The following is a 230,686-nucleotide window of genomic DNA, read 5'->3' on the forward strand; positions in this document are numbered from 1 at the left end:
CCTGCAGGCCGGTGATCAGGCCCGCGATGGTGACGTTGGAGCCCTCGGGCTTGCCGTCCTCTCCCGTGAGGCTCGCGATCGAGGTGTCGGCGTGCGAGGACAGGACGTGCTCGATGCCGAACAGCGGGTGGTCGGAGACGTAGAGGCCGAGCATCTCGCGCTCGAACTGCAGCAGCGTCTTCTTGTCCCACTCCACGGTGGGGATGGGCGGCAGCACCGAGAAGTCGACCGACTCGGCCCCGCCCTCGTCACCACCGAACGACCCGAACAGCGAGTCCTGGCCGATCGCCTCCTGGCGCTTGATGTCGACGAAGTTGTCGACGTAGTCCTCGTGCACGCGCAGCAGGCCCTGGCGCGACTCGGCCAGCCCGTCGAACGCACCCGCCTTGATGAGCGACTCGATGGTGCGCTTGTTGCAGACCACGGCCGGGCACTTGGACAGGAAGTCCTTGAACGAGGTGAAGCGGCCCTTCTCCTCGCGCGCGGCGATGATGCCCTCGACGACGTTGTGGCCGACGTTGCGGATGGCCTGCAGGCCGAACCGGATGTCGGTGCCGACGGCGGCGAAGCGGCCCACGGAGTCGTTGACGTCCGGGGGCAGCACCTTGATGCCCATGCGACGGCACTCGCCGAGGTACAGCGCCGACTTGTCCTTGTCGTCGCCGACGCTGGTGAGCAGCGCGGCCATGTACTCGGCCGGGTAGTTGGCCTTGAGGTACCCGGTCCAGTAGGAGACCAGCCCGTATGCGGCGGTGTGCGCCTTGTTGAACGCGTAGTCGGAGAACGGGACGAGGACACCCCACAGGGCGGCGATCGACGCCTCGTTGAACCCCTTGGCCTTCATGCCCTCGGAGAAGGGGACGTACTCGGCGTCGAGCACCTCCTTCTTCTTCTTGCCCATGGCGCGACGCAGCAGGTCGGCGTTGCCCAGGGTGTAGCCCGCGAGCTTCTGGGCGATCTCCATGACCTGCTCCTGGTAGATCACCAGGCCGTAGGTCGTGCTGAGGATCGGCCCGAGGGCGTCGATCATCTCCTGCTGGAGCTTGCCCTCGAGCTGTGGGTCGAGCGGCGTGAGGATCTGCTTGCCGTTCTTGCGCAACGCGAAGTTGGTGTGCGCGTTCACGCCCATGGGACCGGGACGGTAGAGCGCGAGGGCCGCGGAGATGTCCTCAAAGTTGTCGGGCTGCATGAGCTTGAGCAGCGTGCGCATGCCGCCGCCGTCGAGCTGGAACACCCCGAGGGTGTCGCCGCGCGCGAGCAGGTCGTACGTCGGCTTGTCGGTCATGTCCTTGGACAGCGCGTCGAGGTCGATGTCCTCGTCGCGGTTGGCCTTGATGTTCTCGATGGCGTCGTCGAGGATCGTCAGGTTGCGCAGGCCCAGGAAGTCCATCTTGACCAGGCCGAGCGACTCGCAGCTCGGGTAGTCGAACTGGGTGATGACCTGGCCGTCCTGCAGCCGTCGCATGATCGGGATGACGTCGATGAGCGGCTCGCTGGACATGATGACGCCGGCGGCGTGCACGCCCCACTGCCGCTTCAGGCCCTCGAGGCCCTTGGCGGTCTCGACGATCTCCTTGAAGTGCGGCTCGGACTCGACCAGGGCCCGGAAGTCGCCGCCCTCGTTGTAGCGCTTGTGCTCCTTGTTGTAGATCTCCGACAGGGGCACGCCCTTGCCCATGACGTCCGGCGGCATCGCCTTGGTCAGCTGCTCGCCGACGACGAACGGGTGGCCCATGACGCGCGCGGCGTCCTTGACGGCCTGCTTGGCCTTGATGGTGCCGTAGGTGACGATCTGCGCGACGCGGTCGGCGCCGTACTTCTCGGTGACGTACTTGATGACCTCGCCACGTCGACGCTCGTCGAAGTCGATGTCGAAGTCGGGCATCGACGCACGCTCGGGGTTGAGGAACCGCTCGAAGATCAGGCCGTGCGGGATCGGGTCGAGGTCGGTGATCTTCATGGCGTAGGCGCACATGGAGCCTGCACCCGAGCCACGCCCGGGACCGACCCGGATGCCGTTCTTCTTGGCCCAGTTGATGAAGTCGGCGACGACGAGGAAGTAGCCGGCATACCCCTTGGAGACGATGACCTCGGTCTCGAAGGCCGCCTGCCTCGTGGCGTACTCCGGCACGCCCTCGGGGAACCGCCCCATCAGGCCCGTCTGGACCTCCTTGATGAACCAGCTCTCCTCGTTCTCCCCCGGTGGGCAGGGGAAGCGCGGCATGTAGCGGCCCTCCCCCTCGGTGAAGGAGATGTCGCACATCTCGGCGATGAGGAGCGTGTTGTCGCACGCCTCGGGCAGCTCGCGCCACGTGTGGCGCATCTCCTCGGGGCTCTTGAGGTAGAAGTCGTCGGCGTCGAACTTGAACCGGTTGGGGTCCATCATCGTCGAGCCGGACTGCACGCACAGCAGGGCCGAGTGGGCCTTGGCGTCCTCGGGGCTGGAGTAGTGCAGGTCGTTCGTGGCCACCAGCGGCAGCTTGAGCTCGCGGGCCAGGCGCAGCAGGTCCTTCTGGACCCGTCGCTCGATGTCCAGGCCGTGGTCCATCAGCTCGCAGAAGTAGTTCTCCGCACCGAAGATGTCGCGGAAGTCGCTCGCCGCCTGCATGGCCTCCTGGTACTGCCCCAGGCGCAGGCGGGTCTGGATCTCCCCCGACGGGCAGCCCGTCGTCGCGATGAGCCCCTGCCCGTGGGCGCTGAGCAGCTCGCGGTCCAGGCGTGGCCACTTCGCGTAGACCTGGTCCAGGCTCGCGAGGGAGTCGAGGCGGAAGAGGTTGTGCAGGCCGTTGTTGTTCTTGGCCAGCAGCGTCATGTGCGTGTAGGCGCCCGAGCCCGACACGTCGTCGCGCGACTGGGACTCGTCGCCCCACTTCACACGGGTCTTGTCGGTGCGGTGCGTGCCCGGCGTGACGTAGGCCTCGACGCCGATGATCGGCTTCACCCCCGTGCCCTGGGCCTTCTTCCAGAACTCGTAGGCCCCGAAGACGTAGCCGTGGTCGGTCGTGGCGAGCGCCGGCATCCCCATCTCCGCGGCGCGGGTGAACAGGTCACCTATGCGGGCGGCACCGTCGAGCATGGAGTACTCGGTGTGCACGTGCAGGTGGACGAACGAGTCGGATTTCGACCCGGGGCGAGCGGTGGGGGCGGCGGGCTGGGAGGACATCGGGTCGAGTCTAAGCCGCCCCACCGACTGCCCTCCGGCGTGTCGCCCCACCGTGTCGCGGCGGGTTTCCGTCGCGGTCGCCCGACGACCGGTGCGGTATGCCGCGGACCCGGGTCCGCGGCACACCGCACCGGCTCGTGGGGTGCCTCAGAGGCGGTCGAGCGCGCTCTGCAGGTCGGCCGGGTAGGGGCTCTCGAAGGTGACGTGCTTGCCGGTGCCGGGGTGCTCGAACCCGAGCCCCACGGCGTGCAGCCACTGGCGCTCGAGGCCGAGGCGAGCCGCCAGGGTGGGGTCGGCTCCGTACGTCAGGTCGCCGGCACACGGGTGGCGCAGGGCGGAGAAGTGCACGCGGATCTGGTGGGTCCGGCCGGTCTCGAGGTGGATGTCGAGCAGCGACGCCGCGCGGAAGGCCTCGATGACCTCGTAGTGGGTGACGCTGGGCTTGCCCTTGTCCATGACCGCGAACTTGTAGTCGTGGCCGGGATGGCGGCCGATCGGGGCGTCGATGGTGCCGACCACGGGGTCGGGCAGGCCCTGGACGAGCGCGTGGTACTTCTTGTCGACGGTGCGGCTGCGGAAGGCCTGCTTGAGGACGCTGTAGGCGTACTCCGACTTGGCCACGACCATGAGGCCGCTCGTGCCCACGTCGAGGCGCGACACGATGCCCTGACGCTCGCTCGCGCCGCTGGTGGCGATGCGGTAGCCGGCGGCGGCCAGGCCACCGACAACGGTCGGGCCGGTCCAGCCGACGCTGGGGTGGGCGGCCACCCCGACGGGCTTGTCGACCACGACGATGTCGTCGTCGTCGTGGATGATCCCCATGCCCGGGACGGGTTCGGCGATCACCTTCAGGCTCGGGCTGTCCTCCGGGGTCGGCAGCAGCACCTCGAGGAGGTCGCCCGCCGTGACGCGGTCGGACTTCGCGGCCGGCGCGTGGTTGAGCTGGACGTCGCCGGCCGCGGCCAGGTCGGCCGCCTTGGTCCGGGAGACCCCGAACAGCCGGGCCAGGGCCGCGTCGACCCGTTCGCCCTCGAGGCCGTCGGGGACGTGGAGCGTGCGGGCGTCAGGCATGGGCGTCGTCCTGACCGGCGGCGGAGCCGCTCTCGTGGTGGGAGGGGGTGGTGCGGGAGGCGTGCGGCGCCTCGTGGCGGCCGGCGCGCACGCCGTCCACGCCGATGCCGCGCAGGGCCAGCACACCGATGAGGGCGGCGGCGCTGACGATGGCGATGTCGGCGACGTTGCCGATGAAGAGGCTGAAGTAGTCGATGAAGTCGACGACGTGGCCACGGCCAGGGCCGGGCTCGCGGGTCATCCGGTCGGTGAGGTTCCCCACCGAGCCGCCGAGCAGCAGTCCGAGCGCCCAGGCCCAGCCCCGGCTGCCGATGCGACGAGCCGTCCGGATGATGAAGACGAGCACCCCGAACGCGATGAGTGTGAGCACCCAGGTGGCGCTGTTGGCGATGGAGAACGCGGCCCCGGGGTTGCGGATCAGGTTGAACCGGATGAACTCGCCCACGACGTCCACCGGCTCACCGGGGGTCAGCGTGCGCAGGGCGACCACCTTGCTGAGCTGGTCGGCGACGTAGACCAGCACGGCGGTCACGGCCAGGAGCCGGAACAGTCCGCTGCGGTCCCTGCGGGGGTCGGGGGTGGAGGTGGACTCGTCGGCCGCGGTCAGCGGCGCTCCTGCTTCGTCTTGCATGTCATGCATAGGGTCGCACGAGGAGCGGCCTGAAGGCGAAGTTTGCCGATGGGGTTGCCGCACGACTCGCAGATGCCGTAGGTCCCGTTGTCGAGCCGCTCGAGGGCGTGCAGGTTCTGGTCGAGCATGTCGCGGGCGTTGTTCGCCAGCGAGATCTCCTGCTCGCGCTCGTAGGTCTTGGCGCCCGCGTCGGCCTGGTCGTCGCCCGCACCGTCACCCGCGTCGCGCATGAGACCGACCAGGTCGGCCTCGGCCACCCGGATCTCCTGCCGCAGGTGGGCGACGTCGCCCTCGATCTCGGCACGCACCTCGCGCAGCTCCTTGGCGGTCCAGGGCGACTCGTCGTCCCGGACGACGAGGGAGGCCGGCGACGCCTTGGTGGCCTTGGTCGCGGCCGCCTTCCTGACCGGCGTGGCCTTCGTCGCGGGGGCAGCCTGCTTTGCCGCGGGTGCGGCCTTCTTCACGGGAGCCGCCTTCTTCGCCGCAGGTGCGGCCTTCTTCACGGGAGCGGCCTTTGTCGCCGGGGGCGCAGCCTTCTTCGCGGGAGCCGCCTTCTTCGCCGCAGGCGCAGCCTTCTTCACAGGGGCAGCCTTCTTCGCCGCGGGTGCAGCCTTCTTCGCGGGGGCCGCCTTCTTCGCAGCGGGCGCAGCCTTCTTCGCGGGAGCCGCCTTCTTCGCCGCAGGCGCAGCCTTCTTCGCGGGGGCCGTCTTGGCGGCGGCAGCCTTCGTCGCGGGCGCGGCCTTCTTCGCGGCGGAGGATCCCGCCTTCTTCGCAGGAGCGACCTTGGCCGAAGCCTTGCCCGTCGCAGTCGTCGTGGCGGCGTGTGCCTTGTGAACCATGGTGAGCCGGGCCCCTCGGTCGCAGGGCGCTCCGTGGGAGCGCTGTCAGGTGCGGTGAGGATAAGCGCTGGAGGTCAGGGACTCAACGCCAAAACACCCTGTATCAGCGACCATTCTGGGTGGACGGCGACAGGCGCCCACCGCGATCGCGGTGGGCGCCTGTCGTGGGTGCCGGTCCTGCTGCTGGTCGTGCAGCCAGTGGTGGTGCCGGGCTGCTCCCGACCCGGCGGGTGCTGCTACTGGCGGTCGTCGTCCTGCTGGCCCTGGTTCTGGTCCTCGTTCGAGCCGTCCTGGTCCTCGTCGTGGCTCTCGTCCTTGGCGGACGGCTCCGCGCCGTCCTCGGCCTCGGGACCACCCTCGGGGGCGAGCCCGGTCTGGTCGAGGTCCGCGAGCTGCTCCTCGATGTAGCTCTTGAGGCGGGCGCGGTAGTCACGCTCGAACGTGCGCAGCTCGTCGATCTTCATCTCGAGCAGGCTCCGCTCGCGACCGAGCTCCTCGAGGATCTGCGCCTTCTTCTGCTGCGCCTCGTGGACCATCCCGGTGGAACGCTCACGCGCCTCGGTGATGAGCTGCTCGTGACGCGACGTGGCCTCGGCGACCAGCTCGTCGTGGCGGTTCTGGCCGGTGGACACGAGCTCGTCGTGCTGGGCCTGTCCGGTGGAGACCAGCTCGTCGTGCTGGGCCTGTCCGGTGGAGACCAGCTCGTCGTGGCGGGACTGCGCCTCGGAGATGAGCCGGTCGCGGGTCGACTCGCCCTGGCCGACGTGCTCGTCGTGCAGGCGCTGGGCCATCTCGAGCAGCGCGGCTGCGCTGCCACCGCCACCCACGGCCGCTGCCGCGGCGACGGGGGCGGCGTCATCGGACGCCGGCGCGGCAGCGGCGACGGACGCCTGCTGCTCGGCCTCGGCGGCCCTGGCCTCGGCCTCCTCGGCGCGGGCGCGGGCCTCGTCGATCTGGCGCTGGGCCTCGGCGATCCGCTGCTCTGCCTCCTGCGCCCGGGCCTCGGCGTCACCGGCGTGCGTCTCGACCTGCTGCTGGGCGTCGCCGATGCGCGCCTGGGCAGAGGTCTCGGCCTCTTCGGCTCGCGCGGCCGCCATCTTCTCGGCCTCCTCGGCCCTGGCGTTCGCCTCGGCGATGCGGGCCTCGGCGGCCTTCTCGGCCTCCTGCACCTTGGCCTCGTACGCGGCGATCCGCTCCTGCGCCTGCTGGGCGGCCTTGGCCTCGGCCTCCTGGGCTGCCTTCGCCTCGGCGGCCTTGGCCGCCTCGGCCTTGCCGTCGGCCTTGGCGACGGCCGGCATCCCCTTGCTCTGGCGGCACTCGTTGAGCTGGTCGCGCAGGTCGTCGGACTCCTTGACGACCCGGCGCATCTCGGCCACGACCTCGTCGAGGAAGTCGTCGACCTCGCGCTCGTCGTAACCACGACGGAACTGGGTCGGAGTGAAGTTCTTGTTGAGGACGTCCTCGGGCGTGAGCGTCATGTAGTCACCTCTGTTGACAGGCGGGGAGCAGAGCAGGACAAGCATCCCAGAGACTGGGCTGCTCGCCAGCCTAGAGGATCTGCGGGGTCCGGCAGGAAGCGGCGGGACCTACAGGATCTGGGTGAGGACGCTCACGAGGACGAAGAGGATGAGGAAGGCGAGGTCGAACCGGATGCTCCCGAGCTGCAGCGGCGGGACGACGCTGCGCAGCGCCTTCAGGGGCGGGTCCGTGACCGAGTACAGGACCTCGGCGACGACGAGCAGGACGCCCCGTGGGCGCCAGTCGCGGGCGAACACCTGCACCCAGTCGAGGACGAGGCGTCCGATGAGCACGACGTAGAAGGCGAACACCACGAAGCGGATGATGTCCGCGAAGATGTTGAAGCCGAGCAGATGCATGGAGTCACCCTGCCATGACCGGCTGGGCGGGGGCTGGGCGGATCAGCTCTGGTTGAACAGGCCGCGGGCGGTGGGCGCCGGGACACCCTCCTCGGCCGAGACCTCGACGTGCGCCGGCGACAGCAGGAACACCTTGGACGTGACCCGCTCGATCTGGCCGTGCAGGCCGAACACCAGGCCGGCGGCGAAGTCCACGAGTCGCTTGGCGTCGGAGTCGTCCATGTCGGAGAGGTTCATGATGACGGGCGTCCCGTCGCGGAAGCTCTCGCCGATGTTCTTGGCCTCGTTGTAGGTGCGCGGGTGGATCGTCGTGATGCGGTTCAGCGCACCCACCTCCACGTCGCGGACCACGCGGGCGACCGGCGTGCGCTGCGGCAACGGGGTGACGGCGGCCGAACGCTCGGGCTGCTGGGGCGCCTCGGCGCGGGCCGGCTGCTCGTCGTAGTCGTACTCGTCATACCCCTCGTAGCGCTCGTCGTCCTCGGCAAGCCCGAGGTACACCATCGTCTTGCGCAGCGCCCCAGCCATTACGAGCTCCTTCAGTGGATCAAAGTTTCGGGTGGTTCAGAAAGTCGTTCGTCCGACCGAGGCGTTCCCCGTTCGTGCTCGCGACCGAAGTTACCGGTGTGACTGCCGAGTTCCGAGGATTGCGCTCCCGACACGCAGGTGTGTCGCACCGTGCGCGATCGCGGCCTCGAGGTCACCGCTCATCCCCGCCGACACCCAGTCGGCACCCGGGTGCTCCTCCCGTATGCCGACGGCCACCTCCTGCAGGGTGGCGAAGGCGGGATCGGGGTCGGCACCCCACGGCGCGACCGCCATCACCCCCCGCAGGCGCAGGTGGGTGGCACCCGCGACGAGGTCGGCGAGGCCGCGCGCCCCTTCCGGCGGGACTCCCCCACGCCCGGGCGCCTCGTCGAGGTTCACCTGCACCAGGACGTCGGTCGTGGCCCCCGCGGCCGCTGCCGCCCGGTCGAGAGCCGTCACGAGCTTCGGGCGGTCGACCGACTGGACGACGTCGGCGTACCCCACGACGGACCCGGCCTTCTTCGACTGCAGCTGGCCGATGAAGTGGACCTCCAAGCGGTCCCGCGCCGTGACCTCGGTCAGCTTGGCGGAGACCTCCTGGTCGCGGTTCTCCCCGATCGCCGTGATGCCGAGGTCGGCGAGCAGGTCGACGTCGCTCGCGGGGAAGAACTTCGTCACGGCGATGAGCGTGACCTCGCCCGGGTCGCGGCCCGCGTCCGCACAGGCGCGGTGGATCCGGGTGCGCACGACCTCCAGGTTGGCGGCGAGCTCGTCGCGGCGCTGGTCACTCATGCGCGGTCCAGCACGACGACGCCGGCGAAGCGGCCGGTGCGGCCGTCCCGGCGGTAGGAGTACAGCGATTCGTTCTCACGAGCGCAGCCCGGGATCCATTGCACAGCAACGCCTTTCGCATGCAGCTGGGCGACCACTCCGGATGCCACGTCGATGGCCGGCGTCCCCGTCCAGGACACGGCCGCGGACTCGGGCGCCACGGCGGCGGCCTCGGCCCGCATGTCCGGCGGCACCTCGTAGCACCGACCGCACACCGAGGGCCCGACGACGGCACCGATCTCGGTCGCCCCGAGGTCGCGCATGCGCTCGACCGCGACGTCGACGATGCGCGAGGTCATCCCGGGCCGTCCCGCGTGCACTGCGGCGACCACCCCGGCGGTCGGGTCCGCGAGGAGCACCGGGGTGCAGTCGGCGACCAGCGCGGCCACGGCCAGCCCCGGCGTCGTCGTTACCACGCCGTCCGCGGGCGGCGGCCCCGACGGTCCCCAGGGTTCGTCGACGACGAGCACGTCGTTGCCGTGGCACTGCTGTAGGAAGAGCAACCGCGGGCGATCCACCCCGACAGCCTCGGCCACGCGCGTCCGGTTGGTCTCGACCGCCGTGGTGTCGTCACCGACGTGCCCCCCTAGGTTGAGCGAGCCGAAGTCGCCCGTGCTGACGCCACCCTCGCGATCGGTGAACGCCCACTGCACCGGACCGGACCGACCACGCGCGAAGAACACGGCCCCAACCTACTGCCCGGGGCGAGGCCCCCGCCGTCGCCCCGTCGCGTCGACACCCCGTCCCGGTCATGACATGCGTCAGGGGCGCCGGACCCGTGGGTCCGACGCCCCTGACGAGGCACCGCGGCGGTCGGTCGTCCTACTTGAGGAAGTCCGGCACGTCCAGGTCGTCACCCTCGTCGAAGGTCACCGTGCGGGGCGGACGACCCGCCGGCTCACGGGAGACCGCGGGCTCCTGCGCCGGCGCCGCCGGCTGGGAGGGCTGGAACATCGGGTTCGGCTGCTCGCGCTGCGGCTGCGCCTGAGGGGCGGGCGGCTGGGGCTGCTGGGCCGGGGCCGGCTGTGCGGCCGGAGCCGGGGCAGCCTGCGGAGCGGGGCGCGAGGTGCCCTGCACCTGGCCGATGGCCCGGTCGTTGTCGCGCTTCAGCGGCGCTCCGCCGTCGAAGCCGGCGGCGATCACCGTGACCCGCACCTCGTCACCGAGGGCGTCGTCGATGACGGCGCCGAAGATGATGTTGGCCTCGGGGTGGGCGGCTTCCTGCACCAGTCGGGCCGCCTCGTTGATCTCGAACAGGCCGAGGTCGCTGCCACCCTGGATGGAGAGCAGCACCCCGTGGGCGCCGTCGATGCTCGCCTCGAGCAGCGGGCTGGAGATGGCCAGCTCGGCGGCCTGCACGGCCCGGTCGTCACCGCGGGACGACCCGATGCCCATGAGGGCCGAACCGGCACCCTGCATGACCGACTTGACGTCGGCGAAGTCGAGGTTGATCAGGCCGGGGGTGGTGATGAGGTCGGTGATGCCCTGGACGCCGGACAGCAGGACCTGGTCGGCCGAGCGGAACGCGTCCAGCATGCTGACCGCGCGGTCGCTGATCGACAGCAGCCGGTCGTTCGGGATGACGATGAGGGTGTCGACCTCCTCGCGCAGGTTCGCGATACCGGTCTCGGCCTGGTTGGCGCGACGACGACCCTCGAAAGTGAAGGGGCGCGTCACGACACCGATCGTCAGGGCACCGAGTCCCCGCGCGATCTTGGCGACCACGGGGGCGCCGCCGGTACCGGTGCCGCCACCCTCGCCCGCCGTCACGAAGACCATGTCGGCCCCCTTGAGGACCTCCTCGATCTCCTCGGCGTGGTCCTCGGCGGCCTTCTTGCCGACCTCGGGGTCGGCACCGGCGCCGAGCCCTCGGGTCAGCTCACGGCCGACGTCGAGCTTGACGTCGGCGTCGCTCATCAGCAACGCCTGGGCGTCGGTGTTGATGGCGATGAACTCCACGCCCTTGAGGCCGACCTCGATCATGCGGTTGATGGCGTTGACGCCACCCCCGCCGATGCCGACGACCTTGATGACGGCCAAGTAGTTCTGTGGTGCTGCCACGGCGGTGGGCCTCTCCTGAATGCGGTGCCTGAAAACGGTGCCTGAGTGCGGTGAAAATGTCTGGACGTCAAGTCGAGGGTTACACTTATGTCAACTTTCCGGTGCCGCCGACGCTATGCGCTGGGTGCGTGGCAGGCAAAGATTCGGCCCGCGTGTCGCAGCACGGATTCGCCCGTTTTCCGGGTTTCTCGCCGGGCGCCTCGGAGCAGTCGCCACACCAGTCACAACCGCCTCATACGTACCACTCTCGCACGCCCGGTCGCGCCGGTCCGCAGCGCCTGTCGGGACCGACTCTCAGCGGGTCACCGGGGTGTCCGGCGCACTGACGTCGATGACCTTCGGGGCGGACCGCAGCAGCGCCGTCATGATCGCCAGCTTGCGCTCGGGGTCGTTGTTCCCGCCCCACACGACGGTGGTCTTCCCCAGCTTGAGGGTGACGAGGTTGGCGCTGCTCACGGTGACGTTCGAGACGCGGTGCTGCAGGCCCGCCGGAAGCACCTTGACGACGCTGACGGCGGCCCCGAGGGCATCGCGCGACAGGGCGGCCTCACTGGCGGCGTTGACCGTCGGCACGCCGGCGGGAGCGGTCGTCACCTGGGCGTACGCCACTCCCTCCGCATCCACAACCTTTAGTTGACCTTGAGGGTTCTTGACCACGAGGAACGGCACCCGCGGGCTCGCGTGGATGACCAGGGTCGAGGGCCAGGACCGCTCGATCGAGACGTCGGCGACGGTCGCCCGCTCGGCCACCCGCGCGGCGACGAGGTCCTGGTCGACCCGCGCCAGGGGCTCACCGAGGGGCACCCGGGCGAGCGCGCGGATGGGGGCCACCTCGGAGGCCGGTACCCCCACGACCTCGACGGTGCGCACCGCCAGGACCGGGCTGAAGGCCACGAGCCAGATCAGGAGGCCGAGGACGACGAGGGTCCCCCCGGACCACAGCAGCAGCCGCAGGGGGCGTCGGCGGACGTCCTGCGCCCGGCGCTGGAACCGGGCGGCCGAGGAGGCCAGGCCGGTCGGGACGGTCGGGCGGGACGGCCGTGGACCACTCGGTGCAGAACCGTTCGGTGCAGAAGCCCTCGGGGTGGAGGCCTTCGGTGCAGAACCATGAGGTGCAGAAGCCCTCGGGGTGGAGGCCTTCGGCGCCGCGCCGGGCCTGGTCCCGGAGGCGGACCGGCCGGCCCGGTCCTGCGACGAGGGGCGCGGCGACCCCGACCGGGGCTGTGACGGGCGGGACATTCCCCCGGTGCGCGGTGCGCCGGCGGGCCGGGCAGTCCGCTCGGACCCCGGGGTGTCGGACGGCCGGCTCACGGTCGTCCGAGGGCCCGCAGGATCTCCGGGCCGATCATGGTGACGTCGCCGGCACCGACGGTGAGGACCAGGTCGCCCTCGGCAACCAGCTCGGCGACGGTGTCGGCGACGGCCGACCACGACGGGACGACCCTGACGTCCGCCGACGCGTCGAGCGCGGTGAGGGCGTCGGCGACCAGGGCCGAGGACACCCCGGGCACGGGGTCCTCACGGGCTCCGTAGATCTCCATGAGCAGGACCACGTCGGCCGGCACGAGCGCCTGCGCGAAGGCCGCCGCGAAGTCCCGGGTCCGTGAGTAGAGGTGTGGTTGGAAGACCACGACGAGCCGCCCCCGGTCACCGACCAGGGCGGCTGCGGTGCTGACGACGGCGGCGACCTTGCCGGGGTTGTGGGCATAGTCGTCGACCACGGTCACCCCCGCTGCCGAGCCCTTGAGCTCGAACCGCCGACGCGTCCCCGTGAACCCGAACAAGCCGTCCAGGACCCGGGTCGGCTCCTGAGCCAGACCCTCCACGGCCACGGTGTAGGCCGCAGCGGCGTTGAGCAGGTTGTGCCGTCCGGGGATGTTGATGCGCAGGGCGCGGTCCGTGCCGTCGGGCCCGGTGACGGTGACCCGGCTCATCAGCCCCCGGGACACCTCGTCCCGGAGCACGACGTCGGCGTCGGTCGAGAAGCCGTAGGTCAGCACCCGGGCGCCGGAGGCGCGGGCCTCCTCGGCCAGCGATCGGGAGCCCGCGTCGTCGTGGCACGCCACGAGCAGCCCGTCGGGTTCGATGGACGCGGCGAACGCGGCATACGCCTCCTGCACGCGCTCGAACGTCCCGTAGAAGTCGAGGTGGTCCGGCTGGACGTTGGTGACGACGCCGACCTCGGGGCGGTAGACGAGGAACGAACCGTCGCTCTCGTCGGCCTCGGCCACGAAGACGTCACCGGTCCCCCAGTGGGCGTTGGTGCCGTGCTTGGCCAGCTCTCCCCCGGCGGCGAACGACGGGTCGATCCCGCAGTGCTGCAGCGCGACCGTGAGCATCGACGTGGTCGTCGTCTTGCCGTTGGCGCCGGCGACGGCGACCCGCCGCGAGCCGGCCATGGTGCTGGCCAGCGCCTGGGAACGGTGCAGCACCCGCAGCCCCCGGGCGCGGGCCGCCGAGAGCTCGATGTTGTTCTCCCGGATGGCCGAGGAGATGACGACGGTCTGGACCCCGTCGAGGTGGGACTCCGCATGGCCGACGTGCACGGTCGCGCCCTCGGCCTGCAGGGCGGCCAGGACCGGCGACTCCTTGGCGTCCGACCCCGAGACCCTGCACCCGCGGGCGAGCATCACCCGGGCCACCCCGGACATGCCCGCTCCCCCGATGGCGATGAAGTGCACGGCGCCGAGCTCCTCCAGCGGAGGGACCGCGTCGGTGAAGTCGAACCGCTCGTTGGCGCCGTTCACCGGTCGCCCCCTGCCACACCGTTCCCGGACTCGCGGAAGGCGCGGACCACGAGGTCGGCCAGCGCCTCGTCGGCGCCCCGCGAGCCGGAGGCCGCGGACGCCTCAGCCATCGCGTCGAGTCGGTCGCGGTCGACGACCAGCGGCAACAGGGTGGTGTCGATCCAGTCGGGTCCCATGGCCGCGTCGTCCACGATGACTCCACCCCCGGCGGCCACGACGTCGGCGGCGTTGAACCGCTGCTCGCCGTTGCCGATCGGCAGCGGGACGTAGACCGCGGGCAACCCCACAGCGGTGAGCTCGCAGACGGTGTTGGCCCCGGCCCGCGCGACGACGAGGTCGGCCGCGGCATACGCCAGGTCCATCCGGTCGGCGTAGGGGACGGTGACGTACGGCGCACCCGGGCCCTCGACCTCGGGCACGAACTCCTTGCCCGCACCGGTGAGGTGCAGGACCTGCACCCCGGCGCCGCGCAGGACACCCGCGCGGGCCTGGAACGCGGAGTTGAGCCGCTGGGCGCCCAGGGAGCCACCCGTGACGAGCAGGGTCGGCCAGTGGTCCTCGAGGCCGAAGTGCGCGAGGCCCTCGGCGCGCGACGCGACCCGGTCCAGCTGGCTGATCTCGCGGCGCAGGGGCATGCCGATCGGGGTGGCGTGGGGCAGCGAGGTGCTCGCGAACGTCGTGGCGACGTACCGCGTGATGCGTGCCCCCAGCCGGTTGGCCAGGCCGGGACGCGCGTTCTGCTCGTGGATGACGACCGGTATGCCGCGGCGGCGGGCGGCGATGTACGCGGGCGTGGAGACGTACCCGCCGAACCCCACGACGACCTGGGCCTGCGTCTGGTCGATGGCCCGCTCGGCGGCGGCCACCGCGGTGCGCAGGCTGGTGGGCAGGCGGAACAGGTCGGCGGAGGGGCGGCGCGGCAGCGGCACCTTGGGGACGGTCAGCAGTGGGTACCCGCGCTCGGGCACCAGGCGGCTCTCCAACCCGGTCTCGGTCCCGAGGGCCGTCACGAGGATGTCGGGGTCGCGGCGGCGCAGGCAGTCGGCGAGGGCGAGCAGCGGCGAGACATGGCCGGCCGTCCCGCCACCGGCCAGCAGGACCGACGTGGGGGTGTCAGCAGTCATCAGCGATTCCGCCGCCCCGGGAGCACCGCGAGGGACCGCTTGACGACCGACGGCTTCGCCGACAGGGCCTCGGAGCAGCCGGGCTCCTGTCGGGCGAACGACAGCAGCATGCCGAGGGCGAACATGGTCGTCATGAGGGAGGAACCACCGTAGGAGACGAGCGGGAGCGGGACACCGATGACGGGCAGCAGCCCGATCACGGCTCCGATGTTGATGATGGCCTGGCAGACGATCCACGCCATGACCCCGGCGGTCGCGATGCGCACGAACATGTCCTTGCTGCGCAGCACGATCCGGTAGCAGACCAGGGTGAGGGCGCAGAAGAGACCGAGCATCACGAGGGTGCCGGGGAGACCCAGCTCCTCGCCGAGGATGGCGAAGATGAAGTCGTTGTGCGCCTCGGGGAGCCACGACCACTTCTCGCGCGAGGCGCCGAGGCCGACGCCCCACCACCCGCCGTCGGCGAGGGCGTACCGGCCGTGCAGCGGCTGCCGGGCCGCGCCGTACGGGTCGGTGTCCTTGCCCAGCCACACGTCGAATCGGGCGAGTCGGTTGGGGCTGGTCACGACCATGAGGACGGCGAGCGTGGTGAAGGCGGTGAGCCCCCAGACGAACAGGCGCCGCGGCACCCCCGCGGCGAAGAGCAGGGCGGCGACGATGCCCCCCATGACCATCACGGTGCCGAGGTCGTGGCCCAGCAGGACCAGGCCGATGGTCGCGGCGGCCACGGGCACGAGGAAGGGCACGAGGACGTGCCGCAGCCGGCCGAGGGAGCGACGCTTCGCGGACAGCACGGCGGCGCCCACCAGGACGAGGCCCACCTTCGCGAACTCCGAGGGCTGCAGCGAGATCGGGCCGACACCCAGCCAGTTGCGGTTGCCGTTGACGGAGACGCCGAGCGGGGTGAAGACGAGGACCTGCAGGAACAGCGCGCCCACGAGGATCGGGACCGACAACGCCTTCCACGTGCGGATCGGCACGTGCGCGGCGACGGCCATGGCGATCCCGCCGAGGACGGCGAACTGCAGCTGCTTGCGGAAGTAGACGTAGGGCGTGGCGTTGTCGGTCTGCACCAGCGACTTCACCGACGAGGCGGACAGCACCATGATCAGGCCGATGACCACGAGGACGACGGCCACGGAGAGCAGGACGTAGTAGCTCGTCACGGGAGAGTCGAGGCGCTGGAGCCAGGTGCTGACCTTGGTGGGCTCGTCACGCGAGGCACCACCGCGGGCCCGCGGCTTCGAGGCGGGCGCGGCGGTCACGCTGCTCACGCCTGGTCCCCCTGCGGGTCGGTCGGGTCCGTCCGGCCGGAGCCGGTCGCGCCGTCGCTGGCCCGGCGGGCCACCGCGGCGGCGAAGGCGTCGCCCCGTGCGCCGTAGTCGGTGAACATGTCCATCGACGCGGCTGCGGGTGCGAGGAGCACCACGTCACCGCTGCGGGCGAGCCCGGCGGCGTGCTCGACGACGACATCCATGGCACCAGTGTCCGTGCTCGACACGTCGACCACGGGGACATCCGGCGCGTGTCGGGTGAGCGCCTCGGCGAGGGTCGCGCGGTCCGCCCCGAGCAGGACGACGGCCCGCAGCCGGGGAGCCGCCTCGCGGACGAGCTCGTCGACGTCGGCGCCCTTGAGCAGGCCACCGGCGACCCACACCACGTGCTCGAACGACAGCAGCGACGCCAGCGCTGCGTGGGGGTTCGTGGCCTTGGAGTCGTCGACGTACCGCACGCCGTCGACCTCGCCGCAGTCGGCGATGCGGTGCGGCTCGGGACGGAAGGCCCGCAGGCCGTCACGGACCGCGGCGGGCGGGACGCCGTAGGCACGGGCCAGCGCCGCGGCGGCGAGCGCGTTCGCGAGGTTGTGCGGGGCCAGCGTCGCGGCACTGCCTCGGACGTCGTCGAGCGTGGCGAGCTCGGCGGCGGAGGTCTTGCGCTCCTCGACGAAGGCCCGGTCGGCGAGGATGTCGTCGACCACCCCGACCATCGAGAGGGCGGGCATCCCGAGGGTGAACCCGATCGCGCGGCACCCTTCCTGGACCTCGGCCTCCATGACGAGCCGCTCGGTGGCGGGGTCCTGGACGTTGTAGACGCAGGCGACCTTGGTGTTCGCGTAGACCTTGCCCTTGGCGGCGGCGTACTCCTCGAACGACCCGTGCCAGTCGACGTGGTCGGGCGCGACGTTGAGGCAGGCCGAGGCGTGCGGGGCGAGGGAGTCGGACCAGTGCAGCTGGTAGCTCGAGAGCTCGACCGCGATGACGTCGTAGGGCTCGGGGTGCAGGACCGCCTCGAGGATCGGGGTCCCGACGTTGCCGGCGGCGGTGGCGCGCAGGCCGGCCGCGCGCAGCATCTCGGCCAGCATGGTCACGGTGGTGGTCTTGCCGTTGGTTCCGGTGATCGTCAGCCAGGGCGCCGGACCGACGGCGGCGCGCATCCGCCAGGCCAGCTCGACCTCGCCCCACACCGGCACGCCGGCGGCCGCGGCCTCGACGAGCAGGGGCTGGTCCGGCCGCCAGCCCGGGGAGGTGACGACGAGGTCGGCGGCGTGGCCCTGCGGCATACCGGCCACGTGCTCGGGCCCGAGCCGGACGTCGACGCCGAGGATGTCGAGGATGCGCGCCCGCTCCCCCAGCCGGGTGTTCGTCTCGGGGTCTCCCCCGTCGACGGCGACCACGTGCGCGCCCCGCTCGTGCAGGGCGTCCGCGGCGGCGAAGCCACTCACCCCGAGCCCGGTGACCACGACCCGCAGGCCGCTCCAGTCGGCGCTGCCGTTGGTCAACCCGTCGAGTCGTCCGCCGACCGGTGTGCTGCTCACTGCTGGTGCTTCCTCACTGCTGGTGCTGCTGTCTGGTGCTGCTGTCCGGTACCGGTGTTCGGGTGGCCGGTGTTCGGGTGGCCGGTGGTCAGGTGGCCGGTGCTGCCGGGGTCACTGCGCCCCGACGACCCACTCGGCGTAGAAGAGTCCGAGGCCCAGGGCCACGAACAGTCCCGCGATGATCCAGAACCGGATGACGATGGTGACCTCGTTCCACCCGAGCAGCTCGAAGTGGTGCTGCAGCGGCGCCATCCGGAAGACGCGCTTGCCGGTCATCTTGAAGGACCCGACCTGGATGATGACGGACAGCGTGATCGTGACGAACAGGCCGCCCAGGATGATGATGAGCAGCTCGGTGCGGGTCGTGATCGCGAGGCCGGCGAGCGCGCCACCGAGGGCCAGCGAACCGGTGTCCCCCATGAAGATCTTGGCGGGTGAGGCGTTCCACCACAGGAAGCCGAAGCAGGCGCCCATGCAGGCCGCGGCGACGACCGCCAGGTCGCGGGAGTCGCGGACCTCGTAGCACTTGAGGCCGGGCGTGATCTGGCAGTTCTGGTTGCCCTGCCAGATGCCGATGAGGACGTATGCCGCGAACACCATCACCGACGCACCGGTGGCGAGTCCGTCGAGGCCGTCGGTGAGGTTCACCCCGTTGGACGTGCCGGCGATCATCAGGTTGGCCCAGATGACGAACAGGATTAGCCCGACGAGGGTCCCCGCGAACGCGAGGTTGACGGGGGTGTCACGGACGAACGAGATGTACGTCGACGCCGGCGTCCGGTGCTTGCTGTTGGGGAACTGCAGGGCCAGGACGGCGAACACGACCGCCACGAGGGTCTGCCCGGCGAGCTTCTCGCGCGACCGCAGGCCGAGGCTGCGCTGCTTGGAGATCTTGATGTAGTCGTCGAGGAACCCGACCAGCCCGAGCCCGGCCATGAGGAACAGCACCAGCACGCCGCTCCACGTCACCGGGGTGCCCGTGACGAGGTGCGCCAGCGCGTAGGCCGCGATCGCCGACCCGATGATCACCGCGCCACCCATGGTGGGCGTGCCGCGCTTGGTGTGGTGCGAGGTCGGGCCGTCGTCGCGGATGAACTGGCCGTAGCCCTGCTTGACCAGGTACTTGATGAACATCGGCGTGCCGAACAGGGCGCCCACGAGGGAGACGACGGCAGCGATCAGGACCGCCTTCACGTCGCGTCCTCCTCGCTGGTCTGGGCACCCTGCGGGCCGGCCTCGGGGGCGCCGAGGGCAGCCACCTTGTCTCCGAGCCACCGTAGTCCGGCGTCACGGCTCGACTTGAACAACACGACGTCACCGGGGCGACAATTCTCGACGAGCAGGTCGTACGCCGCGTCGGCGTCGGGCACCCAGACCGCCTCCTCGCCCCACGACCCCTCGTGCTGCGCGCCGCTGGCCATCGGCCGGGCGACGTCGCCGACGACGACGAGCCGGGAGATGTTGAGCCGCACGGCGAGCCGGCCGATGGCGTCGTGCTCGATGGTGGACTCCTCCCCCAGCTCGAGCATCGAGCCGAGCACGGCCCAGGTGCGACGCTCGCGGCCCTGCGCGTCCCGGCCCATCGCGGCGAGCGCCTTGAGGGCCGCGCGCATCGAGTCGGGGTTGGCGTTGTACGCGTCGTTGACCACCGTGACGCCGTCGGGTCGTTCGACGACCTCCATCCGCCAGCGCGAGGCCGGGGTGGCGGAGGCCAGTGCCTCGACGACCGACTCCAGCGGCAGTCCGCACTCGAGCGCGGCGGCGACGACGGCCAGGGCGTTGCCGACGTGGTGCTCGCCGTGCAACGGCAACGTCACCGGCGCCTCGCCGGCGGGCGTGAGCAGTCGGAAGGTGGGTCGACCGGAGGCGTCGAGCACGATGTCCTCGGCGCGGACGGTGGCGTCCGGGGCGGTCCCGACGAGCTGCACCCGGGCAGCGGTCCGGCCGGCCATCGCGCGGACGACCGCGTCGTCGGCGTTGAGCACCGCGAGCCCGTCGTCGGGCAGGGCGGCGACCAGCTCGGCCTTGGCCACGGCGATCGCCTCACGGGAGCCGAACTCCCCCACGTGGGCGGTGCCGACGTTGAGCTCGATCCCGATCCGGGGCGGGGCGATCGTCGTGAGGTACTCGATGTGCCCGATCCCCCGGGCGCCCATCTCCACGACGAGGTAGCGGGTCTGCGGCGTGACGCGGAAGACCGTGAGCGGGACACCGACCTCGGAGTTGAGCGAACCCACCGGGGCGACGGTCGGCGCCACGGACGACAGGACGCTCGCCAGGAGGTCCTTGGTCGACGTCTTGCCGGACGACCCCGTGATGCCGATGACGGTGAGGTCGGGGTGGCGGTCGACGACGGCGCGGGCCAGGGAGGCCAACCCCGCCTGGATGTCGCCGACGACGACGCACGGGAGCTCGTCCACCTCGCGGGTGGTCATGGCGGCGACGGCGCCGAGCGCCGCTGTCGGGCCGACGAACTGGTGGCCGTCCATCTGCTCGCCGACGCGGGCGATGTAGAGGCCACCGGCTCCCGCTTCCCGGGAGTCGGTGACGACGGGGCCGTCGACGACGAGGCGCGCCGCCTCGTCCTCCGGTATGCCGTGGAGCCGCCCACCGGTGATGGTGGCGATCTCCGCCAGGGACAACGGGATCACTGCGTACCTCTCGTGCCGGTGGCGACGGCGCGCAGGGCGCGGGCCACCTCTTCGCGGTCGTCGAACGGGTGGATGGTGCCGGCGACGTCCTGGCCGGTCTCGTGGCCCTTGCCCACGACGGCGACCACGCTGCCGGGCCCCCGGTCGTGCGCGGCCCGGACGGCCTGCTCGATGGCAGCGGCCCGTCCGTCGACGTCGTGCAGGTCGTCGGTGCCGCCGGCCGAGGCGGCCCCACGCGCGCCGGCGAGCACGGCGGCGCGGATCACCGCAGGGTCCTCGGAGCGCGGGTTGTCGTCCGTGACCACGACCACGTCGGCACCGAGGGCCGCTGCCCGCCCCATGGCGGCGCGCTTGCCGCGGTCGCGGTCGCCACCGGCGCCGAGGACGACGACGAGGGCACCGGAGGTCTGCGGCCGCAGGGCCTTGAGCGCCGCGGCGACCGCGTCGGGGGTGTGGGCGTAGTCCACGACGACCAGCGGCAGCGACGGGTCGTCGGCGGCCCCGGCACCCCCCGTGCCCTCGGGCAGCGACACCTTCTCCATCCGGCCGGGCACGTGCGGGTCGCTGCGCAGGGCGCGCTCGACCTCCTCGGCCGCCAACCCCGAGTCGAGCAGGGCGAGGGCGGCCATCGCGGTGTTGACCCGGTTGAAGTCCCCCGGCAGGGCCGAGCGCAGCCGCAGGGTGGTGGTGCCGTCCGACAACGTGAAGTCCGCCGGGTCGTGCCCGGACGAGGTGTCGGCGGCCGTCACGAGGTGCCAGTCGGCGTCGACGTCCGGCAACGAGGTCATCGTCGTGACGGGCACGGTGGCGATCGTCGCGAGCTCGCGTCCCCACTCGTCGTCCACGCAGACGATCCCGCGCCGTGCCCGTTCCGGAGTGAACAGCGAGGCCTTGGCGAGGAAGTAGTCCCGCATCGTCGGGTGGAAGTCGAGGTGGTCCTGCGAGAGGTTGGTGAACAACGCCACGTCGTAGACGACGCCGTCGACCCGGTGCTGGGTCAGGGCGTGGCTCGACACCTCCATCACGCAGGAGTCGACCGACCGCTCCCGCATCACCGCCAGCAGGGCGTGCAGGACGGTGGCCTCGGGGGTCGTCCGCATGCTGCGCAGCCGCTCCTCACCGATGCGGGTCTCGACCGTGCCGATCAGGCCGGTGGTCTGGCCCAGGGCGGTGAGTGCGGAGTCCATCAGGTAGGCGGTGGTCGTCTTGCCGTTGGTGCCGGTCACGCCGTAGAGCCGCAACCCGAGGTCCGCCGTGCCGTAGAGCGTCCGGGCGACGGCGCCGACGACGCTGCGGGGTCCTTCGACGAGGACGGTCGGGACGTCCAGCCCGTCGGCCGCGAGCACCGCGACCCCCGCCGCGTCCGTCAGGACGGCGACGGCACCGGCCTCCAGCGCCCCGGCGGCATACCGGGCACCGTGGGCGTTGGCACCGGGGAGGGCGGCGTAGAGGTCGCCGGGCACGACGTCCTGGGAGGCGAGGGTGACCCCGGTCACGACGACATCCTCACCGCTGACGGTGCCCCCGACGAGGGCGGCCACGGCAGAGATCGGGGTGGCGTGCAGGGACGCCGGACGGGGGGAAGGCACGGACAGCGAGCCTACCGTCAGGGCCGTGACCGGGCTGCGTCAGAGCCCCGGTCCCGCAGCACCGTGGCGTCGGACGGGTCGGGGGTCTGGTCGGCCTTGACCTTCACCGTCGGCGACTTCGTGCCGGTCGGCGGGATCTGGAGCTCCTGGAGGGCGTAGGTCATGACGTCCTTGAACACCGGACCCGCGACGACACCGCCGAAGTAGCCCTTGATCGGCCGCTGCAGCGTCACGGCGACGACGATCTCGGGGTCGTCGGCGGGGGCGAAGCCGATGAAGCTCGCCGTCTTGCCCGAGTAGCCACCCACCTTGGCGTCGTACCGGTCGGCCGTACCCGTCTTGCCCGCGACGCGGTAGCCGGGGATCTTCGCCTCGGGTGCGGTCCCCTCCTTGCCGACGACGCCCTCGAGCATGTCGCGGACCTTCTTCGCCGTCTCCGCGGAGACCACCTTGACGCCCTTGGCCTTCGCGACCGGCGTGAACGTGCCGTGCCCGTCGCTTGTGGCGGCGACGATGCGCGGGGGGATGCGGACCCCGTCGTTGGCGATGGTCTGGAAGACGCCGGCGGCCTGGAGGGCGTTGACGGACAGGCCCTGGCCGAAGAGCACGGTGTAGCGCTGCGAGCCGCTCCAGTCCTTGTAGTCGGTCAGCAGGCCGGGGCCCTCACCCGGGAAGCCCATGCCCGAGGTCGACCCGAGGCCGAACTTCTTGAAGTAGGAGTACATCGTCGAGGCCTTGACCTTCTCCCCGGCGAGGATGGTGCCGATGTTGCTGGACTGGGCCAGGACGCCCGCGAAGGTGAGGTACTCCGTCGGGTGGTCGTGGCTGTCCTTGAACTCCGTGCCGGAGCGGTGGATCCGGTTGGGGACCTCGACCACCTCCGACGGGGTCACGGCCCCCTCCTCGAGCGCCGCCGCCGCCGTGATGACCTTGCCGGTCGAGCCGGGCTCGTAGACGTCGTTGAACGCCTTGTTGGTCCAGTTCTCCGGGTCCTGACCCGGCTGGTTCGGGTCGAACGTCGGGTAGGACGCGACTGCCAGCAGCTCCCCCGTCTTGACGTTCTGCACGACGACCGTGCCGGACAGCGCCTTGGTCTCGATCACCTTCTGCGCCACCGCGTTCTGCGCGAACCACTGCAGGTCGGAGTCGATGGTGAGCTTGACGTCCTTGCCGGGGACCGGCTCGGTGGTCTCGGACCGGGCGTTCGGGATGGCGCGGCCGTCCTGGGACTGCTCGAAGATCGTCCGACCGGCCTTGCCCTTGAGCGTGGAGTTCATCAGCACCTCGAGCCCACCACCGGCGGAACCGTCGGACTGCACGAAGCCCACGAGGGACGCGGCCGCGGTCGACGTCGGGTAGTTGCGGTCCGAGGTCGCCTCGGAGTAGATGCCGTTGATGCCGAGCTCGGAGATCTTGCGCCAGTTCAGGGGCGTGATGTTCTTGGCCAGCACGCGGTAGCGCGAGGTGCCGGTCAGCTCGGTGACGAGCTGGTCGACGGGCACCCCGAGCAGCGGGGAGAGGTCCTGAGCGGCCCCGGCGACGCCGACGGTGGCGCGGACGCCGTTGACCGACTTGATGTACTTCGGCACGGCGGTCTGGTCGACCGTGACCGTCCGGCGCTCGATGCTCGAGGCGAGGATGGTGCCGTTGCGGTCGACGATGCTCCCGCGCATGGCAGGCAGGGCCACCGTGGCCGTGCGGTTGGTCTGGGCGTCGGCCGAGACCGCCGAGGCGTCGAACCCCTGCAGCCGCAGCAGCTGGGCCCCGAAGATGCTGAAGACGAACAGGATCGCCACCGTCATCGACCGCATCCGTCGACGGGGGTTCGACCCGTCGAGGCTGACCGAACGGCCCAGGGGGCGACGCGGCGGTGAGGCGGGGCGCTGGGGTGCCACCGGGCGCTTGCGGGGCACCGGTCGACCGGGGGCCGCCTCGGACCGGGCGCGGGTGCCGCCCGCTGCGGGACGGCCGGCCTTGGTCGAGGTCGCCCGCTCCTTGCCCGCGGCGGCGCCGGGTGCCGGACGTCGGCGGGGTGCTTCACCGTTCGCAGGACGAGGGCGCGGGGCTCCGGGGCGAGTGCCTCGGGTCTGCGTCACTGGGTACCTCGTGTCTGGGTCAGGGCTTGATCAGGGTCTGGTCGGGGCTTCGATCGGGGCTTCGATCAGGGCTTCGGGGTGGCGGGCGTCGGCGTCGTGGTCGCCTTCTTCGCCGGGGTGGTGGTGCTGGTGCTGGTGGTCGTCTTCGTCTTCGCGTCGACGCTGGTCACCGTGGTGACGAGCGACCCGTCCGGCTTGGTGACCTTCTCGGTCGTCGTCGTCACGTCCCCCTTCGTGCTGACGGTGGTCTTCGGCCCCGTGCTCTTCGCCGCGGCGGACGATGCGGACGTCGCCTCCGGAGCCGTGACCACGGTAAAGCCGACCTGCTTCTTGGCCGGGCTCGCCACGCCGAGGACCTTCCCGTCGCTGAGGCGCAGGAACGCGGCCGAGTCGGCCGGCACCATCCCCAGCTTGGCGGCCCGCGCCGCGAGGTTGGCCGGGCTGCGCTGGGCGTCGATCGCCTGGGTGAGGGCCTGCTGGGTGTCGGTGAGCTCACCGGAGGTCGCCTGGAGACGGTGCAGGGTGAACGACCCCTCCGCCATGGCGGTGTTGAGCATGAGGAGGGCGACCAGGCCGGCCACGAGCAGGGTCATGCACAGCGCCGCGAACACGCCGTTGCCCGGCTGGCCGATCGCCGCCGGCACGACCCGCAGCGGCTGGGGCGACACCTGCCGCCGCAGTGGTGCCCGAGATGCGACCCTCGCCGTCGCAGTCTGCTGGCTCATCGGTGGGTTCCCTTCGTTGCAGTGGAAAGTCGGGTGCGTTCGGCGGCCCGCAGGCGCACCGAGGCAGATCGGGGGTTGGCGGCCTGCTCGTCGGCGGGCGCCTCCTCGGCGCCACGCGTGAGCAGCCGCAGGTATGCCGCGTGCTCGGGGAGCTCGACGGGCAGGCCCTCCGGGCTGCTCCCCTTGGCTCCCTGCGCCAGCACGCGCTTGGTGATGCGGTCCTCGAGCGAGTGGTAGGACAGGACGGCGACCCGGCCGCCGACGCCGAGGGCGTCGATGACGCGCGGCAGCGCCCGGGTCCAGACGGACAGCTCGGCGTTGACCTCGATGCGCAGCGCCTGGAAGGTCCGCTTGCCGGGGTGTCCCCCGCTCTTCTGGGAGGCGGCGGGCACGGCCTTCTTGAGGAGGTCGACGAGGCGGCCGGACGTGGTGAACGGCTCCGTCTCGCGCTCGCGCACGATGGCGCCGGCCACCTTCCTGGCGAACCGCTCCTCGCCGAACTCGCGCAGGATGCCCTCGAGGTCGGCCGCCGAGTAGGTGTTGAGCACCTCGGCCGCTGTGATCCCGGTGGACTGGTCCATCCGCATGTCGAGCGGCGCGTCCTGGCTGTAGGAGAACCCGCGGTCGGTCTCGTCGAGCTGCAACGAGGAGACACCGAGGTCGTAGAGGCTGGCGTCGACGTGGGTGACCCCGGCCTCGGCCAGCGCTCGCGGCACCTCGTCGTAGACGGCGTGGACGAACGTGGTGCGGCCGGCGAAGCGGTCGAGGCGTTCCGCGGCGAGCGCGAGGGCCTCCCGGTCGCGGTCGATGCCGACGACGCGGGCCTGCGGGCAGGACTCGAGGATCGCCTCGGCGTGGCCGCCCATGCCGAGGGTGCCGTCGAGGTAGACGGCACCGGGCTCGGTGAGGGCGGGGGCGAGCAGCTCGACGATGCGGTCGCGCAGGACGGGAATGTGCCGGTCGGCGGCCATTCCTCGTGAGTTCATCGCGCTGCTCCTGCTCGGGTCCTGCTCGGGTCCTGCTTGGGGTGGTGTCCGGGTCCTGCTGGGGTGGTGCCGGTGGTGCTGGGTGGGGCGGTGCGCCCGGTCCTGCTCTGGTGGACCCTGCGGTCAGGTCCCCATCCGCTCCGTGCGGCCCGGGACGGGGGAAGTCGTCCCGGGATGTGAAGCGGCTGGAGACCTGGCTGCAGGGGCCGCGGGCACGAGTGCCCGGCGGGTGCGTCACAGCAGGCCCGGGATCACCTCCTCGGACTGGTCGGCGAAGCCCTGCTCGGTGCTCTCGAGGTAGGCGTTCCAGGCGTCGGTGTCCCAGACCTCGACCCGCGACCCGGCGCCGATGACGGTGCAGTCGCGGGTCAGGCCGGCGTAGGCGCGCAGGGTGGCGGGGATGGTCACGCGACCCTGCTTGTCGGGGACCTCGTCCGAGGCCCCGGAGAGGAAGACGCGGGTGAAGTCACGGACGGCCTTGCTGGTCGTCGGCGCCGACTGCATCTGCTCGGTGACGCGGACGAACTCCTGCATGGGGAAGACGTAGAGGCAGCGCTCCTGGCCCCGGGTGACGACCAGCCCGCTGGCCATCCGCTCACGGAACTTCGCGGGCAGGAACAGGCGGCCCTTCTCGTCGAGGCGGGGGCTGTGCGTCCCGAGGAACACGGTGCACCCCTCCCCTCACTGCGACCACAGGACCCCACGGCCCTCTTGTTTCCCCCACTTTACTCCACCGTCACCCCCACAGGTACCCACTTCCGCACGTTTTCCTCATCCTTTCGGCTGTTTCTGCAGGTCAGACTGGTGGTGGAAAGTGGTGCGCCTTGACGGTCCCGGACCACCTGATTGGCCCGTCGTCGCGGCTTTCGGCGACGAATGACCGGTGAGTGGAACCTCGGGGACGATCCGGGCACCGAAACGGGGGCCCGGGCGTTCCCGAACCAGCCCCGTGAGGTCACGAGACGGCATACCTGCTGTCCCGGTGGGGCAATGTGGGGAAAGATCGAGACCATCCGCAGGGCGCAGCGTGGCGCCGACGGAATCGACGGAAGGACAGCCGGTGCAGGGTGGGTACGAGGACCAGGGCGGGGGCCCCCACGGGTCGATGGGCGGTTCCGCAGGGAACCAGCTCGGCACCGGCGGCCGGCAGGGGGCGGGCAGCTCACCCGCCACCGGACCGGAGAGCCTGCTGTCGTTCCCGGCCGGCTCCCCCGCATCGCTGAGCCAGGTGACCGAGGTGGCCGGGCGGCTCGCGCGGGCCATGAACTCGGTCATCGAGGGCAAGCCGGACGTGGTGCACACGGCGATCACCGTGCTGCTCGCCGAGGGGCACCTTCTCCTCGAGGACGTGCCGGGCGTCGGCAAGACGATGCTGGCCAAGACGCTGGCGAAGACCATCGACTGCTCGGTGCGGCGCGTGCAGTTCACCCCCGACCTGCTGCCCAGCGACATCACCGGTGTCAGCGTCTTCAACCAGGACGTGCGCGACTTCGAGTTCCGGCCGGGGGCGATCTTCGCCAACGTCGTGGTGGGTGACGAGATCAACCGCGCCTCCCCGAAGACCCAGTCCGCCCTGCTCGAGTCGATGGAGGAGGGCCAGGTCACCGTCGACGGCCAGACCTACGACCTGCCGAAGCCGTTCATCGTCATGGCGACGCAGAACCCCATCGAGATGGAGGGCACCTACCCCCTCCCCGAGGCCCAGCGCGACCGGTTCATGGCCCGCATCTCCCTCGGGTACCCCTCGTCCCGCGCCGAGGTCGCCATGCTCGACAGCCACGGCCAGGTCTCCCCGCTGGAGACGCTCAGCCCGGTCACCGATGCCGCGACGATCACCGCCATGGTCAAGGCGGTCCGCTCCGTGTTCACCAGCGACGCCATCAAGCAGTACGTCGTCGACCTCTCCTCGGCCACCCGGTCCAGCTCGGCCCTGCGGCTGGGCGCCTCACCGCGCGCGACGCTGCACATGCTGCGCGCGGCCCGGGCCCACGCCGCCCTCGAGGGTCGGGACCACGTGCTGCCCGACGACGTCCAGGCCATCGTCGTCCACGTCCTGGCGCACCGCGTCATCCCCACGGGCGAGACCCAGCTCGCCCGCCGGAGCACCGCCGAGGTCCTCCAGGACCTGATGCGGCGGGTGCCGGTCCCTGCGGCCGGCCGCTGAGGCTGCGCCGTGCGCAGACTTCGCGACCTCCTCACCACCCGCGGGCGGGCGTTCGTCGCGGCGGGAATCACGTTGGTGCTGTGCGGGATCGGGCTCGGGTTCACCGACCTGACCCGGATCGGCGTGCTGCTCGTCGCGCTCCCCCTGCTGAGCGGGCTGCTCATGAGACGGCACGACCTGCGGTTCGCGCTCGAGCGCACCGCGGTGCCCGGACGCATCCAGGTCGACGAGCAGTCGGTGGTCACCCTCGGCATCGAGAACGCCGGTGGCGCCGCGAGCCCGTTGCTCATGGCCGAGGAACAGCTCGACTACGCCCTCGGTGACCGACCGCGGTTCGTCGTCCCGCGCCTTCGTCGTGGTGACCGGCAGGAGATCCACTACACGGTGCGCTCCCACGTCCGGGGACGTCACCGCCTGGGTCCGCTCGGCGTCCGCCTCCGCGACCCGTTCGGGCTCAGCACCCGGGTCGCAGCGATCTCCGGTGCCAGTGACGTGCTCGTGCTGCCCCGCATCCTCCCCCTGGGCGGCGGGCTCCCGCCGGGCAGCGGTGTCGGTGCCGAGGGCGCCATACCCCACATGGTCGCCCTCCACGGCGAGGACGACGTCTCGATCCGCTCCTACCGTGACGGCGACGACCTGCGCCGCATCCACTGGCCGGCCACGGCCAAGACCGGTGAGCTCATGGTGCGCCAGGAGGACCGTCCGGCGCGCCGTCGTGCGGCGATCGTCCTCGACTCGCGCTCCCGCGGCCACCACGGGTCCGGCAGCTCGGGGTCGTTCGAGTACGCCGTGACCGCGTGCGCCTCGATCGCGGTCCACCTCCTCGACCAGGGGTATGCCGTGCACCTCGTCAGCGACGAGACCGCCGACGACAGCCGCGCCGCCACGGCGATGGAGGTCGACCCGCTGCTGGACGTCCTGGCCATGGCCGAGCCCGGCTCGGAGGACCAGTTCGCCGACGTGCTCCAGTCCGCCCACCCCGTCACCGCGTCCGGTGGCCTGGTCCTGGCCGTCGTGACCGACCTCGACGAGGAGGTGGCCCGCCAGGTCGCCTCGCTGCGCCAGCCGGGCGGCACCGCGCTGGCCATCGTGCTCGACCCGCACGGGTTCGGGGCGTCGCGACGCCGACCCGGCGCTGCTTCCGAGCTCGCCTGCGTCCCGGTCCTGCGGGGCGCCGGGTGGGGGGTGGCGGTCGTGGGTTCCGGTGACGACCTCGCCTCCGTCTGGGGTGTCCTGTCCGGTGGGTCGGCGAGGGTGGGCGTCGCATGAGCCGCGGACGCGTTCCCGAGTCCCTGCTCGCCGGGGCGGCCTCCGCCGTCGTCGCCTGGCCGATCACGACGCTCTTCACCCCCAACACGTGGGTCCGGCCCACGCTCGCCGTGATCCTGGTGGTCGTGCTGACGGGCATCGCCGCCCGGATGCTCACGACGTCGTGGGTCCTCGTCGCACTCTCCCAGCTCGCCGGCATCGTCCTGGTCGCCAGCTGGCTCCACGGCCGCGGGCACCTCTGGTACGGCCTGCCCACGCCCGACATGGTCCTGGCGTTCAACAACCTGCTCGTGGACGCCCGGCTCACGGTGCAGAACTACGCAGCCCCCGCGCCCACCAACCGCGGCGTCACCCTCGGCATCGGCCTGGCCATCGGTGTGGCTGCCGTCATCGTCGACCACCTCGCCGTCATGCGGCGCTCCCCGGCGATGGCCGGCCTCCCCCTGCTCACCGCCTTCCTCATCTCGGCCTCCAACTCCGGCGAGTCGCTCAACCCGATGTACTTCGTCGCCGCCGGAGGCGTCTGGCTGCTGATGCTCGGTCGCCAGGGCATCTCCTCGTTGCGCCGGTGGAGCACCACGACCCCGATGAGCACGACCGGCCGCCGCTCCTCCGAGGACCACGACGGCGCCTACGGGTATGCCGCGGTGGGACGCACGCTGGCCGTGGCCGGCCTCGTCACCGCGGTCGCGCTCCCCGTCGTGATCCCCCACTTCCCCACGCGCTACCTCATCGACGGCCTGGGGCGGTCGAGCGACGCCGCCGGGTTCAGCGACGGCCAGATCGGCCTCAAGACGACCCTCGACCTCCAGCGCAGCCTCGGGAACCCGTCCAAGGCCCCGGTCCTGTCGTACACGACCAACGCCCCGATCCTCACGCCGCTGCGCGTCGGGGTGCTGGTCAACTACGCCAACGACGAGTGGCGACCCGACGACGCGGACGTGCGCTACACGCGCCGCCCCGACCTGCAGCTCCCGCCCGAGCTCGACGACAGCGTCCCGCGCGAGACCTACCGGATCTCGGTCGACGAGTCCCGCATCGAGGCACCCCAGATCGCGGCACCCACCCCGCTGGTCTCCGGTGACCTCGACGGCGTCGCGTGGGGCCTGGACCGCCAGACCTCCGTCGCGAGCGTCAACCGGACGGCCAGCTCGTACAGCTTCACCTACCTGGCCCTCAACCCCAGCGCGCAGACCCTCGACCAGGGCGCGCAGGGTGCGACCGGCGCGTTGCTGCCGCCCGAGCTGCAGGTCGACCCCGAGTCCGAGCCACTGGTGCGCGACCTCGTGGCCAAGGTCGTGCCCGAGGGCGCCAGCAGGATCGAGGCGGCCCGGGCGATCCAGAGCTACCTGCGGACCGGGGGCGGCTTCACCTACTCCCTCACCCTCCCCAAGACCGTGACCAACGAGTTCGGACAGTCCGAGGCGCCCGACCCGATCTCGTTGTTCCTGCGCAGCAAGGTCGGCTACTGCGTGCAGTTCGCCACCGCGATGGTGATGATGGCGCGCGAGAGCGGGATCCCTGCCCGCATGGCCATCGGCTTCCTGCCCGGGACGGCCGACCGCGGCACGTACACCGTGCGCGCCTCGGACGCGCACGCGTGGCCCGAGCTGTTCTTCGAGGGGGTCGGGTGGCTGCGCTTCGAACCCACGCCCTCGGGTACGCAGAACACCGTCGCACCGCCCTACTCGCTGGCTCCCACCACCCCCGACCCCACCAACCCCTCGTCGACGGCGAGCGGCAGCAGCTCGGTGTCGTCCAACACCCGGGTCGACGGCGCCAACGACCCCGGCGCCCAGGACCCGACGTCCACCTCGGGGTCCAACAGCGACAGCTCGTCGTTCCTCGGACAGCAGACCCGGACGGTGCTGCTGTGGGTGCTCCTCGCCCTGGTGGCCGGGATCCTCGGATCGCTGGCCGTGCCGCTGGCCGCACGCTCGCGGCTGCGCCGACGGCTCAAGGACGCCCCCGACGAGGCAACCCGGGTGGAGATCGAGTGGCAGGCCATGGTCGAACGCCTCGGCGACCTCGGCGTCATCCCCCCTCGGGGGAGCACCCCGCGGCAGGCCGGTCGGTTCTACCAGCGCGAGGCCTACCTCGAGGGTGAGCAGACCCAGGCGCTGCGCCGGGTCGTGGACGGCGTGGAACGGTCCCGGTACGCACCCCCGGGCACGACGGTGACCAACGTGCGGCCCGACACCCACGAGGTCGTCAAGGCCGTCTCCGGGGTGCGCCGCCGCAAGGACCGGCTGCGGGCCGCGTGGTGGCCGAGCGAGGGCCTGCTCGAGTGGCGCGAGCGTCGCGAACGCGCCGCCCGGGTGGCGCGCACGCCGTGGGACCGCTGGCAGGAACGCCGCGCCGAGCGCCGGGCCGAAGCCCGGGGCGGCCGCAGCTAGGACCAGCGGGGGCCGCCGGAGCCCCGTGACGGACTCCCCCCTGCCTGCGGCGGGCGCTCAGGACCTCAGCTGGGACATCTGCAGCCAGCAGGACCAGTCGGCAGCGCTCGAACCCCACGCCTTCGCCGTGGTCGGGTAGGCCACCCAGCCCCCTCCCCGGCCGTACCTGGTCACCAGCGTGCGGCAGCCGGCGTCGGCGACCTTCTTCGCCGCGGCCTTCCCGGGAAACGCCCCGGTCGGCTTCTTGTGCTCCCCGAGCCAGACCCACTGCGCGGACCCCAGCTCGCACTTCTCCGGGCTGAACGCCTTGGCCGTGTGCGTCTGCGCGCACCGGCCCAGGAGGCTGGGAAGAGGGTTGGTCTTGCCCGTGAGCCGGCCGTTGAGGGAGCCGACCGTCCGGCTCAGTGTCTTGTGGTCCGGGGCCAGCCCGACCACGGCCACGCACGCGGTCCACCGGGCCCCTGCCGCGATCTGCTCCCGGGTGGGGAAGCGCCACGTCCGCAGGACCCCCAGCGGGACGGCACCGGAGTACCCGACCCAGGGGCGCAGGTTGGGACAGACCGCGTTCGGGTCGAGGCGCCCGAGCTGGGTGCGGTCCGCCGGGTCGGTCAGACCAGGTGGCAGCCCGACCACGGCGTAGACCTGGCCCTCGTGGGGAGTCCCGCAGTCGACCGCCGCGGCCTGAGCGAGATCGCTCACCGAGCTCATCTGCAGGCAGGCGTTGAGTGCCGGTGCCGGTGCCGGCGTCGGTGTCGGCGTCGTCCCGCCCCCCGTGCTGCTCGAGCACCCGGTCAGCCCCAGGACGCCGAGCACCACCACCAGCGCCAGCCCTCGCTGCGATCGCCGCATGTGATCCCCCGCCCCTCCGGTCGCCATGTCCTAGCGGATCACCACGGTGGGGGCGCAGGCAATGACCCGATGTGACTACGGGCCGAGGTGACCACGGGCCGCGGTGACCACGGGCCGCGGTGACCAGGGGCCGGGGTGACCACCCGACGCACGGTGGGACGCAGAAAGGTCAGGCGCCCCGTGGGGCGCCTGACCTTTCGAGGCCGAGCCGACGCCGGCGTCGGCGGCAGGTCTGCTCAGTCCAGGTAGTCGCGCAGGACCTGGGACCGGCTCGGGTGACGCAGCTTGCTCATCGTCTTGGACTCGATCTGGCGGATCCGCTCGCGGGTCACGCCGTAGACCTTGCCGATCTCGTCGAGCGTCTTGGGCTGGCCGTCGGTCAGGCCGAAGCGCATCGAGACCACTCCGGCCTCGCGCTCGGAGAGCGTGTCCAGCACCGAGTGCAGCTGCTCCTGCAGCAGCGTGAAGCTCACGGCGTCGGCCGGGACGACCGCCTCGGAGTCCTCGATGAGGTCACCGAACTCGCTGTCACCGTCCTCGCCGAGCGGCGTGTGCAGGGAGATGGGCTCGCGGCCGTACTTCTGGACCTCGACGACCTTCTCCGGGGTCATGTCGAGCTCCTTGGCGAGCTCCTCCGGGGTGGGCTCGCGCCCGAGGTCCTGGAGCATCTGGCGCTGCACGCGCGCCAGCTTGTTGATGACCTCGACCATGTGGACCGGGATGCGGATGGTGCGCGCCTGGTCGGCCATGGCGCGGGTGATGGCCTGACGGATCCACCACGTCGCGTACGTCGAGAACTTGTAGCCCTTGGTGTAGTCGAACTTCTCGACCGCACGGATCAGGCCGAGGTTGCCCTCCTGGATCAGGTCCAGGAACAGCATGCCGCGACCGGTGTAGCGCTTGGCCAGCGAGACCACGAGGCGCAGGTTGGCCTCGAGGAGGTGGTTCTTGGCCTTCTTGCCGTCCTGGGCGATCCACCAGAGCTCACGCTTGAGCTTCATGTCGATCTTGTCGCCGGAGTTGAGCCGCTCCTCGGCGAACAGGCCGGCTTCGATGCGCTTGGCGAGCTCGACCTCCTGCTCGGCGTTGAGGAGGGCGACCTTGCCGATCTGCTTGAGGTAGTCCTTGACCGGGTCGGCGGTGGCGCCGGCGGTCACGACCTGCTGGACCGGGGCGTCGTCCTCGTCGTCGTCGCGCAGGACGAAGCCCGAGGAGGACTCCTCCTCGTCGCTGTCCTTCTTCTTGTCGTCGGTCTCGTCCTCGATGACGACGTCCTCGAGCTCGGCCTCGACGACATCGGTCGGCTCGGCGTCCGCGGGCTCCTCGCCGTCGACGACCGGCGCGTCGTCCTTGCCGGCAGCGGCCTTGGCCGTCTTCGCGGTCTTCGCCGCAGCCTTCTTGGCCGCGGGCTTGACCGGCTCGGCAGCGGCCGCAGCCGCCTTCTTCGTGGTCGTCGCCTTGGCCGCAGCCTTGGCGGCGGGCTTGGCAGCGGTCTTGGTCGCCGTCTTCGCGGTGTCGTCGGCCGCGGCAGGCTTGGCTGCCGCCTTGGTCGTCTTCGCGGCCGCCTTCTTGGCGGGCGCGGTCGCGGTGCGACGGGTCGTCGTCGCAGCAACGGCACGCGAGGCGGTGGCGGCGTCCAGGGTCACGGTGATGCCCTGCTCGTCCAGCGAACGCAGCACCACCTTCATCCGCTTCGGCGGGACCTCGGCGCCCTCGAGCGCCTCACGCAGCGCGCCGCTGTCGACCGAGCCGTTGGTGCGGCCCTGCATGAGCAGCTGCTGCAGGGCTGGATGGGTGAACTCGGTGGGGAGAGACGGTGCGGGGCTCGCAGCCTTCTTGGACACAGGCGACACGGACTACCTTTCGTCGCGGGATCGCGGCACGGCGCACGCCATCACGGGCATGGCGGGGCATGCCTACGACAACAACTGCGGGGGCGGAAGTATTGCCGAGACCGGGCGGGAGTGCCCTGCGCGACCTCGTTCCAGCCATTGTAAAACGAGAAGGCGCTCATTCCCGCATTCGTGCACGAATTCGGGCCGTTCGCGGCCCGATCGCGTCGTTCGTGGCGCCTACGCGTCGGCCTTGACCGCCAGGACCGGGCAGGACGCGTCGAGCAGGATGCGCTGCGCGTTCGACCCGAGGATGAGCTTCCCGACCGGGGTGCGTCGACGCAGCCCGATGACGATGAACTCGGCGTGCTCCTCCTCCGCGACGGCGATCAGGTCCTCGGCGGGTTCGTTGCCCCGGACCAGCTGGCGCACCTCGTGCACCAGCCCCTGGTCGTCGAGCTGGCCCTGGATCCGCGAGAGCTCGGCCTCGAACCGCTGGGCCTCGTCGCTGTCGTAGTCCCGGCCTCCACGGTTGGAGTTGATGACGATGAGCTTGGACTTGCGCAGCAGCGCCTCGTCCGCCGCGCGTCGTAGCGCCGCTCGCCCTTCCTTCGTCGGGACATACCCCACAACGATGGCCACGGGAACCTCCTCGTTCGTCGACAGCTGCGGCAGTGGCCGCGCGGCCGACGCTACCGGAAATCACCCGGTCAGGCAGGGTCCCCGAGAACCCGCACCACGATGGCACCGACCTGCTCCAGCTCGATGAGGAAACCGTCGTGGCCGTAGTCGGAGTGGACGGTGTGGACGACCGCACCCGGGACGGCGTCCGCGATCTCGTGGGACAGGCGCGGCGGGTACAGCCGGTCGGAGTCGACCGCCACCACGACGACGTCCGCCGTGATGCGGGCGAGCGCGGCCTCGACACCGCCCCGCCCCCGGCCGACGTCGTGGGAGTTCATGGCCTCGGTCAGGACGACGTAGGAGTTGGCGTCGAACCGGCCCGCGAGCTTGCCGGCGTGGTGGTCGAGGTAGGACTCCACCGCGTAGCGCCCCCTCCCCCCGAGCGGGTCCTCCTCACCCTGCGCCGAGCGGCCGAAGCGCTCGTGCAGCTCGATCTCGCTGCGGTAGGTGACGTGGGCGATGCGCCGGGCGATGCCGAGTCCGGTGTCGGGCCCGGTCTCCTGGTCGTAGTAGTCGCCGCCGTGGAAGTGCGGGTCGCTGCGGATCGCGAGCAGCTGGGCCTGACACCAGGCGATCTGCTCGGCCGACGCGTAGGCCGTGCTGGCCAACACCAGCGCGGAGGCCACGCGGTCGGGATGGGTCACCGCCCACTCGAGGGCGCGCATCCCTCCCATCGACCCGCCGAGCACCAGGTGCCACCTCTCGACGCCGACGCGGTCGGCGAGCAGGGCCTCGACCCGCACCTGGTCCCGCACGGTCACGAACGGGAAGCGGCTCCCCCAGGGGCGCCCGTCGGGGGCAGGTGAGGCGGGGCCGGTGCTCCCCTGGCAGCCGCCGAGCACGTTGACGGCCACGACGAAGAAGCGGTCCGTGTCCAGCGGGCGGCCCGGGCCGATGAGGCCGTCCCACCAACCAGGGGTCGGGTGGCCCGGCCCGGCCACCCCGGTCACGTGGCTGTCCCCGGTGAGGGCGTGCTCGACCAGGATCGCGTTGTCACGGTCGGCGTTGAGCTCCCCCCACGACTCGTAGGCGAGGGTGACGTCGGGCAGCACCCCGCCGCGTTCGAGCTCGACCGCGCCGAGGGCGACGAACCGCCGGTCACCCACCGGGTCCCCGGGACGCCAGGCCCCGGTCGTCGTCGGGGGTCGGGAGGTGGTCGTCATGAGGGTGCTCCTGTGGCCATCGCGCTTGCCGCCCAGGACAGGGCCGGCCGGGTCCTCACCCGGGGCACCCCACCGCGAGGAGGGTTGCCGCCCAGCAAGCCGGGGCTTGGTGCTGGGACTCATGACCTGCCGACCATCATACGAGCCCCGGGTCGAGGTGTCCGGCCCGTCCGGACACTGGACCGGAGGGAGGAGGACGACCTCGTCTCGTCAGGCCTCCGGGCACGGAGCCGAACCCGTGTCGCGGCGGGGGTTCGGCCGCCGGCCGGGAGCGCACCCCGAGGTCGACCATGCGTTCCAGCAGGCGGGCGAGCCGGTACCCCGGGTGGTGCTGGAGGGCGCGGTCGAGCGCGACGCGGGTCAGCGCCCCGTCCCCCAACCACCAGGCGAGGTTGGCGAGCACCGTGAGGACGGCGGCGCAGTCGTCGTCCGGCACCGCGCGGGCGACGGCCTGCAGCCGGGACAGGACCCGGCGTCCTCCCACGGCAGCACGCTCGCCCCCACCCTGCAGCCAGGCCGGCTCAGGGAGGCAGCTGTGCAGGGCGTCGACGAGGTCGACCGACAACGCGTCGAACGGCAGCGTGCCCGGACAGACCCAGGCGATGACGGCGTCGCGCAGCTCCACGTCACGCAGACCTGCGACGAGGAGGGCCACCTCTTCGGGGCCCAGCTCGAACGCACCGCGGAACTGGTCCGCGCCGGCGACATCGAGGACCTTGGCCCAGGTGGCGAGGTGCCTGAGCCGGTGGACGGCGACCGCACGCCCGCCGAAGGAACGGCCGTCGGCGCGTGCCCCGATGTCCTCGAGCGCGGCGGCCACCGCCGGCGTCCGGGACGGGTCGGCGGCGACGAGCTGCGCCAGCGACTCCCTACCGGGCAGGGGGGCGACCTCCAGGGCGACGAACTGCGCCACGGCCGGGACGTCTCGCGGGACGTCCTGCTCGTGGCCGACGCTCGGGCAGCAGCCGTGGTCGCAGTCGGGGGCATACCACCGGCCGTCCCGGACGACGAGGCGGTCGAGGACCGGGACGTCGGCCGCGACGAGGGCGTCCCGGACCGCGTCGGCGAGCGGGAGCGCGTCGCCCGGTCGTGACTCGTACCCGACGAGCAGCACCGCGTCGGGCTCCTCCCTCAGCAGCGGTGGCACCAAGGCCGTGCAGGCGTCCTCCACGGCGTCCTGAGGTGACAGGTCGATCCGCTCCACGAGACCGATCTGGCGCTCATGCAGGGCGATCGCGACGAGGGACTCGCTGGGGTGGTACCCGAGCTGGTAGGGCAGGACGGCAAGGACGTCGGCGGGTCCGGCGAGACGGATCGGTTCCATGGCCACCACGGTGGTGGGCCGGACGCCGAGGACCCAGGGCGTCCGGGGCGGCCTGTGGACACCCCGTCGGGTGACCACCACCTGTGGACGGACGACCCGGGGGGGCGGCGAGCCCCCGCGATCGACGAGCCACCTCGGTCGACCAGTCACCCCAGTCGCCGAACGACTGCCGTCAGCCGCCCACCGCGGTCACCGGACGACGTGCCCCGGCACCGTGCGACCCTGCTGCCGGCTCGAGCCGTTCGGCTCCTCCTGGGCCGCGGCATACCCGTCGGCGGGGTGGGCGGTCCCGCGGACGGTGCGCTCCCACCGCAGGTAGCCCTCGGTCTCGTTGATGAAGGCCGCGGCGAGCCACGACACCACGACGGCGTCGTCGGCCAGGCCCAGGACGGAAAGGAACGCCTCGGGCACGAGGTCGATCGGCGACACGACGTAGGCGACCGCTGCAGCGATCATGAGCAGGCGTCCACGGGTGCTGCCCCGGTACTCCCCCCGGAAGGTCGCGCGCAGCAGGCGCGGGAGGCTGGCGAACCGCTCCCCCAACCCGGGCGAACCGGGGCGCAGGGCGGTGCGCAGTGCGGTGCCGATGGTGCGGAAGGCTCCGAGGCGGTTCACGGCCATGTCGTCTCCAGGTGTGTCAGCGGTGCTGGTCGGTGGGACGGACGGCACGGGCGCCGACCGCGCCCGAACACGGGTCCAACGAGTCGTGCGGGCCAGACATTCCCGGCCGTCAGAGCCCGGTCGCGCGCTTCGGGAACTCGTGGCGCGCGTGGTCGGCGATCCGCTTGAGGAGGTAGGTGTCCAGGCCGGCGCCGACGACGCCGCCGAGCACCGGGACCCCCTTGCCGAACCGCGTCAGCGTCTTCTTGCCGGCCGTCGACAGCAACCGGAAGCCGACCGCCTTGTTGACGACCATCAGGGCCGGGCCGGGAAGTCGTTGCGCCGCAAGGTTCGACAGCCGCCCGGTCGACATCACGCCGGCCTTCTTGAGCAGGTCGTCGGCGTCAGCGCCGACGAGGGTCAGCAGGACGGCGGAGCGGATCTCCGGCTGCTTGATGTCGTACCCGCGCAGCGACGCGATGGAGGCGACCATGCGGGTGGCGACGAGGTAGAACTCGACGACGTTGGCCGGCAGGGCGACCGGGAGGGTGATGAACCCGCCGAGCCCGGTCACGAACCCGCCCGCCGCAGCGAGCTTGAGGTGTCCGCGCACCACCGCGTCGACGGCGTCCTCGGCGTCGGGACGCTCCGCACGCTTGACGTCGGCGATCTTCTGCGCGGAGTCGAACGGCCCCTTGCCGTCGATCCCGACGTCCAGGAGGTTCTCGACGAGCCCGGTGACGGCGCCGGTGAACATCCCCGTGTCCTCCTTGCCGGCCCTGGCCTGCTCGAGTGCAGGGACCTTCGCCCCCGACCCGTCCTTGCCCAACCCGAGGAAAGCCACGCTGTACTCCCTGTCGTCGTCCGTCCGGGTCTGCGAACCCGTGCCCTGCGACCGCTGGCGCGGGCGTCCCGACCATCCTGCCACGCAGTCCCGGGACCAGCAGGTTTAGCCTTGGGAGCATGGCCGACCACACCGAGTCCACCCCCACCACGTCCACCACCGAGTCCGCCTTCGCCGCGTACGCGCACCCCGAGCGGCTGGTCAGCACGCAGTGGCTGGCCGAGCAGGTCGAGGCCGGGAAGGTCGGCGGGCCCGACGGCATCGTCGTCCTCGAGTCCGACGAGGACGTGCTGCTCTACGACACGGGCCACATCCCCGGGTCGCTGAAGCTCGACTGGCACCAGGACCTCAACGACGCCGTGGTGCGCGACTACGTCGACGCCGAGCAGTTCGCCGCCGTCATGTCGGCGCGCGGCATCTCCCGCGACACCACGGTCGTCGTCTACGGCGACAAGAACAACTGGTGGGCGGCCTACGCCCTGTGGGTGATGAGCCTGTTCGGCCACGAGGACGTGCGCCTGCTCGACGGCGGCCGCGCCAAGTGGGTCGCCGAGGGCCGCGAGCTCACCAAGGACGTGCCGCAGGTCGCGCCGCTGACCGGCGACGCGGCATACCCGGTCGTCGAGCGCGACGACACTCCGATCCGCGCGTTCAAGGAGGACGTCCTCGCCCACCTCGGTGGTGCGCTGGTCGATGTCCGCTCCCCCGGCGAGTTCAGCGGCGAGCTGCTGCACATGCCCGACTACCCGCAGGAGGGGGCCATGCGCGGCGGTCACATCCCGGGTGCGCGCTCGGTGCCGTGGGCGCGGGCGGCCAACGAGGACGGGACCTTCAAGTCCCGCGAGGACCTCGAGGCCATCTACCTCACCGAGCAGGGCCTGTCCCCCGCCGATGCCACGATCGCCTACTGCCGCATCGGGGAACGCTCCTCGCACACGTGGTTCGTCCTCACCCACCTCCTCGGCTTCGGGCAGGTCCGCAACTACGACGGCTCGTGGACCGAGTGGGGCAACTCGGTCCGCGTCCCGGTCGAGCAGGGCGCGCCGAAGTGACCGACACCGTCGACCTCCCGCCGGCGATGCGTGAGGTCGCCGACGACTTCGCCGAGCTCACCGCTAACGAACGGCTCCAGCTGCTGCTGGAGTTCAGCGAGGGCCTGCCCGAGCTGCCCGAGCGGTATGCCGGGTCGCTCGACTCGATGGAGCAGGTGCACGAGTGCCAGTCGCCGATCTTCCTCGCCGTCGAGGTCGACGACGAGCCGGCGGACCGCCCGGGCGACCGGGCGGTGCACCTGTTCTTCTCCGCCCCGCCGGAGGCGCCCACGACCCGCGGGTTCGCGGGGATCCTCCATGAGGGCCTCGACGGGCTGACCGTCGCCGAGGTGCTCGCCGTCCCCGAGGCGGCGCCGTACCAGTTCTCGCTCGGCGAGGCGGTGTCCCCGCTGCGGCTGCGTGGCATGGTGGGGATGCTGAGCCGCATCAAGCGGCAGGTGGCGCTGAAGTCCCAGTCCTAGCAACGACATCCGCGCCCAGCGGACGAGGACGACCTCGTAGGGCGCCCGGTCACGACGAAGCCGCGGCCCCCTCCCGGGGGCCGCGGCCTCGTTCGTGTCACGGCACGTGCGTCCGTGACGGGACGTCCGTCACGGACGTCCCGTCACGGGACGGGCCTCAGTGGCGGGACTTCCGGACAGCGTCGAGGGCGTCGACGATGCCCTCGCCGTAGTAGCTGTTGTCACCGGCCGGGCCGACGCAGGCGGGGCCGGCGTTGTTCTCGGCGGCCGCGCAGGCGTGGTCGTCGGCCTGCTTGCGCAGCTCCTCGATCATCGTCTCCGGGCTCCACGACGGGTGCGCGGACTTCATCAGCGCGAGGACGCCCGCCACGTGCGGCGAGGCCATCGAGGTGCCGCTGAGCTTGGCGTAGGTGCCACCGGGGTAGGTCGACAGGATGGAGCGGCCCGGCGCCGCGACGTCGATGACGCCGAGGCCGCGGTTGGAGAAGGACGCCAGGGTCGTGGCCTGGGTCGTCGCCGACACCGTCACCACGCCGGGGAGCTCGGTGGGGATGTCCTTGCAGCCGTCGTTGATCGTGCGCGTGATCGGCGTCGTGTCGTTCGGGCTGGCGGTGTCGGTCGTCTTGTTCGCCAGGTCCTTGCCGGAGTTGCCGGCGGCGGCAGCGTGCACGACGCCCTGCTTCGTCGACCACGACACGGCCCGCTGGACGGCGGTGCGCACGGCAGCCTGGTCGGGCTGGTCGTCGCACCAGAACTCCATCGGGTCGATGTAGTAGCTGTTGTTGGTCACGTCCATCTTGTGCATCCCGGCCCAGACGAAGCCACAGATGGCGTACTCGGGGTAGATGAACCCGTCGTCGTTGACGACCTTGACGGAGGCGAGGCGCACGTTCGGCGCGACACCGACGATGCCGACCCCGTTGCGGGCTGCGGCGATGGTGCCGGCGACGTGGGTGCCGTGCCCGGAGGTGGTGGGGTTCCACGCGCCGGGGGTGAGGTCGGGCCGACCGGCCGTCGTGCAGTTGACCGAGTCCTTGGTGTCGATGTTCGCCGCGAGGTCGGGGTGGGTGCCCTCGATCCCGCTGTCCAGCACACCGACGACGACCTTGCGGGACCCGTCGGTGACCTGGTGGGCCTGGTCGGCCTTGATCTGCGCGTTGTCCCACTGCTCGCCCTCGCGGGGATCCGGGGTGACGGACTCGAGGGTCGCGGAGCCCGCGGACATGGTCGCGGCCGTCCTGGCCGCCGAACGGGTCGCGGAGGCCGAGCGGGTGCTCTCCGCGGACGGGGTCCCCTCGGACACCTCGGCGGTGCGGGACGCGCCCACCGACTCGACGGCCTGCCCGCCCTTGCGGACCACGTCGGCCCGGAAGGCCGCACGGTCGGAGTGCGCGACGACGACCCCGATCTGCGGCCACGACTGCACGACGACACCGCCGGCAGCGCGCACGGCCCGCTCGACGAGCCTGGTCTGCCCCGGGTTGGCGTGCTTGGCGTTGACGACGTAGCTCATGAGGAAGCCGTCGGGGGTCAGCACGGGGACCGGCGTGGAGCGCGGACCGTGGTCGCCGCCGTGGCCTCCGGTCGTGCCTGCCGCGGCACTGCCGCCGGTGAGGAAGGTGGCGGCGACGAGGGCGCCGCTGGCGACCAGCGCGAACGAGCGGGCGCTGCGAGGTCGGTGGGTCCTGTGGGACATGGGGATGCCTCCTGGTGTGGGGGGTGGTGCACCGGCCCTGCGGATCGGGCCTCCCGGCACTGTGCCCGATTGGCCCGGCGTATGGGGGTTTGCCCGCTCTCCAATCGTTCACCGGTCCGCCCGGCCGAGGTGTCCGGGCGACCTGACAGGATGGCGCTGCCATGGCCTCTCCCCTCGTCGCGTTCGTGACCGCACCCGACGGTCGGGTGGCGCTCGTCGGCCCCGAGGCCTCGAGCGTGCTGACCGCGGCCGACGCCGCCGCCCGCGCGCAGGAGCTCGTGGCGCAGGGCAGCACGCGGTTCGTCTGGTGGGCCGCCGCCGTGGACGCCGCGCCCCTGGTGGCGGCCCGCGTGCCCCTCGCCCGCGGCTGGGACGTCGCCGAGGCGCACCGCCTGCTGTTCGGCGGGTGGGACGCCTCACCGCAGACCGCGTGGGCCGCCGTGCACGGCCTGGATCGCGGCGCCCTCCCCGAGGCCTCGCGGGGCGACCTGTTCGACTTCCACACCGCCGACGAGTCGCCCACCGACGGGGTCGTGCGCCCCGATGGCTACCTCACCCCCGACGCAGGGACGCCGACGTGGCGGCCGCCGGACCCCGTGCTGCTCGCCTGGGGCCGGGCCGCGATCGACTGCGCCACCGCCCAGGCCACCGCCCTCGAGTCCGTCGGGCCGCGCAGCGTCGCTGCGGCCCACTCGGAGTCGGCCGCGGCATACCTCTGCGTGGAGCTGGCCCGCGACGGCCTCCCCATCGACCGCGGTGCCGCCGAGGCGCTGATCGCTGCGAGCGCCGGCCCCCGTCCCACCGACGAAGGCGACGCACGGCGGATCCGGGCCGAGCGCGACGCAGCGGTGCTCGTGCACACCCCCGGGCGGGAGTCCACCGACCTGCGCAACCCCGTCCAGGTGCGCGAGCTGCTCGCCTCGGTGGGGGTCGTCGTGCCCAACACCCGCAAGTGGGTGCTCGAGCCGTTCCGCGACACCCACCCGGTCGTGGGCGCGCTGCTGGAGTGGCGCAAGGCCGAACGCATCGCCACGACGTACGGCCACACCTGGCTCGACACCCACGTCGGGCCCGACGACAGGCTCCGCGGAGGATGGACCGCGTGCGACGGCGCGGCCGGGCGGATGACCGCCCAGAACGGCCTGCACAACCTCCCCGCAGCCCTGCGCCCCGCCGTGGCGGCGCGCCCCGGACACGTCTTCGTCCGGGCCGACCTCGGGCAGATCGAGCCCCGGGTGCTGGCCGTGGTCGCCGGTGACGCGGCGTTCGCCGCCGCGACCCGCGCGGACGACCTCTACGCCCCGGTCGCCGCCACCCTGGGGGTCGAGCGCCCGGTCGCCAAGATCGCCGTCCTCGCCGCGATGTACGGGCAGCGCAGCGGCGCAGCCGGCGAGGCCCTCAAGGGGCTCGAGCGCGCCTACCCCGTCGCCATGGGCTACCTCGACGACGCGTATGCCGCCGGGGTGCGTCGCGAACCCCTGCGCACCTTCGGGGGTCGGCTGATCCGCCTGGACACGGTCCTGGCCGACGTGCCGGTCGAGGGCGCTGCGGCCCACGACGCGGCGCGCGGCCGGTTCGCCCGCAACGCGGTCATCCAGGGCAGTGCGGCCGAGCTGTTCAAGGCGTGGGCGGCCACGGTCCGTGCGACCACCCGCGACCTCGGTGCGCAGATCGTGCTCTGCCTGCACGACGAGCTGCTCGTCCACGTGCCGCAGGAGCACGCCGAGGAGGCCAGGGCGCGGGTGGTGACCGCCCTCGACGACAGCGCCCGCCGCTGGACCGGGTCGACCCAGGTGCGGTTCGTCGCCGACGCCTCGGTGATCCACCGCTGGTCCGAGGCCAAGGACTGAAGCGTCCGGCCGGTCGAGGCAATCCCTCCGCCGGGCCCTCTGCGGCCCCGGTTGGTGGTTAGGTGTCCTCCATGGATGGACACGACGTCAAGCGGGCGGCCTCCCAGGCCTCCGACCACCCGGCCCTCGAGGCCGCTGCGCGGGTGGGCTACGCGACGAGTGGGATGCTGCACCTGCTCATCGGCTGGATCACCCTGCAGATCGCGTTCGGCGGCGGGGGCAAGAACGCCGACCAGAGCGGCGCCCTGTCCTCCCTCGCCGGCAACGGCGCCGGGAGGGCCGCCCTGTGGATCGGTGTGGTCGGGTTCTTCGGGCTGGCCCTCTGGCAGGTCGCCGACGCCATCGTCGGCCACCCCGGTGACGACACCGACGCCTGGGGTGGTCGGGCCAAGGCCGGCGGCAAGGCCGTCGTCTACCTCGCCCTCGCGTGGTCGGCGTTCGGGTTCGCCCGTGGCAAGGAGAGCAGCAGCCGCAAGCAGAGCGTCGACTTCACCGCCAGCCTCCTCGACAAGCCCGGGGGCCGGGTCCTCGTCATCATCATCGGCATCGCCGTCATCGCCGTCGGCGCCTACCACGTCTACAAGGGCGCGAAGAAGAAGTTCCTCGAGGACCTCGTCGACCACCCCGGTACCTGGGTGACCCGTGCCGGACAGGTCGGCTACATCGCCAAGGGTGCGGCCCTGGTCATCGTCGGGTTCCTCTTCGCGGCCGCCGGGTTCCACAAGAAGGCCAAGGAGGCCAGCGGTCTCGACGGGGCCCTGAAGTCGCTGCGGGACGAGGCCTTCGGGACCACCCTGCTGGTCATCATGGCGATCGGGTTCGCCGCCTTCGGTGTCTACAGCTTCGCCCGCGCCAAGCACGCCAAGGTCTGACGCGCCATACCTCCGCGGTCTCCGACTGCTGCCGGGCACCGCGGGTCAGGAACCCCCCGCACAGAGCGAGGCCCCCGGCAGGTGCCGGGGGCCTCGTGCGTCCTGTGCCGCGGGTCAGCTCGCGGACGGACCCTCGTCGGAGACGTCGCGCAGGAACTGCTCGAACTCCGCACCGATCTCGTCGGCCGACGGGAGCTCGCTCACGTCGGTGGCGAGCAGGCTCGGCTTCTGGCGTCCCTCGCTGAAGGTGTCGTACTGGCGCTCCAGCGCCGCGATGACCTGCGAGACCTCCTCCGAACCCTCGACCTCACGGGCGATCTCCGCCCGGTTGAGGCCGGCTTGGGCGATGAGGTCGTCGGTCGGCAGGCTGAGGCCCGTCGCCCCGGTGATGGCATTGAGCGCGGTCACGGCACCATCGGCGAACTCCGCCTGGGCGAGGTAGTGCGGCACGTGGACGGCGAAGCCGATCGCGTCGTGGCCGGACTCCCCGAGGCGCAGCTCGAGCAGGGAGGACAGGCTGCCCGGGACCTCGATCCGCCCGAAGGGGTTGTCCTGGGCGGGCACGAGCCGCGGGTCGGTGGCGTGCGACGTCAGCCCGATCGGGCGGGTGTGCGGCACGGCCATCGGGATGCCGTGGGCGGTGACGACCAGGTTGACCCCGAGCAGGACCACGAGCTGGCGCACGGCCTCGGTGACCCGCTCCCACTGGAAGTCCGGCTCGGGACCGGTGAGCAGCAGGTAGGGGGTGCCGTCGCGGTCGGTGAGCCGGTGCAGGGCCAGGCAGGGGTCCTCGTAGCTCAGCCACCGGTTGGTGTCGAACACCATGGGAGGACGTCGACTGCGGTAGTCGATCAGCTGGTCGGTGTCGAACGCCGCGACGACGGTGGACTCGGCGGTCGCGAGCAGGTGGTCGGTCAGCAGCCGCTGGGTGTGTCCGGCGTCCATGAAGCCGCCGAGGGCGACGACCATGACGGAGGCGCGCAGCTCCTCCGGGTCGGTGTCGGTCTCGAAGTGGTAGAGCTCGGATGGGTTCAGCACGATGACTCCAGCGGTGGGATCTCGGGTGGTTCGCGATCTGGCGTACGGCGTTCCTCGTCGTACGACAGTGCCAACGCCTCAGCATGACAGGGGATTCCGGGCAGCGGCCCCGGTGTTCGGCGGAGAAACCATGAGCAGGTTGCGGGAATGGATCCCGGCGTTCTACTGTTCGGATGAAACGAAACAGTTTCGTATCATCCAAGGACGGCAGACGTGACCACCACCAGCACGACCCCCACCACCGAGGAACCGGCCCGCAGCCGCCCCCGGGTCGAGGGCGAGCGCGAGCGCGAGATCCTCGAGGCGACGCTCGAGGCGCTGGTGGAGCACGGCTACGACCGGCTGAGCTTCGACGCGGTGGCCGCGACGGCCAAGGCGTCGAAGGCGACGCTCTACCGGCGCTGGCCGACCAAGGTCGACCTCGTCGTCGACGCCATGCAGCTCATGCTGGGCGTCGAGGCGGACCGCCACCCCGACACCGGCAGCCTCCGCGGTGACCTCATCGCGCAGGCGTGCGCCAAGGGCGGCCTGTCCGACGACCGCCCGATCAAGGTCTTCGGGTCGCTGATGAACGCCATGCAGCGCGAGCCCGAGCTCCACGACGCCATCATCACGCGCCTCATCGGGCCGAAGATGGCTGCCGCGGTCCGACCCTTCCGCGCTGCCCAGCAGCGCGGGGAGATCGGCGACGACGCCGACCTCGACACGTTGGCGCGCCTGCTGCCGGCGATCTCCATCCACGAGGCGATGCTGACGGGGTCCCACCCCTCGCAGGACCGGCTCGTCACCCTGGTGGACAGCGTCGTCCTCCCGGCCTGCGCAGCGACGCTGCCGCGCGACTGACCGCACCCAGCACCACTCACCACCTCACCCGTACCAGCTCACCCACACGGCTCCCCCGCACTCGGCGGGCGGCACCTCCTCACCACCCAAGGACACACCCATGTCATCCACCTCTGCGATCGAGCACGCCTCGACGCCCGAGAGCACGGAGCCGTCGAAGGCTCCGAAGCGGCTCGGACTCGCCCTGACGGTCATCAGCGCCGCCCAGCTCATGGTCGTCCTCGACGGCACCATCGTGAACATCGCCCTGCCCCACCTTCAGACCGACCTCGGCTTCACGCCGGGCAACCTGTCCTGGGTGGTCAACGCCTACACGCTGGCCTTCGGTGGCCTGCTCCTGCTCGGTGGTCGCCTCGGTGACCTGTTCGGCCGGCGCAAGGTCTTCATGACCGGCGTCATCGTCTTCGCCGTCGCCTCCCTCATCGGAGGCATCGCCCAGACCGAGGCCATCCTGCTCGGCGCGCGCGCCCTCCAGGGTGTCGGTGCGGCGCTCGCCTCCCCCACGGCGCTGGCCCTCATCACCACGACCTTCCCCGCCGGCCAGGCGCGCAACCGCGCCATGGGCGTGTATGCCGCCATGTCCGGTGCCGGCGCGGCCATCGGCCTCATCCTCGGTGGCGCGCTCACCGAGGCGTCGTGGCGCTGGACCTTCTTCATCAACGTGCCGATCGGCCTGCTCGTCGTCTTCCTCGCCCCGCGCGTCCTGCGTGAGTCCGAGCGCGGCCGCGGCAGCCTCGACGTCCCCGGCGGCATCACCGGCACCGCCGGACTGGTCTCGCTCGTCTACGGCCTGACCCACGCCGCCTCCACCTCGTGGACCGACGGGGTCACGATCGGCACGCTCGTCGCCGGTGTCCTGCTGCTGGCCCTGTTCATGGTCATCGAGGTCCGCTCGGAGCACCCGCTGCTGCCGATGCGCATCCTCCAGGACCGCACGCGCGGCGTCTCCTTCATCGTCATGCTCGTGGTCGGTGCCGCTATGTTCTCGATGTTCTACTTCCTGGGCCTCTACATCCAGCAGGTGCTCGGGTACTCCCCGCTCAAGGCCGGCTTCGCGTTCCTGCCGTTCTCGTTCGGCATCGTCATCGCGGCGCAGGTCGCTTCGGCCCTGATGACCCGCGTCGACCCGCGCTTCATCTCGGGCACCGGTGCGCTGCTCGCCTCTGGCGCGATGTTCGGGTTCTCCCGGCTCGAGGTCGACAGCTCCTACGCGGGTCACCTGCTGCCGTTCATCATCCTCATGGCGTTCGGCATGGGCCTGGTCTTCGTCCCGATGACCCTCACGGCCGTGGCCGGGGTGGCGCAGGAGGACTCGGGCGTCGCGTCCGCCGTCCTCAACACGATGCAGCAGGTCGGTGGCTCCCTGGGCCTGGCGACCCTGAGCACCGTCTTCGCCAGCGCGCTCACCGACCGCGCCGGTGTGCTCGGCGCCGAGCTGCAGACCAAGGCGGCCGCGGGTGGCATGTCCCCGGACCAGATCGCGCAGGCGAAGGCGTTCATCGGCCTGCAGGCGCAGACCTACGGCTCGGGCAAGGCCTACCTCGTGGGCGCGACGATGATCCTCGTCGCCGCCGCGATCACGTTCGGGTTCCTCAACGTCAAGCACGAGAAGCTGTCGACCGAGGGCCACGAGAACGTGCACCTCGCCTGACCCGGCCTGACCACCCTGCTCCGGGTGCCCGGGAGTGCGGATCCCCGCACTCCCGGGCACCCGGACGTGGTTGTGGGGGTCAGGTGTCGAGCGTCGCGATGGCGGCGCGGATCCGCTTCTCCGACACGGGGTATGCCGTCCCGATCCCGTTCGCGAACAGGCTCACCCGGAGCTCCTCGACCATCCACCCCACGTCCCGGACGGGCGTCGAGCGGCGGTCCACGGGCGGCAGGGAGTCGAGCAGGTCGGCATACGCTATCTCCATGCGGTCCACGACCTCCTGGCTGGCGGCGTCGCGGGCCAGTGCGGCGGGTGACGAGGGGGCCTTCTCGAGCCGCTGGGCCATGGCGCGCAGGTAGCGGCGCAGGTGCGGCAGGTGCTCCAGTCCCGTGTCGGCGACGAACCCCTTGTAGACGAGGCTGTCGAGCTGCGCGCGGACGTCGGCCACCAGGGCCGCCGTCGCCGGGGCGGTGAGCCGCTCCAGCGCGGCACGCACCTCACGCGCGGCCCCCAGCACCGGCTCCACCTCGTCGACGACGAGCAGCACGCGCGTCGCGACGTGGGTGCGCACGGTCGCCAGCACGTCCTCGAACGCCTCGGGGCTCCGCACGCCGGCAGCCGTGCCGGCGCGCTCCGCCACGAGGGCGTCGACGGCGCACGCGAGGCAGTCCTCGAGCAACGCCGGGACCGAGCCGTGCGGGTTGTCGCCGAGGGTGAGCTTCTGGGAGTTGCTCAGGCGGGCGAGGACGCGCTTCCACGGAGCGGTGGTGTTGAGCAGCAGCAGCCGGCGCACCCCGAGGGCGGTGGCGGCCTGCGCCTCGCGCTCCCCCGCGAGCACCTGGAGGTCGACGCCCTCACCGCGGTCGACGAGGGCGGGGTACCCCTGGACGACCTGCCCGCCGGACCGGGTCTCGAAAGTCGTCGGCAGCTCGCCGAAGTCCCACTGCCGCAGCCCCTTCCGCTCCACCGAGGCACCGGCGCGTGACATCCTGCGCTGGACCTGGCCGGCCAGCTCGTCCTGGAGGGCGGCGAGGTCCTTGCCGCTGCCGAGCACCCGGCCGCGGTCGTCCTCGACGCTGAACGTGATGCGCAGGTGGTCGGCGACCCGCTCGACGCCCCAGTCCTCCGGCGGGATCCGGGTGCCGGTCTGGGCGTGCAGGACCCGGGCCAGCTCCTCGTCGAACCGGCGCCCACCTCCGGGGTGCACAGCGGTCAGGGCGGCCGACGCGTGGTCCGGGGCCGGGACGAAGTGGCGCCGGGTGGCCTTGGGCAGCGCGCGGATCAGGGCGGTCGCGAGGTCGGTGCGCAACCCCGGCACCTGCCAGTCGAACCCCTCGTCCTGCACCTGGTTGAGCACCTGGACGGGGATGTGGACCGTGACGCCGTCGGCCGCGGTGCCCGGCTCGAACTGGTAGGTCACGCCGAGCTCGAGGGCACCCTGGCTCCACGTCCTGGGGTAGTCCTCGGCGGACACCCCGTCCGCCGAGTCGCGGGTGAGGAACTCCTCGGTGAAGGTCAGCAGGTCGGGCGTCTCCTTGCGGGCGTCCTTCCACCAGCGGTCGAAGTGCCGCTGCGAGACGACCTCGGCCGGCACGCGCTGCTCGTAGAAGGTGACGAGGTCCTCGTCGTCGACGACGATGTCCCGACGGCGCGCCCGCTCCTCGAGTTCCGAGAGTCGTTTCAGGAGAGCCTCGTTCGCACGGAAGAACGTGTGGTGGGTCTCCCAGTCGCCCTCGACGAGCGCGTGCCGGATGAACAGCTCGCGCGACTCCTCGGGGTTGATCCGCGCGTAGCTGACCGTGCGGGCGGCGACGAGCGGCACGCCGTACAGAGTGACGCGCTCGGTGGCCTGCGCCGCTCCCTGCTTGCGGGACCAGCGCGGCTCCGAGTAGCTGCGCTTGACCAGGTGCGGCGCCAGCCGCTCGGCCCACACGGGGTCGATGCGCGCGTTGGTGCGCGCCCAGAGGCGGGTCGTCTCGACGAGCTCGGCGGACATGACGAACGTCGGCTGCCGCCGGAACAGCGTCGACCCCGGCGAGATGCCGAACCGTGCACCGCGGGCGCCGAGGTAGTCGCGCTTGGCCTCGTCCCGGAGCCCGACGTGCGACAGCAGCCCGGCGAGGACGGCCTGGTGGATGACGTCCGGGTTGGCGTCCTCGCCCTCGGCCGAGGTGGCCTGCCTCGGGTCGATGCCCACGTCCTGGCAGGCCTTGCGGAGCTGGCTGTGCAGGTCCTGCCACTCGCGGACCCGGAGGTAGTGCAGGAACTCGTTGCGGCACATGCGCCGGAAAGCGCTGTGGCTCAACGCCTTCTGCTGCTCCTTGAGGTAGGCCCACAGCAGCAGGAGCGACATGAAGTCGGAGTGCTCGTCCTTGAACCTCGCGTGCGACTGGTCTGCCTGGGTCTGCTTGTCGGCCGGGCGTTCGCGCGGGTCCTGCATCGACAGGGCCGCGACGATGACGAGCACCTCGCGGGTGCACCCGAGCTTCCCCGCCTCGATGAGCATCCGGCCGAGGCGCGGGTCCACGGGGAGCCGGGCGAGGGAGCGTCCGTACGGCGTGAGCTGCCGCCCGCGGCGCCCCTCGTCCTCGGAGTCGAACGCCTGCAGCTCCTCGAGCAGCCGCACGCCGTCGGCGACCTGGCGCGGGTCGGGCGCGTCGACGAACGGGAACCGGCCGACGTCCCCGAGGCCGAGCGAGGTCATCTGGAGGATGACGGACGCCAGGCTGGTGCGCTGGATCTCGGGCTCGGTGAACTCGGGGCGACTGTCGTAGTCCTCCTCCGAGTAAAGCCTGATGCAGATGCCGTCGGCCACGCGCCCGCACCGGCCCGAGCGCTGGTTGGCGCTGGCCTGCGAGATCGGCTCGATCGGCAGCCGCTGCACCTTGGTGCGCTGGCTGTACCGGGAGATGCGCGCGGTTCCCGCGTCCACGACATACCGGATGCCGGGCACCGTCAGGGACGTCTCGGCGACGTTCGTGGCCAGCACGATCCGTCGTCCGCTGGCCCGACCGAAGACCTTGTGCTGCTCCGCGGCGGAGAGACGGGCGTAGAGCGGGAGGACCTCGGTCTGCGGGAGCTTCATCGACGTCAGCGCGTCAGCGGTGTCGCGGATCTCGCGCTCCCCCGAGAGGAACACGAGGATGTCGCCCTCGCGGTTCTCGGTCCACAGCTCCTCGACGGCCTCGCACACCCCGGTCACCTGGTCGCGCTCGGGGTCGTCGGGGCGGTCGGGGTCGACGAGGGGGCGGTAGCGGTGCTCGACGGGGTAGGTGCGCCCCGACACCTCGATGATCGGCGCGGGCTCCCCCGTCCGCGCATCAGCGAAGTGCTCGGCGAAGCGCTGCGGGTCGATGGTCGCCGAGGTGATGACGACCTTGAGGTCGGGCCGGCGCGGCAGCAGCTGCTTGAGGTAGCCGAGGATGAAGTCGATGTTGAGGGACCGCTCGTGCGCCTCGTCGATGATGATCGTGTCGTACTTGCGCAGCATCCGGTCGCGCTGCATCTCGTTGAGCAGGATGCCGTCGGTCATCACCTTGACCAGCGTGCTGTCGCTGCTCTGGTCGGTGAACCGCACCTGGTAGCCGATGGCCGTGCCGAGCTCGACCTCGAGCTCCTCGGCGATGCGCTCCGCCACGGACCTGGCGGCGATCCGCCGCGGCTGGGTGTGGCCGATCAGGCCTGCCTGCCCACGACCGACCTCGAGGCAGATCTTCGGCAGCTGGGTGGTCTTCCCCGACCCGGTCTCCCCCGCCACGATGACGACCTGGTGGTCGCGGATGGCGGCGGCGATGTCGTCCTTGCGGGCGACGACCGGCAGGTTCTCGGGGTACCTCAGCTCCGGGACCGGGGGCGGCACCCGCACCGGTCGGGAACCCCGGCCTTCCCGGTCCCCGCGACGGGGACGGCGTCCCCGAGGCCTGCGGGTGCCCCGGGCCGCACCGTCACCACCTGCGTCCTCCGACCGGACGGCCCCGGGCTCGGTGGCGTCGACGGAAGGCATGCAGGCCAGCATACGGAGGCCGCTGGGCCGTCACCCCGTGCCGCCCCCGCCATCCACGACGCCGTCCCCACCCCCGTCCCTCGAGACGTCGGTGGGCTGGCGCGGGCACCACTCAGCAGAGGGTGCTGCCCTTGGGCCACGGTGCTACCTGTCCCGTGTGCAGCAACCTCTGCTAGCAGAGGTTGCTGCACACGGGGTCGGGGCGAGGGTCGGGACACGGGGTTGGGGCGAGAGGTCGGGGCGAGGGGGTTCGTGCTGCGGCTGCGGCGCGCCGGTCAGGCGCCCTTGGCGGAGATGAAGCCCTGCTCGAGGTCGGCGAGGATGTCGTCGATGTGCTCGATACCCACTGCGAGCCGCACCAGACCCGGCGTCACCCCGGCGGCCAGACGGTCGCTGTCGGGGCCCTGCGAGTGCGTCGTGGACGCCGGGTGGATGGCCAGCGACCGCACGTCACCGATGTTGGCGACGTGGCTGTGCAGCTGGAGCGCCTCGACGAACCGCCGACCCGCGTCGACCCCGCCGACGATCTCGAAGGCCAGCACCGCCCCGGCCCCGCGAGGGGTGTACTTCTTCGCCTTCTCGTAGGACTCGTGGTCGGGCAGCGACGCCCAGACGACCTTCTCGACCTGGTCGTGGCCCTGGAGGAACTCGGCGACCTTGTGGGTGTTCTCGAGGTGGCGCTCGATCCGCAGGCTGAGCGTCTCGATCCCCTGGGCGATGAGGAACGCGTTGAACGGCGACGCCGACGGCCCGAGGTCGCGCAACAGCTGGACCCGGGCCTTGAGGATGAACGCGAGGTTGGCCCCGAGGGGGCTGCCGACGCCGAGGTCCCGGGCGAAGACCAGCCCGTGGTAGCTCTCCTCAGGGGTGTTGAAGTTGGGGAACTTCTCCGGGTCGGCGGCGTAGTCGAAGGTGCCGCCGTCGACGATGACACCGGCGATCGAGGTGCCGTGGCCGCCGAGGTACTTGGTCGCCGAGTGCACCACGATGTCGGCGCCCCACTCCAACGGGCGCAGGAGGTAAGGGGTGGCGATCGTGTTGTCCACGATCAGCGGGACCCCGGCCTCGTGGGCGACGGCCGCGACACCTTCGATGTCGAGCACCTCGGACTTGGGGTTCGCGATCGTCTCGCCGAAGAACAGCTTGGTGTTGGGCTGCACCGCGGCCTTCCACGACTCGAGGTCGTTGGGGTCGGCCACGAAGCTCACCTGGATGCCGAACTTGGGCAGCGTGTGCTTGAGCAGGTTGTAGGTGCCGCCGTAGAGCGACGGGCTGGCCACGACGTGGTCGCCGGCCTCGGCGATGTTGAGGATCGCCAGCGTCTCGGCCGCCTGCCCAGAAGCGACGAGGAGGGCCGCGACCCCACCCTCCAACGAGGCGACGCGCTGCTCCACCGCGTCCTGCGTGGGGTTCATGATGCGGGTGTAGATGTTGCCGAACTCCTTGAGCGCGAACAGGTTCGCCGCGTGCTCGGTGTCCTTGAAGACGTAGGACGTCGTCTGGTAGATCGGCAGGGCGCGAGCCCCCGTGGCCGAGTCGGGCTCCTGGCCCACGTGGATCTGGCGGGTCTCGAACGACCAGTTGGCGTTGCTCATGTCACTGACCTTCACTCTCGTGCCGCGTGGGCGGCGTCGGCGTGGTCCGTCACCGAGGGTGGAGTGCTGCAGGTCGCCACCGTCAGAAACGGTGCGGGACACGTGGTTGGGGTCTCCCGCGCTTGCGCACGGCAGGTGCCGTGTGCCTGGTCCTCACCCGGGGCACCCCACCGCGGAGGAGGGTTGCCGGCCAGCGAGCCGGGGCTTTCCGCTGGCACTCATGACCTGTGGAGAGGGTATGCCGCGTCGTCACCGACGCGGCATACCCGTCTCTCATCGCGGACCGGTCGGTCCGCCCGCCACCGAACCTCACGAACGCGTCATGCCGCCCGTCAGGGCAGCATCCAGCCGAGCACCGCGGTCGACTGCAGGAACACGATCACGCACATGAAGGCCAGGAACCCCAGGCTCCAGCCGACGACCTTGCGGAACAGGTCGCCCTCGCGCCCCGACAGACCCACCGCGGCAGCGGCGATGGCGAGGTTCTGCGGCGAGATCATCTTGCCGAGCACCCCGCCGGACGAGTTCGCTGCGGCCATCAGCGCGGGGCTGAGCCCGACGTCCTTGGCCGCCGAGACCTGCAGCGCGCCGAAGAGCGAGTTCGAGGAGGTGTCGGAGCCGGTGACGGCGACACCGAGCCACCCGAGGATCGGCGACAGGATGGCGAACGCCGAGCCCGCACCCGCCATCCACGAACCGAGGCTCGCCGTCTGGCCCGAGGCGTTCATGACGTAGGCCAGGCCGAGAACCGCCATCACGGTGAGGATCGCGGACGCCAGCTGCCGGTAGGTCGCGCCGTAGGCCCGCAGCGCCTTCGCCGGGGAGATGCCGATGGCCGGGATCGTCAGCAGGCCGGAGAGGAGCATGAGGGTGCCGGCGGCGCTGAGCCAGTTGAGCTTGAACGTCGGCAGGGTGGAGGCCTTGCCGGAGGCCGTCTGCAGCCCGTCGAGGCCCGGCCACCCGAACGACCGCGTCGGGGCGTCCAGCGCTCCCTTGATGCCGGGCAGCTGGGCGAGGATGAACAACGCGATGATGATGAGGTACGGCGCGTAGGCCTTGACCACCTCGCCGGTGCTGTCGACCTTGCCCTCGTCGCGGGCGGCCAGGTCGTGGGCCGAGGTGGAGGGCACGGGTTCGTCGTGCCGACGTACCTCGCCCCGACGCGTGCCCGAGGCGGCGGTCGCACCCGTGGAGCGGGCGGCGCCGCCGGTGCTGCTGCTGCGGGCCCCGACGAGCTCGTCGTCGTCGGTCTCGGTCTCGACGTAGGTGTCCGAGGGCTGCCAGACCCGCAGGAGGACGACGACGGACAGGGCCCCCACGAGGGCCGCGACGATGTCGGTCAGCTGGGTCGACAGGAAGTTGCTCGTGGCGAACTGCGCCACGGCGAAGGCGATCCCGCACGTGAGGGTGGCCGGCAGGGTCGCCCGGACGCCCTTGCCCTTGTCGACGATGTAGACCAGCGCCATCGGCACGAAGACGCCGAGCAGCGGGGTCTGCCGGCCCACGATCTGGGCGAGGTGGTGCTCGGACTCGCCGCTCACGGTGGCGAGCGTCGTGATCGGCACGGCCAGCGCCCCGAACGCGACGGGGGCCGTGTTGGCCACCAGGGCGACGACCGCGGCCTTCATCGGGCGGAACCCCAGGGCGATGAGCATGACGCTGGTGATCGCCACCGGCGTCCCGAACCCGGCCAGCGCCTCGAGCAGCGCCCCGAAGCAGAACGCGATGATGACGGCCTGGATCCGCTGGTCGTCGCTGACCTTGGCGAAGGACCGCCGCAGCACGTCGAAGTGCCCCGTCTCGACGGTCATGTTGTAGACCCAGATGGCGTTGATGACGATCCACAGGATCGGGAAGAAGCCGAAGGCGGCGCCCTCCAGCCCGGCCGACAGGGTCGCGCCGACGGGCATCGAGTACGCGGTCAGCGCCACGACGATCGAGACCGCCAGCGAGATCAGGGCGGCCTTCCACGCGGCCAGGCGCAGCACGCCGAGCAGGACGAACAGGGTCAGCAGCGGCAGCATCGCCACGAGGGCGGTGATGGTCAGCGAGCCGGCGACGGAGTCGAGTTCCGGTCTGTACATGGGTCACCTCGTTGTGAGACGTGTCCTCGCGGACACGGGAGTGGGGCGGGTCGCGTCAGGTCGTGGTCGGCCTCCCGGGGGTGCGTCCGGTCGCCGGGGCGCCGAGGTCGGAGGGTCGTCGTCCGCGGATCGAGGCGTCGAGCACCTCGATGGTGTGGGCGAGGGGCACGGGGGTGCCCGACCGCTCGAGCGCGGAGTGGATCTGCATGAGGCACCCCGGGTTCGCCGTGACGAGCAGGTCCGCACCGGTGCGACGGACGTTGGCCGCCTTGAGGTCGCCGAGCTCCTGGGCGGTGCCGGGGTTGAGCAGGTTGTAGATCCCCGCGCTGCCACAGCACAGCGACCCGTCCGGGACCTCCCGCAGCTCCAGCCCCGGTATGGCGCCGAGCAGCTGCCGCGGCTGGCTGCGGATCCCCTGCGCGTGCCCGAGGTGGCAGGCGTCGTGGTAGGCGACGCTCACCTCGAGCGGGTGCCGGGTGGCCACCGGTCCGACCTCGGCGAGGAACTCGCTGACGTCACGCACCTTCGCCTCGAACGCCTCGGCCCGGGCGGCGTAGGCGGGGTCGTCGGCGAGCAGCGCGGCATACTCCTTCATCGCGGAGCCGCACCCCGCGGAGTTGACGACGACGTGCTCCACGCCCGCCGCCTCGAACGTGTCGACCAGGCTGCGGGCGAAGGCTGCTGCCTCGGGCTCGCGGCCGTTGTGCGCCGAGAGGGCGCCACAGCACCCCTGCCCCGCCGGGGCGAGGACGTCGAAGCCCTCGGCCGCCAGCACCCGCGCCGTGGCGGCGTTGACGCCGGGGAAGAACTCGCGCTGCACGCAGCCGAGGAGCATGCCGACCGTGCCCCGCCTGGCCCCAAGCGCCCGGGTGACCTCGGCGACCGGCACCGGGCGGCCGAGGGGTGGGGCGAGCGCCTCCATCGCCGCCAGCTGCGGCGAGATCCGTTGCAGCACACCGGACCTGCGCAACAGACGGGAGAGCCCGGAACGCTGGTGCAGGCGCAGCGGGCCACGCAGGGCACGGAGCCGGCGAGGGTAGGGGAACAAGGCGAAGATGGCCGATCGCAGGAGCCGCTGGGCCGGCGGCCTTGTGGTGTTGCGCTCCACCTGCGCCCGCGTCGCGGTGATGAGCTCGTCGTACTCCACGCCGGAGGGGCAGGCGGTCACGCAGCCCATGCAGCCGAGGCAGGCGTCGAAGTGGCCGGCCACCTCGGGCGTCAGGGGTTCGCCCTCGCGCACCTGCGACATGAGGTGGATGCGTCCGCGCGGCGAGTCCATCTCCTCGCCCCACAGCACGTAGGTCGGGCAGCTCGGCAGGCAGAAGCCGCAGTGCACGCAGTCGGCGAGCAGCTCCGCCGACGGCGGGCGGTGCGCGTCGAACGACCCTGCGTGGTGGGGGTCGATGGGTCCACCGGACCCGGGGGCAGGGTTCGTCGTGCTCGTCATCAGATGCCTCCCACGAAGCGGCCCGGCGCCAGGACGCCGCCGGGGTCGAAGCGCTGCTTGACCGAGCGCATCAGGTCGAGGGCCGTCGCGGGCCCCCAGACGTCGAGGCGGTCGCGGACGGCGTCGGGGGCCTCAAGGACGACGACGGCACCCCCGAGGGCCGCCGCGGTGGCCCGCAGGTGGTCGACCGCTGCGACCACGGTCGTGGCCTCACCGTCGAGGACGGCGCAGCCGACGCCGACCGCGGGCGAACCCCGGTAGGACGCGAGGACGCCGCAACGCTCCCGGAGGTCGCCGGTGGCGCGCAGCAGTCGCCCCGCCCCGGCGATCTCGTGGGTGACCCGGACCAGGGTGCGGCCGCTTCCTCGGTCCCGGGGCCCCTCGCGTTCCAGGTCCTCACCCCACCACGGCGGCGCGCTGCCCGAGACGTGGGCGCCGTCGCCCAGCTCCTGGGCCACGGTGGCTGCACACTCCTCCGTGGCCTCGGCGTGGCCCTCGAGCAGCGCCGCGACCGTCCCGGTGGCACCGTCCCAGTCGACCTCCACCGCGACCGGCACCTGCTGGCTGTGCACGAGCGACTGGACGGCGTCCTGCGCCGCGTCGGGCCCGTCCACGGACACGGTCACCCAGCGCCGCTCCCCCGGGACGGGGTGCAGCCGGAACGCGACCTCGGTGATGACACCGAGCGTGCCGAACGACCCGGTGAGCAGCTTGGCGAGGTCGTACCCCGCCACGTTCTTGACCACCTTGCCGCCGCTCTTGGCGACCACCCCGTCCGCGCGCACGAGCGTCATGCCGATGACGAGGTCGCGAACTGCCCCGTGCCGCAACCGCATCGGGCCACTCGTCCCCGTCGCGACGGTCCCGCCGATGGTGCCACTGCGCGTCGGGTCGATCCCGAGCCGCTGCGCGGATCCGGCAAGGTCCTCCTGCAGCGTGGCCAGGGGCCGCCCCGCACCGGTGACCAGGATGAGGTCCCCGGCCGCGTGCTCGACGAGGCGGTCGAGGCGGGTGGTGTCGAGGACGACGTCCAGCCTCCGGGGCGCGTTCCCCCAGCGCAGCTTGGTCCCGCTCCCCCGCGGCACGACCGCGAGTCCCGACGCCGAGGCCGCGGACATGACGGCCGAGACCTCCGCCGTCGTGGCGGGCGACGCCACCCAGCGCGGCGCCATACCGAGGACCGTGTCGTCGTCGGAGGCCTCGGTGACGTGTCCGTCGCACGCGCGCAGGAGTGCGTCCGGCACGACGCCCATCAGAAGACCTCCGCCACGCCGGACTCGGCCAGCGGGTGGACGCCCTGGTGCCGACCGGGGCGTTCACCGCAGAGGCGAGGCGTCGGGAAGATCTTGCCGGGGTTGGAGATCGACTCGGGGTCGAACGCGCACCGCACGAGCTGCATGGTGTCGAGGTCGTCGTCGGTGAACATGCGCGGCATGAACTTCGCCTTGTCGCTGCCGACCCCGTGCTCGCCCGTGATCGAGCCCCCGTGCTCGATGCAGAGGTCGAGGATGGCGCCGGAGACCTCCTCCGCCCGCTCGCCCTCCCCCGGCTTCGACTCGTCGAACAGCACGAGGGGGTGCAGGTTGCCGTCGCCGGCGTGGAAGACGTTGGCGACACGGACGCCGGACTCCGTCGACAGGTCAGCGATCCGGCGCAGCACCTCCGGCAGCGCGGTCCGCGGGATGACCCCGTCCTGCACGATGTAGTCCGGACTGATCCGGCCCACCGCGGCGAAGGCCGACTTGCGCCCCTTCCAGAACAGCGCGCGCTCGGCGTCGTCCTGCGCGATGCGGATCTCGAAGGCGTCGGCCTCCCGGCAGTGCCGCTCCACCTCGGCGAACACGTGCCGCACGTCGACCGCCGGGCCGTCGATCTCCACGATGAGCACCGCACCCGCACCCGCGGGGTAGTCGCAGTGCACCGCCGCCTCCGCCGCCTCGATCGCCAGCGCGTCCATCATCTCGATGGCCGCCGGGATGACCCCGGCGCCGATGATCGCCGACACGGCGGCCCCGGCCTGGTCGGTCGAGGCGAACGCCGCCAGCAGGGTGCTCACGTCCTCCGGCGTCCGGGTCAGGCGGACGGTCACGCGGGTCGCGACCCCGAGGGTGCCCTCCGAGCCGACGACCGCACCGAGCAGGTCGTAGCCCGTCGGGTCGGGGGCCTTGCCACCGAGCTCCACCACCTCGCCCTGAGGGGTGACGAACTCCAGGCCCGTGACGTGGTTCGTGGTGAAGCCGTACTTGAGGCAGTGCGCTCCCCCGGAGTTCTCCGCGACGTTGCCGCCGATGGAGCAGACCTGCTGGCTCGAGGGGTCGGGGGCGTAGTAGTAGCCCTCCGGGCGGGTGGTGTCGCTGAGCTGGAGGTTGATGACCCCGGGCTCGACGACCGCGCGCTGGTTGGCCCGGTCGACCTCGAGGATCTGTCGCATCCTGCTCAGCACGATGAGGACACCGTCGGCGTGCGGCAGGGCGCCCCCAGACAGCCCGGTCCCCGAGCCGCGGGCCACGAACGGGATGCCCGCCCGGGCGCACTCGGTGACCGCCGCGGCGACGTGCGCGGTGCACTCCGCCAGCACGACGAGGGCCGGGACGACCTTGTAGTGCGTCAGCCCGTCGCACTCGTAGGTGCGCAGCTGCTGCCGGTCGGTGATGACGGCGTGGTCACCCACGAGGGTGCGCAAGCGTCGGGCGAGGACGTCGGTGTCCATGGGGGGATGCCTCACGATTCCACATGGCGGAAACTGGCTTCTGCACCATGGACCCTATTTGCGGCATACAGGACAGGTCAACGGTGTCGGGTACCACTGTCGCGCAGGTCAGCCTGCTCCCGCGCGTCGAGGAGCCGCTCCCTCACCGCATCGCCCTGGTGCACGCCACGCGCCACTCCGTCCGCCGCCACCCCGGCCACGTGCCAGCTCGTCGAGGCGCCCTCTGCCCTCGCCACCGCGGTGAGGTCGTCGACCCAGCGGACCTTGGCCCAGGTGGCCGCTCGTACTGCGGCCTGCTCGTGCAGCCACGGGCGCAGGGCCGCTGCCGACCGCGGCGGCCGGGTCCACGGCAGGGGCGCGCGTGGTGCGGGTGCCTCGACCAGCCGCACGCCCTTGCGCGCCAGCCGTTCCCCCGCGAACCCGGCCCCGCGCGCGCCGGACACACCGAGCCGGGCCGAGGGGACGTTCTCCGCGAGCCCCGCAGCCAGGCGGTCCCGGGCGGTGAGCCGCAGCGCGCTGCGCCCCGACCGCGAGCCGGTCGCACCGACGACGGCAGCGTTCGTCGCCCGGGCACCGGTCTTGAGGACCGATCCGGTGCTCCCCAGCACCGCGGCCGCCGTCGCCAGGGCGAGGTGGGTCGGGTCGCCGTCGCCGTACCCGACGAGCACCACCGCATCGGCCGCCACCTGCAGTCCGGCGGACCCTGCTGCCACCGCCGCCAGCGGACGCAGCGGGGGCACGAGGGCGAGGGTCCCTGCGGCACCCGCCACCTCTCCTGCCACGCGGCTGGTGCCCGTCAGCGCGTCGTACAGGCCGCTGTCGGCCAGCCCGTCGTCGAGGAGCCCGCGCAGCACCGCAGCGCACCGACGGTCCGCGGCGGTCCAGGCGTCGTGCGCCTCCGCGTGGCGCCGCACCGCGACCTGCACGCGTTCGCCGTGCGTCACCATCTCGGCGCGGTACCTCCCCGCCTGCGCCCGCTGGGCCGGGTCCGCGCTGCCCTCCGCGACCCCCATGAGCTCCCCCGCCCGCAGGAAGGCGTCCCACTCCACCCGGTGGACCCGCTGCGCCCCCGCCACCTCGACCTGCACCCGCTCGAGCTCGTCCGCGAGGCGACGCAGCGCCGACGCGGCCACGGCATACCGACGGGCCACCCGCTCCAGCACCTCGGGGACCGCACCGAACCTGCGGCCGAAGGCCGCACCGGCCGGGGAGGACCACACGGCGACGCCCGGGTCGGCGAGTCCCCGGGCGGTGCGGGCCAGGGCGGCCAGCTGCTCACCCTCGGCGGACAGGGTCGCTGCGATCCCGCGCACCCCGGCGGGGTCGCCCGCGACGGGGCCGAGCACCGCTGCCGCAGAGCTGCTCACGTCGTACGTCCGGCGTCGACCATCCCACCGACGGCCGCCTCGACCTCGACGTAGAGACCGCCGGCCCGGCGGGCCGCGACCGCGAGGTCGTCGAGCGCCCGACCGAGCACGAGGCGCCGGTGCTCGAAGTCACCGAGGACGTCGCCGAGCGCCGCAGTGCTGTGCCCGACCCCCAGGGCCCACGCCCGGTCCGCGACCTCTGCCGCATGCCACTGCAGGTCGGTGGCGACGTGCGACAGCGCCACGCCCAGCGCGGCGACCTCGGAACCGCTCACCTCGATCCTCGTGGAGACCGGGGCAGGGTGCGAGGTCAGGCGCGAGCTGGGCTGCGGGGTGGCGCCTGTCGACGCTGCCGTCGTCATGGCCCCGAGGGTAGGAGGACCGGAGCGGGTGCCCGGCACGTTGTCCACAGGTCCCGGTCGTGCGGTCGTCCCGCGCGCGTGCTTGCATGGCGTCATGACGATTCAGGGTGAGTACGTCCCCAGTCCCACCGCGTGGGTCCGTGAGCAGGTCGAGAAGATCGAGGAGACCGGCACCACCCGGTCGGTCAGCGTCCAGGACCGCGAGGTGGTCATGCTGACGATGCTCGGCGTCTCCGGCAAGGTGCGCAAGGTGCCGCTCATGCGGGTCGAGCACGACGGCGTGTATGCCGCGGTGGCCAGCAAGGGCGGCGCTCCGGAGCACCCGGCGTGGTACGCCAACGTCCGCAAGAACCCGGTCCTGGACCTCCAGGACGACGACCGCACGTGGACGGTCCGGGCCCGCGAGATCGACGGCGAGGAGCGCGAGCAGTGGTGGGAGCGCTGCGTCGCCGCCTTCCCGCCCTACGCGGAGTACCAGGTCAGGACCGACCGGCTGATCCCGGTGCTGCTGCTCGAGCCCGTCGAGGACCAGCCCGACCAGGGCTAGCCGCTCGGGAATCGGTCAGGAACCGGTCGGTCGAGGATCAGCCCGTCGGGTCGCCCGCGGCCTGCGCCGTCGAGGCGGGCCGGCTCGCGGTCCGGCGCAGCCACAGCAGCCCCAGCACCGGCAGCACGAGCGGGACGTAGCCGTACCCGGAGCCGAAGTGGGACCACACGGTCTTGTCGGGGAACGCGTCGGTGGCCAGGTACGACGCCAAGCCCACCACCAGCACCCCGGCGAGCTCGATGGTGATGGCCGTCGTGGCGACCCGCCGTGAGGTCCGGTCGCCACGCGCCAGCGCGATCGTGGCCACGACGTAGATGACCGCAGCCAGCGCCGACAGCACGTAGGCCAGGGGGGCGCGGGAGAAGTACTCGGTGATCTGCAGGACCGAGCGGCCGGTCGCGGCGAGGGCCAGCAGGCCGTACACGGCGACGAGCACGATGCCCGGCCCGGAGCGGGTGGAGCGCGGCGCGTCAGCCATGGAGGTTCCAGATCTGTTGGAGGCGGGCGGTCATCACCGCGACGGCGAACGCCGCGACGGCGACGACCCCCATCGACCAGCGGGTCTTCTCCTTGAGCGCCAGGAACACCGCCACCGGGGGAAGGAACGGCAGCGTGATCGCGTATGCCGCGAACGTCGCCGTCTCCGCGTCGTCCCCGGGGACGCTGCCGAGGTGCGCGAGCGCGACGGCGGCCTGGACGAGCACCCCCAGCTCCACCACCGCCGCCACGAGGAGAAGGCGGTCGTCGACGAGGCGGGTGCGGGCGGCATACCAGCCGGCGATCGCGAGCAGGGCCACCGCACCGGCGAGGACGACCACGGTCAGGGGGAAGAGCACGCGGGAAGCCTACGCGAGCAGGACCACCGCCCTGCCGAGGGCGGTCGCGGTCAGGACGCGCTCGTCCGGGACGCGGCCGGGGCGAGCACGAGGTAGGCCTGCGCCGCGAGCAGGACGACGACCGCCACCCACTTCCCTGCGGGCAGCTCGACGCCGTACCGCACCCGGTCGACGACCACGAGGCCCACCTGGAGCATGACGATCCAGCCCATGGTGACGAGGGCGAGCTCGGCGTACTGCAGCGACGAGGCGTAGACCCAGAACAGCACCCCGAACGCGAGGAGCCCCAGCAGCATCGGCCACCACGACCGGTGCTCGGCCCACTCCTTGGCGGCCACCGCACCGGCGAGGTCGAGGGCGGCGAGCGCCACCATCGCCGTGGTGGCGACGAGCGCCACCGGCCACCCCTGCGGTGCCTTGATCATCGGCACGAGCTCCACACTGACCATCGCCCCCACCCCCGGGTGCGGCCGACCCGCTGCCGGCCACGTTCCAGTGCAGCGCCCGAGGACCGACCCCGGCATCGGTCATCTCACCGAGATCGCCACCGACGCAACGAGCAAACCACCCGGTCCGCGCGGGGTGCGACGCCCGGCATGGGTGGTTCCTGGGGGTTCGTCCGGCCGGGGGTTCGTCCGGCCGGGGGTTCGTCCGGCCGGGCGCTCGCCCTGCAGGACCGTCAGGGATTCGTGACGTCCGTCGTCGACGTGGCGCTGGGGCCGGTGGTCGACGACACCGTGGAGTCGCCCGACCCGGTGGCCGGCCCCTTGGTGGGATGCGAGCCCGGGGTCTTCGTCCTCGGCGCCTTGGTCGTCGGTGCCTTGGTCTTGGTCGAGTGGGAGTTCGGCGTGTGGGAGCTCGGGACCCCCGACGTCGCGGTCGAGCCGGTGGACGGCGCCCGGGTGGGCGACCCCGTGCCGTGGGGCACCGAGCCGGTGACGGAGGAGGTCGACGTCGGGCTGGGCGAACCGGTCTTCGTGCCGCCCTTGCCCTTCCCCTTGCCCGGAGCGGTCACCTCGGCGGTCGGCTGGACCGGGGCGACCCCGCCGCCGGGGAGGATGCGGCCGATGCCGTTGGACGGACGGGACGAAGCCGGCGAACCGGGCGCCTTCGGCTTCGGTGCCCCGGACCGCGAGGCTCCAGGGGCCGGCGCCCCGATGGTTTCGTGCATGAGCCGCTGGACCCCCGTGGGAAGGGCACCGACGTAGGCAGCGGCGCTCAGTCCACCGAGCGACATGACCGAGGCCGAGATGGTCGCGATGCCGAGCAGGGCGGTGCGCGAGCGGCCGGCGGCGTTGGCGATGCCGTGCGGCCGTTTGGCCCCCCGACGGGCCGGCGCGTTGCCGACCGTGACGACCCGGGTGCGCGGGACGGACCAGGCCGGAGGCCGCGGGATGCTGCGGAACGCCCCCAGCGCGACGCGTTCGTCGGCGAGCTCCGCGGGAGTGGCCGGCGCGTCCAGCGACCACGTGAGCAGCTCGGCGTCGGCACCCAGGCGCTCGAGCGCGCGAGCCTCGGAGCGGCGCACGCTCTCGGCGTCCGAGCCCACCACGTCGGAGACCGCCCGGACGGGCAGCGCCCCACCGAGGCGCAGGACGAGGATCTCGCCCTGGCCCAGGGGCAGGGCGCGCAGGGCGGTGATGGTGTCGCCGAGACCGCGGTGGGCAGGGTCGGTGTCAGGGGACGCAGCGAGCAGGGCGTCGATGTCGAACTCGTCGGCGTCGCTCCGGCGCCGGGCCATCGTCGCGGCCGCAGCCGCTGTCGCCGCCGTGGCAGCGGTGGCGGCGGAGGAGGCGGTGGTGGCCTGCGAGAACGCCCGCCGGTCGATGGGGGTGACCGTGGCCCAGCTCCCCTGCCCCGTCCCCTGCTCGGCGCGCAGGCGCGCGCACGCGAGGATCCAGACCCGCCAGGCGGACTCGTCGCCGGTGAAGCCGATGAGGCCACGGATCGCGGTGATCCAGCCTTCGCAGGCCGCGTCGTACGGGTCGTCGGCACCCACGACGCGCAGGTAGCGGATGACCAAGGGGTTGGCGTCGCGCCAGAGCCGGGTGAAGGCTTGCTCATCCCCGGCTTGGGCTTCTCTCAACGTTCCCGTGAACGCGCTCCCCAGCACTCCCCCAGTATCGGTCCCGTCAGCCGGTCCCGGGGTCATCCGTTTGGCCGTGTTCAGGACAATCCGAGTACCCCCTCGGGTGACGTGCTACAGCCAGCCCGCGGCCGGACGCCGTCGTTCGCCGCCGTTTGCCCGCGGTGGATGGCGGCGAACGGACGGGCGACCGGCGGACCACCGGCGGCCGCTGGGGGCCGACCGGGTGTGCGACCTGGTGGGTGACCGACGGCCCGGTGCTCCGCGAGGGGAGCACCGGGCCGCGGCTCAACCGGCCGGCTGCAGGACCGGCGGTTCAGCCGGCTCCGAGGGCCCGGAGGTCCCTGAGGTCCCGGAGGTCCCGGTCGCGTCGGTAGCCGCCGCGCGGGTCTCCTCGCGGTGCCCGTGGCGCTCCCACCACCGCGCCAGCGGGGCGGGGGCCCACCAGTTGGCGCGGCCGAGCAGCCGCATGGTGGCCGGGACGAGCAGGGCGCGCACGACCGTGGCGTCGATGAGCACCGCCACGAGCATGCCGACCCCGATCATCTTGAGGAACACGATCCCGCTGGTGGCGAACCCCCCGATGACGACCGCGAGCAGCAGCGCCGCACTGGTGATGATGCGCCCCGAGCGCTGCACCCCGGCTGCGACGGCCCGCGTGTTGTCGCCGGTGCGGTCCCACTCCTCCCGGATCCGGCTGAGCAGGAACACCTCGTAGTCCATCGACAACCCGAACAGGATCGCCAGCATGAGGATGGGCTGGGTGACGTCGAGGTACCCCGGGGAGGTGAAGCCGAGCAGCCCGGCGAGGTGCCCCTCCTGGAAGATCCAAGTCACCACACCGAAGCTGGCGCCGATCGACACCGCGTTCATGACGATCGCCTTGAGGGGCAGCACGACCGACCCGAAGGCCACGAACAGCAGCACGAGCATGACCACCGCCACCGTGAGGGCCATCCACGGGAGCCGGGCCCCGATGGAGTCGACGAGGTCGACCGCGTCGGCGGTGGCTCCTCCGACGAGCACCGTGCTGCCCGCCGGTGCCGCGACGGCGCGCAGCTCTCGGACCAGGTCCTGGCTGGCCGCCGACTGGCCGTTGCCCGGCCAGGTCACCCGCAGCAAGGTCCTGGCCTGCCCCTCGTAGGTCGTCCGCCCCGTCGGCTGCACGGCGGTGACGCCGTCGACGCGACCCAGCTGTGCGGCATACGCGGAGACGGCGGTGGGGTCACCACCGGTGACGACGAGGGACGCCGACGAGGTCTCGCCGCCGAAGAGGTCGGCCTGCAGCTCGGCCGCCTGGCGGCTGGGCGAGCTGGCCGGCAGCACCCGCTCGTCGACACTGCCCCAGCGCGCCTGGGTGAACGGACTCCCCAGGGCCAGCAGCCCCACCACGATGACGACGAGGAAGACGACGGGGCGACGCATGACGCTGTGGGCGACTCGTGCCCAGGCGCCGTGGACGACCTCGCGGTCGGTGCCGTGGACCTCCTGCAGCGCCTGCGCGTCGGCCCGGTGCGCCCGGGTGCCGCGCCGCCACGGCATCCGGCCCAGCTCGATGCGCGGGCCGAGGACTCCGAGCAGCGCCGGCAGGATGGTCAGGGCAGCTGCCATCGCGACGAGCACCGCGGCGACCCCGCCGTAGCCCATGGAGCGCAGGAAGTTCTGCGGGAAGATGAGCAGCGAGGCGAGGGACGCGGCGACGATGAGGCCGGAGAACAGCACCGTCCGCCCGGCCGTCGCCATGGTGCGGCTGATCGCCGTCGCCACGCTGGCACGGCTCTCGTCGGGCTGGGTGGCGAGCTCCTCGCGGAACCGGCTGACGACGAACAGCGCGTAGTCGATCGCCAGGCCCATCCCGAGCAGGGTGATGACGTTGATGGAGAAGACCGAGACGTCGGTGATGCCGGTGACCAGGCGCACGACGGCGAACGCCCCCATCACGGCGATGCCGCCGACCAGGGTGGGCATCAGGGCCGAGGCCAGGCTTCCGAAGATCAGCAGGCTGAGGACGAAGACGATCGGCATGGAGATCGACTCGGCGCGCGCGATGTCGTGCGAGACCTGCTCGTTGACGTCACCGAAGACGGCCCACTTCCCGCCGACGCTGGTTGCCAGGCCGGGGGCCCGGAGGTCGTCCTTGACCGCCTCCCAGTTGTCGCTCTTGGCGTCCTGGGTCGCCCCGGCAAGGGTGACGACCACCCGGGTGGCGTGCCGGTCACCGCTCACCAGGTCGGGGGCCCTGGTCGACCACCACGTCGTGGTCGCGGCCACGTCGGACCGCGGGAGGGCGCCGAGCGTGCGGGTCACGGCCTGCTCGAACGCCGGGTCCTGCACCGTGAGGGTCGGGCTCGAGTAGACGACGACCAAGTCGGTGTCCCGCCCCGGGAAGGCGGCCTGCTCGAGGACCAGCTCCTTCGCGGAGTCGGTCGCCGGGTCGTCGAACCCCCCGTTCGCGAGGTGGCCGAACACCCCGATGCCGTATGCCGCCGCGGCCAGCACGACGACGATCCCCGCCACGAGGACGGCCCACGACCGTCGGGCGACGAATGCTCCCCAGGACTCCATGCCGACCACTCCTTGCGATGTTGCATCACGAATGTTTACGGCAGTAACAGTGATGGGCGTAAACTAACTTGTCAAGGGTTCATGGTTGACTCTGTGGTGAACAGCCACGACGGGCACGGGTCGGCGACGACAAGGGCGACGGGGCACTGGTCGGCGACGACGAAGGCGACGACCGGCGAGTGGCGACGACAGCGAGGAGCAGCGACCAGATGACGACGGCACCGACCCGCCGGGAACGCCAGCGGCAGGCGACCTACGACGAGATCGTCGAGGTCTCGCGGCGGCTCCTGCGCGCCGGAGAGGACGTGTCCATCCGCGCGGTCGCCCAGGAGATGGGGCTGACTCCCCCGGCCCTGTACCGGTACGTCGACAGCCACGCCGAGCTGATGCAGCTCGTCGCCCGGTCGATCTTCGGAGACGTCGTGGCAGCCATGGTCGCGGCCCGGGACGAGCAGCCGGATGACGACCCGGCCGCCCAGATCGTCGCGTCGGCAGGGGCGTTCCGGCGCTGGGCACTCGGCAACCACGAGGAGTTCCAGCTCGCCTTCGCCTCACCCACGTCCGCCGGGCTGAAGAACCCCGCGACGGGGTCGCCGCAGCCCATCACCTCGCTCGACGACTGCGCCGCCGAGGAGAGCGGCGCCCACCTGTTCGCCGGGTTCTTCAGCGAGATCTTCGGCCGGCTGTGGGTGCGCTACCGGTTCCCGATCCCCACCGACGACGACCTCGACCCCGACGTGGTCTCGGTCCTGCGGGGCGAGATCGCCGCCGGCCAGCCCACCCAGGGGAAGCTGGCGCACGGCGGCCCGGGCGTCGGGCCCCTCGGTGCCCCGACGCCGGGGATGATGTGGATGTTCGAACGCTCGTGGGCCCGCCTCTACGGCACCGTCACCCTCGAGGTGTTCGGGCACGTCCACCCGGCCTTCATCAGCTCGGGTGCGTTGTTCCGGGCGGCGATGCTCGACATCGCCCGCGAGCTGCACATCGACCACGAGTGGGACCGCCTGCAGGACGTGGTCCGCGACTCGTAGCCGCCGAGCCCCTCAGCCGCCGACGTAGGCGGCGAGGTGCTCCCCGGTGAGCGTGGACCGGCCCGCGACGAGGTCGGCCGGGGTGCCCTCGAAGACGACCCGGCCACCGTCGTGGCCGGCGCCGGGACCGAGGTCGATGATCCAGTCACCGTGGGCCATGACGGCCTGGTGGTGCTCGATCACGATGACGGACTTGCCCGACTCCACGAGCCGGTCGAGCAGCCCGAGCAGCTGGTCGACGTCGGCGAGGTGCAGGCCGGTCGTGGGTTCGTCGAGGATGTAGACGTCCCCCTTCTCGGCCATCTGCGTGGCCAGCTTCAGGCGCTGGCGCTCACCCCCCGAGAGCGTCGTCAGGGGCTGGCCGAGGGTGAGGTACCCGAGGCCGACGTCGGCGAGCCGCTCGAGCACCTTGTGCGCCGCCGGGGTCCGGGCCTCGCTGTCGTCCCCGCCGAAGAAGCCGAGCGCCTCTGCCACCGGCATCGCGAGCACCTCGGCGATGTTGCGGCCGCCGAGCCGGTACTCGAGGACGGCCGCCTGGAAGCGTCGTCCCTCGCACTCCTCGCAGGTCGACTCCACGGTGGCCATCACCCCGAGCTCGGTGTAGATGACCCCGGCGCCGTTGCAGGCAGGGCAGGCTCCCTCGGAGTTCGAGCTGAACAGGGCCGGCTTGACGCCGTTGGCCTTGGCGAACGCCTTGCGGATGGGCTCCAGGAGCCCCGTGTAGGTCGCCGGGTTGCTGCGCCGTGAACCGCGGATCGCGCCCTGGTCGACGACGACCACGCCGTCGCGACCGGCGACCGAGCCGTGGATCATCGAGCTCTTGCCGGACCCGGCGACACCGGTGACGACGCAGAGCACGCCCAGCGGGAGGTCGACGTCGACGTCCTTGAGGTTGTGCGCCGACGCCCCCCGCACCTCCAGCACCCCGGTCGACCGGCGGACCGTCTCCTTGAGCCGCACCCGGTCGTCGAGGTGGTGGCCGGTCGTCGTGTCGCTGGCGCGGAGCTCCTCGACGGTGCCCTCGAAGCAGACACTCCCACCTGCGGTGCCGGCCCCCGGTCCGAGGTCGACCACGTGGTCGGCGATCGCGATCGTCTCCGGCTTGTGCTCCACCACGAGGACCGTGTTGCCCTTGTCGCGGAGCTGGAGCAGCAGCTGGTTCATCCGGGCGATGTCGTGCGGGTGCAGGCCGATCGTGGGTTCGTCGAAGACGTACGTGACGTCGGTGAGCGACGACCCGAGGTGCCGGATCATCTTGGTGCGCTGGGCCTCCCCGCCGGACAGCGTCCCGGCAGGACGGTCCAGCGACAGGTACCCGAGGCCGATCTCGGCGAACGAGTCGAGCAGGTGCTGGAGGTTCGCCAGCAGCGGTGCGACCGAGGGCTCCGAGACGTCGCGCAGCCAGACGGCCAGGTCGCTGATCTGCATGGCGCAGAGCTCGGCGATGTTCTTGCCGTGGATCTTCGAGGACAGCGCCTCCTTCGACAGGCGGGTCCCCTTGCAGTCGGGACACGTCGTGAAGGTGACGGCGCGTTCGACGAACCGCCGCACGTGCGGCTGCATGGCGTCGAGGTCCTTGGACAGCATCGACTTCTGCACCTTGGTCAGGACGCCCTCGTAGGTGAGGTTGACCCCGTCGACCCTGATCTTCTCCGGCTCGCCGTACAGCAGCTTGTCGAGCTGCTTGGGCGTGAACTTCGCCACCGGCTTGTCCATGGGCAGACCGGCGCCGCTGAAGATCCGGCCGTACCACCCGTCCATGCTGTAGCCCGGCACGAGCAGGGCGCCGTCGGCCAGCGACTTCGTCTCGTCGTAGATCGCAGTCAGGTCGAAGTCGTTGACCGCCCCCATGCCCTCGCACCGTGAGCACATGCCGCCCTGGTAGACGGCGTCGCGGACGATCGACTTCTCCTCACGGCCGCCCTTGTCGGTGCGCATGACGCCGCTCGCCACCCGGGTGGGCACGTTGAACGCGAACGCCGTCGGCGGCCCGATGTGCGGAGAACCGATGCGGCTGAACAGGATCCGCAGCATCGTGTTGGCATCGGTCGCGGTCCCCACGGTCGAGCGCGGGTTCGCGCCCATCCGCTCCTGGTCGACGATGATCGCGGTCGTCAGGCCGTCGAGCAGGTCGACCTCGGGCCTGGCGAGGTTGGGCATGAACCCCTGCACGAAGGTGCTGTACGTCTCGTTGATCATCCGCTGCGACTCCGCGGCGATGGTGCCGAAGACCAGCGAGCTCTTCCCCGAGCCGGAGACCCCGGTGAACACCGTGAGCCGCCGCTTGGGGAGGTCGACCGTGACGTCCTTGAGGTTGTTCTCCCGCGCCCCCTGGACCCTGATGACGTCGTGGGTGTCGGCGGGATGGGTGATGACGTCGTGGGTGTCGGCGGCGTGGGCCGACGGCTGCGTCCCCTGCGTGGCTGCCATCGCTCAGGCGGTCTGGCGCTCGAACGTCACGAGCACGCCCTCGGTCGCCCCCGGCCCGATCCGGCCCTTCACCTCGACGGCGGTCACCGACTTCAGCTGCCACCCCTTGGCGGCCCACTCGTTGAGCACCTTCTCCAGCTTGTCGGCCGACATCTTCCCGCCGATGAGGCCTTCGCGGACCTGGACCACCTTGTACTCGTACATGGCGCCAGACTAGTTCGGACCGCCCGCCCCGCGGTGGGGTTTCTCCGGCCGGGTGGATTCGGCCGGAGAGGACCGGTCAGGACGCCTCGCGCAGCGGCGGCGGGAGGGCGGCCACGCCGTACGGGGACGCGAGGTGGAAGCCGAGGAGGCGGACGCCATACCGGGCGCAGGCGTCGATCGTGGCCTGGTGCCACGCGCGGTCGAGGTCGCTGGGCAGCAGCCCGCGCCGGCGCCCCCGCCCGACGAGGATCGCCCCGCCCGCCTCCCCCACCATGGGCAGGAGGAGGTCGAGCAGGCGGACCAGGTCCGCCACCGAGGCGTCCTCGGGGAGGTCGCTGAGCACGAGGGGCTGCAGGCCGCGGTCGTCCTCGTCGCACACCATCAGGGCGACCGCACCGCTGCGGCGCTCCTCGATGCCGAGGACGAGGTCGATCACGTCGCCCTGGAGGCCGGCTTCATGCAGCGGCCGGGTGCGGATGTCGTCGGGCAGGTCGTGGTAGCTCATGACGAGATGGTGCCGCGCCACGGACAGGGGGCCGGCGAGTTGTCCACAGGGTCGGGGGTCGGGAAGGCGGCCCGACTCGTCCCTTCCGGGGAGGTTGGTCGTCCGTTCGGCCCAGTCCCGGGGCGTTGGTGTCCGTGCACAGGTCACGCATCAATAACGTCCCGCTCGTGGACAACGACAGCGCAACCTTCCAGCCCCGGGCACACCGTGCAGCCGTCGGCACCCCCGAGCACACCGCTCGCGTGGCCGCCTCGGCCGACCTGCTGGTCAACCGCCTGCTCGCCGTCCGCGCCATCGGCCAGCTCGACGCCGAGCTCCAGGGCCTGGGCACCGAGGAGTCCTGGCTCACCAGCTGAGTCCGGTGGGCGCACCCCATGACGGGCGCCGGGTCGTCAGTCCGTGACGGCCATCTCACCGAGCTCGGACCAGCCGGTCCCCTCGATCGTCGTGTTGACGATGCGCGGCGTGGCCGACAGGTAGGCCGGGAGCTCGCTCGTCGCAGCCTTGAAGTGGTCGGACTGCACGTGAGCCGCGCCCGCCTCGTCGTCGCGGAACGCCTCGACGAGGACGTACTCGTTCGGGTCGTCGAGGCTGCGCGACCAGTCGAACCAGAGGCAGCCCTCCTCGGCGCGGCAGGCCTGCGTGAACGCCCGGCTCAGCTCCGGCCACTGGTCGGCGTGCTCCGGCTTCACGGGGAACTTCGCGGTGATGAAGATCAAGGGTCCTCCTACGGTCGGCGCCAGCCCGGCACGTGCGTCCGGGCCGACTGGGGCGGGGTCGTGTCCACCCTGCCACGGGGGTCACCGGGTCGCACCGACCACCCCGGTGAGCGCCTGGCGGGCGCGGTGCGCCCCCGAGGAGGTATGCAGCCTGCTCGCCAGCGAGCGGACGCGCAGCGTGGTCTCCGTCGAGCCGAGCAGCTGCTCCACGGCAGTCCGCAGCTCGGCCGGAGTGGCGGTGTTCGGTGCGAGCACCGTTGCCATGCCTGCTGATTCGAGCGCCGCTGCTCCGGAGAACTGGTCGGTCGACAACGGCAGCACGAGCATGGGCACCCCCGCCGACAGTGACTCGGTGACGCTGTTGTTGCCCCCGTGGGTGACCGCGAGCGCAGCCTCCGCGAGGAGCGTGACCTGCGGCAGGACCTCACGGACCAGCCACGACGCCGGGAGCTCCCCGAGCGCCTGCGCCGGGGTCGACCCGTGGGCCAGGGCCACCCGCACGTCGAGGCCACGGAGCGCCTCGACGACCCGGGCGAGGACGTCGCCACGCACCGACAGGAAGCTGCCGAGGCTGACGTAGACCACCGGCTGTCGGCTGGAGGCGAGCCACTCGCGCACCTGCTCGTCCTCGGGCTCGGCTCGGACCGCCGACCCCAGGAACTCGTGCGCGGGCAGGAGCGAGGTGCGGGCGGGGTCGTGGAGCTCCGCCGGGTAGTTGAGGAGGAGAACGTCCCCGGTGACGGCGAACGCATCCACCACCTCGGGCGGCGACCCGTCGGCGGAGAGAGCACGGACGGCGGTGTTCCACTCACGGGTGAAGGCGTCGCGGACGTCCTCGCAGAGAGTGCGCAGGAGTCCGAGCCGGCCCGGGTCGACGTCGAAGGCCTGCGGGAACACCGTCGGGCAGCCGTACACCTCGTCGCCCACGGGCAGGGCGGTCGGATGCCCCAGCACCACGTCGCCGTGCGGCACCCCGGCCGCCGTGAGCGCCAGCCGGGCCGAGAAGGCGAGGTGGTCGACGAGGACGGTGTCCGGGCGCACGCGGTCCACGACGTCGAGCACCGCGCGGCCGACCGGGACCGGCGACCACAGGAGGTCGTCGCCCCGGGCCCGAGCCTGGAACTCCAGGGTCTCCAACGCCCCGCGACGGGTGGCGTCGAAGAACCCGCGCAGGGCGTCGTCCTCACCGGACGGCTGCTCCTCGGCACGGATGACGCCGGGGTTCGAACCGCGTCCGAGCTGCAGGTGGGCGCGCTCGAAGCCGAACCCGCGGACGATCGCCTCCGTCGCGGGTCCGGTGGCGACCACCACCCGCTCCCCCTCTTCCGCCCAAGCTGTGGCGAGGGTCGCGAGCGGGTAGAGGTGCGAGGCATAGTCGGGGCTGATGACCAGCAGGGTCACGATGCCTCCCCCGTAGGGGGCACCTGGTGGGCGTCGTCCGGCGCGAGCTCGGCCACGCCGCTCGCACCGGTGTACACGCAGGCCAGGGCGTCCGCCATGGTGGTGATGCTGAACCGGTCGCGCAGGGTCGTCAGGGCCCGGCGCTGCTGCAGGGCGGCCTCCGGGGACGCGGCCAGCTCCAGGGCGCGGCCGATCGCCGCGGCGAGCGCGGCGGGTGACCCGGTGTCGGTCAGGAACCCTGTGACGCCGTCCTCGACGTAGGTCGCTGGGCCGCCCCCGTCGGGGGCGACCACGACGAGGGAGGCCGCCATCGCCTCGAGGATGGCCAGACCGAACTCCTCCTTGAGGCTCGCCGACACGTACACCCCTGCGGGGGCCGCCAGCGAGCCCCGTCCGTGCCGGGTCGCCGCGAGCCATGCAGCCACGGTGGCATGGGGGCGGTGGCCAGGCAGGAGCAGGCCGTGCCGCACAGCTGCGGCACGCGGGACGACGGCCTCGATCCGGGCCAGCTCCGCGGCCTCCTCCGCCGAGGGGTCGTCGAGGTCCCCTCCGACGACCAGCAGGTTGCTGCGGGCCCTGAGGGCAGGGTCGGCGTGCCACGTCTCGACGAGCGTGGCCATGCCCTTGACGCGGTTGAGCCGGCCGACCGTGACGAGCAGGGGCAGCCCGCGTCGGGCGGCAGGGAGCTGCACGAGCAACGCATCCAGCTCCGCGAGCGCCGCCCCGGTGGGGCCACCGCCGGCGTCACCTCCCGTGGTGACGATGGAGCCGCCCGTGGGGCCGGTGGGGCCGGCCGTGGGGCCGGGGCGGGTGGGCGTGGCACCCCGCTTGAGTGCCGCACCGGCATGCTCCACAGCCCTGAAGTCGATGCCCTCGGGCACGACCGTGGCCCGGTGCGCCTCGACGTCCAGGTCGAGTCCGAGCAGGGCACGGCTGTCGCGGCGGAGCTCGGGTCGGGGGAACAGCACGAGCTGCGCAGCCGCCCGCGCGAGGCCACGGACGAGGTGGTCGCGGAAGGCGAGGTGCTCGGTGGCGTCAGCGGCGCCGAACGACGCCCGCGTCAGCTCACCGGAGGCCTCCCGGGACGCCAGCAGGGCATGCGGGTCGGGGGCCACGGTGAAGACCACCGGTATGCCGAGCTCGTTCGCCGCCTCGGCCGCAGCCAGGGACCCGACGTCGGCCATCCGCAGGTGGATCACGTCGACCCGACCCGCCGCGAGCAGCAGCTGACGGACCCCGCGACGCACGGCGACCCGGTGCATCCACGCCTGCCCCATCCCGACCGGCGGGCCCCACAACGGCACCTGGACATAGTGGTGCCCCGGTGCGGCGAGGTCGGACGGCACGAGGTCGCCGTCCGGGCGCCCCCGCGAGATGGTCAGGACGCGTTCGACGCTGTCGGACTCGAGCAGGGCGTTGCCGAGGTGGACGAGCAGGGTGGCGATGCCTCCGGTGTCGCCCTTGCCGGCGCTGCTGAGCTCACCGTCGATGTCGGCGTGCAGGAACAGCTGGGCCACCGTCAACCCGGTCACGGTCGAGGGCACGGACGGGTGCGATCCGGTGCGGAGCGCGTGAGCGGAGCCGTGGGTACGCGGCTCGGTCCCCCGCCTCGGGCGGGCCGTGAACCGGTCGGCCAGCGCGGCGGTCGCCGCTGCCCGCGTCGACGCGGACTCGCTCTCGTCGTCCACCACACCGAGCAGCACCGACCGCGCAGCCTCACCGGGGACCAGGTCGACGGTCTCGACGAGCCAGGTGCGAGCCCGGTCGTCGAGCGGCGGGACGGTCGGGTCGGGCTCCAGCGGGGCGCGGTCGAGGGCGGACACGAGGGAGACCAGGACGAGCCCGGGCGACGCTGCGGCCCACACCTCCAGGGTCCGCTGGGCCAGCATGCCGGTGACGCCACCCGCGGACACGAGGTCGACCAGCGAGGGCACGGCGGCCGGCACCGGGGCAGCACGGCGCAGCGCCCAGGCGGCGTGCTCGACGCGGAACGGGTCGCCCGACCCCAGCATCCGCACCAGGTGTGCCCCGTCGGCCACCGGGAGGGCAGCGAGCGCGTGCACGGCAGCGAGCGCGACGACGGCGTCGCCGGCGTCGTCGGCCGCCCTCCGGAGCTCCTGCCGGGACGAACCCGCGTGGTCGTCGGCGGACGCCGTGGCCACGTCGGCCGCCAGCCGCAGGCCTTCCAGGATGGTCGGTGCAGAGCGCACCGCGTCGAGGGCCTCGCGGACCGCTCGTGCCGGGTGCGTCGAGGGAACCGCGCTGCCACTCACCACTCGACCCTAGGTCGGACCCCGGGGGGTCGCACCCGGAGCAGCGGACCCAGCGGAACCTGACCCGCGGCATACGCGCCACGCCGGGCGAGGCACCGGACACGCCGGTCACGGGTCGTCCGAATGGCTCATCTTTTTGTTCTAGTCCCTGTCGCACGGAGCCGCGGTGCCACTCTTCACTGTCGTCACACCCGCCCCTGCTGACCCCCCGGACTTCCCTGATGCGACTGATCTCTGCTGCCCTCGCCATTGCCCTCACCCCCGCCTTCGTCGCTCTCCCGACCGTCTCGTTCGCCGCCGCCGACACCCCCCACCCCGTGGCCCCCACGGTCGTGAGCACCCCCATCTCCGGCATCGACGCCGGGGCCGCCCGCCGCGAGGCGAAGGCGGGTCGTGCCCTGGCCACCGGCCAGGTGTCCGCACGGACCGTCACCTCGGACGCGGCCCGGTCGGTCGCCACCAGCCAGGCCGCACGGGTCACCACCGTCCTCACCGCCGAGCAGGCCCGCCCACACTTCACGGTGGCCGGGATCTCGTGGGCGGCCGGCACCGACCTGACCGCTGACGACGTCACCGTCCAGGTGCGCGTGAGGGAGGCCTCGGGCTGGACGGCCTGGGACGTCCTCCCCGTCCCCGACGACGGCCCGGAGCCCGGCACCGCCGAGGCGGTCGGGGCCAGGCTGGGCACCACCCCCATCGTCAGCGAGGGCGGCAACGGCATCCAGGTCCGCGTCGACACCCCGCGGGGCCGGTCGCTGCCCGACCTCGAGGTCACGACCATCGACCCGGGCTCCTCCCCCGCGGACGACGACCTCACGCCGAAGGCCCCTGCCGCCTCGGCGTCGGCCGCCGCGGCCCAGCCGACGATCATCACCCGCGCCCAGTGGGGGGCCGACGAGCGGCTGCGCGGCAGCAAGACGTTGAGCAGCACCATCAAGGCGATCACCATCCACCACACGGCGGGCACCAACGACTACACGCCCGAGACGGCCGCCGCGCAGGTGCGTGGCATCTACGCGTACGACACGCAGGGCCTGGGGTGGGCCGACATCGCCTACAACTTCCTCGTCGACAAGTGGGGTCGGGTCTACGAGGGTCGCGCCGGGTCGATCACCGAGCCGGTCCGCGGCGCCCACTCGATGGGCTTCAACACCAACACCATGGGCATCGCGGCGATCGGCAACTACGAGACCACGAGCGCACCCTCGGTGATGGTCGACTCGCTCGCCAAGGTCGCCGGGTGGAAGCTCTCGCAGTACGGCGTGAGCCCCAGCGCCACGACGCAGCTGACCTCCCAGGGCGGCACCGGGGCGAAGTACGCCGCCGGTGTCACCGTCACCCTGCCGACGGTCCACGCCCACCAGAACACGTCCTACACGCTGTGCCCCGGCAAGTACCTCTACCCCAAGATGGACACGATCCGCAGCAAGGCCACGAGCTACGCCTCGGCCTCGGCGCCCGTCTCCAACCCCACCCCGGCTCCGGTCCAGACGAGCAAGCTGTATGACGCGTACGGCAAGCTCACGCTCGCCGCCGGCGCCACCGGCTGGCCGGTCCGCGACCTGCAGCTCGAGCTCAACCGTCGGGGCTACGCGGTGGGGACGGCGGACGGCGCCTTCGGCGCCAAGACCACCACCGGGGTGTCCTCGTTCCAGAAGGCCGCCCAGGTCAAGGTGACCGGCGTGGTGTCGGCCAACGACTGGCGGGCCCTGTCGGGCCTGAGCTACACCAAGGCGCTGGCGCTCTCGGTCCCCGCGCGCGGCGGCTTCAACGCCGACGGCCGGGGCGACGTCCTCGGCCGGACCAGGGCCGGCGACCTCATGCTCTACCCCGTCCTCGGCAGCACCGTCGGCAAGGCCGTGAAGATCGGCGCGGGGTGGGGCGGTTTCGCCCAGGTGCTGTCCCCCGGCGACTGGAACGGCGACCGGTTCTCCGACGTCCTGGCGTTGACCGGGACCGGCGACCTGTGGCTCTACCGCGGCAACGGTCGCGGCGGCATGTTGGCCGGAAGGGTCCTCGTCGGCAGCGGGTTCAAGCCGAGCACCCTCCTCGTCGCCCCCGGCGACTGGACCGGCGACGGCAGGCCGGACCTGTTGGCCCGCAAGACCAACGGCGAGCTCTGGATGCTCACGGGCAACGGCCTCGGAGGCTTCGCGAGCACGGCCCGGAAGATCGGCACCGGCTGGCAGATCTTCACCGACATCGCCACCCCGGGTGACGTGAACAAGGACGGGAAGCCCGACCTCATCGGCCGCTCCAACACCGGGCTGCTCTACCTGTACCTCGGGACCGGGGCCGGCACGACCGGCACGGGCTACCGTCCCGGGCAGGTCGTCAGCCGTGGCTGGGGCGGGCACGCGGCGATCCTGTCGACCGGCGACCTCACGGGCGACGGCGTCCCCGACCTGCTGGCCCGCACAGGCACCAACGGCACGCTGGTCTACGCGGGCAACGGCCGCGGCGGCCTGCTCCCGGGTCGCACGCTGGCCACGACATGGGCCGCGACCACCCGGCTGTTCGGGGTGCGCTGACCGGTCCGGTCGGTCGGATCACCCCGAATCCGCCCACACCGCACCATCTGGTCACCGACACTGTCCGGCGTGAGCGTCATCTACCTCGACCCGCACGGGCCACGTCGACCTGCCCGGCGCAGCGATGCCAGCCCTCTCAAGGCCGTGGCGATGGCCTGCGGCTTCGCCCTGTCGATCATCGTCGGGATCGCCTCCGTGACCGGCGGCGGGTCGCCCCTTGCCAGGCTGATCGGCCAGGGCCCGCGGCCAGCCGCGGACGACCCCCGGGCCTATGCGTTCATGCGCGAGACCGCCGGCGGTGTCCCGGTCACGTGGGACCCGTGCCTGCACATCCGGTTGGTGGTCAACAGCCGCTTCGCCCCACAGGGAGCCGACGTCCTCCTCGCCGAGGCCGTCGAGCGCGTCAACGCTGCCTCGGGACTGACCCTCGAGGTCGTCGGTCCCACCACTGAGGAGCCGGACCCGCAACAGACCCAGCGAGAGCTGGCCCTCGGTCGCCCCGGGGGCTCACGCGCACCCGTGCTCGTGGCGTGGACGACACCGGACGTGATGCCGAAACTCAAGGGTTCGACCATCGGCCTGGGCGGCCCCATCTACCGGTACGGCGACTCGATGGACCGGGCGAAGTACATCGGCGGTGTCGTCACGTTCGACTCCCCCGCCATGGCCCAGGTGCTGCGCGGTCCTGACGGCCACGCGATGGCTCGGGCGATCGTCATGCACGAGCTGGGACACCTCGTCGGCCTGAACCACGTGGACAACACCTCCCAGGTGATGGCCCCGAGCGCCCACCACGGCGTCTACGAGTTCGCCGCCGGCGACCGCGCCGGGCTCGCCAGGCTCGGATCGGGTGGATGCCCCTATGACACGGGCGAGCCGTCGGGCTAGCGTCGGCCGCGTGAGGAGGGACCGATGGCGATGACCCTGGACGAGGTGGACGACTACGCGACCTCGCTGGCCGGGTGCAAGCGCAAAGGTCACCCCGGCAGGGTCGCCTGGTACGTCGACGACCGCCTCGTCGTGCGCCAGGACGAGCCCGGGACCCTGCTCGTCCGCGTGGACCCGGGGGACCGTGAACAGCTCCTCGAGGCGCACCCGACCACGTTCGGCGTCCCGCCGAGGTGGGAGGCGCACCGCAAGGTGCAGGCACAGCTGGACGGCGACGCCGGCGCCATACGCGAGGCCATCCGGTTGGCGTGGGCGTCGCAGCGACGGTGACCGTCAGGGCCCGGTGACCGGCCCCAGCGGAGCGCCGCTGGCGAGGATCGCGGAGGTCAGCGCCTTGGCCGGCTCGGCCGGGGCCGTCCTGGTGGTGAGCAGGACGAGGTCGAGGTGGGGAAGCTTGGGCAGCCCCAGGCTCGGCGGCAGCTCGACGAGGTCGGCGGGCGTGAGCGTGCGGGCCATCACGGCGATGCCGAGGCCGGCACGGACCGCGGCGAGGACCCCGTTGACCCCGCGGACCGTGCAGGTGATCCGGCTCCGGCGCCCAGCCTTCTCGAGCGCCTGGACGCTGACCGCACGGGACAGGCTCGGGGCCTGGTAGACGACGAGCGGCACCGGCTGCTCCGGGTCCAGGCGGGTGCCGTCGGTGCCGACCCACACCAGGTGGTCGCGGCGCACCACCTGGCCGCGCGTGGGGGTCGGGGTACCCGGGCTGCGCTTGACGAACGCGACGTCGAGGTGGCCGGACTCGATGCGCCGGATCAGGCTGTCGTTCTGCAGGACGGCGAGCTCGAGGTCGATGCGCGGGTAGAGCTGGCGGAAGTCGCGCAGGATCCTCGGCAACGGCGTCAGCGCGAGGTCGTCGGTCACGCCGAACCGCAGGCGACCGGCGAGGTGGGACCCCGTGAAGTAGCCGACGGCGCGCTGCTGGGCGGCCAGGATCTCGCGCGCGAAACCGGCCATCGCCTCGCCGTCGGACGTCAGGGTGACGCTGCGGGTGTCACGCAGGAACAACGGTCGACCCACCGCCTCCTCGAGGCGACGGACGTGCTGGCTGACGGTCGGCTGCCGGATCCCGAGGGACTCGGCGGCGCGGGTGAAGCTGAGGTGCTGGGCCACGGCGAGGAAGGTGCGCAGCTGTTCTGGGTCGTACACGGGTCAGCACTCCTCGGGGCGATCGATCTGTCATTACGATTCGCAATGGCACTTATACGACTGATTCTGTCCCAGAATATCGCGGGGGCCCCGTCGCAGGGAGCACACTTGAACAGCCACTTCGCCCACCCACGACGCCACCCGAACGCAACTCCCGCCAGGACGACATGAGCTCCGCCGCCTCCGCCCCAGTCCACTTCCCCAAACTCACTCTCCCGCAGGGCTTTTCGCGAACCTTCCCATCGTTGGAGAACCGCAACTTCCGCCTCCTGCTCTCCGGACTCCTCGTCTCCGGCACGGGTGGCTGGATCCAGCGCATCGCCCAGGACTGGCTGGTCCTGACCATCACGGACAGCCCGACCGCCGTCGGCATCGTGACCGCGTTCCAGTTCGCGCCGACGATCCTGCTCGGCCTGCACGGCGGGCTCCTCGCCGACCGGCTGCCCAAGCGCACCCTCCTGCTCGCCACCCAGGTGTCGATGTCGCTGACGGCTGCGGTCCTCGCGGTGCTCACGCTGACGGGCGTCGTGCAGGTGTGGCACGTCTTCGCCCTGGCGTTCGTGCTCGGCGTCATCGCGGCCGTGGACAACCCGACCCGGCAGTCGTTCGTGAGCGAGGTCGTCCAGGGACCGCAGCTGCCCAACGCGATCAGCCTCGTGTCGTGCACGTTCCAGATCGGCGCGATGACCGGCCCGGTGATCGGCGGGGTCCTGATGAGCACCCTGGGGGCGGGCTACGCGTTCGCCGTGAACGCCCTGACCTTCGTCGCGCCCGTCGTCGCGCTCTCCCTGATGCGCGGGACGCCCGCCCGCAGGTCCTTCTCCCCCGCGACGAACACCGACGGCCCCGTCGCGCCGGCTCCGCAGGCGCGTGCCGGCCTCACCTACGCCCTGCAGACGTCGACGGTGCTGTGGCCGATCGTCATGGCCGGCGCGTTCGGCTTCTTCACGATCAGCCTGCCCGTCACCCTCGCCGCCTTCGCCAAGAACGAGTTCCACACCGGCGCAAGCGGACTCGGCCTGCTCAACGCCATGGTGGCGCTCGGTGCCATGGGTGGCGCCCTCACGACGGCCCGGCGGCAGCGACCGCTCCGGCTGCGCACCGTCGGGTATGCCGCGTGGGCCCTCGCCTGCGCCATGCTCCTCGCCGCGGCCGCCCCCCAGCAGCTGCTCTTCACCCTGCTGCTCGTGCTGGTGGGCGCCGCGAACCTCGGGTTCCTCACGAAGGCCCAGTCCCTGGTCCAGCTCGCGACCGTTCCCCACCTGCGGGGGCGCGTCGTCGGCCTCTACATGCTCGTCTTCATCGGTTCCGGTGCCGTGGGTGGTCCCGTCGTGGGCTGGATGGCCGAGACGTATGGCGCCCGCGTGGCCCTGCTCGTGTCCGGCGTGGTGCCCGCCCTCGTGACGATCATCGTGTGCCGTCACCTGGCCCACCTCGGGTCGCTGCGGGTCAGCCTGTCCACGATCTCGGTGCGTCTCCCCCGGGTCAGCGTCACCCCGCGCGGCTGAGCGGACGCCCGGGCGCCTTGGCGCCTGTCGTCCGCGTTGCCGCCGGTGTGACCCGGGTGTACGTTCCGACGGTCCGGACAAAGCCGTCCGAAAGACCCGTGGACGACTCGGTCCAGACCACCCAGAGGACGCCGACCGGCGCCGCTCCCCCACTGGGTCGGAGGACGACGATGTCTCGATCACTCATGGCCGCCGCGTGCACGGTGGCCCTCGGAACGACCGTCGTGGCGGCGTCGCTGCCCGCGGTCGCAGCACCCGGACGCACGGCCGCCGCCACCGCGGCGGGAGCCGGCTCCACCACCGGCACGGCCGGCCCGGCAACGGGCTCCCCCACCGAGCTGTCGGTCAGCACCAGGCTGGCCGACCGGCGGGAGGTCTCGGCCGGCACCCGCGCCTACTCGATCGGTTTCGAGGACGGCCGGTTCTATGCCAACGGCTGGCACATCACCGGCGAGATGGGCGGCGTCTGGACGCCACCGCTCAAGCTCGTCGACGGCGTGTGGTTCGGGCTGGACGGCCAGTGGGTCGGCCAGGCCACGAAGTTCACCAGCGGCCGCGGCTACACCCGCTACGACCTCCCCGACACCGCGGGGCTCCAGGTCCGGCGCACCGACTTCGTCCCGGACGGAGTCCGCGGAGCGCTCTTCGGCCTCACTGTCACCAACCCCGGCGCGGCCCGCTCGACCACCCTGTCGGTCGACGCCCACTCCGAGCTGATGGGCCAGTACCCGTGGGGCTTCGACGGGGTGACGCCGAACGCCAGCGACAACCTCCCCGACAAGGGGTCCTACGACGGCAAGAACCTCGTCTTCACCGACGACGGCGCCCTCCCCGGCGCGCCCACCCACCACTACGCCGCCCTCGTCGGGACCGCCGTCACGCCCACCACAGGACAGGTGGGTGACCAGTTCCACGGCGCCCAGGCCGGGCACCGCTGCACCGGCACCGAGCCCGGCGCCCCGGCCGACCCCAAGCCCTCGGCCTGCGACGACGGTCCCTTCGGCCGCGGCACCGGTGGTCGTCTCACCTACTCGCTGAAGCTCCCGGCGGGCGGCTCGACGACCGTCTGGCTCGCCGTCGCCGGCTCCGACCAGGGGTTGGCCACCGCGCGCGGCGAGCTCGCCAAGGCCCTCACCGACCCGGCAGCAGCGCTGGCGAAGAAGCAGGCGAGCAGGGCAGCCCTGTCGCAGATGACCCAGCTCTCGCTCCCCGGCGACCCGCTCGTCCAGGACGCCGTCGAGTGGGGCAAGCAGAACATCGCCGACCTCACCCAGAACGCGAGCAACCTGCAGGTGCGGTGGACCAACCAGGGCAAGCAGTTCCCCGCCCCGGCAGGCACCGTCCGCAAGGCGACCTGGATCGGAGCCGGCTTCCCGGACTACCCGTGGATCTTCGGCACCGACGCGGAGTACACCGCCTTCGCCTCGGTCTCGGTGGGCCAGTTCGAGGCCATCAAGGGCCACCTGAGGGCCCTGCGCGACATCTCCGACCTGCTCAACAAGAGGTCCGGCGTCGTGACCCACGAGGTCGTCTCGGACGGGTCGATCTGGTTCGGGCAGGACTCACGCTCGACGAACCCGGACGGCACCACGGCCTACAACTTCAACACGGACGAGACCGTGAAGTTCCCCAGCACCGTCGCCCTGCTGTGGCGCTGGACCGGCGACAACGCCTTCCGCGACGAGATGTACGACTTCTCGGTCCGCAACCTCAAGTACGTCACCAACCAGCTCGACGCCGACCACGACGGCTGGCCGGAGGGGCTCGGCAACGTCGAGCGCGGCGGCATGGGGCCGGAGAAGCTCGACAACACCGTCTACTACATCCGCGGGCTCTACGACCTCGCTGACCTCGCGAAGTCCAGGCACGACGGCACGACCTACGCGTGGGCCAGCAAGCTCGCCCGACGGATCCACGACCGGTTCGACACGACGTGGTGGTATGCCGCGGCGTCCCAGTACGCCGACTCCCTCGTGGACCCCGGCGACCAGCAGTCCTTCCAGAAGCACTGGATCGGTCAGACGCCGATGGAGGCCGAGCTCACGGTGAACGGGCGCACCGTGGCCGGGCTGGCGCCATACGCCCACGGCACCGCGGCCCTCGCCGGGCGGGAGAACGACTGCTACAGCGGCACCGCTCCCCTCTCGACGGGCCTGTTCCACACCGCGTGCGGTGGTGGCGCGAACGGTCTCGGCGAGAAGATCGTCTTCGGGCTCACGACCTCGATCCAGTCGATCGGTGAGGGCAACTACGGTCGGCTCGGCGCGGGTCAGCAGCAGCGCTACACGCACGCGTTGGCCGACCCGATGTTCGCCGAACCAGCGACGGGCGGCACCCCGGACGAGCAACCCGGCGCCATGCCGGAGATCTTCCCCTCGCCGGACCAGGGCGCCAACATCGACCGCTGCTGGACCTGCCGCTCGATGTTCATGCAGGCCTGGGGCAACTACGGCACTGCGTGGGCAGTCGTCCACCAGTGGCTGGGCGTCCAGCCGGACCTCGGCAGCGGCCGGCTCGTCGTCGTGCCACAGGTGCCCACCGGGCAGCCCTCGGCGTCGGTGAAGCACCTGCGGCTCGGTGGTGGGTTCGCCGACGTGGCGGCGTCGGTGACCGGCTCCCGCTACACGACCACCCTCGACGTCCCGCGCTCGGTCGGCGCGACGAAGGTCTGGGTCGGCCACACCCTGCCGCAGGGTGCCCGGGTCGCGACCGTCACGCTCGACGGGCACCGCCTGGACAGGTGGACCACCCGCGCCACCCACCGGGGCCTCGAGGTCACCGTCCCCACCAAGCCCGGGAGCCACGTCCTGGTCGTCACCAGCCGCTGAGGAGGTTCCCCACCCGGGTGCCCGGGTGATCAGGAACGCTGATCACCCGGGCACCGTCGGGGCGGGACGACGGCCCGAACCGGTCGTATCTTGGTCGCTGTCGGCGTCGAGGGACGCGGTCACGGTGGACCAGTGCGGAGATCCAGGGGTCGCGGCCCGGAGGTGGGGGGCGGGCGGCAAGGCCGCGTGGTCCGGACCTCGTCCCTCGCGCCGACCCGCGGGCCGAAGGCGCATTTCGCGATTTCCCTTGCCGAGGGTCGGGTGGCGGCGTGACCATGGGTGGGCGCGAGCACGGGCTCGGTCACGGGCGCGGTCACGGGCGCGGTCACGGGCGCGGTCACGGGTGGGGGTCACGTCATGGAGCTCAGGCACCTCGAGGCCTTTCTCGCCGTGGTCGAGCACAAGGGGTTCCGGCGCGCGGCCGACCACCTGTACCTGAGCCAACCCGCGGTGTCCGCCCGGATCCACGAGCTCGAGCTGACGCTGGGTGTCCCCGTCTTCGCCCGTGGGCAACGGTCGATCGAGCTCACGCCCGCAGGCCAGGCACTCCTCGGCCCGGCCCAGCGGATGCTCGACGCGGCCCGCGCAGCGCGACGTTCTGCCCAGCTCGCCGCGTTCTCCGGTGAGGTCGATCTGGCGATCATGCCGGGAGGGGCGCTGGAGCTGACCCGCCCCCTGCTGGTCGAGCTCGGTCGGCGCTTTCCCGGCGTGGACTTCCACCTGCGGCCGCTGAGCATGCAGGAGTGGCATCCCGGCATCCTCGCCGAAGTCGACCTGCTCATCACCCGGGAGCCGTTCCCCGTCGCGAAGGCCGTCGTCACCGAGCTGCTGTCCGAGCCCATGGGGGTGGGGGTGCCCTCGACCTTCGAGGAGAGTCGGGCTCCTGAGCTCACGCTCGACGACGTCGTCTCGTGCGCCCACGTCCGGATGACCGAGACCGTCCACCCGCAGATCGTGCGGCACTGGAGCCTCACGTCCATGACGAACGACCTCGAGGTGGAGCGTCGCGGCCCGGGAGCGGACGGGCCGCTGCAGACGCGTGACCGCGTGGAGTCCGGGTTCGGCCTGGCCGTGGCGCCTGCGTCCGTGGCCCGCCTCTACGGGCAGGGTGGCTACCGGTTCGTCCCGCTCGTCGGCGTCCCCGACTCACGCGTCGTGCTGGTCTCCGCGGTCGCCGGCACGAACGAGCTGGTCCGGGCCATCCACCGTGAGGCCGCGGACGTAGTCGCCCGACTCACCCCGTTGGTGCTCGGCGGCGAGTCGTCCGCCGTCGACCGGGTCGTGGCGGCCGCGATGCAGCTCTAGGACACCCACCGGTCCGGGACCGCACGGTCAGGTCAGAACCACTGGCGCGGGCGCTGCCGCACCTCCTCGCGGCTGGCGAGCAGCCGCCGTCCGAACCGCACGACCGTCCAGCACCACCAGCGGTCGATGTCCTCCTCGGCAAGGTCGGCCCGCGACTCCCAGTACCGGCAGAGCTCGGTGAGCTCGGCGTCGGTCAGCGCGGCACAGGCCTGCACGAACGAGCCGGGGTGCCCCTCGAGGGGATCGACGCAGGACGGACCGTCGTCCACCACCCACGTCTGTGTCGCTGCGATCTGGTTCACCTGGGCCATGCACCGATCGTGGACCCGTGGCGTGGGGTCCGCCTCCGTCGAACGGTGGAGAACAGCACCATTCGGCCCCCGTGGACGTCGGAACTGTGCTGCTGCCACCGTGGCCCGGGTGACACCATGGTCGGCATGGCATACGACGAAGGCGTCGCCCAGCGCATCCGCGACCTGGTGGTGGGCGAGCTGGACGTGACGGAGAAGAAGATGTTCGGGGGGTTGGCGTTCCTGGTGAACGGCAACATGTCGGTCGCCGTGAGTGGCAGCGGTGGGCTCATGGCCCGGCTGGATCCCGACGACTCGGACGCCCTCCTCGACGGCGTGGTGGTGACCCCGTTCGAGATGCGCGGCACGCCGATGCGGGGCTGGTTGCGGGTGGCCGAGGCGGGGTACGCCACCGACGAGCAGCTGGGCGAGTGGGTCGACCGGACCGTGGAGTTCGCGCGTACCCTCCCCCACAAGTGAGGCGGGGACGGGCCGCCCTGTCACAACGGCACCTGCTGTCCTGTCTGAGTGGGTACGGGAAGCGATCCACGAGGGAGTGAGCAGGATGAAGGTGTTCGTCGCAGGGGCCACCGGCGCGATCGGGCAGCAGCTGGTGCCGCTGCTGGTCGGAGCCGGCCACGAGGTCCACGGCATGACCCACAGCACGTCGAAGCAGGATCTGGTCCGTCGGCTGGGCGCCGAACCGGTGGTTGCCGACGCGCTCGATGCCGAACAGGTCGCCGATGCCGTCGGACGCGTCGAGCCCGACGTGATCGTGCACCAGCTGACCTCGATCGGCCCGATGGACCTGCGGCACTTCGACCGGGCCTTCTCGATGACCAACCGGCTGCGTACCGAGGGCACCGACCACCTGCTGGCGGCAGGCCGGGCCGTGGGGGTGGCGCGGTTCGTCGCCCAGAGCTTCTTCGCGGCCTACGAACGCGTCGGTGGCCCGGTCAAGACCGAGGAGGACTCGTTCGGCGCGGGCGCTGCCACGGAGATGCGCGAGACGGTTGCGGCGATCAGACACGTCGAGGAGGCCGTGCTCGCGGCGTCGTGGACGACCGGGATCGTGTTGCGGTACGGCGGTTTCTACGGCCCCGGGACCTCGCTCGGACCCGGCGGCGAGCAGACCCAGGCCGTGCGCGGACGCAAGTTCCCGGTGGTCGGTGACGGAGGCGGGGTCTGGTCGTTCATCCACGTCGCGGACGCGGCGGAGGCGACCGTGGCTGCCATCGACCGCGGTCGAGCCGGCGTCTACAACATCGTCGACGACGAGCCGGCTCCGGTGCGCGAGTGGTTGCCCGCGCTGGCGCGGACCCTGGGGGCGCGACCGCCGATGCGCGTCCCGCGCTTCGTCGGGCGGCTCGTCACCGGCGAGCTGGGGGTGGCGATGATGACCGAGCTGCGGGGAGCCTCGAACGCCAAGGCCAGGAACGAGCTCGGGTGGCAGCCGGCACACTCGAGCTGGCGTGAGGGGTTCGCCGAGGTGGCGGGTCTCGAGAGGACGCGCGCATGACGTCCGCCGACGATGCCGCCGCCCGGGAGGCTCTGCTCGACGAGCTGCGGCCGACCTCGTTCGGCATCGCCTACCGGATGCTCGGCAGCGTCTCCGAGGCCGAGGACGTCGTGCAGGAGTCGCTGCTCAAGGTGCACCAGTCGCTGGAGGCCGGCGAGGAGATCACGTCACCGCGCGCCTTCGTCGCCACGGTCACCACGAGGCTGGCGATCAACGAGCTGCGGTCGGCTCGGGTGCGCCGCGAACGGTACGTCGGCGAGTGGCTCCCCGAGCCGCTCGTCACGGGCGGTCGTGACGACCCGGCGGCAGTGGCGGAGACCGCAGACGCCCTGTCGCTGGCGATGCTCGTGCTGCTCGAGACGCTCTCCCCCGAGCAACGAGCAGCCCTGCTGCTGCACGACGTCTTCGGCTACGGGTACCCGGAGGTCGCCGACATCGTGGGCACGTCCGAGGTCAACGTGCGCCAGCTCACCAGTCGGGCCCGTCGGCACGTCCGGGACGGCCGGCCCCGTTTCCACACGACCCGCAGGCAGCACGACGACCTGGCTCGCCGGTTCTTCGCCGCGGCCGGGAGCGGTGACCTCGCCGGCCTGGAGGCCCTGCTCGCCCACGACGTCGAGCTCACCGGTGACGGTGGTGGGAAGGTCCCCGCGCTGGCCAGGTCGCAGCGCGGTCGCAGCCGCGTCGCCCACACCCTGACGAACTGGCTGCACGCGCTCGCCCGCTTCCCGCAGGTGTCGATGCGTCCGGTCGAGGTCAACGGGGAACCCGGCGCGATCTACGTCGACGACCAGCAGCGGGTTCTTGGCGTCTGGTCCCTCGAGTTCAGCGGCGGTCAGATCGTCGGGATCCGCTCGATCGTCAACCCGGACAAGCTCGCCCACCTCGGTCCGGTCGGCGACGTCGCCGCCATCATCCGTTCCGCCCGCTGACCGTCCCCGATCCACGGGTATGCCGCGGAGCCACCTTCGCGCCACACCCTCGGGTGCCACTCGGGCAAGGTCAGCCGTTCGCCCTGGCGGCGATGGCCACGGCCATCGCTCGGGCCCGATCGTCCGAGATACCCAGCTTGTCGGTCGCCACTTTCACAACGATGTCAGAGCGCGCACGGACAGGTTTCGATCCTTGGAGGATGGGTTGCCCAGCAGCGACCGTAACGGTCGTGGCGGGCCGGTAGGCCGCGTCGTAGCCACCAGAGAACACGACCCTCTTCTGCTTTGCTGATGTTGCCAGGTTGGTGTCCCAGGCCTCATGCGACGAGAAGACATTGATGGTGACCAGCACCGTCGAGGGGTCGTCAAGCCGCGTTCCCCATGCACATCCCTGGCTCGTCACCACTGGATGAACCGTCCGGTGGATGACGGCCTTGACCTCGGCGGCCGACGCGTCGGCGCAGTCCGGAGGCCCGAGCGGCTTCGGTGCGGCCTTGGGCTTGGAGGAGCTGGGCTTCGCGGGCTTGGGCGTGGCTGCACCTGGCTTGGTGGCCTTGGGCTGACTCGACTTCGCAGTGGCGACGGATGCGTCAGGGGCAGTCCCTGCGGGCCCGGCTGTTGCTGCAGGCGGGTTGCCGGAGCCTGCCAGACGTTCCACTCCCGCAGTGAGGATGGCGGGAAGCTTGGCCAGGAAGAGGACGGACGCAGCAAGCACCAGCAGGCCGAGGGTCAACCGGACCAGCTTTCGCACGAACCTCGGGACCCGGCGGGGCTGTCGTGTCGGCAGCGACCGTGCTGGTCCAGGACGCACAGGCCGCGGTGTGCGGGTCGAGTGACGGGCCTGGGCCTTTCCACTCGTGGCTGCGGCAGCCATCGCGGCAAGAAGGGTGGGATCAGTCGTGGTCGAAGGGAAGTCGGTGATGACCCGGGTCGCCACCGAGGGCACATCCTCCGACGTCATGACCGCGGGGCGAGCCCTCAGCCACCCGGCCAACGCCGTGACGGGCACCACCCAGACACCACGCACCATGCGAGGTTCGCCGAACTCCGCGGCACGTGATCCTGCCAGGCAGAGGACGGGCGTCACCGGCCGGTCCGCCTCGGCAGCCATGTAGGCCGCCATGCCGTGGACCTTCTTCAGCTCTGCCGCGAGGCTCACCGTCTCGGTGCGTCCCTCACGCACCCGATGCTGGAACAGACCGCCCTCGTGCTCCGTCACGCGCCCCGCGCGGTTCTTGGCATCGATGAGGAAGATCCCGGTCGGCCCGACTGCGATGTGGTCGAGGTTGGCCTCCGAGCGGCCCGGCCGCAGCAGCCGGTCGTGAACGACCGTCCAGCCGGACGGCAAGGACTCCAGGGCAGCGGCGACTCTCCGCTCACCTTCGGCGCCGGCCGCCCACTTGCCGGCTTCGTCGATCAGCTGCTTCGCGTGCTCGTCGGCACTGCCCCCTGGACTTCCCACGGCCGCGATGGTGCCGCCTCGTCGAGCTCGGTGTGCGTCCTTCGGTTCAAGTTCAACCGAAAGGTGGGGTTTCATGGTGATCCCGGCGGTCCTCGTAGGGGGCACTGTGAACCACCGGTTCGACTTGTCCCGATTCCCGGCGCGGCCCACCTTCGTCGACCTACGATCTGGCGACGAGTTCGGCAGGGATGTGGGGGCAGGGGCAGTGGGGACCGACGAACCCGTGGAGATGATCCACGTCGCACGGCCGTCGCAGTGCGCCTGCGGCGAGCCGCTCCTCGCGGGCGAACGGGCCGGCCAGCTCGGGACGGACCCCACACCGGTGTGTCTCTGGTGTCTGACCGACGTGCAGGCGGGTCGGCCCCGTCCACGGCGCCGTCGCGACACGACCGAGTGGCCTGAGCAGCTTGCCCTTCTCTCCCCCGGCCCCTCGGGTGCCTACGCCTCCCCCGCGACCACGGTCGTCGCAGAGTGGAGCGGTTCTCCCAGAGGCCCGAGATCCCCGAAGCGACCTCGTCGGCAGAGCGGTGGCGAAGGCCCCAGGACCGCGGTGTCGCTGCTGGTGACCATCGTGATCGTGGGGGTCGTGCTGCTGGGCATCCCCGCCCTGCTGGGCAGGTACTCCTCCGGGGCATCCACCCCGGGTGTCACCCACGGCAGCAGCGGGCTGCCCGCGGCCGCCCCGGTGTCAGGCATGCCCCTGGGCGGCGGCGATGACGCCACCGGTTCTGCGGTCCTGTGGCCACCGGTGCCGGCTGACGCGAAGAACACGCCGCTGGGCCGCCCGCCGGTCCAGCGATCGGCGTCGACCGACTACGCCTTCCTCAACCGTGTCAGCGACGACGCGAGCCGTCCCGTGGCGTGGGACCCGTGCCGCCCCATCCACCTCGTGGTCAACGCGGCGTCCGCTCCGCCCGGCGCCGACCGTCTGCTGACCGAGGCTGCGAGCCAGGTGAGCCTCGCGACGGGGCTGCAGTTCGTGATCGAGGGACCGACGGACGAGCGGCCGTCGGAGGACCGGCCGACGGTGGACCAGGCGAGGTACGGCAACCGCTGGTCCCCGGTGCTCGTCTCGTGGACCGACCCCGGCGTGGTGCCGCGGCTGAAGGGCACGGTCGTCGGGCTGGCCGGACCGGATGAGGCCAGCTCCGTCGGCGCCCAGGACCGGCACTACGTCAGCGGGATCGTGGACTTCGACGGGCCGGCCTTCAACGACATCCTGACCAGCGGTGACGGGTGGGCGAACGCCCGTTCGATCGCGATGCACGAGCTGGGTCACCTCGTCGGGCTGGATCACGTCCCTGCGAAGAGCCAGATCATGTACGAGAGCGACCAGGGTCGGACACAGTTCGGCAAGGGCGACCTCGAGGGCCTGCGGCAGCTCGGGTCGGGTCCCTGCTTCACCCGGTGACGGCCCGCTCCCGGACGACCGCGGGGCGACCGGACGATGTCCGGCCGCCCCGCGGCATACCTGCGTCGTGGTGCTGAGCCGGGGACTCAGGCGACGCGCGACTGGGGCGCGGTCTCCTTGGTCTTGGCGGCGTCACGCTCGACGATGTCGCCGAGGGCGTCGTCGATCGCCTTGAGCTGACCGGCCTCGAGCTTCACGCCGGCTGCCTTGACGTTCTCGTGCACCTGCTCGGGGCGCGAGGCGCCGACGAGTGCGGCGGCCACGTTGTCGTTCTGGAGGACCCAGGCGACGGCGAGCTGGGCCATCGACAGGCCCGCCTCGTCGGCGATGGGCTTGAGCTTCTGGACGCGGGTGAGCACGTCGTCGTTCATGAACCGCTTGATCATGTCCGCGCCGCCCTTCTCGTCCGCGGCGCGCGAACCCTCCGGCGGCTTCTGGCCGGGCTGGTACTTGCCGGTGAGCACGCCCTGGGCGATGGGGCTCCAGACGATCTGGCTGACCCCGAGCTCCTTGCTCGTGGGGACGACCTCGTCCTCGATGACGCGCCAGAGCATCGAGTACTGGGGCTGGCTCGAGATGAGCTGGATGTTGAGCTCCTTCGCGAGCTTCACACCCTCGCGGATCTGGTCGGCGGTCCACTCGCTGACGCCGATGTAGAGCGCCTTGCCCTGGCGGACGACGTCGGCGAACGCCGTCATCGTCTCCTCGAGCGGCGTCTCGGTGTCGTACCGGTGCGCCTGGTAGAGGTCGACGTAGTCGGTCTGCAGTCGCTGCAGCGAGCCGTTGATCGACTCCATGATGTGCTTGCGGGACAGGCCGGTGTCGTTCTTCCCACCGGGACCGGTCGGCCAGTAGACCTTGGTGAAGATCTCCAGGCTCTCGCGCCGCTCGCCCTTGAGGGCGTCGCCGAGGACGGTCTCCGCCTTGGTGTTGGCGTAGACGTCGGCGGTGTCGAACGTGCTGATGCCCGCGTCGAGAGCCGCGCGCACGCACTGCGTGGCGACGTCGTTCTCGACCTGCGAGCCGTGGGTGAGCCAGTTGCCGTAGGTGATCTCTGAGATCTTGAGACCACTGTTGCCGAGGTATCGGAATTCCATGCTTCAACCGTATGCCGCGCGGCCCGGGCCCGCTCGTCCGGTCCCAGCCCTCGGCTCGTCCCCGGCGTCGGCGGGGCCTTGGCACGGCTGAGGCCCCGCCCGGTCAGGGGCAGGGTCCGGGGCGGGGTCACGCCGGCTCCTGCGCGGCGCGCTGCGCCAACAGCTGGTCATAGCTGCCGAGCGTCAGGTCCCACTCCACCCACTCACCGGCATCGTCACGGACCACGCGCCCGGCCAGGCGCCGGCTGTGCACGGTCGTGTGGTGCCGCTCGCACAACAGCGCGGCGTTGCCCAGGTCGGACGACCCGAAGTCGGCCCAGTGCAGCAGGTGATGGGCATCCGTCCAGTGGGGCGGCATCGAGCACCCGGGATAGGTGCAGCCGCCGTCTCTCAGCCACAGTCGCCGCGTCTGGGCCGGGGTGAAGAAGCGCACTGCCCGACCCTGGTCGAGCACCTCCCCCGCCGATCCCAGCACCAACGGGACCACGGAGGCGTTGCAGGCGAGGCGGCGCACCGTCCCCGGCGCCAGCATCGTCCCCGACTCCGGACCGCCGATCACGATGCCGGCGCCGCGAACTCCGCTGGCCAGGGCGTCCCAGTCCATGGTCACGATCAGCTGGGTCTTCGTGTGGGGCCCCACCCCCTCACCCGCGGCGACCGCTCGACCCACCAACGCCAGGAGCGCCTCGCCCCGCCTCTGCTCCGACCCGCGCAGATCGCGTTCCCCGTCGACGGGCCTGGGTGAGGACAGGGGTCCGAGTGCCGCCTCGAGCACGGCCTTGCCGGCGACATCGAGCACGAGCCGGTACTCAGCTGTCCCGGTGCCGTCCTCCACGGGCTGCGACAAGGCGACGAACCGCCGGGCGACGTCCTGCTGCAGCTGGAGCTCACCGTCCTGGCCGTACCTCGCCAGCAGGGCCGGGCGTACCAGGCGGCAGCCGCGCGGCCCGTGCTCCGCGGCCATGTCGATCAGGCCCTCCAGCACGTGGGGCTCGGCACCATCGGCCAGGGCAGGTCGCAGACGGTCCGCCTCTGCCACCACCACCGCGGCCGAACGGACGGGGAGTCGTCCAGCGTCCACGGCCTCCTTGATCGGCTGGTTGCACGGCTTGGCGAAGGCGACAGCAACAGCGACGAGCTGTCCTGCACCCCCTGCACGCGTCGACGGCGCATGGTGCCGGACCCACTGCGTCACCGTCATCGCCGCGGAACCATCAGAAGTGTCCCCTCGCTCGATGGCCTCGCTGACGATGGCGACCCTGGCCGCGTCGCACGACGCGCTGAGGGCATCGACCTCACCGAGCAGCTCACCGAGCCCACCGCTGCCCGGGACCTGCCAGAGCGAGTCCGCGATCCCGGTCAGCAGCTCCCTAGCAGCCGCGATGTGTTCGCGTCGCTGCTCGAGCCCCGGGCTTGCTTCCATACACGAACACTAACCGGTGCCACCGACAGTGCTCCCACTCAGCAGAGACCCAGTCCCGTTGTGCTGCAACACTTTTCGCAGACACACCGACTGGTCATGAGCAATCCCTAGGCGCCCTTCCTGTGGACAACCGAGCCGCCACATCGCTCCTGTGGACAAGCGGTCACAGCAGCCGTGAAGCGTGCCCGGTCAGCAATCCGACTGCCCAGCACTCCGTTCAGCGAGCAGGTTCGAGCGCCGGCGTGCCCTCCTCGGCGGCTTCCCCGGGACTGGCGGGTTCGGCGGCGTCGAGTGCGGCGTCACGGCGCGACAGCGCGCTGGGCCACCACATGCGCCCCTTGGCGTCGAGGTTGAGCGCAGTCACGAGGACCGAGCGGACCACGAGCGTGTCGAGCAGCACCCCGAGGGCCACCGCGATCCCGATCTCCGCGAAGGAGACCACGGGCAGGGTCCCGAGCACCGCGAACGTACCTGCGAGGACCAGCCCCGCCGACGTGATCACGCCCCCGGTGGCGGCCAGACCCACCAGGGCGCCTCGACGGGTGCCGATCTCCTTGGCCTCCTCGTGCACGCGGGTCATGAGGAAGATGTTGTAGTCGATACCCAGCGCGACGAGGAACACGAAGACGAACAGCGGCAGGGAGGAATCAGCCCCGGCGAACCCGAGGACGTTCCGGAAGATCAGCGACGAGAGTCCGAGGGCCGCACCGAAGGACAGGACCACGGTGCCGATGAGGATCAGCGGCGCGGTGATCGCCCGAAGGAGCAGGACGAGGATCAGCAGCACCACGCCGAGGATGAGCGGGATGATCCGCAGGTTGTCGTCGGCGGACGCGCGGAGGGTGTCTGCCCGGGTGGCGGTGTCGCCGCCCGCGATCGCGTCGGCACCGGGGACGCCTGCGATGGCCACACGGATCCGGTCGACGCTCTTCGTCGCGGCATCGGAGTCCGGCGCATCGGAGAGGGTCGCCTGGATGAGCGACCGGCCGCCCTTGGTGACCGGGTCACCGACCGACGAGACGCCCTCCACCCCCTGCAGGGTCGTCCTGACGGCCGCAGCCTGCCCGGCGTTCGTGAGGACCAGGACCGGTGAGCCGGCACCCGCTGGGAAGTGCCTCGCCAGAACCTGTTCGCCCACAACGGATTCCGGCGTCCCGTAGAATGCGTCCTTGTTCTGCAGGCCCACCGCGTTGAGCTGGAAGATGCCCAGCGAGGCGACCGCGAGCAGGAGCGAGGTGACGACCCAGGTGCGCCGGGGCGCCCGAGCGATCCGGGCGCCGATGCGGGCCCAGACGCCGTCCCGGGTGTGGTCGACCGAGCCGTACGACGGCCTCACCGGCCAGAAGATCCAGCGACCGCACACGACCAGCAGCGCAGGCAACAGGGTCAGCATGACGAGCAGCCCCACGGCGACGCCGATGGCCGCGACCGGGCCCAGTCCCTTCGTGGAGTTCATCGTCGCGACGAGCAGGCACAGCATGCCGGCGATGACCGTTGCCCCGGAGGCGAGGATCGCCGGGCCGGCACGGTGCAGGGCGAAGGCCATGGCTTCGTGCCGGTCCTCGTGTCGGCGCAGCTCCTCCCGGTAGCGCGCGACGAGCAGCAGCGCATAGTCGGTGCCTGCCCCGAACACGATGACGGTGAGGATGCCAGAGCTCTGCGCGTTGACGGTGAGGGTGTCGTCCTTGGCGAGGAAGTAGATGACGGCCTGCGCGACGAAGAGCGCGGTGCCGGCCGAGACCACGGGGATGAGCCACAGCACCGGGCTGCGATAGGTCAGCAGCAGGATGATGATGACCACGGTCATGGCGCTGTACAGCAGCTTCCCGTCGATGCCCGAGAACGCCTCTGAGGAGTCAGCCGAGAACCCGACCGGTCCGGTCACCTGCATCGACAGGCCGTCGGGGCGGTCCTGGGCGATGGTGCGCAGGTCCTTGACCGTCGCACCGAGCGAGTCCCAGCCCGCGTCGCCCGCGTCAACCGGGACGATGACCTGGATCGCCTTGCCGTCCTTCGACGGGATCGGGCCGACGCTGTCGTTCTTCACCGGCGCCAGGGCGTCGAACTTCGCCACCTGCGCGGTCACGGCCTGCGTGTCCGCTGCCGTGAGCCCGGCCGCCCGCTCGTAGACGATGACCGCAGGGAACTCGTTCTTGCTCTGGAACGCCTCGATCTGCTTGACCACCTGCGTGGACTGCGCGTTCGCCGGGAGCCACGCGACGGCCTCGTTGTTGAGGACGCCCTGCAGCTTGCCGGCCGGGCCGAACGCGGCGGCCAGCACCACCAACCAGAACCCGACGACGAACCACTTGGTCATCCGTGACGACGGGAACCTGGCGAACCAGCCGACGTCCCCCATCCGCGTCTGCGCCATGCCCGTGACCTCTCCCTAGCGTTGTCGCACCCCCTGCCGGCGCCGTCCTCGTCAACGGTAGGCCTCGGTTCCGATGGTGGACAACGGTTTTCGTCGCCTCTGGGGGTCCGCCTCAGGGGCCACTCAGGGGTCACCCTGAGACCACTTCGGGCATTTCAGGGCGTATGCCGCGTGGCTAAGACAACGGTCGGACGCACCTGCTGCGGAGGTGGCCCTACCGTGGGAGCAGGTGCGACGAAGGGTGGGCACGATGACTTCCGACCTCCAGCCCTCCTCCCCCGGGCCGGCGCGAACACCTACCGGCGCGACCCCAGCGGACCACGTCCCGCGCTGCACCGTCTCGGTTCACGGTCGGTGGGACGACGAGCCGGCGCCGAGCTATGCCCAGGAGCTGATCGAGGTCCTGCGCGTGGTCATGGTGGCCGGCATCGGATGGGGGCTGGTCTGCGCGGGTCTCGTAGGCCGGCTGGCGATGTTCGTGTTGCGGCTGACGTCGCCCACCAGCGTGCGAGGCGTGGTCAGTGACGACGGGTTCGTCATCGGCAGGTTCACCCTGTCCGGCACGTACAACCTGGCGGTGGTCGGCGCCGCGGTCGGCGTGATCGGGGCCGCTGCGTACCTCGCGGTGGCGCCGTGGCTGATCGGACCGCTCTGGTTCCGCCGGTTCACCGTGGCCGTGACGAGTGCCGCAATCGGCGGAGCGGCCACGATCCACCGCGACGGCATCGACTTCCAGGCGCTGGAGCCACAGGCCCTCGCCATCGCACTGTTCATCCTGCTGCCCCTGGTCTTCGGACTGGGCCTCTCGGTCACCATCGACCGGGTCGCGCGACGGGACTCGTGGACCCGCCGCGGGAGCTACGCCTGGGGGCTGCCCCTGGTCCTGCTTCTTCTCTTGGTGGCGAACCCGTTGGTGGTCACGCCGTTCGTCGTCAGTGCCGCCCTCGCGGTCCTGCTGGTGGTGCGTCGGCACGTGCATGACCGCATCGCGGCCTCCGCGACGGGCACCCTGGTGGCGAGAGGGTTCTACCTCGCGATCGCGGTCTACGGCTTCGTGCTGCTGGGCATGGACGTCGCGGACTTCGCCTGACCTCGTGGCAGGTCGCGCACGGCCGAGGCCGCCGACGCCGCGAAGAGTGCGGCGAAGCCGGCGCCCATGACCCAGGTCAACGGGCGGTCGGTGAGGAACTCGTGCCGGGCGCGGACTGCGGCCACGAGGATGAGCGAGAACATCACGAGCTGGACCCGTCGCATCAAGCGCACTGTGTCCCAACGGTCGTCGGTCAGCACGGCGAGGCCGGCCGCGCCCAGGCAGAACGTCGCCCCGACGACTCGCGCCGTCAATGGCGTGAGCGCCCACGGCCAGACGGTGACTGCCCGTGCCGGGGCTGCGAACATCACCAGGCCGGTCAGCACCGCCAGTCCGCCCACCCCGGCCACGGACCACCGGGCGACCCGACCGAGGCGAGGAGCGTCGGGTGCCGGCGGCGCAGCATACCTCTGGTTGGCGAACCAGCTAGCAGCAACGAGGAACGGCGCGGTGAAGTAGAGCCCGGCCCACAGCCAGAACGCGAGCCGGTCATGGACGAACTTGTCCCAGTGGATGACCGTGGCGATGCCGAGCAGCGTGGCGAACCAGGCCACCGAGACGAACCCGGCGCGGACGGCGACCCACCGTCGTTCGACGAGGAGGACGCGGAGGAAGAAGTAGCAACCGCCGAGGTACGCCGACGCGAGCAGCATGGAGGTCATCTGTGCCTGGATCGGCCACGACCACAGGCGCGCGGTCTGCCCGGGGAACCCGTAGAGGATCACGAACGCCACCAGCAGGAACGGCGCGATGAAGGCGGAGAGTGCGCGAGTGGTGCCCAGGACACGGTCGTCGAGGGCTCTGTGGCTGCTCACGTCGCCACCTCCTCGAGCCGCTTCACGGCGTCGAGGAGGGCGGAGTAGGAGGCGACGAGCGCCCGGCGTTCGGCGGCGAGCCGGGGGTCCGTGAGGTCGCAGCCCGCCGCGACCCAGGCATCCGAGAGGTCCATCGCCTCGGCGCGCCACCGGGGGGCTGCCTCCATCGACTCGCGCGGTGCCGAGTAGACGTGGGAGTAGAGGTCGACCAGGGCGTTCTCGAGCTCGGCGCGGGACCCGTCATCATGGGCTGTGTCCTCAACGGCGGTCGTCGCTGCGGCGCTCTCCGCGGTGACGGGCAGGTCGCGTTGGCGGTACCGGTGCAGGCGCCACCACTCCACTTCCAGCTCCGAGGCCTTGACGGGGTCGAAGGTCAGGTCCGAGTGCGCCAGGACGAGCCGGTAGAACCCGAGCATCGCGGCCCGGGCAGCGTCCGGATCGTTGTCGGGCACCGGAGCCCACGCCCGATTGGCCTGCAGGACGTACCACGCGGCGACGAGCGTGAGTCGCGGCCCGAGCCCGAACCCGGCACCGACCATCCCGACGAACGAGCGCAGGGCGGTGACCCACTCGCGCCGGTAGTAGCTCGCCCACGCCTGCGTCTCGAGGCGACCCAGCGCGACGGCATCGAAGTCGCGCGGACTGTGGCGACTGAGGCTGTGGCGACCCAGCACGGCGCACCTGACTTCCCGGCCGGAGTCGCCCGTGGCAGCCGCTGACAACTGCCGGTCCTGAGGCCGATACTAGTCGCGCAGGGCCACCTCGTCAGGGGGTCAGATGCTCCATCCGTCGCCCGGTCGCGACATCACCGCAGTGGTTGCTGCCATGGATGACCGACTCCTCCGGATGCCTCCCGAACGAGCCACGCAGCGGGTGTTCCTCGAGACGTACCGCCGTACGACGCTGGCTGTGGCTGCTGCGATGGCCGACGCCTGCTTCGAGGACCCGGACTGGGTCGAACGGTGGGACGTGGCGTTCGCCGACCTCTACCTCGCAGCCCTCGACCTCGACCTGTCCGGAAGTCCTGCCGTGCCCCGCCCATGGGCGCTGGCCTTCGGGGCGCCCGCTTCCCTGCCGGCGCTCCGGCACGTGCTGCTGGGCATCAACGCTCACATCAACTATGACCTGCCCCAGGCGTTGCTCGCGGTGATCCCGGACGCCGACTTCGCCTCATCTGTCGTTGTTGCGCGGCGGGCTCGGGACCACGAACGGATCGACGGTGTCCTTTCCTCGCGGGTCGCTGCGGAGGACTCCGAGCTCGGCGCAGTGTCGCCGCCGACCCTTCTCGATCGGGCGCTCCAACCACTGAACCGGTTGTCCTCCAAGCGATTCCTGCGCGAAGCGCGACAAAAGGTGTGGCACAACACGATGGAGCTCCAGCGCGCGCGGGTCCAAGGAGAGGCCGCGTATGCCGCGCGGCTGGCTGAGCTCGAAGTGCTCAGTGCAGCGCGGATCGCCGACCTGCTGGCGCCGGGTCAGGTGTTGCTGCGGTTGGCCGTGGCTGGGTTCGGCGTGACCCTTCCACCTGCTCACGGGTCCTCGCGCTTCTGTTGTCGCGGCTCGTGGGCGCAGTCTTGGCGGATCAGAACGAGAGCATCCCGCTGACCAACGCCTGCCAGGTCATCGGTCCCACGACCCCGTCGACGACGACGGACGGGATGTCGGCGTGGAGCGCCTGCTGGAACCCCCGGACCGCGGCCTCGGTGTTGGGCCCGAAGTTGCCATCGACCGCGAGTCCCTTGCTGGGGTCGCCCGACAGGTTCCGGAACTGGAACTCCTCCTGGACGCCACGCACCGCGTCGCCGGTTGAACCTCGGCGGACGGTGACGATGAGCGCGGCCCACGTCAGGGGTCCGACGATTCCGTCAACGGTCAGGTGCTTGGCCTGCTGGAACGCGCGGACGGCCTGGTCGGTCAACGGTCCGAAGTTCCCATCGACGGTGACCGCATGACCCGACTGCCGCAAGAGGTCCTGCAAGGTGCGGACCGGGTGATCCTGGTCCCCCTTGCGCACGAGCGGCCACGGACTGAGTGAACCTGGCATGACTGCCTCCCCAACTCGAGCGGACGCATCCCCCTGATGCCCCTCGATCCACCATCCTCCGCGGGATCGGTGCGGTCAATGAGGTGGCCACAGGACCCCCACGGTTACCGGGTGATTTGGCCGTTCGTCATCCCTGCGTATCCGGCCGTGGCCTCGAAGTCAGTGTGCTTCCACTTCCAAGCAGCTATGCGAGGACCTACCCACAACAGGTATATGCCGAGAGTGATGACCGACAGCAGCAGCCACTTGATCCAGTTACCGAACAGACCAATCGCGGATCCCGTAAAGACCAACCGCTGGCCGTCGATGTAGGAGTGCTTGGCTCTCCAACGTTCAACCAGGACTAGGGCGAAGGGGTAGCAGATTCCCACGCTGCAAACTGTGATGAGCAGTCCAAGAACAGCCGTTCCTACGTAGGTGGCAGCGCCACCATCAAACGTGAAACGTCCCGAATTTCGCGCCATGACGCTCTCTCCTCCGCTGAAATGACAAACCGCTGAAAGCTAGCGTCTGCTCGGGGCCCATCCGGCGCGGCGAGTCGGCGCATGCGGAAGCTTGCCCGTTTGGCTGACCAAAGCAGGCAAAACCGACTAGTCGGCCAGTCCATCGTGTCAAGCTTCCGTCGTGACGGGGAGCGAAGACAGCATCTTGGAGGGGCTCTACGAGAGTCTCATCACCCGCGAACTCGAAGCACGACTCGCGATGGATTCGTCGAGCGTGAAGCGGACAGCCACAAGGGCATCCATTGACACAGCAGCGGAACCGGACATCCTTTCCCGCCACGTGAGCGACGTCCTGGTCCGTGTCCTGCGCGAGCAACGCGACCCCGAACGCCGCCTGGCGCTAGTCAACCGTTTGGTACGTGACCTTGGCGCGCCTGAGCTGACGTTGGCAGCCTCCTCGCAGTTGCTTTCGGTTTCCGTACCGGGCAGCCCCGGCCAGGCACATAGAGATCTGTCTCGCCGTCCGTCAACCCCACTCTCAGACGCGGCCCTGTTGACCAATGCTCACGGCGAGCCCGGCATGGGCCATGAGATTCAGGCGGAACTAGCCAGCGCAGACCGAGTGGACGTCATCATGGCGTTCGTCAAGTGGTACGGCTTGCGACTCTTTGAGGATCAGCTCAGCCAACTACGCGAGCGCGGAACGCCGCTGCGCGTGATCACCACGACCTACATGGGCGCAACAGAGCGAGCGGCTATCGACCGCCTCGTTCGAGACTTCGGCGCTGAGGTCCGAATCCAGTACGACAATCAACGCACGCGCCTTCATGCCAAAGCCTGGCTATTCCGCCGTGCCACGAGCTTCGATACGGCCTACGTCGGGTCCAGCAACTTGTCGCGGGCCGCGATGCTGGACGGCGTCGAATGGAACGTACGTCTGTCCTCAGTGGCGACTCCCTCTCTCGTGCAGAAATTTGCAGCCACCTTCGACAGCTACTGGAATGACGTCACGTTCGAGCGCTACGACCCTGAAACCGACCGTGATCGCCTCGATGACGCGCTGGCGGAGGCAGCAGGTAACAAGAGTCACGACCGCGTCACCCTGACGCTGTCTGGGCTCGAAGTGCGCCCCTACCCCTATCAACAAGAAATGTTGGATCAGCTCGAAGTCGAACGGCTCGTCCATGGGCGACACCGGAACCTGCTGGTCGCGGCCACCGGCACTGGCAAGACCGTCATCGCGGCGCTCGACTACCGCCGTCTCGCCGAGGCGGTGCCGGTGCGACCAAGCCTCTTGTTCATCGCCCATCGGCGCGAGATCCTCCAGCAATCACTGCGGACCTATAGAGAAGTTCTCGGCGACGCGGGCTTCGGTGAGCTCTATGTGGACGGCAAGCGACCCGAGAGGTGGGACCACGTCTTCGCCTCGGTGCAGTCCTTGTCGTCCTACGGGATTGAGAAAATCCCGCCCGGCACTTACCAGATCGTCGTGATCGATGAGTTCCATCACGCACAGGCGCAGACCTATCAACGGATTCTCGAGCACCTCAATCCGCGTGAACTGCTAGGTCTCACCGCCACCCCGGAGCGTGGCGACGGGGTAGATGTGCGCGACTTCTTCGGCGGCCACACTGCCGCTGAACTGAGGCTCTGGGACGCCTTGAAGGCGGATCTCCTCACGCCTTTTCACTACTTCGCCGTCGCAGACGGCATGGATTTGACCGGTGTCGATTGGAAAGGCGGCGCCTACGTCAGTGCAGAGTTGTCGGACCTCTTCACGGGGGGTGACGCTCGGGCGCGCATTATTCTCAAGGCGCTCCGTGACAAGGTCGCCACCCTGTCCACGATGAAGGCCCTTGGGTTCTGTGTTTCTCGCGCGCATGCCCACTACATGGCCCGCATCTTCAACGAAGCTGGGATCAAGGCTGTTGCAGTCCTCGGAGACACCAAGACGCACGAGCGTGACCAAGCGATCACGGACCTTCGTTCGGGCTTCGTCCAAGTCCTGTTCACAGTCGATGTCTTTAACGAAGGTGTCGACGTGCCAGCCATCAACACCGTCCTGTTTCTTCGGCCCACGGAGAGCCCGACGGTCTTCCTCCAGCAGCTAGGCCGGGGACTCCGACGGGCCAACGACAAAGCCGTTCTCACGGCACTCGACTTCGTGGGTCATCACCGCAAGGAGTTCCGATTCGACAAGCGCTTTCGGGCCATGACGGGAAGTACTCGGGCCCAGCTCGAGCGGGACATCGAGACCGGATTCCCATTTCTCCCGGCAGGCACGCAGATTGTCTTGGATCGCCAGAGCGCCGAACTTGTTCTTGAGAACATCCGCAGCCAGGTCACGAAGCGTTGGGCGAGCGTCACCGCGGAACTTCGTGCTCACCCCACCGCCTCCTTGGGTGCGTTCCTTGCCGAGTCCGGGGTCGAACTTGCCGACGTAGTGCGCGCTGACCGATCGTGGTCGCGATTGAGGCGTGACTCAGGGCTGACCGTGCCTGGGGGTGGGGACCTAGAGGAGAGCCTGCTCAAGCGAGTCCGAGCCTTCGTCCACGTGGACGACCCGGACCGAGCCGCCGGATATCTGCGGTGGCTGGCCGACGACGCGCCCCACTACGACGCAGCCGACCCGTCCCTTCAGGCGTTCGGACGAATGCTCTTCTTTTCCCTCTGGCCCAGTGGTGGTGGCTTCAAGACCTATGCGGCGGGGCTCGAGGCACTCCGCGACGAGCCAGCCGCACGTCAGGACTTGCGTGCCGTCATCCAACTCGGGCTCGAGGGGGCGACGCGCGTCACTACGCGACTCGACGGCGCCTTGGGGCTCCGTCCGCTCCGGGTCCACGCCAGGTACACGCGCGAAGAGCTCGTTGCCGCGCTCGACTATGTAGCCATCGACGGTCGGAAACCCAACAGCTTCCGCGAGGGAGTGCTTTTCGCGCCACAAGCCAACGCAGACGCGTTCTTGGTCACCCTCCAGAAGTCTGAGGCCGACTACTCCCCTACAACGATGTATCAGGACTACGCCATCAGCCCTGAGCTGTTTCATTGGGAGTCGCAGTCCGCCACGACTGTGGCGTCTGCCACCGGGAAGCGATACATCAACCACCGCAACAACGGCAGCCATGTGTTGTTGTTCTCGAGGCCGCAGAAGATCAGCGAGTTTGGCTCGGGCGCCCCGTACCTGTTCTTGGGAGAGGCGGACTATGTCGAGCACCGGGGGGAGCGCCCGATAGCCATCACCTGGCGGCTCCGCCACCCTATGGCGGTTGGCGATTTTGCGATTGCCAGCGTCGTTGCTTGAGGTAACACTCAGCACTCAGCACGGGAGCACACAGGCGGCTCAACGACGGTGGGCCCGGAGCGAAGATCGCTCCGGGCCCACCGTCGTTCTACTGGCTAGATCAGCTGCAGCCGCTGGTGCTTCCGCAGCCCTCACACACGTAGCAGGAGCCAGCCGGGCGCATCTTGGTCCCGCAGGTCATGCACATCGGCGCGTCGGCCGAGATGCCCTGGAACTTCTCCAGCAGCTCTGCGGACGAGTGCACCTCACCGGAGACCTCACGAGCCGAGGCCGCACCAGCACCGGACTTCACCGTGTCGGCCTTGAGGGACTTGCCCTCGACCGCAGGCTCGGACTTGGCAGCCGGCTTGGCGACGGAGACCGGGGCGGACTGGCTGAAGTTCTCCAGCTCGTCCTCGAGCTCCTCGTCCGACTCGTCGGACTCGGTGGCCTGGTAGGAACCGGTCTCGAGCTGACGCGCACGCTCGGCAGCGGTGTGGATGCCCATGAACGAACGGGTATCGAAGTCCATGTGGTCCAGCGCCAGGCGACGGAACACGTAGTCCATGATCGACTGCGCCATCCGCACGTCGGGGTCGTCGGTCAGACCGGCCGGCTCGAACCGCAGGTTCGTGAACTTCTCCACGAACGTCTCCAGCGGCACGCCGTACTGCAGGCCGATGCTGACAGCGATCGAGAAAGCGTCCATCACACCGGCGAGGGTCGAGCCCTGCTTGCCGAACTTGAGGAAGATCTCGCCCAGGTCGCCCGACTCGTAGGTGCCGGCGGTGAGGTAGCCCTCGGCGCCACCCACGGCGAACGACGTGGTCTGCGAGGTACGACGCTTCGGCAGGCGCTTGCGCACCGGGCGGTACTCGATGACCTTCTCGACCTTGGCCTCGGCGGCAGCGGTCGCCTTGTCAGCGGCGGCGTCCTTGGCGGTGGAACCACCGTCGGACAGCGGCTGGCCGACCTTGCAGTTGTCGCGGTAGACCGCGATCGCCTTGAGGCCGAGCTTCCAGCCCTGCATGTGGACGTCCTCGATCTCCTCGACCGTGGCGTCCTCCGGCAGGTTGACCGTCTTGGAGATCGCACCGGACAGGAACGGCTGAACCGCAGCCATCATGCGCACGTGGCCCATGGCCTCGATCGAACGCGCACCCATGGCGGTGTCGAAGATCTCGTAGTGCTCGGTCTTGAGGCCGGGGGCGTCGATGACGTGACCCTTGTCGGCGATGTACTCGACGATCGCCTCGATGGTCTCTCCCGTGTAGCCGAGCTTCTTGAGCGCACGCGGGATGGTGAGGTTGACGATCTGCATCGACCCGCCACCGACGAGCTTCTTGAACTTCACCAGGGAGAAGTCGGGCTCGATGCCGGTGGTGTCGCAGTCCATCATGAAGCCGATGGTGCCGGTCGGCGCGAGCACCGAGGCCTGCGCGTTGCGGTAGCCGTTCTTCTCGCCGAGCTTGACGACGTCGTCCCAGACCTTGGTTGCGGCGCGGTGGATCGTGATGTCCATCGTGTCGAGCGGGCGGATCGAGTCGTTGGCGCTCTGGTGCTTGCGCATGACGCGCTTGTGGGCGTCCGCGTTGCGGGCGTACCCGGCATACGCACCGACGACACCGGCCATCTCGGCAGAACGCTTGTAGGCGGCGCCGGTGAGCAGCGAGGTGATCGAGGCGGCGAGCTGGCGGCCACCGTTGGAGTCGTACCCGTGACCCGTGGCCATGAGCAGCGCGCCGAGGTTGGCGTAGCCGATGCCGAGCTGGCGGTAGTCACGCGTGGTGTCGCCGATGGCCTCGGTCGGGAAGTCCGCGAAGCAGATCGAGATGTCCATCGCCGTGATGACGAGCTCGGCGACCTTCTGGAAGGTGACCGCGTCGAACGTGTCGTCGTCCTTGAGGAACTTGAGCAGGTTCAGCGAGGCCAGGTTGCAGGAGGAGTTGTCGAGCGACATGTACTCCGAGCACGGGTTGGACGCGGTGATGCGGCCGGTCTCGGGGTTGGTGTGCCAGTCGTTGATGACGTCGTCGTACTGGATGCCCGGGTCGGCGCACTCCCACGCGGCCTCGGCGAGCTTGCGGAACAGCTCCCGCGCGTCGACGGTGTCGATGACCTCACCGGTGGTGCGCGAGCGCAGACCGAAGTCGGTGCCGGCCTCGACGGCCTTCATGAACTCGTCCGAGACACGGACCGAGTTGTTCGCGTTCTGGTACTGGACCGACGTGATGTCCTTGCCGCCGAGGTCCATGTCGAACCCGGCGTCGCGCAGCGCGCGGATCTTGTCCTCCTCGCGCGCCTTGGTCTCGACGAACTCCATGATGTCGGGGTGGTCGACGTCGAGGACGACCATCTTGGCCGCACGACGCGTGGCGCCACCGGACTTGATGGTGCCTGCGGACGCGTCGGCGCCACGCATGAAGGAGACCGGGCCGCTGGCGGTGCCACCGGAGGACAGCAGCTCCTTCGAGGAGCGGATGCGGGAGAGGTTCAGGCCGGCGCCGGAGCCGCCCTGGAAGATCTTCCCCTCCTCCTTGTACCAGTTGAGGATCGAGTCCATCGAGTCGTCGACGGCAAGGATGAAGCAGGCGGAGACCTGCTGCGGGCTCTTCGTGCCCACGTTGAACCACACCGGCGAGTTGAAGCTGAACACCTGGTGCAGCAGGGCGTAGGTCAGCTCGTGCTCGAAGATCTCGGCGTCCTCGGCGGAGGAGAAGTAGCCGTGCTCCTTGCCCGCCTTGACGTAGGTGAGGACGACGCGGTCGATGAGCTGCTTGAGGCCCGTCTCACGAGCCTCGGTGCCCACGGCGCCGCGGAAGTACTTGGTGGTGACGATGGTGGAGGCGTTGACCGACCAGAAGTCGGGGAACTCGACACCGCGCTGCTCGAAGATCGTCTCGCCGGTCTTCCAGTTCTGCTGGACGACGTCGCGCTTCTCCCAGGTCACCTCGTCGTACGGGTGCACACCAGGGGTGGTGTAGATGCGCTCGACGGTGACGCCTGCGGCGCCCTTCTTGCGGGCACCTGCACGTGCGCCTGCGGTTTCAGTCATTTCTGGTGGCCTCCCTAGCCCCTGGTGATGCTGTGGTGTCAATTCTGGGTGGCGGCACTGACAGTGGGGGTCGGTGCCGGTGGTGCTGCTCTGGTGCGGAACGTGGTCGTGCTGTCGTGCGTGCTTGCGTGAGGTGCCGGTCGTGCAGCGGGGCTCAGCCCGGCGGCACACCGGCCCTGGTCTGTGGCTGTGGCTGCGGCTCGGTGCCCGTCGCGTCGCGCTCGGCGCGCAGCAGGGTGATCGCGGCCTCGAAGTCCTCGAGCGAGTCGAACGCCTGGTAGACGCTGGCGAACCGCAGGTAGGCGACCTCGTCGAGCTCGCGCAGCGGTCCGAGGATCGCCAGGCCCACCTCGTGGGCCTCGACCTCGGCCTGGCCCTGCTGGCGGATGCACTCCTCGACGCGCTGGGCGAGGAGGGCGAGGTCGTCCTCGGTGACCGGGCGGCCCTGGCAGGCCTTGCGGACCCCGACGAGGACCTTGCCCCGGCTGAACGGCTCGCTCGCGCCGGAGCGCTTGGTCACCGTGAGGCTGGCCGTCTCGATCGTCGTGAAGCGGCGCCCGCACTCGGGGCACTGCCGGCGGCGGCGGATGGAGCTGCCGTCGTCGGTCGTGCGCGAGTCCATGACCCGTGAGTCGGTGTGCCGGCAGAACGGACAGTGCATGGCGGCGCTCCTCCCACGGGGTCGGTCTGGGGATGAATCTGTGGACGTTCTGGGGACAACGTGTGGAGAACCCTGCTTGTCCTGTGCACTACATGTGGACGAACTACAGCGGTGTAACCACTAGATGTAGGGATAGTCTGCCTCGCTGTGATCCAGGACGCAAGCGAGTCCGGGAAACTTGTTGGGCAGTGTGCATCGCCGCAGGTCAGGGGCGTGCGGAGGTCCGCCGCGACACGCCCGAAGTGGTGCTGGTGTGACTTCTGGGACGTCAGAGGCACCCAGATCTGGGGTCAGCAGGCCGCGAACGTCCCCACATGTGGTGTGCAGGACCCAACCGGCCCGATCCGGCCCCGATGCGGCGCCGATCAGGCCCGATCAGGCCCGATCAGGCCATCGAGAGCAGGAACGCCGCACAGAACCCCACCACGGTGAGCAGTCCCACGAGCCGTCCGGCGTGCTCGACGGCCTCGGGGACCATGGTGTCGGCGAGCATCGTGAGGATCGCCCCCGCCGCGAACGCCTGGATCGTCGCGACCACCGTCGGGTCCGCGCCGTCGAGCAGCACCCGACCCAGCGCGGCCGCGACGGTCGCCGCCGCGGTCACCCCCAGCCACAGGCCCATGATCGAGCGCGCGCTGTGCCCGGCGGACCGCATACCGGCGGACGAGGACAGGCCCTCGGGGATGTTGGAGAGGAACACGGCGGCGACCACGGCGACCCCCACGCCTCCCCCACCGATGGTGCTCACGCCGATCGCCGCCGACTCCGGTATGCCGTCGAGCAGGGCCCCGAGCGCGAGCGCGGACCCGGCGGCGCCGGCCTGCGGACCGTTGGGGCTCTTGCGCCGGTGGCCGCCGCGGCTGTCGATCCACCAGTCGCCGAGGAAGAAGACGACCGACCCGCCGAGCAGGCCCAGGACGGTGGCGACTCCCCCGGCCTTGTCGTAGGCCTCACCGGCCAGCTCGAACGTCAGGGCGCTGACCAGCACCCCCGAGCCGATCGCCATGACCCAGCCGATGACGCGCTTGGACGTGGGCAGCCAGATGCCGGCTGCCGCGCCGATGAGCAGCGCGACCCCGCCGACGAAACCCCAGAACCCTGCCTCGAGCACGTCCGTCTCCTGTCGCCGAATCCACGAACCACTTGCGGCGGTGCGGCGCCGTGCCACACAGGGCCCTTGGACCCTACTCGGGCACCACCACCCTCACGACAGTGGAAGGACCCCACAGGAGGAGCACCCATGAACCACTACGGACTCGGCGGCAAGGTCGCCGTCATCACCGGAGGGGCGTCCGGCATCGGCCGCGCCTGCGCCCACACCCTGGCCCGCTCGGGGGCCGACATCTCGGTCTGGGACCTCGACCAGGGCGCGATCGATGTCGTGCTCAAGGAGCTCGACGCGTTCGAGTGCCGGGTGCACGGCGCGGTCGTCGACGTCAGCGACTCGGCCGCCGTCGACGGCGCGATGGAGCAGGTCGTCGAGCGCCTCGGCCACGTCGACGTCGCCGTCTGCAACGCCGGCATCGGCGGGGAGCCGCTCACCAGCGGCGACTACACCGACGAGGCGTGGCACCAGGTCATCGGCGTCAACCTCGACGGTGTCTTCTACACGCAGCGCGCCGCGATCAGGGCCATGAAGGCCGGTGGGCGCGGGGGCTCAATCGTCAACATGGCTTCGATCCTCGGCGCGGTCGGGTTCGCCACCGCGAGCGCGTACACCGCGGCCAAGCACGGGGTGGTCGGGATGACGCAGGCCGCGGCGTGGGAGCACGCCGGTGACAAGATCCGCGTCAACGCCGTGGGCCCGGGCTTCATCCGCACCCCGCTGCTGGACCAGCACCTCGACCATGCGACGCTGGACTTCCTCGGGACCCAGCACGCGCTGCAGCGGCTCGGGGAGCCCGAGGAGGTCGCCGAGCTGGTCGCGTGGCTGGCCAGTGACGGCTCGTCGTTCGCCACGGGCACCTACTACCCGATCGACGGCGGGTACCTCGCCCGCTGAGTCCTTCCCCCGACCGCCGCGCGCTGTCGGCGCGCGGTGGTTGAGTGGGTCCATGGCTGAGCAGTGGGAGACGCACCCGGTCACGCCCGAGCGGTTCGACGACTTCGCCGACATCGTCAACCCCAACCGTCGCGAGAACCACTGCTGGTGCCTGTCGCACCGGCTCGCGGCGCCCCAGATCCGCGAGCTCGGCGGCGGGAGCCGGCAGAACGCGATGCGCGCCCTCTGCGAGCGGGACCACCCGCCCGGAGTCGTCACCTACCTGGACGGCACACCGGTCGGCTGGTGCAGCATCAGCCCGCGGACCGAGATCCCCCGCCTGGAGGCCTCGAAGCTCATCCGACGAGTCGACGACGTCCCCGTCTGGAGCATCATTTGCGTGGTGGTCCGCTCCGGCTTCCGCCGGCGCGGCGTCACCCACCAGCTCCTCGAGGGTGCGGTGGCGTATGCCGCGTCGCACGGAGCGCCCGCGGTGGAGGCCCACCCGGTCGACCCGCCGGGGCGGATGGACCTGACCATGGCGTTCGTGGGCACCCGCGGGATGTTCGAGAAGGCAGGGTTCGAGGTCATCGGCACCACCGACGCCGTGGCCAGCAGGATGCCGCGCCTCGTGATGCGCCGCGACCTCCGCTGACGGCCCCCGCTGACGACCTCCGCTGGCGACCTCAGGCCTGTTCGGACCGTGCCTTCAGGCCTGCGGCCTCGGTCGCGAGGTACCGGTCGGTGAGCCCCCGGTAGAACCGCCCGACGAACGAGCCGAGCCATCCCTCCTGCTTCACGGACAGCAGCACCCGCGTCCCGCCCCCGGGCAGGGGTTCGAGGACGTGCCGTGCCGTGGTCAGGGCTGCACCGCCGCCGCTGACCCAGGTGAACGACCTCCCCGGCTCGAGCTCGGTGACCACGTAGTCCACGGTCGGGATCCGTGGCTGGCTGATCTTGGCCTGCGAGCCCGTGCGCAGCGCCCCGTCGTCGACCCGCCGCACCCACCGCACCGTGTCGGTCCACTCCGGCCAGTGCTCGACGTCCGACAGGACCTGCCAGACGCGATCCGGCGGGGCGGCGATGTCGATGGTGGCGCTCTGCTCCATACCTCCATGATCACCCCGTGCGCCGCTCGTTTCGAGAGGATGGCGCCATGGATCCCTCGCGCGTCCTGTCCCAGCGCCTCGCGACGCAACGCCTCACCTCCGCCTCGCTGCGCACCGCGACCGAGGCGGTGCGGCTGCTCACGTGCGTGCAGAGCCAGGAGCGTGACCACGCCTTCTTCTCCCTGGGCCTGCACCCGCAGGAGCACGTATGCCGCGGTGCGCCGCGAGCTCGATGCCGGCACCTTCGTGCGCACCCACGTCCTGCGGCCGACGTGGCACTTCGTCGCCCGGGAGGACCTGCGCTGGATCCTCGCGCTGACCTCTCCCCGGGTCCTCGCCGCCAGCGCCGGTCGGCACCGGCAGCTCGGGCTCGACGACCCGCGGCGGCTCGACGGCGGACTCACCCTGCTGGCTGAGCTGTTGCAGGACAGGCAGTTCCGCACCCGCCCCGAGCTCGGCGAGCTGTTCGTGGAGAGGCGATCACCGATCAGGCCGGGCGAACAGCTCGGACACCTGATCACGGTCGCCGAGCTGCGGGGGCTGGTGTGCTCCGGACCGGTCAAGGGGGTGCACCACTCGTACGCGCTGGTCGACGACGTCGTGCCACAGGCCACGCACCTCGACCACGACGACGCGCACCGCGAGCTCGTGCGCCGGTTCTTCAGCGGGCACGGACCGGCCGGCATCAGGGACTTCACCCGGTGGTCGTCGCTCACCGTCGCGGGGACCAGGCCCGCGCTGGCCGACCTGGGCGACGACCTGGACGTGGTGGACGTCGACGGGACACCGCACTGGTTCGACCCTGCCGTCGTGCCGCGCCGCAGCCCGGCCGCCCCCGCGGCACACCTCCTCCCGGTCTACGACGAGGTGGTGCTCAGCTACCCGGCCGTGAACTTCCCGGTGGCGACGGACCACCCTTTGGCCGAGCACCCTGACCCGTTCTGGGCCACGGTCGTCCTCGACCAGACCAACGTCGGCGCCTGGAAGCGCACCGTCCGGGCAGACGTCGTCGAGGTCGACATCAGGCTGGCCCCCAGCGCCGACGCCAGGGGCCGGGAGGCCGTGCGTGCCGCGGCACTGCGGCTGGCCGAGTTCCTCGAGAAACGGCTCGAGCTCACGGGGATCTGAGACCGGAGGCGAATTACACGGTTGGACTTACCGGATCTGCCTGACAAACCGGACACCGTCGGTCCAGCCTGAACAGGTTGTCCGCCGCCACCTCTCGCGGCGGGGCGATGCGCGTCTCCTGGCGCTGTCCTGTCCCCCACCCCCAGGAAGTCATGCTGCGTTCCCGACTGTCCCCCCTCCTCGCCCGCGTCGGCACCCTTGCCCTCGTCGTCCTGGCCGGACTCGCTGTCACCGCGCCACCGGCCTCAGCCGCGACCCTCTCCCGCGAGTGCAAGGCCAACTCCATCGCCTGCATCTCGTTCTCGGGGTACGCCGGGAAGTCGGTGTGGGGGTACCCGGTGAACTCCAGTGGGAACAACTGCGTGAACTATGCGGCCTACCGGCTGATGAAGAACGGGGTGAAGCAGCAGAGCGCCATGGGCAGCGGCGGAAGCTGGGCGACCAGCGCCCGTAACCGCGGCATCAAGGTCGACCAGACGGCCAAGACCGGGGCGATCGCCCAGTGGAACTACGGCAGCCACTACGCGCCCGGCAACGGCCATGTGGGGTACGTGGAAGAGGTCACGAGCTCCTACATCGTCGTGTCGGACTCGGCCTGGAGCGGCTACTCCTCCCGGATGACCATTCCGCGCGGCGACGCGAACTGGCCGAGCAACTTCCTGCACTTCAAGGACCAGCCCTACCAGCCACCGGCATCCGGGAGCTTCCTCAAGGTCCGGGAGAACGGGCAGATCTACCGGCTGGTCGGGACCACACCGGTCTACGTGAGCACGTGGGCAGCATTCGGCGGTGCCAAGGCCACGATGGCCGTCTCGGCCAGCGCCCTCGCCACCCTGCCGGCCACCATCCCCGACGGGACGTTCATCAAGGGCGCGCAGCGGGCGGAGATCTACCGGATGGCCGGTGGCGCCCCGATCCACGTCTCGGCGTGGGCGAACGTCGGCGGCAGCAAGGCCACGACGATCGTCGACCAGGTGGCCATCGACCGGGCCGGTGACGGCGGCGCCTACAACCGCCTGCGTGCGGTGCCTGCCGACACGACGATGCTTCGGACGACCAAGGGCGTCGTGTACCGGATGAGGGGCGGGATCGCCTACTACTCGACCTCGATGCCGATCGCCGAGCTGAGTGAACCGGTCCTCGTCGACCACGTCGCCCTCAGCCGCGCCACGACCACCGGGGCGTTGAAGTACCGACACATCAAGGCCGTGAAGGCCCTACCGAAGATCACTCCGAAGCCCTGAGCGCCCCTCACACGGAGGTCTCTCCGTCCCACCCGATGCCGAGTGATGGGTGGGGTGACCTCGCTCAGCCGGCGGCCGGGATGAGCAGCGTCTGCCCGGCGTGGACGTCGGACCCGGTCAGGTCGTTGGCGACCTGGATGCGGGCGACGGCCTCGGTGACCGGCAGCTGCGGCAGCTGGGCCGCCGCGACCTCGGACAGGGTCTGACCGGTCTGGACGGTCGTCGAGTGGTCGATGACCGCTGCGGACGCGCCCCCCGAGAGCAGGCTGATCGCGAGGACCACCGCTGCGACGGCCACGGACACGGTGATCGCCAGGCGGCCGGCGCGGGTCAGCCGCAGCGGCGCCGCCGGACGGATGACGACGTCCTCACCGGTCGGCACCGAGACGAGCTGCGGGCGCACGGGCCGAACGGGCATCCGCACGGGGGCGGGGGCGACGTCCCAAGCAACTGCTGCACTCATCTGGTCCTCCGTGGTGGTCAGGTGGCCGAAGCCCTTCGAACGGTTGTACGAAGTTCTTCTAGGCTGATTTCTAGCACGCATGTTCGAACTTCTCAAGACACGCCTCGAACACATGTTTGGCACTGACGTTCGAACGCCATACGCTGTGTTCATGCCTCACAGCACACCAGAGGCCACTGACAGTCCCACCCGTCACAGCACTGAGCACGGCGGCATACGCCACCTGACCTGCGGAAACGAGGAAACGGCATGAGCGAGGACAACGTCAAGGAGCTCCCCGACCGCGATCGGGGTGACGGTCTGACCGTCCGCCAGCGCCGGGTCCTCGAGGTGATCCGCAACTCGGTGGACCGCCGCGGGTACCCACCGAGCCTGCGCGAGATCGGTGAGGCCGTCGGTCTCACCTCCCCCAGCTCGGTGGCCCACCAGCTGTCCACCCTGGAGCGCAAGGGCTTCCTGCGCCGCGACCCCAACCGCCCTCGCGCGATCGAGGTCGTCTCCCCCGACTCGACGGCCGACATGCGCGGCTACCGCGGTGGGGCGAGCGTCGAGGACGAGACGGCGGTGTTCGACGAGACGGGGATGAACGACCGGCGTCCCGAGGCGTCGTACGTCCCGGTGCTCGGCCGGATCGCCGCCGGTGTGCCGATCCTCGCCGAGGAGACCGTCGAGGACGTCTTCCCGCTGCCCCGGCAGATCGTGGGCGAGGGGCAGCTCTTCCTGCTCCAGGTCGTCGGCGAGTCGATGATCGACGCCGCCATCTGCGACGGCGACTGGGTGGTCGTGCGCCAGCAGCCGACCGCCGACAACGGCGACATCGTCGCGGCGATGCTCGACAACGAGGCGACCGTCAAGACGTTCAAGCGCAAGGACGGCAAGGTCTGGCTCATGCCGCACAACGACGCGTTCGAGCCGATCGACGGCGACCACGCCACGATCCTCGGCAAGGTCACGGCGGTCCTGCGCCGAGTCTGAGCCGCGCCCGGACCGACCCAGCCGAGTCCGGGCCGACTGAGCTCTACCGAGCCCTGCCGAGCGCTACCGAGGCCGTGCCCCGGCCGCCCTCCCCCCAGCTCCCCCGTGTGCCGCCGTGGACCGACCCCCGCGGCGGCACACGGGTGGTCACCGGGGATCGGGCATCCCGGGCGCGCATGGTTCGGGTGGGACTGGGTACGTTCGGGGTGAAGGCGCAGGTTCCGGACCGGGGCCCGCGCGGCACGCGCCCGGCAACGCCAGGCACCCGGAGAACGAGGTTCACGCATGGGCAAGCACGACGAGAGCGACTACTCCGAGGCCGACCTGGTGGTCAAGGGCCAGGAGGACCACGCCGCCGGTCCGACGGCGGTGGCGGTGTCGATGAAGCGCTCCATCGACCACATGGGCCTCAAGCGGACGGCCCAGACGCTCCTCAAGCTCAACCAGGCCGAGGGCTTCGACTGCATGAGCTGCGCCTGGCCGGACCCCGATCCCGGTCACCGGCACACGGCCGAGTTCTGCGAGAACGGTGCCAAGGCGGTCGCCGAGGAGGCCACCCGCGACCGGGCCACCCCCGAGTTCTTCGCCCAGCACAGCATCGCCGAGCTCGACGCCCACACCGAGCACTGGCTCGGCCAGCAGGGCCGCATCACCCACCCGATGGTCAAGCGTCCGGGCGGGACGCACTACGAGCCGATCGAGTGGGACGAGGCGTTCGACCTCATCGGCGCCGAGCTGCGCTCGCTCGCGAGTCCGGACGAGGCGACCTTCTACACCTCGGGCCGCGCGTCCAACGAGTCGGCGTTCGCGTACCAGCTGTTCGTCCGCGCGTTCGGCACCAACAACCTGCCGGACTGCTCGAACATGTGCCACGAGTCCACGAGCATCGCGCTGCAGGAGTCCATCGGCATCGGCAAGGCCAGCGTCACCCTCGACGACGTGCACACGGCCTCGGTCATCGTCATCGCCGGCCAGAACCCCGGCACGAACCACCCGCGGATGCTGTCCGCCCTCGAGATCGCCAAGGCGAACGGCGCCAAGATCATCTCGATCAACCCGCTGCGCGAGGCGGGGCTCGTGCGGTTCAAGAACCCGCAGAAGCCCAAGGGCGTCGTCGGCCACGGCACGGCGATGGCCGACCTGCACCTGCCGGTGAAGGTCAACGGCGACCTCGCGCTCTTCCAGGCGATCGGGTCGCTGCTCGTCGAGTGGGACGCGCTCGACCACGAGTTCATCGCCACCCACTCGACGGGGTTCGAGCAGTGGCGCGACCACGTCCGCGCCGTCGACTGGGACCAGGTCGTCGAGGTCACCGGGCTGTCCCGTGAGCTCATCACCCAGGCTGCCGAGATGCTGCGCGGCTCGACCCGGACGGTCTACTGCTGGGCGATGGGCCTGACCCAGCACCGCAACGGGGTCGCCACCATCAAGGAGGTCGTCAACCTCGCCCTCGCACAGGGCAACATCGGCCGTGAGGGGGCTGGCCTCCTTCCCGTCCGCGGCCACTCGAACGTCCAGGGCGACCGCACCATGGGCATCTGGGAGCGGCCCCCGGCGACGTTCCTCGACGCGCTCCAGAAGGAGTTCGGCTTCGACCCGCCGCGCGAGCACGGCCTCGACGTCGTGGACTCCCTGCGTGGCATGCGCGACGGCAAGGTCCACTTCTTCATGGGGCTCGGCGGCAACTTCGTGCAGGCCGTGTCGGACACCGACATCGCGATCCCCGCGATGCGCAAGGTCCGCATGACCGTGCAGGTGTCCACCAAGATCAACCGGTCCCACCTCGTCTGCGGCGAGACCGCCCTGATCCTGCCCACCAAGGGCCGCACCGAGAAGGACATCCAGGCCAGCGGGGCCCAGTGGATCTCGGTCGAGGACTCCACGTGCTCGGTGCACGCGTCGCGCGGCCCGCTGGAGCCGGCCAGCCCCCAGCTCAAGTCCGAGGTCGACATCGTCACCCGCATCGCCGAGGCGACGCTCGGGGACCGGTACGGCCTGCAGTGGAAGGCGATGCGCGATGACTACCGCACCATCCGCCACCACATCGCCAAGGTCGTCCCCGGGTGCGAGGACTACGAGGTCAACGTCCGCAAGCCGGGCGGCATGATCATGCCGCACCCGCCGCGCGACACCCGGACGTTCGACACCAAGACCGGCAAGGCCGAGTTCGTCGCCTCCCCGATCGAGGTGGTGCACGTGCCCGAGGGCCACGTGCTGCTGCAGACGCTGCGCAGCCACGACCAGTACAACACCACCATCTACGGCCTCAGCGACCGCTATCGCGGCATCGAGGGTGGCCGCAAGGTGGTCTTCGTGCACCCCGACGACATCGCGGCCTTCGGTCTGGCGGACGGCGACCTCGTCGACATCACCACCCGGTGGACCGGTGACGACGTGGTCCGGTGCGTTCGCGGGTTCCGGGTGGTCTCGTACGACACCCCGCGGGGATCGGCCGCGGCCTACTACCCCGAGACCAACCCCTTGGTCCCGCTGGACTCGACGGCGATCGGCAGCAACACCCCCACCTCGAAGTCGGTCGTGGTCTCACTCGCCCGGTCGACGTCGAGCGCGCCCGCGTCGGGGGACAGCGCCGGCGGGTCCTCGCAGGCCGCCACGGGTTCGGACTGGGACCACAAGAAGACCCCGGAGCCGGAGCACCTGTCCTGACCGGTGCCCGGGGGGGGCGCCGGTAGGCGTCACCCCGGGCAGGGTCGGCTCGTCGGGGTCACTCGCCGAGGGTCTCGAGGTACCTGCTCAGGCGCTCGGTGATGTCGTCCGTGGCGCTGGCCTCGTCCCACAGCTCCCACCACTCGTTGTCGTCGGGGCGCAGCGCGCGGTGCAGGGCCTTGGTGGCCAGGTCCTCGAGCCCCTCGTCGACCACGATGGGCTCGTCCTCGATCCACCGCGGCAGGTACGGCTCGCGGATCGCACTCTCGAAGTCGTCACTCGCCGCCACCACGACGGCGGCGGCGATGGCCTCGGCCATCTCCGGTGCCTCGATGTAGGCGCGCGACCCGACCACCCGGACCATCGCGTGCTCCACCCGGGCCCGACGCTCGTGCGGCTCGGCGTCCTCGAGGGCGTCGAGGAAGTCCAGCGCGTCGTCGTTCTCGAACGGTCCTGTCCCGGTAGCTCCCATACCGGCCTCCTTGTGCTCGGTCGTGCAGTGGCTCGACAGCGTGACCCGTCGAGCGTGCAACAGTCCCGGACGACACGCCAGTGGTCGTTCGGGCCATTCCTGACTCCACCGGACGGCACCTCCGGACGCCTCGACATCGCCGAGGAAATGCCGTCGCCCGGAACGGGCCGGCAGGTCTAGCCTCGAGGTGCAGGGAGCCCCGCCCACCGGGAGGACCTCGTGCTGCACCCTTCGTCGACCGTATGGCGCGGACTCGCCGTGGCCGTCCTCGCCACCGTGGTGGCGGCCTGTGCGAGCGGCACCCCCGCCGTCACGGAGCGAGGCGCCCGCCCGTCCGGGTCGGCCGGTACGTCGTCGACCACGAGCACCGCCGACCCGGGCCATCCCGTCGGCGTCGTGGCGGTCGGCCACTCCGGGATGACGGGGTTCCACTCCGACCCGAACGCCCCCGACGACGACGTGTTCGCGAACTCCTGGGCCACCGGCACCAACCCTGCGGTCGACAGCATCTACGCCCGCCTCACCCGCGCCGTGCCCGAGACCGCCGACCACGTGGCCAACCTCGCCCGCGACGGCGCCGAGGCTGCCCTGCTGCCCTACCAGGCCCACGACGCCCTCCGCCTCGTGCCCACTCCCCGGCTGGCCCTGGTGCAGATCATGGACAACGACATCCGTTGTGACGGAACCGATTCCGCTCACCTTGCCGAGTTCCGTGCCTCGGTGCGTGAAGCGGTGGACGTGCTCGTCGCCGCCTCGCCGAAGGTGTCGGTGGTCCTCGTGAGCGGGGCCGGTCGACCAGCCACCTATGCCGCCGCCATCGCCGCTCTCCCAACCACTCCAGCCGATCTCGTCGGCACCGGACCGTGCGCGTTGTTCAAGGCCAACAAGACGGTCAACACCACCGAGGTCAACCACCTCACACGGCTGATGGAGGCGTACGAGGCCGAGCTCGCGAAGGTGTGCACCGGTGTCCCGCAGTGCCACACTGACGCGGGCGCGGCCACCCGGGTGGTCGACTCCCTCGACGCCTACGGCACCGACCTCGGTCACCAGTCCGTCATCGGCCACGCGCGGACTGCGGCGGCCGTCTGGCCGGAGGTGGCCAAGGCGCTGGGCCTGCCGACCGGTTAGCCGTCGGCCGTCACCCGCCGCTGGTACCAGGCCGTGTCGACCCAGCGGTCGAACTTGCGGCCCGCCTCTCGCAGCACGCCCACCTCGACGAACCCGTGCTTGCGGTGCAGGGCGATGCTCCCGTCGTTGGGCAGGGCGATCACGGCCACCTGGGTGTGCACCTGCGGGAGGGCGTCGAGGCGGGCGAGCAGCGCTGCATACAGGAGCGTGCCGAGGCCAGCCCCGCGGACGCTCCGCGCGAGGTAGACCGACACCTCCTTGGTGCCGTCGTACGCGGGTCGGGGACGGAACGGTCCCGAGAAGGCGTAACCGAGCACCTCCCCGCCGTGAGTCGCGACGAGGACGATGTCGCTGCCGGCGGCGTGGGCGAGCTTCTCACCGAGGTAGGCCGTTCCGCGCGGCTCGGTGTCGAACGTCGCCACCGAGGTCAGCACCTCCTCGTCGTAGATCGCGGCCATCGCCGACAGGTCCGCAGCGGTGGCGTCCCGGACGGTGACCTCGTCGGCGGTGGCGGATTCGTTCATGTCGGCGATGCTAGGGGGATGACCGACCGGCAGCGCATGTGGGACGAACGGTATGCAGCGAGCGACCGCGTCTGGAGCGCCGGCCCCAACGCCGAGGTCGAGCGCATCGTCGGCGGCTGGAAGCCGGACCGCACCGCCCAGGGTGGACGAGGCGGTCGCGCCCTCGACCTGGGCGCGGGTGAGGGACGGCACGCGGTGTGGCTCGCCTCGCTCGGGTGGCGGGTCACCGCGGTCGACTTCTCGCCCGTCGGCCTGGGCAAGGGCGAGGCCGAGGCGACCCGGCGTGCGCTGCGGGTGGACTGGGTCGTCGCCGACGCGCGTTCGTGGCAGCCGCCTGAGGGTGTCCTGTTCGACCTGGTCCTCGTGGCCTACCTGCACCTGCCCGAGGACGTGCTGAGCCGCACCACGCGGTGGCTCGCCCCGGGTGGTGCGCTGGTCGTCGTGGGGCACGCCCTGCGGAACCTCACCGAAGGAGTCGGCGGCCCCTCCGACCCCTCGCTGCTGCACACCCTGGAGGAGCTGCGGGTTGCCTCCGCGGGACTGTCGGTCGAGCGTTGCGAGGAGATCGTGCGCCCGACCGAGGGTGGCGACGCCATCGACGCCGTCCTGGTGGCTAGGCGACCAGCCGACTGACCAGCTCGGTCAACGTGGGTCCCAGTGGGGCATCGACCTGGACGGTCGCCTCGGCGTCACCGCGGGTTGACCCGCGCGTGATGATCACGACCGGTATGCCGCGTGCGGCCGCCCGCCGCACGAACCGGTAGCCACTCATCACCTTGAGGCTCGAGCCCAGGACGAGCAGCACGTCCGCCTCCTCGGTGAGGCGAAAACAGTGCTCCACCAACGGCTTCGGCACCGACTCCCCGAAGAAGACGACGTCCGGCTTGAGGGTGTCGTGCTGGCAGACGAGGCAGAGCGGGACGATGAAGTCCTGCACGTCGAGCTCGTTGAGGGCGATGTCGCCGTCGGGCCGGATCTCGTTGCTCGTGACCTCGAACGACGGGTTCGTCAGCCGCATGCGCTCGTCGAGGTCCCACCGGCTCGAGCGGTCGCCACAGGTGAGGCAGACGACCCTGGCGAGGGCGCCGTGGAGCTCGGTCACCTCCGTCGTGCCGGACTGCTGGTGGAGCCCGTCCACGTTCTGCGTGATGACGGGACCGAGGTAGCCGCCACGCTGCAGGGTGGTGACGGCCTCGTGACCTGCGTTCGGACGGGCGAGGTTGAACCGCTGCCAGCCGACGTAGCTACGGGCCCAGTAGCGCTGCCGCGCCTCGGACGACCTGACGAACTCGGAGTACTGCATGGGCGTCACCCGGCGGTTGCCGTCCGGGCCGCGGTAGTCGGGGATCCCGGACTCGGTGGAGATGCCGGCACCGGTCAGGGTGAGGACGTTCCCGTGTCCGAGGAGGTCCACCACCGCATCGAGGTCGGTCCGCCGGCTCGCACGGGTCGTCTCGGTCACCACCACAGGTTACGTGGGCTGGTCGCTCTGTGCTCGGCGCGCTCGCGCGCCCGGGGCTCCGGTGGCACGCGAGGGCTGGGTGCCGTGGCGCCGAGCCGCGCTCTCACGTGCGACCGAGCAGGGTGCGCCTGGCGGAGTCGTGGAGGGCCCGGGTCGCCACCCCCACGTCCGCCACCTCGGGGTGCGGCGGCACGGCGGGGACGTCGCGAGCGATGAGCTCGGGTGCCTGGCTGCGCACCTGTGCCTCCGCGACCATGTAGCCGTGCCGCTCGAGGATCTGCTGCTCCTGCGTCGAGAACGCGTCGAGGTCAGTGCGGACGGCGTTGATGAGCTCGGCGACCTCACGCGGGTAGCAACCGGGTACCGCTGTGTCGAGGGCCCAGGCGGTGCCACCGAGGACCCCGCGGTGGTAGCCCGCCTGGAGCCACCGGCTGCGGACCGACTGGCCGCCGCTGGTGGCGATCCCCAGGATTCGGAGCATCCGGCCGTGGATGGTGCGTTCGGTGCGGGCGCGGAAGACGCCGCCACCGTCGCTGACCAGGACCGTGCTGTGCGACTTCCAGACGGGCTCGAGCCCGAGGTTGTCGTAGACGCCACCGTCCGTGAGCCGGATGTGCTGCTGGATGCGTCGGCGCTCCTCCGGTGACTCGAGACCCGCGTGCCCACCGGTCAGCCGCATCGGCTCGCCGTCGAACACCATCGGGGCGAAGAACGGTGGGAAGGCGCAGGAGGCCGCCACGATGTCGGCGATGCGCACGGAGGCCGGCGGCGCGGCATACCCCAGGCGGTAGTCCCCGACGCGTCCGTGCGGTGCGTGCGCCGTGGGGTCCTCGAAGACCCAGTTGACGCCATAGGCGATCTCCGTGGCGCCGGTGATGATCGCGGGGCCGGCGATCGCGTTGTCGCGCAACGGGATCGACCACCAGTCGATCTCGGACGCCAACTCGTCGGACAAGGCCCTGACGGCTGCGTCGTCGGTGAACCAGTGCCACGGCTTGAGCTTGGCCAGCAGGGCCGCGGTCCGGATGTTGCGGGAGGTGAGGCGGCGCAACGGTGTGGCCACCAGCTCGTCGAACCCCCCGACCCGCTCCCCCGCCGACCGGTCCGCCGGGAACTCGAGCCTGGCGTCGGCGAGCAGGTTCGCGACGAGGGATCCGCCCGAGACGCCGCTGATGGTGTCGAGCTGGCTGAGGATGCCGAGCTCGTCGAGCCGTCGAACCGCACCGAGGTGGAACAGCGCCGCCCGGTAGCCACCGCCGGAGAGACAGAGGGCTTTGCCCCGCCGATGGCTCGACGTGGTGATGACGTCGTCGAGGGTGGCGTGGCTGGTGGCGGTGGGCTCGTGGTTCATCGTGCGACCGATGAAACCAGAGGTCGCCGACACTCAGTGGTCGACGAGCCGGGCCTCGGCCTCGCGGACCTGGAGGGTGGTGACCGGCTCGTTCTGGAGGTCGGCGACGGCGTTGATGGGCGTCCACGGACCGCCGTTGACGCGGTACTGGCCGGTCAGCTGCGAGTCGACCGTGACCCTGGCAGCCCGATCGGTCGACGTGTAGGTGTGCCGGATCTTCCCGTCGGGGTACACCCCGCCGGGATCGGTGACCTGACCGCTGCTGCTGCCGTCGCCGTAGTGGAACTCGTACGAGCGTGGCGCGATCTTGAACTCCACCGACCAGGACAAGAGCTTCACCGGGGCGCTGACCTCGCCCGGCTGGAGGCCGGCGTCACCGGGCCAGGTCGCGCGGAAGTACGTCGGGAGGTTGACCAGGGTGACGTTGCCGGCAGGCTGGATCGCGACGCGTGGCTTGGAGAACGGCAGCTGCCTGAACGCCGTCTGGATCTGGCCCATGGTCGGGATCGCCGGGGGTGCCGGGACGCCCGGAGGAAGGGTGTCCAGGCCGCACAGGGTGTTGACGGTCGTCCACGCCGCGTCGGGGTTGGACCTCGGGCGCGACTGCACCCAGTACAGGACCTCGTCCGACGGAGGGTTCCGGAAGGAGCAGGCCGTCATGGCGTACGAGCAGTTGGTCTCCTCACCACCGGCCGTGTCTGAGATACGCGCCGGCTTGCACGCCAGGACGACCTTGTAGACGAACTTGCTCTGCGTCGACGAGATCGGTTCGACCTCCGCACCCTTTCCATTAGCCCTTGCCGGACTGCCGCCGTTCTTGACAAAGGACTTGATGAACTGGTTGGAGACGGTGCCTTTTGGTGGCGGCTGGGTGGCTGCCCGGGCGCTGGGGTGCAGTGCAATTGACCCAGCACAAGCGAACCCGAGCACGAGGCGGCCCCGGCGCCATGCTTTCGACTCTCGGAAGCCAATCATTGGACAACCTCCGAGTCCGCCACACGCCAAGACTCGTCAGACCACTTCAGTGTGTATCGGAAGTTGAGTTTCGCCGGGGCCGAGGTCTCGACGACTTTTCCATTCCGGTCGACGATCAGACTCCCTTGATCCGTCACAAGCACGTCGACAATCGGAGCGTTGAGGGGCGAACCTGGATCCATTTGAACGGCACCCAGCCTGAACGAAGAACGCTCGCCATGCTCACCCCTCGATGCTCGTCCATCGAGAATCTGGATGAAGTCTTGGCATGTCTTGCAACTCATCATTGAAAGAGGAGCCAGCGACTTCGTCGAACTCGTAGCAGCAGCGTCGCCGAGAGTCTCGGTGTAGAACCGGGCGAAGGCCTCCGCGCCTTCGGGGGTCTTCTTGCTGGCGGCGGGCGGGACGGCCACCGTGGCCGAGGTCGAGCTCGGAGTGCCCGTCGTGCTCGACGACGGAGCCGACGTCGTGCTGGCCGACGAGGACGGCGAGGTCGCGGATGTCGTCCCTGGCGGTGACTCCCCGCCACCGGTGCACCCGGCCACGAGCGCTCCCCCGAGCGCCACCGCAACCACGAAACCCGTTCGTCGTGAACGCACGCAACTCCCCTTTGCCGTCCCCGGATCACCCGCAGCGATGCGGCCGATCGCATGGATTCTACGGATTTCGACCGTTTGGGCCATCCCGTCATCCACAGGCCCCGACCCCCACCCGGCCAGCACTCATCACCATTGCATCATCAACTACTGGCTTCGATAACTTTCGGTTATGATCGCCCCATGATTGACGCTGCCGGCCTGCGGGTCATGAAGGCCATCGCCGACGAAGGAAGCTTCACCGGCGCCGCCCTGTCGCTCGGGTACTCCCAGCCCGCCATCTCGCAGATGGTCCGCCGCCTCGAGCAGCGCACGGGCACCGTCCTGGTCGAACGCGTGGGCCGCAACGTCCGCCTCACCGAGGCCGGTCAGGTCCTCGCCCGTCACGCCGTCGCAGTCCTCTCCGCGCTCGACGCCGCCGAGGAGGAGGTCGCCGCGATCGCCGGCCTGCGCGCCGGGCGCGTGCGGCTCATGGCGTTCCCCTCGAGCTCGGCGACGCTCGTCCCCCGCGCCCTCGCCCTCGTCAAGCAGCGGTTCCCCGACGTCCAGGTCACCTTCACCGAGGCCGAGCCGCCCGAGTCGCTGGCGGCCCTCAAGGCCGGTGAGTGCGACCTCGCTGTTGCCTTCGCGTACGAGGGCACCGACGTCGGCCGGGGCGAGGAGGACATGGACCTCTTCGTGACGCACAAGCTGCTCGACGACGAGGTCCGCCTCGCCCTGCCCCGGACCCATCCGCTGGCGGACCGCGACGGCATCGAGCTCTCCGCCCTGGCCACCGAGAACTGGATCGCCGGCTGCCCCCGCTGTCGCGGCCACCTCCTGCAGATGTGTGCCAACGAGGGCTTCACGCCGAACGTCGGCTTCGAGACCGAGGACTACGTCGCCGTCCTCGGCCTGGTCGCGGAGGGCCTCGGTGTCGCCCTGATCCCCGACCTGATCCTGCGCACCGCCAACCACCACGACGTGGTGACCCTGCCGATCACGCCCTCCTCGCGCAGGACCATCAGCGTCGTCACCACCGCAGACCTGCAGCGGGTACCCGCGGTCCAGGCCACCATCGATGCCCTCTGTGAGGCCGCCAAGGCGAAGCCGCGGGTCCTCGCGAGCAACTGACCGGTCCCGCCGGCTCACCGTCGGCGCCACGTCACTCCGACCGATCCGCCGTCGGCGACCACTGCGACGTCACCCCGCTGGTCGGTCCGGAAGACCGCTGATCCGTTGCGCCGCAACACCTCCAGCGCCTTCGGTGACGGGTGACCATAGTCGTTGTCCTTGCCGACGCTGATCACGGCGACGGGCGCAGCCACCGTTGCCATGAGGTCCTCGTCGAGGTTGCCCGAACCGTGGTGCGCCACCTTGACCACGTCGAACCCGGCTGCCCGCGCGCTCATCGTGGGGTCTCGCCGAAGGGCGAGCAGCACCGCGTGGGCGGCCTCACGTTCGACGTCACCGAGCAGGAGCAGGTCGACCGGCCCGGACCGCACCGCCAGGACGACGCTCGCGTTGTTGGGGACCGAACCCGTCGACAGCCGCCGTTGCGGCCACCACACGTCCGCGGTCACCCCCGGCCAGGCCAGGTGGTCACCAGCCACCACCTCCCGCAGGGGTATGCCGCGTGCCCGCGCCCACTGCCCCACCTCCTTCCACTGGTGGTCGGGCTCGCGGACCGGGGTGCTCAGCACCTCGCGCACCTCGCGACCCGCGATGGCGCCGGGGAGACCGTCGACGTGGTCGGCGTGGAAGTGGGTCAGCACGACCGAGTCGAGCACCTCGACGTGGAGCCTGCGCAGGCAGTGGTCGATCGCGGCCGGGTCGGGTCCGGCGTCGACGAGCACGGCATGGCGGGATGTCGTGGCCAGCACCAACCCGTCCCCCTGCCCGACGTCGCAGGCGACGAACCGCCACCCTGGCGCCGGCCAGGTCACCGTCGAGGTCGGGGCTGCTGCCGCGAGCACCAGGAGGGCAGCCGACAGCATCGCGACCGGCCGGGTCCGTGCCGCGTGCGCCCACCACCGACCGGACGAGATGACGGCGACCGTGACGACGGCGAGGAGGACCGCGCCGAAGGCTCCATCGGGCCATGGCATCGTGCCGCCCGGGACGGTTGCGCAGGTGCGGGCGATCCACGCGATCCCTTCGGCGGGCAGGGCGCCCAGCCAGCACAGGCCCGTCGCACCCAAGGGCCACAGCGGTGCGACCAGAGCAGCGGCGACACCACAGACGGTTGCCGGTGCCACGAGGGGCGCCGCCAACAGGTTGGCCAGCACTCCGACCACCGAGACGCTCCCCTGCAGCAGGACCACGACCGGGGCACACATCGCCTGGGCCGCGACGGGGATGGCGATCGCGGGCCCCCAGGACCGGAACCGTCCCGGCAGCCGGCGCCCGATGGCCTCGCCCCACGAGCGGGTGAACAACAGCAGGCCGAGGGTTGCCAGCGTCGACAGGGCGAACCCGTAGGAGCGCGACAGCCACGGGTCGACGACGAGCAGCACCAGTACGGCGGCGGACAGCACCGGGATGCCTGCAGCCCGACGCGATCTGCTCAACCCGATCAGGCCGATCGCGCCCATCGTCGCCGCGCGGATGACACTCGGCTCGGGGCGCGCGAGGACGACGAACCCGGCCAGGGCGATCCCCGCGACGTACGGCCTCCAGCGACGTCGCACCCCGAGCAGTCCGGCCCCGCCGAGGGCGAACGCCAGGACGATCGCCACGTTGCTGCCCGAGACGGCACTCAGGTGGGTCATGCCGGTGGCGAGCATGGCCTCGGTCAGGTCGTCGGGCGTCCGGCTGGTGTCGCCGATGACCAGCGCGGGCAGCAGACCCCGCGCGTCAGCGGGCAGGGGTGAGGCAGCGGTGCGCAGCCCGGAGCGCAACCGGTCGGCGCCGGTCTCGACCGTGCCGGGCGACGACGTCGTGGCAGGACCGCCGATCGGCCGGATCACGGCGATGACGTCGTCACCTGCCTCGGCCGGGACGAGCTTGCCCCGCACCCGGAGGCCCTCGCGCCACCGGACGCGCTCCCACCGTCCGTCGCCCATCACCAGCACGGGGCTGCGCACGTCGGAGCGCTCCCCGCGGGCCGTCACCCGCGTGGCGGTGAGTCGGAAGCGGACCGTCACGGCATCGCGTCCCGGCAGGGTGCGGACCGTCGGCTCGGACGCGACCAGTCCGTCGACCGTCACGACCGCGTGGTCCCGGGCCAGGGCACCCATCGGTCCGGCCGCCCGGGAGGCCAGGTGACCGGCCGTCGAGACCGCCACGAGCGCCACCCCCGCCAACGAGAGCCCGATCGCCCGGAGCCAGGTGGACGAAGCGCCGGGGCGCGCGCTGGGCCAGCCACGACCCTGGACGCCACCACCCTCGCGCCCAGGACGACCCAGGGCAGCGAGCCCTGCCAGGCCTGCCGCCACCACCCCGACCACCGCCAGGGTCCTGACCGACCAGGACAGCACCGACGCCGTGAACGCCCAGGCGACGAGCGCCGGGGCGAGCAGGCGCAGGTCAGGACCGGGGGCCGGGGTGCTGACAGGGTCATGGACCCGCGCGCTCACACGGTCACCTTGGGTTGGAGCTGCGCGAAGATTTTCTCGCCGATGCCGCTCACCTCTCCGAGCTCGTCGACCGACGCGAACCTGCCGTGCTCCGTGCGCCAGTCGAGGATGCGTTGGGCCAGCACCGGGCCGACGCCGGGCAGCTCCTCGAGCTCGGCGGCGGTCGCCCGGTTGAGGTCGACCTTGGCGCCGGGCGCACCGGCCGCACCCGTGCCCCCGCCAGTCGCTCCACCGCCCGGACCGCTGCCCGGACCGCTGCCCGACCCGGCGCCGCCGACGTTGCCTGTGCCCGCCCCCGCGGGCAGGGCGGACTCACCCGGTTTGGGGATCCGGATCTGTTCGCCATCCACCAGCAGCCGCGCGAGATTCACCGCGGCCAGGTCTGCACCGCGGACCGCGCCCCCGGCCCGGGCCACGGCATCGGCGACCCGTGAGCCGGCGGGGAGCGTGATGACCCCGGGCTTCCTCACCTGGCCGACCACGTGGACCGTCAGGGTGGTCGCCGCGCGGTCGGTGCCGGGTGGGCCGCCACCGCCCGAGGCCGTGCTGGACGAGGCGAAACCGGTCGCCCCCGCTGCACGCCCCACGACTGCGGACCCGGGTTCGGCCGGTGCGACGACCTCGGGAGCGCTGGCCGCTCGCGCCCAGGCAACGCGCACCCCGAACCCGACCGCGGCGACCACCACGACGATGAGCAGCCCCGCGACGGCGGCACGAGGACCGCTCAGCCGCGCGCCCACGAGCGACTGGGGCAGGGCGAAGAACCGCGGGCCCGGGGGCGTCGGTCGACGGTGCCGACCACCCGTCGAGGGCCGCTGCGGCGGGCGTCGGTCGACAGCAGGCGGACCCCCCACGTCCTCGAGCCAGTCACGGTCGGGCTGCCACGGGGTGACCGGTGGGGCCGCCGACGTGCCCCCAGCCGGCGGAGGGTCAGCCGTGCCCCCAGCCGGCGGAGGGTCAGCCGTGCCCCGAGCCGGAAGGGCGCTGCCTGAGGCGAGCAGGGCCCGCAGTCGTGGAGAGGGCTCGGGCGGGCGGCGGCGCAACGGCATACGGGCACGCTAGGAAGCCCACCGTGACCAGCCGAACCCGAAGGCTGGTCGTTGTGGACAGGGATCGCGGGGAGCTCAGGCTGTGGACGAGGAGCCGTCGCCGGACGTCGCGTCGCGACGAGCCGAGATCCACAGCTCGATGTTGCGCCGGTGGCGGTAGATGACGAGCAGGGCCAGCACGACGCACCAGGCACCGGTGTCGCGCGAGCCGAACGGCACCCACCGCAGCCACGACACCAGGCCGAGGGCAAGGAGCAGCAGGCAGGCCGAGACGGATGCCCCCGCGACCCACCGCAGCCGCCACACGAGCAGCACGAAGACCAGCACCATGACCAGCCCGAACCACGGCTCGACGGCGAGGATCGCCCCCAACGACGTCGCCACGCCCTTGCCGCCCTGGCCCTTGAGGAACGGCGACCAGATGTGGCCGAGGACGACCGCGAGCCCGACGACGAGCGCCGTGACGGCACCGAGGAAGTGCGCCGCGAGCAGGACCGGCAGCAGCCCCTTGAGCACGTCGAGGACACCGACCACCACACCCCAGCGGGCGCCGAGGACGCGGCCGGCGTTCGTCGCCCCGGGGTTGCCCGAACCCGACGACCGCAGGTCCTTGCCCAGGAGCCTGGCGAGGATGGTCGCCGGGTTGACCGCCCCCACGACGAAGGCCACGGCCGCGGCGATCGGTACCTTGGCGAGCTCCCAGAAGGAGGCGTGCCCGAGCGTGACGAGGGTGTCCACGACGGCTCAGGCCTCCACCGGGGGCTGGCCGTCGGCCGCCGCCGCGGAGCGCGGGGAGGGCTCCGCATCGGAACGCGTGGATGGGCGCGCCGCAGGACGCGGGGAGACCGCCACCGCCAGCGTTCCGGGACCGACGTGCGCCCCCACGACGGCGCCGAGCTCGACGACCGACACCTCGTGGGCGCTCTCCACCCGCGACCGCAGCCGCTCGGCGAGGTCCTCGGCGCGGGCGGCGGAGTCGAGGTGGTGCACCGCGATGTCGACGCCGGACCCATCTCCCGACGACGTGGCCGCAGAGACCGCGATCTCCTCCAGCCGGGCCAGGGCGCGGGTCGAGGTGCGGACCTTCTCCAGGGGCCGGATGCGTCCGTCGACGAGCTCGAGGATCGGCTTGATCGCCAGCGCCGACCCGAGGAAGGCCGAGGCCGAGCCGATCCGGCCGCCACGCCGCAGGTGCTCCAGGGTGTCCACGTAGAACACGACCCGGGCCCCGGCAGCGCGTGAAAGTGCTTGTGCCGCAACCTCGTCCAGCGAGGCACCCGCGTCAGCGAGCAGAGCCGCCGACACGACGCCATACCCCATCGCCATGCCGAGGGAGCGCGAGTCGACCACGCGCACGGGCACCGGGGACTGCTTCGCCGCGAGGTGGGCGGACTCGACGGTCGAGGACATGTCGGCCGAGATGTGCACCGACACGACACCGTCCGCTCCCCCGGCAGCAGCCTTCTCGTACGCCTCGAGGAACGCCTGGGGCGACGGCCGTGACGTCGACACCGGCCGGAACGCGCGCAGTGCCGTGGCCACCTGGGCGGTCGTCACGTCGACACCCTCGCTGAACTCGGTGCCGCCGATCACCACGTGCAGGGGCACGACCTGGATGCCGTGGGCGTCGACGACCGACTGCGGCAGGTAGGCCGTGGAGTCGGTGACGATGGCGACGGACACGTCCGAAGGCTACCCGCGCAGGGCAGCCGCGAGCAGCACCGCCGAGCCGAGGGCCAGCACGACCCGGGCGTGGTTCCAACGGGTCCACGACACCCGGTATGCCGCCCACTCACCGGCGGCGCCCGGGTCGCCCGCGTCGAGCGTGGCCAGGGCGTTGTTGCGGGGGACGTTCGCAGCTGCGGTGACGACGAACGCGAGCACCCCGAGGACCGCACCCGCCAGCACGAGGGCACGCGACTCGCCCACGGGAGAGCCCTCCACACCCCAGCCGGCCAGGACCGCCGCTGCGGACACGAGGGAACCCACCGGCGACACCATCAGCGGCACCATGAGCAGGCTGCGGGGCGCGTCCTCGTTGATCCGCTGCATCGCCCGGATCCCCTCCGGCGGGTCGAGCCGCCCGAGGGACCGCATGACGAACGCGGAGAACGAGAACAGCGCCCCCGAGAGCAGGGCCGAGGCCAGCGCGGTCAGCGCCACGACGACCTCGACCCAGCTCATCGGAACGGAGACCTGGACCCGCGACCTAGACCGGGACCACGTTGACGAGCTTGGGCGCCCGCACGATGACCGTGCGGATGCCACCCTCGGTCGCGGCGACGACCTTCGGGAGGGCCAGCACCTGCTCGCGCAGGGCGTCCTCGCTGATGTCGGCCGGGACCTCGAGGCGGTCGCGCACCTTGCCCTTGATCTGCACGACGCAGGTGACGGTGTCCTCGACCAGCAGGGCGGGATCGGCCACCGGGAAGGCCTCGAACGTCACCGTCTCCTCGTGCCCCAACCGGGACCACAGCTCCTCGGCGATGTGCGGCGCCAGCGGCGCCGTCATGACGACGAGCTTCTCCGCGGCCTCGCGCGGCACTGCGTCCAGCTTGGTCAAGGCGTTGTTCAGCTCGATCAGGCGGGCGATGGCCGTGTTGAACCCCAGCGTCGGGAAGTCGCGCGAGACGGCGTCGATGGTCTTGTGCAGGGCCCGGGCCGTCGCGTCGTCCAAGGGCCCGTCGACGACCCGGACCTCCCCGGTCTCCTCGTCGATCACGTTGCGCCACAGGCGCTGCAGGAAGCGCTGTGCACCGACGACGGCTCGCGTCTCCCACGGCTTGCTGAGCTCCAACGGTCCCATGGACATCTCGTAGACGCGCAGGGTGTCGGCTCCGTACTGCTCGCACATCTCGTCCGGGCTCACGACGTTGCCGAGCGACTTGCCGATCTTGCCGAACTCGCGGGTGACCGGCTTGCCCTGCCACGTGTAGGACGGCTCGCCCCCGGCGTGGTCGGGCACCTCGACGACCTCGGTCGCCTGGACGATCTGGCCGCGGTCGTCACGGTAGGCCGGAGCCTGGATGTACCCCTGCGAGAAGTACTTCCGGAACGGCTCGTCGCTGCTGACGTGGCCCAGGTCGTAGAGCACCTTGTGCCAGAAGCGGGCGTAGAGCAGGTGCAGCACCGCGTGCTCGACACCACCGATGTAGAGGTCGACGCCACCGGGGTCGGTCACGCCCGCGGGCGCACCGTCGACCGGCGTCTCCCGCGGACCCATCCAGTAGCTCTCGTTCTCCGGGTCCACGAACGCCGCGTCGTTGGCCGGGTCGAGGTAGCGCAGGTAGTACCAGCACGAGCCCGCCCAGTTGGGCATGGTGTTCGTCTCGCGACGGTACTTCTGCACCCCACGGCCGTCACCCAGGTCGAGCTCGACCTCGACCCACTCACGCGCCCGACCCAGAGGCGGCTCGGGCTGCGAGGAGGCGTCATCGGGCTCGAAGGTCTTGGGAGAGTAGTCGGGGACGTCCGGCAGCTCCACCGGCAGCATCGACTCGGGCACCGCGTGCGCGACACCGTCCTCGTCGAAGACGATGGGGAACGGCTCACCCCAATAGCGCTGCCGGCTGAACAGCCAGTCGCGCAGCTTGTAGTTGACGGTGCCCTCACCGAGTCCCTTGCCGGACAACCAGTCGATGATCGCGGCCTTGGCCTCGGCGATCGGCAGGCCGTCCAAGGAGATCTCGTCGTTCGAGGAGTTGATCGCCGCACCCTGGCCCGTGAACGCCTGGTCCTCCGGGTGGCCCTCGGTCGGCTGGACGGTCCGGATGACCGGCAGCTGGTACTTCGCCGCGAAGTCCCAGTCGCGCTCGTCCTGACCGGGGACCGCCATGATGGCGCCGGTGCCGTACCCCATGAGGACGTAGTCGGCGATGAAGACCGGAACCTGTTGCCCGTTCACCGGATTCGTCGCGAAGGCACCGGTGAAGACACCGGTCTTGTCCTTGCCCTCGGTCTGTCGCTCGAGGTCGCTCTTGCGCGACGCCGCCAGCCGGTATGCCGCGACGGCAGCGGCCGGCGACCCCTCGCCCGCCGTCCAGGCGGGGTTCGTCCCGGCAGCCCACTCGCCGGCCGGGACCAGCGAGTCGACGAGCGGGTGCTCGGGGGCGAGCACCATGAAGGTGGCGCCGAACAGCGTGTCGGGACGGGTCGTGAAGACCTCGATCGCGGCGTCGTGCCCGACGACCGGGAACCTCACGTGTGCACCCTGGCTGCGCCCGATCCAGTTGCGCTGCATGGCCTTGACCTTCTCCGGCCAGTCCACGCGGTCCAGGTCGTCGGCGAGACGGTCCGAGTAGGAGGTGATGCGCATCATCCACTGGCGCAGGTTGGTCTTGAAGACGGGGAAGTTGCCCCGCTCCGAGCGCCCGTCGTTGGTGACCTCCTCGTTGGACAGCACGGTGCCCAGTCCGGGGGCCCAGTTGACCGGCGCCTCCGAGGTGTAGGCCAGCCGGAAGTCGTCCAGCACCGCGGAGCGCTCCACGGGCGCGAGGGACGCCCAGTCCCCGCCCCCGGGGACGGCACGAGCCCCCGAGGCGAACTCCTGCACCAGCTCGTCGATCGGGCGGGCCCGACCCACGCCACCGTCGGGCCGCACGGCTTCGGGGTCGTACCAGGAGTTGAAGATCTGCAGGAAGATCCACTGGGTCCACTTGTAGTAGCCCGGGTCGATCGTGGCGATCGTGCGGCGGTCGTCGTGCCCCAGCCCCAGCCGGCGCAGCTGGCGCTTCATGACGACCATGTTCTCCTCGGTCGTCTTGCGGGGGTGCTGGCCCGTGCGCACCGCATACTGCTCCGCGGGAAGGCCGAACGCGTCGTAGCCCAGGCAGTGCAGGACGTTCTTGCCGGTCATCCGGTGGTAGCGCGCGAAGACGTCCGTGGCGATGTAGCCCAGGGGGTGGCCCACGTGCAGCCCGGCGCCGCTGGGATAGGGGAACATGTCGAGGACGAGCAGCTTCTCGCGGTCGGCCACCTTCTCCGGCTCGGCCCAGGGACCGGCGGGGTTGGGCGCGTGGAAGGTGCCCTCCTCCTGCCAGCGGTCCTGCCAGGCCAGCTCGATCTGCTGGGCCAGCTCGGCGGTGTAGCGGTGCGGCGTCTCGCTCATCTCATCCTCGTGTCGTGTCGCGTCTGGCGGACGGGGGCTGCTCTCGCTGCGGGTACCCACAGCAGGTGGTACTCACAACAAAGCCCCTCGCGGTGGAGGGGCTGGCCGCGGTGGCCTCGGTGATCCGGGGGCCAACGCGGCTATCGAAGGAGGAGCTGCCGTGCCATGAAGCTAGGTTAGCGCAGGCCAGCAGGGGTGGAGCAGGTGCACACGCGTGGTGGGTGGTTGCCTGAGCCGTCAGTGGTGCAGCCCGTGGACCACGGCGTGGCCCCGCCCACGGGAGATGAGCCACCGGTTGACCGGCACCGTGACGACGAACGCGATGGCGAGCGAGGCCACCAGCGACGCCCAGAACAACCAGCTGGCCAGCCCGGCGTCCAGGGCACCCGGGACGACGAGGATGAACCCGTTGTCGACGACCTCCATCACCGAGATCGACACCGTGTCCGCCGCGAGCGCGACACCGAGGGCGGCCCGCAGCGCGAGGCCCGAGCTGAGCACCGAGCGCATCGTGAGCCCGTACCCGAAGACGAACGCCAGGACGACAGACAGCAGGACGGTCCCGAGGTTGTGCAGGTCGAGCGCGGTGCCGATGACCATCCCCAGCACCTCCCCGATGGCGCAGCCCGTGAGGCAGTGCAGCGTGGCTGTCGTCGCCTGGCTCCAGAGCGACCCGCCGGCGGGGTGCATCGTGTGGGTGTCCATGGTCGGGGCAACGATACCCCTGGGGGGTGTATTCCTCAGGCGGCCGCAGCCACATCGACGAGCTCGCGGCGGAGGCCGGCGATGATCGCCGTCAGCAGCCGCGACACCTGCATCTGGCTCACCCCGAGCACCCTGCCGATCTCTGACTGGGTCCGCTCCTCGACGAAACGCAGGTGGACGATCAGCCGTTCACGTTCGCTGAGGTGCTCCACTCCCTGACGCACCACCTGGAGGCGCAGCAGGTGCTCGACGTCGGCGCTCTCCCGGGCCACGACGTCGACCCCGCCCCCGTCCTCGGTCGGCAGGTCGAGCGACACGGCCGTGTAGGCAGCGCCCGACAGCCGCGCGCTGCGCACCTCCTCGACGTCGACCGCGAGCGCCTGGGCGAGCTCAGTCGGCGTGGGCCAACGGTGAAGGTCCTGGCTGAGCCGGTCCTCCTCGGCGATGACCTGGACGCGGACCTCCTGGAGGCGTCGGGGCGGGCGCACGGCCCAGCCGGTGTCGCGGAAGTGGCGCTTGACCTCCCCCAGGATCGTGGGGAGCGCGTACGAGGCGAACCCGTTGCCGGCACCGACCCGGTAGCCGTGGGCGGCCTTGACGAGCGCCATCCGACCGACCTGCACGAGGTCGTCGGTGTCGATCCCGCGCCCGCAGTAGCGGCGGGCCACCCGCTCGGGAAGGTCGAGGGTGAGGAGCACGGCCTCCTGGCGCAGTCGCCCGGCAGTGTCGGCGTCGGCACACGTCTCGGCGCGCGCAAGCAGCTGGTCGGCCCGGTCGTGGCGGGATGCGAGGTCGTCCGGGGAGGAGTCGGTGAGCGGTCGTCGTTCGGGTAGAGCGGCCATCTGGGTCCCGTCGCGCGGAGGAGAGCCATGGCGCCGCTGTTGGACCACGTGTCTTCCCTTCAACACAACCACCGCAGGACCCCACCCGCAACAGGAGCAGCCACCGGGGTGTGCGCTGACTGCCGGGCGGGCGATACTGCTCCCATGTCACCCAGCATTCCCTCCGAGGCCTCCGAGGCCTTCGCCTCCCTGGCCGAGCTCGTCTACTCGGGCGCCGACCACCAAGAGGTCCTCGACACCATCTGCCTGCGCGCAGCGGACGTCATCCCCGGTGCCGACCACATCTCCATCGCGACGTTGGGGGCGGACCGGACGCTGATCTCCCGGGCATCGAACGACGACGTGGCGGCCCTGATGGACCGGCTGGAGACCGAGGCGGGCGAGGGACCCTGCCTGGACAGCATCCTCGAGGACTCGTTCCAGCGCGACGACGACATCACCTCCTCCTCGACCTGGCCGGCCCTGGCCGAGCTGACGATCGCACGCACGCCGGTGCGGGGGATGATCGGCTACCGCCTCCAGCAGGGCGAGAACGGACGCTCCGCACTCAACGTGTTCTCCGACACCCCGGGTGCACTCACGAGCGAGTCGGCAGACATCGGTGCCGTCCTGGCCGCCTTCACCTCTGTCGCCCTGACCGCGGCCGACCGCCAGTCCGACGTCGAGAACCTGCGTCGCGGGTTGGACAGCAACCGTGAGATCGGCAAGGCCGTGGGTCTCATCATGGCGGCCCACGACGTCGACGCCGAGCAGGCCTTCGCCATCCTGCGCAGCGCCTCCAGCCGGACCAACACCAAGCTCGCCGCGATCGCCGAGAAGATCACCAGCAGCCACGGCCGCAGCACGTCCTGAGGGCCGTCCCGTGCTCGCAGGTCGCCGTTGTCGGTGCAGGGGTCTACGTTGAGGAGCAGTAACCACTAGCCGGTCAAACCACGCGCCAGCTGCCCTGTCGGGCTCTGCTGACGCAGGCTCGACTCCCCTCCCTGGAGGAAGTCTTGAGCACGGTTGTCGCCTCGGTCCCTGCTGGCCACGTCTACGTACGCCACCTCTCCCCCGTCGGTCCTGACCTCACCGGGGGCAAGAGCCCCGGCCAGGACGCCCCTGCGGTGGTCCGGCTGCCCGACCCGCCGTCGGGGTCCTCGCCGGACTCTCCCTGGTGGCCCCCACGCATGCTCACCCCGGCGTGGGTGCACGAGCACGCCGACGAGTTCGACGTGATGCACGTGCACTTCGGGTTCGACGCCGTGTCCCCGGAGGACCTGCGGGGCGTCGTCGCCGCCCTGCGCAGCCACGACCTGCCCCTCGTGCTCACGGTCCACGACCTCCGCAACCCCCACCACGAGACCCCCGAGGCCCACGAGGCCCAGCTGGGCGTCCTCGTGGCGGAGGCCGACGAGCTCATCACCCTGACCGAGGGTGCCGCCGCGACGATCCTGCGCCGCTGGGGCCGCGCCGCCACGGTCCTGCCGCACCCCCACGTCGTCCCGGACGAGTGGCTGGAGCGACCGCGCGCCGGCGGCCAGCCCTTCGTGATCGGGATCCACGCCAAGAGCCTGCGCGCCAACATGGACCCGGTGCCCCTCGTCGACGCCCTCCTCGAGGCGCTGCCCACCCTCCCCGGGGCGGTGCTGCGGGTCGACGCGCACACCGACGTCATGACGGCGGGCTTCCCGCGCCACGACGCGGCTCTGTCGGAGCGTCTCCGGTCCCTCGCAGACGCCGGGCGGCTCGAGCTCGCCGTGCACGACTTCTTCACCGACGACGAGCTGTTCGCCTACCTCCACGGGCTCGACGTGTCCGTCCTCGCCTACCGCTTCGGCACCCACTCGGGTTGGCTCGAGGCGTGCCACGACCTCGGCACCTGGGTGGTGGCCCCCGACTGCGGCTTCTACGCCGACCAGCGCCCCGTCCTGTCGTATGCCGCGTCCGGCCCCACACGCACGTCCTCCTTCGTCGAGGCCGTCCGGACCGCCCACGACCACTGGCTGGCTGGGGAGGCGGCGCCGCGCGCCACACTGCGCGAGCGCCATACGGAACGGGCGTCACTGGCCCGGGCGCACGAGGCGATCTACGCGCGGGCCATCTCCCGCGCCGGGACGCGGGGGCTCGCATGCACGTCGTGATCCTCGCGTCGGCCCGCCACCCGCTGCGCCAGCCGTTCGCCGGAGGGCTCGAGTCCCTCACCTGGGCCCTGGTCAAGGGTCTGCGTGCCCGCGGGATCGAGGTGACCCTGTTCGCAGGGCCCGGCAGCGACCCCGCGCTGGACGCCCGCGAGATCTCCGTGCTGCCGCTTCAGCTCAGCGACGCGGCCCGGTCGGACGTCTCCATGCCGCCGGAGGCATGGCTGCAGGAGCACCACGCCTACCTGCAGGTCATGCTCGAGCTGGCGGGTCGGACCGACGTGGACCTGATCCACAACAACAGCCTCCACCACCTCCCGGTGGCGCTCGCGCAGTCGTGCCCCGCACCGATGCTCACGACCCTGCACACGCCGCCCACGCCGTGGCTCGAACCGGCGATCCGGCTGATGGACCAGCAGCGGTCACGGTTCGTCGCGGTGAGCGGCTACACGGCACGCCAGTGGGGTCACGTCACCGACGCCGCAGTCGTCCACAACGGCATCGACGCCGGCGTCTGGACCCCTGGCCCCGGCGGTGACGACCTGGTCTGGGTCGGACGTATCGTGCCCGAGAAGGCACCCCACGAGGCGGTCCGCATCGCCGCGGCGAGCGGCCGCCACCTGCGCCTGGCCGGGCCCATCGGCGACCCCACCTACCACCGCGACGTGCTCGAGCCGCTGCTCGGGCCGTCCGCGGAGTACGTCGGTCACCTCGACGTCCCCAGCCTCCGGACGCTCGTCGGCTCCAGCGCCGCCATGCTGGTCACCCCTGCGTGGGACGAGCCGTACGGACTCGTCGCGGCAGAGTCGATGGCTTGTGGCACACCGGTTCTCGGGTACCGACGCGGGGGCTTGCCCGAGTTCGTCGTGCCCGGGTGCGGCATGCTCGTCGAACCCGGCGACGTCACGGGAGCGGCGGCCCTGGTGGCCGCGGTCACCGGCCTCAGCCGCGACGCCTGCAGGGCGCACGCGGTCCAGCACTGCTCGCTCGACGCCATGGTCGACGCCTACCTCGAGGTCTACCTGCGCCTCACCCGGACCAGCCTGGCCGCCGCGTGATCGGTTACTACGCGCACCACCACGGGGCCGGCCACCTCACCCGCATGCAGAGCATCGCGGCCGTCCTGGACGAGCCGGTATGGGGCCTCAGCTCCGGTCCGCGTCCACCCGGGTGGACGGGCGGCTGGACGGACCTGGCTCGGGACGACGACCCTCCAGCCGGGCACCGCTCCGAGCGGGACCTGACCGCCCACGGGGTCCTGCACTGGGTGCCCTTGCATCACGACGGGCTGGCCCGACGGGCGGCGCAGCTCACCACCTGGGCCGCCGACGAGCGCCCACGCGCCGTCGTCGTCGACGTGTCGGTCGAGGTCGCCCTCCTGGCCCGGCTGGCCGGCGTGCCCACCGTCGTCGTGGCGATGCCGGGTCGGCGCGACGACCGTGCCCACCGGTTGGCGTACGACACCGCCGACGCGTTGCTGGCACCCTGGCCCCGCGGTGCGCACGACCTGCACTGGCCGGACCGGTGGGTCGACAAGGCGTGGTTCGTCGGGGGCATCTCCCGGTTCGACGGACGCGAGCTGCCGGCCACCTCGACTGACCCGGCGACGCCGGGGAGCCACGCCGCCGGGCCCGGCGCTCCCGGCGACCGGACCGTCCTCCTTCTGTGGGGCGCCGGGGGCCGCTCGACCACCGACGCCGACGTCCGCGCGGCCCGCGCCGCGACCCCGGGGTGGACCTGGGTCGAACGCTCCCCCGGGCACGACGGGTCGAGCGACCTCTGGGACGACCTGCAACGAGCCGACGTCATCGTCACGCATGCAGGCCAGAACGCCGTCGCCGAAGCCGCCGCCGCCCGGCGTCCGGCGGTCGTGGTGGCCCAGCCCCGACCCCACGCGGAGCAGGAGTGGACCGCGCGCCGCATCGACGACTGGCGGATCGCCGTGGGTCGCACCGAGTGGCCCGAGCCCGAGGACTGGCCGGAGCTGCTCGAGCTCGCCGTGTCGCGCGGTGGGCACGGCTGGGCACGCTGGTCGGACGGCACCGGGGCCCAGCAGGCGGCCGACCACCTGACCGGGCTCGTCGCCGACTGGGCCTCCCCGTGACCGGCCGGCCCGGCACCGCTGTCGTCACGATCGCGCGCGGCCGCCACGAGCACCTGCGGGGACAGCTGTGGGGTCTCGGGCGGCAGAGCGCCCCCGCCGACCTGCACGTCGTCGTGGCCATGGACGACCCCGAGATCGCCGCCGTCGTCTCCGACGCCGGTTCCACGTCCACGCTGGTCGTCCCCGTGGGCCTCGACCCGGGCGGCGAGCTACCCCTCGCCCGCGCCCGCAACATCGGCGCGCTGACCGCGATCGCTGCCGGAGCGGAGCACCTCGTCTTCCTCGACGTCGACTGCATCCCGGCTGCGCGGACGCTCGAGCGCTACAGGCAGGTCCTCGACACGGACGGGTCAGGTCTTGGCGGGTTGTCCCCAGCCCACCCGAGCCCGGTCGTGGCTTGCGGGACCGTTGCGTACCTGCCGCCAGTCGCCCACGCCCGGGCCTACCGCCACGACCGGCTCGACGAGCTCGCCGATCCCCACCCGGGTCGACCGGCGCCGGACGAGCGCACGGTCCTGGTCGCCGATGACCTGCGCCTGTTCTGGTCGCTGTCCTTCGCCGTGACGGCCGCGGACTGGGGACGCCTGGGCGGGTTCAGCGAGGACTACACCGGGTACGGCGCCGAGGACACCGACTTCGGCCAGCGCCTGGGTGCTGCCCGCGGGACCATGCTCTGGGTGGGTGGCGCCGCGGCATACCACCAGCACCACCCCACCGACACGCCACCGGTGGGACACCTCACCTCGATCGTCCGCAACGCCAACGTCTTCCGTGACCGGTGGGGCTGGTTCCCCATGGAGGGGTGGCTCGCGGCGTTCGCGGACCGCGGCCTGGCGCGACTCGACCCCCGAACCGGCCGTTGGGTCACCACGTGAGCCACCCTCGGGTGTCCGGTTTGGACCGGTCCTGCGCGGGTACGGACACACTGGAGCCGTCCGGCTCCAACAGCGTGGGCCGGGCGGCTCCACCCGAGCTGACCCCAGCCGTCTTGCAGCAGCACCCCACCAGGAAGAGCGTGAACCATGAGCAGGATCAGCACCGGCCACGACGGCATCGTCACGGTGACGCGAGAGGTCATGGCTCCCSCCCAGGCCGTCTGGGACGTCCTGGCCGATGGCTGGGACTACGCCACGTGGGTCGTCGGTGCGTCCCGGGTCCGTGACGTCGACCGCAGCTGGCCCGCCGAGGGGGCGCGCCTGCACCACTCGTTCGGTGTCTGGCCGTTGGTCATCTCCGACACCTCCAAGGTGATCCGGTCCGACGCTCCGACCACGCTGACGCTCGTGGCCCGCGGGTGGCCGGCCGGTGAGGCAGCCGTCGTCATCACCGTGACCGCCCGGGACGAGCGGTCGTGCACGGTCGCGATCGCCGAGGACGCCGTCAAGGGTCCGGGCACGCTGGTCCCCAAGCCGTTGCGCCAGCTGGCGATCGGCCCACGCAACGTCGAGGCGCTCCGCAGGCTCGCCTACCTCGCCGAGGGCCGTCACCGCGAGCGCGTCACGTCCTGAGCAGGCGATCCCAGGCGGTTCGCGTCAGCGCCCGTCGCACGGGCCCGCTGATCCCGTTGGCCCCGAGAGCCGCGCGGGCGGCGTTCCAGCCGCAGGCACCGTGCACCCCGCCGCCCGGGTGCGCCGAGGCGCCGGCGAGGTAGAGCCCGGGGATCGGGGTCTCCGGGCGGCCGAGCCCGGGGGTGGGGCGGAACACCAGCTGCTGGTGCAGTGCTGCCGTGCCCGCGTTGATGGCTCCCCCCACGAGGTTCCCGTCCTCGCTCTGTAGGTCCGCCGGGCCCTGGACGTGACGTGCCACCTGGCTCCCGCGGAAGCCGGGCGCAACACGCTCGACCGCTTCCTCCATGCGATCCACGTGCGCGGCGAGCCTGCCCTCGTCCCACTCGTCGTGGGGGACGTGGGTGTAGGCCCAGGCCGACTCCGTCCCGGCCGGTGACCTGGACGGGTCCGAGGTCGTCATCTGCCCGAACAGCAGGAACGGCCGTTGCGGGACCCTCCCGACCGTCAGGTCGGCGGCGAAGTCCACGAACCCGTCGTTGTCGACCCCGAGGTGCACGGTACCGGCACCCCGGGCGGCCTCTGCCGTCCACGGCACGGGTCGGTCCAGCGCCCAGTTGACCTTCACCGTCGCGTTGTCCCACTGGAACCGGTCGAGGTCGCGGTGCAGCTTCGCCGGCAGCGGGTAACCGGCCAGCAGCTCGCGGTAGAGCGTGGTCGCCGGCACGTCGGCGAGCACGCCGCGACGGGCCCGCAGGGTGGTGCCGTCGGCCAGCTGCACCCCCGTCGCCTGACCACCGGAGGTCGTCACCGAGGTCACGGGGCTGCCCGTCAGCACGCGGACTCCGCGGCTCTCGGCGCGTCGTCGGAGCGCGCCTGCGAGCTCTCCTGCCCCGCCCTCCGGGACGGGAAAGCCCACGTCCTGGCCGAGCATGCAGAGCAGCCACCCGAACAGGCCGCTGCCGGCGGCATCCGGCGGCACGTCGCTGTGCAGGGCGTTTCCCGTGAGCAACAACCCTGCACCCTGGCCCCGGAACCGTTCCTGACCGAGGCGCCGCGACGGAGTCACGGCGAGACGGGCGAAGTCGAGCGTGCCGCCCGCGCCCATCCGTCGCACCATCCGCAGGGCGGAGGCCACAGGCGGGAACGGTGTAAACAGTGCGTCGAGCAGTGGGTCGCGGATGCGGTCCCAGCCCTCCACGAGCTCCATCCAGGCCTCGCCGTCACCGGGCGCCTCGGCCTCGAGGCCCGCCGCGGTGTCCTCCGCGCGCGAGCAGAGCAGCGCAGCGCTCCCGTCGTCGAGGGCGTGCGCGAGGACGTGCGGCGCCCGACGCCACACGAGGCCGTGCTCCTCGAGGTGCAGGTCCTTGATGATCGGGCTGGCGGCGGCCAGGGGGTAGAACGCGCTGAACAGGTCGGTGGTGTACCCGGGCGCGGTCACCTCGGCGCTGCGCACGGCTCCGCCCACCTCGTCGTTCGACTCGACCAGGACGACGTCCCAGCCTGCGTCGGCGAGCGCGTTGGCGGCGACGAGGCCGTTCGGTCCTGCGCCGACGACGACGGCGTCTGCAGTGCTGACGGACATGGGTTCCTTCGTCGGGTTGGGGCGGGTCCGGGCGGTTCCGGGGCGGGTCCGGGCGGGACCGTCCACTCTGGCACGGCTGGTCCCGGCCGGCTCGCCCGGCCGTCAGGAAGGGGGGACGTTCCTGCTGTCGAGGGCGAGCTCGAAGACGTGGGCCATCGCTGCATACCCCTTGTCGTTGGGGTGGAAACGGTCCGGGGCGAGGCGGCCACGCCACGAGCGGGGGCCGTGACGCCCGATGTCCGCCAGGACCAGCCGGCCCTCTGCCTGGCGCTCGCGCAGCAGCGCGTCGAGCCGACGGGCCTCCTTGTGGGGGTTGGGCAGGTTGAGCACGACGGCACCGTCGGGCAGCCGGTCGAGCAGCGTGGCGAACCGGGCCGACATTCCGGCCCGGTACCGCGGGGTCACGACGTCGTTGGAGCCCAGGACGACGGTGACGAGGTCAGGGACCTGGCCGGCTGCGACGAGCGCCTCGAGGGCCGGCACCTGTCGCTCGAGCGCGTCGTCGATCCGTGCGCCGGTGACGGCGAGGTTGACCACACGGTGCGGCCGACCCTGCTCGCGCAAGCGCTCGGAGAGCTGGCCGACCCAGCCCCGGTCGAACGACGAGGCGCCGATCCCCTGGGTCATGGAGTCACCGAGGGCGACCCAGAGCGGGCCGTCCTGGGAGAGGGCGCGTCGGTTGGCCTCCGCCCAGTCCTGGGCGTACGGGTCGATCTGCCTGCGCACCGACCGGACCCCGGGCAACAGGGCCTGCAGCACCGCCATGAACGCCCCGGTCGGGCGACCGCTGGTGTTGTCGTAGTCGAAGGTCGCGGTCACCGGTCCATCGTCCCAAACAGTGGGGGTGGCCGCCCGCGGGGCGGCGGTGCGGGCCGTCCGGTGCGGGCCGGTTCGAGCAGGAGGGAGGAGCTCGGTCAGCGGCTGGTGCGGGAGTCGAAGCGTCCCGGGACGACGACACCGCGAGGGGCGGCGGCGGCCGTGCGCACGAGGACGCCGACGGCGCCGAGGACGACCAGGAGCGCGCCGGCCAGGAACATCAGCATGAGCATCTCGGGTGAGGTGGGGGTGAACATGGGTCAACTGTCTCCTACGACAATTGACGTACTGAGGTTTTCGGCGTCACACCGGACGACCAGCCAGCCCGCGCTGACCGAAGGGTCTAGGCCCGGGTCAACAACTGGTCAAGACCTGCCCCTGGGCCTCGAACGCAGAAGGACCAGACACGAGCCGTGTCTGGTCCTTCTGTCCTTCGGTGGAGCTGAGGGGATTCGAACCCCTGACCCCTTCCATGCCATGGAAGTGCGCTACCAACTGCGCCACAGCCCCGAGTTTCCCCGAGAGGGTGTCCCCCGGAGGCGACTGCGGAAGTTTACCCAGTGACCCACCCGTTTCACCAAATCGGCTCAGGCGTGGGCGTTCCATGCGGCGATCTGCCACCCGGTACGGCCGTGCCGGAGCTCGGCCCAGTGGCAGTTGCCCAGGGTCAGCAACGCGTGGGTGGCCAGGTGCTGGTCCACCCCGAGCAGGTCGGCGATGCCTGCGCGGGTCGAGACGCCGTGGGCCACGACGGCGACGCACTCCCCCGCGCCGAGCCCGTCCAGGACCTCGCGCAGGGCCTGACCCGCACGGGCCCCCACCTCGGCGAGGGTCTCGCCGTCCACTCCGCGACGGACGTCTGCGACGTCCATCTGCTCGAGCAGGTCGGCGTACCCCGCCCGCACCTCGGCGGTGGCCAGCCCCTGCCACTGCCCCACGTGGATCTCACGCCAGCGAGGGTCGAGGGTCACCTCGATGCCCGCGGCCTCGGCCACGTGCTCGGCCGTGACGCGGGCCCGTTGCAGGTCCGAGGCGACCACCCGGGTCGGCCGGTATGCCGCGATGGCGCGGCCCGCGGCGCGGGCCTGCTCCACGCCGAGGTCGGACAGCGAGGTGTCGAGCTGTCCCTGCCAGACGCCGCCGGCGTTGTGCTCGGTCTGCCCGTGCCGGACCAGCAGCAGGCGCCGTCCGTCGCTCACGCGTCGCGGCGCTTGGGCACGCCCAGGTCGATCTCGGGGCAGTCCTTCCAGAGGCGCTCGAGCTCGTAGAACTCGCGCTCCTCGTCGTGCTGGACGTGGACGACGATGTCGCCGAAGTCGAGCAGCACCCAGCGGCCGTCCCGCTCGCCCTCGCGGCGGATCGGCTTGGCACCCTTCTCACGCAGCGTGTCCTCGACGGCGTCGACGATGGCGCCGACCTGTCGGTCGGTGCTGGCGGAGACGATGACGAAGACATCGGTCAGGGCGAGCTGCTCGCTGACGTCGATGCCGGCGATGGTGGTGGCGAGCTTGTCGTCGGCCGCGACGGCGGCCGCCTTGGCGAGCTCGAGGGATCGGTCGGTGGCTGGCACTGCACTCCTACGTTCGTGCCGCTGCGCCGACAGGTGAGCCGGCGGCATACAGGCGGTATTTGTTGATGTACTGGACGACGCCGTCGGGCACGAGGTACCAGACGGGTTCGGACCGCTCGACGCGAGCGCGGCAGTCCGTGGAGCTGATGGCCATGGCCGGCACCTCCTGCAGGCTGACCCGGTCGGCCGGCAGGCCGGACTCCGACAGGACGTAGCCCGGGCGGGTGACCCCGACGAAGTGGGCGAGCTCGAAGATCTCGTCCGCGTCCTTCCACGACAGGATCTGGGCGAGCGCGTCGGCACCGGTGATGAAGAACAGCTCGTCGTCGGGGCGTTGCGTCTTCAGGTCACGCAGGGTGTCGATCGTGTAGGTGGGTCCCGGCCGGTCGATGTCGACACGGCTGACCGTGAACCGCGGGTTGGACGCCGTCGCGACGACGGTCATGAGGTACCGGTGCTCCGGAGGGCTGACCTCCCGGGCGTCCTTCTGCCAGGGCTGCCCGGTGGGGACGAAGACGACCTCGTCGAGCCCGAACCTCGTCTGGACCTCGGAGGCGGCCACGAGGTGGCCGTGGTGGATCGGGTCGAACGTCCCGCCCATCACCCCGAGACGCATGCTCAGTGGTGGCCGCCCTGGGGTGAGCTGTGGTCGCCGTCGTGGTGGACGGGGCCGGCGAGCTTCTGCGCCGTGCCGCGGAAGCCCCAGAGGACCCCCAGCAGGGCGAGGAACGAGACGAACGCGAGGGCACCGAAGGCGTACGGCGACATGGGCAGCTCGCGGAGGGGCTCCTCGGCAGCGGCATACAGGTTCGACAGAGACGACGACATGGGGCCCAGCCTACCGGTCACGGGCCACCACGCCTCACGCCCGTTGTCCACCGATGTTGTGCACAGCCCTGTGCACAACGTGCTGCCCCAGCGGGACCGGATGTGGACAACGGTGTGGGCAACCGGTGGACAGAAAGAGCTTGGCGAAACCCCTTGCGGGGCAACAGAACCGGCCGCTAGAAATCTCTCACGCGCTCCGGTCGGAGGGTCGGGAAGGGGAAACCCGGACCGACACGAGGACCAGGGCACAGGTCAGCCGGATAACGGTGGACCGCCTCGACCGGGTCCGCCCGGACGGGGTCCTGGGGCCCTCGGGTCCCGGGTTCGCGGGCGACGCCGCGGAGGAACTCCGAGACCGCTGACCAGATCGCACCGACCCGCAGCACCGGTTCGCCGGAGCCGTGGGAAGCCACCGTCGCAGTGGGTACGACCCGGTCCGCCGGGAGCGTGCGCGGTCGACCTGGGGCAGAGTCTTGGCCGGTTCGTCCGGTCGCGAGCTGCACCACCCGTGGGACCAGCAGCCACCTCGGTGGCCGCCGGGCCCGCCGCGGGAGCCACGTCCACCTCGGTGGCCGCCGGCACCGCACCCGTGGGACGCACGACCGCTTCGGCGGCACGGCGACCCGCACCCGTGGGACGCACGACCGCTTCGGCGGCACGGCGACCCGCACCCGTGGGACGCACGACCGCCTCGGCGGCACGGCGACCCGCACGTGGTGATCCACCCGCTACCGGTTCGCCGGAAGCGGTGGGAGCACCGCAGAGGGCCCCTCGAACTCATACTTCGAGGGGCCCTCACCTTTTGTGCCGATCGGCCTATGGTGCAGGTCCTAGTCTTGGACCATGTCGCCGGAGCTCAGCATCGTCATCCCCGTGTACAACGAGGAGGACGTCCTGCCCCTCCTGGCGGCCCGCCTGCGCCCGGTCGCCGACACCCTCGGCACCACCTACGAGGTGGTCACGGTCGACGACGGCAGCAGCGACGGATCCCCAGTCGTCCTCCAGCGGATGCTGCGCGACTGGCCCGAGCTGCGCATCGTCCGGCTGCGCGCCAACGCCGGGCACCAGGCGGCCATCTCGGCCGGACTGGCCACGGCGCGGGGCGGCTACGTCGTCACGCTCGACGCCGACCTCCAGGACCCGCCCGAGGTCATCCCCGAGATGCTCGCGCAGGCCAGGCTGCACGGCGCCGACGTGGTCTACGGCGTTCGTTCCGACCGCTCCACCGACTCGGTCTTCAAGCGGCTCAGCGCCCGGGCGTTCTACCGGCTGATCCGCCTGCTGTCCGGCACCGGGGCCCAGGTCGACGCCGGGGACTACCGGCTCATGTCCCGGGCCACCGTCAACGCGATCAACGCCCTGCCGGAGCACCACCGCGTCCTGCGGTTCGTCGTGCCCGCGCTGGGCTTCCCGTCGGCGTCGGTGACGTACCGACGCGACGAGCGCGCCGCGGGCAAGTCCAAGTACCCGCTGGCCAAGATGATCCGGCTCTCGCTGGACAGCGTGACCGGCTTCTCGACCGCTCCCCTGCGGGCCGCGACCTGGCTGGGCCTGCTCGGCGGCGCCGCGGCATTCCTGCTGCTGGCGTATGCCCTCATCGCCGGCGCGACCGGACACACCCTGCCGGGCTGGACGTCGACCGTCGTCGCCGTCGCGGGCGTGGGTGCCGTGCAGCTGCTCTGCCTCGGCATCCTCGGTGAGTACGTCGGCCGCATGTACGCCCACCTGCAGGCCCGCCCCACCTACTTCGTGGCCTACGACTCGCTGACCGGTCCGGTCACGCCCGCGGACGAGCCTCTACCAGCAGAGTCACACCGGGCATAGCCTTCACCGGCAGCCAGCGCTCGACCGTGACGATTGCGCGCAGGCCGAGGTTCACGACCGGGTGCACGGTCTCGAGGTCCGAACCGCTCGACGAACGGCGGCGCAGCGCCACCACCGGACGCAGCAGCACGTTCCAGGACGTCATCGAGGTCACCTCGAAGCCGCCGCGCTCGAGCACCTCCCGCAGCGTCGTGCGCGTGTAGCGGCGCACGTGGTCGACGGCGACGTCGTGGTCGGACCACAGCCGCGGGTCGGCGGGCACGGCGACCAGGAACCGGCCGCCCGGGCGCAGGGCCCGGGCCACCTCGGCCACCGCGGAGTCGTCGTCGAGGATGTGCTCGAGGACGTCGAACGCCACCACCAGGTCGAGGGAGTCGTCGCCGACCGGAAGAGCCGTGGCGTCGGCCCGCAGGACGGACAGCCCACGGTCGGCCGCGACCTCGGCTCCCTCGGCGCCGTACTCCAGCGCGGCCACCGACCACCCGGCAGCCTCCAGCACCCGGGTGTTGCCGCCGCCGGCGGCGCCGATGTCCAGCGCGGTCCCCGGGGTGACACCGGAGATCATCCGCGACAGGAGGTGCCGACGCTCGCGGTACCACCAGTGGGCGTCCTCGAGCGCGGCCAGCTTTCGGACCTCAGTGCCTTCCACGGGCGCTCATCCTGCCATGCGCCCGGAGCGGGTCCGGGATGCGTCCGGTATGCCGCGTGGCCGGCTCAGCTGCGCACCTGTCCGTCGCCCTCGACGACCCACTTCGTCGTCGTGAGCTCGGGCAGCGCCATCGGTCCGCGGGCGTGCAGCTTCTGCGTGGAGATGCCGATCTCGGCACCGAAGCCGAACTCGCCCCCGTCGGTGAACCGGGTCGAGGCGTTGACCATGACGACGGCCGCGTCGACCTCGCTGGTGAACCTGCGGGCCGCCGCACGGTCCTCGGTGACGATGGCCTCGGTGTGGCCCGAGCCGTACCTGCGGATGTGCTCCATGGCCGTGTCGAGGTCGGGGACGACGCGCACGCTCATCTCGAGCGCGAGGTACTCGGTGCCCCAGTCCTCCTCCGTGGCGGCCTCGTGGGGCACTCCCGCGCGCTCGGCCGCGGAGCCGGACGCGTCGTCGGTGTGCAGTACGACGCCTGCGCCGGAGAGCTCGGCGAGCACCTTGGGCAGGAAGTCGGCGGCGACCGACTCGTGGACGAGCAGCGACTCGGCGGCGTTGCACACGCTCGGCCGGTGGGCCTTGGCGTTGACCGCGATCGCGAGCGCCTTGTCCAGGTCCGCCGCGACGTCGACGTAGACGTGGCAGTTGCCGACGCCGGTCTCGATGACGGGCACGGTCGACTCGGTGACGACGGTCCGGATGAGGCCCGCTCCCCCGCGCGGGATGATCAGGTCGACCAGGCCACGGGCGGTGAGCAGCGCCCGCACCGCGTCCCGACCGCCCTCGAGGAGGGTGATCGCGTCCGCGGGCAGGTCCTGCTCCACGAGCGCGTCGCGCAGGACGTCGACGAGGGCGCGGTTGGTGGACCCGGCGGCCGAGCCACCACGCAGGATGACGGCGTTGCCGGACTTGAGACCGAGGCCGGCAGCGTCGACGGTGACGTTCGGACGGGCCTCGTAGACCATCCCGACCACGCCCATCGGGACGCGGACCTGCCGGATCTCCAGGCCGTTGGCGAGGGTCGAGCCACGCACCACCTCACCCACGGGGTCCGGCAGGGCGGCCACGTCGCGCAGCGCCTGGGCCACGGCGGCGACCTGCTCGGGACTGAGAGCGAGGCGGTCGAGCAGGCCCTGCGCCATACCGGAACCGCGACCCCGCTCGAGGTCCTCGGCGTTGGCGGCGACGATGCGGTCGGTGGCCGCGTCGAGGGCGTCGGCCAGCGCACGCAGAGCGGCGTCCTTGTCGGCGCGCGAGAGCAGTGCGAGCCTGCGGGAGGCGGTGCGGGCGGCGCGGGCCGCGTCGGCGACCTGGGCGACGGCGGCGGGATCGATCTCGGCCATGGTCCAAGGGTAGGCCTCGCGGTCCGGCGCACGGGCCCACGACCACCTCCCGGACCACTGGTTGAATGGGCGGGTGAGCATCCTGTCGATCCAGTCCTCGGTCGCGTACGGCCACGTCGGCAACAGCGCCGCCGTCTTCCCCCTCCAGCGCCTCGGCGTGGAGGTCTGGCCGGTGCACACGGTGCACTTCTCCAACCACACCGGGTATGGCGCGTGGCGCGGTCCGCTGATGCCCGCCGACGACGTGCGGGCGGTGATCCAGGGCATCGGGGAGCGCGGGGCGTTCCCGAAGGTCGACGCCGTGCTGTCCGGCTACCAGGGTGGCGAGGAGATCGGCGACGTCATCCTCGATGCGGTCGCCCAGGTCAAGGCGGCCAACCCGGACGCGATCTACGCGTGCGACCCGGTCATGGGCAACGCCAAGAGCGGCTGCTTCGTGCACCCGGCCATCCCGGTCCTGCTGCGCGAACGCGTCGTCCCGGCCGCCGACCTCATCACGCCGAACCAGTTCGAGCTCGGGTTCCTCACCGGCACCGAGCCGCGGACCATCGAGGACACCCTTGCCTCGGTCGACCTCGCCCGGGCCATGGGGCCGTCGACCGTGCTGGTCACGAGCGTCGAGCGCCCGGACGCCCCGGAGGACACCATCGAGATGATGGCTGTCACGGGCGACGGCGCCTGGGTCGTGCAGACACCGCGACTTCCCATGAAGGCCAACGGTTCCGGTGACGTGACTGCCGCGTTGTTCACGGCCCACCTGCTCGAGACCGGCGACCCGGCGGTGGCGCTGGCCCGGACCGCGAGCAGCGTGTTCGACCTGCTGCAGACCACGCTCGACTCGGGTGAGCGCGAGCTGCAGCTCGTGCAGTCGCAGGAGTCGCTGGCCAACCCGCGGATGCAGTTCGACGTCACCCGGGTCCGCTGACCCCGCTCCCCCGGCAGGCTGCACCCCCCCGGCAGCAACCCCCTGCAGCAACCTCTGCTAGCAGAGGTTGCTGCAGCAGGGGTAGGGAGCAACCTGCCCCTGCTGCAGCACCCTGTGCTAGCAGAGGCTGCTGCAGCAGGGGTAGGGAGCAACCTGCCCCTGCTGCAGCACCCTGTGCTGGGTGGCAACCGATCTGCACTGCCAAGCGTCCTACGGGTATGAGACCGGTCCCCGCTGCCGCGCGCCGACGCCCCCTCACCCGACACGGCGTCGCGGTCGTGGCGACCGGTCTCGTCGGGGTCGTCCTGCTGGCGGGGTGCGGCAACGGCGCAAGACCGGGCTCCGGTGCACCGAGCAGTCCCAGCGGCGACCCGGGCCGGACCTCGAGGGCGACGCAGCTCCTCGACCGGTTCGCAGCGGCGCAGAAGGGAAGCGACCCCCTCGCCCTCGCGATCCCGCCGGGCGAGCTGGTCAGCCAGGACGGCACCTGGGAGGACGCCGTCGGGGACAACGACAAGCGGGCCTCGCTCTCCGGCCACCTCGTCGCCATCGCCCCGCTTCCCACCTCGTCGGACAAGGGCGTCGTCGTCGACGGCACCGGCCGCCGGGTGCCGACAAGCCTGTTGTCGGCGACGGACGCCCTGGCGGAGCTGACCCGGGTGCGCACCGACTGCAACGGCTGCACCGACCTCGAGGTGACCTCGGCCAGGCTCACGACCATGCAGGTCAGCACCTCGTCGGGCACCGCCACGGTGCCCGCCTGGCGGTTCGCGCTGAAGGGGACCGCGGTCGGCCTGCTGAGAGTCGCCCTCCCGGCCTCTGCCCTCGTCGAACCGCCCGAAGAGACCTCCCCGCAGCCCGGCGACGGCCCTCGGGTGGACTCGTGGAGCCCGGGCCCGGACGTCCGCACGATCCGCCTGCACTTCGTGGGAGCGCCGGACGCCACCGGTCCCTGCGGAGCGGACTACCGGGCTGAGCAGTGGTCGTCCGGCACCGCCGTGGTGGTCACCGTCGTGCAGGTGCCTCGGACGCCGCCCCCGACGGACGTGGCCTGCCCCGCCATCGGGGCCCTGCGCACCGTGGAGGTCGCCCTCGACGACCCGGTGGCGTCACGCACGGTCCTCGACCTCGCCGGCGGCGCGATCGTCCCCCGCACCCGGGGTCAGGTCGACGGCATCCCCGTCCGCTGACGGCGACCCACCGGCCGCGGCGCCGAGCCACGTCTGCCTCGCCGAACCACGTCCGCGTCCGCGGTCGGGTTAGAGCAGCACCAGGTCGTCGCGGTGGACGACCTCTCGCTCGTACTCCGGCCCCAGCTCCTTGGCGAGCTCACGCGTCGACCGCCCGAGCATGCCCGGCAGCTCGGCCGAGGTGTAGTTGACGAGCCCACGCGCGATGACGCGGCCCTCGACGGTGCACAGGTCGACGGCGTCACCGTCGGAGAAGGACCCCTCGACCGCCGTGATCCCCGCGGGGAGCAACGAGGTCCGGCGCTCGGTGACCGCTCGCACCGCACCCGGGTCGAGCAGCAGCCGACCCCGAGGTGTCGTCGCGTGCTCGAGCCACAGCTTGCGTGAGGTGCGCTTCGAACCGGTGGGCACGAACACCGTGCCGACGTCAGCCCCCTCCAGGGCGGCAGCGATGCGGTCGGACGAGGTGAGCACCGTGGTGATGCCGGCGGCGTTGGCGATGGTGGCGGCCTCGACCTTGGTGAGCATGCCGCCGCTGCCGATGCTCGAACCGGTGCCGCCGATGACGAGCTCGTCCAGCCCGGCCCCACCCACGACCGACGGCACCCGCCGGCTGCCCGCCAGGCTGGGCGGCCCGTCATACAGGGCATCCACGTCGGTGAGCAGGAGCAGCCCGTCGGCGTGGACGAGGTGGGCGACGAGCGCCGCGAGGCGGTCGTTGTCGCCGAAGCGGATCTCCTGCGTCGCCACCGTGTCGTTCTCGTTGACGATCGGCACGATGCCGAGCTCGAGCAGGCGGTCGAGGGTGCGGCGGGCGTTCGTGTAGTGCGAACGGCGCGTCACGTCGTCGGCGGTGAGCAGCACCTGGCCGACGGTGAGCCCGTGGGCACCGAACGCACGCTGGTATGCCGCCACGAGGGCTCCCTGCCCCACGCTGGCGGCCGCCTGCTGGGTCGCGAGGTCGCCGGGGCGGCGGGCCAGCCCCAGCGGGCCGATCCCCGCCGCGATGGCGCCGGACGAGACCAGCACGACCTGCTGGCCGGCGAGGCGCCGGGCCGCGAGCACGTCGACGAGCTCGACCAGGCGGGCCTCGTCGAGCGACCCGCCACCGGCGTGGGTGAGGGAGGACGACCCGACCTTGACCACCAGGCGCCGGGCGCGAGCCACGTCGCGACGGCGGTCGGCCACGCTCATCCCTCGGTGTCCTCGTCGTCCTCGCTCTTGGCCGTGGCCCAGTGCCCGGCCCGGCGCTCCTCGGCCAGCTCGGCGCGGGCAGCAGTGCGGGCGGCCCGCCGGTCGGCGTAGTCGGCCCGCTTGTCCTCACGGGTCGGACGGGTGGCCTCCTCGAGGCGCAGGTCCGTCCCGCGCTGGCCGAGCAGCTCGGCACCGGCGATGAGGGTGGGCTCCCAGTCGAAGACGACGGCGTTGTCCTTGGGGCCGATGAGCACGGTGGCCCCGGCGACGGCGCCGGCCTTGAAGAGGGCTTCCTCGACGCCGAGGCGGCCGAGGCGGTCGGCGAGGTAGCCGACGGCCTCGTCGTTGGAGAAGTCGGTCTGGCGCACCCAGCGGGTGGGGCGCTCGCCGTCGATGCGGAAGACCTCGCCGTCGGGGGTGTTCTCGCGGACGATCCGGAACCCGCTGTCGTCGACCGACTTGGGACGGATGACGACGCGCTTGGGCGTCGCCGTCGCGATCTCGAGCTCCTTGCGGGCCTCACCGACGTGGCGGGACATGGCGAACATCAGCTCGCGCAGGCCCGTGTGTGCGATCGCCGAGACGATGAACACCTCGATGCCGCGGGCCTCGAGGTCGGGCTTGACCATCTCGGCCAGCTCGTGCGCCTCGGGGACGTCGGCCTTGTTGAGGACCACGATGCGGGTGCGCTCGGCCAGTGGCCGGCCGCCGAGGGAGTCGTCCGGCACGTACTGCGAGAGCTCCTCCTCGATCACGTCGAGGTCGGTCATCGGGTCGCGGCCCGGCTCGAGCGTCGCGCAGTCGATGACGTGCACGAGGACCGAGCAGCGCTCGACGTGGCGCAGGAACTCCAGTCCCAGTCCCTTGCCCTGGCTCGCACCGGGGATGAGCCCGGGAACGTCCGCGACGGTGAACCGGAACTCGCCGGCCTGCACCACTCCGAGGTTGGGCACGAGGGTCGTGAACGGGTAGTCCGCGATCTTGGGCCGGGCCGCGGACAGCACCGACACCAGCGAGGACTTGCCTGCCGAGGGGAACCCGATCAGGGCGACGTCCGCGAGCGACTTGAGCTCGAGCAGGATGTCGCCGGAGTCGCCCGGCTCACCGAGCAGCGCGAAGCCGGGCGCCTTGCGACGGGCGGACGAGAGGGCCTTGTTGCCGAGTCCCCCACGCCCACCACGGGCCACGACGAACTCCGCGTCCTGGCCGACGAGGTCGGCCAGGACCGTGCCCTCGCCGTCCTTGACGACGGTGCCGGGCGGGACGGGCAGGACCAGGTCGCCACCGTCGGCGCCATTGCGCTCGTCGCCGGCTCCGGGCTTGCCGTTCGTCGCCGTGCGGTGGGGGTGGTGGTGGTAGTCGAGCAGCGTGGTCGCCTGGGGGTCCACCCGCAGGATGACGTCACCGCCGCGACCACCGTTGCCGCCGTCGGGTCCACCGAGGGGCTTGAACTTCTCACGCTTGACAGAAGCAACGCCGTGTCCGCCGTCGCCCGCGGCGACGTGCAGCACGACGCGGTCGACGAAGCTGGTCATGGGGCTCTTCTCTCTGTTCTGGTTGGTGCGTCCCCGAGTCTAGGAGGGGACGTGCGCTGAGGCGGACGACAGAAGGGGGCGGGCCCCGATCAGGCCCGCCCCCTTCGGGGAGGTATGGCGCGTGGCCGGGCCACGCGCCATACCGAGAGTCAGCTGGCGTCCGCGGTCTCGAGCGGGACGATGTTGACGACCTTGCGACGGCGCTTGGTGCCGAACTCCACGTTGCCCGCGACGAGCGCGAACAGCGTGTCGTCGCCGCCACGGCCGACGCCCTCACCGGGGTGGAAGTGCGTGCCGCGCTGGCGGACGATGATCTCGCCCGCGTTGACGAGCTGGCCGCCGAAGCGCTTCACGCCGAGTCGCTGGGAGTTGCTGTCGCGACCGTTGCGGGTCGAGGACGCACCCTTCTTGTGTGCCATGTCAGTGCCTGCCTTCTGCTAAGTCTGTGGGGTCCGAAAAGGGTGCCGACTCAGGCGTCGATCGAGGTGATCTTGACCTGGGTCGAGTGCTGACGGTGGCCCTGACGCTTGCGGTAACCCGTCTTGTTCTTGAACTTCATGATCGTGATCTTCGGGCCCTTGGTGGGCTTCACGACCTCGGCCTTGACGGTGACCTTGGCGAGCTTGGCGGCATCGCTGGTCACGGTCGAGCCGTCGACGATCAGGAGGGGGGTCAGGTCGATGCTGTCGCCAGCCGCGCCCTTGACCTTGTCGATGATGAGGACATCGCCGACGGAAACCTTCTCCTGGCGACCACCAGCGCGAACAATCGCGTACACGTGGAACTCTCTTTCGTACTTCGGGAGGCACGCGCTCTCTGTCTGGACCGTCCGATAGCTACCCGCGTTCGTTGCGGACATCAGAGCGGTGGGCGCACCGAGGGTTGAGAATACCGGGTGGTTGCCCTGCCGACCAAACTGGCTCGGCAGGGCTGACCAGCGGCGATCAGGAGTCGGACGCCCCGGACTCGGCCTCGACCGCGCGCGGCGGCCCGGCCGGGGCCACGACGCGACCACGACGGCGCTTCTTGGGCGCTGCCGCAGGGGCAGCTTCCGGGGTGGGTTCGGTGGCGGGTCCGGCGACCGGTCCCGCGACCGGGGCGGCTGCCTCGTCCGGCTCAGGGGCGGGGGCGGACTCGACCTCGGCCTGGGCCTCGGGCGCCGGTGCAGGTGTCTCGGAGACCTCGGCGTCCTGCGCCACCTCGGTGTCGTCGCTGCCCTGCGTGTCCTGGGTGTCCTCGGAGACCTCGGCCTCCGGGGTGGCGTGGACCGACTGCTGGTCCACCGACTCCTGGTCGGCGGCCTCGTGCACCTCGACGACCGGCTCGTCCTGGGCCGGCACGGCCAGGAGCGCCTCCTCGTCGTGGTGCTCCCCCGCCGACTTCAGGGCGGCGGCGTGGGCGGCTGCGGCGATCTGGGCCGGGGTGGGTCCGCCGTGGGCGGGGCTGCTGCTCTCCTGACCACCCTGCGACGCTCCACCACGGGGGCCCTGGGCTGCGGGGGCGTCCGAGCCCGACCGGGCACCACGGCGGCCGCGCGTGCTGCCGCCGCCGGCTGGGCCGGTCTGGCCGCTGCGCTGGGACTGGCCGGACGAACCGCCGTTGTCGCCGCCACCGCCGGACCGGTCCACCGGGTCGGCGTGGACGATGATCCCGCGCCCGCCGCAGTGCTCGCAGTTCTCCGAGAAGACCTCGATGAGGCCGGACCCGACGCGCTTGCGCGTCATCTGCACCAGGCCCAGCGAGGTGACCTCCGCGACCTGGTGCTTGGTGCGGTCGCGGCCGAGGCACTCGAGCAGGCGCCGGACCACGAGGTCGCGGTTGCTCTCGAGCACCATGTCGATGAAGTCGATGACGATGATGCCGCCGATGTCGCGCAGCCGGAGCTGGCGCACGATCTCCTCGGCCGCCTCGATGTTGTTCTTGGTGACCGTCTCCTCGAGGTTGCCCCCGGACCCGACGAACTTTCCGGTGTTGACGTCGACGACCGTCATCGCCTCGGTGCGGTCGATCACGAGGGAGCCACCCGACGGCAGCCAGACCTTGCGGTCCATCGCCTTGGCGATCTGCTCGTCGACGCGGTAGTGCGTGAAGAGGTCCTCCTCGGAGGTCCACTTGTGCAGGCGCTCGGCCAGGTCGGGCGCGACGTCGCCGAGGTACTCGCTGACCTCGCCGTACGCCTGGTCGCCCGCCACGACGAGGGACGTGAAGTCCTCGTTGAAGACGTCGCGGATGACGCGGACGGTCAGGTCCGGCTCGCCGTGGACGAGGACGGGGGCGCTGCCCTTGCCCTTGCCACCGGACTTGGAGTCGGCCTTGGCCTTGATCTTCTCCCACGTCTTGGTGAGGCGCTCGACGTCGGCACGCAGCTCTTCCTCGCTCGCCCCCTCGGCCGCGGTGCGGACGATGACGCCGGCCCGGTCCGGGACGACCTCCTTGAGGATGCCCTTGAGACGGGCGCGCTCGGTGTCGGGGAGCTTGCGGGAGATGCCGGTCATGCTGCCCTCGGGCACGTAGACCAGGTAGCGGCCGGGCAGCGAGATCTGGCTGGTCAGGCGGGCGCCCTTGTGGCCGATCGGGTCCTTGGTGACCTGCACGAGCACCGAGTCGCCCGACTTGAGGGCGTTCTCGATGCGCTTGGGCGCGTTGTTGTCCAGGCCCGCGGCGTCCCAGTTGACCTCACCGGCGTAGAGCACGGCGTTGCGGCCCTTGCCGATGTCGACGAACGCCGCCTCCATGGAGGGCAGCACGTTCTGGACGCGACCGAGGTAGATGTTGCCGGCCATCGACACGTTGGTCTCGCGGGAGACGTAGTGCTCGACCAGGACGTCGTCCTCGAGCACACCGATCTGGGTGCGGCCCTCACGCTCACGGACGACCATGACCCGCTCGACGCTCTCGCGGCGGGCGAGGAACTCGGCCTCGGTGATGATCGTGCGGCGGCGACCGGCCTCACGGCCCTCGCGGCGACGCTGCTTCTTGGCCTCGAGCCGGGTCGAGCCCTTGACGCTCTGCGGCTCGTCGCTCTGGCGGCGGGCCTCGCGCACCCGGGTCACGGTGCCGGGCGGGTCGTCCCCCTCGGCGGAGGATCCGCTGCGGCGGCGGCGCCGACGACGACGGCTCGAGGTGCTCTCGCCGTCGCCCTGCTCGTCCTCGGCGTCCGGGCCGGTCGACGAGGTGTCGTCGCCGTCCTCGTCGGACGAGTCGGAGGAGCCGGAGGACTCCGAGGAGTCGGTCGGGTCGGTGTCGGACTGGCCACGACCACGCCCACGGCCCTTGCCGCCACGACGACGACGGCGACGGCCGCCCTCGGAGGGGCTGCCCTCGTCCGAGTCGGCGTCGGAGTCGGAGTCGACGTCGGAGTCGGAGTCGATGGAGTCGGCCTGGTCGGCGGGCGCCTCGTCGTCGCGACGCGAGGCGTCGGTGGACTCGGCGGTCGCGCCACCGCGGGAGCCACGGCCACGACCGCGTCCTCGGCCACGTCGGGAGCCGCTCGCCTGCTGCTCGGACGGGGCGTCGTCCTGCGAGGTCTCTTCCTGCTGGGCGTCGGCGGCGGGCACGACCTCGGAGGTCGGCTCGGTCCCACCGGTCTCCGGCGTGGATCCTGACGTGGCGGGCGGGGTGGACTGGGTCGCCGGGGGTGCGGCGGCCGGCGCGGGCGCACCGGCGGCGGCGCTGGCCCGGCGGCGGCGCGGGGCGGCCTTGGCGGGGTCGGGCGCCTGGAAGAGCAGCCCGAAGCTGGGGACGTTCGCCGCGCTCTCGGCGGCTGCCTGCTCGGCGGCTGCGCTCTCGGCGGCTGCCTGCTCGGCGGCGGCCTCGGCCTCCTCGTCCGTGTCGAGCTCGCCGGCGTCCTCGGACACGGCGGGAAGCACGTCGTCCGTGGGAGCAGGAGCCACGACGTCGGCCAGCGGGGCCTCGGGCGCGAGCGCAAAGGCCTCCTCGTCGAGGACGGCGGCACCGGTCTCGGCGGGTGCGGCGGCGGCCTTCTTCGAGGTGCGCTTGGCGACCGCCTTCTTCGCGGTCTTCTTGGCGGCGGCCTTCCTGGCCGTCTTCCTCACCGGGGCCTCGGCAGCCGCAGCGGGGAGGTCGGTGGCCTCGTTCGTCGCAGCCGCGTCGGTGGTCACGACCTCGATCGCAGCGGGCTCGACGGCCACGGGGGCGCCTGCGCTCGGCTCTGCGGGCCCACCGTCGGTCGGAGCGTCGGCGGGAGCCGGGGCGGACGTCTTCTTCGTGGCCCGGCGCGGCGCGCGCTTGCGGGCCGGAGCCTTGGCCGGCGGTGCGTCGACCGGAGCAGCAGCTGCCTCGGCCGAGCCGTCGGTGCCTTCGGTGGTGGGGAACTGGTCTTCCGTGGAGGCCATGTCGGCGTCCTTCCGTCACCCACGAGGTGAGGGCCACACCCGAAGGTCCCGAGGGCCTTCCGATCAGCCACGTGGTGCGCGGTTCGTGCAGTCGTGTCGGCAACGGGTGCTGTCGACACGGAAGTCAGTGGTCTTACGCCAGACGAGGCTCGCGCAGGTCGCGCGGCACCGGGTCAGGCGCCGTCGTCGTCCTCGTCGGCAGCCAGTGGATCAGCCACCCCAGCGGTTGCGGAGTGCAGCGGGCCTTGCGCCAGTCGGGTCACCAGGGGTGGTGTCGGTGGTGCCAGCTCCGTTACTGCTCGCAGCGCGGTCAGGACGTCGTCGGGGCGTACAGCCGGTGTGGTGTGCCGTACGACCACCCGCAGTATCGCACAGTCGGCCTCCTCAGAGGCGCTGACGTCCAGCGACACGACGGCAGATCTCACGTCGAAGGTCCGCGGACCGGTCTTGAACGTCCGGCTGACCTCGACCACCTCGCGCGCGAGGAGCTCGTCGGCCGCCGCTCGCACCTCCTCGACAGGGACCCCACGGAACTCGATCACCCAGTCGCTCGCCTGCAGCCGGTCGGCCAGGGACCCGGGGGCCGCCTCGACCACCTCGAGCACGTCGAGGCCGTCCGGCAGCGCCTCGTCGAGCGCGGCCCGCAGCGACTCCGTGTCCACGCGCTCGGTCACCGAGATCTCGAAGTACTCGGCCTCGCTCGCCGTCCCCGTGGGCGCGGCGTTCGCGTAGCTGACCTTCGGGTGCGGGTGGAACCCGGCGGAGAAGGCCATCGGCACCCCGGCACGACGCAGCGCCCGCTCCAGGGCGCGCTGGAAGTCACGGGTGGAGGAGAACCGCAGGCGACCACGCTTGGCGTACCGGATCCGCAGCTTCATCACCGCCGGGGCGGGGGGCGGGCCTTCGGGTACGCGCTGTCGAGCCATGGTCGGCAAGCCTAGGGGCGGCACCCGCCCCCTACGGAATCCGCACTCCCCTGCAGCACTGCCCACCCCACCTCTAGCGTTGGGCCATGGCAACCCTGGACCGCTCGCGACTGGCCTCCCTCCTCGCCGCCGAGCAGGCGGCATACACGAAGGACCACCCGCGCAGCCGCGAGCTCTTCGAGCAGGCGGACAACCTCTTCGGCCGGGTGCCGATGACCTGGATGAACATGTGGACGGGCGGCTTCCCCCTCTACCTCGACCACGCGACCGGGAACCGGGTCACCGACGTCGACGGCCACACGTACGTCGACTTCGCGCTCGGGGACACCGGCGCCATGGCCGGCCACTCCCCCAGGCCCACCGTCGCCGCGGTGCAGCAGCGGGCCGGCGAGCTGGGCGGCATCACGACCATGCTCCCCACCGGCGACGCCCAGTGGGTGGGTGCCGAGCTCGAGCGACGGTTCGGTATGCCGCTGTGGAGCTTCACCCTGTCGGCCACCGACGCGAACCGCTGGGCCATCCGGCTCGCCCGCCTCGCGACGGGCAAGCCCAAGGTGCTCGTGTTCGCGTACTGCTACCACGGGTCGGTGGACGAGGCGTTCGCGCTCCCGGGGCCCGAGGGCAAGGCGCAGAGCCGTCCGGGCAACGTGGCGCCGCCGGTCGACCTGAGCCTCACCACCCGCGTGGCGACGTGGAACGACCTCGAGTCCGTCGAGGCAGCGCTGGCCCACGGCGACGTCGCCGCCATCCTCACCGAGCCCGCGCTGACCAACATCGGGATCGTGCTGCCCGAGGACGGCTTCCTCCCGCGCCTGCGGGAGCTCGCGACCGAGCACGGCGCCCTGCTGATGATCGACGAGACCCACACCTTCTCGGCCGGCTGGGGCGGCGCGACCCGCGAGTGGGGCCTCGAGCCAGACATCTTCGTCATCGGCAAGTCCATCGGCGGCGGGATCCCCTGCGGGGCCTACGGCATCAGCCGCGAGGTGGCCGCCGCGGTGACACGCCACACCGACGCGGGCGATGCCGACATCGTCGACGTGGGTGGCGTCGGCGGCACGCTGGCCGGCAACGCGCTGTCGACGGCGGCGATGCGGGCGACCCTCGGCGAGGTGCTGACCGAGGAGGCCTTCGCCCACATGGTCGAGCTGGCGACGGAGTTCACCGCGGGCGTGCAGGCGACCTTCGACGAGCTCGACGTGCCGTGGTCGGTCGCCCAGCTCGGGGCCCGTGCGGAGTACCGGTTCACTCGGCCGGCCCCGCGCACCGGTGAGGAGTCCGCGGCCGCCGCCGACGACGAGCTCGACGCCTACCTGCACCTGGCCCTGTGCAACCGCGGCGTGCTGATGACGCCGTTCCACAACATGGCGCTGATGTGCCCCGAGACCTCCCGCGCCGACGTGGACCGGCACACCAGCGTCTTCCGTGAGGTGGTCGGCGCCCTCTTCGACTGAGGCCCGCGTCCCTTCCGCGGGACCGTTCGGCGCACGGCCCGGAATGTCCGGTGACCGCGTGGCAGCCCCGGCGTAACTTCGGGAGGTGGACCACTTCGGCACGAAGCGGCCCCTGCGAGAGAAGCGGAGGGTTGAGAGGTGTTCATCCAGATCATCCAGGGAAGGTGTCGTGACGCCGAGCAGGTGCACCGGCTGAACGACGAGTGGCGCGAGACGATGGGCCCGATGGCCCAGGGCTGGCTCGGCGGGACCTACGGCATCACCGACGACGGCGAGTTCGTCGGCGTCGTGCGGTTCGAGAGCCGGGAGGCAGCGGCGAGGAACTCCACCCGCCCCGAGCAGGGCGAGTGGTTCGAGCGCATGCGGGCGTGCTTCGACGGCGAGGTGACGTTCCACGACTGCGACGACGCGGTGATGTTCCTCGACGGCGGATCCGACGACGCGGGGTTCGTCCAGGTCATCCAGGGGCGGGTGGCCGACCCCATGCGGTTCCGCAGCTTCATGGAGCAGCCGATGGACGTGCTGCACGAGCAGCGGCCCGAGATCATCGGCGGCACGATCGCCATGGAGCCCGACGGCTGGTTCACCGAGACCGTCGCGTTCCGCAGCGAGGAGGAGGCGCGGGCCGGCGAGGGCCGGGAGATGCCGGAGGACGCGCGGAGGGAGTGGGAGTCGCAGATGGCGGCCATGTCGGACGTCCGCTACCTCGACCTGCACGCCCCGTGGTTCGCGAGCGCGATGCCGCGGGAGTCCATGACCTGAGGCCGCACCCCGGAAAGACGTATGCCGCCCGCTCCCCCCGGCTCGAGAGCCTGGGTGAGCGGGCGGCTGTCCTCAGAGCTCTCCGCACGAGCGTTCCGAGGCACTCACCGGCGAGGCGGTGAAGGGGCCGTCTCGCCGACGCGTGAGCGGTCAGGAGGAGACGACCGCGTGCACCACGCCTGCCCCTCGACCAGATGGTGACCGGTCTCCGGGCAAGTCCCATTCGACACTGCGAACGCGCCCTGTCCCGATGACAAATGTCACCGATGTGGTGCCCAGTTGCAGCACACTGACGGGATGGAGTGGACCCTGCTCGCCGGCCTTGAGCCCGCAGAGCGCGAAGCAGTGCTGGCGTGCGGTCGACGGCGCCACTATCGACGCCACGAGATCGTCTGGCACGAGGGCGATCCCGGCGACACCCTGCACCTGGTGCGATCCGGTCGGCTCGCCGTGCGGGTGACCACTCCGGGTGGTGACCGGGCGACCCTGGCCGTCGTCGGACCCGGTGACGCCGTCGGTGAGCTCGCCCTGCTGAACCGTCCGCACCGCCGCACGGCGACCCTCGAGGCACTGGAGGACGTCGAGACGCTGGCCCTGGGACAGCAGGACTTCCACGACCTCCGCGCCCGCCACCCCGCCGTCGACGACATGCTGCTCGAGCTGCTGGCACAACGGGTGGAGCGGCTCGGCCAGCAGCTGCTGGACTCGCGCTACGCCAGCGCCAACCGGCGGGTCGCCCGCGCGCTCGCCGACCTCACCAGGGCGTACGGAGCCGACGGCCCGGTGGTCATCCCGCTGACGCAGGACGAGATCGCCGACCTCGCAGGGACCACGCGCCCCACCCTGAACCAGGCACTGCAGTCGTTCGCCGCAGCCGGGCTGGTCGTCCTGTCCCGGGGACGGATCGAGGTGCGCGACGTGGCCGGTCTGCGCCGCCGCGCCGGCGCCTGACGCTGCACACCGGTTCAGCACCGGGGTGGACGCCCCATGCGCAGGACGTCCACCGGGCACGCGCCAAGGAGCGTGGGACGGGTGCCGTCGCACCCGCCCCACGCTCCCCCTGTCGACGACCGGGTCAGCCGAGGTAGACCCAGCCGGCACCGGCGGTGCAGGGCCGGCTGGTCACGCACCGGTAGTCGCCAGAGTCGGTCATGTTCACGGACAGGCTGCTCTGGACGGCGCCGATGGCGGAGGTCCAGACGATGCTGGAGAGGACGCGGTAGTACCCGGAGCCCTGCGAGGGGAGGATCGACAGCGCCGGCAGCGTCGCCGAGACCTGGGCGGAGGGGATGGTGACCGAGCCGCGGTTCGTGCTGATCGTGGACCAGCCGGTCGAGTAGTAGCGCTGGGTCGTGTAGGTGACCTGGACCGTCTGGTTGCCGGACGCGGTGCGCTGGACCGTGGCGCCGGGCTGGTAGACCCACTGGTGCCACATCGGGCCCGTGACTGCCGAACCGGTGTTGTAGTGCGCACCCTGGACCTGGTAGATCGTCGGCATCACCGGGACGTTGCTCCGGCTGGCGACGGTGTAGGCCTGCGACGGGGCGCCGACCGCGAAGGTGACGGCCACGGCAGCTGCGAAGGCGGCAACCAGGCGGGCGATGACTCGGGGTGAGGCGGCGGTGAGGATCTTGGTGTTCATGGCTGCGGGTCCTTTCAGGAGCTGCGGGAGGCTGATGTCCTGAGGATGGCCCCGGGCCACCCCTCCCCTCTGTCCGCGCGCTGACACACCGCCTGTCAGCCTGGTGACGCAGCCCCTGCCGCCCGCAGGTGGTAGAGGTGCAGCGCGCCGTAGTCCTTGGCCGTCGGGGCGATCCCGACGTAGTCGCACCGCAGCTCAGGCGCCTCGAGCGCGAGCAGGGCCGCGAACTGTTCGGTGACGTAGGTCTGGCCGACAGGGGTCCGGGGCTCGATGCGCGCGGCCCGGACGACGGCGGCCCCGAAGAAGGCGTCCTCGTCCCGGATGCGGTCGCGGCCCGGGTGCACGGGCCCGACGTGCCCGCTGATGCGCAGGCCGCTCACCGACGCGAGCAGGGGGGAACCTGCGGTGGTCTCGGCCACGCTCTCCTGCCACCGCAGAGCGCAGCGGGCGGCCGAGGCCGTGTCACGCATGACGACGTGGACCGCGTCGCCCCATGTCTGACGGGCGAGCACGACGTCGCCGAACCCCTCGAGCACCTTCCCCAGGCCGCCCATCACCACGTCCATGAACAGCGGGATGACCTCGTCGGGCAGGCCGCTGAACCCTGCCACGTCGCAGAACAGCATGGCGCGGACCTCACGTCGGCCGGACGGAGGCTCGCGTCCGACCGCCTCACCGGTGCCGCCGCTGTCGACGACGACGCTCCGGCCCCGGACGGCCTCCCAGTCGGCGACGTCGGCCGCCACCCCCGTCTCCCCGGCGACGCCGTCCCACACGGCGACCTGGACGGCCGGCGCCTCCATCGCCTGGGCGCGCAACCGCACCATACCCATCGCGACCCGCGAGCCGAACCGGAAGAGCACGTCCTCCTCCCCGTGCAGGGCGTCGTTGACGACGGTCACGCTCCTCGCCGCGGCGAGGCAGGCACGGAACCGTTCGACCCAGTCCTGGCCGAACGGTGCGACGGAGGCGCGGACGAAGGCCTCCTCCGGGAAGGGCAGGACGACGTTGTAGGCGCCCCCACGAGCCGCCAGCTGCTCGGCGACGAGGATGTCGGCGCCGGCTGCCAGCGAGCCGAAGGCCACCCTCACCCCCTCGCGCTCGAGGACGCGCGCGACCTCCGCCGTGGCGGCGCCTTCTGCGGCCCTCGGGAACCTCCCCCGGCCATCACCTGCGACGGGCAGGTGCCCCGTGGCGTGGGCGACGGCAGGGTTGCGCAAGGGGGCGAGGACGTCCGCCTCCAGCCCGAGGTGCGCGCAGAGCCGCGCCAGCTGGCGGCGCGTGGCGGCGCGGGAGGCATAGTCGTGCGGGCCCATGACCGCAGCAGCGACGACGGCGCGGTGGGCGAGGCCGAGGTCGCCGATGACGAGGGCCAGCTCGGCGCACGTCACGGCGGCCCAGTAGTCCTCCCAGGGCTCGCCGACGGAGGGCAGGGCGGAGCGGGCGAGCTCGGCGGCACGCGGCCGCTCACCGGCCAAGGTCCACAAGGTGGCCGCGTTGGCGGCTGGGTACGCGTCGTCCCACCGTCGGTGCACCGCTTCGTAGGCACGGGCTGCATCGGCGAGCAGCTGCGGACGGTCGGCACCCGTCGCCTCGAAGGCGAGATCCTTCGCCAGGCGGGCCCGGAGGGCGTCGATGTCGAGCCCGAGGCCGCGGTCGGGGACGGTGAGGACGTCGACGTCCAGGAGGTCTTCCGCAGCCGACCGGGCCTGAGTGAGCGCACCCGAGCGCGCCAGGGCGAGAACAGCGAGGTATCGGGTCCGGAGTGCCGAATCCCCTTTGTTCAGAAGCAATCGCGCCTCGTCGTAGGCCGCGAGGTAGTTCCCGTCAGCCATCAGGGACTCGATCGTCACCCGGTGATTGTCTCGCTCCCGACGGCGGGCAGAGCAGTATCCGGGAACCAGAGGAAAGCCTGATCGGACGGGTCTAGCATGCGGCTCAGGTCGCGGACCCCTTGGTCCGCTCCGTCCCTGCGGAGGTGACCCGTGATGGGTCCGTACGACGTCTTCATCTCCTACGCCCACTCCGCGGATGCAGAGCTGGCCGCGCAGCTCCAACGGGGTCTGCAGTCCCTCGCGCGACCGTGGCACCGCAGGTCTGCACTGCGCGTGTTCCGCGACGAGACCGGGCTGTCGGCCAACCCCGGCCTGTGGACCTCGATCTCGGCAGCCATGGCCGAGTCGCAGTGGCTCGTCCTCCTCGCCTCGCCCGAGGCGGCCCGATCCGTCTGGGTCGACCGCGAGGTCGAGCAGTGGCTCCGGGACCACGACGCGAACCGCATCCTCGCCGTCGTCACCGGCGGCACCTGGGCCTGGGACCCGGTGCGCAACACCTTCGACGAGAGCTCCGACTCGGTACCCCCGTCCCTGCTCCACGCCTTCACCGAGGAGCCACGCCACGTCGACATGCGTTGGGCCGCAGCGGAACCCGCGGCACTGCTCGACCTGCGCCACCCCCGGTTCCGCGAGCAGGTCGCCGAGGTCGCGGCCCCCGTGCACGGCGTCACCAAGGACGACCTCACGGGCGAGGACGTGCGACAGTACCGACGGACCCGTCGCCTCGCCGGCGCCGCCGTCGCCTCCCTCGTCGCCCTGCTCCTCCTCGCGAGCACCGCGGCCGTCGTGGCGTACGTCCAGTCCGGTTCGGCGCAACGCAACGAAACCCTGGCCGTCTCCGCGCGACTCACCGCAGAGCAGGCACAGCAGCGCGCCCTCGATGCCGCAGACCTCGCACTGACCCGCCAGGCGGAGGCGGAGGCCTCGGCCAAGCTTGCCCTGCAACGCAAGTCGGAGGCCGAGGCCTCTGCGCGGCTCGCCATCAAGCGCAAGAGCGAAGCCGATGCCGCTGCTGCAGAGGCGCAGCGGCAGCGCGGCATCGCGGACGACCAGCGTGGTCAGGCAGCGCAGAGCGCAGCCGAGGCGGTGGCGCGTCGCACCGAGGCAGAGCGGCAGACCGTCCTGGCCGAGGAGGCAGCGACACGGGCGGACGCCGCGGCGACAGAGGCGAACCGGCAGCGCAGCAACGCGGCTGCGTTCGCCGCTGTCGCCGTGCAGAGGGCGGACGAGGCGCGCAAGGCGCAGCAGAAGGCGCAGGCTGCCGCCGACAAGCTGGCGATACAGGCGCAACTGCTCATCGCGCAAAAGACTTCGCTGGAGGAGCGACAAGCCGAGATCTTGCAGGCGAAGTCGGCGATCGAGGCGGCCAACGCAGAAATCAGCAGCGGAAGCCTGCTCGCAGGCGGACTCGCGCGCGAGGCGCGAGGACAACACGACGTCGCCATGATCCTCAAGGCACAGGCAATGACTACCCCCGCTCAGCAACTGGCCGCCCGCGCCAGCCTCGCACTCGAGCAGTCTCGGCTTCGCATGGTGACATACCTCCCTGGCCCGGACAGTGGCGGTGACCTCGTCGCCGGAGCCAACCACGTCGCTACCGGGGGCGCGGCCCCGGAGCAGGCGCTGGTGTGGGATCTGAGGAGTCCCAGCAATGCCCCCGTCGCCCTGAGTACGTCGACAGGCGCCGCCCCGGCCCCGCGCGCCAGCTTCTCTCTGACGTCCGCTTCGCCCTTCGACGCGCCGCTACCCCCACCCCCACCGCCGCCAGGCCAGGGCCCACCGCCCATCCCTGCGTTCGCCCGGCAAGTCGCCTTGCATGGATTCGACTCAACGGGCACGCGGTTGATTGGCGTCACGGCGGACCTCACAGTGGTCCGTGTGTGGGACAGCGGAACCGGGTCGGCATTGCTGGATGTCCCCACCCGGTCCCTTGGCTTCGCGCCGGTAGACGTCCAACTTTCCCCAGACCGTCGGACCGCACTTGTCCAGACTGACACCGAGTCCGCAGACTCACACCCCACCATCGTGGCGGTCGACCTGAACCGCGCAACGGTGCTGGCAACATGGGCGGGACGGCTCCGCACGTCGCTGGGCTACACCGGCGCCTACGAACAAGCCGACGATGCCAGTCCCTTCGCTCCCGACGGGCATCACTTCCTCTATGGGGTTGGCGACACGAACACCTTGACATGGATGGTGGGGGACAGCCGCGGTGCCAAGACGACGCCGCTCGTTGGCGCCAGCCCCACCATCGCCCCTCGGTTCTCGCACGACAGCAGCGAGGTGCTCGCAGTCACCGGGTCGGGTTATCTCGTGCTGCGGCTTTCTGTGACGGACGGACTTCCCACGGGGGTGGTGCTGCTGACCAAGGACGGCCTCCCCAGTCCCGTGCAAGCCGCAGATCGCGACGAGCCGACCGGCCTGATCGGGGCGCTCCTGGTGGACGGCAGCGTGGCCCTGTTCGACCAGGAAGGACGTCTGAGCTGGTCATCGTCGGGCTCAGTCTGCTCCGGCGGCGGCACTGTGAGTTTTGACGCAGCACGGTTCAACCTCGTGGCGGTGTGCACTGATTTGGGTCTACCTGAGACTCTCGTCGTTGTCCCGCTCACGACACCGAACAACATTCGCTCTTGGCCGCTTGACGGGACCAGGGTCAGCGACATCATCGTTGAAGCACCTGAGACGTGGGCCGTTCTCGCGGACAGTGCCACCCTCGTGCACCTGCCCTTTCACGGTGCCATCCGCCCGTATGTCGAGCCGCGCCTCGATCTGCATGGGCCGTGTGTGGTGCGGGTGTCCCCACATGACCTCCTCTGCAGCGGTACTCGAGTGCCACTGACAGGGCTGAGTGGTGGCGCCGAACCCGAGGTCGCGGCACCGGCGATGGTGGCAACCGTGACAGCAGCCGGCAGCGGAAGCACCTGGTACGCCATGACAACTGGGGGCCGAGTGATGAAGGTCGACCCCGGGACAAAGCGACCTTCTGCGGCGATACCTGCGGTTGCCGCGTCAGAAGACTTCGGCGTCACCGCGGATTCTTGGTGGATGGTGTCGACAACTGGCGATCACACCACGGTGACCGACCTCACGACCGGCGCGAGCGTGCGCGCCGCGGTGCAAGGTACGGCAAAGCTCGTCGGACAGGTGTCAGTGCCTGGACACGACCCCGCCTTGCTCGTCGGGCGGCTCAACGGAGTCGCCCAGAATGACACTGCATTTAGTGCCTTGATTGATCCTCGAACCGGACAGACCTGGGACCTCGAACTCGCACCCATGACGGTGGTCTCCTCCGGCGGTACGTCCCTCGCGAGTCTCGCCAATGGCGTCACCACCGTCCGCTCAGGCCCCTCCCTCGCCTCCACTCAGGTCGTGCAGACGCCAGACGCGGAGATCGGGCCGGCCACATCTCCGGACAGCCGGTCATGGCTCGCCGTACGTGACGGTGGTGCGAACATCGCGTACATCAGGACCGTCACCACGCCCGCGACCGTCGGCATCTTGGCGGAGGTCGTCGTTCGGGATGTCACGACGGGAGCAACCTTGTTTACCGCCCGTCTGGGCTCTGACGAGATAGCGGCGGCATTCGCGCCACAACTGACCTTCACTCCCGATGGCACGAAACTGGTGATGCGCACTCCACGACGGCTGGTGACATGGTCCACCTCCTCCTGGGCGGTAACCGGAGAGGTCCTTGCCAAAGGCTGTGGCGAAGGAGCCGTGCCGATCGCTGACCCAGGCGGGGCTTTCATCGCGGCAGGTGGCCGCCTCTACGCCACGGGTGACCTGTCGACCGTGGACGCCACCCTCGGGTGCCACGACGCCGTCGCCTACAGGAACGGCGACCTCGTCCTGCTGGACCGGGTCGACGGGCGGCTGTCCAGCGTCACCGTCCCGCTGCGGGCCGGCAGTCTCTCGGATGCTGCCTGCGCCGCCGCCGGCCGCAACCTCGGCACCAAGGAGTGGCTCCAGTACCTGCCCGCGGCACCCGCGACGCCGACCTGCCGTCAGTGGCCGAGCGGCTGAGCGGCTGGGCAGCTGAGCTGACGCAACGGCACGCCTCCCCATGTGTCCGGGGAGGCGTGCCGTTGCAGCGACTCAGTGCGTGTGCGACTCCAGCATGGCCTGACGTCCCGAACCCAGGACGGTGAGCGGCAGCAGGGTCTTGCCGGTCGGCCCGACCTCGATGTCGGTGCCCATCTGGGGGCAGACACCGCAGTCGAAGCACGGGGTCCAGCGGCAGTCGTCCACCTCGGTCTCGTCGAGGGCGTCCTGCCAGTCGGCCCAGAGCCACTCCTTGTCGAGCCCCGAGTCGATGTGGTCCCAGGGCAGCACCTCGGACTCACCGCGGTCGCGGGTGGTGTACCAGGCGACGTCGACGGGCAGGTCCGCGAGGGCGCTCTCCGCGGCGGTCATCCAGCGCTCGTAGGAGAAGTGCTCGCTCCACCCGTCGAACCGGCCACCGTCGCGCCACACCTGCTCGATGACCTTGCCGACGCGCCGGTCACCACGGGACAGCAGTCCTTCGACGATGCCGGGCTTGCCGTCGTGGTAACGGAATCCGATCGACGAGCCGTAGCGGCGGTCGGACCGGATCGCCTCGCGCAGCTTGGCCAGTCGGGCGTCGGTCTCCTCGGCGCCGAGCTGACCGCACCACTGGAACGGCGTGTGCGGCTTGGGCACGAACCCACCGATCGAGACGGTGCAGCGGATGTCGCGACGACCGCTGACCTGGCGACCGGTCTCGATGACCTTCTTGGCGAGCTCCGCGATCTGGAGCACGTCCTCGTCGGTCTCGGTCGGGAGGCCGCACATGAAGTAGAGCTTCACCTGTCGCCACCCCGCGCCGTACGCGGCGGCGACGGTGCTGATGAGGTCCTCTTCGGACACCATCTTGTTGATCACCTTGCGGATCCGCTCGCTGCCGCCCTCGGGGGCGAAGGTGAGGCCGGAGCGGCGACCGTTGCGGGTCAGCTCGTTCGCGAGGTCGATGTTGAACGCGTCGACCCGGGTCGAGGGCAGCGACAGGCCCGTCTGGGTGCCGTCGTAGCGGTCGGCCAGGCCCTTGGTGATGTCCGCGATCTCGGAGTGGTCCGCCGAGCTCAACGACAGCAGGCCGACCTCCTCGAACCCCGTCGCCGCCAGCCCGCGCTCCACCATCTCGCCGATGCCGGTGATGCTTCGCTCCCGCACCGGACGCGTGATCATGCCGGCCTGGCAGAAGCGGCAACCGCGGGTGCACCCCCGGAAGATCTCGACGGACATGCGCTCGTGGACCGACTCCGCGAGCGGCACGAGCGGCTGCTTCGGGTAGGGCCACGCGTCGAGGTCCATGACGGTGTGCTTCGACACCCGCCACGGGACACCGGTCGCGTCGGCGGACGGGGCGACGCGCTGGATGCGGCCGTCGGGCAGGTAGGACACGTCGTACAGAGACGGGACGTACACACCGCCGGTCCGGGCCAGGCGCAGCAGCAGCTCCCGGCGACCACCCGGCATACCCTGCGCCTTCCAGGCGCCGATCAGGTCGGTGACCGCGAGCACCGCCTCCTCGCCGTCACCGACGATGGCGGCGTCGACGAAGTCGGCGATCGGCTCGGGGTTGAACGCGGCATGGCCGCCGGCGATGACCAGCGGGTCCTCGTCGGTGCGGTCGACCGCGTGCAGGGGGATGCCCGCGAGGTCGAGTGCCGTGAGCATGTTGGTGTAGCCGAGCTCGGTCGAGAACGACATGCCCAGCACGTCGAAGTCGCGGATGCTGCGGTGGGCGTCCACGGTGAACTGGGGCACGCCCTGCTCACGCATGAGGGCCTCGAGGTCCGGCCACACGGCATACGTGCGCTCGGCGAGGGCGTCCGTCCGCTCGTTGAGCACCTCGTACAGGATCATGACGCCCTGGTTGGGCACCCCGACCTCGTACGCGTCGGGGTACATGAGGGCCCAGCGCGTGGTCAGGGCTTCGCCGCCGGGCCCGAAGCCGCCGCAGTCCCAGTCCTTGACGGTGGAGTTCAGCTCGCCCCCGACGTACTGGATGGGCTTGCTGACCTGCTCGAGCAGCGGCTCGAGGCGGGCGAAGACTGAGGTGCCTGGGGTGTCGGTCATGGTGTGACAAGGGTAACCGCGCAGGCCGCCACCACCGAAAACGACGAGACTCGGGGGCATGGCACCGCCCCCGACCCCCGGTCCCCTCCCCGGCCTCCCCCGCGCCTGGGGTGTGACGGAGCAGGAGTGGGCCACCCCGCTGCCGTGCGACGAGGGCACCGGGCCGGGCTGGGTGCGGCTGATGCGCGGGGTGTCCTCCTCGGCGCCCCCGGAGGCCGTCTGGCCCTGGCTGTGCATGATGCGGGTCGCGCCCTACTCCTACGACTGGGTCGACAACCTCGGTCGCCGGAGCCCGCGCACCCTCGACCCGGCGCTCACCGAGCTGCGCCCCGGGCAGGTCGTGGCGACGGTGTTCAGGCTCGAGTCCTTCGTCCCCGGTCAGAGCCTCACGATGACGATGCGCACGGGGCGCGCCACGTCCGCGTTCGGAGACGTGCGGGCCACGTATGCCGTGTGGCCGGCTCCCGGCGGAGGCAGCCGCATCGTGGGCGTCATGCACTGCGCACCGCGGCACTCGGCCCTTCGGCGGGTCAGTGGGGTGGCCCTCGACTGGGGCGACCTGGTCATGATGCGCAAGCAGCTGCGGACGTTCGCCGCGCTGGCCGAGGGCGCGACCGGCTGAGGAGGTGGGTTCCGGGGCCGCGTCCGGCGTCGCACCGGTCTCAGGGTCTTCTCAGCGCCGGAACCTAACCTGTCGCCCATGCGCGCCTCGACGGTCCGGCTGGTGGCAGCCTTTGCCCTGCTCTTCGTGGTCGCGCTCGCGACCCACACGATCGGCCCCGGGCCGGACGGGCCGAGCCCGACCAGCCACCACGCCGCCCGACGGTGACCTGAGCCGACCCGCACCGAGCCACCTCGTCGCATACTGGAGGGGTGGCGAGCGCGCACGAGCGCGTCGCGGCTGCGCTGGAGGCGATGCCGCGGGTCCGGTTCCTGCCCCGTGACCAGGTGGCCCGTGCCGGGCAGGACACACCGCTGCCCATCGGTCACGGTCAGACCAACAGCCAGCCGACCACGGTCCGCCAGGTGCTCGAGCTCCTCGACGTCCACGAGGGCGACACCGTCCTCGACGTGGGTTCCGGCTCGGGGTGGACCACGGCCCTCCTGGCGCACCTGACCGGCCCGACCGGCTCGGTCGTGGGCGTGGAGCGGGTGCCTGCCCTCGTGACCGTGGGTGCGGCACACCTGGCCGACGCGGGCGTGCCGTGGGCGCGCGTGGAGCCCGCCGCGCCCGGTGTCCTGGGACGCCCCTCAGAGGGCCCCTACAACCGGATCCTCGTGTCGGCGCAGGCCAGCCGGCTGCCCCACGAGCTCGTCGCCCAGCTCGCCCCTGAAGGCGTCCTCGTCGTCCCCGTGCGTGGCCGCATGCTCCGTGTGCGCGCCATCGGCGCGGACCTGGTCGTCGAGGAGCACGGCTGGTACCGCTTCGTGCCGCTCGTCGAGGACCGCGCCCCCACCAGCCGCTGAGAGCGCCACCGCCGGGCGGCGTGCGTCGGGCCACGCCGGTCAGCCCGTGCACGCGCGACGCCCCGTCCACCCAGGGGTGGACGGGGCGTCGGCAGAGGGGCCTACCTCGCAGGGACGGGCGGGCTCAACCGGTGTAGTGCGCGTCGAGCACCGTCTGGTACTTCTCGCTGACCGCCTTGCGGCGCAGCTTCAGGCTGGGCGTGAGGTCGCCGTCCTCGATCGTCAGGTCGTGGTCGAGGATCGTGAACTTCTTGATCTGCTCCCAGCGGTTGAGGTTCACGTTGAGGGTGTCGACGTAGACCTGCACCATGTTGTGCGCCTCCTTCGACGTCACGATCTGCCGGTACGACCCGGAGACGCCGTGGTTGGCGGCCCAGTCCTGGATGGCCTCGGGGTCCAGCGTGACCAGTGCGGTGACGAAGTTGTGGTCGGCGCCGTAGACCATGAACTGGCTGACGTAGGGGCAGATGCCCTTGAAGGTCGACTCGATCATCGACGGCGCGACGTACTTGCCGCTCGAGGTCTTGAAGAAGTCCTTCTTGCGGTCGGTGATCTTGAGGTAGCCGCGGTCGTCGAGCTCCCCGATGTCACCGGTGTGCAGCCAGCCGTCGGCGTCCTTGGTCTCCGCCGTCTCGTCGGGCTTGTTGTGGTAGCCCTGCATGACGCCGGGGCCGCGCAGCAGGACCTCGCCGTCCTCGGCGATCCTCGCCTCCGTACCGGGCAGGGCCCAGCCCACGGTGCCGATCTCGTTGGAGGACGGGCGGTTCACGAAGGAGGCGGCACTCGTCTCGGTGAGCCCGTACCCCTCGAGGATGGTCAGCCCGATCGAGTCGAACCAGTTCGCGATGTCGTGGTTGAGGGCCGCGGACCCCGAGATGAAGAACCGGATGCGCCCACCGAACCGGCTGCGCACCTTGTGCAGCACCAGCTTGTCGGCCAGCGCCAGCTTGCTCGCGAGCATGCCGGTCGGCTTCTCCCCACGGGCCCGCATGGCGGCGACGTCGCGCCCCACGCTCACCGACCAGACGAACAGCTTCTCCTTGAGCCCACCCTCCTTGGCCATCATCGTCGTGATCCGGCCGTAGGCCTTCTCGAAGATCCGGGGGGCGGCACCCATGAACGTCGGCTGCACCACGGCGAGGTTGTCGACGATCTTGTCGACCCGACCGTCGATCGCGGTCGGGAAGCCGACCTGCAGCGGCAGCGTCAGCAGGACCTTGCCGAAGACGTGGGCCAGCGGCAGCCAGAGGTACTGCAGGTCGTCGCTGCGCAGGATGCCGATGGCGTCCACGGCGGCGGCCTCGTAGACCCAGGCGTCGTGGGTGAGGCGCACGCCCTTGGGGCGACCGGTGGTACCCGAGGTGTAGATGATCGTGGCCAGCTGGTCCGGGTGCAGCGCGTCGATGCGGTCGTCGACGACGGAGGGGTTCGTGGCGAGCAGCCCGACACCCATCTCCTCCAGCTCGTCGAGACCGATCACCCAGTCACCGTCCGGGGTGCCGGTGAACGTCACCACCCGGGCGACGTCCGGCATGTCGACCCGCCGGTCGCGCAGCTTGGCCACCTGCTCGTCGTCCTCGGCGAAGACGACCAGGCTGCCGGAGTTCGCCGCGATGTACGAGACGTCGGGCGCGATCGTCGTGGGGTAGATCGTCGTGGTGGCACCGCCGGCGCACATGACCGCGAGGTCGGTCAGGGCCCACTCGTAGCGGGTGGAGGAGGCGATCGCGACCCGGTCCTCGGGGCTTACACCGAGGGCGATGAGCCCGGCGGCCAGGCGGTAGGCACGCTCGCGGACCTCGGTCCAGGTCACCGACTTCCACGTCTGCGTCCGCCCTCCCTCGGCGAAGCGGAACGCCTCCGCATCCGGGCTCTTCGCGACGCGGTCACGGAACAGGTGGGCGACGCTCTGGGCGCGACCCTCGATGACGGCGGTGTTCACGTGCTCGTCCAGGGCGGTGGTGCGGTGCTGCGTGTTGGTCGGCATGACCTTCCTCGGCTCGGCGGGGTGGGTTGCCGTGGATAGTGCCACGCCACTTCACCGAGTGGGGCCGATCAGGCGCGATTGTGCCCGAATGGCCACTGCGGGCCAGTGGTCACCGGGGGCGGCTGGACAGGTGCACGTTGTTGACCAGCCCGATCGCCAACCAGCAGGCGAACATGGACGAACCGCCATACGAGAGGAACGGCAGGGGCAACCCGGTGACCGGGGTGAGGCCGAGGTTCATGCCGACGTTCTCGAACACCTGGAAGAGCAGCCAGGTCGCCACGCCGATCGCCATCAGCCGGCCGAAGGCGTCCTGGGCACGGGTCGCCACGAGGACCGCGCGCAGGACGACGAACCCGAGCAGCACGAGCAGCCCGGCCGCCCCCACGAAGCCGAGCTCCTCCCCCGCGACGGAGAACACGAAGTCGGTCTGCTGGAACGGGATGAACCCACCCTGGGTCTGGTGACCCTCGAACAGCCCCTGCCCCTGCCAGCCGCCCGAACCGATCGCGATCCGCACCTGACGGGTCTGGTACCCGATCCCCTGGGGGTCGGCCTGGGGGTCGACGAAGGCGGTCAGGCGGTCGCGCTGGTAGGCACTGAGCACGGGGGTCGTGAGCGCCACCACGACCGCCGCCGCGACCAGACCGACCGCCAGGGCCAGCCACCGCTTCGGGGTGCCGGCGACGGCGACCACACCCAGGGCCAGCGCCGCGAGGACGAGGGCCGAGCCGAGGTCGGGTTGGAGCAGCACGAGCCCCACGGGGACGGCGGCCACGGCCACCGCCAGGAGCAGGTCGCGGACGGTCGGCTCGGCACCGCGGTCGAGGCGCTCACCGAGGATGATGGCCAGGCCCAGGCAGAGCGCCGCCTTGGCGAACTCCGACGGCTGCACGGAGAACCCGCCCGGCAGCAGGATCCACGAGTGCGACCCGTTCACCGTCGACCCCACCGGGGTGAGGACGAGCAGCAGCCCCCCGACCGACACGAGGTAGAGCAGGGGGGCCAGCGCGCGCAGCAGCTGGTGCCCCATCCGGGTCACCAGGGCCGCGATGGTCAGGCCCACCGCCGTGGTGAACAGGTGCCGGACCAGGTATGCCGCCCCGGCCTCCTGCCGGGTCGCGGACCACACGAGCAGGGCCCCCACGAGTGACAGACCTAGGGCGGCGATGACCAGGCCCCAGTCGCTGCGGGCCCACAGCGAGGCTCCCCCGCTGGCCCTCGACCAGAACCCGCCCCGGCGGGAGGCGGTCAGGACGGGACGATCGAGGCCAGGACCTGTCGGCACTTCTCGATGTCCCCGGCCATGGCCTCCAGCAGCTCTTCGATGGACTCGAAGCGCAGCGTCGGGCGGATGTGCTCCACGAACTCCACGGTGACCTGCTCGTCGTAGAGGTCGAGGTCGGTGCGGTCGAGGACGTAGGCCTCGACGGTGCGGACGGTGCCGTCGAAGGTCGGGTTGGTGCCGACCGAGACGGCGCACGGCAGGGTGCGCTCGGGGTCCTGGGTGGCCAGCCCGGTGCGGGTCAGCCAGCCGGCGTAGACGCCGTCCGCAGGGACGAGGCCCAGCGAGTCGTCGGACAGGTTCGCGGTCGGGTACCCCAGCTCGCGGCCACGGTGCGCGCCGTGGACCACCGTGCCGGTCATCCGGTGCGGTCGACCGAGGATCCCGGCAGCGGCCGCGACCTCACCGGCCGCCAGGTGGCGGCGCACGGCCGAGGACGACCAGCGCTCCCCCTCGCCGAGGTCGTCGAGGACGACGACGTCGAAGCCGTGGGTGGCGCCGAGCTCGCGCAGGGTGCCGACGTCGCCGGTGTAGCCGCGGCCGAACCCACGCGCGTCGGCGCCGACGACGAGCGCGGCGACACCGAGGGTGTCGACGAACGTGCGGACGATGAACTCCTCCGCGGTCTGCTCGGCGAACTCGCGGGTGAAGTCGAGCACCAGCAGGCCGTCGAGCCCGGTCTCTGCGAGGAGCTCGTCGCGCAGCCGGCCGGGGGCGATGAGCTCCAGCCCACCCTCGGGGTGGAAGATCTCGGCCGGGTGGGGGTCGAAGGTGACGGCCACGCTCGGCAGGCCGCGGCGCGTTCCCTCCTCGACCAGCCGGCTCAGCACGGCGCGGTGACCGAGGTGGACCCCGTCGAAGTTGCCGAAGGTCGCCACGCTGCGTCGCAGCGAGTCAGGGGTCTGGGCGGGGTCGGTCCAGCGGTGCACGGAGGACACTCTACGAACCCGCGGGGGCGAACACGACGTGCGACCTGGCTTTGTGACCGGACTCATCGAGCATCGCGACCAGGGTGCCGTCGGGGGCGAAGGCCGCCACGGGCTCGGTGCGGCCCGGCTCGGCGGAGTCGATGCGCTGGCCGAAGCCGATCGTGCGCGCCTGCTCCTCGCTCAGCTCGCGCACGGCGAACTGCGCGCGAGCAGCGTCGGCGAGCACCGTGACCGGCACCTCCTCGGGCGAGTCGAGCCGGCCGAGGTCCTCCAGGGTGTGGGCCCGGTCCAGGGTGAACGCCCCGACGCGCGTGCGGCGCAGGGCGGTGAGGTGGCCCCCGACACCGAGGGCGACGCCGAGGTCGCGGGCGAGTGCGCGCACATAGGTGCCCGAGCTCACCGTCACCTCCACGTCGACGTCGAGCACGGGTGTGCCGTCGGCGTCGGCGGGACGGGTCGCGACCACCACGAACCGGCTGACCGTCGCCGGTCGGGCGGGGAGCTGGACGTCCTCGCCGGCGCGGACGCGGTGGTAGGACCGCTGGCCGTCGACCTTGATGGCCGAGACGCTGCTCGGCACCTGCTGGATGTCTCCCGTGAGCTGGGCGACCGCGGCCCCCAGCGCCTCCGGGGTGACGCCGTCGGCCGCGGCCGAGGTGGTGACCTCGCCCTCGGCGTCGTCGGTGATCGTGGCCTGTCCGAGCCGGATGGTGGCGGTGTAGTCCTTGTCGCAGCCGACGAGGAAGGTCAGCAGCTTGGTCGCCCGGCCGATGCCGAGGACGAGGACGCCTGTGGCCATCGGGTCGAGGGTCCCGGCGTGACCGACCTTGCGGGTGCCGCACAGGCGTCGGCCGCGGCCCACGACGTCGTGGCTGGTCCAGCCGGCGGGCTTGTCGACGACCAGGAGGCCGTCAGGCGCGGGCATCCGACGCCGTGCCGTCCTCGGTCAGACCGCCCGTGTCGCTGTCGTCGCTGTCGGCCTCGTCGCCCACGGGAGCGTCGTCCTCGTCCTTGCGGTACGGGTCGGCCTCCCCCGCGTACGTCGCACCGGCAGCGGCGGCCGCCACGGCGGCGTCGCGCTCCTTGGCCTCGCGCAGCAGCTCCTCGAGGTGCGAGGCGGTCTCCGGGATGGCGTCGGCGAAGAAGTCCAGGCTCGGCGTCAGGCGGATCTTGATCTGCTGGCCGACGAACGAGCGCAGCCGGCCCTTGTTCTTCTCGAGCAGGGCCGCGGTCCGCGCGCGCTGGGCCTCGTCACCGAAGACGGTGTAGAAGACCGATGCGTGCTGGAGGTCACCGGTGACGCGGACGTCGGTGATGGTGATGAAACCGAGGTCGGGGTCCTTGACGATCGACACGACGTTGGCCGCGATGAGGACCTTGATGCGGTCGGCGATCTTGCGGGCGCGTCCGGTGTCAGCCACGAGCGGTCTCCTTGCTGGGAATCGGTGGGGCGGAGGCGAAGCTGGATGGTGGCGCGCCGCACCGTGAGAGAGCTTGTGAGAGGTGCAAGCGCCGTCATCCAGCGAAGCCGCGGGCGACGTCACCGTCGCCCAGTGAGGCCGGGGGCGACCGTTGGGCCGCCCCCGGCTCACGCTGCATACGATCAGGCGCGCGGCTTCTCGCGCATCTCGTACGTGGCGATGAGGTCGCCGAGCTGGAGGTCGTTGTACGACCCCAGGTTGATACCGCACTCGAAGCCCTCGCGGACCTCGGTGACGTCGTCCTTGAACCGGCGCAGGCCGGCGATCTCGACGTTCTCAGAGACGACGACGCCGTTGCGGGTGATCCGGGCGCGGGTGCCGCGCTTGATCTCGCCGCTGCGGACGATCGATCCGGCGATGTTGCCGAACTTGCTGGAGCGGAAGATCTCGCGGATCTCGGCGGTGCCGAGCTCCACCTCCTCGAACTCCGGCTTGAGCATGCCCTTGAGCGCTGCCTCGATCTCCTCGATGGCCTGGTAGATCACCGAGTAGTAGCGGATCTCGACGCCCTCGCGCTCGGCGTAGTCAGCGTTCTGGCCCTCGGCCCGGACGTTGTAGCCGATGATGATGGCGTCGGACGCCATCGCGAGGTTGATGTTGTTCATCGTGATCGCACCGACGCCGCGGTCGATGATCCGCAGGTCGACCTCGTCGCCCACGTCGATCTGCAGGAGCGCGTCCTCGAGCGCCTCGACAGAACCGGACACGTCGCCCTTGAGGATGAGGTTGAGCGTCTCGACCTTGCCGGCCGCGAGCGCCTCGTTGAGGTCCTCGAGGGAGATGCGCTTGCGGGCCTTGGCCAGGGAGGCCTGGCGGTCGGCAGCTTCGCGCCGCTCGGCGATCTGACGGGCCGTGCGGTCGTCCGGGGCCACCACGAAGGTGTCACCGGCGCGCGGGACCGAGGACAGACCGAGCACCTGCACGGGACGGGACGGACCCGCCTCCTTGAGGTTGTTGCCGTGCTCGTCGAGCATCGCGCGGACGCGGCCGTAGGCCGAACCCGTGACGATGGCGTCACCGACGTGCAGGGTGCCGGCCTGGACCAGCACCGTGGCCGTGGCGCCACGGCCACGGTCGAGGTTGGCCTCGATCGCGACACCGCGGGCGTCGCGGTCGGCGTTGGCGCGCAGGTCGAGCGCGGCGTCGGCGGTGAGCAGGACGGCCTCGAGGAGGGCGTCGATGTTCTGCCCGGCCTTGGCCGACACGTCGACGAACATCGTCTCGCCGCCGTACTCCTCGGCCACCAGGTTGTACTCGGTGAGCTGCTGGCGGACCTTGGACGGGTTCGCACCCTCGACGTCGATCTTGTTCACCGCGACCACGATCGGGACGTCCGCAGCCTGGGCGTGGTTGAGCGCCTCGATGGTCTGCGGCATCACGCCGTCGTCGGCCGCGACCACGAGGATCGCGATGTCGGTGACCTTCGCACCACGGGCACGCATGGCGGTGAACGCCTCGTGACCCGGGGTGTCGATGAAGGTGATCGGACGGTCGACGCCCTCGTGCATCTTGTGCACCTGGTAGGCACCGATGTGCTGCGTGATGCCACCGGACTCGCCACCGGCGACGTCCTCGTTGCGGATGGCGTCGAGCAGGCGGGTCTTTCCGTGGTCGACGTGACCCATGACGGTCACGACCGGCGGACGGGCCTCGAGGTCCTCGTCGTCCTCACCCTCGATACCCGTCTCCAGGTCGATGTTGAAGGCGTCGAAGAGCTCCTTCTCCTCCTCCTCGGGGGAGACGACCTCGATGTTGTAGCCGAGCTCGACACCGAGCAGCTTGAAGGTGTCCTCGTCCAGCGACTGGGTGGCCGTGGCCATCTCGCCGAGGTGGAAGAGCACCGTCACCAGCGCGCCGGGGTTGGCGTTGATCTTGTCGGCGAAGTCGCTGAGCGACGAGCCGCGACGGACCCGGATGAGGGTCGTGCCGTTGCCGCGGGGCACGCTGACGCCACCGAGCGACGGCGCCTGCATCTGCTCGAACTCCTGGCGCTTCGCACGCTTGGACTTGCGGCCACGGACCGGACGACCGCCACCGCGACCGAACGCACCCGCGGTCGAGCCGCGACCTGCGCCACCGCGGAAGCCACCGCCACCGGGGCGACCGGCGAAACCGCCACCACCTGCACCGGCACCGGGACCACCGGGGCCACGACCAGCGGCACCGGGACCACCGGGGCCACGGGCGCCGCCACGGGCGGGACGCTCCCCGGGACGACCGACCGCACTGCGGTCGGGCATCATGCCCGGGCTCGGACGGGGACCGCCGGGACGGGGTCCGCCCGGGCCGGCGGTGCCGCCGGGACGCGGGCCGGCAGCACCAGCGCCGCCGGGGCGGCTCTGCGGGCGCGGCATGCCCTGCGACGGGGCGAACGGGTTGTTGCCGGGACGCGTGGACTCGCGCGGGCCACCCTCGCGGGTGCCGCCCTCACGAGTGCCGCCGTCACGACCGGTGCGCATGCCCTGGCTGGGCGCGAACGGGTTGTTGCCGGGGCGCGGGGCACCCGGGCGGGGGGCGGACGACTGGCCACCGGGGCGCGGCGCGGAGCCGGGGCGGGGTGCCGACGGGGCGCCACCCTGCCTGTCGCTGTCGCGGGCGGACTGCACGTCGGCCTTGGCAGCCGGCGCCGCGGGGGCCGCGGGGGCCGCGGGGGCCGCCGGGGCCGGAGCCGCGGGGGTCGCCTTGGCGGCCGGAGCTGCCGGCGCGGGGGCCTGGGCAGCAGGTGCGGCAGCCGGGGCCGGTGCGGCGGGAGCTGCGGGAGCAGCCTGTGCCGCCGGGGCGGCGGGCTCGGCAGGAGCCTGCTTCGCCGGGGCCGGCGGGGTGGGGGCTGCCGGAGCGGCAGGTGCGGCAGCAGCCGGCTTGGCCGGTGCAGCCTTGGCGGCCGGGGACTTCTTGTCCTCCGGGAAGGTCTCCGTCGCCTTGCGGACGACGGGGGCCTCGATGGTCGAGCTGGCGGTCTTGACGTACTCGCCGATGCTGTTGAGGTGGGCGATCAGCGTCTTGCTGTCGGTGCCGAGCTCTTTGGCGAGCGCGCTTACACGGACCTTGGCCACGTTTCTCCTGTTCCTGGTCCGTGCCAGGACAGGCGCGGACCGTCGTTACTGCTGGGGGGAGCTCATTGCTGAGTTCTCATCGGGTGCTCATCAGCGGTCAAACCCACTCTCTGTTACGAGTCATGGTCGGTTCCCATAGCGATGGACGGTTGGTTCAAAGGGTGTTCGACGGCTGGTCTGGACCTCGGTCGTCGACCAACCCTCGAACGTGTGCTGCGACGGCTTCGGGGCCGGCCGTGGCGCCGACACGCAGCGCTCGACCGAACGCCCGTCGGCGTAGGGCCTGCTCGAGGCAGTCGCCCGTGGGGTGCAGCCATGCGCCACGCCCCGGCAGGCGGCGCCACGGATCCGGCACCAACCGGGTCTCCCCGGCCTCGTCCTTCTCCGCGACCACTCGCAGGAGTGCCGACCAGCTATCCGTCCCGCGGCACCCCACACACGTCCGGACGGGAGTCCGGGGCGTCGTGCGGGTGGTGTCGTCCTGTGCTGCGGGCTGGGGTCCAGTCCGGTCGGTCACCACCAGTCTATCCCCTACCGGCGCCCGGGTGCGTCATCCGGACCGCGGCGGGGGGCCCCGGAGCCCCCTCGCGGAGCACCGCCACCAGCGGTCCCAGCGTCACCACCAGCCCCGGTGGTGCCGTCTGCCTGGGTGTCGGGGCGGATGTCGATGCGCCAGCCGGTGAGCTTGGCGGCGAGCCGGGCGTTCTGGCCCTCCTTGCCGATGGCCAGGGAGAGCTGGTAGTCGGGGACGATGACGCGGGCCGACCGCAGCTGCGGGTCGACGATCTCGACCGACTCGACCCGCGAGGGCGACAGGGCCGCCGCGACGAACGTCCGGGCGTCGTCGGAGTAGTCGACGATGTCGATCTTCTCGCCGTGCAGCTCGGTCATCACCGCGCGCACCCGGGCGCCCATGGGGCCGATGCAGGCACCCTTGGCGTTGAGCCCGGCCACCTTGGAGTGGACGGCGATCTTCGTGCGGTGCCCCGCCTCGCGGGCCAGCGCCGCGATCTCGACGGAGCCGTCGGCGATCTCGGGCACCTCGAGCGCGAACAGCTTGCGCACGAGGTTGGGGTGGGTGCGGGACAGACCGATCTGTGGGCCCTTGGGGCCGCGGCGCACCGAGACCACGAAGCAGCGCAGGCGCTCGCCGTGCACGTACTTCTCGCCCGGCACCTGCTCGGACAGGGGGAGGATCCCCTCGACGGTGCCGAAGTCCACGGTGACGTGGCGCGGGTCCGGGCTCTGCTGGATGACGCCGGCGACGACGTCGCCCTCGCGGCCCTTGAAGTCGCCCATGATGGCGTCGTCCTCGAGGTCGCGCAGTCGCTGCACGATGACCTGGCGGGCCGTGGCGGCGGCGATGCGACCGAACCCCGTGGGGGTGTCGTCGAACTCGGGACCGAACTCGCGGACCGGTCGCTCGGGTGCGCGGACGGGTGCCGTGGCCTCGGCGTCGTCGCCGGGCTCCTCGACGGGCGGCCCCACCGGCTCGGGGGCGGGCAGCTCCTCCTTGGCCCAGACGACGACGTGACCGGTCTTGCGGTCCAGCTCGACGCGGGCGTTGCGGTAGGAGTCGTCGGTGCGGTGGTAGGCCACCAGCAGGGCCTGCTCGATCGCGGGGATGAGGATGTCGAGGGAGATGTCGCGCTCGCGCTCGAGCGCCCTCAGGGCAGCAAGGTCGATGTCCATGGTCAGTTCTCCTCGGTGTCGTCGTCGATGTCGTCGCCGTCGGCGAGGTCGTCGTCATGCTGGTCGTCGTGCAGGTCACCGGCCAGGTCCTCACCGGTACCCGCGGGGCGCGAGAACTCGACCTCGACCACGGCCCGGGCGATCGCGGCATACGCGAGCTCGACGGCCCGGGCGGGGGTCTTCTTCGCGGCGGGCACCTCGACGGTGACCACGTCCGGCCCGGCGCTGACGACGCGGCCGGTCACGGCGGGGCCCTCGAGCGGGGTGAGGGTGACCAGCCGGGTGACGTTGCGGCGGAAGTGGCGCGGCTCGGTGAGCGGTCGGTCCACCCCGGGCGAGGTGACCTCGAGGGTGTACGGCTGCTCCCCCATCGCGTCGGTCTCGTCGAGGGCCTCGCTCACCGCACGGGTCGCGTCGGCGACCTCGTCGAGGGTGAGGGGGGCGGTGACGGTCGTGGTGGCGTCGGCCGACTCGGGCAGGGCCCGGTCGATCCAGATGCGGACGAGCCGGCGCTTCCCGGCCGGCGTCACGGCGACGTCCTCCACGAGCAGCCCGAGTGCCGCGAGGGGCCCGTCGACTGCGGGACGAATCTGGTCCTTGACGCTCAACTGACTCGTCCTCTCTGAAGTTTGGTGGTCGTGCGGGGCCCACTCTATCCACGCGGGGAGCGGCACGCATGCCAGCGCCGACCCACGTGGCAGGATCGGCGCATGCCCGAGGACCGCACCGGTGTGCCGCCGTTCCCGACCCGGCACCTGACCCGGCGCACCGTCCTCGGCGCGGGCCTGCAGGTCGGGGGCGCGGCCGTCCTCGGGGCATCCCTGGCAGGGTGCGGGATCCGGCTCGAGGACGACGCCCCGCGGCTCCCAGGGCTGCCCACCCGGCAGCCCGTCGCCGGTGAGCCCTTCCTCCTGCTCCTGCGCCAGCACTGCACCGACCTCGCGGCCGAGGCCCAGGCCCTCGGCGGTCCTGCCAAGGGCCTTCCGGCGCGGCTCGCCGTGCTGCACCGTCAGCAGGCCGCCGTCCTGGAGACCGAGCTGCAGCGCCTCGGGGTGCCCCGCACCGTCCTGGACGCACCCGTGGCGACGGCCACCCCGGGAGCCACCGGGACCACCTCCACGGCCCCGGCCACGACCGCCACCGGTTCGGGCGCGGCCGGGCCAGCCACGCTCGCGGCCTCGGAGGCCACCGACCTCGGGCCCTCCGCCATCGCCGCCCTCGCCCGGGTCGTGCCCGGGACCGTGCCCCTGGCCGGTTCGGTGCTCGCCCAGCGGGCCGCCGCAGCCACGCTGCTCGGCCAGCCGGCGACCTGGCCCGACCCGACCTGGTCCGAACCGTCGCTGGCGGCGTCCTACCTCGACAGCACCCGCGCCGCGGCCTACGCCTTCGAGGTCGTGGCCGCACAGTCCCCCGAGGGCGCCCAGCACACCCTGGCCCTGACCACCCTCGGCACGTTGAGGGCCAGGGCCAGCCAGCAGGAGTCCCTCGCCGGCGACGCCGCGACACCACCCGCCCTCGGGTACCCCCTGCCGTTCACCGTGACGACCCCCGCAACGGCCCGAGCCCTGGCCGTCCGGGTGCTGACCGACCTCCGCGCAGCCGTGGCCCGCGAGCTGGGCTCCGCGGGCGGCGACGTCGGACCGCTCGGCGCGGTCGTGCAGTGGCTGGCCGACACCGAGGTGCTCGCCTCCCGCTGGGGGGTCGCGCTCGCACCCTTCCCCGGCCTGACGTGAGCCCGGGCCGCCCGCTCCGCACGGAGGACGCCGGGGCCCTGGTGCCGGCCGGGTTCCGGACCTCTGTCGGGCAGTTCTCCGCCCAGGACGGAGGCGTCCGCGGTCCGTCGGGCGCGGACTGGGCCGACCGCCTCCCCCGCCTGCTCGCCGAGGTCCTCGCCGACTGGGACCTCGAGCTCGCCGGCGAACCGAGGACGGGCTGGACCGCCCTGGTCGTGCCCGTCCGCCGCGACGGCGTGCCGCTCGCCCTCAAGCTGGTCTGGCCGCACATCGAGGCACGGGACGAACCCCTGGTCCTGCGCCACTGGGACGGCCGCGGGGCGGTACGCCTCGTCGCCGCCGACCCCGGTCGCGGCGCACTCCTGCTCGAGGCCCTCGACGCCACCCGTGACCTCGAGTCCGTCGAGGTCGACACCGCCTGCGCCGTGGCGGGCGGGGTGCTCGCGCAGCTGCACCGGCCGGCCCCGGCGGGGCTGCGGTCCCTGTCGGACTTCGCCCGTGACCAGATCGGCAAGCTCGAGGCCGCACAGGGGCTGCTGCCGCGCCGGATGGTCGAACGCACGGCTGGCCTCGTGCGCGAGCTCACCTCCGAATCCGCCTGCGACGCAACGCTCGTGCACACCGACCTGCACTACCGCAACGTCCTGCACAGCCTCCCCGGCTCCGACCGTCCCGACTGGCTGGCCATCGACCCGCACCCCATGGCGGGCCACCCGGGGTTCGAGGTCCAGCCCCTGCTGCGCAACCGCGTCGACGAGCTGGGGACCGGGTCGACGTTCCGCTACCTCGTCCGTCGTCGCCTCGAGATCGTCTGCGAGGTCGCCGGGATCGACGAGGACGAGGCCCTGGCCTGGACGTACGTGCACACCGCCATGGAGGCTCGCTGGGCGGCGGGTGGTGACGACACCCGCGGGGTGTCGTTCAACATCGCCCTGCTCAAGGCGCTCGACGGCTGACGCCCGCGGCGCCCAGCCGTGCCTGATCGCCCAGCCCGCGACGGTGTGCCGCAGGGCCCGGTCCCCGACGAGCAGATCGTGGGTGGGCGTTGCAGACTGCAAGCATGCGCTTCGGATTCCACTTCCTCGACTTCACCCTCCCTGACGGCCCGGCGTCCTACGCCCCGGCCCTGCGCTCGACCGCGGCTGCCGCCGAGGCCGCCGGCGCCTCCTGGTTCACCGTGATGGACCACTACTTCCAGATGGAGTTCTTCCGGACGGCCCACGACCCGATGCTCGAGGCCTACGCCACCCTCGGCTTCCTCGCCGGCGTCACCGAGAAGGTCAAGCTCGGCACCGTGGTGACGGGTGTGACCTACCGCCACCCGGGGCTGCTCGCCAAGATCGGGACGACCCTCGACGTGCTCAGTGGCGGCCGGGCCTTCATGGGCATCGGTGCTGCCTGGTACGAGCGCGAGCACAAGGCCCTCGGCGTTCCCTACCCGCCGTTGGCGGAGCGGTTCGAGCGGCTCGAGGAGGCCCTGCAGATCATCCGCCAGATGTGGAGCGAGGACGAGGGCCCGTTCGAGGGCAAGCACTACCAGCTCGCCGAGACGATCAACGTCCCTGCGAACCTCAGTCGCCCGCACCCGCCCATCGTCATCGGCGGCAGCGGCGAGAAGAAAACGCTGCGCCTCGTCGCGCAGTACGCCGACGCCACCAACCTCATCGTCTCCGGGACCGAGGAGCTGGCCCACAAGCTCGACGTCCTGCGCCGCCACTGCGACGACCTCGGCCGCGACTACGACTCGATCGAGAAGACGGTCATGGGCCCGCAGGGCGACCCGCTCGACGACGTCGACGGCTTCCTGCGGCTGGCCCAGGAGTATGCCGACCTGGGCGTCCAGCACATCCACCTGCGGGCGATGGCCCCCGACCCCGCGGCCGCCGTGACGGCGTTCGGCGAGCGGGTGGCGCCGCGTCTGGCGGAGATCGGCGGCTGACGCCCGGTCACCCGACCCAGCGGTACTCGACCTCGGGACGACCCTGTCCGACGTAGCGGGACCGTCGTGCGACGACCCTTGTCTCGCACAGGAACTCGGCATACCTGCGAGCGGTGACGCGACTGACGCCGAGCTCCGTACCGAGCTCGGTCGCCGACCACCCGGAGTCCGCAGTCGCGTCGCGCAGGGCGCGGGTCACCCGGCCGAGCAGGTCCTCGCTCATCCCCTTCGGCAGGGACGTCCGCGTGGTCGGCCGGGCGCCGGCGAGGAGCTCGTCGACCTCGGCCTGGCTGTCCACGCGGTCGGTGGCGGGGAGCTGGCGCCGGTACGCGGCATACGCCTCGAGCCGGTCGCGCAGGGTGGCGAACACGAACGGCTTGAGCAGGTACTGCACCACGCCCAACGACACCGCACCCCGCACGACCTCGAGGTCGCGCGCCGAGGTGACGGCGATGACGTCCGCCCGGTGACCGGCGGCGCGCATCGCCCGGATCACGTCGAGACCGTGCCCGTCGGGCAGGTTCATGTCGAGCAGGACCACGTCCACGGCCCCGTTCTGGAGCGCCCGCAGGGCCGCCTTCGCGGTGCCGGCGGTCGCCACCACCTCGAACCCGTCGACGCGCCCCACGTATGCCGCGTGGGCCTCGAGCGCGACCGGCTCGTCCTCGACGACGAGGACCCGGAGGGCGGTCGCGTCAGGCACCTGCGCCACCGGTGAGGGGAAGGCGGACCGTGAACACCGCGCCGGGGCCGCCGTCGACGGACAGCGATCCGCCGAGCCGGCCCACCACCTGGGCCACGAGGGCCAGGCCGATGCCGCGACGGCCTTCGCCGCCCTGGTCCTTCGTCGAGACCCCGCGCTCGAACGCCCTCGCCACGGCGCCGGGCGGCAGCCCGGGGCCGGTGTCGGCGACCGTGAGGACCAGGTCGCTCCCGTCGCGCCTCGTGTCGACCCGCACCTGCCGCTCGCCAGGGTGACCCGTCACGGCGTCGAAGGCGTTGTCGATGAGGTTGCCGACGATGGTCACGACGTCGCGCGCGGGGAGCGCGTCGACCGGCCACACCGCTCCCTCGTCGATGCGCAGGTCGATGCCGCGCTCCCCCGCCTCGGCCGCCTTGCCGAGCAGCAGGGCCGACAGGGCCGGCTCCTCGATGCCGGCGACCACCCGGTCGGTCAGCAGCTGGGACAGCTCGAGCTCCTCGGTCGCGAACGCCAGCGCTCGCTCGGGGTGGCCCAGCTCGATGAGGGAGACGATGGTGTGCAACCGGTTGGCCGACTCGTGCGCCTGCGACCGCAGCGCCTCCGTCAGCCCTCGCGCCGAGTCGAGCTCGCCGGTCAGGTGCTCGAGGTCGGTCCGGTCCCGAAGCGTGGCGACCTGGCCGAGCACCCGTCCCTCCCAGCGCGCCGGCGCCGTGTTGAGCACGAGGACGCGGGCCGCCGTCACGTGCAGCTCGTCGCCGCGGGGGGTCTCGTCCGTCAGCGCTGCCACGAGCGGCTCGGACAGGTCGAGCTCGTCCACCCGTCGCCCCACCGCACCGTCACCGAGGCCGAGCAGCCGGACCGCCTCGTCGTTGACCAGCCGCAGGCGCCCGTCCCGGTCGATCAGCAGCAGGCCCTCCGTGACCGCGTGCAGGACCGCGTCGTAGTACTCGACCATCTCCCGCAGCTGCCGCTCCCCGAGCCCATGGGTCTGCCGTCGGACCCGGCGCGCCACGAGCGCCGTGGCCAGGCCGGTGAGGACGGCGGCGGCCACACCGGCAGCGAGCAGGGCGACCAGCTGGCCCTCCAACCGCTGGCTCACCACGGCGTTGCGGATGCCGACCGCGACCAGGCCGACGACGGGCGCGTCGGGAGCATCGCTCGCGCGCACCGCGACGACCGCGCGCCGTGAGGCTCCGAGCGACCCGGTGTAGTCCTCGACCACCGTGCCACCCGCCTGGGCGTCCTCGATGTGACCGACGAACTTCTTCCCGATGAGCGACGTGTCCGGGTGGGAGTAACGAATTCCGTTGGGGCTCATGATGACGACGAAGTCGGTCTCGGTCCGGCGGCGGACGTCCTCGGCGAACGGCTGCAGCACACCAGCCCGGTCGTCGTCCTTCACGGCGGCGACGACGTCCGGGCTGCTGGCGACCGTCCGCGCCACTGCGAGGGCGCGCGCCGTCGCCTCCTGCGTGCCCGCCCGCCGTGCCTGCGCGAACGCGGCGCCGGTGCCGATGCCCACCACGAGCAGCGCCACGAGCACCTGCAGGGCGAACGTCTGACCTGCCACGCTCCAGCGCGCCGGTGAGCTGGCCCACCGCCGCCGGCTCAGCGCCATACCCGCGCCGTCGGGTGACCGAGGCGCCGGCCCGCCGGGGCGACACGTCGGAACTCAATGAACACAAGGGTGACCCTAGTCACTCCGCTCGGCATACTCGTGCGGAGTTCACCGCGCCGGGCACCCCCGGGACGGAGCCCGACCACGAGTCCACTGGAGTACACGTGAGCACCGCAGCCGACAACGCCGTCGACCGTCCGGCACCACGCCGCGACAGGACGCACTTCCTCTACATCGCCGTTCTCATCGCCATGGGCCTCGGCATCGCCGTCGGTGTCCTGTTCCCCGACTTCGGCGTGAGCCTGAAGTGGCTGGGCACGGCCTTCGTCAACCTCATCAAGATGATGATCAGCCCGATCATCTTCTGCACCATCGTCCTCGGCATCGGCTCGGTCCGCCGAGCGGCCCAGGTGGGCAAGGTCGGCGGGCTCGCCCTCGGCTACTTCCTCACCATGTCGACCGTCGCCCTGGCCATCGGCCTCGTCGTCGGCAACATCATCCAGCCCGGCGCCGGCCTCAACCTCACCAAGGAGCTGGCCGCCACCGGCCAGAAGCAGGCTGCCGGCGGCAGCGAGTCGACCACGGAGTTCGTCCTCGGGCTCATCCCCGACACCCTGGTCTCGTCCCTGACGTCCGGGTCGGTCCTGCAGACGCTCCTCGTCGCGCTGCTCGTGGGGTTCGCCCTGCAGAAGATGGGTCGGGCCGGTGAGCCGATCCTCGGCGGCATCAAGCACCTCGAGAAGCTCGTGTTCCGGCTCATGTCGATGATCATGTACGTCGCGCCGATCGGTGCGTTCGGCGCGATGGCGGCGGTCGTCGGTGCCACCGGACTGGACGCCCTCAAGAGCCTGGGCCTGCTCATGGTCGCGTTCTACATCACCTGCGCGCTGTTCGTGTTCGTGGTCCTCGGCGGCATCCTCAAGGTCGTCACCGGCGTCAACGTCTTCTCGCTGCTGAAGTACCTCGCTCGCGAGTTCCTGCTCATCCTGTCGACCTCGTCGTCGGAGTCGGCCCTGCCGCGCCTCATCGCCAAGATGGAGCACCTCGGTGTCAGCCGGCCCGTCGTCGGCATCACCGTCCCCACGGGGTACTCGTTCAACCTCGACGGCACGGCGATCTACCTGACGATGGCCTCGCTGTTCATCGCGGAGGCCCTGGACAAGCCGTTCTCCATCGGTGAGCAGATCTCGTTGCTGGTCTTCATGATCATCGCCTCCAAGGGCGCCGCGGGTGTCTCGGGCGCCGGCCTGGCGACGCTGGCCGGTGGCCTGCAGTCGCACCGCCCCGACCTGGTCGACGGCGTCGGCTTCATCGTCGGCATCGACCGCCTCATGAGCGAGGCCCGCGCGCTCACCAACTTCGCCGGCAACTCGATCGCGACGGTCCTCATCGGCCACTGGGTCGGCGAGCTCGACCGGGCCCAGCTGGACCGCGTGCTGGCCGGTGACGCCCCGTTCGACGAGGCCACCATGGTCGACGACCACGAACCCGACCGGGTCGGTGACCCCGACTCGGTGACCGCCGACCACTAGCCGCCGACGACCGGCGTAGGGCGACGCAGGGCGGGTCGCTCGGGCGAGCAGGGCGGTCCTCGCTGGATCCGTCACGAATCGCCCTCGCCCGGCCCGGAACAGGGCCATCATCGACCGATCTGACACGAATGGACCCCGTCGCCACGGGGTCCAAACGCGTCAGAGGCGTTGCGGGAAACCGAAGGTCGTGCGGACACCTTCGGAGAACAGCACGCTGGCCGGTGGCGTCGTGCGTGCGAACGTCCCCAGGCCGGCAGCCGCCACGAGGTCGTCGTCGAGCTCGAGCACCTCGGCCGACCGCAACGGCCAGGGCCCGTGAGTGTTGGGGACCCAGAGCGACCGGCCGGCCACCGCCGTGTGCAGCCCGAACCTCGCCGTGAGGAAGAGGTCGAGCGGAGCGGGTTCGGCGACGGGCTCCCCCACGCGGATGCTGATCCGCGCGCGGGGTCGTCCCGCCCGCCCTACCTGCCCGCGGGTGCCGGGAGTGGCGCGTGTCGCCCGACGCGTCGTGTACGTCAGCACCCGGGCGCCCGCCGCGTCCGTGTCGTCGCGCACCCGCATGGAGGCCCACTGGTACGGCACGTTGAACCCGAGTCGGGCCCCGAGGACGACGAGCAGCCGGGACGCCTCGAGCGACAGGAACACGACCCCGTGGCGGCCTGCGTCGTCGACGGAGTACACCCGCACGTTCGTCTCGGGGAACGTCCCGAGCCACGGCACCGGGCCCCCTCGCAGCACCCCCGCATCCACCATCCGGAACGGGATCAGCCCTACCCAGGCCGACCCGTCGAAGACGTCGGGGCGCACGCCCCTGGGCAGCAGCGGGGCGAGCAGCGCCGGCTCCACCGGCCAGTGGACGAAGGTGATGTCGCGCCACCACTGGCTCATGATCTGGGTCGTCGGCAGGGGCGGCCCCTGCGGGTCCAGGACCGGTCCGCCGCTCATGACGACGCCCCGGGATCGACGCCGAGGTGGGCCGCGACGGCCCGCGCCGCGCGACGACCGGACACCAGGGCCCCCTGGATCGACGAGGTGTCGCGGTGGTCCCCCGCGACGAACCGTCCCCCACCCAGGGCCACCGGCCGGCGCACCACGAGGGGCGGCGGCACGCACGGCAGCGCAGCGCGGACATCGTGTCGTACCAACAGGTCCCATCGTTCGGCGGAGGTCGACCAGAGCCGCCCCAGCTCGCGCCGGACCAGGGCCACGTCGTCCGGTGCGGCCCCCAGCGTGGTCGCCTGGACGAGCCGCCGACCCGGTGGCGCGTAGGACGGCGCCGCGTCGGAGACGACGGCCGTGTTGACGATCGGACCCCTGGCGCCGTCGACGCGCAACCAACGGCTGGTCGGCGCAGGGTCGGTCGTGGAGAACCACCAGGTGCGCAACGCGTTCGTGGGGGCGACCTCGACCACACCGAGGTCGGCCGCCGCCGCCACGTCGGTCGCGACGACAACGGCCCTCGCCGGGACCTCGCCGTCGCTCGTGCGGACGACCGTCCCGGCGCCGAGCGTGGCCCGGGTTCCCAGCCTGACCGGGCGCCGCAGCCGCGCCGCCAGCTGGGCGGGCAGCGCGCGCATCCCGTCCCCGGGGAGCCCGGGGGTCCCGAGCAGGAACGACCGCAGCAGCAGCCGCACGAAGGCCGCGGACGTCACACCCCGGTCGTCGCCGAGCACCCCCGCGAGGAACGGTTCGAGCACCTCGCGGCGCAGCGGCCCGTGCACCCCCGCCGAGTCAAGCGACGCCGCGAGCGAGGCGTCCGGACCGTCGAGGAGCCGGCGGACCGGTCCGAGCGACGGCGCCGCCCACCGGGCCAGGGCGGTGAGCTCGCGCGGTGTCAACAGGCCCGACGCGAGGGTCCTGGGCAGGGCCCCTGGTTCGCGGCGAGGGTCGGCCAGCAGGGCGGTCACGGTCCGACCGTCACCGCGAGGGTGCCGCACCTCGACCCCGGCGCCGAACGGCTGCAGGGCCAGGGCGTCCACGTCCACGAGCCGCCGCACGACCGGGTACGCCGGGTTGAGCAGCTGGAACCCGACGTCGCACAGGTGACCGTCCACGACCTCGGTCCGGACCCGCCCACCGACCTCCTCGGCCGCTTCGAGCACGAGGACGTCGAGCCCTCGTCCTTCCAGCGAGGCCGCGCAGGCCAGCCCGGCCAGTCCCGCACCCACCACCACGACGTCATGCATGGACTCACCGTGTCACGCGCGCGGCCGCGCTGCCCACGTGAGTGACGCACGCGTCATACGGTGGGGCCCATGGCCGACCCGACCACGACTGCCACCACACCCACCGAGCTGCGCATCGACCGCCTCGTCCTGCGCCAGTGGCGCGCCGAGGACCGCGCACCGTTCGCCGCGCTCAACGACGACCCGGCCGTCATGGAGCACTTCCCCGAGCACCTCACGCGGGCGGCGAGCGACGCGATGGCGGACCGCATCGAAGCAGCCCTGACGCAGCACGGATGGGGCCTGTGGGCGACGGAGGTGGCGGAGACAGGGGAGTTCATCGGCTTCGTGGGGTTGTCGATCCCGCGGTTCGAGGAGCACTTCACCCCGTGCGTCGAGATCGGCTGGCGCCTCGCGCGGTCGTCGTGGGGTCGTGGCTACGCCCCGGAGGGTGCGCGCGCGGCCCTCGCCCACGCGTTCGGCCCGCTGGGCCTGCGCGAGGTGGTCGCCATGACCATCCCCGCCAACGACCGCTCCCAGTCCGTCATGCGCAAGATCGGTATGGCGCGGGACGAGTCCGCGGACTTCGACCACCCCCTGATCCCCGAGGGTGACCCGACCCGCCGACACGTCCTCTACCGGATCAGCCGGGACCAGTGGCTGGCCCAGCAGGCCGGTTCGGCTCAGAAGTAGCGCCGCCACCCCGTCCCGACGAGCTTCGGCGAACGCACGTGGCCCCTGCCGTCGCCGGCGTAGACCCGCAGCGTCCCGTCGTTCGTGACGCCGAGGAGGTCGGCCCGACCGTCGCCGGTGAAGTCGCCCACCGGTCCCACCATGGCCAGACCGGCCCAGCCGGTGCCGACCTTCGTTCGGGCACCGCGGAAGCCGCCTCTGCCGTTGCCGGGGTACAGCCACATGGCACCGGAACGGTCGACGGCCAGCACGTCCCGGGTGCGGTCGCCGTTGAAGTCAGCGGTGGCGAACATGCCCACGAAGCTCCCCCAGCCGGTCCCGATCCGGCGTCCGGCGGGGACCTTGCCGTGACCGTTCCCGGCATAGAGGTTGAGCTCGCCCTTCGCGTTGACGGCGAGGACGTCGGAGCGGCCGTCGCCCGAGAAGTCGCCGCCACCCGTGATGAAGCGCATGCCACCCCAGCCCTTCCCGACGAGGATGGGGTCGGTGAGGAAGCCCTGGTACCCGCCGAGGTAGAGGGTGAGCCGTCCACCGTTGTCGGTCAGGAGGTCGGGCCGCCCGTCGCCGTTCATGTCGCCAGCGGGGAGGACGCGGCTCGCCGGGACGACGTCCGCGACAGGGTGTCCCCCGCCCGAGATGCCGCCCCTGCCATTCCCCCAGTAGGCCCGGGTGTGCTCGATGGTCCGGTCGAAGGCGACGAGGTCGCCGTGGCCGTCCTTGCTGAGGTCACCCACCCCGATGACCGAGGCGGTCAGCAGCGGGGTGGTGGTGAACGTCGCTGCCGGGCCCGGTCCGGCAGCGCTCAGGGCTCGGACGGAGACCGTGTACGTCCTCCCTGCATCGAGCCCGTCGATGATCCCGGTGTAGATGTTGACCCCGGTGAGCTCCTTCACGTGGTGACCCGGCTCGGCAACGATCTCGTACCCGGTGATCTCGCCGATGTCGGGCGAGGAGCCGAACGAGATCCTGGCACCGTGCGGCCACGGCCTGCTCGTGATCGACGGTGCCTGCGGCACGTGACCGGACGTGACGCCCGCCTCTGCAGGCGCGGCCACCATGACCCCGCCCACCGTTGCCAGTGCGGCGACGAACGCGCCGACGTACCTGCCACTCCCGAGATGCACCATGAGATCCCCACCGTCCTCTGTGTCGTCCGGGCGGATCGTAGAACTCCAAGTGCACTCCCCGGCCCCGATCCGCCGGAACTGCGTGCACACGCAACACCACCGGGCTCGTCCGCCGGAGGGGGACGCTCGTACCCCACCCGGCCGCGCCGCATACGGTGGTGGGCATGGCCAACCGCCTCGCGAACTCGACCTCCCCGTACCTCCTCCAGCACCAGGACAACCCCGTCGACTGGCAGGAGTGGGGTCCGGACGCCTTCGCCGAGGCCCGTCGCCGCGACGTGCCGGTCCTGCTCTCGGTCGGGTATGCCGCCTGCCACTGGTGCCACGTGATGGCCCACGAGTCGTTCGAGGACGAGGACGTGGCCCGGGTGGTCAACGCCGACTACGTCGCCATCAAGGTCGACCGTGAGGAACGCCCTGACATCGACGCCGTCTACATGTCCGCGACGACCGCCCTGACGGGCCAGGGTGGGTGGCCGATGACCTGCCTGCTCACCCCGGACGGGGACCCCTTCTTCGCCGGGACCTACTTCCCGAAGCCCCAGTTCCTCCAGCTCCTCGCCGGGGCGACGACCGCGTGGACCGACCAGCGTGCCAGGGTCCTCGAGAGCGGGAGTCACATCGCCGAGACCCTGCGCGGTCTCTCCGCCCCCACGAGGCCGCACGCCCTCGGTGCCGACGTCCTCGACGCCGCCGTCGACACCCTGCGGGGCCAGTTCGACCACGGCGCAGCGGGTTTCGGTGGTGCACCGAAGTTCCCGCCGTCGATGGTGCTGGAGTTCCTGCTGCGCAACCATGCCCGGACCGGCGACGACGACGCCCTCGCCATGGCCTCCCGCACCTGTCACGCGATGGCCCGCGGCGGGATGTACGACCAGCTCGGAGGCGGCTTCGCGCGCTACTCCGTGGACGCCCGGTGGGTGGTCCCCCACTTCGAGAAGATGCTCTACGACAACGCCCAGCTGCTTCGGGTCTACACGCACCTGTTCCGAAGCACCGGTGACGCCCTCGCCCGCCGGGTCGTCGTGGAGACCGCGGAGTTCCTGCTGCGCGACCTCCGCACGGAGCAGGGCGGGTTCGCGTCGGCGCTGGACGCCGACACCGACGGGGTGGAGGGGCTGACGTACGCGTGGACCCCTGCCCAGCTCGTCGAGGTGCTGGGCGACGAGGACGGGACCCGGGCTGCGGCGCTGCTGTCCGTCACGGCCCGGGGCACGTTCGAGCACGGCTCGTCCACGGTGCAGCTGTTGACCGACCCCGACGACGCGTCCTGGTGGGCGGCAGCGCGCGCTCGCCTGCTCGAGGCGCGCGACCGGCGACCGCAGCCGGCTCGCGACGACAAGGTGGTCACGTCATGGAACGGCCTGGCCATCGCGGCCCTGGCCGACGCCGGTGCCCTGCTCGACGAACCGGCGATGCTGGCCGCGGCCGAGGTCTGCGCCGAGTTCGTCGTGGGAACCCACGTCGTGGACGGGCGACTGCGCCGAGCCTCCCGGGACGGCGTGGTCGGGGGCGCGGCCGGTGTCGCCGACGACTACGGCAACCTCGCCGAGGGCCTGCTCGCGCTGCACCAGGCGACCGGGCGCGCCCGGTGGCTCGAGGTCGCCCGGACGTTGCTGCGGACGGCGACCGAACGTTTCACCGCCGAGGACGGCGGCTTCCACGACACGGCCGACGACGCGGAGGCATTGTTCACCCGCCCGCGCAGCGCCGCCGACAACGCCGAGCCGTCAGGGCAGTCCGCCCTCGCGGGTGCCCTGCTGACCTGCTCCGCCCTCGTCGGTGACAGCGGGATGCGTGAACGTGCCGAGGCTGCGCTCGGGGCGTCCGGGCAGCTCGCGGCCCGCGACCCCCGCTTCGGCGGCTGGGCCCTCGCCGTCGCCGAGGCATCCCTGGCCGGACCGCTCCAGGTGGCCGTCGTCGGCAGCGGCCCGGACGCGGCGGCCCTGGCGGCGACGGTGCGCCGGTCCACGTCGCCCGGCCTCGTGACCGTCGCTGGTCAGCCAGACGCCGACGGGATACCGCTGCTTGCCGAGCGGCCCCTCGTCGGTGGCCGCGCGGCGGCCTACGTCTGTCGCGGGTTCGTCTGCGACGCGCCGGTGACGGACGTCGACGCCCTCACCGCAGCGCTGCGCTGACCACCGCCAGGAGCTGCGCCGCGTCCCAGCCCAGCTCGGCGCCGGGGCGCGCCGTGAGGTAGTCCGCGACGGCGTGCGCACCGAGGCCGTGGCTCTCCCGCAGGCCACGGGCGATCATCTCGACGTATGGCCGGGTGGGCGCGTTGCGTTGCAGCGAAACAGGATCCGGCGTGGTGAACGTCAGGACGGGGTGGCCGTCGAGCTCCCCGACGAGGTGCAGGGACTCGTAGCGGCCCGGACCCAGGTCGTGGCGTGCCTCGTCCAGCACGGTCGTGAGGTCGAGGTCCTCCCCCGGCTCGCGGTGCATCTCCTGCGCGGCGACGTCGGCGAACTGCTGCTCGGTCAGGAGGTACGCCCGGGCGAGCGCCGTCCCGGTCGCGGTCGCGTCGTAGAAGGCGATGCCTCCACCCCAGGTGGGCGACTTCCAGGCGAAGAACACCTCCCCGGGAAGGGTCATCGGACGGTCGTCCGCCGGGGCGGTCGTGTCGCGAGCGCCCGGGTAGGTCCGCGTCGCACCGGGTGGCCGACCCCCCTGCAGGTAGCAGAGGAACCGGTCGCGGGCGAGGTTGCTGCCGTAGCTCGCGTACCAGACCTGCACGCGGACCACTGTGCCAGAGGGGTCGCCGGACCACGCCCCGCGCTCAGAGGACGAACGTGCGGTACTGCGGGTCGTTCACGGCCAGCGCCTCGTGCCCCGCCACGGGGTCGACGAACAGGGCCGTGGCCCAGACGTCGGCCCACAGCAGGCTCGGGCCCCACACCGTCGCCGAACCCGTGCGCTCGACGGCTCCGCCCGAACGCGGGTCGGCGATGTGCGCCCCGCGGGCCGCCGTGCCCGAGGTGGCCAGTCCACCCGTGTCCAGGTCCAGGGTGGCGGCCACGGTGCCCGGCCGCGTAGGGTCCTCGATGCCGACGCGCCAGGTGGACGGCCTGGTGTCCCGGCCCGCGCCCGCGACCAGGTCGCCACCGGCGTTGAGGCAGAACGAGATGCCGGGCACGTTGGCCAGGTGCGCAGCCGCCTTCTCCACCGCCCACCCCTTGACGAGGCCGGTCGGGTCGTAGCCGCCGGCGCCCGGGTAGGACGCCGTGAACAGGCCCGCGGTCCGGCGCTGCGCCTCGGCACACAGGAGCGCGACCTCCTCGTGCCACGGGTGCGCCAGGGCACCGTCGAGCTCGCCACGACGTAGGCGCATCAGCTCGCTGTCGGCACGCCAGGTGCTGAACAGGGCGTCGACCTTCTGCAGGGTCGACCACACCTGGCCGACCGCCGCCTCGACCTCGGGCGTGTCGACCCTCCCCCGCACGTGCGCCGACACCGGCAGCCCCATGACCTGGGTGACGAATGCCCGGCGAGGGAGCGCGGCGTCCGAGCCCGACCGTGTGGGCGGCTTCGAAGTCGGCCCGGTGGCGCCGCCGGGCCGCTCCAACGTCGGGGCGCTCACAGGTGGGCCTGGTCGATGGCCGACTGCAGCGACTGGATGTAGCCGTCGGAGGTGTAGGTCGCACCGGACACCATGTCGATGGTCGAGCTCTGGGACGCGACGGCCTCCTGGTTGAGGATCGGCACGGCGTAGGAGTTGATCTCCTGGTCGCGGTGGTCGTTCCACGGGACCTGCAGCACGGCAGAGGCCGTGATCTTGCCGCCCTTCACGGTGATCTGGACCTGGACGTCGCCGTACCGCGTGCTGACCGCGTCGCCGGCGTACGTCTTCGCGGCCGAGGACGACGAGCTGGACGACGAGCCGGTCGGCGAGGACGACGAGCTGGAGGAGCTCGGGGTCGAGGTGTCGCTCGGGGTGTCCGACGCGGTGCCGGAGGACCCGGAGGAGGTCGAGTCGCCGCCGTCGGTCGAGGTCGTCGTCTCCGGGGTGGGGACGGCTGCCGGCGTGGCCGCCTGGGCGATGACGGGGGCTCCCACCGTCGAGCCCTTGCTGGAGGTCGACGTGTGGTAGCTGAACAGCAGGACCAGCGTGGTGAGGGTGGACAGGCTCCACAGGGTGATGCGTCGCACTTCAGGTCTCCTAGTACTCGAACAGCTCGAGGTGGATGTGGTCGGACGGGACACCGCAGTCGAGGGCGGCATTGCGAGCCGCGTCCATCCACTTCGGTGCGCCGCAGAGGAAGATGTCGCGCTCCGCCACGTCCGGGACGAGCTGGCTCAGTGCCTGCGCGTCGCTGAGGTGGGCCGCGGAGGCCGGCAGCCAGGAGTCTCGACCCGGGACGCGAGCGCCCTCGACGGTGACGTACCGGGCACCCTTCTCGCGAGCCAGCTCGAACAGCTCGGCGGCGAAGACGAACTGGTCGCGGCTGTGGGCCCGGTGCACGACGACGACGTCGCCGGGGTCCTGCTCGAGACCCTCGAGCAGGGCGCGGATCGGGGTGATGCCGATCCCCGCGCCCATGAGCAGGACCTTGCGGCGGGTGCGCACCCCCGGGCGCAGGCGACCGTACGGACCCTCGATGAGCACCCGGGTGCCGGGCGCCATCGTGGCCAGGCGGGCGGTGCCGTCGCCGACCTCGGCCGCCGTGATCCTCAGGGACCGGCCGTCGGGGGCCGCGGACAGGGAGTAGGGGTGGGCGCGGCTCCAGCCCGGACCGTCGAGGAAGCGCCACTGGAGGAACTGCCCGGGCTCCACGTCGAGCTTCTCGACGCCGCGGCCGGTGACGACCACGGAGGTGACCCCCGGCCCCTCGTCGACGACCGAGTCGACCCGCAGCGGGGCCCGCAGCGAGCGCCAGGCGGGCACGCCGATCCGGTAGCCGAGCACGGCCGTCGCGCACACGGCATACAGGGTCCACCAGAAGACCGTCGAGGCGGTGGAGGCCAGGAACTCCCGCCCGGTCCACAGCTGGTGCGGCAGGGCGAGGCCCGCGCCGAGGTAGCCGTAGAGGTGGATGAGGTGCCACGACTCGTAGCGCAGCCGACGCCGGGACCTGCGCACCGAGGTCACGACGACCATGCACAGCGCGATGGCGCCGGCCGTGGCCAGGAGCATGCCCGGGTAGTGCAGCACCAGGTCGACGAGCGTCCCCCAGATCCCCGTGGGGGTCCCGGCGGCGTAGCCGAGGGTGATGAGCACGATGTGCGCCCACAGCAGGTTGAACGACGTGAACCCGACCAGCCGGTGCGTCCTCGCGAGCTCGTCCTGGCCCCACGCCTGCTCGAACCACGGCACCCGTGCCATGAGGAAGACCTGCACCAGCAGCAGCGCCGAGGCGATGAGTCCGGTGAGCCGGCCGGTGCTGGTGAGGGCCCCCGCGACCGAACCGAGGTCCTGGATGCCGCCGTGGGCGACCCAGAGCGCGGTCACCCACAGCAGCACGAGCCAGAAGGCGGCCGCCGAGGCGTCGCGCCACCAGCGCGGGACGGTCCGGACCGCACGGCTCCGGTATGCCGCCGGGGCGGCCGGGGAGGGGGCGGGCGCCATGGGGGCCGGCACGTCGATCGTGGTCACAGGAGAACTGTGCGGCCGAAGTCTAGGAGTTTGCTGTGGACAGCCCGTGACGTCGGTTTGGCTTTCCCGACCTGCCCGAAAGGTCTTGTCTGGACGGGGTTGGAGTGGTTGCGTGGCGGGATGGACACCTCACGAGACGACCTCTCGACCCTGGACCGTGGCCTCACCCAGCTCGGCACCCTCGTGGAGTCGGTGCAACCTGCCGACCTCGACCGGCCGACGCCCTGCTCCGACTGGACCGTGCGCGAGCTGCTCGGCCACGTCGTCCAGGGACCGGCCAACTTCGCGACCTCGGTGCGCGGCGGCAAGCCGGACTGGTCCGCCGGGAGCGAGCTGCCCGAGGACTGGGCCGACACCTTCCGCACGCACGCCGACGACCTCCGCGCCGCCTGGGACGAGAACCCCGACGCCCAGGGTGGAGCGGGATTCCAGACCGCCGAGCTGGCCGTGCACGCCTGGGACCTGGCGACCGCCCTGGGCAAGGACAGCGGCGAGCTCGACGCCGGGGTGGCCGAGGCCGGGTACGCGACGATGTCGCAGGCTCTCACGCCAGAAGCCCGGGGCCAGGCCTTCCGGCCCGAGCAGGACGCCCCGGAGGACGCCGGCCCGTACGAGCGCCTGGCCGCGTTCGCCGGCCGCTCCGTCTGATCCCGCAGTCCTTGAGTGGTCCGACGGGGCCTGGCCCGCCGGACCACTCAACGACCGGAGCGCGCGACGGGAGGGCGCGGACGGGGCGGGGCGGGTCGGGTCAGTCGACCACGAGGCCGTCGACGACGACCACGTCGGCCCGGTCGCGCCCGGTGACGACGAGCCGGGCGTTGGCCTCGTCGGACCGGTCGACCCACGCCTCGGCGTCGTCGACCTCACGCCCGGTGAGGACGTGCCGGTCGACCAGGCGGGCCCGCCGCTGCTCGGCCGCCAGGTCGCAGAACCACACCTCGTCGAGCTCGGCGCGGACCGTCGGCCAGCCACCGTCGGGCAGCAGCAGGTAGTTGCCCTCGGTGAGGACGAGGTCGGCGCCCACGGGGACCTCGATCGAGTCGGGCTCCGGTTCGCCGACACCGTGGTCGAAGCTCGGGGCCCACAGCGCCGCTCGCGGGGTGGCCCGCGCGGTGGTGAGGGTCGCGGCATACGCCTCCACGTCGAAGGTGTCCGGGGCGCCCTTGCGGTGCCGGCGCCCCAGGCGGTCCAGCTCCGCGTTGGGCAGGTGGTAGCCGTCCATCGGCACGTGGGCGACACGTCCCGCGAGGCGAGGGTCAGCCGCGGCAGCAGCGAGCACCGCGAGGACGAGCGTGGTCTTGCCCGCGCCGGGCGCCCCGCTGATGCCCAGGACCCGTCGGCGTCCCTCGAGGGTGGCGGCCTCCACGAGGACGGCGCAGCGGTCGAGCAGCCGGGGGTCCGGGCGCAGCACCGGTCCCGCGGCCGTCATGCCCACACCCCCAGCACCGAGCCGCCGATCCGGACGATGAATGCGACGAGGACGACGACGAAGACCACGCGCACGAACCTACTCCCCCGGGCGACGGCGGTCCTGGCCCCGACGTACCCCCCGACGATGTTGGCGACCGCCATGACGGCACCGATCGTCCACATGACGTGCCCGCCGGGGACGAAGACCGTCAGCGCCCCGAGGTTGGTGGCGAAGTTGGCGATCTTGGCCTTGGCGCTGGCCTCGAGGAACGCGTACCCCATCAGGCCGACGAGGGCGAAGACGAGGAACGACCCGGTGCCCGGCCCCAGCGCGCCGTCGTAGACGCCGATGACGAAACCGGTGAGCATCGCGACGACGGTGTGGCGGTGGCCGTCGAACCGCAGCGCCGTCTCGTGCCCGAGGCGTGGTCTGGCGACGGTGTAGGCACCGACGACCACGAGCATGACCAGGATGACCGGGTTGAACGCCGCCTTGGGGATGTGCAGCCCGAGGAGCGCCCCGCCGACCGCCCCGACGTACGCGACCGCTGCCATGGGCAGGGCCGTGCGCAGGTCGGGACGGACCCTGCGCCAGTATGTGATCGAGCTCGTGGTGGTGCCGAAGATCCCGGCGATCTTGTTGGTCGCCAGCAGCTGCGCCGGGGTCGCCGACGGGAAGCCGAGGAGCAGGGCCGGGAGCTGCACGAGCCCACCACCGCCCACCACGGCGTCGACCCACCCCGCGCCGAACCCCGCCAGGGCCATCAGCAGGACCGTGGTCAGGTCGAGGTCGGGCACCTACCGACCCAGCCAGCCGTCGACGATGTCCAGGATGTCGAGCAGCTCGTGGGCCTCGGCGTCGGGCGTGACGTCGACCGTGACCCGCTGGCTCTCCGGGATGTCGCTGTGCGGCACCCAGATCGCGCGCATGCCGACCTGCTGGGGGCCGTGCACGTCCTCGTACGGCCGGTCGCCGACGTAGACCGCTGCCTGCGGCTCGACACCGACCGCGGCGCAGGCGGCGAGGAACGCCTCGGGGTGCGGCTTCACGACGTGGATCTCGGAGGAGTACACGTCACCGTCGACGAGGTCCAGGACGCCGTCGCGCTGGAACACCTCGCGATGGTAGGCCCGGGTCCAGATCGTGTTGGACAGCACGCCCACCTTGAGCCCGCGGTCGTGCAGCCCCTCCCAGAGCGGGCGGACCTGTGGGTCCGTGTGGGTGTGCGGCTCCCAGAACCTCCGGTATGCCGCCAGCGCCAGGTGGTGCCGGTCGTGCTCGGCGTCCACCCCCGCGTCCGCGAGGATCTGCTCGATCGACGCGCTCTCGTGGCTCTCACGTCCCCGGGACCACGCGCGCTCCTCGGCGGCGTGGATCCGCATCGCGAGCGAGTCGGCCTCGGCAAGGTCGTCGGCCGGCATGTCGGGATCCTCGACGGGCAGGCCATGGACCTCGCGCGCGAAGACCCGCCACTGCTTCGGCAGGTCGACATCGTGCCAGGGCGTCAACGTGCCGCCCCAGTCGAAGATGACCGCCTCGAGGGGCACAGCCCCCATCAGCCGGCCGAGCCGTTCACCGCGGCCAGGACCGCTGCGACGACGCCGTCGACCGGGACCTCGGTGCGCTCCCCGGTGGCGCGGTCCTTGACCTCGACGATGCCGTTCTCGAGCGACTTGCCGACGACCACGATGGTCGGGATGCCGATGAGCTCGGAGTCCTTGAACCGCACGCCGGGGCTGACCTTCTGCCGGTCGTCGAACAGCACCGTCAGGCCCGCGGCCTCGAGCTCGCGGACGAGCTCCTCGGACTTCGTGAAGACCTCGGGGTCGCGGTTCATGTCCTTGCCCGCGGCAACCAGGTGGACGTCGGCGGGGGCGATCTCGCGCGGCCAGCGCAGGCCGAGCTCGTCGTGGTTGCCCTCCGCGACGCAGGCCACCGCCCGCGAGACCCCGACGCCGTAGGAACCCATGATGACCGTCTGGAGCTTGCCGTTCTGGTCCAGCACCTTGAGGTCGAGGGCCTCGGCGTACTTCGTGCCGAGCTGGAAGATGTGGCCCATCTCGATGCCGCGGGCCGACTCGAGGTCGTGGCCGCACGAGGGGCAGGCGTCGCCGGGGCGGACGTCGGCCGCCTCGATCGTGCCGTCGGCGGTGAAGTCGCGGCCGGCGACGAGGTCGATGACGTGCTTGCCGGGGACGTCGGCACCGGTCACCCAGCGGGTGCCCTCGACGACGCGGGGGTCGAGCAGGTAGCGGATCCTCGACGACGACTCGGAGCCGAGGGCGCCCGGCCCGATGTAGCCCTTGGCGAGGGCGGGGTTGGCCGCGAAGTCCTTCTCCTCGAACGCCTCCACCTCGGCGGGCTCGACCTGGGCGCCCAGGCGCTTCTCGTCGATCTCGCGGTCGCCGGGCACGCCGATGGCGAGGGGCTCGCGGGTGCCGTCGGGGTGCACGAGCACGACGAGGACGTTCTTCAGGGTGTCGCTCGCGGCCCAAGGACGGTCCTCCCGGGGGAAGGCCGCGTTGAGGTGGTCGACCAGGGTCTCGATGGTCGGGGTGTCGGGGGTGTCCTCGGCGTGCGCGGCAGGCGCGTCGTCGTAGGGCAACGCGTCGGGGACGGGCACCTGCACGGCCTCGACGTTCGCGGCATACCCGCAGTTGCGGCAGTGGACGTAGGTGTCCTCGCCGTTCTCCGCGGTGGCGAGGAACTCCTCGCTCTTGGACCCGCCCATGGCGCCGGCCATCGCCTGGACGATGACGTAGTGGAAGCCGAGCCGGTTGAAGATGCGGACGTATGCGTCACGGTGCAGCTGGTAGCTCTTGTCGAGCCCGGCCACGTCGATGTCGAACGAGTAGGAGTCCTTCATGATGAACTCGCGGCCGCGCAGGATGCCGGCGCGCGGACGCGCCTCGTCGCGGTACTTCGTCTGGATCTGGTAGATCGACAGGGGCAGGTCCTTGTAGGACGAGTAGAGGTCCTTCACCGTGAGGGTGAACATCTCCTCGTGCGTCGGGCCGAGCAGGTAGTCGGCACCCTTGCGGTCCTGGAGGCGGAAGATGTTGTCGCCGTACTCGGTCCAGCGCCCGGACGCCTCGAAGGGCTCCTTGGGCAGCAGGGCGGGGAAGAGCAGCTCCTGGGAGCCGATCGCGTCCATCTCCTCGCGGACGATCTTCTCGACCTTGCGCAGGACCTTCAGGCCGAGCGGCAGCCAGGTGTAGATGCCGGGGCTGACGCGGCGGATGTAGCCGGCCCGGACGAGCAGCCGGTGGCTCGGCACCTCGGCATCGGCCGGGTCCTCGCGAAGGGTTCGCAGGAACAGGGTCGACATGCGCAGTGCCACTTCGGACTCCTCAGGTGGTGGACAACCACCAGAGGATATCGGTGCGTGTGCCGCGGGCTCACCCCAGTTGTGCCGGCGGAGGGCCGCACGGGTCCGGACGGCGCTGGCACACTGGCGGCATGAGCTCCGACGCCACCGTGGACGACCACCGGATCGAGACCGCCGACCAGCTGCGGGAGCTCGTCGGCGACCCGCTCCCCCGGGTGCGGGACAAGGTCAGGACGTCGCTGCACGAGCTCGACCGGGACTGGATCGCCGCGTCACCGTTCTGCGTCGTGTCGACCTCGGACGCCCTGGGACGGTGCGACTCCTCGCCGAAGGGCGACCCGGCGGGGTTCGTCAAGGTCCTCGACGACACGACGCTCGCCGTCCCCGAGCGCAGGGGCAACAAGCGGGTCGACGGCTACCTCAACGTCCTGGAGAACCCGCACGCCGGCCTGATCTTCCTCGTCCCCGGCCGCGGTGACACGCTGCGTGTCAACGGCCGCGCCCGGCTGGTCTCCGACGCCCCGTGGTTCGACGACATGGAGGTCAAGGGCCACCGCCCCGTGCTGGCACTCGTCCTCGACGTGGAGGAGGTCTTCTTCCACTGCGCCAAGGCGTTCATGCGCAGCAAGCTGTGGCACCCGGCGACCTGGGACCCGATGGCCGTCGGCTCCCGGCCGGAGATCGCCAAGGCCCTGGAACGACCGGAGGACTCGGTCGAGGAGCTCGAGAGGTACTACGGCGAGCAGTACTCGACCGGCCTGTACTGACCGGCACGCCTCGTCAGCGGCCGGCGGCCCGGAGGGCGGTGCGGATCAGCGGGAGCTGGAGCGGCAGCCGCGCCACGGTGCCGGCGAACATCGCCCTGGCCCCGGTGGTCTGCCGGCGCTGGGCGCGCTTGCCGTGGTTGACGCTCATCTGGACGTTGCCCGGCAGGATCGCCACCAGCAGGGCGGCGCTCCCCCAGCCGGCGAGGCGACGGGTCCGCGGGTGGAGCAGGCCGGCGGCACAGACGAGCTCGGCGACACCGGACGCGTAGACCAGCTCGCGTCGTCGCGGGAGCGAGTTCGGCACGAGCGGCTCGAACACCTCCGGCTTGGTCAGGTGGGTCACCCCCGACGTGAGGAACAGCGCCGCCAGCCCGGCGACGTCCTTGCTCAGGGGCGGGGTGGTGTCGCGAACGGCGCGCAGGGAGGTCATGGGTCCATCCTGTCCGGCTCGGCCACCCGGTGCGCGGCGAGGTACCGCAGCCGGGCCCGCAGCGCCAGGGCGAAGGTGACCCCACCGAGGGCGACCAGCACGAGGCCGACCCAGAGCCAGGTGCGCCCCTCGGGCTGCACCCCGGGCACGAGCGCGACGAACAGGCCGAAGGCGAGCACGGAGCCGGTGAGCCACAGCAGGGCGTTGCCCGCGGCCGGGTCGTCCTCCCGGGGCGCGTCCTGCTGCATCAGAGCAGGACGGTCGAGAACGAACCGACGTCCTCGAAGCCGACCTTCGTGTAGGTCGCACGCGCGCTGGTGTTGAAGTCGTTGACGTACAACGTGACCCACTTGGCCCGCGTGGCCATCACCTGCTCGACGACGGACGCCATGAGCGGCACGGCCAGCCCCTGCCCGCGCAGGTGCGGTGCCAGCCACACGCCCTGCAGCTGGGCGCACCCGAGGGCCACCGACCCGACGTCGGCCTTGAAGATGACGGCACCGTCCTCGACGACGACGAAGGTGTGGCCCCGGTCGATGAGGGCCAGGAGCGCAGTCCGGTATGCCGCGCCGGACCCCGAGTAGGGCGGGTAGCCGATCTCCCCCTCGAACATGTGCGCCGCGGCCGGCATCACGAGGTCGACCTCGTCGGTCGTCGCGGGGCGCACGCGCGGGTCGAGATCGACCCCGAGGGACGACGGCAGGTCCATCGCGCTCATGAGCGGCTGGTCGGCACGCACCGCGCGCGCGGGACCCCACGCAGGTGCGAGGTGTCGCCACAGCTCGGCCACCTGGTCGGCCGGGCCGAGGATCGACGCGCAGTGCCGTCGCCAGCGACGGACCCGGTCGGCGAAGAAGGCGATGTCGGCCTCGTCGGCCTCGACGGGGACGAGGTTGGCGCTGGACCAGCACAGCGACTGCAGGCGTCCGTCGACGCGGTGCCCGAGGACGGTTCCCGGCTGCGTCGTCAGCACTCCTTCTAGCAGGCGGGCGGCGACGAAGACGTTGGCCGGGAGGTTGCGGGCGCACACCTCGAGGGCGTCGTCGCGGTCCGCCGCCGTCAGGGCGTGGACCGGGTTCCGGGTGCGCAGCACGCAGTCAGCCTAGGCCGTGCGTGACGTCTGCGCGCCGCTATCGACCGACGACGCGGGCAGGACGGCTCACAGCACCTGGGAGAGGAACCGTCGGAGCCGGTCGCTGCGGGCGTCCTCGAACACCGTGTCGGGCGAACCCGACTCGACGACGACACCCCGGTCCATGAACAGCACCTGGTCCGCCACCGAACGGGCGAACCCCATCTCGTGCGTCACGACGAGCATCGTCATGCCCCCGGAGGCGAGGTCGGCCATGGTCGCGAGGACCCCCTTGACCAGCTCGGGGTCGAGGGCCGAGGTGGCCTCGTCGAAGAGCATCACCTGGGGCTGCATCGCGAGCGCCCTGGCGATGGCGACGCGCTGCTGCTGGCCTCCCGACAGGGTCCCGGGCCGGACATCGGCCTTGTGCCGCAGCCCGACCCGGTCGAGCTGGGCGAGCGCCTGCTCGACCGCCTCGTCCTTCGAGAGGCCGCGGAGGCGGGTGAGCCCCAGGGTGATGTTGTCGCGGACCGTCTTGTGCGGGAACAGGTTGAAGTGCTGGAACACCATGCCCACCCGTTGCCTCAGCTGGTCGGGGTCGTCGGCGAGCACGCTGCGGTCCTCGAGCAGGACGTCACCGGAGTCGGGTTCCAGCAACCTGTTCACGACGCGCAGCAGCGTCGACTTGCCGGATCCCGACGGCCCGATGACACAGGTCGTCGAGGCCGCAGGAACCGCGAGGGTGACGCCACGCAGGACGTGGTTGGTGCCGAACGACAGGTGGACGTCGCGCGTGGCGACCGACACCCCGGTGGTGGCCGTGGGCGGTGCGGCGGTGGTGCTCATCGGTGGCCTTCCTGGGCGAGGGCGAGGGACGGGGCGGCCGGGTCGGTGGGTTCGTCCTCGACGCGCTCCGCGCCGTCGGCGCGACGGCCGTCGCGCAGCCGGCGGTCGATGGCGTTGACGACGTGGGTGAGCGGCACCGTGATGAGCAGGTAGAACAACCCGGCCAGCAGGAGCGCCGACTCGTTGCCGGTGTTGGCGGCGGCGTCCTGGCCGATCCGGAACAGGTCGCGCTGGCTGGCGAGCAGCCCGAGGAAGTAGACGAGCGACGACTCCTTGATCAGCGCGATGAACTGGTTGACCAGGGCCGGCAGCACCCGCCGGATCCCCTGCGGGATGACCACCAGCCGCATGCCGCTCGGGCGTGAGAAGCCGAGCGCGCGGGCGGCCTCGAGCTGTCCTGCGTCGACGCTCTGGATGCCGGAGCGGAAGATCTCGCCGATGTAGGCGCTGGCGATGAGCGAGAGCGCGAGGATGCCGAGCGGGTAGGGGTTCGGGCCCCAGATCTGCAGCCCGACCGGCGACAGGCCGACGCCGATGAGCAGGATCGTCACGGCGGCGGGGAGGCCGCGGAAGATGTCGGTGTAGACCCGCGCCGGCCAGCGCAGCCAACGGCTGCCGGACAGGCCGGCGACGGCCAGGACCATGCCGACGACGGTCCCGATGACCGCCGAGGTGAGGGCCAGGATCAGGGTGTTGGGCAGTCCGACCTTGATCAGCTCGGGCAGGGCGGTGCGCATGGCGTCGACGTCGAAGAACGTCTGCCACAGGGTGCTCAGGACATCCATCCCTGGCCCTCCTCTCGGTGGTGGTGGTGGAGGTGGTCGTCGTTACCGGGCAGCGCCGATGGCGACCGAGCCGCTGCCCGGCGTGAAGTCGGCCGGGATCTCGCGGCTGGGGTAGTACTGCTTCTGCAGCTTCGCCCAGGTGCCGTCGGCGATGACCTCGTCGAGGGCCTTGTCGACGGCCTTGCGCAGGGCGTCGTTCTGCTGGTTCACGGCGAATGCCGTGCCACCCGGGTCGAGCTGCTTGGCGACGGCGAGCACCTTGCCACCGGAGTCGGTGGCCGTCTTCTCGCCGATCTCCGCGGGGGTCACCCACGCGTCCGCCGTACCCGCCTTGAGCTGGTTGAGGGCGGCGTTGTAGTCGGGCACCCGCACGGGGTCGAGGTTCTCGCGCGTGGCGAAGTCGTCCTGGACGGTGCCCTGCACGACGACGACCCGCTTGCCGGACAGCTGGTCGAACGACGTGATCGGCGAGCCCTTCGGGACGTCGAGGCCGAGGAAGCCGAAGTCGTACTTGTTGGAGAACGCCACGGTCTTCTTGCGCGCCTCGGTGATGCTGATCGAGGACGACCCGAGGTCGTACTTGCCGGTCTTGACCTGGGCGAGCAGCGAGCTGAACTCGGTGCCGACGAACTGGACCTTGAGGCCGAGCTTGGCGGCCACGGCCGAGAGGAGGTCGTTGTCGAACCCGGTGAACTTGCCGTCCTTGAGGAAGACGTTCGGCGGCGCGTCGGTCAGCGTGCCGACGCGCAGCGTGCCGGGCTGCTGGAGCTTGTAGGGGTTGGACTCGGCGGAGCTGCTGCTGCCCCCACCGCACGCGGCGAGGGAGAGCGCGAGCGCTGCGGAGGTGGCGAGGACGAGGGCGCGACGGCGCACGGACATGGTGATCGGTTCCTAGGGTCGTGAGGGCTGGGCAGGGTCGGCGCTGACCCGGGCGCGGGCATGACGGAACCCGCGCGGTGCTGGTGTGTCGGAAGGACGTTGACGAGGGGGCGGGCCGCACGCGGGCGCCGGGCAGGCGCCATACGGGTGCGGCTAGGGACAGGCCCGACGGGTCGGGCGGACACCGGGGACCGGTGCCGTGCGGCCGCTCAACGTGAACACATCAGAAAGTTATCCCACCCATAACTTCGGGTGATAACCGGGGTGACGCTTCGCCCACGATGTGGGACGGGGCTGGACAGGTCAGCCGACGGTGACGCTGGGGGCCCCGGCACTGGCCTCGTCGACGGGCTCGCCCATCTCCTCGGCGATGCGCATGGCCTCCTCGATGAGGGTCTCCACGATCTGGCTCTCGGGCACGGTCTTGACGACCTCACCCTTGACGAAGATCTGGCCCTTGCCGTTGCCGGAGGCGACGCCGAGGTCGGCCTCGCGGGCCTCACCGGGGCCGTTGACGACACAGCCCATGACGGCCACGCGGAGCGGCACGGTCATGCCCTCGAGGCCGGCCGTGACCTCGTCGGCGAGCTTGTAGACGTCCACCTGGGCCCGACCGCACGACGGGCACGAGACGATCTCGAGCTTGCGGGGCTTGAGGTTGAGCGACTGGAGGATCTGGTTGCCGACCTTGACCTCCTCGACGGGAGGAGCCGACAGGGAGACCCGGATGGTGTCGCCGATGCCCTTGGACAGCAGCGCCCCGAACGCGGTCGCCGACTTGATCGTGCCCTGGAACGCCGGGCCCGCCTCGGTGACGCCGAGGTGCAGCGGCCAGTCGCCCCGCTCGGACAGCATCTCGTAGGCCTTGACCATGACGACCGGGTCGTTGTGCTTCACCGAGATCTTGAAGTCGTGGAAGTCGTGCTCCTCGAAGAGCGACGCCTCCCAGACGGCCGACTCGACGAGCGCCTCGGCGGTGGCCTTGCCGTACTTCTCGAGCAGTCGGGGGTCGAGCGACCCGGCGTTGACCCCGATGCGGATCGAGACGCCCGCGTCCTTGGCGGCCGCGGCGATCTGCTTGACCTGGTCGTCGAACTTGCGGATGTTGCCGGGGTTCACCCGGACCGCGGCGCAGCCGGCGTCGATCGCGGCGAAGACGTACTTCGGCTGGAAGTGGATGTCGGCGATGACCGGGATCTGGGACTTGCGGGCGATCGCTGGCAGGGCGTCCGCGTCGTCCTGGCTGGGGCACGCCACGCGCACGATGTCGCAGCCGGACGCGGTGAGCTCGGCGATCTGCTGCAGGGTCGCGTTGATGTCCGTCGTCGGGGTCGTGCACATCGACTGCACGGAGATGGGCGCGTCACCGCCGACCTCGACCTTGCCGACCTTGATCTTGCGCGTCTTGCGCCGCGGCGCGAGGACGGGCGGGGGCAGTGCCGGCATACCGAGTCCAACAGTCATGGCCCAAGTATCGCCCACCTGTGGTTTGATCCCCGACCATGGGGGTCACCGGGGGACATGGGGACGACGTGCGGCGCGCCGACGAGGCGATCGCCGAGGCGGCTCGCACCGCCCACGAGCACGCCACCGCGACGGCGCGGCTCGGCTCGCTCGAGCGCGAGGTGGCCCGGCTGACCGAGCTGGTGTCGAGCCGACGCGCTGGGCTGGCGCAGGAGGAGCAGGACGTCGCGAGGCTCGAGTCCTACTCGCTGGCGCGCATCGCCTCCGCGTTGCGCGGCAACCGTGACGCGGACCTCGACCGCGAGCGGGCCGAGGCCCAGGCGGCGCAGTATGCCGTCGCCGACGCCGAGCGTGCGCTGGCCCGGGCACGCCAGGACGAGGCCTCCTGCCGCGCAGACCTCGACGGCGCACCCTCCCCCAAGGCCCTGATGGCGCGGGCCGTGGCCGCCAAGGAGGCCGCCCTGTCCGCCGACCCCGTGATGGCAGCCCGGCTGTCGGACCTCGCCGCCCGTCGCGGCGTGCTGGCGGCACAGCTGAAGGAGCTCGACGAGGCGGCTGCCGCGGGTGCGCAGGCACGCGCCGACCTCGACCGCGCGGCGGGGCTGCTCGACAGCGCCGACACGTGGTCGACCTACGACACCTTCTTGGGCGGCGGGCTGATCAGCTCCGTGGTCAAGCACGACCGGCTCGACCAGGCCGCTGCGTTCATCCGCACGGCCGGGGACGCCCTGGCGAGGTTCAGCCGGGAGCTCGCCGACGTCGACCTCGAGGGTCCCGCGGGGCCCGAGGTGTCGGACCTGCTGCGCGGCATGGACATCTGGTTCGACAACGTCATCAGCGACCTCATGGTGCGCTCCCGCATCAAGGACTCGTCGCACGCCGTCGCCGTCGCACTGACCGAGACCGGGCGGCTGCTCGGCGTGGTCGCGGAGCGCAGCACGCAGGCCCGGCAACGGGCCGAGGACCTCGAGCAGGAGTACCGCGACCTCGTCGGCGCCCCTCGCTCCTAGCCGCCGAGGCTGATCGGCTTCACCAGGTCGGCGTAGATGAGCAGGACCGACATGACGATGAGCACCGAGGACACGGCATACGCCACGGGCAGGGCCTTGGCGACGTCGACGTGACCGGGGTCCGGGCGGTGGCGCAGCCTGGCGACCCCACGCTTCGTGCCCTCCCACAGCGCTCCCGCGACGTGGCCACCGTCCAGCGGCAGCAGCGGGATGAGGTTGAAGACGAACAGCGCGAGGTTGAGCGAGGCCATCAGCATGAGCAGGAAGACGAACGGGTTCATGCCGTTCTCCCCACCGATCCACGGGATCTTGCCCGAGGTGGCCTCGCCCGCCATGCGGCCCACGCCGACGACCGACACGGGCCCGTTGGGGTCGCGCGCCCCGGAACCGAACGCGGCCTGCACGACACCGACCATCTTCTGCGGGATCTTGAGGACCACGCCGGCGGTGGCCAGCAGCTGGTCCCCCACGACCCCGGGGACGGCGGACAGGGGCTGCGCCTCGTAGCCGACGATCCCCTCGGAGGAGACCCCGAGGAACCCGGTCTCCTGCGTGATCGGCTGGCCGTCGGCGTCGACGAGCGGCGTGCCGTCCGGGCCGACCTGCTGGACGGAGTTCCTGATGGGGGTGGCGGTCAGCGTCTGCTCGACCCCGTCGCGCTTGACGACGATCGGCACCGACTGGCCCACGCGCGGACGGATGAGCTTGCCGACGTCGGCCGTCGTCCTGATCGGCTGCCCGGCGACCGACACGATCTCGTCACCGGGGCGGATCCCGGCGGAGTAGGCAGGGGTCCTGGGGTCGCTGGCGGCACACGTGGTCTTGGTCGCGGCCTCCTGGGCGGGCACGACGCACTCGGACACGCTCGCGACGCGGGCACCGTCCTGGAGAGTCGCGACGCCGTACGTCGTGAGCACCCCGGTGAGCAGCACCACGGCGATGAGGAAGTTCATCGTCGGGCCGCCGAGCATGACGATGACCTTCTGGTGCACCGGGAGCTTGTAGAACACCCGCTCCTCGTCGCCCGGCTGGACCTCCTCGAGGCTGAGCTGGCGCGCCTCGTCGGCGAGCTGCGAGAAACGGCCGGTGCTCGACACGCGCAGGGTCCCCGGCTTGTCCCCGGGCCGCGGCGGGAACATCCCGATCATCCGGATGTAGCCGCCGAGCGGGATCGCCTTGATGCCGTACTCGGTCTCGCCGCGCTTGCGTGACCACAACGTCGGGCCGAAGCCGACCATGTACTGGGTCACCTTGACGCCGAACTTCTTGGCAGGGACGAGGTGGCCGATCTCGTGCAGGCCGATGGACAGCCCCACCCCGAGCACCACGAAGAGCACCCCGAGCACGAACAGCAGCACGGTCATCGGTGGAGCGCCCCCTCGGCGTCGGTCAGTGGTTCGTCGGTCTGGTGTGCGTGGGGCAGCCCCAGCACGGTGCGGGCCTGCTCGCGCGCCCACCTGTCGGCGCGCAACACGTCCTCAACGGACAGTGTCGCTGATTCGATCCCCCCGTGGAGCGCGTTCGCGTGGTCAGCGTGGTCAGCGACCACCCGGTCGATGGTGTCGACGATGTCGAGGAACCCGATCCGCCCCTCGTGGAACGCGTCGACCGCCACCTCGTTGGCCGCGTTGTAGACCGCGGGGTAGGTGCCCGCCGCCTCGCCGACCTGTCGGGCGAGCCGCACGGCCGGGAACGCCTCGTCGTCCAGCGGCTCGAACTCCCAGGTCTGCGCCCTGGTCCAGTCGACCGGCACGTCGACGTCGGCGAGGCGTTCGGGCCAGGACAGGCCGAGGGCGATCGGCACGAGCATCCTCGGCGGTCCCGCCTGGGCGATGGTCGAGCCGTCGACGAACTCCACCATGGAGTGGATCAGCTGCTGGGGGTGGACCACGACGTCGATGCGGTCGAACGGGATGTCGAACAGCAGGTGCGCCTCGATCACCTCGAGCCCCTTGTTGACCAAGGTGGCCGAGTTCGTCGTGATGACCCGCCCCATGGAGAAGTTCGGGTGGGCCAGCGCCTGGTCGGGCGTGACCTCGCGCAGGGACTCCCGCGAGCGCCCCCGGAACGGCCCACCGCTGGCCGTGACGACGAGGCGCCGGACCTCCTCGGCGCGCCCTCCCCGCAGGCTCTGCGCGATCGCGGAGTGCTCGGAGTCCACGGGCACGATCTGCCCCGGCTTCGCTGCGGCCTTGACCAGCGGGCCGCCGACGATGAGCGACTCCTTGTTGGCCAGGGCCAGGACCGACCCCTGTGCCAGCGCCGCCAGCGTGGGCCGCAGCCCGATCGCGCCGGTGATCCCGTTGAGGACGACGTCGGCACCGGACCCGGCCGCGGTCACCGCGGCCTCGTCCCCGACCACGATCTGGGGCCGGTATGCCGCGCGGCCGGCTCGCGCGGCATGCGCGGCGATCGCCTCGGCGACCTGCTCGGCGGTGCCGCCGGCGACCGCGACGAGGTCGACGTCGAAGGCGACCGCCTGCTCGGCGACGAGGTCGATGTTGGACCCGGCCGACAGCGCGGTGACGCGGAACCGGTCGGAGTTGCGCGAGACCACGTCGAGCGCCTGGGTCCCGATGGATCCGGTGGAGCCGAGGATGGCGACGGAGCGCGGAGAGGTCACCCCTGCATTGTCGCAGCCCGCGCCGAGGGGCTCACCCGTCGGACTGCCGGCGCCGCGCCAGCGCCCGGTCCGCGGCGACGAAACCGAGGCCGACCACGGCGAAGAGCACGGCGATGGCCGCGAGGTTGAGCAGCACCCGACCCCAGCCGAGCGTGTCGACGTTCATGAACGGGTAGGGCCACCAGTCGGCGACCACCCCCCGCACGAGGGTGTAGAGCCCCCACAGGAGCGGCCAGCCGAGCGAGGGCAGCACGGCGGACCGCACGGCCTGGCCGCGTGGTCCGGCGACCGCCCACGCCACGAGCGCGAGGATCGGCACCACCACGTGCAGCAGCTTGTCGACGACGTAGCTCGCGCCGTGCAGGTCGAGGATCGGGCGCAGGAAGAACCAGTGCACCAGGCCGGTCACGGTGATGCCCTCGATCGTGGCCAGGCGCACCACCCGCCAGAAGGTGCCGTCGTGGTCCGGGTCGCGGGCCAGCGTGAGCGACACGTAGGCCACGAGGAGGTTGGACAGCACCGTGAAGTAGGAGATGAACTCCACGAGCCGGGTGCCCAGCGGCTTCGCGGCAGTCTCGTCGAGGACCGCCTCGCCGTTGACGATGAGGACGAGCTGCCACAGCACGGCCACAAGCGTGACGGCGGCGACGACGCCGTGGACGGCGCGGCGATGGGTCGGGGTCACCCCCACCACGCTAGCCCCGACGGCGGCGGACGACCCGTCAGTCGCGGAAGACGCGCTCCTCGATGAGCTGCTCCTCGACGAGCCGGCCCTCGGGCTCGAAGCGGCCCTGCTCGAACCGCTTGCGGAACTCCAGCGAGACGTGGTCGACACCGCTGCGGTTCTTCTCGATGGACATGATCACCCACTGGCGGAAGCGCTCGGCGTTCTCGAGGTGGTAGACGAGGTGGTGCTTGGCCACGACGTCGTACTTGTCGTTGAGGATGAGGATGACGTCGGACTCGTACGCCAGGGCCGACGAGCCGCGCAGGTCGTTGACCCGCATCCGCTTCCCGGCGACCAGGCTGCCCTTGTCGGCCGCCACGATCGCGAGGATCGGCACCTGGAACTCGAGGGCGAGGTCCTTGAGCCGCTCGACGACGACGGCGACGCGCTCCTCCTCGCTGCCCGAGAACTGCGCGACGGGCACCTTCTGGAGGTAGTCCACGAGGACGAGGGGTGGCTGGCTCTCCTGGCTCACCACCTGCTCGATCGCGGTGCGGATCTCGTCCAGCGTGGTGTGCAGGCCGCTGGAGGTGTGCACGTGCAGGTGCTCGCCGTACCGCTCGAGGGCAGCGACGGCCTCGGCCCCACCGGGTGCGTTCGCGAAGCGCTCGCTCATGGAGTGGGCGTTGCTGTGGCGGGCCTCGAAGCGCTGTCGGATCTTGGTCAGGCTGATGCCGTCCGAGCCGGCGATGGCTCCCGCCTCGATGGCCAGCAGGCGCTCGAGCACGCTGTGGGCGTCGTGCTCGTAGGAGAAGAACACCGCCGAGCGGTTGGCGGAGACCGCGTTGCGCAGCATCTGCAGTGCCATCGCGGTCTTGCCCAGGCCCTGGGGTCCGCCGAGCAGGATGAGCTCCCCCGAACGGAAACCACCCGTCAGCGCGACGTCCAGGCTGTCGAAACCCGTGGGCCACACCCGCGCACCGGCCGCCCGGCCGGTGCGCATCTTCTCGTCGGTCTCGGCGAGGACGTCAGTGAGGGAGCGAAGCCGCGGCGCCGTGCGTCCGGGCGGGGTCGCCGGCGCCGAGGCAGGCTCGGCCGAGGCCTCGTGCGACTCGACAGTGGTCATGAGAGCGATTGAATACCCATTGCCCGCCGTACGGGGACAGTTCGGCCAACTTCGTCCGGGGGAACTACGGGACAGACCCGCCGATCAGGGGGCGATGCCGACGTACGTCGTCTCGAGGTACTCCTCGATCCCCTCGAAGCCACCCTCGCGCCCGAAGCCGGAGGCCTTGACCCCTCCGAACGGCGCTGCGGGGTTGGAGATGATCCCCTGGTTGATGCCGATCATCCCGTACTCGAGCGCCTCGCTGACCCGGATGACACGGCCCAGGTCGTTCGTGAAGACGTAGGACGCGAGTCCGTACTCCGTGCCGTTGGCCAGGTCGATGGCCTCCTTCTCGGTCCGGAAGGAGGCGATGGGCGCGACCGGCCCGAAGATCTCCTCGCGCATCATCCGGGCGTCCTTGCGGACGCCGGTGATGACCGTGGGCTCGTAGAAGTAGCCGCGCCCCGGGACGGCCTTGCCGCCGGTCACGACCGTGGCGCCCTGCGAGCGAGCGTGCTCGACCAGCTCGGACACCCCGTCGCGGGCCTTGCCGTCGATGAGCGGGCCGACGTCGACGCCCTTCTTGGTTCCCTTGCCGAGGGTGAGCCCACCCATCCGCGTGGCGAGCTTGGCGGAGAACTCCTCGACGACGCTCTCGTGGACGTAGAACCGGTTGGCCGCCGTGCAGGCCTCACCGATGTTGCGCATCTTGGCGAGCATGGCGCCGTCGACGGCGCGGTCGAGGTCGGCGTCCTCGAACACGAGGAAGGGGGCGTTGCCGCCGAGCTCCATCGACACGCGCAGGAGCTGCTCGGCCGACTGCTCGACGAGGCGACGACCGATGTTGGTCGAGCCGGTGAAGGTGAGCTTGCGCAGGCGTGAGTCCCGGATGAGCGGCTCCATGACGTCACCGGTCCGCGAGGTGGTCACCACGTTGAGGACCCCGTCCGGCAGGCCGCACTCACGCAGCAGCTCGGCCAGGGCGAGCATCGTCAGGGGGGTCTGGCTCGCGGGCTTGACGACCATGGTGCACCCGGCGGCGATGGCCGGGCCGATCTTGCGGGTGCCCATGGCCAGCGGGAAGTTCCACGGCGTGATCATCAGGGTGGGCCCGACCGGCTTCTTCATCGTGAGGAGCCGGGTCGCACCGTTCGGGGCCGTCGACCAGCGGCCGCTGATCCGCACCGCCTCCTCGGAGAACCACCGGAAGAACTCGGCGCCGTAGGTCACCTCGCCCCGCGACTCCGCCAGGGTCTTGCCCATCTCGAGCGTCATGAGCGTGGCGAAGTACTCGGCGCGCTCGGTGATCTTCTCGAAGGCCGAACGCAGGATCTCGCCACGGTCGCGCGGCGGCGTGCTGGCCCAGTCCCCTTGTGCCGCAACGGCGGCATCGAGGGCCGCCTTGCCGTCAGCGACCGACGCGTCAGCGACGTGCGCGAGCGTGGCGCCGCTCGAGGGGTCCTCGACGGCGATGGTGCGGCCGTCGCTGCCGTCACGCCACTTCCCCGCGATGAACAGGCCCTTCGGGACGGATTCGACGAGCGACTTCTGCGTGGTGGCCATCAGGACTTTTCCTCCGTGGGTGCGTGGTCGTGCTGGTCGTGGGTCTCGTGCGTGTGGTGGTGGGAGGGGATGTGTCCCTCCGGTATGGCGCCGGCGCGACCGGCGAGCAGCGGCTGCGCCGGGTCCCAGCGGGTGCCGTCCCGCTCGTCCCGGCGACGGCGGGCGATGGCCGACAGCGCCTCGAGGACGACGCGGTTCGCGAGCGCCGCGGTGATGTCGGCGTGGTCGTAGGGAGGGCTGACCTCGACGACGTCGACACCGACGACGGGCAGCTCGAGGCAGATCCGGCGCACCGAGTCGAGCAGCTCGCGGGCCGACAGGCCGCCGGGCTCGGGCGTGCCGGTGCCCGGTGCGTGGCCGGGGTCGCAGACGTCGATGTCGACGGAGAGGAAGACCCCCTCACACTCGTCGGTGGCGATCGCGAACGCCTCGGTGAGGCACTCCTGCAGCCCCCGGTGGACGATCTCGGTCATCTCGAACGAGCGCATCTGCTGGCCGGCCATCCAGTCGAGCGTCTCCGGCGGCGGCCAGTAGCCGCGCAGCCCGACCTGCAGGAACCGGTCCCCGCGCAGCGCCCCGGACTCGATGAGCCGACGCATCGGCTGGCCGTGGCCCCAGAGCGACCCGAACTCGATGTCACCGGTGTCGGCGTGCGCGTCGAAGTGGATCATCGACACGCGGCCGTGCCCGAGGACGTTCGCGACCCCCTTGGCGTCAGGGAACGCGATGGAGTGGTCACCACCCAGGACCACCGGTATGGCGCCGGCCCGGGTCACCTTCTCGACCGCAGCCTCGAGCTTGGGCAGGGATCGCTCGATGTCGCCGGAGTACATCTCCACGTCACCGGCGTCGACCACCCGCAGGTCCACCAGGCCGTCGGTGCGCAGCGCCAGCGAGGGCCGCGAACCGTCGTGCGGGAGGTAGTCGGTCATGCGGATCGCCTGCGGCCCGAACCGGGTTCCCGGTCGGTGGGAGGTGCCGCCGTCGAACGGTGCACCGAGGATCACGACGTCCGCGTCGGCATACGTGCTCTCGTCGTCGAGGTCGCACCGGTCCACGCCGAGGAAGGTGAAGTCGGGGCCGTACTGCTGCCCGTATCGCGTCATGAGCCGACCCTAGCCGCGAGCGCGACCATCGGTCTCAGCGGTCCTCCATGCCCCACGGCGAACCGTAGCCGTCGGGCTTGGGCGCCTTGAGCAATTCGAGGAACGGCACGGCGTCGAACGCCTCCGGACCGAGGACCCCGTTGCCGGCCCACGTACCGTTGGCGAGCAGCTCGAGTGCGACGACCGGGTTGACCGCGGTCTGCCACACGACGCACTGGGCGCCGTACTCGCGCATCGTGTCCTCGTTGTCCGACACGTGGTAGAGGTACGTGCGGCGAGGCTGACCGTCCTTGCCCGTGCCGGTGACCCAGAGGCCCGCGCAGGTCTTGCCCTTCATCTGCGGACCGATCGTCGCAGGGTCGGGCAGCACCGCGGCCACGACGTCCCGCGGCGAGACCTGGACACCCTTGACCGTCACCGGGTCGGTGCGGTCGAGGCCGAGCGTGCGCAGGGTCTTGAGGATGGTGATGAGCTCCTCGCCGAGGCCGTACTTGAAGGTCACCCTGTCGGCGTCGACCCAGCGGGGCATGAGGAGCACCTCCTCGTGCTCGACGTGGACGCACTCGACCGGGCCGATGCCCTCAGGGAAGTCGAACACCTCGGGCTCGGCGAACGCCGGCAGGGTGCGGAACCCCGCCTCCACGTCGCCGCCCGCGGCCTCGGCGCGGGACCTCTCCCACACCACCGGCGGGTTGAGGCACTCCTCGATGATCGTCCACATCGAGAAGCCGGGGGCGAAGGTCTCGTTGCCGTCGGCGTCGAGGACGGCGAGGTTCGCGCCGTCCCTGGTGCCGAGCTCCTCGATGTGCGAGAAGAGGTGGTCGGAGGCATACCGCGCGAACACGTCCGACAGCCCGGGCTCCACGCCCATCCCCACGAGGGCGAGCTGGTTGGATGCCTCCCACTCCCCCGCCATGGCGAACTGCTCGTCGCCGAGCTTGACGTGCGCCTTGGCGTACGGCTCCTCGGGGTGGCGTTGCGACAGGCTCATGGCCATGTCGAGGTAGCCGGCACCGGCCACCAGCGCCCCACGGAAGATCGGCATGACGAACCGCGGGTCGACGGCGTTGAAGACGTGCGTGACCGCGTGCTTCAGGGCCAGGGCGGCCACGGCAGCGCCGTCGGAGGCGTCCACCACCTCGGCGACGAGGCGGTCCTCGCTCGGGCGCCGGGCGGTGGCGTGGGCGACGGTCGCCTCCGCCCTGGACAGGTCGTAGTCGGCGACGACGAGCAGCTCGAAGAAGTCGCGCTCGACGGCGATGCGCGCGGCAGCGTCACCGACGCCACCGGCGCCGATCATGAGGATCCGCATGGGGGGGTCGTCCTTGGTGGGGTCGGGGGTCAGCGCTTGCGCGCGTTGCCGATGAGCTGACCGGCCACCACGAGGAGCACCGCGATGACGAACATCGAGAAGCCGATCACGTTGGCCTGGGCCGGGATCCCGCGCAGGTAGGACACGTAGACGAACTTCGGGAAGGTCGTCGCGTCACCCGACACGAAGTTGGTGATGATGAAGTCGTCGAACGACAGCGAGAAGGCCAGCAGCGCGGCGCCGACGACACCCGGGAGCACCAGCGGGAAGGTGACCCGCCAGAACGTGGCCCCGGGACCGGCGAACAGATCCTGCGCCGCCTCCTCGAGCCGTGGGTCGAGGCTCTGCAGGCGGGCCTTGACCGTGACGACCACGAAGCTGATGCAGAACATCACGTGCGCGATGACGATCGTCCAGAACCCCAGCTTGAGGCCGAAGCGGGAGAAGCCCTGCACGAAGATCGTCAGCAGGCTCGCGCCGAGGACGATCTCCGGCGTCGCCATGGGGACGAAGACCAGGACGTTGCTGGCCGCGCGGCCCCGGAACTTGTGCCGCACCAGGGCGAACGCGAGCATCGTGCCGAGCACCGTCGCGACGACGGTGGCGATGACGCCCACCTGGATGGAGGTGACCAGCGCGTCACAGACACCGGGGGCGCCACAGGGGTCCTTCCAGTGCTTCAGCGTCGGACCGGCCGCGGAGTTCCAGACGATGTTGGACTTGCGGTAGTCGTTGAACGAGAAGGCGAACGTGTAGGCCACCGGCACGAACAGGTAGACCAGCACGGCCAGCGCCGCGATCATCGAGACGTGCGTGCCGAGCCACGTCTTCACCCGTGCCAGGGGGGTCGGACCCGCGACGGACGAGCGGGTCGGTGGCGTGGGCCCACCGGTGCGGGGGCGTGAGGCGGTGGCGGTCACAGGAGCTCCTCCGTGCCGAACTTGCGGATGTAGACGAACACCATCGCGAGGATGATCGCCATGAGGGTGAAGCTGAGCGCGGCCGCCGTCGGGAAGCCACCGAGGACCCGGAAGAACTGGCTCTCGATGACGTTGCCGACCATCTTGGTGCTGCGGTCGGACCCGAGCAGCTCGGCGTTGACGTAGTCACCGGCTGCCGGGATGAACGTGAGCAGCGTGCCGGCGATGACACCGGGCAGGCTCATCGGGAGCGTGACCTTGCGGAACGTGGTGAGCCCGTTGGCGTACAGGTCGCCACCCGCCTCGATGACCTTGGGGTCGGCGCGCTCGAGGGAGGCGTAGATCGGCAGCACCATGAACGGCAGGAAGTTGTAGGTCAGGCCGGCCACGACCGCGACCCACGTCTCGGTGATGCGTCCGCCGGGGAGCAGGTGGAGGAACTTCAGCGTCTCCGCCACCGGACCGTTGTCGGCGAGGATCTGCCGCCAGGCGATGGTCCGCAGGATGAAGGACGTGAAGAACGGCGCGATGACGCAGATCATCATGACGTTGCGCCACTTCCCCGCCTTGAACGCCATGGCGTACGCGAGGGGGTAGGCGAGGACGAACGCGAAGAAGGTGGCCAGCCCGGCATACAGCAGGGACCGCCCGAAGTGCGGCGCGAACTCGGTGATCGCGTCGAGGTAGTTCCCGAAGTTCACGTCCCGGTAGTAGTAGCCGGGGAAGCCCGGGAAGCCGCTCTGGAGGGAGACCGTGAACAGCTGCAGGAGCGGGAACACGAAGAACACCAACAGCCAGATCGTGCCCGGGATGAGCAGCAGGTATGGCGCCCACGAGCGTCCGCCGCGCTCCTGCGGCGGACCGTCGTCGGGTGCCCCCGGTGTCCCCCCGCCCACGTGGGCGAGGGCGCTCACGACGCGACCTGGGCTTCGGCGGCCGCGGCCTCGTCCACCTCGACCCCGAACGCGTGCCCGGAGTCCCACTCGAGCCACACCGGGTCGCCCGGGCGCAGGGTGTTGCGCTGGACGTCGAGGTTCTGCTCGTACACGGCCCACGTGCTGCCGCTGGGGACGGTCACGAGGAACTGCGTGGCCACCCCCGTGAAGGAGACGTCGACGACCTGGGCCTTCACGTCGTTGCCGGCACCGGTGGGCTGGTCGCTGCTGATGCGCACCTTCTCGGGACGGACGCCGAAGGTGATCCGCCCGCTGTGGACGGCGGAGCGCGCCTTCGGGATGCGGACCGTCGTGCCCGCCACCTCGACGACGAGGTTGTCGCCGTCGGTGCCGGTGACGTCGCCGACACCCAGGTTGGACTGGCCGACGAAGTTGGCCACGAAGGACGTGCGCGGCAGGTCGTAGAGCTCCTCCGGGTGGCCCATCTGCTCGATCCGCCCGGCGTTCATCACGGCCACGGTGTCGGCCATGGTCATGGCCTCCTCCTGGTCGTGGGTCACGTGGATGAAGGTGAGGCCGACCTCGGTCTGGATCCGCTTGAGCTCCACCTGCATCTGCCGGCGCAGCTTGAGGTCGAGGGCGCCGAGGGGCTCGTCGAGCAGCAGCACCTCCGGGCGGTTGACCAGCGCGCGGGCCAGGGCGACACGCTGCTGCTGGCCGCCGGAGAGCTGGGCCGGCTTGCGGGTGGCGAAGCTCGACATCTGCACGAGCTCGAGGGCGTCCTCCGCGGCCTTGCCCGCGTCGGAGTCACCCCGGCGCCGGGGACCGAAGGAGACGTTGTCCCGGATCGTGAGGTGCGGGAAGAGCGCGTAGCTCTGGAACACGGTGTTGACCGGGCGCTCGTACGGCCGGGAGCCGGTGAGGTCGGTGTCGCCGATGAGGATGCGTCCGCGCGTCGGCTGCTCGAGCCCGGCCACCATGCGCAGCGTCGTCGTCTTGCCGCAGCCCGACGGGCCGAGGAGGGCGAAGAACGAGCCGCGGGGAACCGTGAGGCTGAGGTCGTCGACGGCGGTGAAGTTGGCGAACTGCTTGGTGACCGACTCGAGGTTGAGGTCGCCCTTGGCCGCGCGGAAACCGGCTCCGCCAGAGGAGAAGAGTGCCATCAGTTACCGACCACCTTTGCCCAGATGCTGCTGTAGTCGGCGTCCTCCTGTGGGGAGAGCGCCCGGAACCCCTTGACGTTGTTGTCCTTGATGTAGGACTCGCTCGGGAAGATGAACGGGCTCTTGGCCAGCTCGGGGTCGATCTTCTCCATCTCCGCCTGTGCACCCTCGACGGGGCAGACGTAGTTGACGTAGGCGGCGACCTGGGCCGCGACCTCGGGCTGGTAGTAGTAGTCCATCAGCGCCATGGCGCTCTTCCGGTGCCGCGACGTGATCGGGATCATCATGTTGTCGCTCCAGAGCGTGCCGCCCGACTCGGGGATGACGAACTGCCAGTTGTCGTTCTCGGTCTCGGCCCGCAGCACGAACAGGTCACCGCTCCAGACGATGCCCGCGATGGCGTTGCCGCTCTTGAGGTCCTCGAGGTAGCTGTTGCCCTTGACGCGGCGGATGTAGCCGTCGCTGATGCGCTTGTCGATCTCCGCGACGGCCGCCTCGAACTGCGCCTTGCCGAAGCCCTTGGAGATGTCGACGCCCTGTTGGAGCATGACCAGCCCCAGGGTGTCGCGGAACTCGCTGAGGACGACGATCTTTCCCTTGAGGTCGTCCTGCCACAGGTCGTCGAGCGACTTGAGCTCGCGGCCGACCTTGGACTTGTCGTAGCCGATCCCGGCGAACCCGCTCTGCCAGGTCAGGGACTTCTGGCGACCCGGGTCGAACGAGACGTCCTTGAGCGAGTCGAGCAGGTTGGCCGCATGCGGCATGCGGATCAGCTCGAGCGGCTGCACCAGCCCGTCGCGGATGACGCGGTTGGCCATCCAGTCGGTGAACACGAAGATGTCGCGGTCGATGTCCTGCTTGGCCCGCAGCTGCGGCGCGATCTTGTTGAAGTAGGAGTCGTTGTCGTCGACGTCCTCGCTGTAGGTGACCTGGATCCCGGTCTTCTTGATGAAGGCCTCGAGCGTCGGGTACTTCTTGGTGTCCTCGTCGTAGTCGAGGTAGGCGGTCCAGTTCGCCCACTTGAGGACCTTGTCGGTGGCCGACACGTCGGTCGGCAGCTGCACGGCGACGGCGCCGGCTGCCGGAGGCGTCGGGGGTGCACAGGCCGACAGCGCTGCCGCAGCACCACCCATGAGGGAGGCCCCGAGGAGTCCCCTTCTGGAGAAGGAGCGATCTCGGGTGGAGGACATCGCGGCGCGGACCAGGCCACGGGCGACGGGGTCTGCGGGAGGTCGCAGGGGTTTCATCGGCACTCGCTAGGGGTTCGGCCGGCTGCCGCCCGAGGACGGCTGCCGGGTGGGACGGGGGTCAGCTGTCGATGTTGGCCATCACGTGCTTGATGCGCGTGTAGTCCTCGAAGCCGTACATGGACAGGTCCTTGCCGTAGCCGGACTTCTTGAAACCGCCGTGCGGCATCTCCGCGACGACAGGAATGTGGGTGTTGATCCAGACGCAGCCGAAGTCCAGCGCCTTCGAGACGCGCATGGCGCGGCCGAAGTCCTTGGTCCAGACGCTGGAGGCGAGGCCGTAGTCGACGCCGTTGGCCCAGCGGATGGCCTCCTGCTCGTCGGTGAACCGCTGCACCGTGATGACCGGGCCGAAGATCTCGTCCTGGATCGCCTCGTCGTCCTGGCGCAGCCCGGACAGCACCGTCGGCTCGAGGAAGAACCCGTCGCCGAGCGCGTCCATCCGGTGCCCACCGGCCGCGACGCTGGCGTGGTCGGGCAGCCGTGACAGGAAGCCCTGCACGCGCTCGAGCTGGTTGCGGTTGTTCACCGGGCCGAGGAGGGCATCCTCGTCCTCGGGCAGGCCGACCTTGACCGAGCTCCTGGCGTACTCGGCCAGTGCCGCCACGAAGTCGTCGTGGATGTGCGGCGCGGCGAGCACGCGGGTCGCGGCGGTACAGTCCTGCCCCGCGTTGAAGTAGCCCGCGGTGGCGATGCCCTCGACGGCGGCCTCGATGTCGGCGTCGTCGAAGACGATGACGGGCGCCTTGCCGCCGAGCTCGAGGTGGACGCGCTTGAGGTCGCGCGCAGCGCTCTCGGCGACCTGCATCCCGGCACGAACGGAGCCGGTGATGGCCACGAGCGCCGGCGTCCGGTGCTCGACCACCGCGCGGCCCGTCTCGCGGTCGCCGGTGACGACGTTGAAGGTGCCGGCCGGCAGGAACTCGGAGGCGATCTCCGCCATGAGCAGCGTCGTCTCGGGCGTCGTGTCCGACGGCTTGAGCACGACGGTGTTGCCCGCCGCGAGGGCCGGGGCGATCTTCCAGGTGGCCATCATCATCGGGTAGTTCCACGGGGTGACCTGGCCGACGACGCCGATCGGCTCGCGCCGGATCCAGCTCGTGTGGCCCCGCATGTACTCCCCGGCGGAGCGCCCCTCGAGCACGCGGGCCGCCCCGGCGAAGAAGCGGATCTGGTCCACCATCGGCGGCATCTCCTCACTCGCGGTGAGGGCGTGCGGCTTGCCGGTGTTCTCGGACTCGAGGCGGACGAACTCGTCGGCCCTGCGCTCGATCGCGTCCGCGAACCGGAGCAGGGCGGCCTGGCGTTCGCCGGGGGTGGTTTGCCCCCACTCCTCGAAGGCGCGGCTGGCCGAGGCGTAGGCCGCGTCGACGTCCTGGGCCGTGGACACCGGGGCGGTCGCGACGACCTGGGCCGTCACGGGGCTGACGATGTCGGCCGTCGCGTCGGTGGTGGCGTCGACGTACTCGCCGCCGACGAAGTTGCGCAGCACGCGCGGCGAGGCCGTGGTGCCGGTGGTGGCGGGGCCGGCGGTCGTGGCGGTCACTGACTCTCCCAGGGAGCTCGGGTACGGATTCCGGTGGTTGGCACTGTAGCCCCAGCACCACGGATTTCAATAGGTTCTCGACACTTGGATGCGGAAATCAACACCGATTTAACAAATCAGCAACCGATTCCGTCGCGAGGGGACTTGCGCCAAACGAGATCCAGCGACACCATGGCCGCGTGACCCGCACTCCCAGCAACGGCACCGACGTGCGCCTCGACGACGTGTCGAAGGCGATCATCGAGCAGCTGCAGGAGGACGGGCGGCAGTCCTACGCCACGATCGCCAAGCGCGTCGGGCTGTCGGAGGCGGCGGTGCGCCAGCGGGTGCAGCGCCTCCTCGACCAGGAGGTCATGCAGATCGTCGCCGTCACCGACCCGCTGCAGGTGGGGTTCCGACGCCAGGCGATGATCGGCATCCGCGTCGACGGGGACCTGACGCCTGTCGGTGACGCGTTGTCGGCCATGGCTGAGGTCGACTACGTCGTCACCACGGCAGGGTCCTTCGACATCCTCGCGGAGGTCGTCTGCGAGGACGACACGGAGCTGCTCGAGCTCCTCACCAAGCGGATCCGGACCCTCCACGGGGTCCAGTCGACCGAGACCTTCGTCTACCTGAAACTCAACAAGCAGCACTACAACTGGGGTACCCGATGAGCATCGATTCCACGTCCACGACGCCGGCCGGCACCGCATACGCGGACGCTGCCCGGGACCACCTGTGGATGCACTTCACCCGCCACTCGACGTACGAGGAGGGCGGCAAGGTCCCCGTCATCGTGCGCGGCGAGGGCCACAAGATCTGGGACGACCACGGCAAGGAGTACATCGACGGGCTCGCGGGCCTGTTCGTCGTGCAGGTCGGGCACGGTCGCCAGGAGCTCGCCGACGCGGCGGCCCGGCAGGCCAAGGAGCTCGCCTTCTTCCCGCTGTGGTCCTACGCCCACCCCAAGGCCATCGAGCTCGCCGAGCGCCTCGCCGCAGGCGCACCGGGCGACCTCAACCGCGTCTTCTTCACCACCGGTGGTGGCGAAGCCGTCGAGACCGCGTGGAAGCTGGCCAAGCAGTACTTCAAGCTCACCGGCAAGCCCACCAAGCACAAGGTGATCAGCCGGTCGGTGGCCTACCACGGCACCCCGCAGGGCGCCCTCTCGATCACGGGGATCCCGGCCGCCAAGGAGATGTTCGAGCCGCTCGTCCCGGGCGCGTTCAAGGTCCCCAACACCAACCACTACCGCGCGCCTGAGCACCTGCGTGACGACGAGAAGGCGTTCGGCCGCTGGGCCGCCGACCGCATCGCCGAAGCCATCGAGTTCGAGGGCCCCGACACCGTCGCCGCCGTCTTCCTCGAGCCGGTGCAGAACTCCGGCGGGTGCTTCCCGCCCCCGCCCGGGTACTTCGAGCGCGTCCGCGAGATCTGCGACGAGTACGACGTGCTCCTGGTCTCCGACGAGGTCATCTGCTCGTTCGGCCGCATCGGGTCGATGTTCGCCTGCGACGACTTCAACTACGTCCCCGACATCATCACCTGCGCCAAGGGCATGACCTCCGGGTACTCCCCCATCGGCGCGATGATCGCCAGCGAGCGCCTCTTCGAGCCGTTCAAGAAGGGCACGACGAGCTTCCCGCACGGCTACACCTTCGGTGGCCACCCGGTGAGCTCGGCGGTGGCGATGGCCAACCTCGACATCTTCGACCGCGAGGGCCTCAACGACCACGTCAAGGAGAACGCCCCGAAGTTCCGGGCGACCCTCGAGAAGCTGCTCGACCTGCCGATCGTCGGCGACGTCCGCGGAGCCGGGTACTTCTACGGCATCGAGCTCGTCAAGGACAAGGAGACCCGCGAGACGTTCAACGACGCGGAGTCCGAGCGGCTGCTGCGTGGCTACCTCTCCAAGGCCCTGTTCGACGCCGGCATCTACTGCCGCGCCGACGACCGCGGGGACCCGGTCATCCAGCTCGCGCCGCCGTTGATCATCGGGCAGACCGAATTCGACGACATCGAGAGCCGCCTCCGGTCGGTCCTCAAGGACGCCGAGAAGCACCTCTGACCCGGCCGCCCTCGTGACCCAGCCACTCTGGTCCGAGGCAGCACGGCGGGAGGGCTCGAGTGCCGCGTCGTCGGCGCACGAGCCCTCCTCGCCGTCCCTGCCCGGAAGCTCCTCGTCCCCCGCTCCCCTGCCCGCCCGAGCCGACGTCGTCATCGTCGGTGCCGGCTTCACCGGGCTCTGGACGGCGCACTACCTGCTGCTGGCGCAGCCCTCGCTCGACATCGTCCTGCTCGAGGCCCGGCACGCCGGGTTCGGGGCCAGCGGGCGCAACGGCGGGTGGGTCTCCGCCCTGTGGCCGGTCGGACCCGACACACTCGCGCGACGCTCGGGCCGGGCGGCGGCGGAGGCGATGCTGGCCGAGCTGCGGCACACCGTCGACGAGGTCGGCACCGCCGCGGAATCTGCGGGGATCGACTGCGGATTCCGCAAGGGCGGCACCCTCGGTCTCGCCCGTTCCGAAGCCCAGGTGGTCCGCGCCCGCGCCGAGGTCGCGCACTCGGCCTCGTGGGGCACCGGCACCCGGTGGCTCGACGCGGCGGAGGCGACCGAGCGGCTCGCGGCCGAGGGCGTCCTCGGTGCGACGTACAACCCGAGCTGCGCGCGGGTGCACCCGCGGCGGCTCGTCGACGGACTGGCTGCCACGGTCCGCGGGCAGGGAGCCCGGATCCACGAGGGTGTGCGCGTCGAGGCCATCGAGCCCGGGCTGGCCCGGCTCGACGACGGCCGCACCGTGCGCGCGCGGCACGTCATCCGGGCCACGGAGGGCTTCACCCCCGTCCTGGCGGGGCACCGTCGCACGGTCGCGCCCGTCTACTCGCTCATGGTCGCCACCGAGCCGTTGCCGGCGCAGCTGTGGGAGCAGATCGGGTTGGCGCAGCGCGAGACCTTCGCCGACCACCGCCACGTCATCATCTACGGCCAGCGCACCGACGACGACCGGCTCGCCTTCGGTGGCCGGGGCGCGCCGTACCACTTCGGGTCACGGGTCAGGCCCGAGTTCGACCACGAGGCAACGGTTTTCGCCGACCTGCGCGCCACCCTTCGCGACCTCCTCCCGCAGATCCGGCAGGTCGAGTTCACCCACGCGTGGGGCGGCCCCCTCGGGATCGCCCGTGACTGGCACCCCTCCGTCGGCCACGACCCTGCCACCGGGCTCGGCTGGGCCGGTGGTTACGTCGGTGACGGCGTCGCCGCCAGCAACCTTGCGGGCCGCACCCTCGCCGACCTGGTGCTGGGGCGCCA

General features: G+C 71.4%; 200 protein-coding genes, 1 tRNA gene and 2 riboswitches (2 of these 203 running past the window's edge). Of the genes, 62 read left to right on the forward strand and 139 right to left on the reverse strand.

Annotated features, from left to right (window positions below; genetic code table 11):
- The 22 genes from dnaE to mraZ form a co-directional block, all read right to left on the reverse strand.
- A protein-coding gene (gene dnaE, locus ASC58_RS00805) for a DNA polymerase III subunit alpha (RefSeq protein WP_056918093.1) crosses the window boundary here: on the reverse strand, nt 1-3,163 show its 5' portion. It extends 449 nt beyond the left edge of the window; 3,163 of the gene's 3,612 nt are visible here — the first part of the coding sequence; its start codon is at nt 3,161-3,163; its stop codon lies off the left edge, out of view.
- 147 nt (nt 3,164-3,310) lie between these two features.
- Nucleotides 3,311-4,234 carry an RluA family pseudouridine synthase gene (locus ASC58_RS00810; RefSeq protein WP_056918094.1) on the reverse strand — a complete coding sequence of 308 codons (924 nt, stop codon included), beginning with the start codon at nt 4,232-4,234 and terminating at the stop codon, nt 3,311-3,313.
- Nucleotides 4,227-4,865, reverse strand: a complete 639-nt coding sequence (gene lspA / locus ASC58_RS00815) for a signal peptidase II (protein WP_082552814.1) — start codon at nt 4,863-4,865, stop codon at nt 4,227-4,229. Before lspA ends, ASC58_RS00810 begins: the two co-directional genes overlap by 8 nt.
- Nucleotides 4,838-5,704 (reverse strand): TraR/DksA C4-type zinc finger protein, encoded by an 867-nt coding sequence (locus ASC58_RS00820; RefSeq protein WP_056918095.1) that lies wholly within the window; start codon nt 5,702-5,704, stop codon nt 4,838-4,840. The genes lspA and ASC58_RS00820 overlap by 28 nt, the downstream gene beginning before the upstream one ends.
- Nucleotides 5,705-5,940: 236 nt before the next feature.
- Nucleotides 5,941-7,182, reverse strand: coding sequence for a DivIVA domain-containing protein (locus tag ASC58_RS00825; protein WP_082552815.1), 1,242 nt, complete (start codon nt 7,180-7,182; stop codon nt 5,941-5,943).
- 108 nt (nt 7,183-7,290) lie between these two features.
- Nucleotides 7,291-7,581 carry a YggT family protein gene (locus ASC58_RS00830; RefSeq protein ID WP_056914951.1) on the reverse strand — a complete coding sequence of 97 codons (291 nt, stop codon included), beginning with the start codon at nt 7,579-7,581 and terminating at the stop codon, nt 7,291-7,293.
- Between the two features lie 42 nt (nt 7,582-7,623).
- The gene (locus ASC58_RS00835; protein ID WP_056914952.1) at nt 7,624-8,109 is read right to left on the reverse strand and encodes a cell division protein SepF; all 486 of its coding nucleotides are present in this window, start codon (nt 8,107-8,109) and stop codon (nt 7,624-7,626) included.
- Nucleotides 8,110-8,199: 90 nt separating this feature from the next.
- On the reverse strand, nt 8,200-8,901 hold the full coding sequence (locus ASC58_RS00840) for a YggS family pyridoxal phosphate-dependent enzyme (RefSeq protein ID WP_056914953.1): 702 nt from the start codon (nt 8,899-8,901) through the stop codon (nt 8,200-8,202).
- Nucleotides 8,898-9,623, reverse strand: coding sequence for a peptidoglycan editing factor PgeF (gene pgeF / locus ASC58_RS00845; RefSeq protein ID WP_056918096.1), 726 nt, complete (start codon nt 9,621-9,623; stop codon nt 8,898-8,900). The genes ASC58_RS00840 and pgeF overlap by 4 nt, the downstream gene beginning before the upstream one ends.
- 139 nt (nt 9,624-9,762) lie before the next feature.
- The gene (gene ftsZ / locus ASC58_RS00850; RefSeq protein ID WP_056914955.1) at nt 9,763-11,001 is read right to left on the reverse strand and encodes a cell division protein FtsZ; all 1,239 of its coding nucleotides are present in this window, start codon (nt 10,999-11,001) and stop codon (nt 9,763-9,765) included.
- Between the two features lie 294 nt (nt 11,002-11,295).
- On the reverse strand, nt 11,296-11,895 hold the full coding sequence (locus tag ASC58_RS21465; protein WP_235529036.1) for a cell division protein FtsQ/DivIB: 600 nt from the start codon (nt 11,893-11,895) through the stop codon (nt 11,296-11,298).
- Between the two features lie 413 nt (nt 11,896-12,308).
- Nucleotides 12,309-13,748, reverse strand: coding sequence for a UDP-N-acetylmuramate--L-alanine ligase (gene murC, locus ASC58_RS00860; RefSeq protein ID WP_056918097.1), 1,440 nt, complete (start codon nt 13,746-13,748; stop codon nt 12,309-12,311).
- Entirely contained in the window at nt 13,745-14,872 is a 1,128-nt protein-coding gene (gene murG / locus ASC58_RS00865; RefSeq protein WP_056914957.1) for an undecaprenyldiphospho-muramoylpentapeptide beta-N-acetylglucosaminyltransferase, read from the reverse strand. The genes murC and murG overlap by 4 nt, the downstream gene beginning before the upstream one ends.
- A complete protein-coding gene (gene ftsW / locus ASC58_RS00870) occupies nt 14,872-16,146 on the reverse strand; it encodes a putative lipid II flippase FtsW (RefSeq protein ID WP_082552817.1) in 1,275 nt (424 codons plus the stop codon). Before ftsW ends, murG begins: the two co-directional genes overlap by 1 nt.
- Nucleotides 16,143-17,687, reverse strand: coding sequence for a UDP-N-acetylmuramoyl-L-alanine--D-glutamate ligase (murD, locus tag ASC58_RS00875; protein ID WP_056918098.1), 1,545 nt, complete (start codon nt 17,685-17,687; stop codon nt 16,143-16,145). The genes ftsW and murD overlap by 4 nt, the downstream gene beginning before the upstream one ends.
- Nucleotides 17,688-17,798: 111 nt before the next feature.
- Nucleotides 17,799-18,881 (reverse strand): phospho-N-acetylmuramoyl-pentapeptide-transferase, encoded by a 1,083-nt coding sequence (gene mraY, locus ASC58_RS00880; RefSeq protein WP_056914959.1) that lies wholly within the window; start codon nt 18,879-18,881, stop codon nt 17,799-17,801.
- Nucleotides 18,878-20,338: a UDP-N-acetylmuramoyl-tripeptide--D-alanyl-D-alanine ligase gene (gene murF, locus ASC58_RS00885; RefSeq protein WP_056918099.1), complete on the reverse strand. Its 1,461-nt coding sequence runs from the start codon at nt 20,336-20,338 to the stop codon at nt 18,878-18,880. The genes mraY and murF overlap by 4 nt, the downstream gene beginning before the upstream one ends.
- A complete protein-coding gene (locus tag ASC58_RS00890; protein WP_056918100.1) occupies nt 20,335-21,927 on the reverse strand; it encodes a UDP-N-acetylmuramoyl-L-alanyl-D-glutamate--2,6-diaminopimelate ligase in 1,593 nt (530 codons plus the stop codon). The genes murF and ASC58_RS00890 overlap by 4 nt, the downstream gene beginning before the upstream one ends.
- A gap of 17 nt (nt 21,928-21,944) precedes the next feature.
- Nucleotides 21,945-24,023 (reverse strand): penicillin-binding protein 2, encoded by a 2,079-nt coding sequence (locus ASC58_RS00895; protein ID WP_235529037.1) that lies wholly within the window; start codon nt 24,021-24,023, stop codon nt 21,945-21,947.
- Nucleotides 24,024-24,088: 65 nt separating this feature from the next.
- Complete coding sequence (locus ASC58_RS00900; RefSeq protein WP_157598315.1) at nt 24,089-24,748, reverse strand: hypothetical protein; 660 nt, start codon at nt 24,746-24,748, stop codon at nt 24,089-24,091.
- Nucleotides 24,745-25,734, reverse strand: a complete 990-nt coding sequence (rsmH, locus tag ASC58_RS00905; RefSeq protein ID WP_056918103.1) for a 16S rRNA (cytosine(1402)-N(4))-methyltransferase RsmH — start codon at nt 25,732-25,734, stop codon at nt 24,745-24,747. The genes ASC58_RS00900 and rsmH overlap by 4 nt, the downstream gene beginning before the upstream one ends.
- 234 nt (nt 25,735-25,968) lie before the next feature.
- Nucleotides 25,969-26,400 (reverse strand): division/cell wall cluster transcriptional repressor MraZ, encoded by a 432-nt coding sequence (gene mraZ / locus ASC58_RS00910; RefSeq protein WP_056914965.1) that lies wholly within the window; start codon nt 26,398-26,400, stop codon nt 25,969-25,971.
- A 394-nt stretch (nt 26,401-26,794) separates the two neighbouring features.
- Between mraZ and ASC58_RS00915 the strand changes: the two genes are divergently transcribed.
- The 3 genes from ASC58_RS00915 to ASC58_RS00925 are packed head-to-tail and all read left to right on the forward strand — an operon-like array spanning nt 26,795 to nt 31,563.
- A complete protein-coding gene (locus tag ASC58_RS00915; protein WP_235529038.1) occupies nt 26,795-27,898 on the forward strand; it encodes a MoxR family ATPase in 1,104 nt (367 codons plus the stop codon).
- Nucleotides 27,899-27,907: 9 nt separating this feature from the next.
- Entirely contained in the window at nt 27,908-29,167 is a 1,260-nt protein-coding gene (locus tag ASC58_RS00920; RefSeq protein ID WP_056914966.1) for a DUF58 domain-containing protein, read from the forward strand.
- Nucleotides 29,164-31,563, forward strand: coding sequence for a DUF3488 and transglutaminase-like domain-containing protein (locus ASC58_RS00925; RefSeq protein WP_056918104.1), 2,400 nt, complete (start codon nt 29,164-29,166; stop codon nt 31,561-31,563). Before ASC58_RS00920 ends, ASC58_RS00925 begins: the two co-directional genes overlap by 4 nt.
- A gap of 57 nt (nt 31,564-31,620) precedes the next feature.
- On the opposite strand, the gene ASC58_RS00930 is transcribed toward ASC58_RS00925, so the two are convergent.
- From ASC58_RS00930 to ASC58_RS00960, 7 genes are all read right to left on the reverse strand, one after another.
- Entirely contained in the window at nt 31,621-32,412 is a 792-nt protein-coding gene (locus tag ASC58_RS00930) for a septum formation family protein (RefSeq protein WP_157598316.1), read from the reverse strand.
- A 236-nt stretch (nt 32,413-32,648) separates the two neighbouring features.
- The gene (locus ASC58_RS00935) at nt 32,649-34,265 is read right to left on the reverse strand and encodes an RNA polymerase sigma factor (protein ID WP_369796175.1); all 1,617 of its coding nucleotides are present in this window, start codon (nt 34,263-34,265) and stop codon (nt 32,649-32,651) included.
- Between the two features lie 219 nt (nt 34,266-34,484).
- Nucleotides 34,485-34,886 carry a universal stress protein gene (locus tag ASC58_RS00940; RefSeq protein WP_056914969.1) on the reverse strand — a complete coding sequence of 134 codons (402 nt, stop codon included), beginning with the start codon at nt 34,884-34,886 and terminating at the stop codon, nt 34,485-34,487.
- Between the two features lie 68 nt (nt 34,887-34,954).
- The gene (locus ASC58_RS00945) at nt 34,955-36,091 is read right to left on the reverse strand and encodes a homoserine O-acetyltransferase (RefSeq protein WP_056914970.1); all 1,137 of its coding nucleotides are present in this window, start codon (nt 36,089-36,091) and stop codon (nt 34,955-34,957) included.
- Nucleotides 36,092-36,107: 16 nt separating this feature from the next.
- Nucleotides 36,108-36,218: riboswitch (SAM riboswitch) on the reverse strand.
- 9 nt (nt 36,219-36,227) lie between these two features.
- Nucleotides 36,228-37,415: a DUF4192 domain-containing protein gene (locus ASC58_RS00950; protein WP_157598317.1), complete on the reverse strand. Its 1,188-nt coding sequence runs from the start codon at nt 37,413-37,415 to the stop codon at nt 36,228-36,230.
- Nucleotides 37,416-37,604: 189 nt separating this feature from the next.
- Nucleotides 37,605-38,036: a YkvA family protein gene (locus ASC58_RS00955; protein WP_082552818.1), complete on the reverse strand. Its 432-nt coding sequence runs from the start codon at nt 38,034-38,036 to the stop codon at nt 37,605-37,607.
- A gap of 109 nt (nt 38,037-38,145) precedes the next feature.
- Nucleotides 38,146-38,859: an EcsC family protein gene (locus ASC58_RS00960; RefSeq protein ID WP_369796176.1), complete on the reverse strand. Its 714-nt coding sequence runs from the start codon at nt 38,857-38,859 to the stop codon at nt 38,146-38,148.
- A 119-nt stretch (nt 38,860-38,978) separates the two neighbouring features.
- Between ASC58_RS00960 and ASC58_RS00965 the strand changes: the two genes are divergently transcribed.
- Both ASC58_RS00965 and ASC58_RS00970 read left to right on the forward strand, forming a co-directional pair.
- Nucleotides 38,979-39,911: a sulfurtransferase gene (locus ASC58_RS00965; protein WP_056914972.1), complete on the forward strand. Its 933-nt coding sequence runs from the start codon at nt 38,979-38,981 to the stop codon at nt 39,909-39,911.
- A complete protein-coding gene (locus ASC58_RS00970; protein ID WP_369796177.1) occupies nt 39,908-40,372 on the forward strand; it encodes a SufE family protein in 465 nt (154 codons plus the stop codon). The genes ASC58_RS00965 and ASC58_RS00970 overlap by 4 nt, the downstream gene beginning before the upstream one ends.
- 157 nt (nt 40,373-40,529) lie before the next feature.
- Here the strand turns inward: ASC58_RS00970 and ASC58_RS00975 are convergent, their stop codons facing one another.
- Nucleotides 40,530-42,068, reverse strand: coding sequence for a S8 family serine peptidase (locus ASC58_RS00975; protein WP_056918108.1), 1,539 nt, complete (start codon nt 42,066-42,068; stop codon nt 40,530-40,532).
- 161 nt (nt 42,069-42,229) lie between these two features.
- On the opposite strand from ASC58_RS00975, the gene ASC58_RS00980 reads away from it, so the two are divergent.
- Complete coding sequence (locus ASC58_RS00980) at nt 42,230-43,918, forward strand: DNA polymerase (protein ID WP_056914974.1); 1,689 nt, start codon at nt 42,230-42,232, stop codon at nt 43,916-43,918.
- A 71-nt stretch (nt 43,919-43,989) separates the two neighbouring features.
- Entirely contained in the window at nt 43,990-44,790 is an 801-nt protein-coding gene (locus ASC58_RS00985; protein WP_056914975.1) for a DUF1206 domain-containing protein, read from the forward strand.
- Nucleotides 44,791-44,904: 114 nt separating this feature from the next.
- Here ASC58_RS00985 and ASC58_RS00990 read toward each other — a convergent pair whose 3' ends face one another.
- Complete coding sequence (locus ASC58_RS00990; protein WP_056914976.1) at nt 44,905-45,828, reverse strand: PAC2 family protein; 924 nt, start codon at nt 45,826-45,828, stop codon at nt 44,905-44,907.
- 213 nt (nt 45,829-46,041) lie between these two features.
- Between ASC58_RS00990 and ASC58_RS00995 the strand changes: the two genes are divergently transcribed.
- Together ASC58_RS00995 and ASC58_RS01000 are read left to right on the forward strand one after the other, a co-directional pair.
- Complete coding sequence (locus ASC58_RS00995; RefSeq protein ID WP_056914977.1) at nt 46,042-46,671, forward strand: TetR-like C-terminal domain-containing protein; 630 nt, start codon at nt 46,042-46,044, stop codon at nt 46,669-46,671.
- Between the two features lie 100 nt (nt 46,672-46,771).
- Complete coding sequence (locus tag ASC58_RS01000) at nt 46,772-48,322, forward strand: MFS transporter (protein WP_056914978.1); 1,551 nt, start codon at nt 46,772-46,774, stop codon at nt 48,320-48,322.
- A 79-nt stretch (nt 48,323-48,401) separates the two neighbouring features.
- On the opposite strand, the gene hrpA is transcribed toward ASC58_RS01000, so the two are convergent.
- The 8 genes from hrpA to ASC58_RS01040 form a co-directional block, all read right to left on the reverse strand.
- Nucleotides 48,402-52,325, reverse strand: a complete 3,924-nt coding sequence (gene hrpA, locus ASC58_RS01005) for an ATP-dependent RNA helicase HrpA (RefSeq protein ID WP_082552911.1) — start codon at nt 52,323-52,325, stop codon at nt 48,402-48,404.
- 275 nt (nt 52,326-52,600) lie between these two features.
- The gene (locus tag ASC58_RS01010) at nt 52,601-53,920 is read right to left on the reverse strand and encodes a bifunctional o-acetylhomoserine/o-acetylserine sulfhydrylase (RefSeq protein ID WP_056918110.1); all 1,320 of its coding nucleotides are present in this window, start codon (nt 53,918-53,920) and stop codon (nt 52,601-52,603) included.
- Nucleotides 53,921-54,033: 113 nt separating this feature from the next.
- Nucleotides 54,034-54,146: riboswitch (SAM riboswitch) on the reverse strand.
- Nucleotides 54,147-54,252: 106 nt separating this feature from the next.
- On the reverse strand, nt 54,253-56,004 hold the full coding sequence (locus tag ASC58_RS01015; RefSeq protein WP_056918111.1) for an L-lactate permease: 1,752 nt from the start codon (nt 56,002-56,004) through the stop codon (nt 54,253-54,255).
- Between the two features lie 55 nt (nt 56,005-56,059).
- A complete protein-coding gene (locus ASC58_RS01020) occupies nt 56,060-57,451 on the reverse strand; it encodes a (Fe-S)-binding protein (protein ID WP_082552819.1) in 1,392 nt (463 codons plus the stop codon).
- Nucleotides 57,451-58,695, reverse strand: a complete 1,245-nt coding sequence (locus ASC58_RS01025; protein WP_200947699.1) for an FAD-binding oxidoreductase — start codon at nt 58,693-58,695, stop codon at nt 57,451-57,453. Before ASC58_RS01025 ends, ASC58_RS01020 begins: the two co-directional genes overlap by 1 nt.
- An 8-nt stretch (nt 58,696-58,703) precedes the next feature.
- On the reverse strand, nt 58,704-60,161 hold the full coding sequence (locus tag ASC58_RS01030) for an FAD-linked oxidase C-terminal domain-containing protein (RefSeq protein WP_056918113.1): 1,458 nt from the start codon (nt 60,159-60,161) through the stop codon (nt 58,704-58,706).
- Between the two features lie 77 nt (nt 60,162-60,238).
- Entirely contained in the window at nt 60,239-61,528 is a 1,290-nt protein-coding gene (locus tag ASC58_RS01035; protein WP_056914983.1) for a hypothetical protein, read from the reverse strand.
- On the reverse strand, nt 61,525-61,890 hold the full coding sequence (locus tag ASC58_RS01040; protein WP_157581334.1) for a hypothetical protein: 366 nt from the start codon (nt 61,888-61,890) through the stop codon (nt 61,525-61,527). Before ASC58_RS01040 ends, ASC58_RS01035 begins: the two co-directional genes overlap by 4 nt.
- Before the next feature lie 94 nt (nt 61,891-61,984).
- On the opposite strand from ASC58_RS01040, the gene ASC58_RS01045 reads away from it, so the two are divergent.
- The gene (locus ASC58_RS01045) at nt 61,985-62,437 is read left to right on the forward strand and encodes a nitroreductase family deazaflavin-dependent oxidoreductase (RefSeq protein ID WP_056914985.1); all 453 of its coding nucleotides are present in this window, start codon (nt 61,985-61,987) and stop codon (nt 62,435-62,437) included.
- A 37-nt stretch (nt 62,438-62,474) separates the two neighbouring features.
- Here the strand turns inward: ASC58_RS01045 and ASC58_RS01050 are convergent, their stop codons facing one another.
- From ASC58_RS01050 to ASC58_RS01070, 5 genes are all read right to left on the reverse strand, one after another.
- Complete coding sequence (locus tag ASC58_RS01050; RefSeq protein WP_056914986.1) at nt 62,475-62,915, reverse strand: hypothetical protein; 441 nt, start codon at nt 62,913-62,915, stop codon at nt 62,475-62,477.
- Entirely contained in the window at nt 62,908-63,273 is a 366-nt protein-coding gene (locus ASC58_RS01055; protein WP_056914987.1) for a hypothetical protein, read from the reverse strand. Before ASC58_RS01055 ends, ASC58_RS01050 begins: the two co-directional genes overlap by 8 nt.
- A 50-nt stretch (nt 63,274-63,323) precedes the next feature.
- Entirely contained in the window at nt 63,324-63,722 is a 399-nt protein-coding gene (locus ASC58_RS01060) for a hypothetical protein (protein WP_056914988.1), read from the reverse strand.
- Nucleotides 63,723-63,952: 230 nt separating this feature from the next.
- The gene (locus ASC58_RS01065) at nt 63,953-65,359 is read right to left on the reverse strand and encodes an RNA polymerase sigma factor (RefSeq protein ID WP_157598318.1); all 1,407 of its coding nucleotides are present in this window, start codon (nt 65,357-65,359) and stop codon (nt 63,953-63,955) included.
- A 288-nt stretch (nt 65,360-65,647) separates the two neighbouring features.
- A complete protein-coding gene (locus ASC58_RS01070) occupies nt 65,648-67,924 on the reverse strand; it encodes an efflux RND transporter permease subunit (RefSeq protein WP_082552820.1) in 2,277 nt (758 codons plus the stop codon).
- Between the two features lie 209 nt (nt 67,925-68,133).
- Between ASC58_RS01070 and ASC58_RS01075 the strand changes: the two genes are divergently transcribed.
- The gene (locus ASC58_RS01075) at nt 68,134-68,955 is read left to right on the forward strand and encodes a TetR/AcrR family transcriptional regulator (protein ID WP_056914990.1); all 822 of its coding nucleotides are present in this window, start codon (nt 68,134-68,136) and stop codon (nt 68,953-68,955) included.
- A 12-nt stretch (nt 68,956-68,967) separates the two neighbouring features.
- On the opposite strand, the gene ASC58_RS01080 is transcribed toward ASC58_RS01075, so the two are convergent.
- From ASC58_RS01080 to ASC58_RS01090, 3 genes are all read right to left on the reverse strand, one after another.
- Nucleotides 68,968-71,385, reverse strand: a complete 2,418-nt coding sequence (locus ASC58_RS01080; RefSeq protein WP_056918115.1) for an excinuclease ABC subunit UvrA — start codon at nt 71,383-71,385, stop codon at nt 68,968-68,970.
- Nucleotides 71,386-71,388: 3 nt separating this feature from the next.
- Nucleotides 71,389-71,589 carry a DUF4177 domain-containing protein gene (locus tag ASC58_RS01085; RefSeq protein ID WP_056918116.1) on the reverse strand — a complete coding sequence of 67 codons (201 nt, stop codon included), beginning with the start codon at nt 71,587-71,589 and terminating at the stop codon, nt 71,389-71,391.
- Between the two features lie 76 nt (nt 71,590-71,665).
- On the reverse strand, nt 71,666-72,094 hold the full coding sequence (locus ASC58_RS01090; RefSeq protein ID WP_157598319.1) for a hypothetical protein: 429 nt from the start codon (nt 72,092-72,094) through the stop codon (nt 71,666-71,668).
- 167 nt (nt 72,095-72,261) lie between these two features.
- On the opposite strand from ASC58_RS01090, the gene ASC58_RS01095 reads away from it, so the two are divergent.
- The gene (locus tag ASC58_RS01095; protein WP_056914994.1) at nt 72,262-72,450 is read left to right on the forward strand and encodes a hypothetical protein; all 189 of its coding nucleotides are present in this window, start codon (nt 72,262-72,264) and stop codon (nt 72,448-72,450) included.
- A 36-nt stretch (nt 72,451-72,486) separates the two neighbouring features.
- On the opposite strand, the gene ASC58_RS01100 is transcribed toward ASC58_RS01095, so the two are convergent.
- The 3 genes from ASC58_RS01100 to ASC58_RS01110 all read right to left on the reverse strand — a co-directional run bounded on the left by ASC58_RS01100 (nt 72,487) and on the right by ASC58_RS01110 (nt 76,487).
- On the reverse strand, nt 72,487-72,813 hold the full coding sequence (locus ASC58_RS01100; RefSeq protein ID WP_056914995.1) for a putative quinol monooxygenase: 327 nt from the start codon (nt 72,811-72,813) through the stop codon (nt 72,487-72,489).
- 81 nt (nt 72,814-72,894) lie between these two features.
- Entirely contained in the window at nt 72,895-74,214 is a 1,320-nt protein-coding gene (locus tag ASC58_RS01105) for a glycosyltransferase (RefSeq protein ID WP_056918118.1), read from the reverse strand.
- Complete coding sequence (locus ASC58_RS01110; protein WP_056918119.1) at nt 74,211-76,487, reverse strand: glycosyltransferase; 2,277 nt, start codon at nt 76,485-76,487, stop codon at nt 74,211-74,213. The genes ASC58_RS01105 and ASC58_RS01110 overlap by 4 nt, the downstream gene beginning before the upstream one ends.
- A 221-nt stretch (nt 76,488-76,708) precedes the next feature.
- On the opposite strand from ASC58_RS01110, the gene ASC58_RS01115 reads away from it, so the two are divergent.
- From ASC58_RS01115 to ASC58_RS01125, 3 genes are all read left to right on the forward strand, one after another.
- Nucleotides 76,709-79,018, forward strand: a complete 2,310-nt coding sequence (locus ASC58_RS01115) for an FG-GAP-like repeat-containing protein (RefSeq protein ID WP_056918120.1) — start codon at nt 76,709-76,711, stop codon at nt 79,016-79,018.
- A gap of 69 nt (nt 79,019-79,087) precedes the next feature.
- The gene (locus tag ASC58_RS01120; protein WP_056918121.1) at nt 79,088-79,906 is read left to right on the forward strand and encodes a matrixin family metalloprotease; all 819 of its coding nucleotides are present in this window, start codon (nt 79,088-79,090) and stop codon (nt 79,904-79,906) included.
- 24 nt (nt 79,907-79,930) lie between these two features.
- Nucleotides 79,931-80,236: a hypothetical protein gene (locus ASC58_RS01125; RefSeq protein WP_235529039.1), complete on the forward strand. Its 306-nt coding sequence runs from the start codon at nt 79,931-79,933 to the stop codon at nt 80,234-80,236.
- A gap of 3 nt (nt 80,237-80,239) precedes the next feature.
- On the opposite strand, the gene ASC58_RS01130 is transcribed toward ASC58_RS01125, so the two are convergent.
- On the reverse strand, nt 80,240-81,115 hold the full coding sequence (locus ASC58_RS01130) for a LysR family transcriptional regulator (protein WP_056915000.1): 876 nt from the start codon (nt 81,113-81,115) through the stop codon (nt 80,240-80,242).
- A 245-nt stretch (nt 81,116-81,360) separates the two neighbouring features.
- On the opposite strand from ASC58_RS01130, the gene ASC58_RS01135 reads away from it, so the two are divergent.
- The 3 genes from ASC58_RS01135 to ASC58_RS01145 all read left to right on the forward strand — a co-directional run bounded on the left by ASC58_RS01135 (nt 81,361) and on the right by ASC58_RS01145 (nt 86,756).
- The gene (locus ASC58_RS01135) at nt 81,361-82,623 is read left to right on the forward strand and encodes an MFS transporter (protein ID WP_162246803.1); all 1,263 of its coding nucleotides are present in this window, start codon (nt 81,361-81,363) and stop codon (nt 82,621-82,623) included.
- Between the two features lie 170 nt (nt 82,624-82,793).
- Complete coding sequence (locus ASC58_RS01140) at nt 82,794-85,451, forward strand: glycogen debranching protein (RefSeq protein WP_157598320.1); 2,658 nt, start codon at nt 82,794-82,796, stop codon at nt 85,449-85,451.
- 357 nt (nt 85,452-85,808) lie between these two features.
- Nucleotides 85,809-86,756: a LysR family transcriptional regulator gene (locus ASC58_RS01145; protein WP_157598321.1), complete on the forward strand. Its 948-nt coding sequence runs from the start codon at nt 85,809-85,811 to the stop codon at nt 86,754-86,756.
- 32 nt (nt 86,757-86,788) lie between these two features.
- Here the strand turns inward: ASC58_RS01145 and ASC58_RS01150 are convergent, their stop codons facing one another.
- Entirely contained in the window at nt 86,789-87,067 is a 279-nt protein-coding gene (locus ASC58_RS01150; protein ID WP_056915003.1) for a hypothetical protein, read from the reverse strand.
- A gap of 126 nt (nt 87,068-87,193) precedes the next feature.
- Here ASC58_RS01150 and ASC58_RS01155 point away from each other — a divergent pair, with 126 nt between their 5' ends.
- The 3 genes from ASC58_RS01155 to sigJ all read left to right on the forward strand — a co-directional run bounded on the left by ASC58_RS01155 (nt 87,194) and on the right by sigJ (nt 89,497).
- On the forward strand, nt 87,194-87,526 hold the full coding sequence (locus ASC58_RS01155; protein ID WP_056917170.1) for a TfoX/Sxy family protein: 333 nt from the start codon (nt 87,194-87,196) through the stop codon (nt 87,524-87,526).
- Nucleotides 87,527-87,611: 85 nt separating this feature from the next.
- Complete coding sequence (locus ASC58_RS01160) at nt 87,612-88,565, forward strand: NAD(P)-dependent oxidoreductase (protein WP_056918123.1); 954 nt, start codon at nt 87,612-87,614, stop codon at nt 88,563-88,565.
- Nucleotides 88,562-89,497 (forward strand): RNA polymerase sigma factor SigJ, encoded by a 936-nt coding sequence (gene sigJ, locus ASC58_RS01165; protein WP_056918124.1) that lies wholly within the window; start codon nt 88,562-88,564, stop codon nt 89,495-89,497. Before ASC58_RS01160 ends, sigJ begins: the two co-directional genes overlap by 4 nt.
- A 70-nt stretch (nt 89,498-89,567) precedes the next feature.
- Here the strand turns inward: sigJ and ASC58_RS01170 are convergent, their stop codons facing one another.
- The gene (locus ASC58_RS01170; protein WP_082552822.1) at nt 89,568-91,034 is read right to left on the reverse strand and encodes a nuclease-related domain-containing protein; all 1,467 of its coding nucleotides are present in this window, start codon (nt 91,032-91,034) and stop codon (nt 89,568-89,570) included.
- A 475-nt stretch (nt 91,035-91,509) separates the two neighbouring features.
- On the opposite strand from ASC58_RS01170, the gene ASC58_RS21215 reads away from it, so the two are divergent.
- Entirely contained in the window at nt 91,510-92,370 is an 861-nt protein-coding gene (locus ASC58_RS21215) for a matrixin family metalloprotease (RefSeq protein ID WP_056915007.1), read from the forward strand.
- Nucleotides 92,371-92,456: 86 nt separating this feature from the next.
- Here ASC58_RS21215 and ASC58_RS01180 read toward each other — a convergent pair whose 3' ends face one another.
- The 3 genes from ASC58_RS01180 to ASC58_RS01190 form a co-directional block, all read right to left on the reverse strand.
- Complete coding sequence (locus ASC58_RS01180) at nt 92,457-93,467, reverse strand: aldo/keto reductase family protein (protein WP_056915008.1); 1,011 nt, start codon at nt 93,465-93,467, stop codon at nt 92,457-92,459.
- 127 nt (nt 93,468-93,594) lie between these two features.
- Nucleotides 93,595-94,890: an HNH endonuclease signature motif containing protein gene (locus tag ASC58_RS01185; RefSeq protein WP_056918126.1), complete on the reverse strand. Its 1,296-nt coding sequence runs from the start codon at nt 94,888-94,890 to the stop codon at nt 93,595-93,597.
- 217 nt (nt 94,891-95,107) lie between these two features.
- On the reverse strand, nt 95,108-97,264 hold the full coding sequence (locus ASC58_RS01190) for an MMPL family transporter (RefSeq protein ID WP_082552824.1): 2,157 nt from the start codon (nt 97,262-97,264) through the stop codon (nt 95,108-95,110).
- A gap of 250 nt (nt 97,265-97,514) precedes the next feature.
- Between ASC58_RS01190 and ASC58_RS01195 the strand changes: the two genes are divergently transcribed.
- A complete protein-coding gene (locus ASC58_RS01195; RefSeq protein WP_157598323.1) occupies nt 97,515-98,354 on the forward strand; it encodes a hypothetical protein in 840 nt (279 codons plus the stop codon).
- Here ASC58_RS01195 and ASC58_RS01200 read toward each other — a convergent pair.
- Both ASC58_RS01200 and ASC58_RS01205 read right to left on the reverse strand, forming a co-directional pair.
- The gene (locus tag ASC58_RS01200; RefSeq protein ID WP_056918128.1) at nt 98,309-99,169 is read right to left on the reverse strand and encodes a hypothetical protein; all 861 of its coding nucleotides are present in this window, start codon (nt 99,167-99,169) and stop codon (nt 98,309-98,311) included. The two genes, ASC58_RS01195 and ASC58_RS01200, sit on opposite strands and share 46 nt — an antisense overlap.
- Entirely contained in the window at nt 99,166-99,843 is a 678-nt protein-coding gene (locus ASC58_RS01205; protein WP_235529040.1) for a hypothetical protein, read from the reverse strand. Before ASC58_RS01205 ends, ASC58_RS01200 begins: the two co-directional genes overlap by 4 nt.
- Nucleotides 99,844-99,946: 103 nt before the next feature.
- On the opposite strand from ASC58_RS01205, the gene ASC58_RS01210 reads away from it, so the two are divergent.
- The gene (locus tag ASC58_RS01210) at nt 99,947-100,774 is read left to right on the forward strand and encodes a DUF5995 family protein (protein WP_255353200.1); all 828 of its coding nucleotides are present in this window, start codon (nt 99,947-99,949) and stop codon (nt 100,772-100,774) included.
- Here the strand turns inward: ASC58_RS01210 and ASC58_RS01215 are convergent.
- Entirely contained in the window at nt 100,752-101,213 is a 462-nt protein-coding gene (locus tag ASC58_RS01215; protein WP_056918129.1) for a peptidoglycan-binding protein, read from the reverse strand. The two genes, ASC58_RS01210 and ASC58_RS01215, sit on opposite strands and share 23 nt — an antisense overlap.
- A gap of 104 nt (nt 101,214-101,317) precedes the next feature.
- Entirely contained in the window at nt 101,318-101,677 is a 360-nt protein-coding gene (locus tag ASC58_RS01220; protein ID WP_056918130.1) for a DUF898 family protein, read from the reverse strand.
- Between the two features lie 181 nt (nt 101,678-101,858).
- Between ASC58_RS01220 and ASC58_RS01225 the strand changes: the two genes are divergently transcribed.
- Entirely contained in the window at nt 101,859-104,957 is a 3,099-nt protein-coding gene (locus ASC58_RS01225; protein WP_369796205.1) for a DUF3427 domain-containing protein, read from the forward strand.
- A gap of 100 nt (nt 104,958-105,057) precedes the next feature.
- Here the strand turns inward: ASC58_RS01225 and ASC58_RS01230 are convergent, their stop codons facing one another.
- The 3 genes from ASC58_RS01230 to ASC58_RS01240 all read right to left on the reverse strand — a co-directional run bounded on the left by ASC58_RS01230 (nt 105,058) and on the right by ASC58_RS01240 (nt 109,763).
- Nucleotides 105,058-107,991: a vitamin B12-dependent ribonucleotide reductase gene (locus ASC58_RS01230; protein WP_056918131.1), complete on the reverse strand. Its 2,934-nt coding sequence runs from the start codon at nt 107,989-107,991 to the stop codon at nt 105,058-105,060.
- Nucleotides 107,992-108,145: 154 nt separating this feature from the next.
- Nucleotides 108,146-108,652: a transcriptional regulator NrdR gene (gene nrdR / locus ASC58_RS01235; RefSeq protein WP_056918132.1), complete on the reverse strand. Its 507-nt coding sequence runs from the start codon at nt 108,650-108,652 to the stop codon at nt 108,146-108,148.
- A 385-nt stretch (nt 108,653-109,037) separates the two neighbouring features.
- Nucleotides 109,038-109,763, reverse strand: a complete 726-nt coding sequence (locus tag ASC58_RS01240; RefSeq protein WP_056915020.1) for a ZIP family metal transporter — start codon at nt 109,761-109,763, stop codon at nt 109,038-109,040.
- 129 nt (nt 109,764-109,892) lie between these two features.
- Here ASC58_RS01240 and ASC58_RS01245 point away from each other — a divergent pair, with 129 nt between their 5' ends.
- Together ASC58_RS01245 and ASC58_RS01250 are read left to right on the forward strand one after the other, a co-directional pair.
- Nucleotides 109,893-110,654: an SDR family NAD(P)-dependent oxidoreductase gene (locus ASC58_RS01245; protein WP_056918133.1), complete on the forward strand. Its 762-nt coding sequence runs from the start codon at nt 109,893-109,895 to the stop codon at nt 110,652-110,654.
- Between the two features lie 52 nt (nt 110,655-110,706).
- A complete protein-coding gene (locus tag ASC58_RS01250; protein ID WP_056915022.1) occupies nt 110,707-111,288 on the forward strand; it encodes a GNAT family N-acetyltransferase in 582 nt (193 codons plus the stop codon).
- A gap of 31 nt (nt 111,289-111,319) precedes the next feature.
- Here the strand turns inward: ASC58_RS01250 and ASC58_RS01255 are convergent, their stop codons facing one another.
- Complete coding sequence (locus ASC58_RS01255) at nt 111,320-111,742, reverse strand: SRPBCC family protein (protein WP_056918134.1); 423 nt, start codon at nt 111,740-111,742, stop codon at nt 111,320-111,322.
- Nucleotides 111,743-111,904: 162 nt separating this feature from the next.
- Here ASC58_RS01255 and ASC58_RS01260 point away from each other — a divergent pair, with 162 nt between their 5' ends.
- Nucleotides 111,905-112,870 carry a winged helix DNA-binding domain-containing protein gene (locus ASC58_RS01260; protein ID WP_162246804.1) on the forward strand — a complete coding sequence of 322 codons (966 nt, stop codon included), beginning with the start codon at nt 111,905-111,907 and terminating at the stop codon, nt 112,868-112,870.
- Nucleotides 112,871-113,022: 152 nt separating this feature from the next.
- Complete coding sequence (locus ASC58_RS01265) at nt 113,023-114,114, forward strand: CHAP domain-containing protein (protein ID WP_056918136.1); 1,092 nt, start codon at nt 113,023-113,025, stop codon at nt 114,112-114,114.
- Nucleotides 114,115-114,178: 64 nt separating this feature from the next.
- Here ASC58_RS01265 and ASC58_RS01270 read toward each other — a convergent pair whose 3' ends face one another.
- Nucleotides 114,179-114,577, reverse strand: coding sequence for a LysM peptidoglycan-binding domain-containing protein (locus tag ASC58_RS01270; RefSeq protein WP_235529041.1), 399 nt, complete (start codon nt 114,575-114,577; stop codon nt 114,179-114,181).
- A 249-nt stretch (nt 114,578-114,826) separates the two neighbouring features.
- Here ASC58_RS01270 and lexA point away from each other — a divergent pair, with 249 nt between their 5' ends.
- Complete coding sequence (lexA, locus tag ASC58_RS01275) at nt 114,827-115,552, forward strand: transcriptional repressor LexA (protein WP_056915027.1); 726 nt, start codon at nt 114,827-114,829, stop codon at nt 115,550-115,552.
- Nucleotides 115,553-115,837: 285 nt separating this feature from the next.
- Nucleotides 115,838-118,219, forward strand: a complete 2,382-nt coding sequence (locus ASC58_RS01280; protein WP_056918138.1) for an FdhF/YdeP family oxidoreductase — start codon at nt 115,838-115,840, stop codon at nt 118,217-118,219.
- A gap of 58 nt (nt 118,220-118,277) precedes the next feature.
- Here the strand turns inward: ASC58_RS01280 and ASC58_RS21220 are convergent, their stop codons facing one another.
- Nucleotides 118,278-118,691 (reverse strand): DUF4259 domain-containing protein, encoded by a 414-nt coding sequence (locus ASC58_RS21220; RefSeq protein WP_056915028.1) that lies wholly within the window; start codon nt 118,689-118,691, stop codon nt 118,278-118,280.
- A 219-nt stretch (nt 118,692-118,910) separates the two neighbouring features.
- On the opposite strand from ASC58_RS21220, the gene ASC58_RS01290 reads away from it, so the two are divergent.
- Complete coding sequence (locus ASC58_RS01290; RefSeq protein WP_162246805.1) at nt 118,911-119,822, forward strand: hypothetical protein; 912 nt, start codon at nt 118,911-118,913, stop codon at nt 119,820-119,822.
- On the opposite strand, the gene ASC58_RS01295 is transcribed toward ASC58_RS01290, so the two are convergent.
- Entirely contained in the window at nt 119,819-120,346 is a 528-nt protein-coding gene (locus ASC58_RS01295) for a GNAT family N-acetyltransferase (RefSeq protein ID WP_056918140.1), read from the reverse strand. The two genes, ASC58_RS01290 and ASC58_RS01295, sit on opposite strands and share 4 nt — an antisense overlap.
- Nucleotides 120,347-120,364: 18 nt before the next feature.
- Between ASC58_RS01295 and ASC58_RS01300 the strand changes: the two genes are divergently transcribed.
- Nucleotides 120,365-120,979 (forward strand): bifunctional 2-polyprenyl-6-hydroxyphenol methylase/3-demethylubiquinol 3-O-methyltransferase UbiG, encoded by a 615-nt coding sequence (locus tag ASC58_RS01300; protein ID WP_200947701.1) that lies wholly within the window; start codon nt 120,365-120,367, stop codon nt 120,977-120,979.
- Here ASC58_RS01300 and ASC58_RS01305 read toward each other — a convergent pair.
- The 4 genes from ASC58_RS01305 to ASC58_RS20855 form a co-directional block, all read right to left on the reverse strand.
- A complete protein-coding gene (locus ASC58_RS01305) occupies nt 120,960-121,808 on the reverse strand; it encodes an NAD-dependent protein deacetylase (protein ID WP_235529042.1) in 849 nt (282 codons plus the stop codon). The two genes, ASC58_RS01300 and ASC58_RS01305, sit on opposite strands and share 20 nt — an antisense overlap.
- 103 nt (nt 121,809-121,911) lie before the next feature.
- Entirely contained in the window at nt 121,912-123,159 is a 1,248-nt protein-coding gene (locus ASC58_RS01310) for a patatin-like phospholipase family protein (protein WP_056918432.1), read from the reverse strand.
- Nucleotides 123,160-123,192: 33 nt separating this feature from the next.
- Nucleotides 123,193-124,134, reverse strand: coding sequence for a hypothetical protein (locus ASC58_RS21470; RefSeq protein ID WP_235529043.1), 942 nt, complete (start codon nt 124,132-124,134; stop codon nt 123,193-123,195).
- Nucleotides 124,131-124,547, reverse strand: coding sequence for a DUF6318 family protein (locus ASC58_RS20855; protein WP_157598327.1), 417 nt, complete (start codon nt 124,545-124,547; stop codon nt 124,131-124,133). Before ASC58_RS20855 ends, ASC58_RS21470 begins: the two co-directional genes overlap by 4 nt.
- Nucleotides 124,548-124,913: 366 nt before the next feature.
- Between ASC58_RS20855 and ASC58_RS01320 the strand changes: the two genes are divergently transcribed.
- Nucleotides 124,914-125,843 (forward strand): LysR family transcriptional regulator, encoded by a 930-nt coding sequence (locus ASC58_RS01320; RefSeq protein WP_056915034.1) that lies wholly within the window; start codon nt 124,914-124,916, stop codon nt 125,841-125,843.
- A 14-nt stretch (nt 125,844-125,857) separates the two neighbouring features.
- Here the strand turns inward: ASC58_RS01320 and ASC58_RS01325 are convergent, their stop codons facing one another.
- From ASC58_RS01325 to ASC58_RS01360, 8 genes are all read right to left on the reverse strand, one after another.
- The gene (locus ASC58_RS01325) at nt 125,858-128,287 is read right to left on the reverse strand and encodes a ComEC/Rec2 family competence protein (RefSeq protein ID WP_056918143.1); all 2,430 of its coding nucleotides are present in this window, start codon (nt 128,285-128,287) and stop codon (nt 125,858-125,860) included.
- Complete coding sequence (locus tag ASC58_RS20395) at nt 128,284-129,141, reverse strand: helix-hairpin-helix domain-containing protein (RefSeq protein WP_235529044.1); 858 nt, start codon at nt 129,139-129,141, stop codon at nt 128,284-128,286. The genes ASC58_RS01325 and ASC58_RS20395 overlap by 4 nt, the downstream gene beginning before the upstream one ends.
- 270 nt (nt 129,142-129,411) lie before the next feature.
- The gene (gene plsY / locus ASC58_RS01335) at nt 129,412-130,074 is read right to left on the reverse strand and encodes a glycerol-3-phosphate 1-O-acyltransferase PlsY (protein ID WP_235529045.1); all 663 of its coding nucleotides are present in this window, start codon (nt 130,072-130,074) and stop codon (nt 129,412-129,414) included.
- Between the two features lie 6 nt (nt 130,075-130,080).
- Complete coding sequence (locus tag ASC58_RS01340; RefSeq protein ID WP_082552830.1) at nt 130,081-131,019, reverse strand: DegV family protein; 939 nt, start codon at nt 131,017-131,019, stop codon at nt 130,081-130,083.
- A gap of 9 nt (nt 131,020-131,028) precedes the next feature.
- A complete protein-coding gene (locus ASC58_RS01345) occupies nt 131,029-131,520 on the reverse strand; it encodes a DUF1772 domain-containing protein (protein WP_056918144.1) in 492 nt (163 codons plus the stop codon).
- Nucleotides 131,521-131,545: 25 nt separating this feature from the next.
- Nucleotides 131,546-134,443, reverse strand: a complete 2,898-nt coding sequence (gene leuS, locus ASC58_RS01350; RefSeq protein ID WP_056918145.1) for a leucine--tRNA ligase — start codon at nt 134,441-134,443, stop codon at nt 131,546-131,548.
- Between the two features lie 237 nt (nt 134,444-134,680).
- Nucleotides 134,681-135,148: a DUF4396 domain-containing protein gene (locus ASC58_RS01355; protein ID WP_056918146.1), complete on the reverse strand. Its 468-nt coding sequence runs from the start codon at nt 135,146-135,148 to the stop codon at nt 134,681-134,683.
- 35 nt (nt 135,149-135,183) lie between these two features.
- Nucleotides 135,184-135,990, reverse strand: a complete 807-nt coding sequence (locus tag ASC58_RS01360; RefSeq protein ID WP_056918147.1) for a sigma-70 family RNA polymerase sigma factor — start codon at nt 135,988-135,990, stop codon at nt 135,184-135,186.
- Between the two features lie 144 nt (nt 135,991-136,134).
- On the opposite strand from ASC58_RS01360, the gene ASC58_RS01365 reads away from it, so the two are divergent.
- From ASC58_RS01365 to ASC58_RS01390, 6 genes are all read left to right on the forward strand, one after another.
- Entirely contained in the window at nt 136,135-136,842 is a 708-nt protein-coding gene (locus ASC58_RS01365; RefSeq protein WP_056918148.1) for an ANTAR domain-containing protein, read from the forward strand.
- Between the two features lie 143 nt (nt 136,843-136,985).
- Complete coding sequence (locus ASC58_RS01370) at nt 136,986-138,113, forward strand: glycosyltransferase (RefSeq protein ID WP_056918149.1); 1,128 nt, start codon at nt 136,986-136,988, stop codon at nt 138,111-138,113.
- Nucleotides 138,101-139,168, forward strand: coding sequence for a glycosyltransferase family 4 protein (locus ASC58_RS01375; RefSeq protein WP_056918150.1), 1,068 nt, complete (start codon nt 138,101-138,103; stop codon nt 139,166-139,168). Before ASC58_RS01370 ends, ASC58_RS01375 begins: the two co-directional genes overlap by 13 nt.
- The gene (locus ASC58_RS01380; RefSeq protein WP_056918151.1) at nt 139,165-140,214 is read left to right on the forward strand and encodes a glycosyltransferase; all 1,050 of its coding nucleotides are present in this window, start codon (nt 139,165-139,167) and stop codon (nt 140,212-140,214) included. Before ASC58_RS01375 ends, ASC58_RS01380 begins: the two co-directional genes overlap by 4 nt.
- Complete coding sequence (locus ASC58_RS01385; RefSeq protein WP_056918152.1) at nt 140,211-141,089, forward strand: glycosyltransferase family 2 protein; 879 nt, start codon at nt 140,211-140,213, stop codon at nt 141,087-141,089. The genes ASC58_RS01380 and ASC58_RS01385 overlap by 4 nt, the downstream gene beginning before the upstream one ends.
- A 147-nt stretch (nt 141,090-141,236) precedes the next feature.
- The gene (locus ASC58_RS01390; RefSeq protein ID WP_200947702.1) at nt 141,237-141,722 is read left to right on the forward strand and encodes an SRPBCC family protein; all 486 of its coding nucleotides are present in this window, start codon (nt 141,237-141,239) and stop codon (nt 141,720-141,722) included.
- Here the strand turns inward: ASC58_RS01390 and ASC58_RS01395 are convergent.
- The 8 genes from ASC58_RS01395 to ASC58_RS01425 all read right to left on the reverse strand — a co-directional run bounded on the left by ASC58_RS01395 (nt 141,712) and on the right by ASC58_RS01425 (nt 146,518).
- Nucleotides 141,712-143,304, reverse strand: coding sequence for an NAD(P)/FAD-dependent oxidoreductase (locus ASC58_RS01395; RefSeq protein WP_056918153.1), 1,593 nt, complete (start codon nt 143,302-143,304; stop codon nt 141,712-141,714). The genes ASC58_RS01390 and ASC58_RS01395 overlap by 11 nt on opposite strands.
- A 102-nt stretch (nt 143,305-143,406) precedes the next feature.
- Nucleotides 143,407-144,123: an SGNH/GDSL hydrolase family protein gene (locus tag ASC58_RS01400; protein WP_200947703.1), complete on the reverse strand. Its 717-nt coding sequence runs from the start codon at nt 144,121-144,123 to the stop codon at nt 143,407-143,409.
- A 95-nt stretch (nt 144,124-144,218) separates the two neighbouring features.
- Nucleotides 144,219-144,377: a hypothetical protein gene (locus tag ASC58_RS20860; protein ID WP_157581361.1), complete on the reverse strand. Its 159-nt coding sequence runs from the start codon at nt 144,375-144,377 to the stop codon at nt 144,219-144,221.
- Nucleotides 144,378-144,557: 180 nt separating this feature from the next.
- Nucleotides 144,558-144,630: transfer RNA gene (locus ASC58_RS01405), tRNA-Ala, on the reverse strand.
- 77 nt (nt 144,631-144,707) lie between these two features.
- Nucleotides 144,708-145,319, reverse strand: a complete 612-nt coding sequence (locus ASC58_RS01410; protein WP_157581363.1) for a histidine phosphatase family protein — start codon at nt 145,317-145,319, stop codon at nt 144,708-144,710.
- Complete coding sequence (gene rsfS, locus ASC58_RS01415; protein ID WP_056915047.1) at nt 145,316-145,690, reverse strand: ribosome silencing factor; 375 nt, start codon at nt 145,688-145,690, stop codon at nt 145,316-145,318. Before rsfS ends, ASC58_RS01410 begins: the two co-directional genes overlap by 4 nt.
- A 7-nt stretch (nt 145,691-145,697) precedes the next feature.
- A complete protein-coding gene (gene nadD, locus ASC58_RS01420) occupies nt 145,698-146,291 on the reverse strand; it encodes a nicotinate-nucleotide adenylyltransferase (RefSeq protein ID WP_056917178.1) in 594 nt (197 codons plus the stop codon).
- A gap of 17 nt (nt 146,292-146,308) precedes the next feature.
- Complete coding sequence (locus tag ASC58_RS01425) at nt 146,309-146,518, reverse strand: hypothetical protein (RefSeq protein ID WP_056915048.1); 210 nt, start codon at nt 146,516-146,518, stop codon at nt 146,309-146,311.
- A gap of 843 nt (nt 146,519-147,361) precedes the next feature.
- Here ASC58_RS01425 and ASC58_RS01440 point away from each other — a divergent pair.
- Nucleotides 147,362-148,342: a glycosyltransferase family 2 protein gene (locus ASC58_RS01440; protein WP_056915050.1), complete on the forward strand. Its 981-nt coding sequence runs from the start codon at nt 147,362-147,364 to the stop codon at nt 148,340-148,342.
- On the opposite strand, the gene ASC58_RS01445 is transcribed toward ASC58_RS01440, so the two are convergent.
- Nucleotides 148,296-148,991: a bifunctional 2-polyprenyl-6-hydroxyphenol methylase/3-demethylubiquinol 3-O-methyltransferase UbiG gene (locus ASC58_RS01445; RefSeq protein WP_056918156.1), complete on the reverse strand. Its 696-nt coding sequence runs from the start codon at nt 148,989-148,991 to the stop codon at nt 148,296-148,298. The genes ASC58_RS01440 and ASC58_RS01445 overlap by 47 nt on opposite strands.
- A 65-nt stretch (nt 148,992-149,056) precedes the next feature.
- Complete coding sequence (locus ASC58_RS01450) at nt 149,057-150,337, reverse strand: glutamate-5-semialdehyde dehydrogenase (RefSeq protein WP_056918435.1); 1,281 nt, start codon at nt 150,335-150,337, stop codon at nt 149,057-149,059.
- Between the two features lie 73 nt (nt 150,338-150,410).
- Between ASC58_RS01450 and pdxY the strand changes: the two genes are divergently transcribed.
- Both pdxY and ASC58_RS01460 read left to right on the forward strand, forming a co-directional pair.
- On the forward strand, nt 150,411-151,262 hold the full coding sequence (gene pdxY / locus ASC58_RS01455) for a pyridoxal kinase PdxY (protein WP_056915052.1): 852 nt from the start codon (nt 150,411-150,413) through the stop codon (nt 151,260-151,262).
- A 218-nt stretch (nt 151,263-151,480) separates the two neighbouring features.
- Nucleotides 151,481-152,452: a hypothetical protein gene (locus ASC58_RS01460; RefSeq protein ID WP_056918157.1), complete on the forward strand. Its 972-nt coding sequence runs from the start codon at nt 151,481-151,483 to the stop codon at nt 152,450-152,452.
- 69 nt (nt 152,453-152,521) lie between these two features.
- Here ASC58_RS01460 and proB read toward each other — a convergent pair whose 3' ends face one another.
- The 6 genes from proB to ASC58_RS01490 form a co-directional block, all read right to left on the reverse strand.
- On the reverse strand, nt 152,522-153,646 hold the full coding sequence (gene proB / locus ASC58_RS01465) for a glutamate 5-kinase (protein ID WP_056915054.1): 1,125 nt from the start codon (nt 153,644-153,646) through the stop codon (nt 152,522-152,524).
- Nucleotides 153,643-155,181 carry a GTPase ObgE gene (gene obgE, locus ASC58_RS01470; protein WP_056915055.1) on the reverse strand — a complete coding sequence of 513 codons (1,539 nt, stop codon included), beginning with the start codon at nt 155,179-155,181 and terminating at the stop codon, nt 153,643-153,645. The genes proB and obgE overlap by 4 nt, the downstream gene beginning before the upstream one ends.
- 149 nt (nt 155,182-155,330) lie before the next feature.
- The gene (rpmA, locus tag ASC58_RS01475) at nt 155,331-155,600 is read right to left on the reverse strand and encodes a 50S ribosomal protein L27 (protein ID WP_056915056.1); all 270 of its coding nucleotides are present in this window, start codon (nt 155,598-155,600) and stop codon (nt 155,331-155,333) included.
- 50 nt (nt 155,601-155,650) lie between these two features.
- The gene (rplU, locus tag ASC58_RS01480; RefSeq protein ID WP_056915057.1) at nt 155,651-155,959 is read right to left on the reverse strand and encodes a 50S ribosomal protein L21; all 309 of its coding nucleotides are present in this window, start codon (nt 155,957-155,959) and stop codon (nt 155,651-155,653) included.
- A gap of 166 nt (nt 155,960-156,125) precedes the next feature.
- Entirely contained in the window at nt 156,126-159,536 is a 3,411-nt protein-coding gene (locus ASC58_RS01485; protein WP_082552831.1) for an Rne/Rng family ribonuclease, read from the reverse strand.
- A 173-nt stretch (nt 159,537-159,709) separates the two neighbouring features.
- Nucleotides 159,710-160,462, reverse strand: coding sequence for a TIGR03936 family radical SAM-associated protein (locus ASC58_RS01490; RefSeq protein WP_082552832.1), 753 nt, complete (start codon nt 160,460-160,462; stop codon nt 159,710-159,712).
- An 86-nt stretch (nt 160,463-160,548) separates the two neighbouring features.
- Here ASC58_RS01490 and ASC58_RS01495 point away from each other — a divergent pair, with 86 nt between their 5' ends.
- The 3 genes from ASC58_RS01495 to ASC58_RS01505 all read left to right on the forward strand — a co-directional run bounded on the left by ASC58_RS01495 (nt 160,549) and on the right by ASC58_RS01505 (nt 163,629).
- Complete coding sequence (locus ASC58_RS01495) at nt 160,549-161,916, forward strand: transaminase (RefSeq protein ID WP_056915060.1); 1,368 nt, start codon at nt 160,549-160,551, stop codon at nt 161,914-161,916.
- A 138-nt stretch (nt 161,917-162,054) separates the two neighbouring features.
- Nucleotides 162,055-162,678, forward strand: coding sequence for a hypothetical protein (locus ASC58_RS01500; RefSeq protein ID WP_056915061.1), 624 nt, complete (start codon nt 162,055-162,057; stop codon nt 162,676-162,678).
- Between the two features lie 297 nt (nt 162,679-162,975).
- Entirely contained in the window at nt 162,976-163,629 is a 654-nt protein-coding gene (locus ASC58_RS01505; RefSeq protein WP_056915062.1) for a Crp/Fnr family transcriptional regulator, read from the forward strand.
- A 124-nt stretch (nt 163,630-163,753) separates the two neighbouring features.
- Here ASC58_RS01505 and ASC58_RS01510 read toward each other — a convergent pair whose 3' ends face one another.
- Nucleotides 163,754-164,320, reverse strand: coding sequence for a hypothetical protein (locus tag ASC58_RS01510; protein WP_056918159.1), 567 nt, complete (start codon nt 164,318-164,320; stop codon nt 163,754-163,756).
- A 95-nt stretch (nt 164,321-164,415) separates the two neighbouring features.
- A complete protein-coding gene (locus ASC58_RS01515; protein ID WP_056918160.1) occupies nt 164,416-166,173 on the reverse strand; it encodes a tetratricopeptide repeat-containing protein in 1,758 nt (585 codons plus the stop codon).
- A gap of 135 nt (nt 166,174-166,308) precedes the next feature.
- On the opposite strand from ASC58_RS01515, the gene ASC58_RS01520 reads away from it, so the two are divergent.
- Nucleotides 166,309-170,178 carry a TIR domain-containing protein gene (locus tag ASC58_RS01520; protein ID WP_157598329.1) on the forward strand — a complete coding sequence of 1,290 codons (3,870 nt, stop codon included), beginning with the start codon at nt 166,309-166,311 and terminating at the stop codon, nt 170,176-170,178.
- Nucleotides 170,179-170,250: 72 nt separating this feature from the next.
- Here the strand turns inward: ASC58_RS01520 and ASC58_RS01525 are convergent, their stop codons facing one another.
- Nucleotides 170,251-172,254, reverse strand: coding sequence for a TIGR03960 family B12-binding radical SAM protein (locus ASC58_RS01525; RefSeq protein ID WP_056918162.1), 2,004 nt, complete (start codon nt 172,252-172,254; stop codon nt 170,251-170,253).
- 58 nt (nt 172,255-172,312) lie between these two features.
- Between ASC58_RS01525 and ASC58_RS01530 the strand changes: the two genes are divergently transcribed.
- The 3 genes from ASC58_RS01530 to ASC58_RS01535 all read left to right on the forward strand — a co-directional run bounded on the left by ASC58_RS01530 (nt 172,313) and on the right by ASC58_RS01535 (nt 173,721).
- Nucleotides 172,313-172,876 carry a hypothetical protein gene (locus tag ASC58_RS01530; RefSeq protein WP_056918163.1) on the forward strand — a complete coding sequence of 188 codons (564 nt, stop codon included), beginning with the start codon at nt 172,313-172,315 and terminating at the stop codon, nt 172,874-172,876.
- A gap of 78 nt (nt 172,877-172,954) precedes the next feature.
- Complete coding sequence (locus ASC58_RS21770; protein ID WP_255353202.1) at nt 172,955-173,083, forward strand: hypothetical protein; 129 nt, start codon at nt 172,955-172,957, stop codon at nt 173,081-173,083.
- Nucleotides 173,084-173,127: 44 nt separating this feature from the next.
- Nucleotides 173,128-173,721 carry a protein-L-isoaspartate O-methyltransferase gene (locus ASC58_RS01535; RefSeq protein ID WP_255353203.1) on the forward strand — a complete coding sequence of 198 codons (594 nt, stop codon included), beginning with the start codon at nt 173,128-173,130 and terminating at the stop codon, nt 173,719-173,721.
- A gap of 124 nt (nt 173,722-173,845) precedes the next feature.
- Here ASC58_RS01535 and ASC58_RS01540 read toward each other — a convergent pair whose 3' ends face one another.
- From ASC58_RS01540 to rimP, 9 genes are all read right to left on the reverse strand, one after another.
- A complete protein-coding gene (locus ASC58_RS01540; RefSeq protein WP_056918164.1) occupies nt 173,846-175,708 on the reverse strand; it encodes a long-chain fatty acid--CoA ligase in 1,863 nt (620 codons plus the stop codon).
- Between the two features lie 109 nt (nt 175,709-175,817).
- Nucleotides 175,818-176,996 (reverse strand): rod shape-determining protein RodA, encoded by a 1,179-nt coding sequence (gene rodA / locus ASC58_RS01545; protein ID WP_082552833.1) that lies wholly within the window; start codon nt 176,994-176,996, stop codon nt 175,818-175,820.
- Nucleotides 176,960-177,922, reverse strand: coding sequence for a bifunctional riboflavin kinase/FAD synthetase (locus tag ASC58_RS01550; protein ID WP_056918439.1), 963 nt, complete (start codon nt 177,920-177,922; stop codon nt 176,960-176,962). The genes rodA and ASC58_RS01550 overlap by 37 nt, the downstream gene beginning before the upstream one ends.
- A 10-nt stretch (nt 177,923-177,932) precedes the next feature.
- Complete coding sequence (gene truB / locus ASC58_RS01555; protein WP_056915069.1) at nt 177,933-178,847, reverse strand: tRNA pseudouridine(55) synthase TruB; 915 nt, start codon at nt 178,845-178,847, stop codon at nt 177,933-177,935.
- On the reverse strand, nt 178,834-179,343 hold the full coding sequence (gene rbfA / locus ASC58_RS01560) for a 30S ribosome-binding factor RbfA (protein ID WP_056915070.1): 510 nt from the start codon (nt 179,341-179,343) through the stop codon (nt 178,834-178,836). The genes truB and rbfA overlap by 14 nt, the downstream gene beginning before the upstream one ends.
- A gap of 182 nt (nt 179,344-179,525) precedes the next feature.
- Nucleotides 179,526-182,456 (reverse strand): translation initiation factor IF-2, encoded by a 2,931-nt coding sequence (infB, locus tag ASC58_RS01565; RefSeq protein ID WP_056918165.1) that lies wholly within the window; start codon nt 182,454-182,456, stop codon nt 179,526-179,528.
- Between the two features lie 154 nt (nt 182,457-182,610).
- Complete coding sequence (locus tag ASC58_RS20400) at nt 182,611-182,976, reverse strand: YlxR family protein (RefSeq protein WP_369796179.1); 366 nt, start codon at nt 182,974-182,976, stop codon at nt 182,611-182,613.
- Nucleotides 182,977-182,987: 11 nt separating this feature from the next.
- Nucleotides 182,988-184,148 carry a transcription termination factor NusA gene (nusA, locus tag ASC58_RS01570; RefSeq protein WP_082552835.1) on the reverse strand — a complete coding sequence of 387 codons (1,161 nt, stop codon included), beginning with the start codon at nt 184,146-184,148 and terminating at the stop codon, nt 182,988-182,990.
- Nucleotides 184,149-184,150: 2 nt separating this feature from the next.
- Entirely contained in the window at nt 184,151-184,756 is a 606-nt protein-coding gene (rimP, locus tag ASC58_RS01575; RefSeq protein ID WP_056918166.1) for a ribosome maturation factor RimP, read from the reverse strand.
- A 102-nt stretch (nt 184,757-184,858) separates the two neighbouring features.
- On the opposite strand from rimP, the gene ASC58_RS01580 reads away from it, so the two are divergent.
- From ASC58_RS01580 to ASC58_RS01590, 3 genes are all read left to right on the forward strand, one after another.
- Complete coding sequence (locus ASC58_RS01580) at nt 184,859-185,881, forward strand: DUF4439 domain-containing protein (RefSeq protein WP_056918167.1); 1,023 nt, start codon at nt 184,859-184,861, stop codon at nt 185,879-185,881.
- Nucleotides 185,878-186,837 carry an aminoglycoside phosphotransferase family protein gene (locus ASC58_RS01585; protein ID WP_056918168.1) on the forward strand — a complete coding sequence of 320 codons (960 nt, stop codon included), beginning with the start codon at nt 185,878-185,880 and terminating at the stop codon, nt 186,835-186,837. Before ASC58_RS01580 ends, ASC58_RS01585 begins: the two co-directional genes overlap by 4 nt.
- A 104-nt stretch (nt 186,838-186,941) precedes the next feature.
- The gene (locus ASC58_RS01590; protein WP_056915075.1) at nt 186,942-187,820 is read left to right on the forward strand and encodes an LLM class F420-dependent oxidoreductase; all 879 of its coding nucleotides are present in this window, start codon (nt 186,942-186,944) and stop codon (nt 187,818-187,820) included.
- A gap of 7 nt (nt 187,821-187,827) precedes the next feature.
- On the opposite strand, the gene ASC58_RS01595 is transcribed toward ASC58_RS01590, so the two are convergent.
- Together ASC58_RS01595 and ASC58_RS01600 are read right to left on the reverse strand one after the other, a co-directional pair.
- Nucleotides 187,828-188,523 carry a response regulator gene (locus ASC58_RS01595; RefSeq protein WP_056918440.1) on the reverse strand — a complete coding sequence of 232 codons (696 nt, stop codon included), beginning with the start codon at nt 188,521-188,523 and terminating at the stop codon, nt 187,828-187,830.
- On the reverse strand, nt 188,516-190,093 hold the full coding sequence (locus ASC58_RS01600; protein WP_235529046.1) for a sensor histidine kinase: 1,578 nt from the start codon (nt 190,091-190,093) through the stop codon (nt 188,516-188,518). Before ASC58_RS01600 ends, ASC58_RS01595 begins: the two co-directional genes overlap by 8 nt.
- Nucleotides 190,094-190,305: 212 nt before the next feature.
- Here ASC58_RS01600 and ASC58_RS01605 point away from each other — a divergent pair, with 212 nt between their 5' ends.
- Nucleotides 190,306-191,673 carry a cation:dicarboxylate symporter family transporter gene (locus ASC58_RS01605; RefSeq protein WP_056918170.1) on the forward strand — a complete coding sequence of 456 codons (1,368 nt, stop codon included), beginning with the start codon at nt 190,306-190,308 and terminating at the stop codon, nt 191,671-191,673.
- Between the two features lie 159 nt (nt 191,674-191,832).
- Here the strand turns inward: ASC58_RS01605 and ASC58_RS01610 are convergent, their stop codons facing one another.
- Both ASC58_RS01610 and ASC58_RS01615 read right to left on the reverse strand, forming a co-directional pair.
- Nucleotides 191,833-192,618 carry a YqjF family protein gene (locus ASC58_RS01610; protein WP_056918171.1) on the reverse strand — a complete coding sequence of 262 codons (786 nt, stop codon included), beginning with the start codon at nt 192,616-192,618 and terminating at the stop codon, nt 191,833-191,835.
- A complete protein-coding gene (locus ASC58_RS01615; RefSeq protein WP_056918172.1) occupies nt 192,615-193,859 on the reverse strand; it encodes an FAD-dependent oxidoreductase in 1,245 nt (414 codons plus the stop codon). Before ASC58_RS01615 ends, ASC58_RS01610 begins: the two co-directional genes overlap by 4 nt.
- Nucleotides 193,860-193,928: 69 nt before the next feature.
- On the opposite strand from ASC58_RS01615, the gene ASC58_RS01620 reads away from it, so the two are divergent.
- Nucleotides 193,929-194,531, forward strand: coding sequence for a GNAT family N-acetyltransferase (locus ASC58_RS01620; protein ID WP_056918173.1), 603 nt, complete (start codon nt 193,929-193,931; stop codon nt 194,529-194,531).
- On the opposite strand, the gene ASC58_RS01625 is transcribed toward ASC58_RS01620, so the two are convergent.
- Nucleotides 194,522-195,658, reverse strand: coding sequence for an FG-GAP-like repeat-containing protein (locus ASC58_RS01625; protein ID WP_056918174.1), 1,137 nt, complete (start codon nt 195,656-195,658; stop codon nt 194,522-194,524). The genes ASC58_RS01620 and ASC58_RS01625 overlap by 10 nt on opposite strands.
- A 164-nt stretch (nt 195,659-195,822) precedes the next feature.
- Between ASC58_RS01625 and ASC58_RS01630 the strand changes: the two genes are divergently transcribed.
- The gene (locus ASC58_RS01630) at nt 195,823-197,796 is read left to right on the forward strand and encodes a thioredoxin domain-containing protein (RefSeq protein WP_056918175.1); all 1,974 of its coding nucleotides are present in this window, start codon (nt 195,823-195,825) and stop codon (nt 197,794-197,796) included.
- On the opposite strand, the gene ASC58_RS01635 is transcribed toward ASC58_RS01630, so the two are convergent.
- From ASC58_RS01635 to ASC58_RS01650, 4 genes are all read right to left on the reverse strand, one after another.
- The gene (locus ASC58_RS01635) at nt 197,777-198,394 is read right to left on the reverse strand and encodes a histone deacetylase (protein ID WP_235529047.1); all 618 of its coding nucleotides are present in this window, start codon (nt 198,392-198,394) and stop codon (nt 197,777-197,779) included. The genes ASC58_RS01630 and ASC58_RS01635 overlap by 20 nt on opposite strands.
- Nucleotides 198,395-198,437: 43 nt before the next feature.
- Nucleotides 198,438-199,112: an FAD:protein FMN transferase gene (locus tag ASC58_RS01640; RefSeq protein ID WP_235529048.1), complete on the reverse strand. Its 675-nt coding sequence runs from the start codon at nt 199,110-199,112 to the stop codon at nt 198,438-198,440.
- A 122-nt stretch (nt 199,113-199,234) separates the two neighbouring features.
- The gene (locus ASC58_RS01645; RefSeq protein ID WP_056918177.1) at nt 199,235-199,807 is read right to left on the reverse strand and encodes an FMN-binding protein; all 573 of its coding nucleotides are present in this window, start codon (nt 199,805-199,807) and stop codon (nt 199,235-199,237) included.
- A 10-nt stretch (nt 199,808-199,817) separates the two neighbouring features.
- Nucleotides 199,818-201,251 carry a ferric reductase-like transmembrane domain-containing protein gene (locus ASC58_RS01650; protein ID WP_235529049.1) on the reverse strand — a complete coding sequence of 478 codons (1,434 nt, stop codon included), beginning with the start codon at nt 201,249-201,251 and terminating at the stop codon, nt 199,818-199,820.
- A 120-nt stretch (nt 201,252-201,371) separates the two neighbouring features.
- Between ASC58_RS01650 and ASC58_RS01655 the strand changes: the two genes are divergently transcribed.
- Nucleotides 201,372-201,899 (forward strand): TIGR03086 family metal-binding protein, encoded by a 528-nt coding sequence (locus ASC58_RS01655; RefSeq protein WP_056918178.1) that lies wholly within the window; start codon nt 201,372-201,374, stop codon nt 201,897-201,899.
- A gap of 100 nt (nt 201,900-201,999) precedes the next feature.
- Here the strand turns inward: ASC58_RS01655 and ASC58_RS01660 are convergent, their stop codons facing one another.
- From ASC58_RS01660 to ASC58_RS01675, 4 genes are read right to left on the reverse strand one after another with little or no spacing between them, the layout of a single operon-like run.
- A complete protein-coding gene (locus ASC58_RS01660; RefSeq protein ID WP_056915086.1) occupies nt 202,000-202,680 on the reverse strand; it encodes a nucleoside/nucleotide kinase family protein in 681 nt (226 codons plus the stop codon).
- Nucleotides 202,677-203,459, reverse strand: a complete 783-nt coding sequence (locus ASC58_RS01665; protein WP_056918179.1) for a TSUP family transporter — start codon at nt 203,457-203,459, stop codon at nt 202,677-202,679. Before ASC58_RS01665 ends, ASC58_RS01660 begins: the two co-directional genes overlap by 4 nt.
- The gene (locus ASC58_RS01670; RefSeq protein ID WP_056915088.1) at nt 203,460-204,218 is read right to left on the reverse strand and encodes an HAD family hydrolase; all 759 of its coding nucleotides are present in this window, start codon (nt 204,216-204,218) and stop codon (nt 203,460-203,462) included.
- Entirely contained in the window at nt 204,218-206,002 is a 1,785-nt protein-coding gene (locus tag ASC58_RS01675; RefSeq protein WP_056918180.1) for a proline--tRNA ligase, read from the reverse strand. The genes ASC58_RS01670 and ASC58_RS01675 overlap by 1 nt, the downstream gene beginning before the upstream one ends.
- Before the next feature lie 119 nt (nt 206,003-206,121).
- Here ASC58_RS01675 and ASC58_RS01680 point away from each other — a divergent pair, with 119 nt between their 5' ends.
- Entirely contained in the window at nt 206,122-206,757 is a 636-nt protein-coding gene (locus ASC58_RS01680) for a pyridoxamine 5'-phosphate oxidase family protein (RefSeq protein WP_056918181.1), read from the forward strand.
- Nucleotides 206,758-206,770: 13 nt separating this feature from the next.
- Here ASC58_RS01680 and ASC58_RS01685 read toward each other — a convergent pair whose 3' ends face one another.
- The 7 genes from ASC58_RS01685 to ispG form a co-directional block, all read right to left on the reverse strand.
- A complete protein-coding gene (locus ASC58_RS01685) occupies nt 206,771-207,187 on the reverse strand; it encodes a MauE/DoxX family redox-associated membrane protein (RefSeq protein WP_056915091.1) in 417 nt (138 codons plus the stop codon).
- Entirely contained in the window at nt 207,184-207,435 is a 252-nt protein-coding gene (locus tag ASC58_RS01690; protein ID WP_056915092.1) for a hypothetical protein, read from the reverse strand. Before ASC58_RS01690 ends, ASC58_RS01685 begins: the two co-directional genes overlap by 4 nt.
- Nucleotides 207,435-208,280 carry a DUF4081 domain-containing GNAT family N-acetyltransferase gene (locus ASC58_RS01695; RefSeq protein WP_056915093.1) on the reverse strand — a complete coding sequence of 282 codons (846 nt, stop codon included), beginning with the start codon at nt 208,278-208,280 and terminating at the stop codon, nt 207,435-207,437. The genes ASC58_RS01690 and ASC58_RS01695 overlap by 1 nt, the downstream gene beginning before the upstream one ends.
- Before the next feature lie 66 nt (nt 208,281-208,346).
- A complete protein-coding gene (locus tag ASC58_RS01700; protein WP_056915094.1) occupies nt 208,347-209,105 on the reverse strand; it encodes an amino acid ABC transporter ATP-binding protein in 759 nt (252 codons plus the stop codon).
- Nucleotides 209,102-209,890, reverse strand: a complete 789-nt coding sequence (locus ASC58_RS01705) for an amino acid ABC transporter permease (RefSeq protein ID WP_056918182.1) — start codon at nt 209,888-209,890, stop codon at nt 209,102-209,104. The genes ASC58_RS01700 and ASC58_RS01705 overlap by 4 nt, the downstream gene beginning before the upstream one ends.
- A gap of 42 nt (nt 209,891-209,932) precedes the next feature.
- Nucleotides 209,933-210,769, reverse strand: a complete 837-nt coding sequence (locus ASC58_RS01710) for an ABC transporter substrate-binding protein (protein ID WP_056915096.1) — start codon at nt 210,767-210,769, stop codon at nt 209,933-209,935.
- Between the two features lie 303 nt (nt 210,770-211,072).
- Nucleotides 211,073-212,233: a flavodoxin-dependent (E)-4-hydroxy-3-methylbut-2-enyl-diphosphate synthase gene (gene ispG / locus ASC58_RS01715; RefSeq protein ID WP_056915097.1), complete on the reverse strand. Its 1,161-nt coding sequence runs from the start codon at nt 212,231-212,233 to the stop codon at nt 211,073-211,075.
- 38 nt (nt 212,234-212,271) lie between these two features.
- Here ispG and ASC58_RS01720 point away from each other — a divergent pair, with 38 nt between their 5' ends.
- Nucleotides 212,272-213,243, forward strand: a complete 972-nt coding sequence (locus tag ASC58_RS01720) for a hypothetical protein (RefSeq protein WP_056918183.1) — start codon at nt 212,272-212,274, stop codon at nt 213,241-213,243.
- On the opposite strand, the gene ASC58_RS01725 is transcribed toward ASC58_RS01720, so the two are convergent.
- From ASC58_RS01725 to ASC58_RS01780, 12 genes are all read right to left on the reverse strand, one after another.
- Nucleotides 213,240-214,607 carry an RIP metalloprotease gene (locus ASC58_RS01725; protein ID WP_056918184.1) on the reverse strand — a complete coding sequence of 456 codons (1,368 nt, stop codon included), beginning with the start codon at nt 214,605-214,607 and terminating at the stop codon, nt 213,240-213,242. The genes ASC58_RS01720 and ASC58_RS01725 overlap by 4 nt on opposite strands.
- Entirely contained in the window at nt 214,604-215,866 is a 1,263-nt protein-coding gene (gene dxr / locus ASC58_RS01730; RefSeq protein ID WP_056918185.1) for a 1-deoxy-D-xylulose-5-phosphate reductoisomerase, read from the reverse strand. Before dxr ends, ASC58_RS01725 begins: the two co-directional genes overlap by 4 nt.
- A 31-nt stretch (nt 215,867-215,897) precedes the next feature.
- A complete protein-coding gene (locus ASC58_RS01735) occupies nt 215,898-216,551 on the reverse strand; it encodes a Pr6Pr family membrane protein (RefSeq protein ID WP_056915101.1) in 654 nt (217 codons plus the stop codon).
- A 37-nt stretch (nt 216,552-216,588) separates the two neighbouring features.
- A complete protein-coding gene (locus tag ASC58_RS01740) occupies nt 216,589-217,659 on the reverse strand; it encodes a DnaB-like helicase C-terminal domain-containing protein (protein WP_056918186.1) in 1,071 nt (356 codons plus the stop codon).
- A gap of 84 nt (nt 217,660-217,743) precedes the next feature.
- Entirely contained in the window at nt 217,744-219,204 is a 1,461-nt protein-coding gene (locus ASC58_RS01745) for an NAD-dependent succinate-semialdehyde dehydrogenase (protein WP_056918187.1), read from the reverse strand.
- Nucleotides 219,204-220,310 (reverse strand): agmatinase, encoded by a 1,107-nt coding sequence (gene speB / locus ASC58_RS01750; RefSeq protein WP_082552837.1) that lies wholly within the window; start codon nt 220,308-220,310, stop codon nt 219,204-219,206. Before speB ends, ASC58_RS01745 begins: the two co-directional genes overlap by 1 nt.
- A gap of 34 nt (nt 220,311-220,344) precedes the next feature.
- A complete protein-coding gene (locus tag ASC58_RS01755) occupies nt 220,345-221,622 on the reverse strand; it encodes a saccharopine dehydrogenase family protein (RefSeq protein WP_056918188.1) in 1,278 nt (425 codons plus the stop codon).
- Nucleotides 221,623-221,651: 29 nt separating this feature from the next.
- Entirely contained in the window at nt 221,652-222,425 is a 774-nt protein-coding gene (locus ASC58_RS01760; protein ID WP_082552918.1) for an ABC transporter permease, read from the reverse strand.
- Between the two features lie 113 nt (nt 222,426-222,538).
- The gene (locus ASC58_RS01765) at nt 222,539-223,456 is read right to left on the reverse strand and encodes an ABC transporter permease (protein ID WP_082552838.1); all 918 of its coding nucleotides are present in this window, start codon (nt 223,454-223,456) and stop codon (nt 222,539-222,541) included.
- A complete protein-coding gene (locus tag ASC58_RS01770; protein WP_056915106.1) occupies nt 223,453-224,601 on the reverse strand; it encodes an ABC transporter ATP-binding protein in 1,149 nt (382 codons plus the stop codon). Before ASC58_RS01770 ends, ASC58_RS01765 begins: the two co-directional genes overlap by 4 nt.
- Nucleotides 224,601-225,848 carry a PotD/PotF family extracellular solute-binding protein gene (locus ASC58_RS01775; RefSeq protein ID WP_056915107.1) on the reverse strand — a complete coding sequence of 416 codons (1,248 nt, stop codon included), beginning with the start codon at nt 225,846-225,848 and terminating at the stop codon, nt 224,601-224,603. The genes ASC58_RS01770 and ASC58_RS01775 overlap by 1 nt, the downstream gene beginning before the upstream one ends.
- Before the next feature lie 61 nt (nt 225,849-225,909).
- Nucleotides 225,910-227,394 (reverse strand): gamma-aminobutyraldehyde dehydrogenase, encoded by a 1,485-nt coding sequence (locus tag ASC58_RS01780; protein WP_056918189.1) that lies wholly within the window; start codon nt 227,392-227,394, stop codon nt 225,910-225,912.
- A 179-nt stretch (nt 227,395-227,573) separates the two neighbouring features.
- Here ASC58_RS01780 and ASC58_RS01785 point away from each other — a divergent pair, with 179 nt between their 5' ends.
- The 3 genes in view from ASC58_RS01785 to ASC58_RS01795 are tightly spaced (at most 13 nt apart) and all read left to right on the forward strand, a layout consistent with a single transcriptional unit that may run on beyond the window.
- Nucleotides 227,574-228,050 (forward strand): Lrp/AsnC family transcriptional regulator, encoded by a 477-nt coding sequence (locus tag ASC58_RS01785; RefSeq protein WP_200947704.1) that lies wholly within the window; start codon nt 227,574-227,576, stop codon nt 228,048-228,050.
- Nucleotides 228,047-229,444: an aspartate aminotransferase family protein gene (locus ASC58_RS01790; protein WP_056915110.1), complete on the forward strand. Its 1,398-nt coding sequence runs from the start codon at nt 228,047-228,049 to the stop codon at nt 229,442-229,444. The genes ASC58_RS01785 and ASC58_RS01790 overlap by 4 nt, the downstream gene beginning before the upstream one ends.
- Before the next feature lie 13 nt (nt 229,445-229,457).
- A protein-coding gene (locus ASC58_RS01795) for an FAD-binding oxidoreductase (protein WP_082552839.1) crosses the window boundary here: on the forward strand, nt 229,458-230,686 show its 5' portion. 181 nt of this gene lie beyond the right edge of the window; 1,229 of the gene's 1,410 nt are visible here — the first part of the coding sequence; its start codon is at nt 229,458-229,460; its stop codon lies off the right edge, out of view.

The organism is Phycicoccus sp. Root101 (assembly GCF_001426245.1).
Classification (GTDB): domain Bacteria; phylum Actinomycetota; class Actinomycetes; order Actinomycetales; family Dermatophilaceae; genus Pedococcus.

Bases quoted from the DNA above. Each gene is read 5' to 3' on its own strand.
- ASC58_RS01680 (WP_056918181.1), top strand. From the start codon at position 206,122: ATGAGCTCCGACGCCACCGTGGACGACCACCGGATCGAGACCGCCGAC.
- leuS (WP_056918145.1), bottom strand. From the start codon at position 134,443: ATGAGCGAGACGCCGCACCGCTACACCGCCGAGCTGGCCCAGCAGATC.
- ASC58_RS01590 (WP_056915075.1), top strand. From the start codon at position 186,942: ATGCGCTTCGGATTCCACTTCCTCGACTTCACCCTCCCTGACGGCCCG.
- ASC58_RS01490 (WP_082552832.1), bottom strand. From the start codon at position 160,462: ATGGCTCGACAGCGCGTACCCGAAGGCCCGCCCCCCGCCCCGGCGGTG.
- ASC58_RS01625 (WP_056918174.1), bottom strand. From the start codon at position 195,658: ATGGTGCATCTCGGGAGTGGCAGGTACGTCGGCGCGTTCGTCGCCGCA.
- ASC58_RS01015 (WP_056918111.1), bottom strand. From the start codon at position 56,004: ATGTACAGACCGGAACTCGACTCCGTCGCCGGCTCGCTGACCATCACC.
- ASC58_RS01685 (WP_056915091.1), bottom strand. From the start codon at position 207,187: ATGACCTCCCTGCGCGCCGTTCGCGACACCACCCCGCCCCTGAGCAAG.
- ASC58_RS01450 (WP_056918435.1), bottom strand. From the start codon at position 150,337: ATGGCCGAGATCGATCCCGCCGCCGTCGCCCAGGTCGCCGACGCGGCC.
- ASC58_RS01755 (WP_056918188.1), bottom strand. From the start codon at position 221,622: ATGCGGATCCTCATGATCGGCGCCGGTGGCGTCGGTGACGCTGCCGCG.
- ASC58_RS01080 (WP_056918115.1), bottom strand. From the start codon at position 71,385: ATGGCAGCCACGCAGGGGACGCAGCCGTCGGCCCACGCCGCCGACACC.
- ASC58_RS21470 (WP_235529043.1), bottom strand. From the start codon at position 124,134: ATGATTGGCTTCCGAGAGTCGAAAGCATGGCGCCGGGGCCGCCTCGTG.
- ASC58_RS01510 (WP_056918159.1), bottom strand. From the start codon at position 164,320: ATGAACACCAAGATCCTCACCGCCGCCTCACCCCGAGTCATCGCCCGC.
- ASC58_RS01630 (WP_056918175.1), top strand. From the start codon at position 195,823: ATGGCCAACCGCCTCGCGAACTCGACCTCCCCGTACCTCCTCCAGCAC.
- ASC58_RS01580 (WP_056918167.1), top strand. From the start codon at position 184,859: ATGCCCGAGGACCGCACCGGTGTGCCGCCGTTCCCGACCCGGCACCTG.
- ASC58_RS01040 (WP_157581334.1), bottom strand. From the start codon at position 61,890: ATGACGACGGCAGCGTCGACAGGCGCCACCCCGCAGCCCAGCTCGCGC.
- ASC58_RS01440 (WP_056915050.1), top strand. From the start codon at position 147,362: ATGTCGCCGGAGCTCAGCATCGTCATCCCCGTGTACAACGAGGAGGAC.
- ASC58_RS01610 (WP_056918171.1), bottom strand. From the start codon at position 192,618: ATGAGCGGCGGACCGGTCCTGGACCCGCAGGGGCCGCCCCTGCCGACG.
- speB (WP_082552837.1), bottom strand. From the start codon at position 220,310: ATGACGCGATACGGGCAGCAGTACGGCCCCGACTTCACCTTCCTCGGC.
- ASC58_RS00975 (WP_056918108.1), bottom strand. From the start codon at position 42,068: ATGTCCCACAGGACCCACCGACCTCGCAGCGCCCGCTCGTTCGCGCTG.
- ASC58_RS01185 (WP_056918126.1), bottom strand. From the start codon at position 94,890: ATGGAAGCAAGCCCGGGGCTCGAGCAGCGACGCGAACACATCGCGGCT.
- ASC58_RS00900 (WP_157598315.1), bottom strand. From the start codon at position 24,748: ATGAGCCAGCAGACTGCGACGGCGAGGGTCGCATCTCGGGCACCACTG.
- obgE (WP_056915055.1), bottom strand. From the start codon at position 155,181: ATGACCAGCTTCGTCGACCGCGTCGTGCTGCACGTCGCCGCGGGCGAC.
- ASC58_RS01085 (WP_056918116.1), bottom strand. From the start codon at position 71,589: ATGTACGAGTACAAGGTGGTCCAGGTCCGCGAAGGCCTCATCGGCGGG.
- ASC58_RS01230 (WP_056918131.1), bottom strand. From the start codon at position 107,991: ATGACTGAAACCGCAGGCGCACGTGCAGGTGCCCGCAAGAAGGGCGCC.
- ASC58_RS01170 (WP_082552822.1), bottom strand. From the start codon at position 91,034: ATGAAACCCCACCTTTCGGTTGAACTTGAACCGAAGGACGCACACCGA.
- ASC58_RS01250 (WP_056915022.1), top strand. From the start codon at position 110,707: ATGGCTGAGCAGTGGGAGACGCACCCGGTCACGCCCGAGCGGTTCGAC.
- rpmA (WP_056915056.1), bottom strand. From the start codon at position 155,600: ATGGCACACAAGAAGGGTGCGTCCTCGACCCGCAACGGTCGCGACAGC.
- ASC58_RS01195 (WP_157598323.1), top strand. From the start codon at position 97,515: ATGACTTCCGACCTCCAGCCCTCCTCCCCCGGGCCGGCGCGAACACCT.
- ASC58_RS00945 (WP_056914970.1), bottom strand. From the start codon at position 36,091: ATGACGACCACCTCCCGACCCCCGACGACGACCGGGGCCTGGCGTCCC.
- murG (WP_056914957.1), bottom strand. From the start codon at position 14,872: ATGACTGCTGACACCCCCACGTCGGTCCTGCTGGCCGGTGGCGGGACG.
- ASC58_RS01125 (WP_235529039.1), top strand. From the start codon at position 79,931: ATGGCGATGACCCTGGACGAGGTGGACGACTACGCGACCTCGCTGGCC.
- ASC58_RS01020 (WP_082552819.1), bottom strand. From the start codon at position 57,451: ATGACGAGCACGACGAACCCTGCCCCCGGGTCCGGTGGACCCATCGAC.
- ASC58_RS01720 (WP_056918183.1), top strand. From the start codon at position 212,272: ATGGGGGTCACCGGGGGACATGGGGACGACGTGCGGCGCGCCGACGAG.
- ASC58_RS01790 (WP_056915110.1), top strand. From the start codon at position 228,047: ATGAGCATCGATTCCACGTCCACGACGCCGGCCGGCACCGCATACGCG.
- nadD (WP_056917178.1), bottom strand. From the start codon at position 146,291: ATGGGCGGGACGTTCGACCCGATCCACCACGGCCACCTCGTGGCCGCC.
- ASC58_RS01160 (WP_056918123.1), top strand. From the start codon at position 87,612: ATGAAGGTGTTCGTCGCAGGGGCCACCGGCGCGATCGGGCAGCAGCTG.
- ASC58_RS01210 (WP_255353200.1), top strand. From the start codon at position 99,947: ATGCTCCATCCGTCGCCCGGTCGCGACATCACCGCAGTGGTTGCTGCC.
- ASC58_RS00980 (WP_056914974.1), top strand. From the start codon at position 42,230: ATGGCCTCTCCCCTCGTCGCGTTCGTGACCGCACCCGACGGTCGGGTG.
- ASC58_RS01255 (WP_056918134.1), bottom strand. From the start codon at position 111,742: ATGGAGCAGAGCGCCACCATCGACATCGCCGCCCCGCCGGATCGCGTC.
- ASC58_RS01300 (WP_200947701.1), top strand. From the start codon at position 120,365: ATGACCGACCGGCAGCGCATGTGGGACGAACGGTATGCAGCGAGCGAC.
- ASC58_RS00955 (WP_082552818.1), bottom strand. From the start codon at position 38,036: ATGGCCGTGAACCGCCTCGGAGCCTTCCGCACCATCGGCACCGCACTG.
- ASC58_RS01190 (WP_082552824.1), bottom strand. From the start codon at position 97,264: ATGGCGCAGACGCGGATGGGGGACGTCGGCTGGTTCGCCAGGTTCCCG.
- ASC58_RS01525 (WP_056918162.1), bottom strand. From the start codon at position 172,254: ATGACCGACACCCCAGGCACCTCAGTCTTCGCCCGCCTCGAGCCGCTG.
- ASC58_RS01705 (WP_056918182.1), bottom strand. From the start codon at position 209,890: ATGGATGTCCTGAGCACCCTGTGGCAGACGTTCTTCGACGTCGACGCC.
- nusA (WP_082552835.1), bottom strand. From the start codon at position 184,148: ATGGACATCGACCTTGCTGCCCTGAGGGCGCTCGAGCGCGAGCGCGAC.
- ASC58_RS01155 (WP_056917170.1), top strand. From the start codon at position 87,194: ATGGCATACGACGAAGGCGTCGCCCAGCGCATCCGCGACCTGGTGGTG.
- ASC58_RS01010 (WP_056918110.1), bottom strand. From the start codon at position 53,920: ATGAGCAACGCCAACTGGTCGTTCGAGACCCGCCAGATCCACGTGGGC.
- ASC58_RS01090 (WP_157598319.1), bottom strand. From the start codon at position 72,094: ATGAGCTACCACGACCTGCCCGACGACATCCGCACCCGGCCGCTGCAT.
- sigJ (WP_056918124.1), top strand. From the start codon at position 88,562: ATGACGTCCGCCGACGATGCCGCCGCCCGGGAGGCTCTGCTCGACGAG.
- ASC58_RS01725 (WP_056918184.1), bottom strand. From the start codon at position 214,607: ATGACCGTGCTGCTGTTCGTGCTCGGGGTGCTCTTCGTGGTGCTCGGG.
- ASC58_RS01775 (WP_056915107.1), bottom strand. From the start codon at position 225,848: ATGAAACCCCTGCGACCTCCCGCAGACCCCGTCGCCCGTGGCCTGGTC.
- ASC58_RS01145 (WP_157598321.1), top strand. From the start codon at position 85,809: ATGGAGCTCAGGCACCTCGAGGCCTTTCTCGCCGTGGTCGAGCACAAG.
- ASC58_RS01520 (WP_157598329.1), top strand. From the start codon at position 166,309: ATGGGTCCGTACGACGTCTTCATCTCCTACGCCCACTCCGCGGATGCA.
- ASC58_RS00930 (WP_157598316.1), bottom strand. From the start codon at position 32,412: ATGCGGCGATCGCAGCGAGGGCTGGCGCTGGTGGTGGTGCTCGGCGTC.
- ASC58_RS00835 (WP_056914952.1), bottom strand. From the start codon at position 8,109: ATGGCTGGGGCGCTGCGCAAGACGATGGTGTACCTCGGGCTTGCCGAG.
- ASC58_RS01395 (WP_056918153.1), bottom strand. From the start codon at position 143,304: ATGTCCGTCAGCACTGCAGACGCCGTCGTCGTCGGCGCAGGACCGAAC.
- ispG (WP_056915097.1), bottom strand. From the start codon at position 212,233: ATGACTGTTGGACTCGGTATGCCGGCACTGCCCCCGCCCGTCCTCGCG.
- ASC58_RS01365 (WP_056918148.1), top strand. From the start codon at position 136,135: ATGTCACCCAGCATTCCCTCCGAGGCCTCCGAGGCCTTCGCCTCCCTG.
- lspA (WP_082552814.1), bottom strand. From the start codon at position 4,865: ATGCAAGACGAAGCAGGAGCGCCGCTGACCGCGGCCGACGAGTCCACC.
- ASC58_RS01150 (WP_056915003.1), bottom strand. From the start codon at position 87,067: ATGGCCCAGGTGAACCAGATCGCAGCGACACAGACGTGGGTGGTGGAC.
- ASC58_RS01495 (WP_056915060.1), top strand. From the start codon at position 160,549: ATGGCAACCCTGGACCGCTCGCGACTGGCCTCCCTCCTCGCCGCCGAG.
- ASC58_RS01355 (WP_056918146.1), bottom strand. From the start codon at position 135,148: ATGGACACCCACACGATGCACCCCGCCGGCGGGTCGCTCTGGAGCCAG.
- ASC58_RS01280 (WP_056918138.1), top strand. From the start codon at position 115,838: ATGGGCAAGCACGACGAGAGCGACTACTCCGAGGCCGACCTGGTGGTC.
- ASC58_RS01000 (WP_056914978.1), top strand. From the start codon at position 46,772: ATGTCATCCACCTCTGCGATCGAGCACGCCTCGACGCCCGAGAGCACG.
- ASC58_RS00830 (WP_056914951.1), bottom strand. From the start codon at position 7,581: ATGCATCTGCTCGGCTTCAACATCTTCGCGGACATCATCCGCTTCGTG.
- ASC58_RS01045 (WP_056914985.1), top strand. From the start codon at position 61,985: ATGACGATTCAGGGTGAGTACGTCCCCAGTCCCACCGCGTGGGTCCGT.
- ASC58_RS01505 (WP_056915062.1), top strand. From the start codon at position 162,976: ATGGAGTGGACCCTGCTCGCCGGCCTTGAGCCCGCAGAGCGCGAAGCA.
- ASC58_RS01740 (WP_056918186.1), bottom strand. From the start codon at position 217,659: ATGACCACTGTCGAGTCGCACGAGGCCTCGGCCGAGCCTGCCTCGGCG.
- ASC58_RS01620 (WP_056918173.1), top strand. From the start codon at position 193,929: ATGGCCGACCCGACCACGACTGCCACCACACCCACCGAGCTGCGCATC.
- ASC58_RS20860 (WP_157581361.1), bottom strand. From the start codon at position 144,377: ATGTTCACCCCCACCTCACCCGAGATGCTCATGCTGATGTTCCTGGCC.
- ASC58_RS01745 (WP_056918187.1), bottom strand. From the start codon at position 219,204: ATGGCCACCACGCAGAAGTCGCTCGTCGAATCCGTCCCGAAGGGCCTG.
- ASC58_RS01615 (WP_056918172.1), bottom strand. From the start codon at position 193,859: ATGCATGACGTCGTGGTGGTGGGTGCGGGACTGGCCGGGCTGGCCTGC.
- ASC58_RS01655 (WP_056918178.1), top strand. From the start codon at position 201,372: ATGGACACCTCACGAGACGACCTCTCGACCCTGGACCGTGGCCTCACC.
- ASC58_RS01270 (WP_235529041.1), bottom strand. From the start codon at position 114,577: ATGAGTGCAGCAGTTGCTTGGGACGTCGCCCCCGCCCCCGTGCGGATG.
- ASC58_RS01060 (WP_056914988.1), bottom strand. From the start codon at position 63,722: ATGGTCAGTGTGGAGCTCGTGCCGATGATCAAGGCACCGCAGGGGTGG.
- ASC58_RS01770 (WP_056915106.1), bottom strand. From the start codon at position 224,601: ATGGCACTCTTCTCCTCTGGCGGAGCCGGTTTCCGCGCGGCCAAGGGC.
- ASC58_RS00825 (WP_082552815.1), bottom strand. From the start codon at position 7,182: ATGACGCTCACGCCCGAGGACGTCCTCAACAAGAACTTCACTCCGACC.
- ASC58_RS01115 (WP_056918120.1), top strand. From the start codon at position 76,709: ATGCGACTGATCTCTGCTGCCCTCGCCATTGCCCTCACCCCCGCCTTC.
- ASC58_RS01245 (WP_056918133.1), top strand. From the start codon at position 109,893: ATGAACCACTACGGACTCGGCGGCAAGGTCGCCGTCATCACCGGAGGG.
- ASC58_RS01460 (WP_056918157.1), top strand. From the start codon at position 151,481: ATGAGACCGGTCCCCGCTGCCGCGCGCCGACGCCCCCTCACCCGACAC.
- ASC58_RS01310 (WP_056918432.1), bottom strand. From the start codon at position 123,159: ATGAACCACGAGCCCACCGCCACCAGCCACGCCACCCTCGACGACGTC.
- ASC58_RS01215 (WP_056918129.1), bottom strand. From the start codon at position 101,213: ATGCCAGGTTCACTCAGTCCGTGGCCGCTCGTGCGCAAGGGGGACCAG.
- truB (WP_056915069.1), bottom strand. From the start codon at position 178,847: ATGCCCGCGCCTGACGGCCTCCTGGTCGTCGACAAGCCCGCCGGCTGG.
- ASC58_RS01140 (WP_157598320.1), top strand. From the start codon at position 82,794: ATGTCTCGATCACTCATGGCCGCCGCGTGCACGGTGGCCCTCGGAACG.
- ASC58_RS01265 (WP_056918136.1), top strand. From the start codon at position 113,023: ATGCTGCGTTCCCGACTGTCCCCCCTCCTCGCCCGCGTCGGCACCCTT.
- ASC58_RS01540 (WP_056918164.1), bottom strand. From the start codon at position 175,708: ATGCCGACCAACACGCAGCACCGCACCACCGCCCTGGACGAGCACGTG.
- ASC58_RS01375 (WP_056918150.1), top strand. From the start codon at position 138,101: ATGCACGTCGTGATCCTCGCGTCGGCCCGCCACCCGCTGCGCCAGCCG.
- ASC58_RS01530 (WP_056918163.1), top strand. From the start codon at position 172,313: ATGGCACCGCCCCCGACCCCCGGTCCCCTCCCCGGCCTCCCCCGCGCC.
- ASC58_RS01425 (WP_056915048.1), bottom strand. From the start codon at position 146,518: ATGTCGTCGTCTCTGTCGAACCTGTATGCCGCTGCCGAGGAGCCCCTC.
- proB (WP_056915054.1), bottom strand. From the start codon at position 153,646: ATGAGCGTGGCCGACCGCCGTCGCGACGTGGCTCGCGCCCGGCGCCTG.
- ASC58_RS21770 (WP_255353202.1), top strand. From the start codon at position 172,955: ATGCGCGCCTCGACGGTCCGGCTGGTGGCAGCCTTTGCCCTGCTCTTC.
- lexA (WP_056915027.1), top strand. From the start codon at position 114,827: ATGAGCGAGGACAACGTCAAGGAGCTCCCCGACCGCGATCGGGGTGAC.
- ASC58_RS01670 (WP_056915088.1), bottom strand. From the start codon at position 204,218: ATGGGGGCTGTGCCCCTCGAGGCGGTCATCTTCGACTGGGGCGGCACG.
- ASC58_RS00965 (WP_056914972.1), top strand. From the start codon at position 38,979: ATGGCCGACCACACCGAGTCCACCCCCACCACGTCCACCACCGAGTCC.
- ASC58_RS00950 (WP_157598317.1), bottom strand. From the start codon at position 37,415: ATGGAACCGATCCGTCTCGCCGGACCCGCCGACGTCCTTGCCGTCCTG.
- ASC58_RS01660 (WP_056915086.1), bottom strand. From the start codon at position 202,680: ATGACGGCCGCGGGACCGGTGCTGCGCCCGGACCCCCGGCTGCTCGAC.
- ASC58_RS01690 (WP_056915092.1), bottom strand. From the start codon at position 207,435: ATGCAGCAGGACGCGCCCCGGGAGGACGACCCGGCCGCGGGCAACGCC.
- ASC58_RS01700 (WP_056915094.1), bottom strand. From the start codon at position 209,105: ATGAGCACCACCGCCGCACCGCCCACGGCCACCACCGGGGTGTCGGTC.
- ASC58_RS00925 (WP_056918104.1), top strand. From the start codon at position 29,164: ATGAGCCGCGGACGCGTTCCCGAGTCCCTGCTCGCCGGGGCGGCCTCC.
- ASC58_RS01345 (WP_056918144.1), bottom strand. From the start codon at position 131,520: ATGAGCTGGGTCGAGGTCGTCGTGGCGCTGACCGCGCTGGCCTCGGCC.
- nrdR (WP_056918132.1), bottom strand. From the start codon at position 108,652: ATGCACTGTCCGTTCTGCCGGCACACCGACTCACGGGTCATGGACTCG.
- ASC58_RS01050 (WP_056914986.1), bottom strand. From the start codon at position 62,915: ATGGCTGACGCGCCGCGCTCCACCCGCTCCGGGCCGGGCATCGTGCTC.
- ASC58_RS01710 (WP_056915096.1), bottom strand. From the start codon at position 210,769: ATGTCCGTGCGCCGTCGCGCCCTCGTCCTCGCCACCTCCGCAGCGCTC.
- ASC58_RS01220 (WP_056918130.1), bottom strand. From the start codon at position 101,677: ATGGCGCGAAATTCGGGACGTTTCACGTTTGATGGTGGCGCTGCCACC.
- ASC58_RS00820 (WP_056918095.1), bottom strand. From the start codon at position 5,704: ATGGTTCACAAGGCACACGCCGCCACGACGACTGCGACGGGCAAGGCT.
- ASC58_RS00985 (WP_056914975.1), top strand. From the start codon at position 43,990: ATGGATGGACACGACGTCAAGCGGGCGGCCTCCCAGGCCTCCGACCAC.
- ASC58_RS01320 (WP_056915034.1), top strand. From the start codon at position 124,914: ATGATTGACGCTGCCGGCCTGCGGGTCATGAAGGCCATCGCCGACGAA.
- ASC58_RS01485 (WP_082552831.1), bottom strand. From the start codon at position 159,536: ATGGCCTCCACGGAAGACCAGTTCCCCACCACCGAAGGCACCGACGGC.
- hrpA (WP_082552911.1), bottom strand. From the start codon at position 52,325: ATGCCTTCCGTCGACGCCACCGAGCCCGGGGCCGTCCGGTCGGAGGAC.
- rsmH (WP_056918103.1), bottom strand. From the start codon at position 25,734: ATGAACTCACGAGGAATGGCCGCCGACCGGCACATTCCCGTCCTGCGC.
- ASC58_RS01030 (WP_056918113.1), bottom strand. From the start codon at position 60,161: ATGGACACCGACGTCCTCGCCCGACGCTTGCGCACCCTCGTGGGTGAC.
- ASC58_RS00810 (WP_056918094.1), bottom strand. From the start codon at position 4,234: ATGCCTGACGCCCGCACGCTCCACGTCCCCGACGGCCTCGAGGGCGAA.
- ASC58_RS21220 (WP_056915028.1), bottom strand. From the start codon at position 118,691: ATGGGAGCTACCGGGACAGGACCGTTCGAGAACGACGACGCGCTGGAC.
- ASC58_RS01075 (WP_056914990.1), top strand. From the start codon at position 68,134: ATGACGACGGCACCGACCCGCCGGGAACGCCAGCGGCAGGCGACCTAC.
- ASC58_RS01295 (WP_056918140.1), bottom strand. From the start codon at position 120,346: ATGAACGAATCCGCCACCGCCGACGAGGTCACCGTCCGGGACGCCACC.
- ASC58_RS01360 (WP_056918147.1), bottom strand. From the start codon at position 135,990: ATGGCCGCTCTACCCGAACGACGACCGCTCACCGACTCCTCCCCGGAC.
- ASC58_RS01760 (WP_082552918.1), bottom strand. From the start codon at position 222,425: ATGATCGCGGCGCTGGCCGTGCTGGTCTACCTGTTCGTGCCGGTGGCC.
- ASC58_RS01070 (WP_082552820.1), bottom strand. From the start codon at position 67,924: ATGGAGTCCTGGGGAGCATTCGTCGCCCGACGGTCGTGGGCCGTCCTC.
- ASC58_RS01180 (WP_056915008.1), bottom strand. From the start codon at position 93,467: ATGGAATTCCGATACCTCGGCAACAGTGGTCTCAAGATCTCAGAGATC.
- ASC58_RS00840 (WP_056914953.1), bottom strand. From the start codon at position 8,901: ATGAGTGACCAGCGCCGCGACGAGCTCGCCGCCAACCTGGAGGTCGTG.